General features: G+C 56.1%; 173 protein-coding genes and 3 pseudogenes (1 of these 176 cut by a window edge). 100 read left to right on the top strand and 76 right to left on the bottom strand.

All coding sequences use genetic code 11. The features are described from left to right. A protein-coding gene (locus CU103_RS20895) for an MbtH family NRPS accessory protein (protein WP_106665966.1) crosses the window boundary here: on the bottom strand, positions 1-168 show its 5' portion. It extends 36 nt beyond the left edge of the window; only the first 168 of its 204 coding nucleotides appear in the window; its start codon is at positions 166-168; its stop codon lies off the left edge, out of view. A gap of 668 nt (positions 169-836) precedes the next feature. Between CU103_RS20895 and CU103_RS20900 the strand changes: the two genes are divergently transcribed. Further along, the gene (locus tag CU103_RS20900; protein ID WP_106665967.1) at positions 837-1,067 is read left to right on the top strand and encodes a YjiS-like domain-containing protein; all 231 of its coding nucleotides are present in this window, start codon (positions 837-839) and stop codon (positions 1,065-1,067) included. Between the two features lie 389 nt (positions 1,068-1,456). Here CU103_RS20900 and CU103_RS20910 read toward each other — a convergent pair whose 3' ends face one another. From CU103_RS20910 to CU103_RS20935, 6 genes are all read right to left on the bottom strand, one after another. Continuing rightward, complete coding sequence (locus tag CU103_RS20910) at positions 1,457-2,077, bottom strand: class I SAM-dependent methyltransferase (protein WP_245448924.1); 621 nt, start codon at positions 2,075-2,077, stop codon at positions 1,457-1,459. A 13-nt stretch (positions 2,078-2,090) separates the two neighbouring features. After that, positions 2,091-2,483, bottom strand: a complete 393-nt coding sequence (locus CU103_RS20915) for a GtrA family protein (protein ID WP_280954619.1) — start codon at positions 2,481-2,483, stop codon at positions 2,091-2,093. Between the two features lie 83 nt (positions 2,484-2,566). Then, positions 2,567-3,274 (bottom strand): class I SAM-dependent methyltransferase, encoded by a 708-nt coding sequence (locus tag CU103_RS20920; protein WP_106665970.1) that lies wholly within the window; start codon positions 3,272-3,274, stop codon positions 2,567-2,569. Between the two features lie 178 nt (positions 3,275-3,452). Beyond that, positions 3,453-4,463, bottom strand: coding sequence for a glycosyltransferase (locus CU103_RS20925; RefSeq protein ID WP_106665971.1), 1,011 nt, complete (start codon positions 4,461-4,463; stop codon positions 3,453-3,455). Between the two features lie 211 nt (positions 4,464-4,674). Beyond that, on the bottom strand, positions 4,675-7,011 hold the full coding sequence (locus tag CU103_RS20930; RefSeq protein ID WP_146147832.1) for a hypothetical protein: 2,337 nt from the start codon (positions 7,009-7,011) through the stop codon (positions 4,675-4,677). A 752-nt stretch (positions 7,012-7,763) separates the two neighbouring features. Continuing rightward, entirely contained in the window at positions 7,764-8,528 is a 765-nt protein-coding gene (locus CU103_RS20935; RefSeq protein ID WP_106665973.1) for a sulfotransferase domain-containing protein, read from the bottom strand. Positions 8,529-9,087: 559 nt separating this feature from the next. Here CU103_RS20935 and CU103_RS20940 point away from each other — a divergent pair. The 7 genes from CU103_RS20940 to fhuB all read left to right on the top strand — a co-directional run bounded on the left by CU103_RS20940 (position 9,088) and on the right by fhuB (position 18,687). Continuing rightward, positions 9,088-10,110 carry a GNAT family N-acetyltransferase gene (locus tag CU103_RS20940; protein ID WP_106665974.1) on the top strand — a complete coding sequence of 341 codons (1,023 nt, stop codon included), beginning with the start codon at positions 9,088-9,090 and terminating at the stop codon, positions 10,108-10,110. Next, positions 10,107-11,519, top strand: a complete 1,413-nt coding sequence (locus CU103_RS20945) for an MATE family efflux transporter (protein WP_106665975.1) — start codon at positions 10,107-10,109, stop codon at positions 11,517-11,519. The genes CU103_RS20940 and CU103_RS20945 overlap by 4 nt, the downstream gene beginning before the upstream one ends. Further along, positions 11,516-12,700: a PLP-dependent transferase gene (locus CU103_RS20950; RefSeq protein WP_106665976.1), complete on the top strand. Its 1,185-nt coding sequence runs from the start codon at positions 11,516-11,518 to the stop codon at positions 12,698-12,700. The genes CU103_RS20945 and CU103_RS20950 overlap by 4 nt, the downstream gene beginning before the upstream one ends. Positions 12,701-12,884: 184 nt before the next feature. Continuing rightward, the gene (locus tag CU103_RS20955; protein ID WP_170117090.1) at positions 12,885-15,044 is read left to right on the top strand and encodes a TonB-dependent siderophore receptor; all 2,160 of its coding nucleotides are present in this window, start codon (positions 12,885-12,887) and stop codon (positions 15,042-15,044) included. Between the two features lie 10 nt (positions 15,045-15,054). Continuing rightward, positions 15,055-15,834 carry an ATP-binding cassette domain-containing protein gene (locus CU103_RS20960; protein WP_106665978.1) on the top strand — a complete coding sequence of 260 codons (780 nt, stop codon included), beginning with the start codon at positions 15,055-15,057 and terminating at the stop codon, positions 15,832-15,834. 10 nt (positions 15,835-15,844) lie between these two features. After that, entirely contained in the window at positions 15,845-16,696 is an 852-nt protein-coding gene (locus CU103_RS20965; protein ID WP_170117091.1) for an ABC transporter substrate-binding protein, read from the top strand. Beyond that, on the top strand, positions 16,693-18,687 hold the full coding sequence (gene fhuB / locus CU103_RS20970; RefSeq protein ID WP_106665980.1) for a Fe(3+)-hydroxamate ABC transporter permease FhuB: 1,995 nt from the start codon (positions 16,693-16,695) through the stop codon (positions 18,685-18,687). Before CU103_RS20965 ends, fhuB begins: the two co-directional genes overlap by 4 nt. Here fhuB and CU103_RS20975 read toward each other — a convergent pair. The 7 genes from CU103_RS20975 to CU103_RS21005 all read right to left on the bottom strand — a co-directional run bounded on the left by CU103_RS20975 (position 18,674) and on the right by CU103_RS21005 (position 25,636). After that, the gene (locus CU103_RS20975; protein ID WP_106665981.1) at positions 18,674-19,192 is read right to left on the bottom strand and encodes a sigma-70 family RNA polymerase sigma factor; all 519 of its coding nucleotides are present in this window, start codon (positions 19,190-19,192) and stop codon (positions 18,674-18,676) included. The genes fhuB and CU103_RS20975 overlap by 14 nt on opposite strands. An 885-nt stretch (positions 19,193-20,077) precedes the next feature. After that, positions 20,078-20,719, bottom strand: a complete 642-nt coding sequence (locus CU103_RS20985) for an Isoquinoline 1-oxidoreductase subunit (protein WP_106665983.1) — start codon at positions 20,717-20,719, stop codon at positions 20,078-20,080. Positions 20,720-20,721: 2 nt separating this feature from the next. Next, complete coding sequence (locus tag CU103_RS20990; RefSeq protein ID WP_106665984.1) at positions 20,722-22,878, bottom strand: xanthine dehydrogenase family protein molybdopterin-binding subunit; 2,157 nt, start codon at positions 22,876-22,878, stop codon at positions 20,722-20,724. A gap of 4 nt (positions 22,879-22,882) precedes the next feature. Then, complete coding sequence (locus tag CU103_RS20995; protein ID WP_106665985.1) at positions 22,883-23,341, bottom strand: (2Fe-2S)-binding protein; 459 nt, start codon at positions 23,339-23,341, stop codon at positions 22,883-22,885. Between the two features lie 357 nt (positions 23,342-23,698). After that, on the bottom strand, positions 23,699-23,860 hold the full coding sequence (locus tag CU103_RS31495) for a VOC family protein (protein WP_170117092.1): 162 nt from the start codon (positions 23,858-23,860) through the stop codon (positions 23,699-23,701). Between the two features lie 596 nt (positions 23,861-24,456). After that, positions 24,457-25,203, bottom strand: a complete 747-nt coding sequence (locus CU103_RS21000) for an SDR family NAD(P)-dependent oxidoreductase (RefSeq protein WP_106665986.1) — start codon at positions 25,201-25,203, stop codon at positions 24,457-24,459. 40 nt (positions 25,204-25,243) lie between these two features. Next, a complete protein-coding gene (locus tag CU103_RS21005) occupies positions 25,244-25,636 on the bottom strand; it encodes a DoxX family protein (protein ID WP_106665987.1) in 393 nt (130 codons plus the stop codon). A gap of 154 nt (positions 25,637-25,790) precedes the next feature. Between CU103_RS21005 and CU103_RS21010 the strand changes: the two genes are divergently transcribed. Beyond that, a complete protein-coding gene (locus CU103_RS21010) occupies positions 25,791-26,171 on the top strand; it encodes a winged helix-turn-helix transcriptional regulator (protein ID WP_106665988.1) in 381 nt (126 codons plus the stop codon). Between the two features lie 3 nt (positions 26,172-26,174). Here the strand turns inward: CU103_RS21010 and CU103_RS21015 are convergent, their stop codons facing one another. Further along, a complete protein-coding gene (locus CU103_RS21015) occupies positions 26,175-27,416 on the bottom strand; it encodes an MFS transporter (protein WP_106665989.1) in 1,242 nt (413 codons plus the stop codon). 97 nt (positions 27,417-27,513) lie between these two features. On the opposite strand from CU103_RS21015, the gene CU103_RS21020 reads away from it, so the two are divergent. Together CU103_RS21020 and CU103_RS21030 are read left to right on the top strand one after the other, a co-directional pair. After that, positions 27,514-27,966, top strand: coding sequence for a winged helix-turn-helix transcriptional regulator (locus CU103_RS21020; RefSeq protein WP_106665990.1), 453 nt, complete (start codon positions 27,514-27,516; stop codon positions 27,964-27,966). A 410-nt stretch (positions 27,967-28,376) separates the two neighbouring features. Continuing rightward, on the top strand, positions 28,377-29,006 hold the full coding sequence (locus CU103_RS21030) for a hydrolase (protein ID WP_106665992.1): 630 nt from the start codon (positions 28,377-28,379) through the stop codon (positions 29,004-29,006). A gap of 251 nt (positions 29,007-29,257) precedes the next feature. On the opposite strand, the gene CU103_RS21035 is transcribed toward CU103_RS21030, so the two are convergent. From CU103_RS21035 to CU103_RS21085, 11 genes are all read right to left on the bottom strand, one after another. Continuing rightward, complete coding sequence (locus CU103_RS21035; protein WP_106665993.1) at positions 29,258-29,500, bottom strand: DUF2188 domain-containing protein; 243 nt, start codon at positions 29,498-29,500, stop codon at positions 29,258-29,260. A 120-nt stretch (positions 29,501-29,620) separates the two neighbouring features. Next, positions 29,621-31,792, bottom strand: a complete 2,172-nt coding sequence (locus CU103_RS21040) for a xanthine dehydrogenase family protein molybdopterin-binding subunit (protein ID WP_245448925.1) — start codon at positions 31,790-31,792, stop codon at positions 29,621-29,623. Positions 31,793-31,838: 46 nt separating this feature from the next. Then, positions 31,839-32,321 carry a (2Fe-2S)-binding protein gene (locus tag CU103_RS21045; protein WP_106665995.1) on the bottom strand — a complete coding sequence of 161 codons (483 nt, stop codon included), beginning with the start codon at positions 32,319-32,321 and terminating at the stop codon, positions 31,839-31,841. 104 nt (positions 32,322-32,425) lie between these two features. Beyond that, positions 32,426-33,115, bottom strand: a complete 690-nt coding sequence (locus CU103_RS21050) for a YoaK family protein (RefSeq protein ID WP_106665996.1) — start codon at positions 33,113-33,115, stop codon at positions 32,426-32,428. A gap of 69 nt (positions 33,116-33,184) precedes the next feature. Next, complete coding sequence (locus CU103_RS21055; RefSeq protein WP_170117093.1) at positions 33,185-34,534, bottom strand: alginate export family protein; 1,350 nt, start codon at positions 34,532-34,534, stop codon at positions 33,185-33,187. An 83-nt stretch (positions 34,535-34,617) separates the two neighbouring features. Next, positions 34,618-36,264 (bottom strand): MFS transporter, encoded by a 1,647-nt coding sequence (locus CU103_RS21060; protein ID WP_106665998.1) that lies wholly within the window; start codon positions 36,262-36,264, stop codon positions 34,618-34,620. Beyond that, entirely contained in the window at positions 36,261-36,710 is a 450-nt protein-coding gene (locus tag CU103_RS21065) for a DoxX family protein (RefSeq protein WP_106665999.1), read from the bottom strand. Before CU103_RS21065 ends, CU103_RS21060 begins: the two co-directional genes overlap by 4 nt. Positions 36,711-36,797: 87 nt before the next feature. Then, the gene (locus tag CU103_RS21070) at positions 36,798-38,786 is read right to left on the bottom strand and encodes an amidohydrolase (protein ID WP_106666000.1); all 1,989 of its coding nucleotides are present in this window, start codon (positions 38,784-38,786) and stop codon (positions 36,798-36,800) included. Beyond that, complete coding sequence (locus tag CU103_RS21075) at positions 38,786-39,067, bottom strand: XapX domain-containing protein (protein WP_106666001.1); 282 nt, start codon at positions 39,065-39,067, stop codon at positions 38,786-38,788. Before CU103_RS21075 ends, CU103_RS21070 begins: the two co-directional genes overlap by 1 nt. Before the next feature lie 78 nt (positions 39,068-39,145). Then, positions 39,146-39,799, bottom strand: a complete 654-nt coding sequence (locus CU103_RS21080) for a hydrolase (RefSeq protein ID WP_106666002.1) — start codon at positions 39,797-39,799, stop codon at positions 39,146-39,148. Positions 39,800-40,060: 261 nt separating this feature from the next. Next, positions 40,061-42,028 carry a sensor histidine kinase gene (locus CU103_RS21085; RefSeq protein ID WP_106666003.1) on the bottom strand — a complete coding sequence of 656 codons (1,968 nt, stop codon included), beginning with the start codon at positions 42,026-42,028 and terminating at the stop codon, positions 40,061-40,063. A 428-nt stretch (positions 42,029-42,456) separates the two neighbouring features. Between CU103_RS21085 and CU103_RS21090 the strand changes: the two genes are divergently transcribed. The 9 genes from CU103_RS21090 to CU103_RS31780 all read left to right on the top strand — a co-directional run bounded on the left by CU103_RS21090 (position 42,457) and on the right by CU103_RS31780 (position 50,001). Continuing rightward, positions 42,457-43,365 (top strand): helix-turn-helix domain-containing protein, encoded by a 909-nt coding sequence (locus CU103_RS21090; protein WP_245448926.1) that lies wholly within the window; start codon positions 42,457-42,459, stop codon positions 43,363-43,365. Positions 43,366-43,588: 223 nt separating this feature from the next. After that, positions 43,589-44,380: a helix-turn-helix domain-containing protein gene (locus CU103_RS21095; protein ID WP_106666134.1), complete on the top strand. Its 792-nt coding sequence runs from the start codon at positions 43,589-43,591 to the stop codon at positions 44,378-44,380. A gap of 240 nt (positions 44,381-44,620) precedes the next feature. Beyond that, positions 44,621-45,445: an alpha/beta fold hydrolase gene (locus CU103_RS21100; RefSeq protein ID WP_106666005.1), complete on the top strand. Its 825-nt coding sequence runs from the start codon at positions 44,621-44,623 to the stop codon at positions 45,443-45,445. A 326-nt stretch (positions 45,446-45,771) separates the two neighbouring features. Continuing rightward, positions 45,772-46,845, top strand: coding sequence for an MBL fold metallo-hydrolase (locus CU103_RS21110; RefSeq protein WP_106666007.1), 1,074 nt, complete (start codon positions 45,772-45,774; stop codon positions 46,843-46,845). Positions 46,846-46,879: 34 nt separating this feature from the next. After that, positions 46,880-47,746: an alpha/beta fold hydrolase gene (locus CU103_RS21115; protein ID WP_106666008.1), complete on the top strand. Its 867-nt coding sequence runs from the start codon at positions 46,880-46,882 to the stop codon at positions 47,744-47,746. 108 nt (positions 47,747-47,854) lie between these two features. Then, the gene (locus tag CU103_RS21120) at positions 47,855-48,631 is read left to right on the top strand and encodes an alpha/beta hydrolase (protein ID WP_106666009.1); all 777 of its coding nucleotides are present in this window, start codon (positions 47,855-47,857) and stop codon (positions 48,629-48,631) included. Positions 48,632-48,661: 30 nt separating this feature from the next. After that, complete coding sequence (locus CU103_RS21125) at positions 48,662-48,847, top strand: hypothetical protein (RefSeq protein WP_106666010.1); 186 nt, start codon at positions 48,662-48,664, stop codon at positions 48,845-48,847. A gap of 60 nt (positions 48,848-48,907) precedes the next feature. Next, entirely contained in the window at positions 48,908-49,426 is a 519-nt protein-coding gene (locus CU103_RS21130; RefSeq protein WP_106666011.1) for a Dps family protein, read from the top strand. 428 nt (positions 49,427-49,854) lie between these two features. Next, on the top strand, positions 49,855-50,001 hold the full coding sequence (locus tag CU103_RS31780) for a hypothetical protein (protein WP_210203814.1): 147 nt from the start codon (positions 49,855-49,857) through the stop codon (positions 49,999-50,001). Positions 50,002-50,174: 173 nt separating this feature from the next. Here CU103_RS31780 and CU103_RS21140 read toward each other — a convergent pair whose 3' ends face one another. Next, positions 50,175-51,017, bottom strand: coding sequence for an SDR family NAD(P)-dependent oxidoreductase (locus CU103_RS21140; RefSeq protein WP_210203815.1), 843 nt, complete (start codon positions 51,015-51,017; stop codon positions 50,175-50,177). A gap of 109 nt (positions 51,018-51,126) precedes the next feature. Here CU103_RS21140 and CU103_RS21145 point away from each other — a divergent pair, with 109 nt between their 5' ends. Next, positions 51,127-51,612 carry a MarR family winged helix-turn-helix transcriptional regulator gene (locus tag CU103_RS21145; RefSeq protein WP_106666013.1) on the top strand — a complete coding sequence of 162 codons (486 nt, stop codon included), beginning with the start codon at positions 51,127-51,129 and terminating at the stop codon, positions 51,610-51,612. Between the two features lie 148 nt (positions 51,613-51,760). On the opposite strand, the gene CU103_RS21150 is transcribed toward CU103_RS21145, so the two are convergent. The 3 genes from CU103_RS21150 to CU103_RS21160 all read right to left on the bottom strand — a co-directional run bounded on the left by CU103_RS21150 (position 51,761) and on the right by CU103_RS21160 (position 53,165). Continuing rightward, positions 51,761-52,066: a UBP-type zinc finger domain-containing protein gene (locus tag CU103_RS21150; RefSeq protein WP_106666014.1), complete on the bottom strand. Its 306-nt coding sequence runs from the start codon at positions 52,064-52,066 to the stop codon at positions 51,761-51,763. Positions 52,067-52,088: 22 nt separating this feature from the next. After that, on the bottom strand, positions 52,089-52,442 hold the full coding sequence (locus tag CU103_RS21155; protein ID WP_106666015.1) for a response regulator transcription factor: 354 nt from the start codon (positions 52,440-52,442) through the stop codon (positions 52,089-52,091). A 93-nt stretch (positions 52,443-52,535) separates the two neighbouring features. Next, positions 52,536-53,165 (bottom strand): response regulator transcription factor, encoded by a 630-nt coding sequence (locus CU103_RS21160; protein ID WP_106666016.1) that lies wholly within the window; start codon positions 53,163-53,165, stop codon positions 52,536-52,538. 254 nt (positions 53,166-53,419) lie between these two features. On the opposite strand from CU103_RS21160, the gene CU103_RS21165 reads away from it, so the two are divergent. The 5 genes from CU103_RS21165 (at position 53,420) to CU103_RS21185 (ending at position 56,991) form a co-directional block, all read left to right on the top strand. Continuing rightward, complete coding sequence (locus tag CU103_RS21165; RefSeq protein WP_106666017.1) at positions 53,420-54,061, top strand: helix-turn-helix domain-containing protein; 642 nt, start codon at positions 53,420-53,422, stop codon at positions 54,059-54,061. A gap of 75 nt (positions 54,062-54,136) precedes the next feature. Further along, a complete protein-coding gene (locus CU103_RS21170; RefSeq protein WP_106666018.1) occupies positions 54,137-55,069 on the top strand; it encodes a VOC family protein in 933 nt (310 codons plus the stop codon). Between the two features lie 15 nt (positions 55,070-55,084). Beyond that, positions 55,085-55,693, top strand: a complete 609-nt coding sequence (locus tag CU103_RS21175) for an alpha/beta hydrolase (RefSeq protein ID WP_106666019.1) — start codon at positions 55,085-55,087, stop codon at positions 55,691-55,693. A 113-nt stretch (positions 55,694-55,806) separates the two neighbouring features. After that, complete coding sequence (locus CU103_RS21180; RefSeq protein WP_106666020.1) at positions 55,807-56,673, top strand: MBL fold metallo-hydrolase; 867 nt, start codon at positions 55,807-55,809, stop codon at positions 56,671-56,673. A gap of 63 nt (positions 56,674-56,736) precedes the next feature. Further along, positions 56,737-56,991: a hypothetical protein gene (locus CU103_RS21185; protein ID WP_245448927.1), complete on the top strand. Its 255-nt coding sequence runs from the start codon at positions 56,737-56,739 to the stop codon at positions 56,989-56,991. Positions 56,992-57,213: 222 nt separating this feature from the next. On the opposite strand, the gene CU103_RS21190 is transcribed toward CU103_RS21185, so the two are convergent. Further along, entirely contained in the window at positions 57,214-58,113 is a 900-nt protein-coding gene (locus CU103_RS21190; RefSeq protein ID WP_106666021.1) for a LysR family transcriptional regulator, read from the bottom strand. 104 nt (positions 58,114-58,217) lie between these two features. Here CU103_RS21190 and CU103_RS21195 point away from each other — a divergent pair, with 104 nt between their 5' ends. Both CU103_RS21195 and CU103_RS21200 read left to right on the top strand, forming a co-directional pair. Beyond that, positions 58,218-59,423: an MFS transporter gene (locus CU103_RS21195; protein ID WP_106666022.1), complete on the top strand. Its 1,206-nt coding sequence runs from the start codon at positions 58,218-58,220 to the stop codon at positions 59,421-59,423. Positions 59,424-59,436: 13 nt separating this feature from the next. Continuing rightward, the gene (locus CU103_RS21200; protein WP_106666023.1) at positions 59,437-60,552 is read left to right on the top strand and encodes an FAD binding domain-containing protein; all 1,116 of its coding nucleotides are present in this window, start codon (positions 59,437-59,439) and stop codon (positions 60,550-60,552) included. Positions 60,553-60,840: 288 nt separating this feature from the next. On the opposite strand, the gene CU103_RS21205 is transcribed toward CU103_RS21200, so the two are convergent. After that, a complete protein-coding gene (locus CU103_RS21205; protein WP_106666024.1) occupies positions 60,841-61,053 on the bottom strand; it encodes a hypothetical protein in 213 nt (70 codons plus the stop codon). Between the two features lie 326 nt (positions 61,054-61,379). Between CU103_RS21205 and CU103_RS21210 the strand changes: the two are divergent. The 8 genes and pseudogenes from CU103_RS21210 to CU103_RS21245 all read left to right on the top strand — a co-directional run bounded on the left by CU103_RS21210 (position 61,380) and on the right by CU103_RS21245 (position 69,234). Continuing rightward, positions 61,380-62,188 (top strand): annotated as a pseudogene (locus tag CU103_RS21210) (pyridoxal phosphate-dependent decarboxylase family protein). A gap of 44 nt (positions 62,189-62,232) precedes the next feature. Next, entirely contained in the window at positions 62,233-62,952 is a 720-nt protein-coding gene (locus CU103_RS21215; protein ID WP_106666135.1) for a GntR family transcriptional regulator, read from the top strand. Between the two features lie 104 nt (positions 62,953-63,056). Then, on the top strand, positions 63,057-63,593 hold the full coding sequence (locus CU103_RS21220) for a flavin reductase family protein (protein WP_106666025.1): 537 nt from the start codon (positions 63,057-63,059) through the stop codon (positions 63,591-63,593). A 14-nt stretch (positions 63,594-63,607) separates the two neighbouring features. Beyond that, the gene (locus CU103_RS21225; RefSeq protein ID WP_106666026.1) at positions 63,608-65,092 is read left to right on the top strand and encodes a 4-hydroxyphenylacetate 3-hydroxylase family protein; all 1,485 of its coding nucleotides are present in this window, start codon (positions 63,608-63,610) and stop codon (positions 65,090-65,092) included. 8 nt (positions 65,093-65,100) lie between these two features. Next, a complete protein-coding gene (locus CU103_RS21230) occupies positions 65,101-65,493 on the top strand; it encodes a cupin domain-containing protein (protein ID WP_106666027.1) in 393 nt (130 codons plus the stop codon). A 417-nt stretch (positions 65,494-65,910) separates the two neighbouring features. Further along, complete coding sequence (locus tag CU103_RS21235) at positions 65,911-67,752, top strand: TPR end-of-group domain-containing protein (RefSeq protein ID WP_106666028.1); 1,842 nt, start codon at positions 65,911-65,913, stop codon at positions 67,750-67,752. Positions 67,753-68,378: 626 nt separating this feature from the next. Beyond that, positions 68,379-68,678 (top strand): ketopantoate reductase family protein, encoded by a 300-nt coding sequence (locus tag CU103_RS32670; protein ID WP_342588906.1) that lies wholly within the window; start codon positions 68,379-68,381, stop codon positions 68,676-68,678. Positions 68,679-68,754: 76 nt separating this feature from the next. Continuing rightward, the gene (locus tag CU103_RS21245) at positions 68,755-69,234 is read left to right on the top strand and encodes a class I SAM-dependent methyltransferase (RefSeq protein WP_106666029.1); all 480 of its coding nucleotides are present in this window, start codon (positions 68,755-68,757) and stop codon (positions 69,232-69,234) included. Here CU103_RS21245 and CU103_RS21250 read toward each other — a convergent pair. Beyond that, positions 69,217-70,092 carry an FkbM family methyltransferase gene (locus CU103_RS21250; protein ID WP_106666030.1) on the bottom strand — a complete coding sequence of 292 codons (876 nt, stop codon included), beginning with the start codon at positions 70,090-70,092 and terminating at the stop codon, positions 69,217-69,219. The two genes, CU103_RS21245 and CU103_RS21250, sit on opposite strands and share 18 nt — an antisense overlap. After that, positions 70,089-71,807 (bottom strand): adenylate/guanylate cyclase domain-containing protein, encoded by a 1,719-nt coding sequence (locus tag CU103_RS21255; protein WP_106666031.1) that lies wholly within the window; start codon positions 71,805-71,807, stop codon positions 70,089-70,091. Before CU103_RS21255 ends, CU103_RS21250 begins: the two co-directional genes overlap by 4 nt. A gap of 242 nt (positions 71,808-72,049) precedes the next feature. On the opposite strand from CU103_RS21255, the gene CU103_RS21260 reads away from it, so the two are divergent. Beyond that, positions 72,050-73,144, top strand: coding sequence for a glycosyltransferase family 4 protein (locus tag CU103_RS21260; RefSeq protein WP_106666032.1), 1,095 nt, complete (start codon positions 72,050-72,052; stop codon positions 73,142-73,144). Continuing rightward, a complete protein-coding gene (locus CU103_RS21265; protein WP_106666033.1) occupies positions 73,141-73,908 on the top strand; it encodes a polysaccharide deacetylase family protein in 768 nt (255 codons plus the stop codon). The genes CU103_RS21260 and CU103_RS21265 overlap by 4 nt, the downstream gene beginning before the upstream one ends. Here the strand turns inward: CU103_RS21265 and CU103_RS21270 are convergent. Further along, the gene (locus tag CU103_RS21270; protein ID WP_106666034.1) at positions 73,905-74,735 is read right to left on the bottom strand and encodes an MBL fold metallo-hydrolase; all 831 of its coding nucleotides are present in this window, start codon (positions 74,733-74,735) and stop codon (positions 73,905-73,907) included. The two genes, CU103_RS21265 and CU103_RS21270, sit on opposite strands and share 4 nt — an antisense overlap. A 216-nt stretch (positions 74,736-74,951) precedes the next feature. Here CU103_RS21270 and CU103_RS21275 point away from each other — a divergent pair, with 216 nt between their 5' ends. Beyond that, positions 74,952-76,727 carry a metallophosphoesterase family protein gene (locus CU103_RS21275; protein WP_106666035.1) on the top strand — a complete coding sequence of 592 codons (1,776 nt, stop codon included), beginning with the start codon at positions 74,952-74,954 and terminating at the stop codon, positions 76,725-76,727. On the opposite strand, the gene mntR is transcribed toward CU103_RS21275, so the two are convergent. After that, positions 76,728-77,189: a manganese-binding transcriptional regulator MntR gene (gene mntR, locus CU103_RS21280; RefSeq protein WP_106666036.1), complete on the bottom strand. Its 462-nt coding sequence runs from the start codon at positions 77,187-77,189 to the stop codon at positions 76,728-76,730. A 203-nt stretch (positions 77,190-77,392) separates the two neighbouring features. Here mntR and CU103_RS21285 point away from each other — a divergent pair, with 203 nt between their 5' ends. Both CU103_RS21285 and CU103_RS21290 read left to right on the top strand, forming a co-directional pair. Further along, positions 77,393-78,514: a multicopper oxidase domain-containing protein gene (locus CU103_RS21285; protein ID WP_106666037.1), complete on the top strand. Its 1,122-nt coding sequence runs from the start codon at positions 77,393-77,395 to the stop codon at positions 78,512-78,514. After that, positions 78,514-79,713 carry a ZIP family metal transporter gene (locus tag CU103_RS21290; protein WP_425350632.1) on the top strand — a complete coding sequence of 400 codons (1,200 nt, stop codon included), beginning with the start codon at positions 78,514-78,516 and terminating at the stop codon, positions 79,711-79,713. The genes CU103_RS21285 and CU103_RS21290 overlap by 1 nt, the downstream gene beginning before the upstream one ends. A 49-nt stretch (positions 79,714-79,762) precedes the next feature. Here CU103_RS21290 and CU103_RS21295 read toward each other — a convergent pair whose 3' ends face one another. From CU103_RS21295 to CU103_RS21335, 9 genes are all read right to left on the bottom strand, one after another. Continuing rightward, positions 79,763-80,227: a cyclic nucleotide-binding domain-containing protein gene (locus CU103_RS21295; protein WP_100003791.1), complete on the bottom strand. Its 465-nt coding sequence runs from the start codon at positions 80,225-80,227 to the stop codon at positions 79,763-79,765. A 56-nt stretch (positions 80,228-80,283) separates the two neighbouring features. Continuing rightward, on the bottom strand, positions 80,284-82,998 hold the full coding sequence (locus tag CU103_RS21300) for an ABC transporter ATP-binding protein (RefSeq protein ID WP_106666039.1): 2,715 nt from the start codon (positions 82,996-82,998) through the stop codon (positions 80,284-80,286). Between the two features lie 134 nt (positions 82,999-83,132). Beyond that, positions 83,133-84,263 (bottom strand): glycosyltransferase family protein, encoded by a 1,131-nt coding sequence (locus CU103_RS21305; RefSeq protein ID WP_106666040.1) that lies wholly within the window; start codon positions 84,261-84,263, stop codon positions 83,133-83,135. Next, positions 84,260-85,513, bottom strand: a complete 1,254-nt coding sequence (locus CU103_RS21310; protein ID WP_106666041.1) for a glycosyltransferase — start codon at positions 85,511-85,513, stop codon at positions 84,260-84,262. Before CU103_RS21310 ends, CU103_RS21305 begins: the two co-directional genes overlap by 4 nt. 14 nt (positions 85,514-85,527) lie before the next feature. After that, complete coding sequence (locus tag CU103_RS21315; protein ID WP_106666042.1) at positions 85,528-86,739, bottom strand: glycosyltransferase family protein; 1,212 nt, start codon at positions 86,737-86,739, stop codon at positions 85,528-85,530. Between the two features lie 77 nt (positions 86,740-86,816). Then, positions 86,817-87,992, bottom strand: coding sequence for an ABC transporter permease (locus CU103_RS21320; RefSeq protein WP_106666043.1), 1,176 nt, complete (start codon positions 87,990-87,992; stop codon positions 86,817-86,819). Further along, a complete protein-coding gene (locus CU103_RS21325; protein WP_106666044.1) occupies positions 87,989-88,987 on the bottom strand; it encodes an ABC transporter permease in 999 nt (332 codons plus the stop codon). The genes CU103_RS21320 and CU103_RS21325 overlap by 4 nt, the downstream gene beginning before the upstream one ends. A gap of 1 nt (position 88,988) precedes the next feature. Further along, positions 88,989-90,911 carry an ABC transporter substrate-binding protein gene (locus tag CU103_RS21330; protein ID WP_106666045.1) on the bottom strand — a complete coding sequence of 641 codons (1,923 nt, stop codon included), beginning with the start codon at positions 90,909-90,911 and terminating at the stop codon, positions 88,989-88,991. Beyond that, positions 90,908-92,794, bottom strand: coding sequence for an ABC transporter ATP-binding protein (locus CU103_RS21335; protein ID WP_106666046.1), 1,887 nt, complete (start codon positions 92,792-92,794; stop codon positions 90,908-90,910). The genes CU103_RS21330 and CU103_RS21335 overlap by 4 nt, the downstream gene beginning before the upstream one ends. Before the next feature lie 614 nt (positions 92,795-93,408). On the opposite strand from CU103_RS21335, the gene CU103_RS21340 reads away from it, so the two are divergent. Together CU103_RS21340 and CU103_RS21345 are read left to right on the top strand one after the other, a co-directional pair. Then, the gene (locus CU103_RS21340) at positions 93,409-93,663 is read left to right on the top strand and encodes a type II toxin-antitoxin system ParD family antitoxin (protein ID WP_106666047.1); all 255 of its coding nucleotides are present in this window, start codon (positions 93,409-93,411) and stop codon (positions 93,661-93,663) included. Further along, a pseudogene (locus CU103_RS21345) lies at positions 93,663-93,957 on the top strand (type II toxin-antitoxin system RelE/ParE family toxin). The gene CU103_RS21340 and the pseudogene CU103_RS21345 overlap by 1 nt, the downstream one beginning before the upstream one ends. Positions 93,958-94,367: 410 nt before the next feature. Here CU103_RS21345 and CU103_RS21350 read toward each other — a convergent pair. Then, positions 94,368-95,432 carry a porin gene (locus CU103_RS21350; protein ID WP_106666048.1) on the bottom strand — a complete coding sequence of 355 codons (1,065 nt, stop codon included), beginning with the start codon at positions 95,430-95,432 and terminating at the stop codon, positions 94,368-94,370. A gap of 275 nt (positions 95,433-95,707) precedes the next feature. Here CU103_RS21350 and CU103_RS31500 point away from each other — a divergent pair, with 275 nt between their 5' ends. Next, on the top strand, positions 95,708-95,884 hold the full coding sequence (locus tag CU103_RS31500; RefSeq protein WP_162707247.1) for a hypothetical protein: 177 nt from the start codon (positions 95,708-95,710) through the stop codon (positions 95,882-95,884). A 342-nt stretch (positions 95,885-96,226) separates the two neighbouring features. On the opposite strand, the gene CU103_RS21360 is transcribed toward CU103_RS31500, so the two are convergent. Both CU103_RS21360 and CU103_RS21365 read right to left on the bottom strand, forming a co-directional pair. Next, positions 96,227-97,186 carry a polysaccharide lyase family 20 protein gene (locus CU103_RS21360; protein WP_106666049.1) on the bottom strand — a complete coding sequence of 320 codons (960 nt, stop codon included), beginning with the start codon at positions 97,184-97,186 and terminating at the stop codon, positions 96,227-96,229. After that, positions 97,183-98,520, bottom strand: a complete 1,338-nt coding sequence (locus CU103_RS21365; RefSeq protein WP_106666050.1) for an adenylate/guanylate cyclase domain-containing protein — start codon at positions 98,518-98,520, stop codon at positions 97,183-97,185. The genes CU103_RS21360 and CU103_RS21365 overlap by 4 nt, the downstream gene beginning before the upstream one ends. 381 nt (positions 98,521-98,901) lie before the next feature. On the opposite strand from CU103_RS21365, the gene CU103_RS21370 reads away from it, so the two are divergent. Beyond that, a complete protein-coding gene (locus tag CU103_RS21370) occupies positions 98,902-100,239 on the top strand; it encodes a nucleotide sugar dehydrogenase (RefSeq protein ID WP_106666051.1) in 1,338 nt (445 codons plus the stop codon). Between the two features lie 12 nt (positions 100,240-100,251). On the opposite strand, the gene CU103_RS21375 is transcribed toward CU103_RS21370, so the two are convergent. After that, positions 100,252-101,406 (bottom strand): DUF3095 domain-containing protein, encoded by a 1,155-nt coding sequence (locus tag CU103_RS21375; protein WP_106666052.1) that lies wholly within the window; start codon positions 101,404-101,406, stop codon positions 100,252-100,254. Positions 101,407-101,740: 334 nt separating this feature from the next. On the opposite strand from CU103_RS21375, the gene CU103_RS21380 reads away from it, so the two are divergent. Continuing rightward, positions 101,741-102,535, top strand: a complete 795-nt coding sequence (locus CU103_RS21380; protein WP_106666053.1) for a helix-turn-helix transcriptional regulator — start codon at positions 101,741-101,743, stop codon at positions 102,533-102,535. Positions 102,536-102,555: 20 nt separating this feature from the next. Here CU103_RS21380 and CU103_RS21385 read toward each other — a convergent pair whose 3' ends face one another. From CU103_RS21385 to CU103_RS31135, 11 genes are all read right to left on the bottom strand, one after another. Beyond that, positions 102,556-102,993, bottom strand: a complete 438-nt coding sequence (locus CU103_RS21385) for a hypothetical protein (protein ID WP_106666054.1) — start codon at positions 102,991-102,993, stop codon at positions 102,556-102,558. Between the two features lie 27 nt (positions 102,994-103,020). Next, entirely contained in the window at positions 103,021-104,085 is a 1,065-nt protein-coding gene (locus CU103_RS21390; RefSeq protein ID WP_106666055.1) for an EscU/YscU/HrcU family type III secretion system export apparatus switch protein, read from the bottom strand. A 14-nt stretch (positions 104,086-104,099) separates the two neighbouring features. Beyond that, entirely contained in the window at positions 104,100-105,128 is a 1,029-nt protein-coding gene (locus CU103_RS21395; RefSeq protein ID WP_106666056.1) for a flagellar motor switch protein FliG, read from the bottom strand. Between the two features lie 37 nt (positions 105,129-105,165). Continuing rightward, positions 105,166-105,519, bottom strand: coding sequence for a flagellar motor switch protein FliN (gene fliN / locus CU103_RS21400; RefSeq protein ID WP_106666057.1), 354 nt, complete (start codon positions 105,517-105,519; stop codon positions 105,166-105,168). Positions 105,520-105,547: 28 nt separating this feature from the next. Continuing rightward, a complete protein-coding gene (locus CU103_RS21405) occupies positions 105,548-106,018 on the bottom strand; it encodes a BAB2_0123 family type IV secretion system effector (RefSeq protein WP_106666058.1) in 471 nt (156 codons plus the stop codon). Continuing rightward, positions 105,999-106,937: a FliM/FliN family flagellar motor switch protein gene (locus CU103_RS21410; protein WP_106666059.1), complete on the bottom strand. Its 939-nt coding sequence runs from the start codon at positions 106,935-106,937 to the stop codon at positions 105,999-106,001. Before CU103_RS21410 ends, CU103_RS21405 begins: the two co-directional genes overlap by 20 nt. An 8-nt stretch (positions 106,938-106,945) precedes the next feature. After that, entirely contained in the window at positions 106,946-107,818 is an 873-nt protein-coding gene (gene motA / locus CU103_RS21415; protein WP_106666060.1) for a flagellar motor stator protein MotA, read from the bottom strand. Between the two features lie 502 nt (positions 107,819-108,320). Further along, the gene (locus CU103_RS21420) at positions 108,321-108,740 is read right to left on the bottom strand and encodes a hypothetical protein (RefSeq protein ID WP_245448929.1); all 420 of its coding nucleotides are present in this window, start codon (positions 108,738-108,740) and stop codon (positions 108,321-108,323) included. Beyond that, positions 108,737-109,402, bottom strand: a complete 666-nt coding sequence (locus CU103_RS31785; RefSeq protein ID WP_210203816.1) for a nucleotidyltransferase domain-containing protein — start codon at positions 109,400-109,402, stop codon at positions 108,737-108,739. The genes CU103_RS21420 and CU103_RS31785 overlap by 4 nt, the downstream gene beginning before the upstream one ends. A gap of 593 nt (positions 109,403-109,995) precedes the next feature. Beyond that, the gene (locus CU103_RS21430) at positions 109,996-110,367 is read right to left on the bottom strand and encodes a nuclear transport factor 2 family protein (protein ID WP_106666061.1); all 372 of its coding nucleotides are present in this window, start codon (positions 110,365-110,367) and stop codon (positions 109,996-109,998) included. An 85-nt stretch (positions 110,368-110,452) separates the two neighbouring features. Next, entirely contained in the window at positions 110,453-110,668 is a 216-nt protein-coding gene (locus CU103_RS31135; protein ID WP_146147834.1) for a hypothetical protein, read from the bottom strand. A gap of 119 nt (positions 110,669-110,787) precedes the next feature. On the opposite strand from CU103_RS31135, the gene CU103_RS21435 reads away from it, so the two are divergent. The 36 genes from CU103_RS21435 to CU103_RS21610 all read left to right on the top strand — a co-directional run bounded on the left by CU103_RS21435 (position 110,788) and on the right by CU103_RS21610 (position 140,329). Then, a complete protein-coding gene (locus tag CU103_RS21435) occupies positions 110,788-111,348 on the top strand; it encodes a DUF982 domain-containing protein (protein WP_106666062.1) in 561 nt (186 codons plus the stop codon). Positions 111,349-111,622: 274 nt separating this feature from the next. Next, the gene (locus CU103_RS21440; protein WP_106666138.1) at positions 111,623-112,405 is read left to right on the top strand and encodes a DUF1217 domain-containing protein; all 783 of its coding nucleotides are present in this window, start codon (positions 111,623-111,625) and stop codon (positions 112,403-112,405) included. Further along, positions 112,402-113,127, top strand: a complete 726-nt coding sequence (gene flgF, locus CU103_RS21445) for a flagellar basal-body rod protein FlgF (protein ID WP_106666063.1) — start codon at positions 112,402-112,404, stop codon at positions 113,125-113,127. The genes CU103_RS21440 and flgF overlap by 4 nt, the downstream gene beginning before the upstream one ends. A gap of 35 nt (positions 113,128-113,162) precedes the next feature. Then, positions 113,163-114,539, top strand: coding sequence for a flagellar protein export ATPase FliI (gene fliI / locus CU103_RS21450; RefSeq protein WP_245448930.1), 1,377 nt, complete (start codon positions 113,163-113,165; stop codon positions 114,537-114,539). Further along, positions 114,536-115,105 carry a hypothetical protein gene (locus CU103_RS21455; protein ID WP_146147835.1) on the top strand — a complete coding sequence of 190 codons (570 nt, stop codon included), beginning with the start codon at positions 114,536-114,538 and terminating at the stop codon, positions 115,103-115,105. The genes fliI and CU103_RS21455 overlap by 4 nt, the downstream gene beginning before the upstream one ends. A 108-nt stretch (positions 115,106-115,213) precedes the next feature. After that, on the top strand, positions 115,214-115,594 hold the full coding sequence (gene flgB, locus CU103_RS21460) for a flagellar basal body rod protein FlgB (RefSeq protein ID WP_106666065.1): 381 nt from the start codon (positions 115,214-115,216) through the stop codon (positions 115,592-115,594). A 2-nt stretch (positions 115,595-115,596) separates the two neighbouring features. Next, complete coding sequence (gene flgC, locus CU103_RS21465; protein ID WP_106666066.1) at positions 115,597-116,016, top strand: flagellar basal body rod protein FlgC; 420 nt, start codon at positions 115,597-115,599, stop codon at positions 116,014-116,016. After that, the gene (fliE, locus tag CU103_RS21470) at positions 116,016-116,348 is read left to right on the top strand and encodes a flagellar hook-basal body complex protein FliE (protein ID WP_106666067.1); all 333 of its coding nucleotides are present in this window, start codon (positions 116,016-116,018) and stop codon (positions 116,346-116,348) included. The genes flgC and fliE overlap by 1 nt, the downstream gene beginning before the upstream one ends. Before the next feature lie 9 nt (positions 116,349-116,357). Continuing rightward, the gene (gene flgG / locus CU103_RS21475) at positions 116,358-117,149 is read left to right on the top strand and encodes a flagellar basal-body rod protein FlgG (RefSeq protein WP_106666068.1); all 792 of its coding nucleotides are present in this window, start codon (positions 116,358-116,360) and stop codon (positions 117,147-117,149) included. An 8-nt stretch (positions 117,150-117,157) separates the two neighbouring features. Continuing rightward, positions 117,158-117,637: a flagellar basal body P-ring formation chaperone FlgA gene (gene flgA / locus CU103_RS21480; protein ID WP_106666069.1), complete on the top strand. Its 480-nt coding sequence runs from the start codon at positions 117,158-117,160 to the stop codon at positions 117,635-117,637. Then, on the top strand, positions 117,637-118,863 hold the full coding sequence (locus tag CU103_RS21485) for a flagellar basal body P-ring protein FlgI (RefSeq protein ID WP_106666070.1): 1,227 nt from the start codon (positions 117,637-117,639) through the stop codon (positions 118,861-118,863). Before flgA ends, CU103_RS21485 begins: the two co-directional genes overlap by 1 nt. Continuing rightward, positions 118,860-119,381: a MotE family protein gene (locus CU103_RS21490; RefSeq protein ID WP_342588907.1), complete on the top strand. Its 522-nt coding sequence runs from the start codon at positions 118,860-118,862 to the stop codon at positions 119,379-119,381. The genes CU103_RS21485 and CU103_RS21490 overlap by 4 nt, the downstream gene beginning before the upstream one ends. After that, on the top strand, positions 119,378-120,091 hold the full coding sequence (flgH, locus tag CU103_RS21495; protein ID WP_106666071.1) for a flagellar basal body L-ring protein FlgH: 714 nt from the start codon (positions 119,378-119,380) through the stop codon (positions 120,089-120,091). Before CU103_RS21490 ends, flgH begins: the two co-directional genes overlap by 4 nt. Before the next feature lie 14 nt (positions 120,092-120,105). Continuing rightward, positions 120,106-120,594, top strand: a complete 489-nt coding sequence (locus tag CU103_RS21500) for a flagellar basal body-associated FliL family protein (protein WP_106666072.1) — start codon at positions 120,106-120,108, stop codon at positions 120,592-120,594. Next, positions 120,591-121,325: a flagellar type III secretion system pore protein FliP gene (fliP, locus tag CU103_RS21505; RefSeq protein ID WP_106666073.1), complete on the top strand. Its 735-nt coding sequence runs from the start codon at positions 120,591-120,593 to the stop codon at positions 121,323-121,325. Before CU103_RS21500 ends, fliP begins: the two co-directional genes overlap by 4 nt. A 260-nt stretch (positions 121,326-121,585) precedes the next feature. Beyond that, positions 121,586-122,368 carry a flagellin N-terminal helical domain-containing protein gene (locus CU103_RS21510; protein WP_106666074.1) on the top strand — a complete coding sequence of 261 codons (783 nt, stop codon included), beginning with the start codon at positions 121,586-121,588 and terminating at the stop codon, positions 122,366-122,368. A 129-nt stretch (positions 122,369-122,497) separates the two neighbouring features. Further along, positions 122,498-124,144 (top strand): flagellar basal-body MS-ring/collar protein FliF, encoded by a 1,647-nt coding sequence (fliF, locus tag CU103_RS21515; RefSeq protein WP_245448931.1) that lies wholly within the window; start codon positions 122,498-122,500, stop codon positions 124,142-124,144. Next, complete coding sequence (locus tag CU103_RS21520; RefSeq protein WP_106666076.1) at positions 124,144-124,797, top strand: hypothetical protein; 654 nt, start codon at positions 124,144-124,146, stop codon at positions 124,795-124,797. The genes fliF and CU103_RS21520 overlap by 1 nt, the downstream gene beginning before the upstream one ends. Next, positions 124,794-126,041 carry a MotB family protein gene (locus CU103_RS21525; RefSeq protein ID WP_106666077.1) on the top strand — a complete coding sequence of 416 codons (1,248 nt, stop codon included), beginning with the start codon at positions 124,794-124,796 and terminating at the stop codon, positions 126,039-126,041. The genes CU103_RS21520 and CU103_RS21525 overlap by 4 nt, the downstream gene beginning before the upstream one ends. Then, a complete protein-coding gene (locus tag CU103_RS21530) occupies positions 126,038-127,246 on the top strand; it encodes a chemotaxis protein MotC (RefSeq protein ID WP_106666078.1) in 1,209 nt (402 codons plus the stop codon). Before CU103_RS21525 ends, CU103_RS21530 begins: the two co-directional genes overlap by 4 nt. Then, a complete protein-coding gene (locus tag CU103_RS21535; protein ID WP_106666079.1) occupies positions 127,243-128,457 on the top strand; it encodes a flagellar hook-length control protein FliK in 1,215 nt (404 codons plus the stop codon). Before CU103_RS21530 ends, CU103_RS21535 begins: the two co-directional genes overlap by 4 nt. Further along, on the top strand, positions 128,390-128,989 hold the full coding sequence (locus tag CU103_RS21540) for a transglycosylase SLT domain-containing protein (protein ID WP_425350631.1): 600 nt from the start codon (positions 128,390-128,392) through the stop codon (positions 128,987-128,989). The genes CU103_RS21535 and CU103_RS21540 overlap by 68 nt, the downstream gene beginning before the upstream one ends. 229 nt (positions 128,990-129,218) lie before the next feature. Beyond that, the gene (gene ftcR / locus CU103_RS21545; RefSeq protein ID WP_106666080.1) at positions 129,219-129,890 is read left to right on the top strand and encodes a flagellar transcriptional regulator FtcR; all 672 of its coding nucleotides are present in this window, start codon (positions 129,219-129,221) and stop codon (positions 129,888-129,890) included. A gap of 123 nt (positions 129,891-130,013) precedes the next feature. Beyond that, positions 130,014-131,294 (top strand): flagellar hook protein FlgE, encoded by a 1,281-nt coding sequence (locus CU103_RS21550; protein ID WP_106666081.1) that lies wholly within the window; start codon positions 130,014-130,016, stop codon positions 131,292-131,294. Between the two features lie 31 nt (positions 131,295-131,325). Further along, a complete protein-coding gene (gene flgK, locus CU103_RS21555; RefSeq protein WP_106666082.1) occupies positions 131,326-132,798 on the top strand; it encodes a flagellar hook-associated protein FlgK in 1,473 nt (490 codons plus the stop codon). Positions 132,799-132,800: 2 nt separating this feature from the next. Further along, positions 132,801-133,850, top strand: coding sequence for a flagellar hook-associated family protein (locus CU103_RS21560; RefSeq protein ID WP_106666083.1), 1,050 nt, complete (start codon positions 132,801-132,803; stop codon positions 133,848-133,850). 47 nt (positions 133,851-133,897) lie between these two features. Then, complete coding sequence (flaF, locus tag CU103_RS21565) at positions 133,898-134,242, top strand: flagellar biosynthesis regulator FlaF (protein WP_106666084.1); 345 nt, start codon at positions 133,898-133,900, stop codon at positions 134,240-134,242. Positions 134,243-134,244: 2 nt separating this feature from the next. Further along, a complete protein-coding gene (flbT, locus tag CU103_RS21570; protein ID WP_106666085.1) occupies positions 134,245-134,688 on the top strand; it encodes a flagellar biosynthesis repressor FlbT in 444 nt (147 codons plus the stop codon). Continuing rightward, entirely contained in the window at positions 134,685-135,083 is a 399-nt protein-coding gene (flgD, locus tag CU103_RS21575) for a flagellar hook assembly protein FlgD (protein ID WP_106666086.1), read from the top strand. The genes flbT and flgD overlap by 4 nt, the downstream gene beginning before the upstream one ends. Positions 135,084-135,085: 2 nt before the next feature. Then, entirely contained in the window at positions 135,086-135,352 is a 267-nt protein-coding gene (locus tag CU103_RS21580; protein ID WP_106666087.1) for a flagellar biosynthetic protein FliQ, read from the top strand. Positions 135,353-135,484: 132 nt separating this feature from the next. Next, complete coding sequence (gene flhA / locus CU103_RS21585; RefSeq protein WP_106666088.1) at positions 135,485-137,575, top strand: flagellar biosynthesis protein FlhA; 2,091 nt, start codon at positions 135,485-135,487, stop codon at positions 137,573-137,575. 10 nt (positions 137,576-137,585) lie between these two features. Then, entirely contained in the window at positions 137,586-138,335 is a 750-nt protein-coding gene (gene fliR / locus CU103_RS21590; protein WP_106666089.1) for a flagellar biosynthetic protein FliR, read from the top strand. A 58-nt stretch (positions 138,336-138,393) separates the two neighbouring features. Continuing rightward, complete coding sequence (locus CU103_RS21595; RefSeq protein WP_146147836.1) at positions 138,394-138,741, top strand: hypothetical protein; 348 nt, start codon at positions 138,394-138,396, stop codon at positions 138,739-138,741. Positions 138,742-138,816: 75 nt separating this feature from the next. Continuing rightward, positions 138,817-139,395 carry a rod-binding protein gene (locus CU103_RS21600; RefSeq protein WP_106666141.1) on the top strand — a complete coding sequence of 193 codons (579 nt, stop codon included), beginning with the start codon at positions 138,817-138,819 and terminating at the stop codon, positions 139,393-139,395. 62 nt (positions 139,396-139,457) lie between these two features. Continuing rightward, positions 139,458-139,859, top strand: a complete 402-nt coding sequence (locus tag CU103_RS21605; RefSeq protein ID WP_342588909.1) for a flagellar protein FlgN — start codon at positions 139,458-139,460, stop codon at positions 139,857-139,859. After that, positions 139,856-140,329, top strand: a complete 474-nt coding sequence (locus tag CU103_RS21610) for a hypothetical protein (RefSeq protein ID WP_106666092.1) — start codon at positions 139,856-139,858, stop codon at positions 140,327-140,329. Before CU103_RS21605 ends, CU103_RS21610 begins: the two co-directional genes overlap by 4 nt. Before the next feature lie 568 nt (positions 140,330-140,897). Here CU103_RS21610 and CU103_RS21615 read toward each other — a convergent pair. Next, on the bottom strand, positions 140,898-141,053 hold the full coding sequence (locus CU103_RS21615) for an entericidin domain-containing protein (protein ID WP_106666093.1): 156 nt from the start codon (positions 141,051-141,053) through the stop codon (positions 140,898-140,900). Positions 141,054-141,896: 843 nt separating this feature from the next. Here CU103_RS21615 and CU103_RS21625 point away from each other — a divergent pair. The 4 genes from CU103_RS21625 (at position 141,897) to CU103_RS21640 (ending at position 144,013) form a co-directional block, all read left to right on the top strand. Then, a complete protein-coding gene (locus CU103_RS21625) occupies positions 141,897-142,322 on the top strand; it encodes a hypothetical protein (RefSeq protein WP_146147837.1) in 426 nt (141 codons plus the stop codon). A 128-nt stretch (positions 142,323-142,450) separates the two neighbouring features. Next, complete coding sequence (locus tag CU103_RS21630; protein WP_245448932.1) at positions 142,451-142,672, top strand: DUF982 domain-containing protein; 222 nt, start codon at positions 142,451-142,453, stop codon at positions 142,670-142,672. A gap of 556 nt (positions 142,673-143,228) precedes the next feature. Further along, positions 143,229-143,375, top strand: a complete 147-nt coding sequence (locus CU103_RS31505) for a hypothetical protein (RefSeq protein WP_170117094.1) — start codon at positions 143,229-143,231, stop codon at positions 143,373-143,375. An 80-nt stretch (positions 143,376-143,455) separates the two neighbouring features. Beyond that, the gene (locus CU103_RS21640; protein ID WP_106666098.1) at positions 143,456-144,013 is read left to right on the top strand and encodes an ATP-binding protein; all 558 of its coding nucleotides are present in this window, start codon (positions 143,456-143,458) and stop codon (positions 144,011-144,013) included. A 44-nt stretch (positions 144,014-144,057) separates the two neighbouring features. On the opposite strand, the gene rnk is transcribed toward CU103_RS21640, so the two are convergent. Beyond that, positions 144,058-144,498, bottom strand: coding sequence for a nucleoside diphosphate kinase regulator (rnk, locus tag CU103_RS21645; RefSeq protein WP_106666142.1), 441 nt, complete (start codon positions 144,496-144,498; stop codon positions 144,058-144,060). A gap of 1,232 nt (positions 144,499-145,730) precedes the next feature. Here rnk and CU103_RS21650 point away from each other — a divergent pair. Then, the gene (locus CU103_RS21650; RefSeq protein WP_106666099.1) at positions 145,731-146,729 is read left to right on the top strand and encodes a YihY/virulence factor BrkB family protein; all 999 of its coding nucleotides are present in this window, start codon (positions 145,731-145,733) and stop codon (positions 146,727-146,729) included. A 45-nt stretch (positions 146,730-146,774) separates the two neighbouring features. Here CU103_RS21650 and CU103_RS31510 read toward each other — a convergent pair whose 3' ends face one another. Next, complete coding sequence (locus tag CU103_RS31510) at positions 146,775-146,957, bottom strand: hypothetical protein (RefSeq protein ID WP_162707243.1); 183 nt, start codon at positions 146,955-146,957, stop codon at positions 146,775-146,777. 21 nt (positions 146,958-146,978) lie between these two features. Between CU103_RS31510 and CU103_RS21660 the strand changes: the two genes are divergently transcribed. Beyond that, positions 146,979-147,584: an HWE histidine kinase domain-containing protein gene (locus CU103_RS21660; RefSeq protein ID WP_106666101.1), complete on the top strand. Its 606-nt coding sequence runs from the start codon at positions 146,979-146,981 to the stop codon at positions 147,582-147,584. 210 nt (positions 147,585-147,794) lie between these two features. On the opposite strand, the gene CU103_RS21665 is transcribed toward CU103_RS21660, so the two are convergent. The 6 genes from CU103_RS21665 to CU103_RS21690 all read right to left on the bottom strand — a co-directional run bounded on the left by CU103_RS21665 (position 147,795) and on the right by CU103_RS21690 (position 155,249). Next, entirely contained in the window at positions 147,795-148,889 is a 1,095-nt protein-coding gene (locus tag CU103_RS21665) for an extracellular catalytic domain type 1 short-chain-length polyhydroxyalkanoate depolymerase (protein WP_106666102.1), read from the bottom strand. Positions 148,890-149,268: 379 nt separating this feature from the next. Continuing rightward, positions 149,269-149,586: a PepSY domain-containing protein gene (locus tag CU103_RS21670; RefSeq protein WP_106666103.1), complete on the bottom strand. Its 318-nt coding sequence runs from the start codon at positions 149,584-149,586 to the stop codon at positions 149,269-149,271. Positions 149,587-149,676: 90 nt separating this feature from the next. Then, on the bottom strand, positions 149,677-150,273 hold the full coding sequence (locus CU103_RS21675; protein WP_106666104.1) for a general stress protein: 597 nt from the start codon (positions 150,271-150,273) through the stop codon (positions 149,677-149,679). 28 nt (positions 150,274-150,301) lie between these two features. Continuing rightward, positions 150,302-150,622 carry a hypothetical protein gene (locus tag CU103_RS21680; RefSeq protein ID WP_106666105.1) on the bottom strand — a complete coding sequence of 107 codons (321 nt, stop codon included), beginning with the start codon at positions 150,620-150,622 and terminating at the stop codon, positions 150,302-150,304. A gap of 444 nt (positions 150,623-151,066) precedes the next feature. Next, on the bottom strand, positions 151,067-151,657 hold the full coding sequence (locus CU103_RS21685; protein WP_106666106.1) for an SOS response-associated peptidase family protein: 591 nt from the start codon (positions 151,655-151,657) through the stop codon (positions 151,067-151,069). Positions 151,658-151,904: 247 nt separating this feature from the next. After that, entirely contained in the window at positions 151,905-155,249 is a 3,345-nt protein-coding gene (locus CU103_RS21690; RefSeq protein WP_106666107.1) for an adenylate/guanylate cyclase domain-containing protein, read from the bottom strand. A 242-nt stretch (positions 155,250-155,491) separates the two neighbouring features. On the opposite strand from CU103_RS21690, the gene CU103_RS21695 reads away from it, so the two are divergent. The 7 genes from CU103_RS21695 (at position 155,492) to CU103_RS21725 (ending at position 159,931) form a co-directional block, all read left to right on the top strand. Then, on the top strand, positions 155,492-155,701 hold the full coding sequence (locus CU103_RS21695; protein WP_106666108.1) for a dodecin: 210 nt from the start codon (positions 155,492-155,494) through the stop codon (positions 155,699-155,701). A gap of 474 nt (positions 155,702-156,175) precedes the next feature. After that, entirely contained in the window at positions 156,176-156,928 is a 753-nt protein-coding gene (gene minC / locus CU103_RS21700; RefSeq protein ID WP_106666109.1) for a septum site-determining protein MinC, read from the top strand. Positions 156,929-156,960: 32 nt separating this feature from the next. Continuing rightward, entirely contained in the window at positions 156,961-157,776 is an 816-nt protein-coding gene (minD, locus tag CU103_RS21705) for a septum site-determining protein MinD (protein WP_106666110.1), read from the top strand. Next, the gene (gene minE / locus CU103_RS21710) at positions 157,773-158,036 is read left to right on the top strand and encodes a cell division topological specificity factor MinE (RefSeq protein ID WP_106666111.1); all 264 of its coding nucleotides are present in this window, start codon (positions 157,773-157,775) and stop codon (positions 158,034-158,036) included. The genes minD and minE overlap by 4 nt, the downstream gene beginning before the upstream one ends. Positions 158,037-158,098: 62 nt before the next feature. Beyond that, on the top strand, positions 158,099-158,296 hold the full coding sequence (locus CU103_RS21715) for a hypothetical protein (RefSeq protein WP_106666112.1): 198 nt from the start codon (positions 158,099-158,101) through the stop codon (positions 158,294-158,296). A gap of 347 nt (positions 158,297-158,643) precedes the next feature. Then, positions 158,644-159,021 carry a VOC family protein gene (locus CU103_RS21720; protein ID WP_106666113.1) on the top strand — a complete coding sequence of 126 codons (378 nt, stop codon included), beginning with the start codon at positions 158,644-158,646 and terminating at the stop codon, positions 159,019-159,021. 505 nt (positions 159,022-159,526) lie between these two features. Further along, entirely contained in the window at positions 159,527-159,931 is a 405-nt protein-coding gene (locus tag CU103_RS21725; RefSeq protein ID WP_425350633.1) for a YbhB/YbcL family Raf kinase inhibitor-like protein, read from the top strand. Positions 159,932-160,466: 535 nt separating this feature from the next. Here the strand turns inward: CU103_RS21725 and CU103_RS21730 are convergent. The 3 genes from CU103_RS21730 to CU103_RS21740 form a co-directional block, all read right to left on the bottom strand. Beyond that, positions 160,467-161,051, bottom strand: a complete 585-nt coding sequence (locus CU103_RS21730; RefSeq protein ID WP_245448934.1) for a group I truncated hemoglobin — start codon at positions 161,049-161,051, stop codon at positions 160,467-160,469. 486 nt (positions 161,052-161,537) lie between these two features. After that, on the bottom strand, positions 161,538-162,014 hold the full coding sequence (locus CU103_RS21735; protein ID WP_106666144.1) for an Hsp20 family protein: 477 nt from the start codon (positions 162,012-162,014) through the stop codon (positions 161,538-161,540). A gap of 494 nt (positions 162,015-162,508) precedes the next feature. Next, positions 162,509-162,712: a hypothetical protein gene (locus tag CU103_RS21740; protein ID WP_342588908.1), complete on the bottom strand. Its 204-nt coding sequence runs from the start codon at positions 162,710-162,712 to the stop codon at positions 162,509-162,511. Positions 162,713-162,843: 131 nt separating this feature from the next. Here CU103_RS21740 and CU103_RS21745 point away from each other — a divergent pair, with 131 nt between their 5' ends. Then, positions 162,844-163,077, top strand: a complete 234-nt coding sequence (locus tag CU103_RS21745; protein ID WP_106666116.1) for a hypothetical protein — start codon at positions 162,844-162,846, stop codon at positions 163,075-163,077. A 136-nt stretch (positions 163,078-163,213) separates the two neighbouring features. Here the strand turns inward: CU103_RS21745 and CU103_RS21750 are convergent, their stop codons facing one another. Further along, positions 163,214-163,432 carry a hypothetical protein gene (locus CU103_RS21750; RefSeq protein WP_106666117.1) on the bottom strand — a complete coding sequence of 73 codons (219 nt, stop codon included), beginning with the start codon at positions 163,430-163,432 and terminating at the stop codon, positions 163,214-163,216. On the opposite strand from CU103_RS21750, the gene CU103_RS31515 reads away from it, so the two are divergent. The 4 genes from CU103_RS31515 to CU103_RS31145 all read left to right on the top strand — a co-directional run bounded on the left by CU103_RS31515 (position 163,419) and on the right by CU103_RS31145 (position 165,754). Continuing rightward, positions 163,419-163,937, top strand: a complete 519-nt coding sequence (locus CU103_RS31515) for a DUF4376 domain-containing protein (RefSeq protein WP_170117095.1) — start codon at positions 163,419-163,421, stop codon at positions 163,935-163,937. The two genes, CU103_RS21750 and CU103_RS31515, sit on opposite strands and share 14 nt — an antisense overlap. An 808-nt stretch (positions 163,938-164,745) precedes the next feature. After that, positions 164,746-164,889, top strand: a complete 144-nt coding sequence (locus tag CU103_RS31520) for a hypothetical protein (RefSeq protein ID WP_170117096.1) — start codon at positions 164,746-164,748, stop codon at positions 164,887-164,889. Between the two features lie 201 nt (positions 164,890-165,090). Next, positions 165,091-165,411: a hypothetical protein gene (locus CU103_RS21760; RefSeq protein WP_106666119.1), complete on the top strand. Its 321-nt coding sequence runs from the start codon at positions 165,091-165,093 to the stop codon at positions 165,409-165,411. Between the two features lie 115 nt (positions 165,412-165,526). Continuing rightward, positions 165,527-165,754, top strand: coding sequence for a hypothetical protein (locus tag CU103_RS31145; RefSeq protein WP_146147838.1), 228 nt, complete (start codon positions 165,527-165,529; stop codon positions 165,752-165,754). Between the two features lie 450 nt (positions 165,755-166,204). On the opposite strand, the gene CU103_RS21765 is transcribed toward CU103_RS31145, so the two are convergent. The 3 genes and pseudogenes from CU103_RS21765 to CU103_RS32675 all read right to left on the bottom strand — a co-directional run. Next, positions 166,205-166,909 carry a DUF1194 domain-containing protein gene (locus CU103_RS21765; protein WP_106666120.1) on the bottom strand — a complete coding sequence of 235 codons (705 nt, stop codon included), beginning with the start codon at positions 166,907-166,909 and terminating at the stop codon, positions 166,205-166,207. A gap of 593 nt (positions 166,910-167,502) precedes the next feature. Beyond that, positions 167,503-167,760 (bottom strand): DUF982 domain-containing protein, encoded by a 258-nt coding sequence (locus CU103_RS32845; RefSeq protein WP_112760675.1) that lies wholly within the window; start codon positions 167,758-167,760, stop codon positions 167,503-167,505. A gap of 860 nt (positions 167,761-168,620) precedes the next feature. Beyond that, positions 168,621-168,717, bottom strand: a pseudogene (locus CU103_RS32675) (IS3 family transposase); the annotation flags it as partial.

Below are 168,717 nucleotides of genomic sequence, written 5' to 3' on the forward strand. Positions count from 1 at the left end.
GTCAATCCAGATCATCTTGATTTTCTGCAGGCACGCATCGCGCGTGCCGCTGTTCGGCTCTTTGCTCCAGCCAACGGGCAGGGCCTTGTCATCGGGCCAGACGGAATAACGATCTTCCCCGTCCTTAACAACGCTCCAGCTTTCTGGCGATATCTCTGCTGCGCACATGATGCAGGCTCCAACTTGGACAAACATGACCAAGAGACGGATGGGCAGGGACGCAATTTAAGCGAAATAGGAGAATATTTTTTCAAACATTGGCCAGTGACGTTCAGCACTATGGGCCGCAGATGACAAGCGTGCTGGTTTCCGATTACAGATCTAAACGGGTCCGTATCTGCAAATGGTCGCTCTCTCTAATCTGCCGTATGGGGCTCGCGAAAGAGGTCGAGCATGGGGCGATATAGGCGGTCGAACAGTCTAGGCGAGGGGTTTTGCCAAGCGAGGCGTAAGCGTCATCCAAATTGGTGTTGCTCTTCTGCAACGAAATTCTGGGACACATTTACAATGCGAATTGCATACTTGCTTATAAGCTTGCGGTGTGTAACTTGACGCTACTCGCAATCAAAGTAAGAGGAGGCGTGCAATGCAATCTATTCTCGTGTTTACGCGCCTCTCTGGTGGAACGGCTGTGTTGGCTTCGATGCGATGCACATCTCGCCCAAGCCGACGTCAACGCCAGGGCGTCTAAGCCGCGAGTTTGTGCCGTTGGCATTTTCCATTTACCTGACGTGACTGGCTGACGAAGCGACTATTTCGCATTTCCGCGTCCGCACTTGCGCGTCTATTTGACCTTCCAGAGGGCCGGCTGCGTCGTTGCACCGGGATAGATAATCATGCGCGAAGTACAAGCTTTAGTAGTTGATACCCTAGCGGCCACGGTTGATGAACTGTGCCAAAAATTCGGCGTCCGGAAGACCGCATGTGCGTTGATTCTGGCCATGTGGAGGCGCCATCAAATGAAAAACCAACTCTCCCACCTGTCAAATCGCATGCGCCGTGATATCGGCCTCGCGGATAGCAGAGAAGCGCCCATATTTCGCATTTGGAATATCCGGGCTTTGTAAGCGGCCGTGGGCTGGGAAAGAAATGCGTGAGAGGGGCGACAGTGGCGTCTCTCTCTTCGTTCTTGGGATTGCCCATTCAATATTAGTGGGCAAAACGAACGGCTGTACCTCGCGACAATATTCAGCGATGGTTTTACTCTATTCTGGATTCTTCGACCCCAGAAATTTTCGACCCATCACAATCCCCTGCGGGCCGGCGCAGACTGTCGAAGGCATCAAATCATCGATATCGGCGGCGTTTCTCACCCGCGTCATCAACCCCATCTGTGAAATCTGATCGTTGCCGACAGGGTAGCATAAGTCGACGCGCCTCTTCATCCTTTTGGCGCGCTGGCAGTTTCTAGCCTCCTTAACGTTTGGACAAGAAGATCGAATTCGCGCGTGCGGCTTCAGTTGGGTAGCTGCTGAGCCTTGAAAGCGAGCCCCACAACGAATGTGTACGGCAGGCGCGAATAACCTTCGCGGATGTGTAGATCGACGGTGTTGAACACCTTGCCCAGCACGTTCCGATAGCCAGCTTCGTCACGTACGAACTGGCCCCGGTCGTTGTCCAGCATCCACTTCCGGAACGTCGATTGTCCCTCGCGGTAACAGCCGTCGAGTGAGAACAGCAGCCCGCCTGGCCGCAGCACGGTGTGCACATTCGCAAGCGTATGGGCGAGTTCCGCGTCGGAGATGTGGTGCAGCACGCCGTTCATCATCACGATGTCTATCGGGGCGAATTGCTGTGCCGCGGCCGCGTCGAAAAACTGGCAGAAGAAGCGCCCGCGCTGGCCGAACTGAGAGCTGGCATGGTCAATATAGGACTGGTCAATGTCGAAGCCGACATAGTCCACGCCCTGCGGGAGATATTTGACGATGTAGCCGGGGCCACACCCGATATCGAGGATTCGCATCCCGGGCCGGATATCCAGGAACTCCGATATGGCCTTGACCCGAGCGCCGAAGAAGCCTCCCGCTTCCTGAAAGGACTGGTAGAGGAAAGGGGACTCTAGAAGTTTCTTCAGCATTTATGGTGGCCTTTCAGATTTTGCGCTTGAGTGCATCCTGCTGCGCGCCGTGCCTGGAGATGGGCTTATGGAAAACCCACCAGTTCATAACACCGAAATTCACGCACGGAACCAACAAGACGGCGGCCACGATGCCGAAAATGTAATGCAGGCCGAGAAGATCAACCGCGGCACCCATTACGAACGTGGTCACGAGGATGTTGCACGTGTGCAGCAGAATGAACCGCAACAAGTCGCCGAGAAGCGCATTCTTCGATCTGAAGGAAAAACGCCTGTTACCGATGAAGTTCAGCGGCATGGACGCCACATAACCAGCGACAGACGCGAGCTTCGGACCGAAGCCGAGGGAACTCGCGAACAACATGGTCACGCCCGCGAAAACAGCACCGCTCATAGCGCCCACCATTCCAAAGCGTATGGCTTTCAGGATAAGCGAGTCGGAAGCCGCGAACGCCTTAAACCGATTCCAGAGTAGCAAGGCTGTCGAGGTCACGCCGTTGCCGCAACATAATATTGCCCGCCGAACGGCACGCCCGCGAACAGGCGGTCGATGCGCCGCAGGAAAGCATTTGCCGGCGGAATCGAGAGGATAAACCGGGAGGAAACGCTATTGAATCCGGCATTGCGGAATAGGCCCTCCGTCTCTTCGCTCCTGAGCAGCACTGCGTCCTCGTCGAAGGGGCAGGAGCTGACTGCCCGCATGGTTAGCGGATTGCGCGGGTTGTGCTCGAAGACTAAAGCGAGGCCGCCGGGTTTTAGGATTCGACGCATTTCCCTTGCGAAATTTTCCCATTGGGATGGTGGCACGTGGTGCATGACGCAGATAGTGAAAGCTACGTCGAAGGAAGCGTTCTCATAGGGAAGCGTTCTTCCATCATAGACCTTATAATTGACGGAGCTGTTGCGTTGACGGGCCATTTCGACGCAAGCATTCGATACGTCGACCCCGGCCAGCGCGTTAAACATCGGGGTGAGCAGCGCGTGGTAGTTGCCCACACCGCAGCCGATATCCAGCGCTGACAGCGCGGCTCCGTCGCTGAAATGGGCATTTACGATGTCGGAAATATAGCTAGCCTTAACCTTTGTGAAAAAGTCCGCAGACAGGCCAGTGAACGAAACGGCCGCGTCGACTGCCTCCGAATACGTGTCTTTGTAAGAGTCAAACGTCTTGGCAGTCTGCGCCTGTTGCGGATCCATGCGCCTCAAACCTCCATAACCGCGGTCCACCGCTGGTCATATCAATACTTCTGTCACCGGCCACGAACTAGAGCTTGCGCACCACAGACGTTTGATAGGTGAAGTGGCTGGCACCTCTAACATGGGATAAAGCGGCCGTCCAATGACTTTGATGGCAGTTGGGAGCGTTGCGTTTGGATCATTCGGGTTGTGATGCGAAGTAATCGGCTATGGCTGCATCGATCGAGCGGTCGACGGTGAAGAAGATCGGCTTGCCATGAGCGGCTTGGACGAGGGTGGAAAGATATTCCAGAGCCAAGGCGACCATGAAGGTAACGAGACCTCCGAAGAAGAGGATCGCCAGCATGAGCGACGTCCAACCGGTGACGATCGTCGCCGGAAACAGCACCTTTTGGAGGAACAGAGCAACGGCAGCAAGCATGCTTACCGCCACGATGGCCATGCCGAGAAGGCCAAACAGCCGCATGATTTTGACCTGGCTCGTCATGAGCAATCGGCGCGCATGGGTGAGAAGCCGGCGGAAGTTGTAGCCACTGCGTCCACTATTGATGAATCGCTGATCCTTGAGTTCGAGCCGTCGAAACTCCACGCGCTTGGTGAACCACAGCAGGGCAACGTCAAAGTAGGTGTCATAACCGCAAACGTTCGACGCAGCACGGGCAAGCGAGCCTCTCAGGAGACGATAGCTGTTGAAGTCGGCTATGTTCGCATTGCCAGTCAGTAACACCATCAGCTTCTTGAATCCACGGGAGCCCCAGTCTCGCGAACGCGCTTCATGCACTGTGCTTACCGGCTTGCCATACACAATGTCCGCGCCCGTGCGAACGACGTGTTTCAAAAGCGTTTCGATCTCCCCGGGTGAGTGCTGAAGATCTTCGTCCATGGTGACGACCCAGTCGCCAGAGCTATGGAGTACGCCGGCGATCGTCGCCGCGTGCTGGCCGAAATTCCGCATGAGGTGGAGCGCCGTCACCCATCCATGCGTGGCGGCCAGACGATCGATCATCGCCGCGGAGCCGTCGATGGCGGAATCGTCGACGAGAATGACCTCGGATAGTTCCATCGGCGCCTGCCGCTCACGCCAGTCCTGCCTTACCCGCTCCAGTTGCCCAACGAGCTCGGTTAGAAATTCCTCGCCGGAATAAACCGGGACGACGACAGAAATGGAGACGGGAGAATCCAATGCCATACAGGTCCTTCCCGCATTCTTCGTGTGTCCTGACGCTCATTGGTCAGGTGCCATCCAGTAGGGGGCGGGCTGTCCACTATCTGCGTCACTCTGGAACCGGCATCGATCAGGATTGAAATATCCTGAAATGAAGGTGCCCCTTGGACTGCTTAACTATAGATAAGTGCATGTGTCAACGTAGAGGAAGTTCGCACGCACAATCGGCAGACCGTCAAACCCAGCTGCCATTCAGTTTAGGAGTGGGGGGGCTTGGATTGGAACGCAGACGCGGCCACACCAGCACCCCCACAATGGTCAGCATCACTACCACCCACCCGAGTTCGCTAATTCTGACGCGCCATTCATAGGTGTTAGGGCGATAGCGCAGCATCGCACGACCCGAGACATTCGCGGGAACAAAGGCGACTACCTGCTGCTCTCGCAGGTTGTAAAGTGGCAACCTGCGCCCGCCCACCCACAATTGCCACGACGAATAGGGCGGCATGCTGATAACGAGAATCCGCTCTGGCCCTGGAGGAATTGAAAAGTCGAGGGCGTTAGCTTCCCGGTCAATCCGGGAGGGAGGGACGGCTAGGTCCGCCGGGCAATCGTCCCGTCCGTCCTGAAAGCCAATGACGGCCTGGACAAGAGCCCCCTCAAGCAGGGGTAGCTGACCCGGCGGGGTCTTGAGGTTACTTGCGTCCGGTGCCTTTAGCTCATCCGGCTTCGGGCAAATGGTCGCCACCAGCGGTCGCTGACGGTTCAGCAGAAAGACCCCGATAGCGCCGGTCCGGAAAACCTCCTTGCCCAATGTGTCGGGCAGAGGAACCATGGACAGAAGATACTTACCGCCGTAAGGGCCGAAATTGCTCTTGCCCACGAGGCCGATCTCGTGCCTGAACTTCCAGTATATACGGGGCGATGTGTAGTGGCTGAATGTGGTAAAGCCCATATAGGTGGCGGCGGTGCCCGCCTTTAAATAGTTCAGGTCGCGGCCTTTTGATTTGACGTCGGTGGGGTCGCCGCTCTCGATCGATGTGTGCATTGCGATCCTGCCTGGATCGGGGTCCGATTTGCGTATGTGGTCAAGCGCCGCCTCGATGGATCGCCAAAGCTCGGTCCTGACAACGGCCGGCGTGCCGTCAAAGCGTGGCATCGATCCGACAACAAAGGCAAACTGTAATACCAGAAGGAAGGCGGCGCCCAAGCGGCGCATCATGCCCGATCTAATCCACGTCAAGACGGCGAACAGGATTGCCGATAGGGCAGTAATGACCCCAAGGAACCAGATCGGATAGACGCTTCTTAGCGTCGCAGTGGACATCACGGCAATAACGCTTGCGACTAAAATTGCCAGGCAGCCAATGCGCAACACCATAGATCGCTGCTGTTGTTTGGGGATGTCGTACAGCAGACTGGCCAAGCCGTGCGCCGTCAACACCGAGATCCCCACCGCGAGCGGCGTCGCCACCAGGCTGAGATGCCGAGTGTGGCTCAGACCCGGTATCAACGCCCAAAGCAGCACGACCTTACTCGGCGAGAGAAAGACCAGGACGATAGACAGGATAACAAGGATAGCGAAGACGCGGACGACAGGCTTTGACCAGCCCCGGACAGCGCCTAGAAATGCGAGAAGAGCGGCCGCGGGACCGAGCAGATAGTAGCCTGCAGCGAAATGCAAGTTGATCGGCACGAGAAGTTGTGGCAGGTCGCGCCAGCTTTGTTGCTCTGTCAGGATCTCCGTAATGTTCGTGGTGCCGGCTTGCCCCACCACTGCTCCGCTGCGGGTCCAGCGTATGATCTCGCTGATATGGCTGAACAGGTTGATCGTCGAGGCGAGACAGAGAATGGCCGTGATGCCCGCTGCCGCGATCAGTGCGGCTGCCAGCCGGTGACCGATTGCGCCCTCTTTACTTGCTGCAAGCCGCACCAGTGTATCGACTGTCAGCACAAGTCCGATCAGGACGAGTGCCGAGAGCAGGTTCGTGCCTGGGCCTGCGGTCAGCATGGCGCTCGTTCCCGCTGCTAGCAGCAGGGCGCCGAGTGCAAACTGCCGATGATAGTACAGGCGGACGATACCCTCGGTGGCCAGGGGAAGCCAAGCCGCAGCCGCGATAAAAGTCGGGAAGTTAGAAATCGTATAGGTATTCGGGAGGGTGGCGGCGATGGCTGCGCCGCCAATTGAGGCGACAAGGCCTGCTCCGGTCGCTCTAATGAGGCTTGTCATTGTGATCGAGAAGATCGCGACATGAACGATCACGATGATGTCAGTAGCCTGTGCGGCGGCCGTGGCCGAGCAGAAGTCGAGCCAGCCGAAAAGATAGAACGGATAGTAAGGAGCTACGTGCGGATTGTAGTTAAGTGCTTCGAAGGTCGACCAGTTCATCAACGGCGACACGCCCGCCATCACACTGCGTGAGATATCGCAGAACAGCGGCCCGGTCAGATAGATCGTGTCACCGAACGGTGAGATGGACCAATGCGCTGAAAGGTACGGTGCATAGAGCGCGATGGCACCGCCAAGGGCGACGGCAACCAGAAGGATTTGAGTAAGTTCAGGCCGTTTCATCTTGCACCGGTAAGGTGGCATGAACGATAGGCGGCGCGCGACGCTTTGCTGAGCCGTGAACGATGAACTCCTACGGGACTATTGGGAATTCCGTGTAAATATGTGCAGTTGAACATGAAATTCGATGCCCTGGTTGATTGGAAACGGTCCGCGAAGAGAATGTCGAACCGGGATTTTGCCATAGTCCATTTTTGGCAATATCTTCTTTCTTTCTAAGTTATGAGTTTGCTGCTTGGTTAGTGTTCGCGCAAAATATTTGATTAAGGGTATGTGCCGGATGCGTCGGAGTTACGAATTCGAGACGTTCGCCAGGTGCCGGACGGTATTTAGAAAGTAACTTCAGCATTATCAAACATCACTTGGCGTCTAATAAGCTGGTTATCACTGGATATCCTGATGATGAAATTATCCAGCGAAATCGATAGGTGTTTCCTGAGAAACATTCGAAAACATCGTTGTCGGTTTGTGCAGCTATTTCTCACTTGCCAATAGACGATTGCACGCTTGAGGATCTATTCCCAATAAACCACCGAAGGCAGCGACAAGCTCCACAAAAAGTCAACGCCGAACTGGTTCTCCCGCAACAGCAAAACGGCAATGGCCAAAAATGGCATGATGCATTCCGTTAAAGCTAAAACAAGTGCATCGGGCCTGGAAACCGAAGGAACTATATCCGGTGGCTCACCAGCAATTATTACCCTGATCTCGATAAGCAAGCCGCGAAGGTGATTCCGAACACGCGATTTTGCCCGTTAAACGGACGTTTTGATGGCCTTGATCCTCCGCATAAGTGAATTTGTAAACTTCTTGCGTGTATTTAGCCGCTCCCCAATACCGATATCAGAAAAGTCTACATTATGATAAAACCCTGCCATTTTTTGTATCTGTTCGACGCAATCTGACGGCAGGCTTCTGCCACGGCCAGGAGTGACAGCGTTCTTTCTGTCAGACGTGCCAATAACAGAAGATATGACGTTCCGAATGGCTTCATCAGTTACTTCCAGATTTAAATAGCGACAGATTCTCAAAAGCTCGATCTCAGGCTGGAAAACCCACTCCTCGTACTTGACGACAAGTTTGTTGGGGACCCCATACCAAGACATGTAAAAATTGAAATACCACGGGATGATCATCCTCGTGACGAAGTGTGCGGATTCTTCAAAGGACCATTCCTGGATCCCCTCAGGTGCAAACGCCATCGGGTGGAGCAGGCTCTCCTTACGATGATGATCAATAAAACTTGGGATGACATCGAAAATGTTTCTCACCAAAATGATTGGTAGGAGTCGATGTTTTTCGATCATCGTCTTGGTGGCGTTTGAATAGCGTACGTGCAACTGCAATACATAATTGAGATCCTCGATCCTGCTTAAACAGCAGTCATCCAACTCCTGTTCACGACGTCCCCAGTCGGGGACGCCGACGCCAGTAGTAAAGGTTGGTAGGGCACCAATAGCGTTGGAGAGAAACGTACTGCCAGATTTCGGCATGCACGCCAGCAAGACATGTTTTTGCATGGAATGCCCCCTATGTTGCGTCTGCGACAGCGATACACAACTAACGATTGCTGCACAATTGCTTACAACACACAATGACACATTCGAATCGATCTTTTCGGTGCAGGCTGCCTATGTTGCGCTTAACGGCTTCGCAATAGTGGCGGTCCTTGACGCAGTTCAAACTGGGGTCGACGTGCTTCCCACGCGTCGATACATTTCTGAATCGCACGCGAAGGGCAGTTCGCGCCGCCCGAGATCCCCAACTGGTGCCTGCCGATGATGTTCGCTTTATGTAAGCGCCGGGTCAGCGGCGGTGTTCCTTTGATCCTAAACTACGAACCGTGCGTATGCCGGCATTGCGATCTGCAGGGTCTACCCGGCGGCGCAGGGAAGAACCGCAAAGAGGGTCTTCTTCGAAAAGCGCATGGATTGGCGCCCTGCCATCGCCAGTTGGCGCTGAAGATTTGAGGGCATTTATCCATAAAGTCACACATTGGACTAAATCGGCGCTGGCTCATTGCGTCCTTGTAGCAAAGCCCACGCGAAACGTTGCCGCGGGGATGCTGCGGAGTGTGCCATGACCCTTATATCCAGGCTTGCGAAGGAAACAGGTGTTGAACCGTTTCCGGTCTCATCTCAATTCTTAAAAGCAGGTGCGCTGCCAACCCCGGATATATTGCAGGTTTCAACGGCCAGCGGCGCTTACACCATATCGGTGCAGCCAAGCCCGGGCGGGATGAACCTGGTTTTGCCGCGTGTAGCAGAGACTGATGCACTCGCCGTTCTGTGTTCCGCCGTCGAATTCATGTCAGCGCAGTCTCGCGAGCCGGGCGTAATCAAGATCGGCAATCTACCGGCATCCGACTTTCTGCTTGGCACTTTTGAAGGCGATTATCTGACGATCGATCCGCGCGCTTATTGGCAATGGCCAAACCCCTGGATTGCGAAGCCGGCCTATCCGCATCCGCAGGTGCACGTTATGAGCAATGGCCAATATCATCCAAAACGGCCGCAAACGCCGGCCGGTGTCGTCTATGAGCGCTATATTCCCTGGCTCGGCCAGGTGCTGTCATTTCGGGTTGCCGATCCTCGGGCCGATCTTGAGCATTTCCATCGCTGGATGAATGACGAGCAGGTCAATGTCATCTGGGAAGATGGCGGCGATCGCGACAAGCATCGGTCAATTCTTGAGGAACGCCTGCATGATCCGCACATGCTGGCGCTGATTGGCAGCTTCAATGGCGTCCCCTTCGGTTATTTCGAGGTCTACTGGGCCAAGGAAAACCGGCTCGGGCCATATTACGATGCACAGGACTATGATCGCGGCTGGCATGTCGCCATCGGCGAACCGGCCTATCGCGGCAAAAAGTGGATCACCGCCTGGCTGCCATCGCTGATGCATTTCATCTTTCTTGACGATCCGCGGACGCAGCGCATCGTTGGCGAACCGCGCGCCAGTCACGAACAGCAGATCCGCAATCTCGACCGCTCGGGATTTGCCAAGGTCAAGCACTTCGATTTTCCGCACAAACGCGCCATGCTGGTGATGCTGACACGCGAGCGGTTCTTCGGTGATCGTCTTTGGGTTCCCGCATCATGAGGGGCAAGCCGAAACGCCCCTTTTTTGCACCTGATGACCTCAACGACCCGGCGCTGACCCGCCTGATCTTCCGCCTTGGCATGCCTGCGGTGGCGGGCCTGTCGATCAATGCCGTGCACCATACGATCAACATGGTTTTCGTTGGCATGATAGGCAGTCATGAGATTGCGGCGATTACCGTGGTTCTGCCGATCCTGATGATGATTGGTGCAATCGGCGAGGGGTTGGGGGTTGGCGTTGCCACGGCCGTCGGCCGCGCGCTTGGAGCCGCTGATCCGCAGCGCGCCAATGTCACCGCCTCGACATTTGTCGTGCTGGCGATACCGCTCGGGCTTGTGCTCACGGTGGGCATCTTGGCGTTCAAACGTGAACTGCTTTTCCTTTTTGGCGCCAGCGAAGCCATTCTGCCGCTGGCGGAGCACTATCTTTCGATCGTTGCCTTTTCGGTGACGCTGACCATGCTGCAGATCCTTTCTGATTTCATAGCGATTTCAGAAGGCAATACCCGCTTTAGCATGTGGACGCTGATGGGCTGTTTTGCCCTCAACATCATCCTCGATCCGATCCTGATTTTCGGGTTTGGTTTCGGGCTCGCCGGTGCGGCAATGGCCACAATCCTTTCCCAGGTAGCAGCGCTTGGTGCCTATGCGCTCTATTTCCGCAAGCAGGTCGGGACGCTGCATCTTGCCGCGCGCTTTGCCGCGTGGCGCGCCGATGTCCTCAAACCGGCCCTGTTCATCGGCCTGCCGACGACGCTCACCAGCATGTTGAGCAGCATCAGTTTCGCCGTGCTGTTCTCCTTTGCCGGTTTTTATCGCGGCGATAGCGGCATTGCCGGGGTTGGCATCGCCATGCGTGTTCTCACGCTCGGTATGCTGCCAATCATCGGCCTTTCGCTTGGCGGTCAGGCAGTCTTAAGTTTCGCCTGGGGCGCGAGAAATCCAGCGCGATTGCTTGGTGCGTCGAGCACGCTTTTAAAACTCACCTCGGGCTTTGCCGTTCTTTACGGTTCTGCGGCCGTGCTCTTGCGCTATCCCATTGCCACGATCTTCACCGATGACGCGGAGATTGCCAAGATTGCTGCACTGACCATTATCGTCACGCACATTCCGTTCATTTTCTTTGGCGCCCGGCAAATCCTCGTTGTTCTCCTGCAGGCACAGGGCAGGGCGCGCCTGGCCGGTGCGATCAGTGTGGCCCAGAACGGGTATTTCCTGCTGCCGTTGCTGTTCATCCTGCCGCATTGGTTTGGCTTCGACGGCGTTCTTGCCAGCCTGTTTTTGGCACCAGCCCTGACAGCACTCATGTCCTTGGCCATTCTCGCTTTGACCTTGCGCCAGCTGCGCGGCCATTCGCCATCCATCCCGATTACCAGTTTCAACAAGAACGTGTCTGAGAGGGCATCATGAACAAAGCCATGCCACCCCAAGAGTTTGATCGCGAAATGCCGGACGATCTGTTTTCTCCGATCGATACGGCAGCCTTCAATGCGGTCTCGCCGCCCATCTTCCAAACGTCGCTGTTCACCTATGACAGCTATGAGGCGATGGAAGATGTGTTTTCGGGACGCTCGCGCAATTACATCTATTCGCGCGGCGACAATCCGACGGTGCGTGAATTCGAACTTTTGACCGCGCGCCTTGAAGGCGCCGAAGATGGCCGCGGCTTTTCCAGTGGCACGGCGGCAATTACCGCAACGATCCTCAGCCTCGTAGAAGCCGGTGACCGCGTCGTCGCCGTCCAGCATCTCTACAATGATATCTACCGCCTGTTCGTCAAACTGCTTGCCCGCTTCGGCGTCACGGTGGATTTTGTCGACCCGTCCAACCATGATGAGGTACGCGCTGCACTGCCGGACGCAAAACTGCTCTATCTTGAAAACCCCACATCAATGGTTTTCGAATTGCAGGACATTGAGGCCCTGACCACAATGGCCAAGGAATATGGCGTGACCACCGTTATCGACAATTCCTGGGCAACGCCGCTGTTCCAAAAGCCAATCCAGCACGGCGTCGACATCGTCATCCATGCGGCTTCAAAATATCTCGGCGGGCACAGCGACACGGTTGCCGGCGTGGTCGTCGGTCCGCGCGACCTGATCGCCAAGATCAACAGCTCGACCTACCCCTATATTGGCGCGAAATTGTCGCCCTTTGAAGCCTGGCTGCTTTTGCGCGGCATGCGGACCTTGAAGGTGCGATTGAAGGCGCACATGCATAACGGACTCATCCTTGCCAAGCACCTGCAGCAGCATCGCGATATTGCGCTTGTTCGCCATCCCGCATTTTCCGATCACCCGGGCAAGAAGACACTGACGGGCTTTTCCGGTCTGTTTGCCTTTGATCTGAGCCCGGATCTCGATGTGGCGCGTTTTGTCAATGCGCTGCGTCATATCAGGCTTGGCGTCAGCTGGGGAGGACCTGAAACGCTCGTTGTTCCGGCCAAAGCCGCCTTGCAGATCCCTGATCGCATGACGTCGTTTGTCCGCTTCGGTGTGAACCCGCAAACGATCCGCTTTGCCGTCGGTTTGGAGGAACCGGAAATGATCTGGAACGACATCCAGCAGGCACTGCTGAGCGCCCGCCTGTAGCATTGAGGCCACAGCCGCAGCGTGATTTGGCAAGGCGCGTGAAAAAAGGCGGCATATAAGCGATCGCGCCTTGACTCTTATAATATGACAAATGTAGTCATCTTTAAACATGAGTACGATGCTCATATAAATTCTCAAGCAGAGTCAAAGTTTTACAAGGGGTGTGGTCATGCGGGGATGCACGATGGTTATGGCAAATGACGCCAGTTTTGCGGTTTACAGGCGTCGTGCACGATTGCTCATCACCACCTCCATTGCCGGTCTAATGCTGGCAAATGTGGCATCGGCCCAGGAAGCGCCCAGCATCCAGTTGAACACCATTGTCATTGACGGTGATACCAGCCCGATTGGCCCCGACAAGGGCTATATTGCCAGGAACACGACCATGGGCACAAAGACCGACACGCCGCTGCGCGAAATACCGCAGTCGATTTCCGTCATCACCCGCGAGCAGATGGATGACCGGTTTTCCGAGCGCGTCGAGGATACGATTGCCTATACATCCGGGGTGACGGCTTCGCCCTGGGGCGTTGACGAGCGCTTTGACCAATTCTTGATCCGAGGCTTCGATGTTGGCCCTTACGCGCTCTTCCGCGATGGGCTGCCGCAAAAGGCCATCGACTTTTCAGGTTTCAAAGTCGAGCCATACGCCCTGGAGCGGGTTGAAGTCCTCAAGGGCCCGGCATCGGTGCTTTACGGCGCAAACGAAGTGGGCGGTCTCGTCAATCTGGTGACAAAGCGGCCAACCAGGGACCCGCTTTACAGCGCCTATGCGAGCTATGGATCCTTCAATACGTATGAAGTGGGTATCGATGCAGGCGGTCCGCTCGACAAGGAAGGCGTTTGGACCTACCGCCTGACGGGGCTTTTCCGTGACGGAGAGCTGGAAAAGGACTTCTCCAAGAACAATCGGGTCTTCATTGCGCCCGCCATTACATGGTCGCCGAGTGCCGATACCTCGCTGACAATTCTCGCCAACTACCAGTGGGACGAGTTGACGCCAAACACATTCCTGCCAATTGCCAGCCCGCTCAATCCCACCCTGCCGAAATTCTCGCGCAGCTTCACCACATCCGATCCGAATTTCGACCGTTTTGACGCAAATCATGGCTCGATCGGCTACCAGTTCGAGCACAGCTTCAACGAGGCTTGGACGGTCCGGCAGAACCTTCGATACTCGCAGCAGGACACGGATTACCGGCATCTCTACTATTCGAGCATGATCGACGATCACACAATGAACCGCACGGCGTTCACTGTTGACGAGACGGCAACGATCTTCAGTGTCGATAGTGGCGTGCAGTATGATTATGAAGGCACGCGGATAAAGAACACGTTGCTTATGGGGCTGGACTATACCCGCCAGACCGTTGACGGACAAAATGGCTTTGATACCGGGCCAACGCTGGATATCAATGACCCCGTCTATGGACTGGACGTTGCAGCGCCGGCGATCTATCTCGACCGCAGACAGACAATCGATCAGCTTGGCCTCTACGCTCAAACCCAGACGAAATTCGACGATCACTGGTTGCTGACCCTCGGCGGGCGCCAGTCATGGGTTGAAGACAAGAATCAGGACCGGCTGAGCGATACGACCTCGGAACAATCAGACAGCGCCTTTAGCGGCAAGGCCGGCCTTGGTTATCTGTTTGACAATGGCTTGACGCCCTATATCAGCTATTCGGAATCCTTCAGCCCAACCATCGGCCAAGGCTCCACGGGCGAGACATTTTCCCCGTCAGAAGGCCAGCAGTATGAAGCCGGCGTGAAGTACGAACCGGACTTTTTCCCGGGAACAGTAACCGGGTCCGTTTTCGAAATCACCAAGTCCAATGTGCTGACCCCTGATCCCGATGATCCGAATTTCCAGGTCCAGACCGGTGAAGTTCGCCACCGCGGCTTCGAACTTGAGACAGTGATGGATCTCTTCCACGGTATTAGCCTGACCGGCAGTTACACCTATCTTGATGCTGAAATTACATCGAGCAATACCGAGGGAGAACTGGGCAATCGCCCGGCACTGGTGCCCGAGCATCAAGCGGCACTTTGGGCGAAATACACCTTCGAAACCGGTGTGCTCGAGGGTCTGAATGTTGGATCCGGCGTGCGCTATGTCGGCAGTTCCTTTGGCGACAACGCCAACCAGATCAAGGTGGACAGCTATACGCTTGTCGATGCCGCGATCAGCTATGAGAAGAATGGCTGGAAGGGATCGCTCAAGGCGAGCAATGTCTTCGACAAGGAGTATTACGCAACCTGTGCGGGCGACAACGATGGCAGTCCCATGTGCATCTATGGCGAGGGACGCGCTGTCAAGGCAACGCTCTCGGCCAAATTCTAGGCGGCAGGTGATGAGGGGAACGTCCTTTTCCTTGAATGGAATCAGCTTCAAAGTCGATGGCAAGACCTTGCTCCATCCGCTGACCCTGGACGTTCCGCGTGGCCAGGTCGTCGGCATTCTCGGCCACAATGGTTCCGGCAAGTCGACATTGCTGAAGATACTGGCGCGCTTTCAATCGCCAACCAGCGGAAGTGCGAAATGCCTGGAACAGGAGCTGGCATCATTCCGCTCGAAGGACTATGCGCGCAAGGTCGCCTATCTGCCGCAGCAAACACCGGACACGGATGGTATGACGGTGAAGGAAGTCGTTGCCTTGGGGCGCTACCCCTGGCACGGTGCGCTTGGGCGGTTTTCAGCTGCGGACAAGGCGAAGGTAGAAAACGCGCTGGAGCTGACGTCGCTGACGGCAATGGCCGATCGCATCGTCGATACATTGTCGGGGGGCGAGCGGCAGCGCGCGTTTCTCGCCATGCTGATTGCGCAGGACACCGAGTGTCTCTTGCTGGATGAGCCGATCTCAGCGCTTGATATCAATCATCAGATCGAAGTCATGCGGCTGATCCGCATGCTGGCACACGAGCACAGCCGGTCGGTTCTCATCGTATTGCACGATATCAACATGGCTGCGCGCTATTGCGACCGGCTGATTGCCTTATCCGGCGGCAGGCTTGTGGCCAACGGCGAGACCGACGCGCTCATTACGGCAGACAGGCTTGACGCCATCTATGGCGTGCGCATGGGGATCTTCAGGCATCCGCAAACACACACGCCCATCAGCTACGTCCTTTGAAATGACCAAAATGCGCAGACGCAACTTTCTGTTTGGCTCGGCGGCATTTGCTGCCACCCTGAGGCCAGTGCCGGGCAGGGCGGCTGCACCAAGGGTGGTTGCGCTGGATTATGGTCTGGCACAGACGTTGATTGAGCTTGGTGTCCCGCCAGTTGGTCTGATTGATACGCAAGGGTGGGCCGAATGGCCCATTGAACCGCCACTGCCGGCAAGTGTCGTTAACATTGGCTCCTCCTTTGAAGTCAATATGGAGCTGCTGCAGCTGCTAAAGCCGGACCTGATCATCTCCACACCCTATCTCGAATGGGTCAGGCCGCAGCTGGAACAAATCGCACCGGTCAAATCGTTCCCAATTCATGCGCTCGGTTCATCGCCCTATCCGCACATCATTGCCGCAACGCGCGAACTTGGGCGCATGCTTGGACGCCAGGGCGAAGCCGAAGCATTGATCGATCGCACCGACAATGAATTGCAAGTGGCAAAGGCATCAACGCGACATTTGGGCAAGCTTGCAGTCATCACATTCATTGATGCCCGCAATATCCGCGTTTACGGCCCGGGCGGTATTTTTCAGGATGTCTTTGATCGTCTCGAGCTGGAGAATGCGTGGCCACACCCCACCAATGAATGGGGCTTTGGTGATACCAGCATGGCCGGTCTCGTTGATATCGGCGACAGCCGGCTGTTCTACATGGATCCTGTTCCGCCAGATCTCCTGGCAACCCTGGCTGATAGCCCACTGTGGCAAAGCATGCCGTTCGTCAAGAACGGACATGCGCAGCGCATGGCGAGTGTTTTGATGTTCGGCACGCTCCCTGCCGCCTCTCGCTTTGCCCGACTGCTCACTGAAGCTGCCGCATGAAGTCGCTGCATCCCCATCCTTTGTTTTGGGCCGGTCTGTTGTCGTGTGTTGCCCTTGCTATCACCGCGCTCAATCTTGGGCCCATGATCAGCATCATTGGATGGCGTGCAGCTTTTTCAGCGCCATCGCCCAGCGACAGTTTGGCAGTCCTTGTCCATTATAGTCTGCTTCCGCGCCTGGCCATGGCGTGCGTTTGTGGCTTTGCGCTCGGGCTATCCGGCATGCTGTTCCAGCATGTGCTGCGCAATCCGCTGGCTTCACCGTCAACCTTGGGCGTAGAGGCAGGCGCACAGCTTGCTCTCGCATTGGCCATGTTGTGGTTCCCGGCGCTTCTTGGTTGGAGCCGCGATGCCACGACGGCTCTCGGAGGCTTTGCCGCCATGGCGCTTGTCTTTGCGGCAGCCTGGCGGCTCAAATTCCAGCCGGTCGCCATCATTCTTAGCGGATTGGTCGTTGGCCTTTATTGCACTGCGATCGTTACCTTGCTGACCCTGATGAACGATCATTATCTATCGGGTCTGTTCATCTGGGGTGGCGGTTCGCTGAACCAGAATGATTGGCGCCAGGTTCAAGGATTGTTTCCAAAAGTCGTTGCCTGCAGCCTTGTTGCATTTATGCTGGCGCGGCAGTTGAGCGTCCTTACGTTGGGCGATACTGCGCAAAGCCTTGGAATCAAATTGCAATTCACCCGCGCTGGCGTGCTGTTTGTTGCGGTGGCACTGACTGCATTCACCGTCAGTGCCGTTGGAGTCATTGGCTTTCTCGGGCTTGCAGCGCCGGCCATTGCGCGTGCAACTGGTGCAAGGCGTATCAAGTCCCGCATGATTGTTTCACCGCTCATTGGCTCGCTATTGCTGGTCATCATCGATCAGGTTTTGCAAATTTATGCTGCAAAAACCTCTGTGCATCTTCCAACCGGTGCCATCACCGCGCTGATCGGTGTGCCTGTCCTCTTGATTGTTATCTTGCGGCGCGGACGTTCGATGCTGGCCGCGGCCGACGGCAAAGCGGCACTCCCAGCAAGCAGGCTCCCCCTGCGCGTGATAGCAAGCATCGCGCTCTTGTTATTGGTGGTTGCATCGATTGCGGTATTTGTCGGCCGGGATGTCGATGGGGCGTGGATAAGTCAAGGCGGTGCAACGCTCGAATCTCTCCTGCCATGGCGCGGGCCCCGGCTCGTTGCTGCAATGTCCGCAGGGTTGATGCTGGCACTGGCCGGCAGCTTGCTGCAGCGGCTTACCGGCAATTCGATGGCAAGCCCGGAAGTTCTTGGCGTCAGCGCCGGTACGGCATTCGGGCAGCTTTGCATATTGTTTATTATTGCCGAGCCAACCTATGGCCACAGGATGTTCGGTGGTTTTTCGGGCGCTGCGATCGTGCTCACCGTGCTTTTTGCCATGAGCCGCAAGGTGCGTTCCGGCAACCAGTTTCTCATTATTGGCGTGTCGCTGGGCGCATTGCTGAGCGCATTGATCTCAGTCATTCTTGCCTCTGGAGACCCGCGTGCTGTTTCGCTGATCAGCTGGATGGCAGGTTCGACGTATGGGATAAGCCGTCAAATCGCATGGATATCATTGGCGTTTGCGGTAAGTGGTTTGGCTGCGGTAACGCTTTTTCTGCGGCCATTGCAGCAATTTGCACTGGGGGATATCTCGGCGCATTCCCACGGTGTCGACGTTGCGAAATTCCGCGTTATGATTCTTGGCTTTGCGGCCTTGTTGACAGCCATCGCCACATTGGTCGTGGGTCCGCTAAGCTTCGTTGGACTGATGGCACCGCATATGGCGCAGCGCCTTGGACTGACACGTGGTCTGGCGCATCTGTTGGGGTCGGCGCTGCTCGGGGCGCTGCTGATGGCGATCGCGGATTTCATCGGACGCACAATCTATTTCCCGTGGCAATTGCCCACGGGCCTTGTCGCGACACTGCTTGGAGGTCCGGTGTTCGCGCTCCTGCTGATCCGCACCGGGCGTCGATCTATGCAGCATTGAGGATGTGCTGGCAAGCGCGGTGCGCGTCCTTGATCATGAAGTTAACGAGGGTTCTGGATACGCCGAGTTCTTCGGCAATATCTTTTTGCGGAACGCCATCTATACGGTGACGCACGAAGGCGTCGTGGGTGCGTTGCGGCAGATTTTTCAATGAGTTCAGCACCTCGCGCAATGTTTCTGTACTGACGAGGCAATCGAGCGCGCTGACACATGGGGCAGGGATGGACTCTATCCCGTCGATCGGCCTCATGCTGAGCCTTTCGTGGGTCTTTTTGCGGGCCGCGTCGACGGCGAGATTATAGACCATCCGGCACGCGTACCCAACCGGGCAATGAATGCAATCAGGTCGCATGCTACAGGCCTTGACGACAGCATCATGGAAGATATCTTCAGATTGTGCGTGAGAATGCAGTATTCCGTCAGCGATTTTTAGAAGTTTTGGCTTGTATTGAATAAGCGCATCGACAAGAACATTGCTATTATACGAGTCTTGTTCTTTTTCCATTTTTGCAAATCTTTGCCAAGTGATTACAGTGAGGAGATAATAGCTTCAGAGCGCGCAGTTTTATTCAAAATGCGTGTGTAAAGCCGACCGTCAATGTTACGGCGTCAGCTATAATTTAACATGATAAAAAGAGTCAAGTTATTAAATCAAAATAGTTAGTCAAAGCCGCCGTCAGCAGTCTTCCTCACCACAACCCGGTTAAGGGTCGCGACTCTGAGAGCGCCTAAGGCGATGCTCGCAATGTTGTTCGGGTTCGCCGAGAAGGTAGGCGTTCGATCAATACCCATGTGACCATCAGTTTTGACAACAGGGTGCCTGACGATGAGGCCGTGAAAATCATCGCACAGACCCTGCGCAATTGGCGCCAATGGCTGCGACGTAGGGGATTAAGCGGCGCCAGAACGACACATATTTGGGCACGCGAGCGAGCAGGGGACAGACCTACGCACGTACATATTTTACCACATGTCCCGGTAGAAGTTCGTCGGGACGCCGATAGCAGAAAGTTCGCGTCTTTCATCCCCGCGATTGCCGGGATTGATCCCAAGGCGCTACCGCTACGTCCGCAGCCTTATAGTGAAACGCCTGTCCTCTTACAGTTCAATGACCGGGCTGCCAACAATTTGGGGCAAGTACATCATCAAAGGCATTGCCGCCAGGTATGCCGAAGAGTTCGTCGTGAAGCCCAAGCGACAGGGCAGGATCATTGGTAAGCGAGTAGGGATTGTCGAGAACGTCATGCATGAAGAGCAGAGGCGCTGGGCTTTCGAAACGCGCAACTTCGGGAACAAATTCGCCTTGCCTAAGTGGACGGAACGCGCGTCTTCACCGAAGCAGCCGGCGAGACCGATCTCTGCCGTTGGGTAAGGGGGGTGCATTTTGGCATTAATCCGGACATTCGGCACCGGTCTTCACCCAAGCGGCGACCAGCGCGGCGAAAGTCTCCTGCGAGCCGGGAGGGGCGCTACGCCCTTCGCCCGGGTGCCAAGCCCATCCGACCAGGTGGTCTTCGCCCATGTGAGTTATGAGATCGGCGTGCGAACGGTTGCCGTTGCGGCTCGTGTCCTTGACCTGCTGGCATATCTCGCTAACCTTCAGCCCTTGCCAGGCCATACTTGCCGGAGCCAATGACCAGTGTGCGTTACCCGGGATAGATTTCATGCGGCTTCCGACGATCGGACGATTTTCGGGGCCATGACAGGTGCTGCATGCAAGACCCAACGGACCCAATGAGCTATTGCTTGCGATCACCAACGGCACGTGCGGATGCTTGTCTTCACCCTGCGTCGGACTGCGTGTCGCGGGATGGCAATTGATGCACCGCGGATGCGTCAAGACGCGGCTGGCCTCTTCGAAAATGGCCTTCGAGCGTGCCCTAGTGTCAACTATCGTATCGAAGTCCGAGACGGCCTTGAGGGCCCCGGCACCCGATGTCTCGGCGTAGCCCCGCAGCGGTCCAACGAGAACAAATGTTCCGGCTGTAGCGAGAACGGATACGATCGCAATGGCTGCAAAACGCATGGCCATGATCACACCCTCCGGAATTCGTGCTGGTCGATCGGCAGCGACCGGAGCCGCTTGCCGGTTGCCGCGAAGATCGCATTGAACAGTGACGGGGCGACACCCGGCGTGCCGACCTCGCCTATGCCGCCTGGCGCTTCCGAACTCGGAACGATGTATACCTCGATCTTTGGCGTTTCGTGGATTCGCAAGACGGGAGAGTCGTCGAAGTTGCTCTCGACGACGGCACCGTTCTGGACAGTTAAGCGCCCGTAGAGTGCCGCGCTGAGACCATAGACGATGCCGCTCAATATCTGCGCGTCCACCGTGTCCGGATTGACAACCTGGCCACAGTCGACTGCAAAGACGATGCGATCGATCTTGAGTTTTCCGTCGTCCCCGACGCTTACCTCAGAGATCATCGCAGCGAAGCTGCCAAAATCCTCCGACAGGGCGATCCCCCTTCCCTTGCCCCGAGGCAAGGTATTCGTCCAGCCGGCTTTCTCTGCGGCCAGATCAAGTGCACCGATGAGACGCGGCTTATGCTGAAGCAGCCGCCTGCGGTACTCGAGCGGATCGATCTTTGCGGCATGAGCCAGTTCGTCGATGCCGCCTTCGATCGGGGGGATGTTGCGCGTGGCACCGACGCCGCGCCAATTACCAGTCAACATTCCGTCCGGAGCCTCGTGGCGCACGAACTCGGTATATTTGTTCGGGATCGCGTATGACGACTCTGCACCGCCCATGATGTCAAGGTCAATGCCATCGCGGGTAAAGGCCGGCAGCCAGCGCGCCATGACGGCGGGACCAATCACGCGATGCCGCCATGACATGGGCAGTCCGTCTGGACCGAGCGTTGCCGTGATCTTGCTGTAATTAAGATATCGATAGCAGTCGTGGCGGATGTCCTCCTCGCGGCTCCAGGTGACCTTTACTGGACCATCCACCTGTGTTGCGATCTTCGCCGCCAGAATTACGCCGTCGACATCGAGCCTTCGGCCGAAACCGCCACCCAGAAGGTGATTATGAACAACAACCTTATCCACAGGAAGGCCCGTGACGTCGGCCACGGCCTGCCGCGCCCGGCCCGCCACTTGGGTGCCGACCCACACGTCGCAACTGTCCTTGCGAACGTGAAGGGTGCAGTTCATAGGCTCCATCGCCGAATGCGCAAGGATCGGGAGGCGGTAGACGAATTCGTGAACCGGCCCGTTTTCAGCTTCGGCCTTCGTGACATCGCCTTCATTAATGTGAGGCAAGGCTTTGCCGCTGGTCGTCGCATCCTCCGCGCGCTTCTCGAGTTCGGCCAATGAAAGATCGCCGCTCGGACCAGCGTCCCACTCGATGGCAATCGCGGCAAGCCCCTTGCGCGCAGCGCCGGTATTGTCAGCCACCACCGCAACCGCGTCCTCGATGCGGACGACCTGTTTGACACCCTTGACCGCCATTGCTGGCTTGTCATCAACGGATCGCAGCTTGCCACCGAAATGGGGACAAATCGCGATAGCCGCGTAGGACACGCCTTCCGGACGGGCGTCGATACCGAATTTTGCGGTTCCGTTGACCTTCTCAGGGCTGTCAAGACGCCGGATGGGCTTGCCGATAAGCTTAAAGCTCGATGCAGCCTTGAGCGGCACTTCCTGCGGAACCGCCTGGGATGCTGCAGCCTGGATCAGGCTGCCATAGGCAGCGCGGCGACCGCTTGCGGCATGAATGACTTGCCCAGCCTCAGCCGTGCATGTTTCAGGCGAGACGCCCCAACCACGCGCCGCAGCGTTCACCAGCATCACACGGGCGCTGGCACCTGCCTTGCGCATCTGCTCGTAAACACCGCGAATGGCAAGGGAACCGCCTGTGATCTGGTCGCCCAGCAAGGGATTTGCGTAACGGGTAGGATCAGCAGGCGCATGCTCCAGCACCACCTGTTCGAGGGTGACTTCGAGTTCTTCGGCGAGCAGCATCGCCACTGAAGTGTAGATACCCTGCCCCATCTCCACGGAAGGCATGATGAGCGCAATTTTGCCATCGGCGGGAATGCGAATGAAGGGGTTTGGTTCAAGGTCGCCCGTAGCAGCCGATGAAAGCGATGGCTGCAATCCAATGATCAGGCCCGCTCCTGTGAGCGATGCGCCGATCAGAAAGTGGCGGCGCGAGACGGAAACGTTGACTTTGTCATGAATCGACATCGCATCACCCCGCCTTTGCCGCTAGCTTGATGGCCGCCCGGATGCGTGGGTAGGTCCCGCATCGGCAGATATTTCCGGCCATGACAGCATCGATATCGTCATCTGTCGGCGACGGATTGGCAGCAAGGAGCGCAGTGGCGGACATGATTTGTCCGGACTGACAATAGCCACACTGCACGACATCGATTTCCAGCCAGGCCCTTTGTACCCGCGCCCCTTCGGCAGTATCACCAATCGCTTCGATCGTGGTGACAGGCTTGCCCACCGCGTCACCGACCGGCATTACGCACGACCGCACGGGTATGCCATCGACATGCACGGTGCAGGCACCGCACATTGCAATGCCACAGCCGAATTTCGTACCGGTAAGACCTATGGTGTCACGAAGGACCCAAAGTAGTGGAATGTCATCATCAACATCGACGGCATAATTAGTGCCGTTAACCAAAAGATTTTGAGACATGTGATCCCCGGCTGAACGCCGTCCCCAACGAACAACAGCAACAACCAAAAGTAGCGAAAACCGCGTGGCGGCGCAATCTTAAACCACTTAGCGCCACATGCCCGGACAGGAACGATACCGAATGCATGGGGCATGAGGAAGCCGTCTTACCATCCGATCCGTCCATAATGGACCGTGAGCTGCCATCGGTAAGGTCTCCGGCGCGTCAAAACTGCCATCGGGCATCGCCTGAATTTGAAACGGGTTGCAAATTTTAGGCAGATTCTAACGAGCCGTGGCCGCAGATCGGCCGCTTCAATCGCCGGTACACAAACAAGAACTCCATGAAATCTTTGTTTTTATTATATAAAATTCAATCTAGTTAGTCCCCGTGTCGATCCACAATTCGTCAGCATAAAAGTGATCACCACCATCGACAACCTCGATACCAAATGTTGCCAACACTGCTTGGTAGAACCTCTTGCTTTCAGCGAGATTGGCAGAATGAAGGTGGTCGATCAGCCGTCGCTTGAGTTCCATAATGATATCCTCTCTCCATGTTTGCGTATTGCGATCAGGTCAATTCCCATAGGGCTGGTGGTCGATCAGAACGAACTCTATAACTTCCTCGGCGATGGTGAGATGGCGCTGAAATATCAGCTACGGGCAAAACAGCTGGATCCCTTCCTTCCCGCCGATTGCCGTGAACTGGAGGCTGTCGCTATTATATCCTCGGACAATACGCAGACACGGTTGCGGTCGCGGCACAGTTGTCGAGGGCGACGCGCATTGCGGCCGCTTACCGCGTCGCAGCATACCGGTACCCAGGCGAGACCCTGATCGCGCCAGGCGCTCCGGTCCGATCCCTCGCTAGGATCGACTGCGTGCCGGTGGGAAACAGCAACAAGCTTCTTCACATCTTCCTGCTTCATGGCTGAGATGATCATTTCCAATACCAGCGTAATTTGGCGGATCGTTCGCGTGCGATAACGATGTCGGCCCAGCGCAGACAGCACTGCATCAGATCCGCGAACGCTTCCCGGTTTTCCGGTTGCTCCAAAGAGAGTTACGTTCAAATTGCATCTGTCATGCAAATGCCTCTCGCGAGGATTTTGTGTAGAGGCAGGCTCTTTATGTTACCGCGCGGCGTCTATAATTGAGCCGCCGTCGGGGGTGAGGCTGGAGCCGGTGACGAACTGCGAATCCTTGCTGGCGAGGAACAGGACGACCGGAGCGATGTCATCTTCTGGAGAGCCAAAACGACCGAGTGCACTGGCTGGCGCGGGTACATTCTTGGCCGCCGCTCCCCAAGTGTCCGCTATCGGCAGAATATTGTTCACCGTGATTTTATCAGCGCCCCATTCATGCGCCGCCGTGCGGGTAAGCGCGCGCACGGCCTCTTTGGCCATGTTGTATGGACCGTACCCCACCAGTCCTATGATACCAGCCATGGAGCCGAAGTTGATGACCCGGCCTTCTCCACTTTTTTTGAGGTGGGGATAGCAGGCTTGCATGAATCGCAGATACGCGATGGGTCCTGTGTCGAAGTTGCGTTGCAATTGCTCGACCGGAAGTTCGATGACCGGAGACAGGACAGCGGAACCATCGAATGCGTTGTTCACGAGAATGTCGATCCGGCCGTAGGCGGTCACGACTTTGTCGACCGCAGCCTTGATCTGATCTGTGTCGCCGACGTCGCAGACAATACCGAGCGCCGTGCCGCCATCTTCGACGATATCTGCAACAACGCGTTCGACGCCCTCGGTCGTTCGCGAAAGAACTGCAACCTTGGCACCTTCAGCGGCTAACAGCTTTGCGGTGGCGCGACCTATGCCACGGCTTGCGCCAGTGACGACCGCCACTTTTCCGTTGAGTCGATTCATGTTTGTCTCCACTTGATAAGGGTAGGGGATTGCTGCGGTGTCAGCGCACCGCTGCTTGAACGTAAGGGGATGGCACATCTCGGGTATCGTTTTGCGTAACGAACGAGGTGATCATGAGAACAAGGCCAATGACTGCAGGCAGAGCTGCCAATGGCTTGCGAACACCGATATGCGCCAAGCCAGATAGAAGCAGGTGAAAAAAGATGCCGGCATAGGCGAGGTCGCTAAGCGGCACGCTGACGCGCGAAAGGATCGCGACGGGGCCGAAGATCTTAATGACGATCAAAAACCACACGAGGTAAGGAGCCTTATACCCAAGCTCCGCCAGAACCCCGCGAACCCAGTCTGCTTTCGTGACATACATAAAGGCCGATGTCAGATAGAGAAGGGACAAAAGCGCCGTGCTGATCCAGTATGCATAGTATCCAGTCATAGTCTCATCCTTGTCGCTAGCTGCCCAGCAACATGTTGTTTATCGAGTCTATCAGTTTGTATTTGGAGCACTTTTTACTGCGCCCCTGGTGGGTGAATTGAAAATGTCGTTTAAGATCGAATATTGCAAGTAGGATGAATTACTGGTGGCTAGTATGGAAATGAAGACTATGGTCGATGAAGAAATCAATATGCATGAGGAAATGCGACGCGCCTTCGCACTGCTTTCGGGCAAGTGGAAGCTCGAAATCATGTGGCTGCTTAATCAGCGGGTCTACAGATTTGGGGAACTGAGGAAGGCCATACCCGGCATCACCCAACACATGCTGACGGTACAACTGCGCGAGCTCGAAGCAGACGGTCTTTTGTCCCGAACCATCTTTGCGGAGGTTCCTCCACGTGTCGAATATGAGATTACGCAAAAGGCGCGCGGGCTCGGCCCGACGATGGAAGCGCTGACTGCGTGGTGGAGGGAGTATGGAAAGAGCGTTCCGATTAAACCCAGCGCGCGAGGCAGGAAGTCTAAAATTGCCTAACAGCTAGGACGAAATACCGACGCGCGTAAACAGCCAGAAGAGCAAAGCAGCCAAGCTGAACGTTGCGCCGAGGATTGAAACGCCAGTCCAGCCGAAATTTGCATAGAGTGTGGTTGAGAAGATGGCTCCGAGCGCGCTGCCTGCCGAATAGAATACCATGTAACCGCCAACCAGGCGGCTACGTGCTTCAGGGTGACCAGCAAAGATCAGGCTCTGGTTGGTGACGTGGACCGCCTGAACTGCAAAATCGAGCAGGATCACGCCAGTAGTGAAGGCGAATAACGATTGCGGCAAAAAGCCGATGGGAAGCCATGACAGGGTGAGCAAAGCAAGGGATAGACCCGTTGTCCAGTGCGCTAACCCGCAATCTGCAAGACGCCCGGCGCTGCTCGCCGCTAACGCGCCAGCCAGTCCGGCTAATCCGAACAGGCCGATTTCGGTGTGCGACAGCCCAAAGGGCGCGGCCCTCAGTGGCAAGACCATCGCGGTCCACAGTGTGCTGAAACTTGCAAATATGAGAAAAGCGAGGACCGCCCGCTCACGCAAGTGCCGTTCCCGAATGAACAGAACGAGGACGGATTTCAGGATCGTGCCGTAGCTCTCCGTGCCGACCATCGGAACATGTCGTGGCAGGACGCGTGAAATCAACGCCCCCAAAACGATCATCAGCAATGCGGATGTAACATAGACGGCTCGCCAGCCTCCCAGATCGGCCAGCATCCCTGACACGAAGCGGGCGGAAAGAATTCCAATGACCACGCCGCTTGTCACAAGGCCTACGGCGCGGCCCCGTTCTTGGGGAGGTGCGAGAGTCGCGGTGAAGGCCACAAGTACCTGCACTACAACTGCGAGAAGGCCCACGGCTAACATGCCAGCGAAGAGGATAGCCGCACTTGGTGCAATGGCGACCACAGCCAGCGCGGCTGCCGACAGAAGAATTTGAGCGATAATGAGCTTGCGGCGGTCAACAAGATCGCCCAAGGGAACGATGAACAAAAGCCCTGTAGCGTAACCGATCTGCGTCAAAGTAATGACGAATCCAATGGCGGGTAAGCTGATGGAAAAATCCGCCGCCATAGTGTCGAGCAGCGGTTGCGCGTAGTAGATGTTGGCAACGCTGATGCCGCATGTCACGGCAAAGATCAAAACCAACCATTTGGGCAAGCAGGGAGCTAGCTGGAGTTGGGATTGCGCGTCGTCTGCTTGGTTCTGGAAGCGTTCATTGACTGTCGTGGTCGTGCCCATGTTCGTGGTCCTCGTTTCTAGTCTTATAACAAGACCACTTGCGGTGCGGCGAATCTAGTTCTATTTTAGAACCAGAATCATGTTGGAAATGAGCGCTATGAAACGGAAGAGTTTTCGAGAGGCTGAATGCCCTGTGGCGCGGAGCCTGGATGCGATAGGCGACTGGTGGTCGCTTCTGATCGTCCGCGATGCGTTCGACGGGATCAAACGCTTCAGTGAGTTCCAGCAAAATCTCGGCATCGCCAAAGGTATGCTAACGACTCGCCTACGCGATCTTGTAGAGGCTGGCGTTCTTAACCTAGCGCCCGCCTCCGATGGAAGCGCCTATCGTGAATACGTCCTGACGGACAAAGGGCGCAATCTGTTCCTTGTTATCGTCGCTCTACGGCAATGGGGGGAAGATCATCTTTATCGCGAGGATGAAAAGCATTCCGTTCTGGTGGATGCCGATGAAAGAAATCCGGTTTCGCGGCTCACAGTATATTCAGCTGACGGTCGCCAACTCGCATGGGACGAAACTCGCATCGTCGCAGCCAATGGAGCGCAATAGGATGCAGTCCGATGGGCTGCAATCTCAGAACAGCTATCAAAACTGCCAATACAACCTGTCCCCAATCCCATTAGATACCAGACTGGATACGACTGGCAAGACCATCATCGTCGTCGTACAAATCATCATATGCCGAGAAATCTTCATCTGGGACTGGAAAATTCTTGGCTGGTGGGCGAAACAAGCCCGATAAGGCCCGTCACAGCGATGGCACCGATCTCCTGTCACTCACTACGCGGCACGTCGTCCGATGGATAAACATCGGACGCCCTTTCAGCCGGACGAGCGAATTAAAATCGGGCGACATTGCGCAAACACAGGCCTTTTATTCAAGAGAACTGCGGAAGTCGATCGTACAGGTAGATTGATGTTCGTCGTAACCATCCGATTCAAAATTGCTGGAGTTTGCCATGGCCGCTAAAGCCCACCTCATTGATCCATCGGAGTGTTGTCTGCTGCTCATCGACCAGCAGGCGGGGCTTGCGTTTGGTGTTGGCTCCGTTGACCGCCAAATGCTGCTGAACAACGTTGTGGCGTTGGTCAAAACGGCAAAAACATTTGATATCCCGATCATTGTTTCAACCTCGGCAACCAAAGTCTACAGCGGTCCGTTGATGCCCGCGATCAGCCAGCATATACCGGACGTGAAAGTGATTGACCGACGCAATATGAATGTTTGGGAAGACGAAGCTGCGGGAAATGCTGTGATCGATACAGGGCGGCGGCACTTGATAGTTTCCGGACTTCTAACGGAAGCTTGCGTGTCATTTCCCGTATTGTCTGCACTTGGGGATGGATATGATGTTTCAGTGGTGGGTGATGCCTGCGGCGGTTTGACGGTTGCCAGCCACGAACTTGCGCTGCGCCGCATGGCATCGGCTGGGGCAACCATGACATCCTGGATACAGGTCCTGCTCGAATTGCAGAGGGATTGGACAAGACACGAAACCTATGAAGGGGCTCGCTCGATTGTCGAGACCCATGGCGGTGGTTATGGCATAGGCCTGTCCTATGCCCGCGATATGATCCATCCCGTATAATCGCAGCTACGGTTGATATCCCGCACGGCAAGTCTTGCTGGCGGACACGTTGACTGGGGCTTCAAGACCGACAGGTTCCAGTGCATCTAACTGATTTCCGGGAGTCCCACGAAAGTTGTCGGAGGACCCCGAGATCAAGTAAAGTCATCGATCATGGGTCTCAATCGGGATTGACCATCGCACTGTTGCCCACCTGCCATCGCTGGCTGGTCATCTGATATTCGGACTTCACACACTCGTTCTGGAGAGATTTAACCGTCGTCCTCCACGCCAACCTCGGGGCGGTCTCCTCCACTTACGCTTTCCCGTCGCCAGATCCCGTCTTCGGTCTCGTAGCTGATCTGGGCATCCTGACCGCCAACTTGTTGTCGGCGAGCTGCTTGCTTGGCCGCTCCCAATGCCTTGTCGTGGGTCGGAAACGTTTCAGACCAGACGTCATCGAGGCGATAAGCCCAACCACCGTCGTGGGCGTGAACATGGTAAGTTAGCTGCATAACGTCTCCAATATTTTAGATTCTAAACACATTCGCCCCGATGTCAGGGTCTAATTTGCGCTCTGGTTTTAGCAAATGCGCGGTAATGGTGATTTAAGCGACCGGACTTCCGAGGTACATCTAAGCTCCTTGCGCTAGTAAGCTGGAATCGATTGGCAATTTACGCAATCTCTTGCCTGTTGCCGCAAATATCGCGTTTACAACCGCTGGCGCTATCCCGGAAGTGCCGGGCTCTCCCATGCCACCGGGAGATTCGTTGCTCTGGATTATGTTCACGTCAATCAACGGTGCTTCATTGATGCGAAGCATTCGGTAGGTGTCGAAATTTGACTGTTCTACCTTTCCGTTTTTGATGGTTATCTCGCCGTATAGTGCTGCCGTTAGTCCGAATATAACACCGCCTTGAACCTGGGCATTCACGGTATCAGGATTGATGATGGTTCCTGCATCCAGCGCACAAGTCACGCGCTTCACCTTTACGGCACCATTGGTGCTTACGCTCACCTCGGCGACTTGTGCCATGTACATCCCGAAGCCGTTAAAGATGGAAATTCCTCTGCCGCTTCCGGAGGGCAGGGGAGTTCCCCATCCCGATTTCTCCGCAACAAGGTCAAGCACAGCCAACGCTCGGGTGTCTTTCTTGAGAAGGTTTCTCCTATAGGAAACGGGATCTTGGCCGGCCGTTGTCGCCAGCTCATCGATGAAGCACTCCACAATAAAAGCATTGTGCGTGAATCCCACGCCGCGCCACCATCCGGTGGTTAGTCCGGCAGGAGGTTCGTGCCGGACATAATCGACAAGTACGTTGGCAAAATCATAAGGGCCGGAGCCGCCTTCAACCGCGTCATTGTCGATGCCGTTCTTGAATTTGAAAGGTTCCCATCGAGCTATGATGGATGAACCCGTCACCTTGTGATGGAATGCAAGCGGAACACCTGACTGATCGAGACCTGCAGACAAGCGGTCATAATAATATGGCCTGAAAATATCGTGCTGAATGTCTTCTTCTCGCGTCCATATGAATTTCACCGGACCCGCAACCTGTTTCGCAAATTGCACTGCTTGATGGATGCTGTCGACGTCCAGGCGACGACCGAAACCACCTCCGACGAGATGATTGTGAACAGTAACTTTTTCAAGCGGCAGCCCAGACGCCTCTGCTGCAGCCGCCTGCGCTCGCGAAACCACCTGTGTACCCACCCAGACTTCGCAGGAATCCTCCTGAACATGTACTGTACAGTTGATAGGCTCCATAGGCGCGTGTGACAGGAACGGCATTTGGTAGACGGCGTCCACGCGGGTAGCTGCTGAGTCCAACGCCGCGGCCACATCGCCGCGCTGCACAGCGACGGCTCCGGGTGTCTCCGACGCAACTGCGAGCTGTGCAACGATGTCCGCAATACCGGTCGCTTCATTGGGGCCTGCTTCCCAAATGATGGAAAGAGCGGCAAGGCCTTTCTTTGCGGCCGCCATGTGGTCAGCCACGACCGCTACGGCATTATCGAGCTGTACGATCTGACGAACGCCCCGTACAGCGAGGGCGTTCTTGGGATCGACGCTTGCCAATCTGCCGCCCAGAACCGGGCAGGCCGAAACAGTAGCTACTTTTAGGCCGGAGAGCTTGACGTCGATCCCGTAGACGGCCGACCCATTGAGCTTTTCGGGCGTGTCGAGGCGCTTTGCAGCCTTTCCAATAAGTTTGAATTCGGAGGGCATCTTCAATTTTACGTCGGCTGGCGGCGGAATTGATGCAGCGATCTGTATCAATTCGCCGTATCCGACTTTTCGCATTGTAGGTGAATGAACTACCGTCCCATTTTCCGCGTGGCAGCTGGCCGCATCCACGTTCCATCCCTTGGCGGCAGCTGCAATCAGCATTTCGCGCACCGTGGCACCAACCTTGCGCAAGGGATCGTAGAATGCTCTCACCGAAGTTGAGCCGCCGGTCACCTGTTCACCAATCAGGGCATTGCCGAACAGCGTGTCACCAGGAGGCGCATGTTTGACAGTGATCGTGCTTAGTTCAATCTCGAGTTCCTCTGCAATGAGCATCGGCATCGACGTATACGTTCCTTGCCCCATCTCCACCTGCGATATCGTCAGGCTCACATGTCCGTCGCGATCAATCTGGACAACGGCGTTGGGGATGAACGGCGGTATGTCAACTTCAGTGGAGGCGGCATCCTGCGTATGCCGCTGAGCGTACCGAGCAATTTGAGGCAGTCCAAAGACAACAGTAAATGCTCCCCCCACGCCCAATCCGGCTTGAATAAAGGAGCGCCGGGTAGGCATGGCTGCATCACTACTTTTTCCAGGGCGTTGACCGTCGTGTTTCATGTTATTTGCCTTCTGCGGCATTCGCCCTAATGGTCTGGGCGGCCATCTTGATTGCTGCCCGTATGCGGGGATAAGTCCCGCAACGGCATATGTTGCCGGACATCGCGTCATCAATGTCGGTATCGCTAGGGTTACTGTTGTCGGTCAGGAGCGCTGTCGCAGACATGATCTGTCCGGATTGGCAGTAACCGCACTGTGGTACTTCCAACTCATGCCAAGCGGCCTGGACCTTACGACCGACGCTGCTGTCGCTCATCGTTTCGATCGTGCTGATTGCAGATGTACCTATGCTGTCTACCGTCGTAACGCATGAACGGGTCGCAACGCCGTCAACATGAACGGTACAAGCCCCGCAAAGCGCCATACCACATCCAAATTTCGTGCCTGTGAGCCCAAGAATGTCGCGCAGAATCCACAACAGAGGAGTGTCATCGTCCACATCCACGTCGTGGTCGACACCGTTTACTTGAAGTTTGAAAGCCATAAATCGATCTCTTCAAAATTGAATCCTGCAGCAAAGTAGCGGGTGACCGCCGACAGGGCTTGTCGGAAATTGCAGCCTTTGAACAAAGCGACTGTACTGATTGATCAGAGAGATGAGTTGACCTGTTCGCCCGACGCTTCCCGAAGAAGGAGGGCGACGAGAGCAAGCAAGGGGGGCACAATGAAACAATCGATTTGGACAATCAGATAGAGTGCAGCGGCCAACCCGCAACCGCAGGCGAAGGCGAAGACGCTCAACACCATTTTCTTGACCCTTTCCCTGACGCCCTCAATTTTGTCGGCTTCTGTCCCATGCAGCAAATCCGCGAAATCGATCATAATCTGAGTGGTCGTGCCAGTCATCAGCGTTGTCGGTGGCGCAGTAGCCAGGTGAATACGGTGAACAGCGTTCTGGATCGCCATGGCCGACACCAATACCATCCCAGTCACCAAAGCTGTCCAACTGTCGCCGTCCGGGAATGGGCCATAAGAAATTGCCAGGACAGCGGCGACAGACAAAAGCAACAACTTGATCGACAGCATGGTGCGGAGAACGGGCAACTTGTATCTGGTGAGGCAGTAGCCAAGCAGTCTGGTTAAAACGACGATGCAGCAAAACACCGGCAATGCCATCAATTTTGCAAGAGCTCCGGATGTTCCGTAAACCAAGGATGCGCCAAGGGTTACAAAGTTTCCGGTGACGTGGGCGGTGAACAGTCCCTGAAGTGCCAGAAATCCTGCTGTGTCCACATAACCGCCATTGAAACTGAGAAGTGCCGGGAGTTTGGGTTTCATTATATCCGCCTTTTCTGCATGCTGATCAGCAAATCGCGATGGTGATTGAAGCAGCTGATGCAGGTTGAATTAAAAGAGCCATTGCGCCGAAGCCGAGACAAAATCACCGGACCGCCCGCCCGCGTCCTTGATCCGCTGGCCCGGAGAAAAATGCACATATGTTCCGTTCAAGTTGAGATGATCGGATACCTGCCAGCCGACCGTCGCAGTGATCTGCTGGCCAATAAAACGCCCGGTTCCGCCCGATGTACCCTTGGCCGGATTCAGCGGCGGGACATAAAAACTGTCAGCTTCGGCCTCTTTCCAGAGCGGGTTCCAACCGATGTTCAGTTCGAGTTTGGGCGACAGCTGCAATGTGACGTTCGGCTGGATATCGATGAGGTTGGCGGGGGCCGCCAAGTTCGCCTCGGAGAAGTACGGGAGCTTGGGGAACAAGGGGTTAAACGTGCCCAACCTTTGGTCATGCAAGTCGTGATCGCCGCTTATGACATCAGCGTTAAGCCCCAGGCGGGGAGAAAAAAGGACATCTTCAAACGTGTAACCGATGTCTGAGGACACCGTCCACGCGCTGATGTTGTCTGTTCCGAAGGTTCCGAACTGATAAGCGGCCTCAATATTCCAGTCAAATGCATCATGTTTGCCAAAGAACCGTGTGCCAATAGTCTGACGTTGTTCGTCGGCGGTCCCTTGTGCGAACCGCGCATTTTTCCTTTCCAGTCCGAAATAATAAAGATCCGCCTTCAGGTCGGCGATCCCGGGCACGTTCGCGGTTGCGTAAAGTCCCCAAAAGGCCTGGTTTGGGTCATTGCTGTCATTGAATATTCCGGTCTGCGGGGCGACCGGCCTAGTCACGAACGCATCGATGCGCTCACTGTCTGGTCCGCTCCATGACACCCGCACGCCGTCGAAAGAACGACGGATATTCGGGCTCTCCCTGACAGACACCAGCCTCGAGGATCCGAAACTCATTTCCTGCCGTCCCGCCCGGACGGAGAATTTTCCTTGCGACAACGGTAGGGTAACCTCACCAAAGCCCTGCAGAATATCAAGCTCGTCTTTTTGCGTTGGCGACGGCTCCGCGGCTTCGCCGGCAATGAGGCCACTTGCCAGTTCGGTAAACGTACGAAGGTAAGGGCCGTAATGAACATCGGCAAACAGATACGCCCGCTGCAGCAGGTAGTCATTCCGTGCAGGCGCACCTAAGCCAAAAACGGGATTGCGCGAATATTCATAGCGTTCCCGAAGCTCACCGCCGATGGTCACGTACCACGATCCGTCGCCGTTCAAGGGAATCCATTTCAGCGCGTCGAGCGGATCGGCACGTTTCGAAGGATCACGGAGGGCGGTCCAGTCTTCGTCGGAACGGGAGCTTTTATAGGCGGGTCGTTCCTCGGACCTTGCCGCCGGGATCAGAGTCACGGAGGCGCATATGCCCCAAAGAAGCGCCACAGAGGAGGCCCTTAGCGAATACTGCCTCGTCCGGACTGATGCACTCGAGTCGGTCATGTCGTCACGGTCTTCCGCTTGGACTTGCGGTTCACCCGGCGTGCATCCAGTGTCAGGAAATGCCGCACGATGGGCCTGTCCGGACCGATATGGAATTTTATTGTTTCCTGCTGAAGATCAGCATCAGCTTTTGAGACCCTCTTATGTTGCCGGAGATGCTCGGCCCAAGATTCCACCATGAACCACTCCACGATCTTTTCGGGATCAGCAGAGTCTTCGGTCACTCCCCAACTATACGCGCCATCCCGCCTCCGCTCTTCGGAAAGCTCAGCCAAGGCCTGCAGGAATGCGGTCCGGTCATTTTTACGCACGGCATATTCGATGAGGATAAGGACGGGTCCGCGATCATGTTCAATGGGATCGGCAATAAGCGGTTCAGGCCAATGGTTGGACGCCACAAGGTCGGCTTCACCTACCGGCAATTTAATCCGATGGAGAACAAGCGCGACAACGGCCAATCCCAACGCGCCGATAACAAGCGTGTTGGGGACGCCTACCGCCTCCGCTACCGCACCCCAGCCCAAACTCCCGAGCGCCATCGCTCCGTTGAATACGGTCAAATAAACGGCCAGTGCTCTGCCGCGGACCCAATTGGGAAGAATGGCCTGAGCCGCACCATTTAATGTCGTCAGCGCGATTATCCAGGCCGCGCCGAGGACCAGCAAGACCATGATGGCCAGCCCGCGCGGTGGCGCAATCGACAACACGCCCATGACGATCGCTGTCGCTAGTGCGGACGCTAAAAGCAGACCGTCGGCATCGAGTCGTGAGCGGAGCCGCGGCAGCAAGAGCGCCCCTGCGATTGCGCCGGCTCCTACAGCGCCAAGCAGGATTCCGTAAAAGCCCGCATCGCCTGCGAGCAGGTTTCGTGCCACCAACGGTAGCAAGGCCCACACGGCACTGGAGAATGCGAAGAAAATTGCGGCGCGCAGAAGCACAATATGCAGTTCGCGGCTTGCCCGAGCGTACCTCAATCCTGCCCGAAACGCGCCGAAGAAATGTTCCGAAAGTGCATCGTCTGCGTCGGGGGCCCTGCGCCACCAGATCAGCGCAGCTATGACGAAGGCATAACTGATCACGTCGGCGCTATAGGTGACGGCTGCTCCAAGCGCGGCAAGGATGAGTCCGCCCGCGGCCGGCCCGATGGATCGCGCGATGTTGATGCCGAGCGAATTCAGTGCGACTGCACTCTTCAGGTCCTGACGGGGAACAAGTTCAGGCACGATAGCTTGCCACGTCGGGCCCATGAGTGCGGCCCCAATGCCTCCGACGAAAGTCAGGGCAACGAGGGAACTCACGGTCAGCAAGCCGCTGTAGGACAATATCATCAGCGACGCGCTTACCGAAGCGAGCAGAAGCTGTATGACGATAAGGAACTTGCGGCGATCGAGAATGTCGGACATCACTCCCGCAGGAATTGCCAGCAAGAAAATCGGCAGTGTCCCTGCTGCCTGAACCATTGCAACTGCTGCTGGGGCGTTTGACAGATCTGTCACCAACCAGGAGCTTGCCACATCACGCATGAAGCTTCCGGTGTTTCCGAGGACAGTCGCTGCCCAGAGGACTGCGAAAACGGGCTGACGAAAAGGCGCAAAGCCGCTCGTCTCGGATGTCTTATGATCCGATCCTGATACATTGGTCATGTTGGTTTTCCGTTACTCTCACCGCCTTGGGAGCGAAGGTCATGCCAGGCAATCAGAATGAAACCTCCGACCAGGCCGAGATGCTCGAAGAACGAATTCGTCATCATGAACCGTTCCGGAGGCAAGGCTTCCCAGAAACGGTTTGCGACAAATGTTGCCAGCAGCGTAAATCCTGCGAGGCTGAGCGCTCCTAACCAGCGGTAAATCCCGCTCAGTATCATGATCGACGCAATCAACTCGAGCGCAATGGTCAAGACTGCAAAAGGGACTGCGGGCGCAAGCCCGAAGTGATTCATTTCCGCAATGGCGCTACTGAAATCAAAGAGCTTTGTGAGGCCGCCCTGTATATAAGCAGCGCAGAGGCCAAGCAAAGCAAGCCATCTCAATGGCGGCGTGGCGCACCGCGCAGCTACGCGGGTCACCATCGGTAAGCGTCTCTCAGACATTCTTGTCTCCCATCTTCGCGACCGGGTATTGCAGCGCGCGGTGCGCCACCAGCGACAGGCGAACCACTAGGACAGTCAGATCCGACATCAGACTGCCCAACACGCACAGCCGAGCGCACCCCAAAATCCCTTGAGGTCCGAGATCGGAAGTTGTTTTGACCAGGCGTTGGCGTGATCGTGTCCATGTACGTTGCAGGTATTGCTGCAGCCGCACATCGATGCCGCCTTGATGCGTAACGAGTTCTTGCCTGCGCCTTGGGGTTCGCCCCAAGCCGCGTAACCTCCAAAAGTCCGCACCGGAGACCAGTCGGGCATGGCAGGCGGCACGGGATTTTCATCCAGAACTTCAAAATCACCGCTGCCGTAGACAACCTTGCCACCAACAATAGTCAGCTCAGACGTGATGTGGCTGATCTCATCTTCCCTGCAGGAGAAAAAGTCGCGGTCAGGAACGATGAGGTCGGCCAGTTGACCTTTTTCTATCCGTCCCTTCTTGCCTTCCTCGTTCGAAAACCAAGTCACGTTCTCCGTCCACATCCGGAGTGCCGTTTCGCGGTCCAAGCAGTTTCGCTCGGGATAGATGCGCATACCGCCGACCGTGCGTCCGGTTATCAGCCATGAGAGCGAAACCCATGGATTATAGGAGGCGACGCGGGTGGCATCGGTACCTGCCGACACCTTGACACCTCTTTCAAGAATCTTCGCTACGGGCGGTGTCGCCTCGGCCGCACCCTTTCCATAGCGCTCGACAAAGTATTCGCCCTGATAGGCCATGCGGTGCTGAACAGCTATGCCGCCGCCAAGCGCCGCGATCCGGTCTATCGACTGATCTGAAATTGTTTCGGCGTGGTCGAAAAACCAGTTGAGTCCTTCCAGGGGGATTTCCTTGTTCACTTTCTCGAACACATCGAGGGAACGGGAGATCGTTTCGTCGTAGGTCGCATGCATCCGCCAGGGCCAGTGGTTCTGGGCCAGAATCCGAACGACGCCCTCAAGATCATCTTCCATCTCCGTCGGCATGTCCGGCCGGGGCTGGCGAAAATCCTCAAAATCGGCGGCGGAGAAAACCAGCATTTCGCCGGCTCCGTTGTGACGGAAATAGTCGTCACCTTGCTTGTATTGCGATGTGCGTGTCCAGTTGAGGAAGTCTTCCTTCTCTTCGTCGGGTTTTTGAGTGAAGAGATTGTACGCAAGGCGGATGGTCAGTTGCCCTTCGTCAGAAAGCTTCTGGATCACCGCGTAGTCTTCAGGATAATTCTGAAATCCGCCGCCCGCGTCGATTGCTCCCGTAACGCCAAGGCGGTTCAGCTCGCGCATGAAATGACGCGTCGAATTCACCTGGTAATCGAACGGCAGCTTTGGACCCTTGGCGAGCGTCGCATAGAGGATAGCGGCATTCGGCTTGGCCAAGAGCAGGCCGGTGGGATTCCCCTTGGCGTCCCGCGTGATCTCGCCGCCATGGGGTGCCGGAGTGTCACGATCGTAGCCTACGGCCCGCAACGCCGCTCCATTAAGGAGCGCGCGGTCATAGAGGTGCAGCAGAAAAACGGGAGTGTCGGGAGCTGCCGCGTTAATCTCATCAATGGTGGGCAGACGTTTCTCCGCGAACTGGTGTTCGGTGAAACCGCCTACAACGCGCACCCATTGCGGGGGAGGCGTGATTGCGACCTGACGCTTCAGCATGTCCATAGCGTCGGCCAGCGACCGCACCCCGTCCCATCTAAGCTCCATATTGAAGTTCAATCCTCCCCGGATAATGTGGAGATGATTGTCAATCAGCCCGGGCAATGCCCGACGTCCCTTGAGATCGATAACCGTGGTTTCCGAGTTTCGAAGCGCCAAAATCTCGTCGTCCTGCCCTACCGCCAAAAACTTCCCGTCCTTGATCGCTACTGCGGTGGGGTTTGGGTTGCCGCGGTCCAAAGTCGTAATCTTGCCATGATAGAGGATGAGTTCGGCAGCCATGTTGGTTTCTCCGGGATTGGTGTTTTTGTCGCTTGCGAACACAGGCGAGATAAGCTTCGACAACGCGATGCCTGAGGCAGCAGCCTCCAAGAAATTGCGGCGTGTCGGCATCAGCCTTGGCTCCGCTTAGTGACGACGTCAGCACGCTTCGAGACTGTTGCGGCTTTGGGTAAATCACCGAACATGTGGGGCTTGATCTGGTTGAGCCAGGAAACCGCAGCTGGCTCTTTGCTCCAGAGGTGCTTTACAAGCGGCGGAATTTGTTCCCCCACCAGGATGCCAAGCAAGCCGATCAGGGCAATAACCGGCGGGGCGGGAGACCGGACATTGAGTAGCGCATAGATCACGCCAACCAAGAGACCCGCTGCGAGTGATATCAGATACATTCTCATGAACCCATTGGCTCCTTGACTAACATTACATCAGAAGGGGAGGCGCGCCGGGGCAGTGCCGGCGCACCTGTACAGACATCAGCCCTCGTGGGCACCAAACATGGTCTTTGCGTAAATGATGCCAAGCCCGTATGCCCCGCCAAACTTCTTGGCGATTCCGGTGGTCATGTCGTACGTTTCCGTGCGTGCCCAATCCCGCTGCAGTTCAAGCATGTATTGAAGGGAGGTCATGGGCCGAGCCCCGGCCTGAATCATCCGGTCTGACGCGCGTTCGTGCGCCTCGGTGGACACGTCTCCGCAAGCGTCGCTGATGAAATAGACCTCGAAACCCTGATCAAGTGCCGAAAGCGCCGGACCCACAATGCACACCGACGTCCAAAGTCCCGCGAGAACAACTCTGTTCTTGCCGATACGGTTGACTTCTTCGATAACGGCGGCATCTTCCCACGTGTTCATCGAGGTTCGATCGAAAAGTTTTTTGCCTTCGAATGCATCGGTAATCTCTGTGAACATGGGGCCAGAGAAGCTCTTTTCTGCCACAGTGGTCAGGATGGTGGAAACTCCGAAACCGGCAGCTGCGTTGGATACAAGCGCGGCATTGTTCCGCAGATTTACTGCGTCGATTGATTTTGTGGCAAAAGACATCTGCGACTGGAAATCGATCAGAATCAGCGTGTGGTCTTTCGGGGATACCAGTTGGGATCCTGGCGTTGGGGTGGCTTTGGTCGACATAACAGCTCCTCTCGACTGAAAAACATTTTCAGTTTCGGTGGCGAGTATGGTCGAGGCAGCTGATGCGCGTCTTGTCTGATTGATTGCCGTTTTGAAGATTTGCACGGTCGCCTGAGAGCGGCGGAGAAATGCCTGTAGATGATAAGCGTGTGCTCAGGCTTTTCGTCGAGAGGTCGACCAATGTTCCCAACACCTGCAGTGCGAGGCACGATCTGGTTGGGGAGACACTGCCGCCGTGACACTAGGGGCCGAGTTACTCAGCTATGCCGTCATCTCAAATGTATCTGCCGCGTGCGGAGAGAGGGTATTGGGCAGACATATCTCAACGAGTGCGCCCTCCGCGTCGTCCCGGTTGACGATCGAAATAGAACCGCTGTGAGCCGTTACAATGGAGCGGCATATAGCCAGCCCCAGCCCCATTCCGGTGTCTTTTGTCGTTGAAAATGCCCGAAATGTTCTTTCCGCCATTTCGGGCGCGAGGCCCGGGCCGGAATCAGCAATGCGAATCCAGACGGCGTTGTCACCAGCTTCAGTCACGATCGACAAGCTCCTGCGGTCCCTTGGTACCGACTCCATGGCCTGGATGGCGTTCGTGACGATGTTGCTGACCACTTGTTGCAGTAGAATGCGATCGCCCTCGATCACCATGCTCACCGCGCGCAGGTTCAGAGACAGGTCGATGTCCTGAGCCTCAAGTTCCGCCCGCTTCAAGTGGACGGTGTCTGCGATGACTTCGTCAAGCAACAGTTCTCCCAAGTCCGTCTTGCTCTTGCTTAGGAGCATGCGGACGCGTTTGACGACACCATCGGCGTGTTGTGCGGCGATCACGACATCCGCCAGGGCCGTATGAGCTTCACCTATATCGGGTGGACTTTTGGCCAGCCAGCGTTGGGCCGCTTGCGCCGACGTCGTGATCGCCGATAGCGGTTGGTTGACCTCGTGAGCGATGGATGCGGAGATCTCGCCAATCATGGCGGCGCGGGATGCCTGTTCAAGCTCCCGTCTGGTTTGCTCGAGCGTATTCTGAATGGCAAGGCGCTCTGTAATATCTACTATGCTGCCTTGAATGCGGTCGAGGCCAGCGCCATTTGGCGGAAAACTGAGCACGACGATGACATTTATCAGCTTGCCGTGCCGTCCCCTGACCGTCGCTTCCGATTGAAATGTTGAATGACCCTCGTCGATCGCGATCAGGCATTGCGCGAAGCTTTCATCGGTATCGGGAAGAAACTCGTCAAGATGAGTGAAAAATTCTTCCTTGCTCGGGACGCCCATCAGCTTCAGCGCCGTCTGGTTTACGTCTGTTATTCGGACCAGCCGACGGGCCTTTTGTACAAACTCCGGATGCTGGGCCAGGTATTGACGGATGTCCTGGACGCCTGTCCTGTGCAGAGCGTCGAGCTCGTGTTTTACATCCCTGAAGTCATGTTCCCAGATCGCCACCGCAAGTGTTTCAAAAATTGTTCGAAATCGATGCTCGCTGACTTTCAGCGCTCGGTCCGCAACCTTTTGCTCGGAAATGTCCGTATTGGTTTCAAGAATGGTAGAGGCCGTGCCATGCCGATCTTTTTGCAGACGCCAGCGGCCCAAAACGTCGATTTCCCGCCCGTCTTTAATCCGAACCCTAAGTTCTCCTTGCCAGTGCCCGCTTGCAATAAGTGCTGCCTCGGCATCATCGCGTGAGCCGGGGAAACGCGTCTGCAACAGCTCGTGAGCGTCGCGGCCAAATACCTCGCTGCTGGACCAACCGTAAAGCTGCTGGGCTCCACGGTTCCAAAAGACGATTTTTCCTGAACGGTCTCGCAGGAAGATCGCGTCGTTCGTTAAATCCAATAGACGGGCCTGCGCCTCCAAGATGACGCGGTCAGCGTGGCGTCGTAAGACCAGGACGGTGGTCACGATGTTAGTCGAAAGGCTGAACAGGAGCCGCAACACCGCCTGCGGGTCCCCTTGATATCCGTGCACATAGGCAAAACTGGCAACGGTAAGCGCAGCGCAGACCAAGGACCAAAACAGTGTCCACAATCGGTTCCCGAAGTCGCCGGCCAGAACAAGGACGAGGACGTAGAGAACGGCAATCGCACTGCCAAGGGAAGTGAAAGTGTCGATCAGAAAGATAATGCAGACGAGGCAAGCTGCTCCGATCAGTCGTATCCGACGCTGCAATCCACCGTTGCCAAGGTGAACATTCTCAGCATGCCATCGCTCGATAAGCCGCCGGTTCACCATCGCGCCACACCGATGGTCAGTTTCCCAAGGGCAAGGAAGGACGCGCTTCCAACATGGGGTGGGGTCCGCTTACGTTGTGCCACTATTTCCGTTGCCTCATTGCCGAGGTGCCACTGTAATCGGGTGTCGTGTCAATCATCTTGAATGATGAGCTCTTATTTTGGACGTTATCGCTCGCTGCTCGTCAAGCCGTTGACCCGTCGGGCCACGATCGGAACATATTCGTCAAATTGCAAGCTTCTCATACAAGAAGTTGCCCCAAGAAAGGCGCAAAATCCCACAGACTGTAATGCCACGAGTGTCGATTGAACGTTTGTTCCCGTCAGTTGCTCTTGACTGGGGGCTAATCTAAGCTAGGGCAAATTGAGGAGGCTCAGCTTTGATTGCGACTATCGTGGCGCATTTGAAGCGCCGGCTGGGAGGGTGCATTGGATTCCATTGCTTCTAAGGAAGGAAGTGTCGGCCCGTATTTTGGATTGCCGCATGCCCCTTGCTTGAGTTTGAAACCGATGAAAGCGGCGTCCTTTTCAGTCACTCGACTTCGGCGGGCCGTCGCGGACGGCACCAGTTTCATTGTGGAGCTGCCTCCGCAGGACGCCTACTTCATGATGGTTTATCTGAGAAATGTGCGCCATTGCGACATTATCGCGGATGGGTCGCGCACGGATGTGACCGACTATCGGAAGGGATCCGTGTGTTTGGTGGATCTCACCGATGGCGCATCAATCTGTCTGCACAGTGATCTGGACGCGCTCGCGTTCCGGTTGCCTCAGTCGCTTTTTGACGAGCTTATCGAGAGATCAACCGAAGCCCAGTTTCGAAAACTTCGTTGCAAGCGTGGCGAGATCGATTCTGTAATGCGTAACCTCGGTGTCGCCTTGCTTCCGCTATTCGAGGCATCGCCCTCCAAACCCCCAGCCGCGCTGCAACACATAGCCATCGCAACCTGCGCGCACCTTCTTCATAACTATAGCGATGTGCCGCTGGGCAATTCGTATAAGAATGGCTCCCTGTCACCCTGGCAGGAAAAGACGGCGAAGGAGTTTATGATCGATCATTTCCGCAGTGACATCTCAGTGACGGCCATCGCGGCCTCGGCTGGTTTGTCGAGCGGACATTTTTCGCAAGGGTTCAAGAACGCAACCGGCCAAACCCCACATCAATGGCTGATTAGATTACGAGTTGAACGCGCTAAGGATTTGCTCGCAAACCGCTCGATGAACCTGTCGATTATTGCAGAGGAATGCGGCTTCACCGACCAAAGTCATTTTACCAAGGTATTTTCGCGAGAAACCGGCATGACGCCGGCGGTGTGGCGAAATCGGGGGCTTCAATAGTCGCCCACGCCTGATCAGGCGATAATTAAAATCGCACTTTTTTGACAATTGCCGGTGTTTTTTACCAAGCGGATGTATAGTATCCACTCGCGCTCCCTGGCGGGCCCACATTCACAATTGGAAAGACTCGCTTTTGGACGAAGAGCTGCGAAATGTTTTCTCCGAGGGACTAAGGAAGCCCAAGAGGTCGTCAATCACGGCTTCGAATATTGTCGTGACGAGGATGAGCTACGACAAGTTCGATCTGCCCCCGAGCCCGGTGATTCCTTGTGGCGATGCCTTTAGCGTGATCACCCAGCTCACGGATTTTCAATCCCACAGACTTTGGAGGGGGGGCACGCTTGTCTATGATGGGGGGCATCCCAGAGGGACTCTTGCGATCACCGATCTTCGCGATCAGTGGCAATGCCATCATCTGTCGCCTTTCGACAACGTCCGCTTTCACATTCCATTTTCAAATGTCCGGGCCTTCACCGAAGAAGTCGGCAGGCCGGAGTTTGCTGGCTTTGTTTGTCCGCCTGGCACGAAGGATGATGTCGTCCTGGGCTTAGCGCAGGCACTCCTTCCCGCACTTGCCAATCCGGAGCGTGCAAGTCAGCTGTTCCTTGAACAGATCAATCTTGCAATGCTCACACATCTCACACAGACCTATGGCGGGATTCATTTTCCCTCGAGAAGGAAGGGTGTGCTTGCTGCATGGCAGGAGAGGCGGGCGACAGACTTTCTGGCTGCGCACCTCAATGCGCAATTTTCAATTGCTGATTTGGCGACGGAGTGCGGTTTGTCGCGCAGCTACTTTATCAAGGCATTTAAAGAAACCTTTGGACGCACACCATACCGTTGGCTGATCGAGTATCGTGTGGCGCGCGCCAAGCAGATGCTTCTACTTGACACAACAATCGCAGAAATCGCCATCTCTTGCGGCTTTGCCGACCAGAGTCACCTGACGCGCGTATTCTCCGAGATCGTCGGTGAAGCTCCTGGAACGTGGCGGCGGAAAAATCGTCCGCAATAAACGGCGGCCGCAAACCGTTCCGATTTCACCGGGCGACAGTTTGGCTGTCTATCTCGCGTTGCAGAGCGCTTGGTTTGTCCAAACACGGGATAAACCGACAAGATTGGATCCCGACAGAGCACTATTAAGGCGTCCGGAACCCCACGCCCCGGGAAGTAGCCGGAGCGGCGCTTTCCGCCGCGATGGTGGTGCCAGCTTTCGCGCGAACCAATCCGAACCCAGACAAAAGGAATATCGGCCATGCATAATTTCATCGAAACGAAAGACAAGACCAAGATTTTTTACAAGGATTGGGGAACCGGCCAGCCTATCCTTTTCTCGCACGGTTGGCCGTTGTCCGGAGATGCGTGGGAAGCGCAGATGTTGTTCTTCGGTCAGCAGGGATACCGCGTCATCGCTCATGACCGGCGCGGTCACGGTCGATCGGACCAACCATGGGATGGCAACAACATGGACCAGTACGCGGACGACTTGGCTGAGCTGATTGAGAAGCTCGACCTCAGCAACCTGGTTCTTGTCGGCCATTCCACAGGTGGGGGCGAAATTGCTCATTACATCGGTCGTCATGGAAACGCTCGGGTCGCGAAGGTCGTCCTGGTGGGCGCAGTTCCGCCACTGATGTTGAAGACGGCTTCGAACCCGGAGGGCACTCCCATCGAAGTTTTCGATAACATCCGAAAGGGCACCGCGACGGACCGCTCGCAGACTTTCAAGGACCTCACGATGCCGTTCTACGGTTTCAACCGGGACGGCGCGAAGACAAACGAGGGCCTGCGCGAATCCTTCTGGTTGGAAGGCATGATCGGCAGCATCAAGGGTCACTACGACTGCATCCGTGAATTCTCCGAGATCGACTACACTGATGACCTGAAGAAGATCGAAAAGCCGACGCTCGTGATTCACGGGGACGACGATCAGATTGTGCCGATCGCGGCATCCGCGGAAAAAACGGTCAAAATCGTAAAGAATGCAACATTAAAGGTCTATCCGGGAGCCGCACACGGACTCGCCCAGACCGAAGCAGAGAAGTTCAACAAAGACGTGCTCGCTTTCATCAAATCGTAATCAGAGCGACACCAGGTAAACGCGCCTCGGTATCATCTTTGGTTGCTCGGCGGGCGATCCTCCCCATTGCCCGCCGCTGGTTTCTTCAACGGCTTGCTGATCCTCATCTGCCAAGTCGCCTCCTGCGACATTGCTAGTCGTGCTCGAAGTCCTCCTCATTCCCCGGTTCTTGTGGTGAGCGTCGGCCTTGTCCGATCGTGTTTGTATGGCCAACAGTTTCCGGGCTGACGGCGAAAAGCGTTGATTTCAACAAATCGCAAAAGCCCTGTGCAAGAATGGTCTGGCCTCCGCGTTAAGGTGCCGGTCACCACGCAAGGAGATCAATAATGAAATTCAACCCTACGCGACCGCGCTTGGCCCGTTCCAAGCTTTTCGTCCGACTGGCCTCTGCAGCGATCAAGCTGGCAGTCCCGGCGGTGCTTGTCGCTTATTTCTTCGCTCCCGCTGAGGCTGAAGCGCCCGTTGTTGGGACTCAGGCACCCGGCTTTTATCGTATGCCGCTCGGGAAATTTGAGATCACGGCGCTTTCCGACGGGACGCACCCGTTTCCCGTGCACAAGGTGTTGACCAAAGCCGCGCCCACAGCCAGCGGAGTTGCCGGAAAAGTCGCTCCTCTCAATGAGGTGTCGCCCGGTGAGGCGGACGCCTTGCTGGCGCAAAACGAGCTAACAGCCCCCATCGAAGGCTCAATCAACGCCTTTCTCGTCAACACTGGCACTAAACTTGTTTTGATCGATAGTGGGGCGGGGTCGCTTTACGGTGAGTGTTGCGGGCATCTTGTCGAGAACCTTCGCGCGGCCGGCTACAAGCCCGAGCAAGTCGATGAAATCTTCCTGACCCATCTCCATGCGGACCATGTCGGGGGCATTGCTCCAAAGGGGAAAATGGCCTTTCCCAATGCGACCGTCCGCGTGAGCAAGGCGGATGCGGACTACTGGTTGTCGGAAGCCGACGAGGCGGCTGCTCCGGCCCTGCTGAGGCCGATGTTTGATGGCGACAAGGTGTCACTTAAACCCTACATCGATGCTGGACGGTTCAAGCCGTTTGAAAGTGATCAGGAACTTACGCCGGGTATACGTCCAATTGCCGCTGCGGGTCATACCCTTGGGCACAGCTTCTATCAGGTTGAGAGCGACGGGCAGAAGCTTCTACTTTGGGGCGATGTGGTGCATGTCGCGCCCGTTCAATTCCCCGATCCGAGCGTGACCGTCGCATACGACAGCGATGCGAACGAGGCTGTGGCCGAGCGGGACGCAATCTACTCGGATGCAGCTCGAAAGGGCTATTGGATCGGAGCAGCCCATATCTCCTTCCCGGGCTTGGGTCATGTCGGCGTCAAGGGGAGCGAGTTCTATTGGATCCCCGCCAATTATTCGGCCGCGTCCGTTGCGGGCAAGTGAAATCAACATTCACGCGAAACGCAGGAGTGCGACAATGACCGACATTCGGCACCACACCGTCATCGCAAACGGAATTCGCCAACATTACCTCGAGGCTGGAACGGGGCCAACCGTAGTTCTTTTACACGGGTTTCCTGAAACCAGCTTCGCTTGGCGATTCCAGATACCGGTTCTGGCAGAAAAGTACCATGTGATTGCACCAGACTTGCGGGGTTATGGCGAGACGGACAAGCCGGCGGCGGGGTACGACAAGCGGAACATGGCTCTCGACGTACTGGAACTGCTGAAGTCCAGGAATATCGGGAAAATTGCATTGGTCGGCCATGACCGCGGTGCCCGCGTGGCTACGCGCTTCGCAAAGGACCATCCGCATGTCGTCGATCGGTTGGTCGTGATGGATAATGTCCCGACGCGCCTTGTAGCGCGGAACATGAACGCGCAGACCGCAAGGGCATACTGGTTCTTCTTCTTTCACCTGGTGCCCGAACTCCCCGAAACATTGATCGCAGGAAAGGAGGACCTTTGGCTCCGTCACTTCTTTTCCGACTGGTGTTACAACCCGCATACAATCAGCGGAGCGGACTTTGATACCTACGTCCAATCATACCGAAGCCCGGGCGCGGTCCGCGGAGCAATGTCCGATTATCGAGCGAACCGCGAAGATGTCGCCCAGGATCAGATAGATGCCGACGTGAAAATCAAGTGCCCGGTCTTGTCGCTTTGGGGGGCTGACTTCGAGGCGGTCGGCAAGATGTTTGACATGCCGGAGGTATGGCGGGAAATGGCGCACAACGTGAGAGCCGAAGCCATCGAGCAGTGCGGGCACCTTCCACACGAGGAGCAGCCAGAAAGAGTGAATGGCCTTCTGCTTGAGTTCCTCGAGGGATGGGCCGGCCATTAAGCGTGCCCAGTTGGGAATCAAGTGAATTATTCAAATTGTGTCTGAATGTGCAAGAATAACTCAAGTATAAAAGTATTATAGCCATATTATAACACAGAGGGTCCTAAAATGTTCAAGAAATACTCTATCGCACTTGCCATCTTGTTTGGCCCCACGATGATGTACGCGGAATCTTCTTATGCTGCCGAAAAGAAAACCGACGTCACCGTTGTCCTTGTTCATGGCGCATGGGCAGATGCGTCCAGCTGGAACAAAGTCATTCCTCTCCTGCAAAGGAAGGGATTGAATGTCATGACGGTTCAAAATCCACTGACCTCACTTAGCGACGATGTCGCGGCCACAAAGCGGATTATTGACGACGCCAAAGGCAAGGTTGTCCTGGTCGGTCACAGTTGGGCCGGAACAGTGATCACAGAGGCCGGCAATGATCCCAAGGTATCGGCGCTCGTTTACGTCGCCGCTTTCGCCCCCGACGTCGGTGAAACTGGCGACTCGCTGATCAAGTCCTATCCCACGCCTCCGGCGCTTTCGACCGTTTCAGCCGACAAAGCAGGTTTCGTTGTGCAGACGGAAGAGGGGGTTCTCAAGAACTTCGCTCCCGATATCCCTGTCGCTGAGGCGAAAACGCTGGCGGTCACCCAAGGCCCCCTTGCTGCCAAGACATTTGGCGAAAAGGTTTCCCAGGCCGCATGGAAGACGAAACCCTCGTGGTACATCGTCTCCGCGAATGACAGGGTCATCAGCCCGGAGCTTGAAGCAGCTGCAGCCAAGCGCATGAATGCAAAGACCACGGTGCTGCAGTCGAGCCATGTTTCGCTTCTTTCGCATCCAAAACAAGTTGCCGCAGTCATCGAACAAGCAGCCGCTTCGCTTGCTACGAACTGAGGGTAGCCTGTTAAGCCAGGAGGCGAAGCGGTGATCAAGTGCAGATACCATTCCGATGATGTCGTGCGCGACGGCATCGCCTCTCTGGCCGAGCCTTTGGATCTCTCGAACGCCTGGATGCCTCAAACCGAACAAAGTCCGAATTTCGGGCTTGACGGGGCGCGCATCGAGACCGTCCCCGTCACTGATCCAATCGCCTCTGGTCATATGCGGTAACCGTCGAACCAATCCTGCGCGGGCGATATGCTCTGCGTTCAAACCGATCATGGAAGCAACATGGAACAGACTCTCAAATCACGCCGGACAGCTCCGCTGAAAACGCCGACAGGCTTATCCGAGGACGCAGTCAAGGATATATCCGCCGCGGCCACGACGCTTCTGGCCGACATTTTCGCTCTCTATCTGAAGACAAAAAACTTTCATTGGCACATGTCCGGTTCGCACTTTCGTGACTATCACCGAATGCTTGATGATCAGGGCGAGCAACTGTTTGGCATCACAGATCCCCTCGCCGAAAGGGTGCGGAAGCTGGGCGGCGTAACGCTGAAGTCGATCGGCGACATCGCTCGTCACCAGCGTATCAGGGACAATGATGCGGATTTTGTGCACGCACATGGAATGCTCGCCGAGCTCAGGGAAGACAACGGCGAACTGGTCGCGAGCATGCGATCGCTGCATGCTCTTTGCGACGAACATGGCGACGTTGCGACCGCGAGCCTGCTCGAGAACTGGATCGATGAAGCGGAGCAGCGGATCTGGTTTCTGTTCGAGACGCTCCGGGGAACAAACGCTTAATTGGCGTGTAGAGCCATTTGGCGCTCGAACAAAGCAGCCCATTCCTGATGCCCAAAGGATGAGCCAGCGGCAAGTGGCCTATGCGATCCATAAGATCAACGTGTTCCAATTTTGGCGATCACGCGCGGCCGCCGGCCTGCGCGTGGTCGTCCTGCCTTCGGGAGAGGGTGGTTGATCTCGGTCTTCTGAAGCGCATGGGCGAAATCCCATACGAATGTACAAATTCGATTTCCTACGACAATTCGCCCGTCACGTTACTGGCTACTGTCACCTTGGCGCTTCGCCTGTGGAGCTCCCGCCATTTCGCATGAAGGAATCGGTCATGGACGAACACTTTCCGTCACGCCTTGGCTGGCACTACGAGCACTGCACTCGCGCTGACGTTTTCCGGTGTCTTGCCATGGGCCGCAAATGTTTCGGAGCCGCCCGTGCCGGTCCTACCCGGCAGCTGGCAGTTCTTCACGCCGGATGAAGCGATGACGGTCGAGGCGACCGTTGACTGTTCATTCCCGCCGACGACCTCAGCATTGGCGGCAAGGAGGCGGGATGCGCTGTTTACATCGACCGGCAGCTAGCCGGTTCCTACGGCAACTCAAGCCGCCTTTATACCAAGGGACCGTTCATCAAGGGATTGCCGACCCAAGGTTATCAGGGCGAAGCCACACCTCTACCGCCGCGGCATCAAACGGCGCGAGAGGAACCTGAACACCGACCTGCCATTGTATGACGACAGACCTCCCAATCCTATTTATTTAAATGCTTCGACTGCGCTTGCGGTAGCGTTCCACAATCTCCGCTGCGCTCCGACATCGCCACCTGATGCTGCCGGAACAAGGGGCGCAGCGTCCTTGACTGAGAAATATCCTCCGGAAACACTGGCAAATCTTGGCTGCGTGGCGAGCGCGACAATGATCCCTGCACCACGGTTGGGATCGCCGATGCGCAGGAAATTGAGGAGACGCTCAAGCGGCGCGGCAAAAGAGAGTTCGCGTCCAAGTCCCGTGACATTAAAACCAGGATCGAGACAGTTAGCCGTCACCCCGGAAGATGCAAGCCGGCGCGACAACTCGATTGAAAACATGATGTCCATCAATTTAGTTCGCCCATAAATCACCGAAGACCCCAAGCGGGTGAAGGGGCTGGTGTCGTACAGGTCAATATCAGGATTGAGACCGCGGGAGCGGCGAGACGCCTCGGAGGCAACCGTCACGATCCTGGATGGGACCGACGCCACAAGACGCTGACTCAACAATGCTGTCAGGAGCCAAGGAGCCAGATAGTTCACGGAAACCATTTCGGAAAAGCCGTCTGCCGTTACACGCTGCTCAAACGCGTGGATCCCGGCATTGTTGATCAGGACATCAATGCGCTCGTACTTTTCGGCAATAGCACTGGCCGCTTCAGCAACTGTGGCCAGTCGGGTGAAGTCGGTATAGAAAAAATCGATTGGGGCGTCAGCCACGACCTGAAGAATCTCGCGGCGGGTTGCCTCAGCTTTGATTTCACTGCGTGCGATAAGCACAAGACGGTAACCCAGAGCTGCAAGAGAGGCAGCAGCTATTCGGCCGATGCCGTTGGTGCCTCCGGTCATCACGATTGTCTTGGGAGAGAACATGATTGTTTAAAGCCTATATGATGGACTATTATCAATCAAAAAATATCGATGTAATTGATATTTGTCCATCATATAGGCGACGAAAATGACAAACAATGGCAAGGGCACTCTGACCGGGAAGCCACCAGAAAAAGCGAAACGCCGTGAAATTATTGTCCGCGAACTAGGTGCGGAACTAGGTGCCCTGATTGCGGCGTCGCGCGCCGTAACGTCCGAAGCCGCGGAAAGTCTCGGCCCGGGGGTATCGGCGTCCGCATTCCAGATGCTGCAGTGGCTGCATTCGTTCGGGCCGACGAAAGCGAGTGGGATCGCCGAAGCGTTGTCCATGGACAGAAGCGTCATCAGCCGACTGGCAAAAGAACTCCGCAAACTTGGCTTGGTCGAGGCCGGGCCAGATAGCGAGGATGCGCGGAGCATCGTGTACAGAATTGCCGAGCCAGCTCGCGGCAAGGTCGCCGAAGCCATTGCACGAAAGGGCAGTCATTTTGAGATGCGTATAAGCGGATGGCCAGACGCAGACCTGATGCACCTGACCAGGCTGCTTAGAAGGTTGAACGGGCGAATCTTGTAGGTTGCCCGCGGCCGGCGGCCAAGAGCGCCAATGGGCCTTCGCCGGTCTGCAGCAGTCATGCGCGCTTCCAACGCGACTAGGCGGTCGTTGATGCGGTTCGCGTTCGGAACAGTGTCAGGCAAATCTGCTGCGAAATCTGCTTGTCGCTCTAGTAAAATCTCGGGATCGGGCCGACTTGTTCTGTCTGATCGGGCAATTCAACGAAGATTTCGTCGACGTAACACCACCCCCAGCCTTCAGGCGGGTCGTAGCCCTCAATAATCGGGTGTTTCGTCGCATGAAAGTGCGCGGTGGCATGTCTACCGGGGGACTGATCGCAACAACCTACATGGCCGCATTCACGGCACAAGCGCAGATGGACCCAGGCCTGTCCCTCTGCCAGACATTCCTCACACCCAAGTGTCCCGGGCCGAACTGTCCGCACTGATGTCACGTGGCTGCAAGAATGTACCATTAGCGATTCCTTTCCGATCAAATCAGCTTGAGAGCGCCTGCTCAATGCAGGACGCCAAAACTTCAGCTTCAAAGGGTTTCTGTAAGACGCAAACGTCTTGCCCAACGCGCTGCCGTACGACTTCTTCGGCAAAAGCAGTTATGAAAATGAACGGAATCTTGCTCTCGCAAGACTGAAGGCGCATAAAGAGATCAATTCCGCTCATTCCCTGCATGTGGACATCTGAGACAATGCACGATGTTCTCATTGCAAACTCTGAATCGAGAAACTCCTCCGCCGAGACAAAAGTCTGAACCGAGAAACCCAGCGACCTCAACAGGCTGCTCGTCGCACGTCGAACCGTCGCTTCATCGTCAATGATAGATACGAATTCCACCCTGGGTAGACCAATCTCCGGCAAGCCGGCGTGTTTGAAGTTTGTTGTATTATGCCTTCTGACGGAGCGATTTGAAATTATACGGTAGTTTACTCAGCGTAGATTTTCGGAAGAGCTGATATCCAAGGACTCTGCCATTTTGACCAGGTCCGCGAATGTTTTCGCCATCATTTTCCTGGTGATCTTGCCCCGATGAATCTTGACCGTAATCTCGCTCAGCCCGAGTTCACCTGCGATCTGCTTGTTCATAAGCCCGGAGGTGGCCATGATCATGATTTGCTTTTCACGGGTTGAAAGGCGTTGATAACGCTCCTTCAATTCATGCAATGACCGACCCGATGTTCGAGCGCGACGGTTTTTCTCCGCCGCGGCCGCAACGGCATCCAGGATGTCCTGGTCTCGAAATGGCTTGGCAAGAAAGTCAGCAGCGCCAGCTTTCATGGCGCGGACGGTCATTGGGATGTCGCCATGGCCGGTTATAAATATCACCGGAAGTTTCACATCCATATCCGCCAATTTTTGTTGGAAGTCCAATCCACTGAGGAATGGCAAGCGAACATCCAGAATGAGGCAATTTGCCTCCTGCAAGGCGGGATCGTCATAGAGTTCCTGGGCAGTGGCGAAGGCCTTCACGCGATATCCGACTGAGCGGAGCAGGGTGCTCAAAGCTTTACGGACGAGTTCTTCGTCATCCACGACGAAAACCAACGGACTCTCTGACATATGCACGCTTTTCAATGGATAGCTTCAGCTGTCGGCTTGTAGTTTGATCACGCGTTCGGCGCGCAATTGCAATCTAAGTTTGTCAATCAATCAGGATAATCAGCTGCGGCCCTGTGAGCAAGTATACCCGGGTATGTTTTCGCAAAACCCAAGTGTGCGAAAAGCCAATTACAGTACGATTTTCCAAATGCGACGGCGTCTTCAAAATCAACCTTGCAATCACGAATCCCGTGGGTTCCATAAGGAGATCGAAGATGTCAGTCACTGCGCTAGCAATTCGCGGAAATAGTCAGCCCCGCCTCGATATAATCAAATTGAACCACGCAGCCTCAAGCGAAGTTTCCGAACTACTGCTCAGCGCTATGACTTGTATTGAAAACGATGAGGCAATCGCTCTCGATTTCGTAAAAAAAGCCTCCAGGCTTCTTCGTCCTCACTATGTCATCTCTGATGCCGGGGTAACGCGAGATCCTACGATCGCTATCGGCGGGCTCGCTCCCTGGCAGATCAATCGCCTAAAAACATACATTGCTGAGCGAATATCCTCGCAGATTTCTCTTCATGAGCTTGCGCGTCTCGTGAAGCTCAGCACCAGCTATTTTTCATCCGCTTTCAAGGCCAGTATCGGATTGTCGCCCCATAACTATATTGTCGCCCAGCGTGTAGAGTTTGCCAAACACCTGATGCTGAACACCGACGCGCCTCTATGTGAAATCGCGTTGGACTGCGGGCTGGCAGATCAGGCGCATCTCTCCCGAGTATTTCGACGTTTGACCGGCGCGACCCCGAGCGCCTGGAGGCGTTTCGTAAAACAACCGGCAGCCATCATCCCAACCAATAATGTTGAACATCGTGACGTTACTGTTCACTCTATCGATACAATGCGTGTTCAGTAACGAGCCTTTTGCGAAGCGAACAATCGGCCCATCTACCTCCCATGGAAAACCTTGGCAACAATATAGGAGCTTTCGATGCTTAATCAGATCCAGGGCCTGCACCACGTAACGTCAATGGCAGCCGATGCTCGCACGAACAACCGCTTCTTTACCGATGCGTTGGGGCTGCGACGCGTCAAGAAAACGGTGAACTTCGATTCACCTGACGTCTACCATCTCTACTACGGCGACGAGACCGGATCGCCCGGATCGATAATGACATATTTTCCTTTTCCGCATATAGGCCCGGGCCGCCATGGCACCGGGGAAGTCGGGACAACGGTTTTCTCGGTCCCTGAAGGTGCACTTGGGTTCTGGAGTGACCGCCTAGCCAATCTCAAAGTTGACGGATTGAAGCCGAGCGAGACATTCGGCGAGAAGCGTCTTGAATTTGCCGGACCCGATGGTGACGGATTCGCACTGGTTGAGGTTAAGGACGATGCTCGGCCAGCATGGACGCACGGTGGTGTAAGCCAGGACCATGCCATTCGCGGTTTTCACTCGGTCACGATGCGTCTTCGCGATGAAGGTTCGACATGCGAGCTTCTGAAGTTCATGGGCTATGAGATCCAGGACGAAAAAGACGGCGTCAAGCGCTTTACAAAGCCGAACGGCAACGGAGCCCATCTAATCGATGTCGAAACAATGCCGAATATCTCAAGCGCGCTCCAAGGTGCGGGTTCCGTCCACCATGTCGCCTTTGCGGTCGACGATCGCGCAAAACAACTTGAGGTACGAAAGGCGTTACTGGACACAGGATATCAGGTCACGCCCGTGATCGACCGTGACTATTTCTGGGCGATCTATTTCCGCACGCCGGGCGGGATTCTCTTTGAAATCGCAACAAATGAGCCAGGCTTCAATCGAGATGAAGATACGGCGCATTTGGGAGAAGCGCTGAAGCTACCGCGTCAGCACGAACATCTTAGAGCCGCCATCGAGGAACATCTCGAGCCGCTCGAAGCATAGGCACGGAGCAATTTCATGACCGAGAGTGAGTATGTGCGTCGGATACGTTCCGGCGCATCGGGAAAGCCCGTGTTTTTTGTTTTTCACGGAACAGGCGGAAACGAAAACCAGTTCTTTGAATTCGGCAGTCAACTGCTTCCGGACGCCACCGTTGTCGCACCCCGTGGCGATGTCTCCGAAAACGGTGCCCCGCGTTTTTTCAAAAGAACTGCCGAGGGGATATACGACATGGAGGACCTCCAGCGCGCGACTTCCAAGATGGTCGCGTTCGTAAATGACATCGCGCAGGCACATCAGGCATCTGCCATTATTGGGTTGGGGTTTTCTAACGGCGCAAACATTCTCGCCAATGTGCTCATTCAAGAAGGGGTGTTTGATGCGGCGGTGCTTATGCATCCGCTCATTCCATTCCGGCCGGCTCCAAACGCCGCACTTGCCGGGCGACGAATACTCATTACCGCTGGTAAACGGGATCCGATAAGCCCTGTCGCATTGACGCTTGCTCTGGAGACCTATTTTTCCAAACAGAATGCTTCTGTCTCAACCGAGTGGCATTCAGGGGGGCATGAAATTCAATCAAATGAGGTCGATGCCATCAGGGCATTCCTTCTTCCGTACTTGTAGGTGAATTCCTTTAGCGGCCACCGGGCAGACCCTCTGTCAGAAGAGGGCAGGGGTTCTGTGTTGAGAAGATGAATTTCGGTGGCTCCTCTGTCATCGACCAAACGAGTTGAGAAATGACAAAATCTGAAGATTTCTACAGTTTCCGTCACGGCCAGTTCGGAATTACCGTGCTAACAGATGGTTACATCAAGCTGGGCGGAGAAATCTTCGCACCGGAAGCTAATCCCGAAGAGCGCGAGGCGATCTTGCTTAGCCTGGGCGGCGGCAACGGCAGCGCACATGCTCAATCAAACATACCCCTGATCGATACCGGCACCGAATTCATTCTGGTTGATGTCGGGGCGGGCGATCGCTTTCAGCCTTCCGAAGGAAAGTTGGAAGAGAACCTGTCTGATGTCGGAGTTGAACCCCAAGAAATCACGATGGTTGTGATATCGCACGCGCATCCGGATCATCTGTGGGGCATGGTCAAGCACGACGGATCGCTGCGCTTTCCAAATGCAAGGTATTTCATCAGCAGGGAAGAATGGGACTTCTGGATGGGTGATCGAGGTGAGAACTTGCCGGAGTCGTTGCAGCCATTTGTCGCTGGAGCAAGGCGGGACCTGCAGGCCATTTCAGATCGCGTAACACTGGTTGACGACGGGGACGAAATTGTGCCCGGCTTACGGGTTCTTGCTACGCCGGGGCACACTGCGGGACATATTTCTCTTGAACTTGAAGGGGACAATCCGCTGATCATAACTGTGGACGCTTCCGCAAGTGAAGTTGTGTCCATGCAGCATCCCGAGTGGAGCTTTGGTTTCGATATGGATCCAAAAACAGCCGTCAAAACCAGGCGTATTCTTCTCGATCAGGCGGTGTCCAAGGACGCCAAACTACTTGGGTTTCATTGGACCTACCCGGGAGTTGGCCGTATTGAGAGAAACGGAAATGCCTATCGCTTCCTTGCTGTTGCAACTCCGCGTGTCGAAACATGAGCGGCCCGCAAGTGGTGACATCTCTCGCATCAAACTGCAACAAAAGCATAGGAGCTCTTCAACATGACCGATACAAAGTTGATGACCGATCACAAAGAAATAAGGGAGTGGGCCGCTGGTCTCTCGGGCGTGCCCGTGATAATCGATCCGGCGGAATTGATCGGAAGTAACGTTTCGGTACTTCTATCCAATTTGGTCGGAAGGCCTACGAGGATGACGATGATCAAGGAGCGGATCGCCCCTCGGATTTTGGAAGGCCGCGTATTGTTGAGTGGGAAGAATGGTTTGCCATTTTCGATGCCGAAGGGTTGGCCTTGATCGTGGCCGAGGACCTGCCTGGTCAGCATGACGAATTCCATGAAATCGTGCGCAGATAAGCGCGTCGTTGTCTAGCCGATCAGCCTACCATGGTTCGTCGCCATGGCAGGCCGAGTAAATCGCGGCAATCTAGTGAACCACTTGGCAATTGGCACGTCACCAGACAGGTCGCAATGGTCTGTGCTTAGAAGGTGACGCCGGAAAAGGTGAGAGCCGCGATCGTCACACTGTAGGTTCGTCGAGCCTGGTGCTGGTCAGCGCCGTTCGGAGCGAAGCTATGAAAACGCGTACCTTCGGGAGCACAAGCTTCGTTGTCGGATAAACAGCCCAAATTGCTGTCGTCTCCGGTTCAACATCTGGAATTTCAATGCGAACCAGACGTCCAGCTTTGAGATCGTCATTGACGTTCCAATCGGAGAGCAGAGCAATCCCGCCGCCTGCCAGACAGGTAGCGTGGCATCCCTCGATGCTGCTCGACGAAAACCGGGAGTTGAGCCGCACATGGGTCTCGACGCCCGCGGTCAAGAACGTCCAATGCGTAACGCCACTCATCGGAAGGCATTCATGTTGCATCAGATCTTCAATTCTAATCGGCACGCCCTGCCGTCCGAGGTAGCTCGGAGCCGCGACGAGCGTCCTTGGATTGGTGGCCAACTTCTGGGCGACCAAACTGCTGTCTTTGAGCCGCGCGATCCGGATTGCCAGATCAATGCCTGCCGAGACCAGGTCGGGAAGGCCGTCATTCAGTTCGAGGGAGATGCGAAGATCCTGATTTTCCGCCAGAAGCGTGGGGATGAGAGGAGCCACAAGCTTGAGCCCGAAGGCGACCGGCACGGATACGCGCAACAAACCCGCGGCCCCCTTACCCTCAGTCCGCAGACGGGCCATGGCTTCCTCCTCATTCTCGACGAGAGCCAAGGCAAAAGGAAGAAAAGTCTGCCCCTCCGCCGTCAGCGAGAGTGACCGCGTGGTGCGATGCATGAGCCTGACCCCGAGCGCTGTCTCAAGAGATGCCAACCTCCTCGTAGCGACCATGGGTGCGAGACCAAGTCGGCGCGCCGCCTCGGAAAGGCTGCCCGCACTCGCTGCGGTTGTGAACACCAAGACGTCGTCCGTATTCATTATATCCAGATCCGATATGGTGGTTGATCAATTTAGGCCACTACACCTCTTATCGATAAAATTCTAGTTAGTTGCATACCTCTTGAGCCAGAAAGGCAAGAATTATGGATACCGTAAACGTACACTCTGCAGTCCGTTCGGGCGTGGGAAAGCTTGGCCTTCTCGCAATGGCCGCCGCCAGCGGAATTGCCGTTGCCAACATTTACTACAATCAACCTATGCTTGGGATCATCGAGTCGGAATTTCAGCATCAGCCCATAACCGGCTTGATACCTACGGCTACGCAACTGGGATATGCGCTTGGCTTGTTCCTGCTGCTTCCTCTGGGCGACCTGGTGCATCGACGCCGCCTTATTGTCGGGCAATTCATCATCCTTGCGGCTGCGCTGGCGTTTGCTGCGATTGCGCCATCTGCGTGGATGCTGATTGCCGCGTCGCTGATTGTTGGCGCGAGTTCGACCGTCGCCCAACAGATCGTTCCGTTCGCGGCATCGCTCGCCTCTCCGGAAAAGCGCGGAGCCACGATTGGCACCGTTATGGCTGGCGTCCTTTCAGGCATTCTCTTCAGCCGTACCCTGTCAGGGTTTGTCGGCGAGCATGCTGGTTGGCGAGAAATGTTCTGGATTGGCGTGCCGCTTGCCCTGATCGCAGCCGCTATGATGTTCGTTACACTGCCGGACCATAGATCAACCTCGCGCATGCAATATCACACCGCAATCAGGTCGCTTGCGCATTTGTGGAAAAGTCAGCCGGCACTCCGGGTAGCAACGTTCGTTCAGGCTGCGCTGTTTGCCTCTTTTACTACTTTTTGGACAATCCTCGCCCTTTACCTTCAGAGTCCGCACTTTGACCTTGGAGCCGACGTGGCAGGGCTCTTCGGTATCGTCGGTGCGGTCGGTGTCTTCGCAGCACCGCTTGCTGGGCGTATCGCCGACAAACGGGGCCCTCACTTCGTCGTCTGGCTGGGTGCGTTGATGACACTCATTGCTTGGATCGTTTTCGGAGTTTGGAGTTCCATGGCTGCCTTGATCATTGGCGTGATCATCCTTGATTTCGGCATTCAAAGCGCACTCGTGTCCAACCAGCACATCATTTACGCGCTCGATCCCGAAGCACGCAGCAGACTGAATACGATCTTCATGACAGGCATGTTCCTGGGCGGTGCAACTGGTTCGGCCGTAGCAACAGTAGCTTGGGGCTATGGCGCATGGTCGGCGGTTAGCTTGCTCGGAGCCTTGCTCGCGGTTGTAGCGCTTGGCGTAAGGGTACTGGACCAACGTTCGCGTTCCACCGCATTGAAAAATCACTAAAGGAACTTGGATCATGAAACCGTTACGCGTCAGAATAATTGGGGGCTCCCTAGCCGGACTCTTCGCTGGAATTTTGCTCCAAAGTGACGGACATGATGTCAAAATCTTTGAGCGTTCCGCCAGTGGATTGGCCGGGCGGGGCGCTGGTCTCGTAGGCCAACAGGACTTGTTTCGGATACTGCGTCAGATTGGGTGCGAACATGTTGCCCGCGTCGGCATTGTGGCGCAGGAGCGGATCTACTTAGACCGGGACGGCAACGTGGCCGAGACGATGCAAACAGCCCAAATGCAGATTTCGTGGGACTACCTCTATCAAACGGTCGCTTCCCGCATCGAGGGCGATCGATATGTTCTCGGGCGGCAGGCGGTAGACATTAGGGATGCCGCCGCGGGAGCTGAAATTGTCTTTGCCGACGGAACCTCCGAAACTGCGGATCTTGTGATCGGCGCAGACGGGATTGGTTCCGTCGTGCGGAAGAGTTTAAATCCGGAGCAATACGAAAACGAGTTTGCCGGCTACGTGGCGTGGCGCGGGCTCATGCCCGAGCAACTTTTGCCTAGAGAAGCATCCCTACTACTTGAACGTTTTGCGTTCTTCGTGACACGCGGGTCCCATACGCTGGGGTATCTCGTACCGGGTTCAAACGGAGAGATGACAAGGGGCTCGCGCCGCTACAATTGGGTCTGGTATCGGAAGATTGAGCGCGACGAGCTGGCGAAGTTCTTTACCGACAGCGACGGTAAGCCCCACAGTTTTTCCTTGCCTCGCGGTGGTCTGTCCATGGCGCGTCGCGAAAGGTTGCGAGTTGAGGCTGCCGCGACACTTCCGCCACAATTTGCGCTGGCGGTCGCAGCCGAAGAAAGTCCGTCGATACAAGGCATTTTTGACTACGAAGCTCCCAAAATGGTCGGGGGATCACTTGCATTGATTGGCGACGCAGCATTTGTTGTGAGGCCCCACACTGCAATGGGCGTTTCGAAGGCAGCGGGAGATGTCATGGCTCTCCGCGACGCGCTTGCGACCGAACACGATATTTCGACAGCCCTGCGGCGTTTCGAGCACGAGCGAAACTCTATCGGTCGTAAAATAGCCACGTACGGTCGTCGGCTCGGAGAGTCGGCTCTCTAGCCATGCCGGATCATGCCCCATGGTCCACGCGTTCTTGCTCCGGCACACTCCAAGCATAGGAGCTGATGATGGACATCGTGCCGGTAAGCTCCCCCAAAAATCGGGACTGTTTAGCAAAAACCACCAGAGCTAGAACCCTGCGACGTAGCGATTTCTGGCCACCACAGGCGCAGCTTTTCGACGATGGCGGTGCCTACACGCCCAAGCTCAGCTCGAACCTTTTTAGTCCTATGACGACATGCTGAGCACTCAGGGCACGGCATGTAAGGTGGGTCCGGAACACTTAGTTCAACTTAACAGCTGCAAAAGAATTGACGGCGAACTGGCGAAAACACCGACGACGAAACCGACAATTCCCAACGCAATGGCACCGATGAGGCCATGGTTCTCCCATCCGAACATGGCTCCCAACACTGTTGCGATGGCAATCACGGAAACTGTCCACACAACCTTTGTTGTCCTGACTAACCCACTGGGTATTTTTCGTTCTTTATTGGTCATGGCGGGTCCAGAACCTAATTACTTTCAACCATATAGAGGCGCTCTGGTAGTATTTTGCTACCCAATACTTCAAAAAATGCACCGCCCAGGTTGCGGTTGGGCGGTCAGGCGGATCGAAATCCGCCGCATAGCAGCCCTAGTTTCGGCCGACATGCCACCACACCAACACGTCAAATATTCTGGACATCGCCGTCTCAACTCTGAATTCGTTGCCAGGCCTCGCATCGGACAAAGTATGCTATCGTGAAGCGCGTACCGAGATCGGCAGGCCCATGCACAACTTGAACATCTCCGACGAGGAGCTTTCGTGCCTGACCCAATAGGCCATGGCGCTGGCACTGAACTATTGGGCATCCGTTGACAAGCTCCCGGCTTATCCCGTTACAAGCGGTGAACTGACCGCCCGCCTGTTCGCGCGGCCCTGGTCAGAAAAAGGACTGGGAAGAGCGGTCTTGGATGATTTCAAGACGATCGCGGAACATGTACGTCCCTCGGGCGGCCGCTTCTTCGGCTATGTGGTCGGCTCTGCCGAGCCCGTCGGTGCGCTTGGAGATCTGCTTGCTGCGGTGCTCAACCAGAACGTCACGTCCTGGCGATCCGCCCCTGCAGCGACAACTATCGAGCAGGCGGTCGTGGGTTGGCTGGCGGATGCAGTCGGTTGTCCGACTTCAAGGGCAGCCTCTGCGGTGGCGGGTCGGCGGCAAATCTGATGGCGCTCGCCATGGCGCGCGAAGCCAAACTCCCGGCCAATGAGGCGGGCGCGCGACCGTGCGTGGTTTACGCTTCGGAGCAAGTGCACATGTCGATCCCCAAGGCGGCAGCGCTGCTGGGTATCGGCCGCGACAATCTTCGCTTGATATCTGTCGATGAGGATTTGCGGATGCGTACCGACGCGCTCGAGGCGGCCATCGCCACCGACCGCGAAGCGGGAAAAACGCCGATCGCGATCGTGGCAACGGTCGGCACCGTCAATATCGGCGCAATCGATCCGCTTCAGCAAGTAGCCGAGATAGCAAGGCGGGAAGCTCTCTGGCTCCACGTCGACGGTGCTCACGGAGCGCTTGCGGCGCTTGCAGTCCCTGAGAAGGTCCGCGGACTCGACCAGGCAGACTCCGTGTCGCTCGACGCGCGATAAAAAGTTATTTCCTGTGATATAAACATCATGTATACATGTTGTTTATGACAAGACTTCAAACAATTGGAAAGCTGTCTGCGATTGAGCCATCTGCAGAGGCAGCACAGGATGTTGTTTACAGATGGTTGAAGCAGCATGTCCTGACGTTGCCGCGGCAAGAAGCAACATTTGTCACGGAGGCGGAGGTTTGCCGTGCGACAGGATCGTCACGCACCCCCGTGCGGGAGGCGTTGTTGAGGTTAGAATCGGACGGGTTTCTGCGGATTGTACCCAAGAAGGGCGCATACGTGGCAGCGATAACTGAAGCCGATGTCGAGTTTGTGATGCAGGCCAGAGAGTTGGTGGAAGACTGGTGCGTGCGACGTGCCGCCCTGTTAGGCGAGCCGCTGGCAGCGGAATTGGACCAGTACGTGGTCCAACAAGCTGAGTTGCAGCAAAACCCGGTGACGTTCATCGAACGCGATCGAGAGTTTCACCGGACGATTGTACGCTCTGCCGGCAATCCAATACTGGCGGATTTTTATGAAACCCTGCGGGATCGACAGTTGCGAATGGGGGTGCAGGCAATCGCTGCTTCTGAGGAGCGCACCACTGTTGTGTTGGCCGAGCATGCAGCCATCGTCGAAGCAATAAGGTCGGGTGATCCCGAACGCGCTGCTGGTTCCATAGCCGTGCACTTGACCAATACCTTGCTCGCCATGCGATTGCCGGCAACGCCAGGCTGGGTGCGCAGCGCAACAGACTCGCGCGGAAGTCGGTTTTGATGACAATGCGAGTGCGAGGGTTTGAGTGGTGGCCTGAAGTCTGGAAGTAGGCGCAGCCAAAGCGGGTTTCCTTCCTGACCATTGTGACGGAGAGGAGGGAGGAGATGGATCTCAAGTCGGAAATTTCTTTCGATCGGCAAGCTTTTCGGCAGGCTTTAGGCCAGTTTCCCACGGGCGTCTGCGTCGTGACATGCACAGCGGAGTTTGAACAGCTTGGCATGACCATGAGTTCATTCAACTGCTTATCTCTCGATCCACCCCTCATTCTCTTCAGCATCGATCGCAAGGCTGTGAGTCTCCCCTTGTGGGAAAAGGCCGCGGGCTACGCAGTCAATGTATTGGCCGAGAACCAGAAAGATATTTCCAATCGGTTCGCAAAGTCTCGTTCGAACAAGTGGGAAGGAATGAGATTTGCGCATGGACAATGCGGTGCACCTTTGTTGCCCGGGGTTGCTGCGGTCTTCGAGTGCATTCCCTGGGCAAAATATGACGGCGGCGACCATACACTTTTCATCGCGGAAGTGCGGCGTTTCGCGTCGTCAGTCGACCGGATGCCGCTTGTGTTCAGCAAGGGGCGCTATGCAGCGCTCCAGACAACCGAATTCGTTGCGTCACTTTGGCCGCTGGACATTCATTACTAACGAGGGAGTGGGAGATGATCAAGACAGGAGCAATGCATATCGCAATGCTGAAGGACGGAAGGCAGGTTTACATCAACGGTCAGTTGGCCGGAGATATCACGGTCCATGCCGCCTTTCGGCAGACGGTTCAGTCGGTGGGAAAACTATACGATTTTCAGTCCAGTGTCGACAATCTGGAACTGATGACGTTCGAAGTGCCGGAGGCAGGTGGCGAACGTGCCAACCGGATTTGGCAGCTGCCGCATAGCTATCAGGAACTCTTGGAACGCCGCAGGGCACTTGAGGCTTGGGCCGAACTCCATGGCGGCTTTCTGGGCCGTGCGCCGGATCATGTCGCCTCATGCATCTCAGGCATGTATATGGGGATCGAGCTATTCAGGGCATATGACGCCGGCCGCTCCGCGGCCCTTGCCGACTACTACCGATATGCGCGCGACAACGAGCTTTATCTCACCTATGTCATCATCAATCCTCAAGCGGATCGATCCAAGGCCGCGAGCGAGCAGCAGGACATCTTCCTCACCGCGGGCGTCGTCGATCAGGACAGCGAAGGACTGACCATACGCGGTGCCAAGATGCTGGCAACGGGCGGGGTGATGGCAAATGAAGTGCTTGTGACCTGTATTCAGCCTCTTCGCGAGGGAGATGAGCGCTATGCCGTTTCCTTCGCTGTCCCCATGAATACCAAAGGGCTGAAGATCCTGTCGCGCAAGTCCTACGAAGAAAATGCAACGAGTGTTTTCGACAATCCGCTCGCCAGCCGCTTCGATGAAAACGACGCGGTCCTTTACTTCGATGATGTGAAAGTGCCGTGGGACCGCGTGTTCGTTAATCAGGATATCGCCATGACCCTGAAACAGTTTCACGCCACACCAGCCCACGTTTATCAGAACTATCAGGCCCAGATACGACTGATGGTGAAAATGCGATTCCTTGTCGGCATCGCCAAGCGTATCGCGGAAACAAACGGTGTCATCAGCTTCCCCCAAGTGAAGGAAACACTTGGTACTCTGGCCGCGCATAACACTTTGGTGGACGCGCTCGTTCATTCGATGGAAGTGAAGGGCCGAATGCACGGTGCATATTTCATTCCAGACGCGCACACCTTGTACTCCGCACAGGTCTTGACCCAGCAACTTTATGCGCAGGTTATGGTGACCCTGCGCGAGCTGGCGGGCGGCGGATTGATCATGCTGCCGTCGTCGGTTTTGGACTTCGCGAATGGTGAACTGCGTGACCTGATTGGGAAAACCCAGCAATCGCCCGTCGCATCCGCCGAGGGCCGCGTGAAGTTTTTCAAGCTTGCGTGGGATGCAGTTGGTTCGGAATTCGCGTCGCGCCACACGCAATACGAAATGTTTTATGGGGGAGCTGCTTTCGTGACCAAGGGCCACAGCTTCCGAACGTTTGATTGGGATCGCTGCACGCAGCTTGTCGATCAAATGCTCGATAGCTATGCGCTCGAGGACGAAACCAAAGAAAACCCTGTAGCCGCCTGAGGTGTCCCATGCCAAGCGAGAAAGAGCATAAGGAATTTCACTCCGTGGCTATGGATGGCGAAGGCTGGCATTCGCCTCCTGGCTATCCGCCAGATATCGAGCAAAAGATTCTTGCGGGCGGTTTCGACGCAGATCACATGATGGGAAGTCGCACGCGACTGCTTCGCTTCAAGCCGGGTGCACATACAACAGTAGCGTTTGTGCATGATTATTGGGAAGAGGTATATCTGATCTCGGGGGATCTCATAGTTGATGGCGGAGATGGCCAGCATCCGGCGACCTTCCTTTCTCACACCTATGCTTGCCGTCCGCCCGGCATCTATCACGGTCCCTTCAGGTCAGAGACAGGATGCCTGTTACTGGAGTTTCACTACTACGCCAGCCCAGTTGCACCGTGGTGAATTCCAAATGCGCTTGGAGCCCTCTTTACAGTAGGCCGGTTTGTCCGTCGGACGGAGACAGGTAGCTCTAGCGTTGTCAGAACATGCTACCGAACGTCCGCTTGTGGGCCAACTGCAGCCATCCAGCATCATCCACGTTCGTCAGAAACAGACGACCTTCCACGGCTGACACCTCTCGCTATCTTCTGATGGACGGACCAACGTCCCCTACGCGCCATAGGCGATTATTGTCTCAGCGCGGACGCCGACGATGAAGTCGGTTGTTAAAAAGACTGAGGACTTAGGCGGCGTGGCTGGGCCGCCTTCCGAGTTGTCAGACCCAGCCTGACCTCTAATGTCGTGAAACTGCTCAAATCAAGAGTATTTTGTTACCAAGCTGGTGCTATTATCCTTTGAGCACTGACTGGGGAATCGTTCATGGAACGCAAGCTTGCCGCCATTCTCGCTGCCGATGTCGCGGGCTATTCCGCGCTTATGGAAGTCGATGAGGCTGGCACGTTCGAACGATTGAGGGCCCGCCACAAAGACCTTTTCGAGCCCGAGGTCGACAGATATCACGGGCGCATTTTCAAGGTAATGGGTGACGGGCTGCTAGCGGAGTTCGGCAGTGTAGTCGATGCTGTCGAATGTGCCGCCGCGCTTCAGCGTGGCATGATGGAGCGCAACGACAATTTCCCTGAAAGCAATCGCATCGAAATTCGCATCGGCATTAACCTGGGTGAAGTGATCATTGAAGGTGAGGATCGTTATGGGGAGGGTGTGAATATTGCTGCCCGACTGCAAAGCCTTGCCGACCCCGGCGGCATTTGCGTTTCGGCTAAGGTATCGAGGGAGGTCGAGAAGAAACTCACCTATGCCTTCGAGCCGATGGGCGAGCAGTGGGTGAAGAACATCACCGAACCAATTGCTTGTTATCGCGTGAACTTGAATGCAACCTCACCAGGTGTTTCCAAAGTGCTGATGCAAAACGGATCTGCAGCGCCTAAAAGGATATCGATCGCGGTTCTGCCGTTCAGCAACATGAGCGGTGACCCTGAACAGGAGTATTTTTCCGACGGGATCACCGAGGACATCATTACAGATCTATCCAAAATCTCCCACCTGCACGTAATCGCCCGTAACACGACATTCACGTACAAGGGCAGGCCAGCGAAGATACAGCAGGTCGCTCAGGACCTCGGTGTCAGGTTCGTGCTGGAGGGCAGTGTTCGCAAAGCGGGATCACGCGTTCGTGTCACTGGACAGCTGGTCGGCAGTCACCTCTGGGCCGAGCGCTATGACCGTGAACTTACCGACATCTTTGCGATTCAAGACGAAATCACCCACGCCATCGTCGATCAGCTGAAAATCAAGCTGCTCCCCGACGAGAAAGAGGCGATCAACGCGACCCCTACTGAGGATGTCGAAGCCTATACCTATTATCTTCGAGGTCGGCAGTTCCTACACATGTGTTCGAAATCCTACATGCTGCTGGCGCGGCGCATGTTCGCCAGGGCAGCGGAGATCGATCGGAGCTATGCGCGCGCCTACGCAGGCATCGCCAACTGCGATTCGGTGCTTTATTCCTGGCAATATGCCGATGTATCGATCGACGCCATCCTCGCGACGAGTGCGAAGGCACTCGAACTTGATCCGGACCTGGCCGATGCCCACGCATCGCGCGGCCTTGCGCTCCAATATGGCGGACTGCGTGCGGAGGCCGCCGCCGAATTCGACCGGGCACTTGCTCTTGACCCTAACCTGCACGAGGCAAACTATTTCTATGCCCGCTTTTTTTTCGAACAGAGCGATTTCGAACGCGCAGCCGAGCTATTCGAGCGCGCTATGCGTGTGCGGTCGGACGATTACCGTTCTGCCGTGCTGTTGGCGTGTGTCTATCGTTCGCTCGGCCGGCATGCGGATATGACGAGAGTGGCTCGGTTGGGGCTGGAACGGGCCGAACTTGAACTCAATCTGCATCCAGAGAATTCAAGTCCCGCCCAACTGGGTGCGCTCGCACTAGCGCAGCTCGGCGAGCGAGACCGCGCTAAGGAATGGGCGGCACGGACTCTGGCAATCGATCCGGATGACCTCAACGCATTGTACAATATTGCATGTACATATTTGATCATGGACGAGACCGAGGCGGCACTTGATCTGCTGGAGAAGATTATTCCAAGAACCAAACAAATCATGTGGTGGCAGAGTGACCCTGACCTCGATCCGATCCGCGATCATCCACGCTACAAAAGACTGGTAGAGAGAACTATACCCGGTTGATTTTATTGTTGTCATCCCTAGTGAGCTCCAGCCTGATCGTCCGGGTTACCCTCTCCGTTCAGACGCTCGATCTAGTACTATCGAAGACTACAAGCGTTCGCGCGACCGAGCTTGCCCACAGCGAAGCCGACCGCAAACCCCGCGGTGTGCGAAAGCATACTGTGTGTCGTCATTTCGATGTTCCTCATGTGTTAGCCCGCAGACGTGACAATCGATGGTAGCCCGGACGGCGCGACGAGCCGAGTGAGTTGAAGCCGGGTAGCGTTAGTTCTGGCCAGGGCGTTTGGACGCCGTGACATGTGCCACATCTGGAGAGAGCTGTTTTTGTGCAGGGCTATCCTGGATAGCCCATCTAGGAATCTCCCGCAGCAATATTAGGTCGAAACTAATACGGACATTATATTTCCGAACGTTCGCTGAAAGCCTATTCGTTGAAGAATTTTAGCAATGTCCTATCGCAAAACTGTTTGTTGGATTGTTCATATGACTAGACTGAGCGCGATCACCGGGAGTCCGCAACACGCTTCAACTCAGGCACTGTAGGGGGCCCATTCTATCGTGCTCTAAGGCGGCAGAACTGTATATTGCTATTATGGCTACGAGATTGTCGTTGGAAGGGGACGATCATGCGGATCGCGATTATGGGTTCTGGCGCTATCGGCGGCTATTTTGGTGCGCGACTCGCCCAGACTGGCCAAGATGTCACTTTTATGGCGCGTGGTGCCCACCTCGAAGCAATTCGAAGCCATGGATTGCAGCACGTCAAAATCTTGCGGCACTTGCTCCATATGCCGGAAAGTGGCCTCAACTTTTGTCAAAATCACAATTTTTTGTCCGGGTCAGGTGGTTTCTATGCAAGAATGGAGCGAATCTTTGTCAAACTCTTCTCTGATGGCTTCTGGACTGTTTTCGTTTTCTTAAGGTGACACTCCAGCGGTCGACCACCGATGGGCAGCATGTTAAGCCCACCTCGCATATCGAAATAATGGAAACCGAAATCTCATGAGCCGGCTCGACAGCTTCATCTTCCGCATGACCGCGCAGCGCGAAATTCTCAATCACCTTACCGGTAAGTTGGATGGGCTCGATGGGCCGATACTCGAACTTGGTCTTGGCAACGGCCGCACCTTTGATCATTTGCGCGAATGTTTTCCGGATCGAAGGATCATCGTCTTTGACCGGGCAGTTGGCGCGCACAAGACCTCAACGCCCGAGCCGGAAAACATGGTGGTTGGCGAGATCAGGGAGACCGCGCAGCAATATATCGGGGTCAATGCTGCTCTTGCGCATGTCGATATCGGCACGGGCTATGACGAGAAGGATGCGATCACGCTGACCTGGTTACCGCAACTCATGGCTGGGCTTGTTGCACCGGACGGTTTTGCGGTGAGCGGCCTTGAACTGCAGCATGCGCACCTTGAGCCTTTGCCGATGCCGCCGGGGGTCGAGAAAGGCCGCTACTTCCTATACCGCCGCGTTTGAGGCCTCAAATAACAGCAGGTCAAACTGTTGCTCGGCAACGGGAATGTCCTTGACCTTCGCTGGAGCGATGGCATCCTCGCGAACGATCAGGCAGTCCTCGTAGAAACCGGCGAGGTAGTCCACGAAGGCGGTGCTTTGCTGCGGGCCGTAAAAAACCGGCGAAAACTCCATGTAGAGCGGAACTCTGCGAGCCAGCAACGCTTCCATCGAGCGGCAGGCAAACGGCTCATAGCCCTCGATGTCCATCCAGATCAGCCCGACCTCATGAAGGGGGGTCGCGGCCTCCGCAAGGATCGTGCTGACAGGTTTGACCGGAACGACAATCTTGCGGTCACCCGCGCTTTGCGCAAATGCGCTGCTCTTGCCGTAATTGTCCTGGTGCTGGAAGAAATCGATCGTCCCTTCGCTCTCGCCGGCGGCTGAATTGACGAGCGTCACCAGATCGGCGAGCTTGTTTTGGGTGATATTGATGCGCAGAAGTTCAAAATTTCGCGGATCCGCCTCAACGCTGACAATGCGGGCAAAGGCCTTGCTCAAAGCGAAATAAATGGTCTGGGTACCGATATTGCCCCCAAGCTCAAGCAACGTGCTGCCTTGCCGCAACAGCTGCCTTTCCTGAAGGATGGCAAGCAGCCGGTTGACGCTGTCGCGTTCGAAGTTGCCCTTACGGAAGATTTTTTTGCCGATATAGTCGTTGGGAGCGAAGGTCATGACGTGATCGCCGCAATCGACAGTCATCGTCAGAACGCGCGGGCCGATGGCGTTGATCATCAGCTCACGCCCGTAGCGTGTGTCGAAAAACCGTCCGGCGAGGCGGTTGCGCAGTTTTCGGCGTTGGCGCTTCCAGCTTGTACTCATGCGAACCGGCTGCTTGTTTCCTGGGAAACAATAAAGACGCGCAGCGGTTCAGCCCTGCCGCGGATAGCAATTTCCCGGCTTTCCAGGTTGTCGGTATCCGAGCCGGCCAAAAGGATTGTCGGCTCCGAGACAACAACGGTTGCATCAAGTTCCTTGGCGACGCTTTCCAGTCGGCTGGCAACGTTGACCGTGTCACCAATGGCCGTCAAGTTTTTGACCGATCCATAGCCCATGGCGCCGACGATCGCAGGGCCGCTGTGAATGCCGATGGCAACGCGAATTGGCATGGGCAGGTCGCCTGCCAGCTCCTCATTGAGACGTTTGATTTCCTGCGCGATGGTGGCCGCTGCTTTGAGCGCATTGCGGCAGGCATCTTCGGGCGACCCCCTCAGTCCGAACAGAGCCATGGCACCGTCGCCGATGAATTTGTCCACGCGCCCGCCCGACTTCTCCACGGCCTGACCGACTAGAGCGAAATAGCGGTTGAGAAGGAAGACGACATCATAGGGAAGCTGCGCTTGGGTCAGCATGGTGAAGCTGCGAATATCACAAAAGAGGATGGCGATCTCCTGTTCGCGGCCAGGATTGGTCTGCTGGCTGCCGACCGGCACGATACCTTCGACGGAGGGTACCAGCAGCGGCACAACACTGATATCGGTGACCGGATGAAGCTGACAGGCGAGGCGCACGCCAGGATCGGCACCAATGCGGTTCAGCGTTGTCTGTTCGATCGATTCGGGAGCCGGCAGTGTTGTCACGCCTTCGACGACCTGGACGCGGCAGGTCGAACAACGTCCCTTGCCGCCACAGACCGCATAATGGGCAATACCACCCATGCGGCTTGCCTCCAGCACGCTGAATCCGCGTGGAACGTTAACGGTTTCCCCGCCTGGATAGCGAATTTGGATCTGGTCGGCCCGTTCGCGCCAACTGCGGCGTGTGCGCAGGGCAAAGACAAGGATCAAAGCGCCGGCAAATCCACCATAGAGCGAGTATTTTGCCATTTGCACGCGCCGCATTTGCGTTTCGAGCGTTGCCGATGCCTGGCCGTATCCGCTTGCGCCACGAGCCCTTGCATAGCCACTGCCGTAGCTCGACTGAACCGGTTCGCTTTCGAGTATCCGCCCGGTGTCGGCAAAGCCAAGCAGCGCAAGGACGGGAAGGAGAATCGCGAATGTGAGGAGAAACGGAGCAGCCCGATAGTACCAGTCGCGATAGCGTAGCCAAAAATGCACCCCGATACATCCATGGGTCCAGATGACGAGCAGCGCGATCGACTGGCGCAGACCGCTGGTCGGCGATTCGATCCACAAGGTGCGAATCACCGCCTCGTAACTGTCCTGCAGGCCCATCAGTTCGAAACGCACGCGCGTTGCAATCACGTGGTCGATAATGAGGAGCGGGATCAACAATCCAAGAATGACCTGCATCGCCTCGCGCATGGGCATGACGAGGGTCCGGTGCAGATAAAGTGAACGCATGACAAGCGTGACATGGACGAGAACTGCGCCATAAAGAATGAGCGTGCCAACGGGATTGCGCCAGATGGCTGTAAACCATAACCGTCCCTCTTCGGCGGCGGTCAAGGAAATCAGGTTGAGTGCGTGATTGCTCAGATGCAATGTCACAAAGACCAGCATGATCAGCCCTGAAACCAGCCGCGCCCTGCGCAGGGATCGTTCGGAGAAGCGAGGCGCTTGTGCAATGACTGTCATGAATACCGAACTGATTTCTGTCGAACTAACTTAAGCGACGAATAATGATTTGGCGAGATAGTCACACTTGCGCAATTGCTCCTGAATAATGGCAAGACAAGGCCCGGCGCGGATGACAATTATGTGTAGTGCACACGCGCCGGCACAGCGTTTTATCAGGCATATCCTGCTTGCAATTGCCGGCAAATGGGTGTGCAAGATTCCAGCAAGCTGCACACGTACTGATTGAATCATAAAGCAATATGCATATCGCCTTTTACGCTCCCCTCAAATCGCCCAATCATCCGGTTCCATCCGGCGACCGGCAGATGGCAAGGCTCTTGATGGCTGCCATGCAACAGGCCGGGCACACTGTCGAGATTGCGTCGCAGCTGCGCAGCTTTACGAGCACGCCGGAAGCCGGTGCGCGCCAACAGGTGGCGTTGCAGGCGGAAAATGAGGCCAAGCGCCTGGCAACAAAGTGGCGGCAAGGCGCAAAGCCTGATCTTTGGTTCTGCTATCATCCCTATTACAAGGCGCCGGACCTGATCGGGCCGAAGCTCGCGTCGTTGTTCAATCTTCCCTATGTGACGGCGGAGGCTTCCTACTCCAGGCGGCGGGATGAAACCGGCTGGGCAGAGCTGCAATTGCTGGTCAGCGATGCGGTGCGCCAGGCAGTCGTGAATATATGCTTTACAAAACGCGATGAGGCGGGGCTTGCCGCCGCTGTTCCAGCCGTGCATCTGGCGCGGCTTGCGCCTTTCATCGACGTTTTGCCCTTTGCCAGGGAACCATCAGTCCAAGGGGCGCATCGTCTGGTCACGGTGGCCATGATGCGACCGGGCGACAAGCTGGAGAGCTACAGCATGCTTGCCGCAGCGCTGGCTCTCATCGAGGACCTGCCCTGGACATTGACGGTGATCGGGGATGGCCCGGCGCGCGACGCGGTGAGGGCGTTGTTTGCAAAATTTAGTGCCGGGCGCATTGGATGGCTCGGCGAAAAACCGGCAACAGAAGTCGTCCATCTTCTCTATGAAGGCGGAACCTATGTCTGGCCCGGCACGGGCGAAGCCTACGGGATCGCTTATATGGAAGCACAGGCGGCAGGATTGCCGGTGGTGGCGCAAAAGACCGCCGGAGTGCCGGAAGTGGTCAAGGATGGCGTCACCGGCACGTTGACGCCAGCGGGCGATACCCTGGCTTTTGCGCATGCCATCGCGCATATGCTGGGTGACGGCGGCCGGCGCAATAAAATGGGCTGGGCGGCGCGCCGCTTCATCTTGCAGGACCGGTCACTGGATGTTGCATCAAGGCGGCTGGATGAATTGCTGCGCGACTTTACGGGGGCTGGCCTATGACAAACGATCAAGTATGGCAGCCCTTGCGCGCAGAACTTGCGCGCTGGATCAACGCCAACCGCAGCGTGCGTTTCTGGCTGCGGGATGATGATGCCGTCAAGCCAACGCCTGCGCTCGAGCGTTTGTTGACGCTTGGCCAGGAACAAAAAGTGCCGCTGACGCTTGCTGTGGTTCCACTGTATGCCGGGGACGCGCTTGCCGGGCGATTGGCGGGCGAAGAAGGCATAAGCGTTGCCGTGCACGGCTGGTCGCATGAAAACCATGCATCAAGTTCAGACAAGAAACAGGAGCTTGGAGCGCACCGGCCGCAAAGTGTCGTTCTTGGCGAGCTTCGCGATGGCTATAGCCAGCTGAAGGCACGGTTCAAGGGGCAGTTTGTGCCGGTGCTGGTCCCGCCCTGGAACCGCATCGATTCGCTGCTCTTGCCCGAGTTGCCGGGGCTCGGCTTTGAGGCTTTGTCGGTATTTGGCGCCGCCGAGGCGAAACATTCAGCTTTCCTGCCGGTCATCAACACGCATGTCGACCTGATCGACTGGCACGGGACGCGTGGCTGCCGGGATCATGGCGAGCTGGTCAGGGCAATCGTTGAGGAACTGCAGCAGCGCTTTGATGGCAGCAACGGGCCGGTCGGGCTCCTCACCCATCATCTCGTCCATGATGCATCGGCCTGGGACTTTCTTAAAACCCTGTTTGCCGTGGTGGCCGAAGCGCCGGGCGGACGCTGGGTATCCATCCGCGAATTGCTCGGCCGCCAAACCCTCTAAAGATCGATGACCTGAAAATCGCGGGCAGCAAAGGCGCCGGCAAACCGCTGCCTGGCCAAGTGTTCGAACGCGTCAAGCTCGTCATCGGTACGCGATGGCGCGTGGTGAAACAGCGCCAGCTTGCCGATTTTTGCTGCCTGCGCCAGAAGGACGCCATGCTGCCAGGTCGAATGGCCATATCCGAAGCGCCGTGGCATCTCGTCTTCGGTATAGGTGCAGTCATAGATAACGAGGTCGGCGTCCTTGATGAGTTTCATGACCACAGGGTCGAGCTTTCCGGCTTCATGCTCGGTATCATAAATCAGCGCCAGCACGCGCCCCGCCCATTCGATGCGATAGCCGATGCAACCGCCTGGATGATTGAGGCTATCGGTGCGGATGGTAAGGCCTTCAAATGGCTCCAGCACGTCACCGGAGCGGAAATCGCGAAAGCCAAGACAGGCCTTGCAGATTTCCGGCTCAACGGGAAACCATGGCGGTCGCATGAACTGCTTGACCATTTCGCGCGTGGTCATGATCCCGGCCAGATGCCCGGACCACAGCCGCACATTCATCATCGGATTGTAGAGCGGCGCAAAATACGGCAGACCGATGATATGGTCATAATGGCAATGCGTGAAGAGGATCTCGACCTGATCAACGCCTTCCCTGGTCAGGGCTTCGCCTGCCTGGCGTACACCTGTGCCGGTGTCAAAGATCAGCCTGTTTTTGCCACACTGGACTTCAATACATGCGGTGTTGCCGCCATAGCGTTTGAACTCGGGGCCCGATACAGAGACGCTGCCACGCGTTCCCCAGAATTTCACCCGAAACACTTCGTCGTTCATGCTGATCTTTACACCCAATTCCCCGCTTTTTCCGGGTACCGTAACCAAACTGCATTCGTTATGCGAGACTTGGATTTCGATTTATTTGTCAATAACGCAATAAAAACCTGCGTGTGACCATATGTAGGCGATGGTCATCTGATTTTTAAGCTTTATGACAATTGTCACTACAAAATGTATAAGTTCGTGAACTTAGCCAGCCGGAACGCCTGATTCATGACTTCTTCGAAGTTCCCACCGATCGCGGTCATTGCCGACGCACATTTCCATGATCTTTATGGCGATTATGACTTTGCCGGCATAAAGACCGGGGCCGGGCGGATGACCGCGCGCCGGCTGACCGATACGGTGCGTTCCACCCGGGTGTTCAACGAGAGCTATGATGCGCTCAAAGCGGCGCTGGAGGCGGTCGTGGCGCGCGGTATTCGCTTCGTCATCCTGCTTGGCGACTATTCCGACGACGGCCAGGTGGCGACCCTTGGCGCCTTGCGACTATTGCTTGACGGCTATGCGCGCGATCATGGGCTTGTCTTTATCGCAACCGTTGGCAATCACGATATTTTTGGCCCGGACGGTCGCCATCACGCCAAGCGCCTGCTCAACCCCGACGGCACCTATACGATCGTTGCCAGCGACGGCGGCTTCGTCGATGACGATGCGGATGGAATGGTGGTGAGCGACAAGATGTATTGCCCGGGTTATCCCGCCGCATTGCAGGCACTGCCGGATATCGGCTTCTTTCGCCGGCCGGCGGACTTGCATTGGGAAACGCCATTTGGGGCGGACGATGATCCTGAAAAGCGGCTCTATTGGGTTTGTTCCAACGACGGGAAAAACCAATACAAGTTGATGGATGCGTCTTATCTCGTTGAACCGGTGGAGGGTCTTTGGCTGCTGATGATTGATGCCAATGTGTTTGAGCCGCGCAGTGGGGAATTTGCGACAGGCGATGCGGGGGCGTTCATCGACAGCACCAATGCCGGCTGGAATGCCATGCTGAAACACAAGCGTTTCGTGCTCGATTGGGCAAAAGATGTTGCCGCAAGAGCAAAACGCCACGGCAAGCAGTTGCTGGCGTTTTCACATTATCCGATGCTGGATATGCTCGATGCAACAACGCACGATGAACTTGGGCTTATCGGCAGGACCAGCTCAAGCGAGCGCATGCCTTTGCCCGGTGTGGCGGGCGCGGCCATGGATGCAGGGCTTTGCATCCATTTCAGCGGGCATCTCCACATCAATGATACCGCACGGGTAGTGAAGGACGGGGGCTTCCTCGTCAATATTGGGGTACCATCGCTGGTTGCCTTTCCCCCGGCACTTAAGATCGTGACGCTGGATGGTGCCACCCTTGATATCGAAACATTAAGCCTGGATCACCTGCCGATTAATCCTGCCATCCAGGAACAGTATCGCATCGAGATCAATCTAACGGGCAAGAAGGTTGGCAGGATGCTTGATGCCGACGATTACGGTCAATTCCTGTCGGCGCATGTCGATCAACTGGTCGTATACCGCTATTTGCGGCGCGAGTGGCCGAAGGATCTGGCGCGGATCATCCCGCAGCTCAATCTCGGCGACCTGCTTGTGCTGAGCCAATGCGCGCAGCCCTTTCCTGTTGAGGATGCAGTTACGCTGATCCATGCGCAGCGCGCCCGCAACGGTGCAATTGTGAGGTTGCAGGCGCTATCTGAAGCGGGCGGTGTAACCATCGAACAGCTGGATGCAATCCCGGTTCTCGCTTTGCTTGGCGATTGGTATCGCTTGCGCATGGGCAGTGAAATGGCGCTCGATCGTATTTCACCAGAGCAGCTTCGTGCCTATCGTTTTTTGATCCTGGTCTATGCCAGCGCTGCGGCAATCAAAGCCGGCGGCGCCCAGGAACGTTTCGGGCGGATGCTGCGCATGATGGACCGCTACCTTTCAGGCCTGCCTTCGCGCAATTTCAAGGTGGATCTTTTACGCGGAGAGATCGTCGCCAGCCCCGATTGATCAAGGGTTGGTCTTTGCCACAAAAAGCCTGAAGGCTTCCAAGGTTTCAGGGCTCACATGATGTTCGATACCTTCGGCATCAATCCTTGCCGTTTCGACAGAGATGCCGATAGCGCAGAGGAACGATTCAACGATGTGGTGGCGCTCGCGGCTTTGTTCTGCCAGCTGCTTGCCCGTATCGGTGAGGAAGATGCCGCGATAGCGCCGCTGTTGAATATAGCCGTCGGATGCCAGCCGCTTGAGCATCTTTGCCACCGTCGGCTGCGCCACGCCAAGGCGCAGAGCGATATCGACCTGCCTGGCCTCGCCCCCGTCTTCGATCAGATCGGCAATCAGTTCGACATAGTCTTCAACCAGTTCAGTGCGGCGATTGTGACGGGTGCGGCGAAAACTCTCCATATGGGTGCTGGGATCAACAAGCAGACTGTCGCCATCGCCGCGCGCGCTATCGTCGGGAATCATCTGATCTTCACTTCCGTAAACTTTTTTGACGCCGGTTTGCCTAAGTTAGCCCTGGCTATTCTTTCACCATATCCGCCAAATTTCTACACCTGGAAAAAAATTTGGCTTTTCAAGCGGGCAGACGACGGTCTCAAAATATAGCACTTGCTATAATTTGAGTACGATGCTTTAATTCATCCAGGTTGCTAATCGGAGCGGGACGTATGCTGAAATGGGCACAGACAAATCTGAGCAGACGACGTCTGTTGGGCGGAAGTATCGCAACAATCGGCGCATCAGCGATTTGTTCCAGCACTGGGAGCGCGCAGGAAGCCCATGGCAATCATGGGGGTCCGGCACCGAACGCTGACGCTGCGGCTTCGGCCCACAGGTCGGCGCACGGCGCGATGATGACGGTCGGGACCGTCGATAGTGCGCGCAACGGTTTCGATCCAACGGCAATGCTGACTGATTGGTATACCGGTGTCGTGAGCGAGCTTCCCGACGGGCGCAAACAGCGCAGCTTCGAAATCACCGTCGAAGAAAAGGAAATTGAGATCGCGCCAGGTGTGATGTTCCCGGCCTGGACCTATAACGGCCGGGTCCCTGGGCCTGCGCTGCGGGCAACGGAGGGAGACCGTCTCAAGATCACTTTGAAGAATAATGGCTCGCACCCGCATTCGCTGCATTTCCATGGGATCCATTCGGCGCGGATGGACGGTGTGCCAGGGGCCGGTGTCATCGATCCGGGCGAAGAGTTCGTTTATGAATTCGATGCAAAGCCGTTTGGCTGCCATCTTTACCATTGCCATGCATTGCCGCTGACCCGGCATCTCCACAAAGGCATGTACGGCCTGTTTGTCATTGATCCTGATCCGGCCCGTCACCCGGAGCATGCCGACGTTGCACAATCACGCCTTCTTGGTTCGCCTGAAAACGCAAACTGGCAGGAACTGGCCATGGTCATGAATGCGTTCGACACGAATTTCGACGGCGAAAATGAGTTCTACGCATGCAACACGATCGCACATTGTTATGCCAAGGAACCGATCAGGATCGCGCGTGAGCGGCCGGTTCGGATTTACCTGGTCAATATTACCGAGTTTGATCCAATCAATTCGTTCCATTTGCATGCCAATTTCTTCGACTATTACGATCAGGGAACGACATTGACGCCGACACTGAAGACGGTCGATCTGATCATGCAGTGTCAGGCCCAGCGCGGCATTCTTGAATTTACATTCAAGGAACACGAGCCGGGGCTCTACATGTTCCATGCGCATCAATCGGAATTTACCGAACTTGGCTGGATGGGCATGTTCGATGTCAGGGAGACGGTGTCATGATGCACAAACCCGTCAACGTTACCCAGCCGCGCGCGCCGGCCTCGCTGCGATTGTCGCATTGGCTTTGGCTGCTTGTCCCCATCGCTGTCCTGGCAATGGCAATCGTGTGGCTGTTCCAGGCAAACCCGCTGCAAAGTTTCAACAACGGCGCCCCGCCGGTTGAGAACCTGACCATCGAACGAACGATCCTTGACCACAACGGATTGCAGCTCCTGGTGCGTGCCGGAGGCTCCGATCCGATGATGATTGCTCAGGTCCAGGTCGACGATGCCTATTGGGAATTCCAGCAAAACCCGCAAGGCCGCATTGCAAGGGGCGAAACAGCCTGGATCAGCTTGCCCTTCCCGTGGGTGCTTGGAGAAACGCACAAGGTCAATTTTGTCACAAATACCGGAGCGACATTCGAGCACGAGATCGCCGTAGCCGTGCCAACGCCGGTCGCCACCTCTTCAAGCCTGTGGTCGCAAGCAGTTCTGGGTGCTTTCGTTGGGATTCTTCCTGTCGCCATCGGCCTCATGTGCTATCCGGCACTGCGCGGTGCGGGCCCGGGAACGATGACGTTCCTTCTGGCGATGACGGTTGGTCTGCTGGCATTCCTTTTGATCGACACCCTGGTTGAGGCGCTGGAATTTGCAGCAAAGTCAGCGGCAATTTTCCAGGGCAGCGCCATGGTCGTGCTGGTGACCATGGCCAGCTTCCTCGTGTTAATGGGTATCGGGCGAAGACACGGAACACCAACGGGCCTGGCTTTGGCGACCTATATTGCGCTTGGTATCGGTCTGCACAATTTCGGCGAGGGACTGGCTATCGGCGCGGCATTTACTGCCGGTGCTGCCGGATTGGGAACATTCCTCGTCCTCGGCTTCACCTTGCACAATATCACCGAAGGTATTGGAATTGCCGCGCCGATATTGAGAAAAACGCCAACGCTCGCCGCTTTTGCAGGTTTGACACTCCTGGCCGGAGGGCCCGCCGTTATCGGAATATGGCTTGGCAGCCTTGCCTATGCCCCCCAGTGGACGGCAATTGCTCTGGCAATCGGGGCAGGCGCGATCGCCCAGGTCATCATCGAGGTCAGCGCTCTCATCGTGCGCTCGCGCAGCGCCGGCATTTCCGCCTTGCTTGCCCCTTCAACATTTGGCGGTCTGGCAGCGGGCGCCAGCTTCATGTACATCACTGCCATGCTCGTCAAAATCTGAAAACCGGCATGGGGTTAGCGCCATATGCCGCCGAAGCGTCGACAGGCAGCTACTTTGCTGCCTGTTTCTGTTTGCTGCGCGCCTCGCTAAGCTCCGTGGTCGTATGGCTGAGGCGGTCGGCAAGCACCCGCATGATTTCGATCGTCATTTCCGGGTAATCGCTCAAAAGTTTGAGGAAATGGTCCTTGCTGATGCGCAGCGCTTCCAGGGCCGAATTTGCTCTGACGGTCGCGGTCCGTGATACATCGCATAAAATGGCAATTTCACCGACGATGGAATCGTGCTCGATCTCGGCGACCTTGATTTCGCCGCTTGGTGTGTCCGACAAAATATCGGCAGCACCGGTAAGGATGACATAGGCCGCATCGGCCGGATCGCCCTGGCGGAACAATGTCTGGCCTGCCTTGTAGCTGACGCGATCGGATGTAAAGGCCAGAAGCTTCAGCTTGGCTGGCGCAACCCCAGAAAACAGCGGCACGCGCCGCAACATCTCGACTTCATCTTTCAGCAACATAGACGTCCACTATCCCCTTTTGCGCCATCCAGGTTCCCCGCCTTTGTGACAGCTTGTTATGACACCAGTTCTTTAAATATACCGTTTTTCTTCAAAAGAGTCGCGTGCGTTCCATCTTCGACCAAAGTCCCCTTGTCGAAGACAATCACCCGGTCGAACAGATTGGCTAGGGCCGTATTGGAAAGCACCCAGATGATTGCCGGGGCATGGCCCTCTTCATGCAAATTCTCCATGATATTGTGGGTGATCTGATCCTGCACGCGCTGGTCGAGGGCCGGCATAGGGCGGTTGAAGATCACATAATCGGCCCGCTTGAGCAATGCGCGTGCGACGTTGAGTTTTTGCCGCTGCACATTGGTCAGCCGTTTGCCGCCCGAGCCAACGTCGAAATCCATGCCGATGGAGAGCACACTTTCAAACAGGTCGAGGCGGTCGAAGATATCGCGCAGGATCGTGTTGACGCGTTCCGAACTGTCGGCCTGCGTGAAGCCGATCCGGCCGAAAAGAACATTGTCCATCAAGCTTGCAGAAGCGATGAACTGCTCTGGATCATAGCGTTCAATGACAGCTTTAAGGTCATCGGGCAGGTCGTTGTGGAACCTTTCACGGGCATCGACGATCTTTGCCATGAGTTTATCATTGAGAAGACCAAAGCGGTGTCTGGGTTCAATGTAGGAAAAGCTCAGGCGAATGATGCTTGTGCGTTCATCCGACGAGGCGGCCTCGATGCCGTGGCCCTTAAGCTTTTGCAGCAGCTGCTGATAGAGCGGGATATCATCTGCGGTCATGAAGGTCAGCTGCTGGAAAAACGGATGGTCCGGCGGCAGGTCCTGGAACAGTTCCACCGCATTCTCGGCGATCTCAAGGCCCATCGTGTAAAGATCGATCAACAGATCGTTTTCGCGCAGGACCGCGCGAAAGTAGGGATGGGCGGCCAGTTTGCGATTGGTCATCATCGGCCGCTTCATCGATCCGAACAGAAGGTTTTCGCCAACGGTGGCCTGCGCATTGTAGGCGTTGAGCTTGAATGGCACGACGAGGTCGTCAAGGTCCTCTTTCTTCAGGCGCTTGCGCAAAGCCTGCCGCAACTCGACGATCCGGTCGGTCAGATCGGCATGGGCGGCGGTATTGACCGTAGAGCGCAGCGCCATATCGAGAATGTCCTGCGAGATCAGGACGGCATCGAGCACGGGACGCACGACCTTGAAAAGATCGTCGGGTCCGGTCACACCAGCGGAGGCGTAGTCCACCCAGTCACTGTTAAGATCCAGCTCCGGATTGCCGGCGCGGCGTGCCTCATTGATGTTCCACTTGTACTGTGCGGCGCTCTTTCCTTCATACTCGACCTTGGTCAGCGGGGCGTGCTTGAGGCCGTAAAGGAGATTGTCCCTCAGCGTTCCATGGAAGAAGTAAGTATCGGAGGCGGCATAGCCAATACGCCTCCCGGTGACCGATTCCGGCAGTTCAAGGATGTCCTTGCCATCAATGGTGATGCGGCCCTGCTCGGGCCAGATGAGCCGGGCAAAGGCCTCGGCAAGATATTCCGCACCGCTGCCACCACTGCCAACGATAGCAACGGTCTCGCTGGGGTTTATCTCCAAAGAAACATGCCGCAGCAGCGGCGCTCCACTGTCGTCGGAAAGTGTGAGGTTGACCGCCTGCAAGGAATGTTCAAGACGGCTGACCGCTTCGGGCATCAGAGCCTGAATTCGCGGATCGACGAGACGCTCGACATTGAACTGTTCGACGACCTGCGCATATTTCACCTGCACATCCTGGCGTGCCTGGTCCCAGTCAATCAATTCCTTCAGCGGGCCAGGCAGATCCTTGTAGGCGTTGATGACGGCCACAAGCTGACCGATATCCAGACGGCCCTGCAATGCGAGAAAACCGCCAATCGAATAGAACAGGAAGGGCGTAACCTGCGCCAGGAAATTGTTGATGAATTTGACCAGAAATTTCCACTGGTAAAGATCGTAGCGGATGGAGAAAATCAGGCCCAACCTCGCGGCGATGTCGGCGCGTTCGAAATTCGACGTGTCATTGCCGTGAATGGTGCCGATGCCGTCGACGATTTCGCCAACGCGGCCCGACAATTCGCGTGCCGTCAGCTGGCGCTGGCGGCCAAGTTCAAGCAATCGCTTGCGCATGCGCGGGATCACAACGCCCTGGATGGCGACAATGGCCGCAGCAATCATGCCAAGCCAGAAATTTTGCATGATGATGAAGACAAGCGCAGTCAACGCCTGGCCGCCAAGGAGTGCTGGCTGGACAAAGGCATCGCCGGTAAAGCCGCCCATCGGCTCGACCTCATCTTTGATCATCGTGGCGATTTCGGCTGACTTTACCCGCTTGAACTGGCCGGGCGGGAAACGCAAAACCCGGTCGATCAGTTCAAAGCGAATGCGCCGCAACATGCGCTCACCAAGGCGGCCCTTGTATGTGTTGATATAAAGCTTGAACAGACCGTTGATGATGACCAGTAACAGGAACACCAGGCTGAGCGCCATCAGCATCTGAAAGCGGGTGAGCTCGAGCCCGTTGAAGAACACCACATTGCCGATATAGGGAATATCGTACTGGATGCGCATGAAGGTCTGCGTGGCGCCGGGCGCGTCGAACCCCATACCCTGAATGGGACCGTTTACGATCTGTTTCGGCAGATCGAAGGACAGGAAGTATGGAATCATCGACACCGCCACGACACACAGAATCCAAATCTGCTGAAGTCGTGTGTTCGACCAGATATAACGTCCTAGACTTTTTTCCATGGATAACCGCGCGCTGTGAAACAGCCTAGAATTTCAATCATTAAAACGTTTGAAGACCCCATGGACGAACTCCATGATTCATTGGCCCAAGCCTACAGCATCCAAGCCATGAACGCTATATGATGTGGGCGTGGTCAGAGAAGCGCGCGCAGGACCGCCGCTGTGCGCTGTGCACCGTTCAAATCCAGCTTGTGCACATGCGGTTTGACCCGGGACAAGGCTGCCGCAACCGCTTCACGCAGAATGTCCGCGTCAAGGCCGTTTTCCGGCAAAGCGATTGCCAGGCCAAGCGCCTCCAGGCGCGTGGCGCGCACGCTTTGTTCAGTCTCGCCGCCGGCGGTGAACGGGATAAGAATCGAGCGGCATTGTGCCTGCAGAATATCGCAGACCGTATTGTAACCTGCCTGTGAAATCGACAGCTTCGCGCCCTTGAGCAAAGACGGAAAATCGTTTCGAAAGCGCACGAGAGTGACATTGTCCGGCGCTTGCCGAAAAAGAGCGGTAAAATCGCTCTCCGGTAGATTTGGACCGGTTATCAGACACCACGATCCGCTAAACGCGGAGCGTTTGGCTGTCTCCAGAGCCGAGCGGACAAGATCCAACCCGACGGCGCCGCCCCCGGCCGAAACGACGATGTCATACGGGTCGGCAGGCGGGGCGGGGGCCGCTCCCGCAACAAGGCCGGTATAGATGATCTTGGCGGCAATTTCGCCCGCCAGCGGAAACGTATCGGGCAGCGTGATGAAGGACGGATCCCCATGGACGAGAACATGGTTGAAATGTGCCTTGATGAGACGCACGGTCTCTTCATCGCGGCCCGCCTTTGTGCGCTCCTGCAGGATGTCGCGGACCGACGTCAGAAGCATTGGCCGTGGTGACGCGGCTGAAATGGCGTCAAGCAAAGGCAAGAGTTCGAACCGCATTTGCCGGCGTCCAAAGGGAAAAGCTTCCAGGATGACGATGTCCGGGCGGGCCGCATGGAATGCCTGAAGCAGAAGATCGCGGCGGCGGTGCAAAAACGCTTCATCGACCGGGCTGCCGAACTGGTCGGCAAGGCCTGAAAAACTTGCGTTGCCGGCAAGAACCGCAGGCAGCGCAACGGAGCGGACGCCGGGACCTGGAAAACCGGCAACCTGCGATCCACCGGTGACAACCGTCACGTCGAAATTGTCCTCGGCAAGAGCCGTGGCAATGCGGCTGGCACGCGCGAGATGGCCAATCCCCAAAAGGTGCTGGACATAGAAGAAAATCCGCGGTGCGGTCATGCTTTTTGCCACTCGCTTTCGAACAGGCGCGTGAGCTGGCGGATGCTGGAATTATGGTCGAAATGCGCCCGCACGCGTGCCTCGGCAGCTTGTCCAAGCCGGTGGCGCAGATCAGGCTGGCGAATGGCGTGTTCAAGTGCGACAGCGAGAAGCCGCGGGTCTTCGGGCGGAACGACAAAGCCGTTTTCGCCGCCGGTCAACAGTTCCGGAATTCCAGAAATATTGGTCGAGACGCAGACAAGGTTTTGGCTCGAGGCTTCAACCAGCACATTGGGAAGCCCATCACGATCGCCATCGGCGGCAACACGGCAGGCAAGGGCAAACAGATCCGCACTGCGGTAATGCTCGAGCACCTCTTGTTGGGCAAGGGCGCCCTTCCAGGTAATTTTGTCGGCAATGGCGAGCTTGTCCGCCAATGGCTTGAGCTTTGCCAACTCGTCGCCGCCGCCAATATGGGTGAAGCGCCAGTTGAGATTGGCCGGCAAAAGCGCAAGAGCGTGAAGAAGGATGTCATAGCCCTTCTTGGGAACCGCACGGCCAACGCTTAAAATCTGCACCGGATCCGACCTGCTGGAGCCGTCGCGCCTGGAGCGAAGAGTATCAAATTGCCCAAAGCGAGCCAGGTCAAGACCATGATAGCTCAGATGAACCCGATCCTTGCGATTGGTGAGCTGGCGCATGTGCTCGAACCCCGACCGCGTACAGGTGACGCTCCAGCGGGCCGACTCGAGCTTGTCCGTCAGCTCCCAATCCGGCGACGTCCAGATGTCCTTGGCATGGGCCGAGCAGGTCCATGGCACGCCGGTCATGATGCTGGTATAGGCGGTGACTGAAGCGGGGGTGTGGATGAAATGCGCATGCAGCCATTCAGCGCAATCCGGCCATTCGTGCGCCAGCACCAGCGCCTGGCCAAGGCGGCGAAAGCGATTGCGCGAAACATCACGGCGCAGATCCGCCCAAAATCGCTTGATGAGGGGCTTGAAGTTCGGCTTTTTCCAGCAAGCAACAAGGGCGCGCAACACCCGCAGTGGTTCGTCGTGCAGATATTCCGGCAAATAGACGACGCGGGCCTTGATCTCGTCGTGAATGGGATGACGCTTCTTGTCGGTCGGCTTGCGCATGGAGATGAGCGTCAGGTCAAAACCGGCGCGCTCCAGCCCCAGCAACTCCTGGGCAATGAACGTTTCGGACAGACGCGGATAACCCTTCAGAACGATGAGGGTTTTGCGGCGTTTGAGTGGAGCGTGCATGCTTGAGCCAGATACTATTCCGCCACGGCAGGAAGCGGCTGCTCGCGTTCGTCAAGCCAATCGCCGACGATTTCGGAAATATGGACCAGGCCCTCCAGCCGCATGCCTTCACCCTTGCCGGTTTGGGATGGTGGTGCGCGCTCCGGCAGGCGTTTGAGCACTTGCGCCAGGCGCAAAGGATCCTCTGCCTCTTCGGGCAGCAGCATCTCGATCAGACCAAGTTCTGAAGCGCGTTGCGCGCGGATCAATTGTTCCTCGCGCGGTGCAATACGCGGCACGATGAGCGCTGGCTTGTCGAAGGACAAAATCTCGCAATAGGTGTTGTAACCACCCATGGCGACAACGGCCTTGGCGCCGGCGATGAGTTCTTCCATGCGGTTATCGAATTCGATGACCTGGATATAGGGAATTTTACTGCCCTTCCGCACCAGCTTGGCCCGTTGCTTGGCCGGCATATAGGGGCCAAGCACGATGAACGCCTTGTGTTGAAGCGTCGGATCCTGCTGGTAAGCATGGATGACATTGTGGACGAGATCTGCCCCGTCGCCGCCGCCACCGGTTGTCACCAGAATGTAATCACCCTCTGGAACATGGCTGGAAGCATGGTCCTGTGACAGGCTGCGCTGCAGGAAACCGACAAACTTCATCTTGTCGCGTACGCTCGCCGGCACGTCCAGATCGACGAAGGGATCGTAGAAATCCGGCGGTCCATAAACCCACACATTGTCATAGAGCTGATCGATCTTGTGCATCACATTGTTATTCTTCCACTCGGCTTCGAGCAGATGCGGTGCATCCATGACTTCGCGCAAACCAAGCACAAGTGTCGTGCCGCGCGATTTCAGGTAGGCAAGCGTTTCCTCGACCTCGCCCTTGAGGCCCATCGGTTCCTTGTCGACGATAAAGATGTCGGGCTGAAATGTCTCGGCGGTGTGGCGGATAATCGATTGGCGCATCTTTAGGGTTTCATGCAGGTCGATATGGCGGGCAAGCGAAGTATACTCGCCATTTCGCAGCTTGATCACGCTTGGCACCTTCACGAAATCAACACGCGCACGATAGTCGAATGCTCCGGCGATGGTGGCGCCGGAGATAATCAGAATATTGAGCCCGCGATAGTCCTCCACGAGCGAATGAGCGATTGTCCTGCACCGCCGCAAATGGCCAAGGCCAAAGGTGTCGTGGCTGTACATCAAGATCCGTGCATCTTCAAAACGCCGCATCATGGTCAAAACCCTCTGTTTTGCGGGTTGACCCGCGCAGTGCACTTGAAACAGCCGTGAGTATGTTAATTTAACGGACTCTATCTGTATGGATCGGCGGCATCGCGCAACCCATCTCCCAAGAAATTGAACGCCAGGATAACAAGAATTACCGGAATCATCGGGAACAGCAGCCAGGGATAAAAGGCAATGACACTGACGCTGCGCGCTTCGGTGAGCAAAATACCCCAACTGGTAATGGGCGGCCTCAGCCCAAGACCAAGGAAGCTCAAAGCCGTTTCGCCCAGTATCATGCCGGGAATGGAAATGGTCGCGGTGGCGATCAGGTGCGACATAAATCCAGGGACGAGGTGGCGTCCGATGATGCGTCCGCTTTTTGCTCCCATCAGCTGCGCCGCCAAAACATAGTCTTCCTCACGCAATGCCAGAAGCTTGGAGCGCACGGAACGGGCAAGCCCGGTCCAGTCGAGCATCCCCAAAATGATGGTGATGCCAAAATAGATCAGGATCGGGCTCCAGGTTACCGGCATAACCGCCGCCAGCGCCATCCATAGCGGCAAACTAGGCAAGGATTGCAACACCTCGATGACGCGTTGCACCAGAAGGTCGAACAGACCGCCGTGATAGCCGGCAAGCCCGCCAATGATGATGCCAAGAACGAAACTGATGGTGATGCCGATCAGCCCGATTGTCAGCGAAATGCGGGCGCCATAAATGATGCGGGACAAGACATCGCGTCCCAGCCGGTCAGTGCCCAGCAGGAACATCTGGCCGTCCTTTGCCGGGCACACGAGATGGATATTGCTTTCCACAAGCCCCCAGAAGCGATAGCTGTCCCCCCGGCATAAAAAGCGGAGCGGTTGCACATCGTTTTTATTGTCCGTGTAGTTGCGCTTTAAAGAGTCGATGTCGAGCTGCATGGTCCGGCCATAGACAAATGGCCCGACAAGCCTGCCTTCATGGAAAAAATGCACCCGCTGCGGCGGCGAATGGATGAAATCCACATTGCGCGTGTGCAGATTGTAGGGCGCCAGAAACTCGGCAATGATGATCATGCCGTAGAGCAGCAGCAGAAAAATGCCGGATGCCAGGGCCACCTTGTGTCGTTTGAATTTCCACCACATCAGCCGCGTTTGCGATGCAAGATGGATTTTCGCCTGCTCGTCGGTCATGACCTCGACCGACATCGGGTCGAACGGCGCCGTCGAGACATAGTGCTGCAAGGGCGCGCCGGGGGAAGGAAGCGGCGCCGTCACTTGGTGCTCCTGCCAGCAAGACGTATGCGCGGGTCAAGAAAGGCAAGCGCGATATCCGATATCAGCACGCCGATGACCGTTAGGAATGCAAGGAACATCAAGAAGGAGCCTGCAAGATACATATCCTGGCTTTGCAACGCTTTGATCAGCATCGGTCCGGTGGTTTCCAGCGAAAGGACGATCGCGGTGATTTCGGCGCCCGATATGATCGACGGCAAAATGGAGCCGATATCGGAGACGAAGAAATTCAACGCCATGCGCAGCGGATATTTGACCAGCGTGCGGAACGGATGCAGCCCCTTGGCGCGCGCAGTCATGACATATTGCTTCTGCAGCTCATCCAAGAGATTGGCGCGCAGCCGCCGGATCATGCCCGCTGTCCCGGCTGTGCCAACGATGATGACCGGAATCCACAGATGGGAAAGGATTGATCGCGCCTTTTCCCAGCTCATGGGCTCATTGAGAAATTTCTGGTCCATCAAATGGCCGATGGATGTGCCGAACCAGATATTGGCGAAATACATCAAGATCAACGCCAGCATGAAATTTGGAATGGCGATCCCAAGCAGACCCAAGAAGGTAAGGCCGTAATCGCTCCAGCTATACTGGTGGGTCGCCGAATACATGCCGATGGGAAATGCGATCAGCCATGTGAACAAAATGGTGACAAAGGAGACAAGGATCGTCAGCCACATCCGGTCCCCGACCACTTCACTGACCGGTAGCTGATACTCGAAGGAATAGCCAAAATCGCCGTGCAGCATGCCGCCAAGCCAATGAAAATAGCGCAGAACAGGTGGCTGATCGAACCCGTATTGATGGCGCAGTTCTTCCAGATCCTGCATGTTCACGGTTTCGCCCTGAGCCTGCATTTCAGCGATCTGGCTGTCCAGAAAATTTCCGGGCGGCAGTTCGATGATGACGAAGACAAGAGCGGAGATGATCAGCAGTGTGGGGATCATGGCGGCGATGCGCCACAGAATGTATTTCAGCATTCTAGGCCTGCTCCTCGCTCAACCAGAACGTGTCAGGCATGTAAATCCCAAAATAGGAGGTTGGATCGAAACCATAGAGACCGTTTTTGGGAACGTTCTGCAAGCGGTCCGACCGAAGGATTGGCTGCAAGGTCCCATTGACGAGGCCGATAGAATAAACCTGGCTCGTGAAGATTGCCAGCATTTTATGCCAGATAGCGGTGCGCTCGGCCATGTGGGCAGTTTCCCGCCAGCTGTTTTGCAACTTGATCAGCTCTGCCGCCTCAGGCAGATCCGGTGCCTGGCCATGTTGGCCGAGCGAGAGATAGTGCATGCCCCACAGCGGCCATTGCAGCTGATCGTCCGATGTCGGGGCCAGTTGCTGCGGGTTCATGTCGGCGGTTGCAACGCCATTTTCGATCCCGTACCAGATGGACATCATGATGTGGCCGGCCTGGGCGCGGCTGCGGAAAATATCGCGTTGCGAGGTGCGGATGAACAGCGCAATACCGATCTTGCGCCAATGGTCGGTGACCAGCTCAAGAACATCCGTATCAACGGTGCTTTCGCCCGGTGTTTCAATGGTGATTTCCGCCGGGCGGCCATCGGGAAGCAGCCGCAGACCGTCATCATTGCGATTGTTAAGACCGGCCTCGTCGAGCAGGGCGTTTGCCTTATGCGGGTCATGATCAATCCATGCCTTGGCATATTCCGGCTTGAACAGGGGGCTTTCGGGCAAAACGGTGTCGGCGCTGGGTTTTCCCAGGCCGTAAAACACCGCCATATTGATTTCGTGCCTGTCGATGGCAAGCGAAAGCGCGCGCCTTACGCGCACATCACGCAACAGCGCGCGCCAGACATCATCCCCGCAATTGAGATTGGGCAGGATTGCCACGCGCGAGCCGCGTGTCATTTTCCATAAATCGACCTTGACCGGATACCGGTCCTCGGCATCTTTTAGAAAAGTATAGTCGGCAAAATCAATACCTGTCGCCTGCAGATCACTTTCGCCGGCACCGGTCTTGGCCGGGATGATGGATGAGGAACTGACATTGAGCACAAACCGGTCGATATAGGGCAATTGCCGGCCGTTTTCATCGACGCGATGAAAGAACGGGTTGCGCTCAAAGACAAATTGTTCTGCCGGGGGCGCTGTCGTATTTCGCCATGGGTAGAGCGTTGGAAGTTCAGGGTTTTCCGGCCGATATTCGCGCGACATCTTGATGTGGAGGTCGGCCCACTTCTTCACCCGGTTTTCCTTCATCAGCGCGGAAAGCCTGAATTCGTCCTGATAGTTCTTATGAAATTTCTTCAAATAGGCGGAAGGTCCGACGACGATCAGTGGTTGCGGTCCGGCAAGGCCCGGCAGGAAATTCGGATTTGGCCTTTCCCAGCTGTAGCGGACCGTCAATGCATCGAGAACCTCGAAGCGTGGCAGCTTGCCATCGACGCGCAGATCAAGTGAGCCGCCGCCTGGCGTCAGATCCTTGTTGAGCAGAACGTCATCCCACCAGTAACGGAAATCATCTGCGGTCAAAGGCGAACCGTCCGACCATTTATGGCCGTCGCGGATCGTGAAGGTAAAGACCGTATCGTTCTCAGACTGGAAGGCTTCAAGGATGTCCGGTTGCATGACAAGATGCTCGTCATAACCCACGAGCCTCGCGTAGCCGTAGATCGTCATCAGGCGGACATCTTTCCCGCTGCCAATGATCGTGCGGACCGTGCCGCCATATCGGCCTGGCGTCCGCCCCATCGTTTTCAGACCGACAATACGCGGGCGCTTCGGCAGGCGTTCGTTAAGCGGGGGAAGACTGCGCGCCTTGAGCCGGTCATCCAGATATTCCGGCTCAAGTTCGCGATCGGCGGCGCGCGTCAGACCCGGTAGTGCACAGCCAAGGGCACTAAGGCCAACAGTACCAAGAACAGTACGGCGCGTTATCACGAGCGTAACTCCCGAGGATCGACATTACGCCTTGCAAGGACCAGATGTCCATCGCCAAGGTCTGCTGGTGCAAGCGGCCGGTCACTGCCATCGGTGGAGAATTGCGGACCCCAAGCTCTTTGATCGGATGCGCCGCTGGCCTGCAGGGTCTCGAAATCAAGGGGCCGGTCAAGATCGGGGAAAGGCACGGCTGCAAGAAGTGCCTTTGTATAGGGATGGACTGGGTTGCGCAGGATAATCTCTCTTGGTGCGATTTCCACGATACGCCCACCGCACATGACGGCAATACGGTCGGCCATATAGTCGACGACCGCAAGGTTGTGGGAAATAAACAGATAGGTCAGTCCGAGCTGCTTTTGCAAATCCTTGAGAAGATTGAGGATTTGCGCCTGCACCGACACATCCAGTGCCGAGACCGGTTCATCGCAGATCAACAGTTGTGGCCCCAATGCCAAAGCGCGAGCGATGCCGATCCGTTGACGCTGGCCACCAGAAAAGCTGTGCGGATAGCGGTTGAGGTAGCGCTGATCGAGCCCGATCGCCGACATCAGCGCGCGCACCTTCTCAAGACGGTAGTCGCTGTCGCCACGCCCATGAATTTCCAACGGCTCGCTGAGGATATTCTGCACGGTCATGCGCGGGGACAAAGAGGAGACTGGATCCTGGAAAACCATCTGGATTTTGGTGCGAAGCTCCATGAGCGCATCGCCCTGTGCGGCCAGGACGTCGATCTTGCCGCTGCCATCATCGAAGCTAACTGCGCCGGTGTCGGGTGTAACCGCCCGCATCAATATTTTGCTGACCGTCGTTTTCCCCGAACCGCTTTCACCGACCAGGCCCAGGCATTCACCCCGATAAATGTCGAAGCTGACCCCATCGACTGCCCGAACGAGCGTCTTGTCCTTGCCGCCGAACAGGCCGGACTTGCGTGTGGTGAATGTTTTGGTCAGACCGCGAACGGATACAAGTACCTCCGGAGCATTCTCGACCCGTTTCTTCTTGGCCCAAAGCGTCTCTGAATTGACCGGCACTTCACGAAGGGCCTTCAGTCTTTCGCCGGGCTTCATGTCAAAGTGTGGAACGGCCGCCATGAGGCCCTTCAGATAGGCGTGTTGCGGCCTGCGGAAGATCGCATCGACGGGCCCCGCCTCCATGATCTCGCCGTGATAGATCACAACCACCTCGTCTGCCACATTGGCGACGACACCAAGATCATGCGTGATCAGCAGCATAGCCATATTGAGTTTGTGCTGAAGGTCGCGCAGCAGCTCGAGAATTTGTGCCTGGATGGTCACGTCGAGGGCAGTTGTCGGTTCATCGGCAATCAAAAGGGCCGGCCGGCAGATGAGCGCCATGGCGATCATGGCGCGTTGGCGCATGCCGCCAGACAACTCGAATGGATACATGTCGTAGGTGCGGCTTGGCTTGGCAAAACCCACAAGGCCGAGCATGTCTTCGGTTTGCGCGCGCCGTTCGTCTTTCGTTGCGCTGGTATGGATCGCCAGCACTTCGCTGATCTGGTTACCGACGGTATGCAGTGGCGACAGTGACGTCATCGGTTCTTGAAAGATCTTGGCCATTCGGCTGCCGCGCAGGGCCCTGATCTCCTCGCCATCGCGCGACAGTTGCAAAATATCCGTGGTCTTGCCGTCCAGAGGGTCGGTGAAGAGAATTTTTCCGGTGACTTTTCCCGTGTTGGGCAAAATCCCCATGACGGATTGACTGATGACCGACTTGCCCGAACCGGATTCACCGACAAGTGCGGTCACTTTTCCTGGCAGAACGCGCAGATTAACGCCCTTGACGACATCCATACGTCCACCGAGCATTGAAAATGAAATGCCCAGATTTTCGATACGCAACAGATCAGATCCTGACTTCATGCCAGCCAATTGTTTCCCCATAGCGTATCGTTGTCGCCCATTGAAATTGAGACTATCGCACCGCATACGGGGAGTCTAGCGGGGTGCGCTTGCGCCTTTGGTATGATCTGCTCTGGGCCTGGAAAAACGCCAGAGGCGAACCATGCTACTAATGTCTTACGTGAGGCGTTTCTTGATGAGCAAGCCGGAGAAACTGACGAGTGTTGATCAACCAAGGTGGCGTTTGTTCTGCCGGCTGCTATTACAAGCGGCGGCATTGGGACACCAGCGTCAAAAAGTGTTCTGCTGAGAAGAGGGATCGTCGAAGATTGCCTGCGCTCGATGGCACGTTGTCGGCCAGTTGAATTCCGGCGCTCAAAACAATTCGATTGCCGCAGGAACATTCCGATGCCGAATGTTCCGGATCAGCGTGATGTTCGCGATCGGATACTTTCGTGGACGATCGAGACCGTTCAGGGCCTACCACCTGGCTCACCGTTTTAAACAATGGAGACGCGCGGCGGGGCGTAATGGGTGTCAGATTGAACGCTGCCCGCCTGAAACTTTGTGTCCAAGAGGATCAGGTTTGACAAACTTTGCCAAACTCAGTTAATCTGGACGCAATGGAGGCTTGAATGGCTACTATGAACGTGTCTCTACCGGACCCGATGAAAGATTGGGTCGAAGCCCAGGCAAGGACCGGGCGATACTCCAATGCGAGTGACTATGTGCGCGATCTGATTCGAAGGGACCAAACGCGTAGTGATAGGATTGCTGCCATGCATGGCTTCGTCGATGACGGTCTCAAAAGTGGTGTTGGCAGCCGGTCGAAGGACGAGCTCTTCGCTGCGGCTGCCGCGCGTACGGAAACGGCGCGCGGCAGCAGATAATGCGTTTTAGCCTTTCGGTCGAAGCGGAAGAGGACATCATTGCGTTCACCGAGCAAGGTATCCGCATGTTCGGATCCGTACAGGCCAGGCGGTACCATGACGACTTGTTCGCGGTACTTGAACTGATCGCCGCCAATCCCCGGATGGCTCGTGAGCGAGAAGAGATTTCGCGCCCGGTTAGGATTCCATCCGTTCAAAGCCGATCTGATTGTCTACCGTATCGAAGAGAATGGAACCATTTTCGTGATCCGAATACGCCATGGACATGAAGATTGGGCCAGCGAACCTGCTTAGGGTCCGCCGATTGAAGCGCAGTTTCTTTTAGAGTTATCACCGCTAGGAATGTAACGCGTCTCAAATGGCCTGACATAAGCTGCTGTTATACCGCTGGATCATCTCCGCAGGTTGTTTCAGGATCGATGGTTCAATTCCCATCATGGCGAATTGACAGCGTTTTCCCGAAGCCGATGAGGAAAATTGTAGACCTTAGAGCAACAATCGGTGTCGCTGAAAATTTGCTGTTATCGGCATTTTCAAACGAACGTCTATCAGCAACTTCAGCTTGGTTGCTTGACTTTCGAATGCCAGTAATCGAGCCTCATTGGCACCACGTCATCCGGATGAATCTCTACGGATCTTCTTGGTCTGGGAACTCGGCAGATAAAGTTCCAGATTGTATGTGCGTGCAATTGTATATTGAATCTCTAGAAGTTGCGCTGCAGTCGCAGTCTGCCCTCTATGGGATCGCCACGGTCATCGTCATAGCTGGTATAGGTGATCTCCGGAGTAATATCGAAACCGGGAATGGCCTTGTATCTCACATTTAATGAGGCGGAGATATTGCCGTATTCCTCATAAGCGACCTGGCCATTCAATGTGGCCTTGTCCGACACCTTTGCCGACAGACCGGCCCAAAGTGCATAGTCGCCCTCCCAATTGGCATAGTAGCTGTTCACGCCAATGGCGCTGTCCCAATCGGATTGATAGCCACCCATCAGAAATCCGGAAATTTTTTCGGTGAATTCCACGTCAACGCGAACCTTGCCGGCCCAGGTCTCGTCCAACGCGTCATACCCGGCCACCGCGGAAATCGAACCCCACCCCTGTTCCAGCTTCAGGCCGCCAACAATGTCGGGTAGGTAGTCGTCGATGACGTAGTTCTTCTCGAGCTCTTCATCGGAATAGCCGAAGTCGCCGACGCTGCCCTGCTCCAGACCGATCATTGCGGAAAAGCCATTGCCACCCTTGAATGTGTAGTTGACCTGGTTGGTGGGGGCGTCAGAATACGGACCATACCCAATGACATCGTCATTGATCAAATCGCCGGCATAGTTTGTCCACGAGGAGAACTGGGAATCCGTGGCACCTATGCGAAAACCGCCAAGTTCAATGTATGCATGGGGGAGGTACGAGACCGTGTCACCATTGGTATACTGGATTTGCGTTTCGATGTAGGAACGGAGCGTCCCCAACTCGGTGTCAGAGCGTGCATCAAAGCGAAGCGTTGCGCGTGAGCGTTTGGACCAGGTATCGCGTTCCGCACCCGTATAGGAATTGTCGCCCGCTCTGATATCGTAGCGGACATACCCCATGATCTTCAGGCATGTTTCCGTTCCGGGGATATAGAAGAAACCTGCGCCATAGGCGTCACAGACGCGAACATATTCGACTGGTTCTGGTTCGGCGACAACAGTGGCATCAGCTGCGGCTGCGGCAGAGGCCGAAATGATGGCCGCACACGAGCCAAAGAGTACACTTCTGAAACTCATTTTCCCATCCCTCCAATCGTCCACGCGTGCGCCATCTAGACACGACAACCTTGCGTGAGCAAGCTACACACGAGAATTGCATTCATGGAAGCCCCGTGACGAGCGCGATCGGATCAACCCTCAGTCTCTGATAGAATTATTTGTACGCAAATGTATTCGGAGCGACGAATGCTACGCCAAGATGCAAATTCGATGGGTTGGGACACATGGGGGAGACATGAGGAATATCGTTTCGCTTGTGCCATCTCCAATGGGAAATCGGAAGGAGTCTCGTTATGCAGTTTGCCATCAAATGCCTGATCGGCATCGCACTGCTGGTATCGCCCTGTGCCTATGACAGTGACCCGCGCGAACCGGGGGCGATCACCGCAATAGTCGCCAAAGTGTCGAACACGCCCCTCAAGGTGGCGGTTTCGGAGTCCTTTGCTCCGGCAAACTTCTTGCAACGGTGACCGTATGAAAACCTCAAACTTAGGAGCAAGAAAGTGTCGAGATATCGAAAGACTGCCGAGGCAGTTTCTAGCCTGTCACCCGAACAATACCGTGTGACGCAGCAAAGCAATACCCGAAGGCGCCCAGGATCCCGATTCGGAGAATTGTACCGTGCGCTGTGGGCAGTGACCGCCAGTTATGACAGGAAAGCATCGCGTCGTTATCACGCAAATAATAATCAGCATGACCGAAGTCAATGAATTATACCACTGGGAAAAACCATTAAATTATGGAGAGATTGACAGTAATTCTGGGGGATTTACTTAATGGTGATGCCCCTTGCGCAAGCTTGAAAGCCGCGCCTAGGGCATGGGGCAGATATCTGCATCCAGAACATCGGCGCAGCGGGGAGAGCGGCGGAAATTGTCGTAATAGAGGGTCCAGTCGGTCTTGTCCGCGGCGCGATAAGGACCGAACTTGAAGTATTGATTGGCACCAAGACCCTTGTCAGCGTGCCCGACATGGCCCTTGACCGTCACGATCCATTTTTTGTTGGCAAAAATCTCGACGTGGCCGGAGCCATCAGGACCGGGCTTGGTATAGATGGCAAAGTCGATCCAGCCGGAATCCGGCGTTGGTAGTTTGTTGCCGTGATCGGTCACGACGATCGCATCGGTGCAGCTGTTGAACTGGCTGCCATCTTGCGGCGTCCAGCTTGTGTCTGTCGCAACAAGCGCGCGCATTTGGTTGGTGTCCGGCCGGAACCATACCGGCGTCTGCTTATCGCCGCACGCCTTAACGGTGCTTGATCCTTGCGCCTTTGAAGGCGCTACATAATTGGTCTCGATGGTGGCAAACAATTTGCCCTGGTTGAGACGAAGCGCGAGGAAAGGACTGAAGTCGCCGACCGCCTCGGGTCCTATTTCACGTTTCCACTGTGCGATCAGATAACGATGGTCGCCGCGTGGGAGGGGATCGGCAAATTTGACCGAAAAACCATACCAGACGCCCTGGTTATAGGGCACGCGCCGTTCGGTTTTCTCCCAGATCTCGGCCCGTTCGCTGCAATTCTCATTTGTATTTGGACAAAGTGGCTTGATACTGAGCTTCAAAGCGCCTGTGCCGCTCTGCTTCACTTCAGATTGAAACTCCACCGTTCCAGCGCTCTGCTCGAAATTTTCGCGATAATAAAGTCCGCCGCCCGGCGAAAAGTCATTGCCATCGAAATTATCGATAAGCACGTCGCCCGCCGGCTCCGCTGCCGCACTGGCTAAATTGAAAGTGGCGGCCAGAAGAGCCATGGCGAGGATCTTTCCTATCATTGCATGAATTTCTCGAGCAAGGGGCGTTGCGTTTTGGCATCGCGGTGCAGAAGCATGACCTGCTCGGCTTCCGACAAGCCGTCATAGGCGACATCGTCATAGGCGTCATCCAGCTGAACTGTCTCGCCGGTCGACTTGGGCAAGAGAACCGTGACCTTCTGGCCAACGCCGCGCAATTTTTCCTCTCCCAAAGTGGTCCAATCCCCGCCGCAATAGGTGGCGAATGCCTGGCTGGCGATCACTTCGCGTGAATATTTCTTGGTAAGGCCCTGCAGGCGCTGAACCTCGTTTACTGCTGAACCGAAGGCAGAAAAGGTCAGGCGGTCCTTCAGACCGACATTGCCGAACATCACATTGCCGACATGCAGGCCGATGCCGTAGCGGACATCACTTAAACCATCCTTGCGCCGCTCTTTATTGAGTTCGGCGACGCGCGCTTGCGCCTTGAACACAGCCGACAGGGCGGCTTCGCACGCCATCTTCGAGGGATCCTTGTGACGCCCGCAAGGGTACACTGCCAGAAAGCCGTCGCCCATGAAGCTGAGGATTTCTCCGCCGCCGCGGTTGAATGGCGCAGCGATCGCATCGAAGAAATGGTTGAGCGTATCGATGTAGGCCTGGCGGCCTTCCTTTTCGGCCAGCACCGTCGACTGGCGCATATCGCCCATCACCAGTGCCGCCCGGATGGTCTCGCCGTCGCCGCGGCGGATCTGGCCATTGAGGACGCGTTTGCCGGCATTGCCGCCAAGATAGGTCGTAAGCATATTGTCGGCGAGCTTGCCAAGAACCGCCATCTTTGCAGCCACAGCCAAATGATGCTGCAGACGCAAAAGCGCGCCGATCATGGCATCGCTGAACCCTCCGCCACTGTCGGTGGCCCAGGAACCCATCATCCCCTGCGTTGACTGGCCGCCAAAAGGCTGCAGGAAAGCAAGATAGTCAGTAACGCCTTCCTGGCGCAATTCGTCGAGAACCGGAAATTCCATCGGTCCGTCAACATCAAGGCGCCGGCGCACATGTTCAAGATTATTGGTGAGCAGGTAAAAATACGGGCTCAGCAAGAAGCGTTCGGGTTTTCCGCCTGGATCGTGCCGATAGCCCTCGACAGTCATGCCGCTCGACCGCTTCCAGGTGAATCCGAGGGCGTCATAGAGCGGATGGAGCATGGAAAACGAAAGATTGACGCGGGCAATTGGCAGGCCGGCCGCTGCAATACGTTCGCAAAAGCCGCGTACGATTGTTTCGAGATTTTCACCCGCAAGCGAAGATTGTGTCAGCCAGTCAGCTACCTTGTCGAGAAGTATGACGGATACGTCAGATTGGGTCGTGCTCATCCTTGATCCTTGCAAATGTGAGCCACGTCCGTTCCCCGGTTCTTCACTACTGCCGGCCCAGCGTGTTCAGAACACACTCAAGACATGCCGGGCCAAGATGAAAATGAGTGAATCGGGCGACGGTGTCAACGCTGGCACAGGTAAGCCGGCGCCGCAATCTCACCGGTCCGATACGACTTGAGCGGGTAGCTCGACGGGCGGTCCTTTATCAGTCGTTGTTTTCCAAGTCATTCACATGGGGATGTCATCAAACCTAAACAATAGGGACTAGTCACTTGATCGTGAGGAGACCTGTCTGCGACCGCTCGCTTGACAGGCAATTTGATAGAAGCCATCTAAACGTCACTTGATTGCATTTGCGCTCGCACAAAAGAGATCGTCTTGACCTCCTCTCCACTTGAAAACCTTTCAGGCAAAATCGCAACACGCAAGGCCCGTGCCGGTGTCATCGGCCTTGGCTATGTGGGACTTCCCTTGGCAATCACGCTCGCGCGCAGCGGCTTTGCCGTTACGGGCTTCGACATCGATCCAGACAAGATCGTCGCGCTCGATGCCGGGCGCTCCTACATAGAAGCGGTAACCGATGCGGCGCTGGCAAGCGAGGCAAAGACCGGCAGATTCCACTCGACGAGTGATTTTGCCCAACTTGCAACATGCGATGTTATTGTCATTTGCGTGCCGACACCTTTGACCAAACACCGCGATCCGGATCTTTCGTTCGTGGAGGCGACAAGCCGCTCGATTGCCGCAACCTTGCGTCCCGGGCAATTGATCGTCCTGGAATCGACGACATATCCCGGCACGACCGACGATGTCGTTAAGACAATCCTCGAAGAAACGGGTCTCAAGTCCGGTATTGATTTTTATCTCGGCTTTTCGCCGGAACGGGAGGATCCGGGCAATCGCGATTTCCACACGGCCACGATCCCGAAAATTGTCGCCGGTGATGGTGAAGCGGCGCGCAACTTGATGCAGGCATTTTATGGCGCGGCGGTGAAAACGGTTGTACCGGTTTCCTCCAACGCGACGGCCGAGGCAGTCAAGCTAACGGAGAACATTTTCCGCTCTGTCAACATCGCGCTGGTTAACGAACTGAAGGTTGTCTACGCGGCCATGGGCATCGACATCTGGGAGGTCATCGAGGCTGCAAAAACCAAGCCGTTTGGCTATATGCCGTTTTATCCTGGTCCAGGTCTGGGCGGCCATTGTATCCCCATTGATCCATTCTATCTGACGTGGAAATCGCGTGAATATGAGCTGCCGACGCGGTTTATTGAACTGGCCGGCGAGATCAATTCTGCCATGCCGCGCTATGTCGTCAGCAGCCTGGCCGAAGCCCTTGACGTGCGGGCAGGCAAGGCGCTCAGCCGCTCACGCGTGCTGGTTATTGGCCTGGCCTATAAGAAGAACGTGCCGGATATCCGCGAAAGCCCCTCACTGCGGCTGATTGAGATTATCGAGGAACGTGGGGGACGTGCCGACTACCACGACCCCTTCGTCGCCGAAATCCCGACCACACGCGAACACATGACGCTCAAGGGCCGCAAATCCGAAGATCTGACCGAGGCAAATGTGAGATCTTACGACGCTGTGCTGATTTCGACCGATCATGATGGAATCGACTATGCGGCATTGGCCAAATGGGCGCCCCTCATTATCGACACCCGCAACATCTTCGCGAAGCTTGGACTGGTGGGCAAGCATATTGTGAAGTCGTAGCTGCCGCCAGATTTATGACAGCTTCGACTTCAGATTGCTCGCGGCCATCGCATAACCGCCTGCGGCGCCATCGATGAAATGGATGTGGTCATGTGCAAGTGGTGTCGGCACGAAGCAGGTGATGAGAGCGGAATCCTGGCGGTGCAATCCATAGCGGCTGATACCGGCAGCTGAAGCGTCTTCCAGAAGCATCTCGATCCGGCGAAGGCGTTCGGCATCGATGTCGATCGTCATTTTGAGGCCATCGTCGAATTTGCGGAAATCGGAATTTTGTGCCACCTCAACCTTATACCGCTTCGGATCGAACCCTCCGGCGGTTAGTCCCAGCCTGTCGAGCGCAAAGAGCAAGATGATCTGACCGATAATTGCAAGCTTGCGATGAAATCGCTTGCCAACAGGGGCGGTGGCGCGAGCTTCCGTTTCAACGCCCTTGGTGTTGAAGATAATGGGAGGGCCTTCGGCCGGAAGCGGGTGGGCGCCGCGGTTCTGTTCAGCGGCAACGGCAATGATGTCGGTAACCAGCTTCTGAAACTTTGCGCTCGCGCCGGGCGTGCCAGGCACGGCAATGATTGACACGATTTCGCCGTTACGCGCCTGGATTGGGTTCCAGCGGCATGACAGGCCGGCAAGATCGGGCCGCGTTCCGGATGGCGCTGCCTCGATCGTGTATTCGCCTGCCTTCATGCGCGCTTCCGCCCAACTCGCTCCGCCTCCAGCAAACATGGCGTAGGAGAGGTCGGGGCTGACGCTGAACCGGGCGACGCGCACATCAAGCCCCTGTGCCCTTACATCGCGCATCGGCACAAGCGCTGCACGCAGGCTCAACTGCAGTTCATCCGCAACCCAGGCCTGGACTGCGGCAAGCGCTTCGCGCGCGCGATCCGCAGCCGAAGCTGGAAGCGCTACCAATGCACCGTCGCCGCCGAAAACGAAGGGATAGCTGCGCTTGCCAAGTGCATTGAGGATGGCGGAGATGACGCTCGCACCGGCCATGTTGACCGCCTTGTAGCGGCCCGCCTTGATCGCCTTGGTCGAGCCGACAATGTCAGCCGTTGCCAGCACCCAATCATCGGGCAGGGGTTTGTAGTTGCCGGTGTCGGCGACCCCCTCGAAATGCACGAAAACCGGAAGCGTATCGAAGAAATCATCGTTCATTGCTTTGACCATGCGGAAATACAACCAAGGATAGTAGAAAATATCGCGGTACGGTTAACAGTCGATTGGGTGATAAAGACGTGGACTAACGCACCAATCTGGGATCACCCGCGGCCTGATGCGCCCCAACAAGTTGCGGGCAAGACTTATGGGATTGTCAATCTTAAATTGCCATACCGTTGCAATTAAGTGAAATACGGTGTTCACGGCTTGTATGCTGCACCAAGCTGGTGCAACCATACACACGTTGTTGATTCTTTAGCATTTAAAGCAATCTCGATTTTTAAAGATACTAATGACGATGTCGGCATATTACGCCTGCTAAGAGGAATGGTTCGAGTCCCCGATGTATTTTGATCTGGCCCATTTCCCGGATTTCCAGCAAGGTTTGTTCAGCGGTAATGGCACTGGCGACACCCTTCAAATGCTTGTGCAAATCAGACAGCAACTGAGCTGCAAGCATATCACGCATATTGGCCACTCGGCTCCGGCCGGCCCTCATCAAGGTTCAGCGCCGGAAATATCGGTGCTGACGACCTTGCCCATGAACTGGGTGCTTCGTTATTCGGCTAAGAACTACTACAAGGTTGATCCTCTCGTGCAGGGGATCACGGTTTCCCCGCGTCCGGCCGATGCTCCCGGCACAATCCGCAATCTGTCTGCGGAAAGCGGGCTGGAGGCCCAGTCAAAACAATTTCTGCGCGACTGTGAGTTGCGCGGTCTGGGCAATCTTTTTCTTACTGTCGATGCTTGCAATTCCTACGGCTTTCGAGGGATCACCGAGTTCACATTCGACGTCGAAACCTCCGAGCAGACCGCTTTCATCGATCGCACGCGCAAGCGACTGGCTGCCGTGGCGACCCGGCTTCACAACACACTGCACGGCAACCGCAATCCGGTGTTGGCCGCCGTCGTTGAAAACCTTCTGACCAAGCGCGAGATTGATTGCCTCTATTGGGCGGCCAATGGCAAGACCGATGGCGAAATTGGCGAAATTCTAAACATCGCCCGCTGGACCGTGGTCACTTATCTGCAAAACGCCAAGAACAAGCTTGGCTGCTCCAACCGCACGTCGACCGTTGCCACGGCACTGGCGCTGGGCGTTATCCAGATGCCGGTCATAACCAACAGGTTCAAGTAGTCGACGAGAAGATCGGTCGCTCAGCCATTCGCTGGTGTCGTAAATTGTGGAAGGCGCGCGTCTTCAAATGCGGCTGCAAGCAGGGCCGTGTTGTCGGCGGGGCTGCGTCCGGTGTCGGCAAAACGCAGATGGTGCAGATCGATTTCTGTGGAGTCTGCCGCCAGCGTCAGGCGAAAATAGGCGTTCACGCCCATATTGCTGAATTCCAGATCAAGCATCACCTTGGGTGAAGAGTTCCAGTCGAGCGTGTATTCGCCGCCAAGACCAAAGGTGAGCATATCTGGATAGAAAGTCAGTTCCGTGGCCGAGTTGACGATGTCTGCAATATTACCGAAAAGCTCGCAGCGGATGAAAGCAATATAATCCGCCACATCGACAAGGCGGAGATCTTTAATGACCTCCACCAGGTGTTCGGAGATGATCTCGACGCGGGCGACGGAATATTGGGTTCTTTTCATACATTCATCCGATTGCAGCCACCGCAACTATCGGCGGCGCGCATTAACAAATTGAATAAGTTCGGCCACAGCCTTGTAGAATTCCGGGGCAATTACGTTATTGACTTGAACCTGCTTATAAAGTGAGCGTGCCAGTTGAGTATTCTCGAACACCGGTATGTCATGAGCCTCCGCGATCTCCCTGATCTTGAGGGCAATAATATCCTGTCCTTTGGCCACGACCACCGGTGCTGAATCCTTGGCCGCAACATAGCGCAGAGCAACCGAGAAGTGTGTCGGATTTGCGACGATCAGCGTGGCTGTGGGAACCGAGGCAATCATGCGTTGCCGTGCCCGGTCACGGCCAAGTGAGCGAAGCCGGGATTTGAGCAGCGGATCGCCTTCTGCTTGCTTGTGTTCGTCCTTGATTTCCTGCCGGGTCATTCTCAATTCGCTGCGCCAGTGGATGCGGGTCCAGGCCAGATCGAAAGCGGCAAGCACGGTAACGGCAATCGCAATGGAAGAAAGCAAACGCACCAGGTGACTGCGGATAAGTTCCGGCAGGGCGTTTGGCTCGGTGATAATCGCGTCGACGAAAAAATGAGTGTCCTCGAAAAAGATCATAAAGACGATAGCGCTGGCTGCAGCGAATTTGAATGTCGACTTTAGGAACTCGACACGCCCTGCAGCGCCGAAAATGCGTGACCAGCCTTTAGCGATCGAGATGCGCGAAAACTGCGGCTCGATCCGGTTGGCGACGATACGCGGCGCGTTCTGCAACACCGAGGCGAGGATGCCCGCCCCCGGGATGATGATCAATACTGGCAACAGGGCGATCCCGACCGCAGCGCCGATAATAGAGAACAACTGACGTGCATCGTCAGCACTGGTGAGGCGCCAGTCGTCGGATTTATCGAGCAGCTCTGACAGCAAGGCCGTCAGTTTCAATCCGCCTGGTACGGCGACGAAGACCATGATGATCAAAAACGCAATGATAGAGGCGAGGATGGGTGCTTCGCGAGAGAAGGGGAGGTTGCCCTTCTCGATCGCGTCGCTGATTTTTTTCTCAGTCGCTTCTTCCGTTTTGCTCTCTTTGTCAGCGCCCTCTGACATTGATTAACTGCGTTTCACGATGCGGGTACTTCCGCGTCGAGCTTGAGATCGCCGCGATCTGCAAGTCCAATCGCCGTGCGGGCAATGACGCGCCGCGCCTCTGTGACCGCATTGGCATTGATATTGGTCTGGCTGGAGAGCTCTGTTTCGACCATACGGCGACCACGGGTCGATAGGGATTGCAGGATGAGCTCTTGCAACTGCGGTTCGCAGCCGTGAAGCGCCGTTGTGACAACATCGGTCTGGATTTCGTCGAAGAGCACCAGCCGGGCACGCTGTGATATGCGCGCAATGTCCTCGAAGGTGAAGAGCTTGGCCTTGATCTTGGCCAGGTCATCAACGCCAAGGTCCGTAAGGCCGGCGAGCAATTCGTCGATCTCGGATTTTTCGAGCTGATTGATGATATTGGCAATCGTACCGTGATGGCTCTTTTGCGCGCTTGTGTTGTCCTTTCCGGTCACTTCGCGCTGCAGGAGCGTTTCCAGCATCGCGGATATGGATGGTGCAACCTTGCGGATATGCAGCGTGCGCTGAATGATGGCGCTGCGCTCTGGAGCGCTGAAGCGGATGAGCAATTTTGCCGCAATATCCGACGGCAGCCGGGAAATCACATAGGCGGTGACCTGCGGATGCTGGGCGACCAGATAGGTGTGGAGCACGTCGGCTGGAATACGCGGAAGCTGATCCCACACAGATTCCTGTGTCAGCAATTCCGGTCGCCGGTTCTCGATGACAGCGCTGGCATCTTCCGCCGAGAGCGTTTCGCGCAGCAGCCCCTCAAAGCGCATGCCGGCCTCCGAAACCGGCGCGCCATCGGCAAAGGCATTTTCGAACTGTTTCACCAGTTCTTCGAAATCCCCCGGCGTGATGGGTTCGAGCTTGCGGGCATGGCCGGCGAGCGAGCGCAAATCATCGGCGGTGAAATGCTTCAAAAGCCTGGATGCGGATGGACGTCCGATCGCAACCAGCAGTGCAGCCACTTTTTCGGGGCCCGACAAATCCTGAATGGCGCTTGCACTTTGGGGTGTTTCTTGATCGCTCATGCGGACCGGCTTCTAAGGTTACAAATGATATGCGCGGCTAGACGCCGCTGCCAATAACTTCGGTCAGGCTGACACCGAAGCGCGAACTGTCGTCTTCGAGAACAATCACCTCACCCCTGGCGATGACGCGGCCGTTGACGACGATGTCCACCGGGTCGCCGATCTGCTTGTCGAGCGTAACGACTGCACCGCGCCCGAGTTTCATCAAATTGGCGACGGGCATCGAGGTTGAGCCCAGCACCACCTGAACGTCAACCGGGATGCCCATGATGAGGTCGATGTTGGGCTTGGAGCCCGCTGGCTTGCGGCCCGGCTGCGGGTCGTCGCGCTTGAGGTCTTCGATTGCCTCGTTTAGCTCGTCTTCGATCGAGTTCTTGTCGGTTGTGGTCATATCTTAAGGGTCCTGAACGAAAAGAGGTTTAAAGGACTGCGCTTGCCACATCGGCACTGCGCACGATGCGGTTGACGAAAACGGGGAGCGCCCTTGCCGGGGCGCCGGGCTGCTGTGCTGGCACAACGGGTGCGGCCCTGGCGACAAAGGGAGGGAGGGCAGCCGACGGCTGGACTGGCAGCGGTGAGGGGCGAACGCCGTCCTTAAGGTCGCTTTTGGCACGTTCGACGAGGTCGATGGCGCGGGTGATCTCTGAGCGGACCCGATCGGAATCGCGCAATCTAGCTTCAAGCCGAACGCTTTCGTCGCGGCAGGTTTCCCGCTCTGCCTGCAGGATCGCCAGCGCCTGCTGGAGATTGGCGGCTGAACTTGCAACCTGATGCGCCATCACCCGGCTCATTGCTGTCAGGCGATTGGCTTTTCGCAGCGCCGCAAAGAAGATGACCAGCGACAGCGCACTCAGGGTGATCGAAATGAGATTAACCAGCGGCAAGCTCATCAAGGAGATCCTCTTCTTCATTGACGGGATCGGTGATCCGCACGGTGAATGCACTGCCAGCCTTGCCAAGGCGGCATTTGTAAAGCGCCTGATTGCCACTGCGCAGTCGCACTTGGTCGATTGCATCTTTAGGTAAATGCAAGACCTGTCCTGGTTTGAGGAAGGCAATCTGTTCGAGGGTCATGGACCCCTGCTGCAAATAGGCCTCGACCTCGATTCGAGCACGGCTGACTTCCAGACGCAGCTTCTTCGCCCATGTCGGGTCGGAATGATGTGCAGGCTGACGCAGCATGCGCGCCATAGCATCCTGCATTGGCTTGAAGCTGGAGCGTGGCAGCAGGATCAGGATCTGACCCGACCGGCCGGCCGCCTTAAGTGCAATCGCACAGCAAATCATGCGCGTTTCGCTGACTGTCCCGGGGGCCAGATGAGCAGCCTCGACGAGATCACCAATTTGAAACAGTGACTCTGCCCCACCGGAGAACATGTGATCGAGCGACGCCGTGACATCGCCAAAAACCTGGCGGGCAATGCCAAGATCCACGGTCGTCAGCGGCCTTGCCGCGCTCCCGGTCTCAAGACTTGCGCCCGAACCGAAAAGCGCTTCAATGCCGCAATCGACGAAGCTGCGGTCGGCGGCAAGCAGCAGCCGCGATCCCCACTTTGCCACGGGCACCATACCCACAAGCCCAGAGCGCGATAAAGTGTCGGCGATATCGTCCTTTTCCAGCGACTCGATGCGGACAAATTCGGCGCCGACGGCGACCTCCGTCTGTGCGGCCATCCTTGTAGCGAACGAAGCGGCAAGTTCGCGGAAGACCGTTTCGAAAGATTTAAGGTCGTCGACTGACATGCCGGCGGCGCGCAGAATGCTCTCTGCCAACACATCGGGTCGTTTCTGTTCAGCCTCGACGTCCATGATTAATCCTAGGCGGCCTGTTGTACTGGCGCAGGGGTCAACGTTTCCTGCTCGACCACATCAATCGACGGGCGGTCATAGGCGGAAATAGTCTTGCGGCCATATTCGAGTGCGATCTGGGGAAGAGCGCCGTTCATATAGGCCAGCAATGTCTGCTTGACCACCGTATACAGACGGTTCTGCTTCTCGCGTGTCGTCTTGATCTTGGTCGCAATTGGACCCACGACGCCGTATGACAGGAAAATACCGGCAAACGTACCCACGAGGGCTGCGCCGATAAGGTGCCCGAGGATCTCCGGGGATTCATTGAGCGCTCCCATGGCCTTGATGACGCCAAGGACCGCTGCGACGATACCAAGTGCCGGCAGGCCCTCCGAAACGCTTACCATAGCGTAGTAGGGTTTCAGCTTGTCGCGGGAGATCGTGTGGATTTCTTCATCCATCAGCGCTTCGATCTCGTGCGAACGAGCATTGCCGATAATGATGAGCCGGCAATAGTCGCAAATGAAGTGCGTCAAATCGTGGTTCTTGAGTACACTCGGAAATGTCTGGAAGATCGGCGATTCCGTCGGATTGTCGATATGAACCTCAACCTCGTTGCGCGATTTTGCGCGCAGTTCGCGCATCAATGCATAAAGAACGCCGAGCACATCGAGATAGTCACGCTGCTTGGGGATCTTGTTTGTAAAGGCTTCCATGCAGGCGCGGCCCGTATCCTTGACCGCCGAAAACGGATTGGCCACGAGAAAGGTGCCCAGCGCCGAACCGCCGATGATGACGAATTCCCATGGCTGCATGAGAACGGCGACATGCCCACCCATGGCGATAAACCCGCCAAGCAGACATCCCATCGTCACAACCAGTCCAATAAGGATTCCCAAGACTCTCTCCTGCGCGTTTACCCAGCATTGCAGGGCTAGCAGCGTCGGCTTGTGTGAACCTTGCAGGAGTTGCGGCCCGATCGAACCAGGCGCATTTATGAACTACGTTCACATTTACCACTGGCTCGCCACCTTCTAGGCCGCTGTTGGCTCGTGGGTTCAGGCGCTGGCCCGGTAACCGAATCGCCGGTCGAAGACCAGTCAATCACGAACAGCCAACGCGTCGTTAATGTTCGACATTTGGGGACTTGAGCACTCGCGGCTCACGCCCAATACCAATCACCTTGGCAGTGCCAGGGCTCACCAATTGGGTCATCATATGCAAAACGCCTGAATATCTGTTTGTTTTTGCGTATGACTGCGCAGGTAACTCCAGCTGCGATGGCGCGTTGCGGGAATAGCTACAACGAGATTTCCGGAATTAAGTAACAAAAGCCACCAAACGACCGCTAAACCGTGGAACCCAAACGTATTTAGCTTTCGCCTCTGTTGCTTAACAACGCTAAGCACGAACCAGTTCGGATTCGGCCCATGTGGCGTACTCTTCTAGTTGGCTCAGCAGTGACTGGGCCTCAGCGAGCAGCATGAAACGTCCACCATATTGGGCCAGGTCTTTATTCCCGAGTATTCGAGACAATCGAGTTTCTTGTGCCTTCGGCAGGCGATTACCCATAACCTGACGCAAGGTCTTCACCACAGCCGAATGGTCCTGCTGATTTATCTTGTTTCCGAATGCTGCTGTCAAAGCATCCGTGTAAGCGATTGCGGCGTTGACAATCGTCGCGGCGATCGGGTTTCCCAAGGTACCGGATTGCGCTATCGTCACTTGGTTCTGCGCGGATTCCAAAAATGCCCTAGCGATAGTCAGGCGATTGAAGCCATGGCTGACATCGACTGCTTTCGTGGAGCCACTTCTTGTCATGTTGGAACTTTCTTGTCGAGGGTTGCCTGGAAGATGGACGTGGGACGTAGACCATTCAATACCAACGCGTCGTTGACAATTGCTTGCCACATCGGATCGTTATTTTGCATTAGTCTTCTAATATCGGCTAATGAAAGGGTATTGACGGACGGTGAGAACAATAGAGCTTCACCCTTGGCCAATAGAAAATCGACGCTCCAGCTTTGCACGGAAGCGACTTCTTCTTCGTGAGCGATAAGGAGAACGTCTAAATCGCTTTGTGCACGATCTTCTCCTCTGGCGACACTGCCATAAATCCACGCCGCTATCACTTTGTTGCCAAGTGAGGCCGCGCACTCTTTCACAGCCTCGATGACACCTTTGAAGCGTGACTCTTCTGCGTCGAAGAGAGACAGAATGGAAATGTTGAACGGGGATATTCGGTTCATGCTGAAAAGCCGACTGCGTCCGCTGCCCGCTTCGTCAAGGATGCCGAACTCGACAAGAGTGGAAATTGCACTGAGCACAGACGGCAGCGTAAGCTTTGTTCTTTTGACGAGAGTGGATGCATCTAGTTGACCGCGGTGGCGTGACAGTTCACGCAGTACCCTGACGTTAGCTTCGGTTCCGAAAACTGACGAGAGAGGAAAGCGAATAGCGCTCTGGGGTTTTGGACGGGCCACGACAGGCTCCTTTAAAGATATCTGCTTTTATATATGGATATCTTTAGAAAACAATATATATTTTTAGAATGAAAATCATCTTCCATTTACTAAAGGTTATCCATGCCGTGCCGCATCTCATCGAGGAATAAGTGTTTGTCGATCGGCTTGGCGAACTGTGTCGGCATAACCCCCCTGTTCAGGATGGCTCGAACACAGCGTTGCATGCTTAGGTGTGACCCAATGGCGTCGCTGGCAGCTGCAGTATGTCGGTACCAAAGGAGCCCGGTGCGCAATCACATCCACTTCGTGCAAATACCGCTTGCAAGCCGTATCTTCATACGTCCGCTCCCAGATCCGCTCGAGCTACATCACGAGATTTCTTTAGCCGGCTGCTCCGCTTTCGTCGCGCGGTCTTGCTAGGCACTTGTGCTCGCTACAATACCAATATATCGCTTCTCAAAACCGGATGCTCCCCAGGCCTTGCAGCCGGGATGCATGCAGTAGCGCTCGAATAGGCGGGCTCGCGCCATCTCCATATGTTCGGGAGTTTCAGTCATCTTGCTACCAGCAAAGTTTGTGAACAAGTCCATAAGGTTTGGCGAGACGCGCTTCTACTCCACGATTTTCCAGTACGAGTCTTTGCGGAGGACCTTGCCGTTGCGAAACGTGTAGAAATCACAACCTTGGACCTCCTTTTTCGTTCCGTCGAGGGTGGTGCCTGTGAGCATCCATTTTGAGATGCCGGTTTCGGCAGCCGCATCTACAAAATGCTGCTCGTTGCCGTAGTGAACATCTGGCAAGCCTTCAAAGCGTGTTGCCAGCGCCTCTCGTACGTTCCGTTTGCCCTCGAAACGAGAACCCCAAGGCTCGTTGCCCCGCGGCATCTCCAAGACACAATCATCAGAAAAGAATGTCATGATGCGATCCAGATCATGCGCATTGAAGGCCTCGCATAACTCGATCAGTGTCAGTCGAATATCCATCGCGGCGTCTCCGTTCATCCGGCATGGCCGGCTACAGAACCACAGTGGCCCGTAGGTTCCATTCGCACATGTTCATTATGGGGAGCTACGCCTCTCGGATGACCTGCTCATCCTCCATCCCGGGTGTGCCTTTTGGACCACCTTGCGCAACAAAGGACGTCTCAAGCTGGTACCACATCCCGAGCGGGGTATTGCATGAACTGCAATGGATGACGGTAGAATTGGTCACTCCGGTTGGAATGTAGAGATATGTTACCCCGCACATCGGGCAATCTGATTTGAAATTGAGTCGTTGCGGCATGGCGCCCCTCCACGTATTGCGAACCCAATGGGACTTCCAAAGCATCTGCCCTGGTTATTCCGGCGGGCACTATACGCTCATCTTTTGGAACCGCAAATCAACAACCTGCGTTTCTGGATATGCGCAAATATCCGTTTAGAGCGGTCACCGTTGCAACCAAAGAGGCCGGCCGCTATCGGACCATAACATCGGTGGAAGAGGCCGGTGATTTCCTTGCCCATGATTGGCCGACACAGAAGGGCGCGAGGCACTTGAAGGCCCGCATCGCCTGTCTGGATGCGATGGAGAGGGCAGTTGGGATCAACACTGCACGCGAAGCTTTCATCGAGGCAGCCAAAGAATCGGAAATCTATATCGGGGAGGGGGAATTGGCGTCAATTGCCAGTTCGCACAGCATTGCGATCCCGCGTTTATCGCGTCTGCGCGACTTGCCATTTCCCTATGTGACAATCATGACCGAACATGTCGGCAAGGAGAGGAATATTTCGTCAGTACAAGAGGCAAGCGAGTTCCTGCTTCACGATTGGCCGATAAAGAACAGCCGAAAACTCACAGCGGCCCGTCAGGCCTGTCTTGATGCGCTGCACGGCAAAATCACCCGCACTAAGGCTCGCCAGGCGTTTATCGAAGCTGCGCGGGAGGCCGAGATCTACATTGGTCAGAAGCCATTGACGGTCTAGCTAGCCCGTTTGTGCTCGCTGCAATACCAATCCCGGCCGCATCGCGCTTCTCAAATCAACGACCCCACGCCTTGTAGCTCGGATGCATGCCGCAATGCTCAAACGGCCTCTGGGCGTGCAGGGTCTTCGTTCATCGTCTGCCGCTATGCTGGATACCGCAACGTGATCTCGTATCCGCTGCGGATTGCCATTCAGGGCTAGCGACGTCACGCCGACAGCTTCAGGCAAGCTTGATTTGAGACAAATGCGCCAAACGCTTCGGGAAAGGCGCATCATGATCAATACTATGACGAGCTATCGCTTGATCGCTGCGGACTTGCCGCGCTCGCTTGCCCGCGTCTCCAAAGAGCCCTTGGTGCAGCGCGAGACAGACTATTACCTGAAGAACATCAAGAATGTGAAATCAGTTGATGATTTCATGAAGGATACCAAGCTCTACAACTATGTCCTAAAAGCATTCGGCCTCGATAGCATGGCCTTTGCCAAGGCCTTCATTCGCAAGGTGCTGACAGAAGGTGTCGACGACAAGGAGAGTTTTGCCAACAAGCTGACCGATACGCGCTACAAGGACTTGGCCACGGCATTCAACTTCGCCAAATACGCTGACAAAGCCACCAGCCAGCCCGGAGCACTACAGCCGATCGCCGATAAATACGTGCGTCAGACCCTCGAGATCGAGACAGGTCAGCAAAACGAAGGCGTTCGCCTCGCCCTGTATTTTGCCCGCAAGGCACCCGCAATAACCAATGCCTATGAAATTCTCGGCGACAAGGCACTCCTGCAGGTGTTTCAGACCACGTTTTCCATTCCGGCCGCGATGTCCAATATGGATATCGACCGCCAGGCGAAGATGGTCGAAGACAAGCTTGACCTTGCGGATCTGAAAGACCCCAAGAAGCTCGACAAGCTCATCACACGCTTCACCGCCATGTACGAAATGAACAATCCCTCGACCGCCAGCAGCATTCCCTCGATGTTGTTCGGGGGAACGTCTTCGATCGGTATCGCGGACAGTATTTTGACGACCTTGCAATCCTTCAAGCTGGGTGGACGCTGATGGAAAACTCAATCTATGTGGGACTTTCCTCGCAAATCTCGCTGGAGCGCCGTCTCGATGCGCTGGCGCAGAATGTGGCCAACATGTCCACGCCGGGCTTTCGCGCCACAGGCATGAAGTTTGACGCCATGGTGTCAAAGGCCGCCGAGAATTCGAGCTTCGTTTCGGCGGGTGAAAGCTTCATCAAGACCGAGGCCGGACCCATCACCCAGACCGGCAATCCGCTTGACGTGGCGGCAAAGGGAGATGTCTGGTTTTCGCTGCAGTCACCTGCGGGCCAGGTCTATACGCGTGACGGTCGCATGCAGATGTCGACGACCGGCGAACTGCTCTCGGTCAAGGGTTACCCCATGCTCGACGCGGGTGGGCAGCCGCTGACGATCGATCCCAATGGCGGACCGCCGAAGATTTCATCGGATGGCGCAGTTTATCAAAATGGCCGGCAACTTGGAGCAATCGGGCTCTTCACCATCGATCCCAATGCCAAGCTGACCTATTTCGACAATTCGGCGGTCATTCCCAGCGTTGCCGCCCAGCCGGCGCTGGATAATCCCAATGCCGGTGTCATTCAGGGCGCAATCGAAGGATCGAATGTCGATGCGATCAGTGAAATGACACGGCTGATGAGTGTGACCCGCGCATTTGAGCGCGTCGATGCGCTGCTTCGCGGCAATGAGAACACCTTCAGGGACGGCGTCAAGACGCTCGGATCGACCTCGTGATTTGGCAATTTATTCACGCGGCACGCGAGTAGATCATGCTGGCCGTTGAAAACGCCTTGCAGACCATGAGCGAGCGGAGGGGCAGTCTCGACGCTCTTGCCCGCCTCGTATCGCACGCATCACAGCAGCGTGCCGCAGTCGCGCTGGGCGGCTATGTCAATGAGGTATCGCGTTCCGCCATCGGTGTTCGCGGTATTTCGGACAAAGCACAGCTTGGCGATCTGGTCATGATCCGCTGCGACGACGCGTTGCATCCTGCAGAAGTGGTCCGTCTCGAGCAGGCGCGGGTTCTGGTCAAGCCGTTCGATGACCGGGTCATGCCGCCGCTTGGTACTTCTGTTTTTCCCGAAGGACCGTTTCGCATTGCGCCGACGCCACACTGGAAGGGCAGGGTCATCAATGCTCTTGGTTCGCCACTTGATGCCAGGGGGCTTTTGCCGGCAGGAACAGAACACGTTGCGGTCGATCGCTGCGCGCCATCTGCAATGAACCGAAGCCGGGTCGAAAAGGGTCTGCGCAGCGGCGTCAATGTTGTGGACGTGTTCGTGCCGATGTGTTTCGGCCAGCGCATGGGCATTTTTGCCGGCTCGGGTGTCGGCAAATCCACGCTTCTTGCCATGATGACCAAGGCCGGTGATTTCGACACCGTGGTGCTGGCGCTGACGGGCGAGCGGGGCCGGGAAGTGCGTGACATGCTCGAAGACACGATGGCGGGCAAGCTGGAGAAGACCATCGCCGTCATTGCGACGGGCGATGAAAGCCCGATGATGCGGCGCCTGGCGCCGAACACGGCGACAGCCATTGCCGAATACTTCCGTGATCGCGGCGAGAACGTCTTGCTGATCGTCGATTCGATTACACGGTTTGCCCATGCTGCACGTGAAATCGCCATCGCTGCAGGTGAACCGCCGGTTTCGCGCGGATATCCGCCGAGCGTCTTCAGCCAGCTGCCGCGCCTTCTCGAACGGGCGGGTCCCGGACTTATCGGCGAGGGTACGATCACCGGCATTTACGCCGTGCTGGTCGATGGCGACGATCATAATGATCCGGTGTCCGACGCAATCCGCGGCACGCTCGACGGGCATATTGTGCTTGATCGCGGCATCGCTGCGCAGGGCCGGTTTCCAGCCGTTGATATTCTTGGCTCGATTTCCCGCCTCGCCCAGCATAACTGGACAGCCGAGCAAGCAAAGCTCGCAACGAGCCTGCGCGGACTGATTTCCCGTTTTGAAGAAACCCGGGATTTGCGGATGATCGGCGCGTATCAGGCCGGAAGCGATCCTCTCATTGACCAGGCGGTCAATCTTGTCCCTCTCATCTACGATGCCATGCAGCAAACGCCGGCGTCGCCGCTGTCGCTTGATCCTTATAGCGATCTTGCCAGTGCATTGCGGCCAAAGGACCCATCATGACCGAACGACACGCAAGCGGCAAACCAATGGCTGAGACTTCGCCGGTGCCTGCCGGCCCGCCGCGCGACAAGCGCTTTGATGGCTACCTGAAGGGAGCCGGCCTAATTCTTGCGATCAACTGCGCGGTTCTGCCTTTCGCCATGTATTACGACATTCTCGATGCGCGCCCAAATCCACCCACTTCAGGCATTGAGGTTCGCGATCCTCTCAACCGAACGAACCAGAAAGTGGTGCGGGAGACGCACAACAAGCAAGCGGCTGCCCAATCGAAAGCCGGCGAGAATCTCGATCTTACGACGACGGCGACAACATCGGAGCTGACAAGTGATCGCCTTGCGGGCATCGAAGAGGCGAGCAAGCAGCCGTTCCCCGGCAAGGCGGTCTTTTTGGTGCGCGAGGTGGTGGGCGGACTGGTGATGATCGAAGACGAAAGCGGTTACTGGTTCGTCGAAAAGGGTTCGCCTCTACCGGATGGAAGTACCCTTGTCGCAATCGAGCGCGGCAATGATCCGGGCAGCTGGTCGATCAAGACATCCGACGGTAATGTCATCAACCGCACCAACTAGGGATGCGTGCCGGTGGCGGAAGTGCGCCAGTGATCACGCCGTAAGTCTCACGCAAGTTTGACGCGTTAGGTTAATGCCAGATTAACCGGTTAGACGTGCGAGGAAGACATGCAGGCAATCCATCTGTTCGATCTGGCGTCGCGTCAGGCCGAGTGGCTTTCGGTGAGACAGGCAGCTGTTTCCGGTAACGTGGCCAATGCGAATACGCCGGCTTTCAAGGCGCGCGACGTGGAACCCTTCAAGGATGTCCTGGAACAGGCGCAGTTGACCATGGCTGCGACCAACCCCAAACATCTTGAAATCGATGCGTCCGCAATTGCGGCGACTGCCTTGCACAAGGACGCGGTGACCGAGCAAAATCATTCGAAAAATACAGTCAGTCTCGAAGCCGAAATGGTCAAATCCGGCGAGATTAATCGCCAGTTCGCGCTCAACACCAGCATCGTAAAGGCGTTTCACCGCATGATGTTGTCAGCGGTAAAGGGCTAAGCATGTCCGATCCACTCCAAGCTGCTCTCAAAGTTGCCGCATCTGGACTTTCCGCCCAATCGACGCGTTTGCGCATTGTTTCGGAAAATCTCGCCAATGCGCAATCGACCGGCAAGACGGCCGGCAGTGAACCTTACCGGCGCAAGACCGTTTCCTTTGCAACCGAACTCGACCGCACTACTGGCGTCGAAACAGTGCGCATCGCCGAAGTGGGCAAGGACACCTCTGCCTTTACCGAAGAATATGACCCGAGCCATCCGGCAGCCGATTCCAAGGGCTATGTGAAATATCCCAATGTCAACATGGTCGTCGAAATGGCGGACATGCGTGAAGCAAACCGTTCCTATGAAGCCAATCTCCAGGTGGTCAAGCAAGCGCGCGAGCTTATTGCCATGACCGTCGACCTCTTGAGGAATTCCTGATGCTCGATCAACTTCTCAGTGTTTCTACCCGCAACGCCCTTTCGAAGTTGTCGGAGACAGTCAACCAGGGGGCAATTGCAGCAGGTGCGCCGGCGCCGGCGGCTGCGGTGGGCCAGCCTTCCTTTGACAACGTCCTGTCGCAGCTCGCCGGGTCGGTCAGCGGAAAGCTCGAAAATGCCGAGGCGATTTCGATGCAAAGCATGACCGGCGACGTGCCGACCCGTGATGTGGTCAATGCGGTCATGGATGCGGAGCAGTCGTTGCAGACGGCGATCGCCATTCGCGACAAGATCGTCCAGGCCTACCTCGAAATCAGCCGCATGCCCATTTAAGGACAAGTCATGAAAGCGCTCACCATCGCTGCCACGGGTATGAATGCCCAGCAGCTCAATCTGGAAGTGATTGCCAACAACATCGCCAATATCAACACGACCGGTTACAAGCGTGCCAAGGCCGAGTTTTCGGACCTGTTGTATCAGGCTGAGCGCAGCGCGGGCGTTCCGAACGCGGCCAACCAGAGCGTCATTCCAGAAGGGGCAATGGTCGGGCTTGGCGTGCAGACCGCTGCGGTGCGCAACCTGCACATTCAGGGCGCGCTCAATCAGACCGGCAATCCATTCGATGTCGCCATGGTCGGTCGCGGCTGGTTCCAGATCCAGAACGCGGCTGGAGAAACGCTTTATAGCCGTGCCGGCGCATTCAACACCAATGACACGGGTCAGTTGGTGACACTGGACGGTAATCTCGTCGAGCCCAATATCATCGTTCCGACCGAGGCGATCGAAGTGAAGATCACCGAGACGGGTCAGGTGTTCGCAAAGCTGGCGGACCAGACCGATCTGATGAACCTTGGCCAGTTGCAGATTGCAAACTTTGCCAACGAGGCGGGCCTGGAACCACTCGGCGACAATCTCTTTCGCCAGACCGACGCCTCTGGTGATCCTGTGACCGGTGTGCCGGGCGATCCTGGTTTCGGCACTTTGAAGCAGGGTTACCTTGAAAGTTCCAACGTTGATCCGGTTAAGGAAATCACCGACCTGATCACGGCGCAGCGCGCCTATGAAATGAACTCCAAAGTCATTCAGGCCGCCGATGAAATGGCATCGGTCGTTTCGAAGAATTTGGGTGGTTGAGGATTGCTATGACGGCACGCGGTAGGATTGAAAGACTGGTTCGCACGGTAAAGCTCGCCCTGTGTGCAATGCCTTTTGCATGTGCTGCCCATGCCGACCGCATCGCCTTCATCGTGCCGTCCCGGATCATTTATCCCGGGCAGACCATCGGCAACGCCGGACTTCAGGAAAAGATGTTCACAATCAAGGCGAGCGCGGCGGCAAGTTACGCCATGTCGGCCGAGCAGCTTGTCGGCAAGGTCGCGCGCAAGACCTTGCTGCCCGGTCAGCCCATTCTTGTGACAGCGGTCAATGAGCCGAACTTGGTCCAACGCGGTGTGCCTGTGGCGCTGGTCTATGATACCGGGGCGCTGGTCATCACCGCCAAGGGGATAGCGATGGAACCTGGACACTCCGGCGATTTCATCAAGGTAAGGAATATCGACAGCGGTATCATCGTTTCGGGCACACTGCTGGCCGATGGCACGATCCAGGTCGGGATGCAATAATGCGTCTGGCCATTGCCCTTTTCCTGATGGTTTTTGCTGGTTCGGCAGTTACCCATGCAGCTGAATCGTCAAAAAATGCCAAGGATTTTCAAACGCCTGGTGAAGCACAGGCTGCATGGCGCAAGGCCCAGCGGGATGCCGATGACGGCAAGTGGGGCGGCGCCGCGTCGCCCCTGGGGCAAGGCGGTGCGATCGCTCGGCTGAAAGACATCGCCAATATCCAGGGCGTGCGCGAAAACCAGCTGGTTGGATATGGTCTTGTCATCGGTCTTAACGGGACAGGCGACAGCCTGCGCAGCGCACCCTTCACCGAACAGTCCCTGCGCGCCATGCTGGACAATCTCGGCATCAGTCCGCCGCCGGGCGCTTCGCGCGTGAAGAATGTTGCGGCTGTGATCGTCACCGCCAATTTGCCGCCCTTTGCCGGGCGCGGTTCGCGCATCGACATTACCGTTTCATCGCTGGGCGATGCGACGTCGCTTGCGGGCGGAACACTGGTGATGACCCCGCTGGCTGCAGCAGATGGGCAGACCTATGCGGTGGCGCAGGGCAACATGGTCGTTTCGGGTTTTACCGCATCTGGCGAGGCTTCAACGCTCACACAAGGCGTGCCAACAAGCGGGCGCATTCCAAATGGCGCGCTGGTCGAAAAGGAAGTTACCGGCAATTTCGGTCATGATGAACTCGTTGTTGAACTGCGCGAACCGGACTTTACCACGGCGGTGCGCATCACCGACACCATCAATGCCTTTGCCAAACGGCGCTACAACCAGCCTGTCGCCAAGGAGCGTGATTCCAAGTCGATCCGTCTGCGCAAGCCAAAGAATATTTCTGCAACACGCTTTCTTGCAGAAATCGAGGGGCTCCCGGTGGTGACGGATGAAGTCGCCCGGGTCGTTGTTGATGAGCGCACCGGAACGGTGGTCATCGGTGACAAGGTGCGCATTTCACGTGTCGCCATCAGCCACGGCAGTCTGTCGGTCCGCGTGACGGAAACACCGACAGTTGTCCAGCCCGAGCCATTCACGGACGGTGAAACGGCCATCGAGCCCAACACGAATATTGAAGCGACACAAACATCAAATATCGGCATCCTCGGTGGAACGGATCTTGAGAACCTAGTCAAGGGACTGAACCAGATTGGCGTGAAACCGCAAGGTATCATCGCCATATTGCAAAGCATCAAGACGGCGGGAGCATTGCACGCCGAACTGGTGGTCCAATGAGCTTGGCAACGGATACCAGGAAGGCCATTGGCCTGGGTTGTGCGGTCCTTGCCTTCAGCGCAGCACTGCTGTTTCCAGCTGCTTACGGGCTTTCTCAGGAGGCCGCGCCGAAGGATGAAGTCGACCGCTATTGCACCAACATCACCGACACGGCAGCAGACGCACGCTACGCCATGCAAACGCGTGAACTGGCCCAGCTTCGCGCTGATATCGACAGCCGTATTGAGCAGCTCGATGCAAAGCGCAAGGAATATGAAATCTGGCTGAAACGGCGTGATGAATTTATTGACAAGGCCGAAGATTCGCTCGTCGGCATCATTTCGAAAATGCGTCCCGACGCGGCTGCGGCACAAATGGCTCTGCTTGGCGATGAGGCTGCAGCTGCACTGCTGCTGAAGCTCAATCCGCGCGTGTCCAGCGTCATCCTGAACGAGATGCCCGCCGAGAAATCATCAAGGCTTGCCCGGGTTATTGTCGGATCACGTGTCGTTCCATCAGCAGAAAGAACCGCCCAATGAAAAAAGCGGCACCCGCGTTCATCCTTGCCAGTGTTCTTGTCCTTTCGGGATGCGCAGACAATTTTCGCGATTTGAACCGCGCTCCGGCCATGTCGCCGGTCGGTGCAGGAGTGGGGCAATCCTTTCGTGTTTCCGATCCCGCCTATTATCCCACGCAGCCCCGGCCACAGAAATATTCGCTGTGGCAGGACCGGCAGGCCAGCTTTTTCCGCGACCCGCGTGCCGCCAATCCAGGCGATGTGCTGACCGTTGTCATCAGGATCGATGAAGAAGCAAAATTTGACAACAAGTCGGACCGGTCGCGGGTTTCCTCGCAAGTTTATGGCGCCGACGCTGATATTAGCGGCAGCGGGTTTCCCGGCGGCACGATTACCGGAAACCTGGACCTGAACTCGGACAGCAGCTCCAAGGGTGCAGGCAAGATCGAGCGATCCGAGAAGGTTGATCTGCGCGTAGCAGCGATCGTCACCAGCCTGCTTCCCAACGGCAACATGGTCATCCAGGGATCACAGGAAATCCGTGTCAACAACGAATTGCGCATATTGAACGTTGCCGGTGTCGTGCGACCGCGCGATATCGCCGGCAACAATACGATCTCCTACGAAAAGATTGCAGAGGCGCGCATTTCCTATGGCGGCCGCGGGCGGCAAAGCGAAGTACAACAGCCACCTTGGGGACAGCAAGTCCTCGACACTGTCGCACCGTTCTAGGAGAGGCGAGGAAAATGAGCAGCCTTGCTGAAGACTCCCCTTTGCCATCCAAAGGCCCCTCGATCCTCGCCCTGATAGCGGTTGTCGCGGTGTTGACCTTGATTGCAGCTGCAGGCGGCTGGTTCCTTGGCACACAGCTTGGATTGGCAGTCCCGGGAGCTGATGCGATGACGCCAGACAGCAACAAGAGGCCGCCTGGAGTGGAGATTCCCACCGGCAGTGTCGTGCCGCTCAAGCCGATCCTTACCAATGTGAAAATTCCGCAGGACGTTTGGATCAGGCTTGAAGCAGGGGTTGTCGCGCGTCCTGGGGAAAAGATATCCGATGAACTTGCGGCAACGGTTGCCGGTGATTTCATGGCGTTCCTGCGCACGGTCAATCTGATGCAGTTGCGTGGTCCGGCCGGGCTCGAATACCTACGAATGGATCTGCAGGAAAGGGCGCGTATGCGCTCTGAAGGCAAGATCGAGCAAGTGTACATCTGGGCGCTGGTGATGGAATGAAACGACGTTTTCTGACCCCTTTGCTGCTGTTGATTTTCAGCGGCACGGCAATGGCCCAGACATCGATACTCGAGGGCCTGATTCCGCCCGGGAGCGCCTCGACCAGCGGCCAGATCATCCAGATGCTGGCCGTACTGACGGTCCTGTCGATTGCGCCGGGACTGTTGATTATGGTCACCAGTTTTACCCGTTTCGCCATTGCTTTTTCGATGTTGCGCGCCGGTCTTGGCCTGCAGACCACTCCCGCCAATCTGGTGATGATCAGTCTTGCGCTGTTCATGACATTCTATGTCATGGCTCCCGTTTTCGACCGGGCCTGGCAAAATGGCGTGCAGCCGCTGGTCAACAATCAGATTACGCAGGAAGTGGCGATGAACGAAATCACGACGCCATTTCGCGAATTCATGCTGCGGCAGGTGCGTGACAAGGATTTGCGGCTGTTCGAGGATCTGGCGGATGAATCGTTCCGCACCAAGGCCAATGAAGTGGTCGATTTGCGCATCCTTATCCCGGCATTCATGATTTCGGAACTGCGCCGTGGCTTCGAGATCGGCTTTCTGATCGTTCTGCCGTTTCTGGTGATCGATCTGATCGTGGCAACGTTGACCATGTCGATGGGCATGATGATGCTGCCGCCAACGGTCCTCTCACTCCCGTTCAAGATCCTGTTTTTTGTGCTGATCGATGGCTGGAATATCCTGGTTGGAAGCCTGATCCGCTCGTATACCTAGGATCGACTAGGATTGGGTGCGATATTTTTATAGAACGCCCTTCGGGCCGCTGCGTGAAACCGGCCCGCCTTATTGTCCAGCCAGGGAATTTTGCATCGTATAAAAAGCAAGACCCCTTGTTATTAAAACGGTAATACATTAGTCGTACTCATCACACCATGACGGGTTGTCGTTGCGACAACAGGCATCATGCCGCTCCGTCATGCCGGTGAGAACCCGGTATGTCCCCATCAAAAATATCTCATTAGGGGCTTCATCCCATGGCTAGCATTCTTACAAACGCGTCAGCAATGACAGCGCTGCAGACACTCAACTCCACCAACAAGAACCTCGCTACCACGCAGGACCGCATTGCGACCGGACAGCGCGTTGCTCAGGCCTCTGACAATGCCGCTTACTGGTCAATCGCGACCGGCATGCGCACCCAGAATTCGGCCCTGTCTGCAGTCAAGGACGGCCTTGGTCTTGGTGCTTCCATCGTTGACACTGCTTATACTGCATTGAATGACGCGATCAAAATCGCCCAGGACATTCAGGCTAAGTATGTCGCCCGTGAAACACCAGGCACCGACACGGCCGTTATCGATGCAGACATCGCACAGTCGAAGGCGCAGATCGACGAAATGGCAAAGGGTGCGACCTTCCAGGGTGTCAACCTGCTTGCAACCGGTGCGACAGCTCAGAACGTCGTTACAGGTTATACAGCTGGTACCGGCGTCACCACGATGGCCGTTTCGGCCTATGTGCTTGAAGGGACTTTGACTGCCGCAACAACCTCTGTGGCTGTCGGAACCGCCATTGATGCCATGAAAGCCGCCGCTGCTTCTCTCGGCTCGGCAAAGACACGCATCAACACGCAGCAGTCCTTCACCGGGAACCTGATGGACGCGATCGATCGCGGCGTTGGCCAGCTCGTTGATGCCGACATGAACGCAGAATCGGCTCGTCTGTCGGCTCTCCAGGTTCAGCAGCAGCTCGGTATCCAGGCTCTGTCGATTGCCAATTCGAGCAATCAGAGCATCCTGTCGCTGTTCCGCGGCTAATACGTTCGTTCTTTTGGAATGCAAATTCGGGCCACGCTTCGCGCGTGGCCCCTTTTCGTTCTTGCGGCGCTCTAACTTCGCGCAAGCTTCGCCGTTTATGGTTCCGCCACGCGATTGTGGTGGGTGTTGATGGAAAAGAATATTAGGCAGACGTTTGAGCAGCTGTTCGCAGGCATGAAGAAGCTTGGCGCGCGGCGCCTCATCGCTCTTGGAATTGTCGGGATTACGCTGTTCAGCGCTATTCTCGTATCGAGTATCTATCTCAACCGCCCGCAATACGAGACCCTTTACGTTGGGCTCAGCCGCGACGATGTCAACCGTATGGGCATGGCCCTTGGTGAAGCGGGCATCCTCTTCGATGTGAAGTCGGACGGCACATCCATCCTTGTTCCCTTTGGCAAGGCCGATCAGGCACGCATGTATCTGGCGGAGAAAGGTCTGCCCACCAGCAACAATGCCGGTTACGAACTTTTCGATAATATGGGCTCACTGGGCCTGACTTCCTTCATGCAGGAAATTACCCGGGTTCGCGCGCTTGAGGGCGAGATTTCCCGAACCATCCAGGCCCTGCGCGGCATAAAGGCGGCGCGCGTTCACATCGTTCTGCCCGAAAAGGGCAGTTTTCGCCGTGGCGATCAGGCGCCATCGGCTTCGGTCGTCATTCGTACCGAAGGTGATTTTGCAACCGAATCCGCTCAGTCGATCCGTCAGCTGGTCGCGGCCGCGGTGCCGCAGCTCACCGCTGCCGAGGTAACAATCCTCGACACCAACGGTCGTCTGCTGGCATCGAAGGACGACGGCACCAATGCAGGGGCAGTCATGTCGGCGACACTCGAGCAGAATGTCTCAGCGTCGGTGGATGAAAATATTCGCAAGGCACTCGCGCCTTATCTCGGCGTTGGCCATTTCCAGACCAGTGTTCAGGTCGCGCTTGATACCGACCGGCGCCAGACCAACGAAACCGTGTTCGATCCAGAATCGCGCGTCGAGCGCTCGGTACGGGTGGTGCGGGAAAGCGGTGATTCGAAGAACTCGACCAGTGACAATGCAACGGGTGTCGAACAGAACATTCCGCAGGAAGAAATTGCCAGCAAGAATGGGGACAGTTCGACAGAAAAGACCGACAAGCGCGAGGAACTGACCAACTATGAACTCAATTCAAAGACGGTCTCCACAGTAAGCGACAGTTACCAGATCAAACGGCTTTCGATCGCGGTCGTCATCGATCAGGCGCGGCTGATGGCAACGGCCGGCGTCACACCTGTTCCAGACAAATTCGTCGAGCAACAGATTGCCAAGATTACCGAACTCGTGGCCACCGCGGCCGGGCTCGACCAGAAACGAGGCGACGTCATCAATGTGACGGCGGTCAACTTCATGGAAGCAACGAACGAACAGCTGGAGCCGGCCTCCACCCCGGTATCAGAGATGATCTTGCGCCAGGCCGGCAGTTTCGTAAATGCCGCCGCACTCATTGCCGCTGTTGCGCTCGTCATCTGGTTCGGTGTTCGTCCGTTGATGCGAGAAATGGGCAAGTCTGAGGATGTCCCGCAATTGGCATTGGGATCGGACGTTACGATCCCCAATCTTGCCAACGCGACAAATCTGCCGGCTGTGGCACCTGTGCGCACCGAACACAGTCAACCCTATGATGATCTCAGTGAGCTTAGGCGGCGCATGCGCGTGCCGGCGCAAAACCGGCTCGAGCAGATGATTGATATGGACGAGGAGCGTGTGGCGGCGATCCTGAAGCAATGGGTTCACGAGGCAGCGTGATGGCCGCTCGATCGATCGCCAGCGTGCTGACCGACTTCACGCCAAGACATGTGCCGGCTGACCGCGTCACGGTTTTTACCGGGACGGGCAAAGAACGACCGCCGGAAGAGATGGCAGAGCCGCGCGAAGACATTGTCGACATCATCGACTACGAACTGAAGGTCAAAGAAGCCTTCGCAGCGGGGCTTCAATCGGGTCAATCGGAGGCGGCAGTTCTGTTCGAGGCCGAAAAGATACGGCTCGAGCGCGAGTTTCAGGAGCAACTGGCCGCAGCCGATGCGCATTTCCTCGAACAGACCGGTGAGCGCATAGCCACGCAGATCAGCCAGGGCCTTGCCGCGATTGCAGCGGATCTGTCGGGATTGTTTGCGGCCGTGCTTACCCCATTGGTCGAAGAAAACCTGCGCGAGCGGACGATTGCGGGTTTTGTCGGCGAAGTGGAGCGGCTGACCACAGGGCTTGAAGGTCTGGCTGTCCATGTCACCGGACCCCGCCATCTTCTGGATGCGTTGCGCAGGCGACCGGAGATCGACCCGATGCGCTTTACCTTTGCCGAAGCCCAGCAGCCGGAATTGTCGTTGAAGCTGGATGATGCGGTCATCGAGACGCGGCTTGGCCGCCTGATTGACGCGTTGAAGGATCCGAACCGATGAACATTGACCCCGAAACGCATCGTGAAATCGTCATTGTTCGCCGTGGTCGTGGTGACGGTGAGGAAGGCCATCACGGCGGCGTGTGGAAAATCGCGTATGCCGACTTCATGACTGCCATGATGGCGTTCTTTCTGGTCATGTGGCTCATCAATGCTGCCAATGAAGAAACGAAGGCGGCGGTTGCCAGCTACTTCAATCCAGTCAAGCTCATGGACCGCCAAGCACGACCAAAAGGCATCGAGGAGACGGAAAACGAGGAAGGCAAGGTTCGCTTCGAGCGCCCGGACTCCAACGATCCCGAAACCAAAAGCGCCCGCAATGAGAAACAGGTCGAGCCGGTGCCGGACAAGGAAGAGCGGCAAATCTTCAAAGATCCCTACGCGGTTCTTGCTGAAATTGCGACAGATTCCGGGGTTCTGCAAAACCTCTCGCCGAAAGGCGAGGGCGGTTCCAATCAGGCTGGACCCTCGACCGGCGCTGAGGGCGGCGATGCCTATCGCGATCCATTCAACCCCAATTATTGGTCTACCCATGTGGAGGATGAGATATTTCCGCTGACGGACAGTCCCCCTGTTCCCCCGCCCTCGCACGACAATAAATTCGAGGAAGCGGAAAAGAAGGTGGATACCCAGACGCAAGAGGCCGCCCTGGAGAAGCGCATCAAGGGCGGCGAACCAATGGCTGCAACCAAGACCTCTGCTCCCAAAGAGATTAAGCCTTTGGATCCGGGCAAAGAGGTGTCCGCACAAAAGGACGAGGAAAAACCTGACGCAGCGCAAGTGGCGTCAGCGCGTGAGCTTGCTGCGGAGATAGCAAAAAAGACGAGCGCCGCGAGTGATGAAAAAGCGCCCGATATTACCGTTGTACCCACGCATGACGGCGTCATGATCCAGCTTACCGACAAGGTTGACTATGGCATGTTTGCCATCGGCTCAGCAAAACCCGACAAGCGGGTTGTTCAGGTTCTTGATGAAATCGCCAAGCTCATCGCCACCCGCAAGGGTGACGTTATTATCAGCGGGCATACCGATGCACGGCCCTTCAAAAGTGAGACCTATGACAATTGGCGACTGTCGTCCGCACGGGCCCACATGGCTTACTACATGCTCACGCGAGGCGGGTTGGACGCCAAGCGCATTTTGCGCGTGGAAGGATATGCTGACCGGGATCCGAAGATTGCAGCCGATCCCTACGCCGCGCAAAACAGGCGCATCGACATCTTCCTGAAAACGGCCACCAGATGATGGTCCGGCGCACCATGCAATGGCTGTTTTTCGGCTTCGTCAGCCTGCCATTGGCCACGGCGAGCGCACAGGTCAATTCGCCGGCACCCGAACCCTACCTCTTGGTAAGGTCGATGCGCATGTTGCAGGATCAGGTGGCTTCGGGAAGGCCCGAGGCACTGCCGATGCTCAACCGTGTTCTTGGCCATATTGCCGAGCAACTGCGGTCGGCCAAGCCGGAAGTCTGGCAAAAGCCCGCCAATGCCTATGCCATCTTCGTGTACCTTCTCAACGGCGGCAATCCGGAGGTCGTGCGCACGATTTTGACGTCGGCGAAACTCGAGCAGATTGCCCCCAAACTCATAGCAGGATCACTCGCCTATGCCGATGGCGATTCCCTTCGCGTCATCGAGAATTTCCAGGAATTGCCGGCCGATGTTCCAAGCGAGCTTGCCGCTTCGATTTATCTGGTGACCGCAACCCAGCTTTCGGCAATCGATGCAGGAACAGCGCTCAAGCGGCTGGACTATATCCGTCTCAATGCGCCCGGCACCCTGCTTGAGGAGGCGGCGCTGCGGCGGGGGCTGATTATCGCCGCCCGGCTCGGTGACAAGGACAAGGTCCGCCTGCTGGCTCGCAACTATTTACAGCGCTTCACCTTCTCGCCCTATTCGGAAGACTTCTTTCGCCAGCTGGTCGATGCTTTGATGGAGCTGAAAGACAAAATCGGCAATGACGAAATCGAGGAGATTGCTTCACTTGCATGGCCGGGCGCGCGCTTGCCGTTTTATCTGCGACTGGCACGCGGTGCCATCGTGAGCGGCAATCTCTCCCGTGCCCGCTATATTTCCGAGCGTGCCGATGTGCTGGCCGTTGCCCTTAAGACCGACGACACGCAGGCAAAGCTTTATTTGGCGATAAGCAATGTCGGCTCGGACAAGACTGGTGAGGCCAAATACGTGCTCTCGAAATTGCCAAGGGAACGGCTCCACGATCGCGATGTCAAGCTTTTGGACGCAGCGACGGCCATGGCAGGCAAAATCCTCGCACAGCCGGTTCCGCAGATGGAGACGCCGCAACAGGCGGCCGTCAAAATGGCTCCTTCGCCCGCCAGCGCCCCGGCCAGGGCCGAGGCCATTGCGCTTGAACCAGCAGATCCCATTATTGATGAGACACGAAAGAAACTCGACGCCATCGACGCGCTTCTCGGGAAGGCCAGGAAATGACCATTGGAGCTGACATGCCCCTTAAATCGCAGTTCGAAGCGCTTGTCCGTGATACCGGCAAGGGAAGCCGTGCAAACGATGAAAAAATGCCCAAGCAAGAGCGCGCGCTGGATTTCAAGACGATGGTGAAGGTTGCGCTACCAAAGCTGAAGCTTGATAGGGATGGTGCGTCGGACGAAGAAATACCTGCCAAGGTCGACGAAACCGGCGAACCAGACCAGATCAAATCATCCACGGTTTCTGTTCAAGGCGTGTTTGGTCAGACAATTCTGGCTTTAGAGCAATTGCTTGAAAGGCAGCGTGACGATCAAGGCGATCAAGCGGCGGCTCCGATCAAGATACCGGAATCGGAAGACGCTGAATCAATCATATCTGCGGCCAAAACCGTGCCGGCAACGGTCGACAAGGTCAAGGGACAAGAAGCGCCGTTTCCCGATGACAAGACGGCATCGCCGGCACAGGCGGGGACAAAACCGATGGCGGATCTGCCTGATGTGGAACCTGTGCCGCAAGCGGTCAAATCACGGCCCGCACCCGCGCCGGTCTCAGTCGGTGACGCAGTGGCGCAAGTGCCAGAAGCCAGGAATGGCAAGGGAACGACGCTGGAGCAGTGGGCAGCGCCAGTCATGCATACATCGGCTACAACGCCGCCGGTTTCGGCCCAGGCAGAAACAAGACTGGCCACAGTACCTGTGGCCGTCACACCGCAACCGGCAAGCCGCCCGCAGGTCACCGCGGTTCAGATCCTCTCCGATCGCACCACCGGAGCCGCCAGAACGCTGGTGGTTCAATTGCAACCGATCGAACTTGGAACGGTCACGGCGCGGTTACGGCTAACGCCCGAAGGCATGCATATCCAGCTGACAGCGGAGACCAAGGCGATGGCAGAGCATCTTGCCAAGGACCACGACGCCCTCGGCAAGGCCTTGCAGCGGGCGGGTGTAGCTGATGATGCTTCCCTGGTCACCATCTCGGTGGTTGATCGCTCCAGCGCCATCTCGAACACAGCGGCAGGACAGCAGAATTTGGCCGGACAGGAGCAACAGAGCAGCGCGCGTGGCAACGGTCAAAGCCATTCCGGATTTCAGGAAACGTCTGACGACCGCTCAACGCCTCAACAGCCTTTTGGAGACAGTCTAGCGGATGAACGCGAGGAAAAATTGGCGAGAGCGGATATGGAATACAATCTTTCACGCTCTTTGGTTGTCTAGTGTCCTTCTCTCTTGCCACCCCGTTTTCGCCGAGAATGCCTGTGAGCGCGAAATGCAGCGCGCAGCGACAAAATACGACATTCCCATCGGCATTCTCTATGCGGTCGGACTGACTGAGACCGGGCATAAGGACTCGCTGCAACCCTATGCCATGAACATCGACGGCAAGGCTTTCTTCATGGCATCCGCAGCGGCTGCGCTGACAAAATTCAACCAGGCACAGTTGCAGGGTGCAAGGCTCATCGATCTTGGATGCATGCAAATAAACCATCTTTATCACGCCGATGCCTTTGCCTCGGTAACGGCAATGCTCGACCCTGCAGCCAATGTAGACTATGCCGCGCGCTTCCTGAAACAACTGCGTTTTCGCGAGGGAAGCTGGACCTTGGCTGTTGCCCGTTATCATGCGGGACCCAACAACGACCCTGCGCAGAAATATTATGTTTGCCGCGTCATGGACAATATGGTCGCTTCGGGCTTTGGAAACTGGACGGCAAATGCCCGCATGTTTTGCGGTAAGTGGCGGCGTTAATACTCGGTAATAAAACGTGAATTTGTTTCAAGAGGCATGTTTTGTTAAGGTTTCAGCCATAGACGTTTTGCTCGCCGGACGAGCTTCTCGCTAACGCAAAAATCTCCTTCAAAAAGTTATTTCGGACTCCCAATAAATTAGGTGCAATTAATTGGGAATTGTCGCCGAGTCATCAGCCCCGCTAGGTGTGTACTGCTTGGGGCAACTTATTGATTCGGAAGGTGGGATTGTGATCGTAGTCGTCGACGAACGAAGTCTGGTGACGAGTGGGTATTCGGCGTGGTTCGCCCGTGAGGGCATAACAACAACAGGGTTCGCTCCCGATGATTTTGGCGATTGGGTCGCCACTGTCCAGGAGAGCGACATTATGGCAGTTGAGGCGTTTCTCATAGGGGAATGTGCCAATCGCAGCCAGTTTCCACATAAAATTCGTGAACGCTGTTCGGCGCCGGTCATCGCCGTCAACGAGACGCAGTCACTGGAAAATACGCTGGAGCTCTTCCAGGCTGGCGTGGACGATGTCGTTCGCAAGCCAATGCACGTGCGCGAAATCCTGGCACGGATCAATGCGATCCGCCGCCGGTATGGCAATGGCGGCACTGGCACCCAGATCGGTCCCATCCGCGTCTTTTCCGATGGCCGCGATCCGCAGATCAACGGCGTCGATTTTTCGCTGCCCCGCCGTGAGCGCCGCATCCTTGAGTATCTGATCGCCAACCGCGGACGCCGGCTCAACAAAGCGCAGATATTCAGTGCGATCTACGGCATTTTCGACAGCGATGTCGAGGAAAGCGTCGTTGAAAGTCACATCAGCAAGCTGCGCAAAAAATTGCGTGAGCAGCTTGGGCATGACCCGATCGATTCCAAACGCTTTCTCGGCTACTGCATCAATCTCGACTGAATGATTTTTCGCCACTGGCGGATAGTCGAATCCAACGATCCCGTAAGGAATGCAGAGCGTCAGCTTCGCGCAAGTATCGCACGATAACGATCTTGTACGCAGTTGTGGCGCAAGGAGACGGATATGAGCCTTTACGGAATGATGCGAACCGGTATATCGGGCATGAATGGCCAGGCCAACCGCCTGTCGACCGTGTCAGATAACATCGCCAATTCCAGCACGACCGGATACAAGCGGGCCAGCACCGAGTTCTCTTCGCTTGTCCTTCCAAGTTCCGGCGGCGAATACAATTCCGGCGGTGTCGAAACGACAGTGCGCCATCATATCTCCGATGACGGATCGCTGCGTTACACGACCTCATCGACGGATCTGGCCCTGCAGGGCAATGGCTTTTTCATTGTCAACAATGCGAACGGCACGCCCTACCTTACCCGCGCCGGCTCCTTCGTGCCCGATGCCCAGGGCAATCTGGTCAATACTGGTGGCTACTATTTGATGGGCTATCCCATCACGAACGGCAACGTGAACCCCGTGGCCAACGGTTACCAGGGGCTCGAGAAGGTCAACATCGCGCAAAACGACCTGATCGCCGATCCGAGCCGTCTTGGCACATTCACAGCCAATCTGCCGGCAGGCGCTTCTGTCATTGCGGCAGCCGACCGGCCTCCGACAAACACCACAGCGTCGGCTCAGTACACCGCCAAGACCTCTGTTCAGACTTTTGACAATCTCGGCAATGTCGTCGTGCTTGATCTCTATTTTACCAAGACCGCGTATGACGCTGCGACCAATACATATACCTGGGAAGCTGCGGCCTATAATCATGCCAATGCCGCCGCTACCGGCGGCTTTCCCTATACTCCCGCGGCGCCAATAACGACGGAAACCTACACATTCGACGGTATTACTGGCAAACTTACCTCGACCGACAAATCCATTTCGGTGCAAATTCCCAACGGCCAGCTGCTGGAAATCGACTTCTCTGCCACCAAGCAACTGGCCGGCGACTATACGCCGATCGAGGTAAAGATTGACGGTAACTCGCCAAGTCCGATCGACAATGTCGACATCGGCGATGATGGCACCGTCATGGCCATCTACAAGAACGGCGCAAAGCGCGCGATCTACAAGATCGCTTTGGCGGACGTGCCAAGCCCTGACAATCTTCTCGTCCTGTCAGGCAACGTGTTTTCGACAAGCGCGGATTCCGGTGATGTGCAGATCGGCTTTGCCGGCAGCGGCAGTTTCGGCAGCTTGAGTTCAGGTGCACTCGAACAATCGACTGCCGATATCGCGCAGGATCTGACGGACATGATCGAAGCTCAGAGAAACTACACGGCAAATTCCAAGGTCTTCCAGACCGGGGCGGATTTGATGGACGTGCTCGTCAATCTGAAAAGGTAGCTGAATTTCTAATGGCGATTGGACCAAGGGCATGTCACTAACTTCGGCGCTCCTCACTGCTCAGAGTGCTCTTACGACCGTATCGAAACAGACCGCGTTGGTATCGCGCAATATTGCGGGTGCCAACGATCCGAATTTTTCGCGGCGTATTGGCTCGGTGGTCAGTGGGCCCGGTGGTTTGACCTATCTTTCGGTGACCCGTTCGGCCGATGCTGCGCTCATGTCCAAATACATCGAGACCAACAGCCAGCTTGGTGCGTCCGACACGCTTCAGGGCGGCCTTGACCGGCTTTCGGGTATCTATTCTGCCAATGACGCTTCGGGCGCGCCGAGTGCACTGCTTGGGGATTTACGCGATTCATTGCAGCTCTATGCTTCCCAGCCGGGCAATACCACGGTTGGACAAGCGGCGGTGGCAAAAGCCGTCGATCTGGCCGCTGCGCTGAACACAGGTTCTGCAGAGGTCCAGAAACTCCGCCAGGATGCCGATACCGACATCAGTGACTCGGTCAAGAACCTCAACACGCTTCTGGCGAAATTCGAAGCCGTCAATACGCGTGTCGTCAATGGGACGCGGTCCGGTGCCGACGTGGCGGACGCTCTCGACGAGCGTGATGGATTGCTCAAGCAAATTTCTGGCGAAATCGGCATTACCACGCTGACGCGCGGCGATAACGACATGGTGGTCTTTGCGCAGTCCGGCGTGACCCTGTTCGAGGGATCCGCTCGCACCGTGAGTTTTACACCGACAAGTGCCTTTAGCGCGGGCACGTCGGGTAACCAGGTCTATGTCGACGGCGTGCCGCTGACGCATGATACGTTCCAGCAGCCCTATGGCACGGGCCGCCTCAGCGGCCTGTTGCAGTTGCGCGACCAGATCGCCCCAGACTATCAAAATCAGCTCGACGAAATCGCGCGCAGCCTGGTCAGCATGTTTGCTGAAAAGGACCAGATCCCGCCGCTGACACTGCCGACAGTGCCGGGCCTGTTCACCTATGCTGGTGCTCCGGCAATGCCGGCCGATGGAACAATTGCTCCCGGCATAGCTGGAACGATCAAGGTTTCGTCAGCATACATATTGAGCGAAGGGGGAAATCCGGCGCTGCTTCGTGATGGCGGTACGGTGCCGGCCAACCCTGACTATGTGCAAAATCCGGATGGTTCGGCGGGTTACTCCGCGCGCCTGCAGGAGCTGATCGGCGCGATCAGCGCGCCGCGCGGCTATGATCCCGCCGCAGGCGCTGGCAACAACAAGAGCCTGCTCGATTTTTCGGCAGCCTCAATCAGTTTACTCGAAGCCAAGCGCCAGTCAGTGACCCAGACGAACGAATATAATGGCATTCTGGCATCACGGGCGAGCGATGCGATTTCCAACGTGAGCGGTGTGAATATTGATACGGAGATGGCTGCGATGCTTGATCTTGAACACTCCTATCAAGCGTCGGCGAAGATCCTTTCCACGATCGACAACATGTTCAAAGAACTCCTTCAGGCGGCGTCATAGCTATGAAAACCCAATCCGTTTCGTCTTATGTCCTGGCAAACTCGACGCGCAACATCCTGGCAAGGGCGCAGGCCGACCTCGTCAAGGCGCAAACCGAGGCCACGACCGGCTTTGTATACGATAAGGGGCTGTCCCTGGGCAGCCGGACTGGCCAGTCGGTATCATTGCGCAAGGAGCATGATCGTCTGACGGTCCTGACCGATACCAATGCCACTATTAGCGAGCGCATGACGACGTCACAGGACGCGCTCAGCAATCTCATCAAGGGCTCCCAGGACTTCCTCGCCATGGTGACAGCGATGAAAGGCGGGGCCGCGGGCGGGGTCGTTGCGGTCGACAAGGCAAAGGTCTTGATGCAAACCGCCACGGATCTTGTCAATACCAGCTTCAATGGAGAGTATGTGTTCGCCGGGGTCAATACGGACGTGAAACCGCTTGGCGACTACGATGCTGCAGGAAATCCCGCACGTGCTGCGGTTTTGCAATCATTCCAGGACTATTTTGGCTTTCCCACCACCGATCCGCAGGTGGCCAGCATCAGTGCTGCCGACATGAAGAATTATCTTGATACTTCGTTTTCGCTTGAGTTCGATGCGACGTCCTGGTCGGCCAATTGGTCGTCAGCATCCGATACCCTGGTCAAGAGCCGCATTGCCCCAAGTGAACTGGCCGAAACCTCCGCCAGTGCCAATGGTGCCGGTTTCCGCAACATAGCCATGAGCTATACGATGATTGCTGAACTTGGTGATATCGGACTGGGCGAATCCGCGCTGGACGAAGTGGTTAGCAAGGCCATGCAGACCACCACGGGCGCGATTTCGGCCCTCGCCGACACACAGTCCTTCCTAGGCAACGCTCAGGCTCGAACGAAGGATGCGACTGATCGGCTGACTGTACAGATCAAGGTACTCAACAGCTCCGTTCTGGATCTTGAAGCCGTCGATCCCTATGAGGCGGCAACGAGGGTCAATGCCCTGACGACGCAGATTGAGGCGTCGTATGCGCTCACGGTCAAGCTCCAGAGCCTGAGTTTGCTCAACTATCTGAAGTAAATTGCGCCGGGCGCCATGATCGCGTCCGGAGAAAACTGGAAAGATAAATGTACCAGGCCCGATACGACGACATCATGAGCGATGGCGCAGACAGCGCCAAGGAGCAGGAACGCTCTTTGTTCGATCAGTCCATCTTGATGCTTGAACAAGCGCGGGACGAAGGTGGCTATTCCTATAAGGGCATTGAAGCCGTTCAATTCACGTCCCGGTTGTGGATGCTGGTGATCGAGGACCTTGGCAATGCGGCCAATGGATTGCCAGCTGAATTGCGGGCCTCGCTGATTTCGATCGGCATTTTCATCATCAAGGAGCTGGAAGCCATCCGCCAGGAGACGTCCACGGACTACGACAGCATTATCGAAATCACCAAATCCATCCGCGATGGGCTCTGATCATGAAAATCTCGCTGCGCGCCGGTGAAAAAATTTACGTCAACGGTGCTGTTTTGCGCGCTGACCGGAAAGTGTCACTTGAGTTCATGAATGACGTGAGTTTTCTTCTCGAGAGCCACGTCATTCAAGCGGATCAGACCACGACACCCCTTCGGCAACTCTATTTTGCCGCGCAGATCATGCTGATCAATCCCTCAATCAAGGATGAGGCCAATCGCACCTTCAAGCGGATGCTGAACGCGCTCCTGGCAACGTTCGAAAATCAACACATGCTCAAGGAATTGAAGTTGATCGACGAAATGATCTGCAACGGCCGCGTATTCGAGGCTCTTAAAGCCATTCGCCTGCTCTACACCCTGGAGGAACAGATTCTCCGCGGTGCGGACACTTCCTTAACCATTTCTTCTCAAACAGACCAGGCCACCACGCCGGAGGCAATCGTATGACCACCATTCCCGCCGTAGGAACCCAACAGACCAACAAGACTGCCGATACGAAGGCGAGCGGTCCCGGTGTGGACTACCAGACGTTTTTGAAGCTTCTGGTTGCCCAGATGAAGAACCAGGATCCGACACAACCGATGGACGCTACACAGCAGGTCACGCAGCTGGCGCAGTTTTCGAGTGTCGAGCAGGCCGTGCAGACCAACGCGAAGCTTGACCAATTGCTGGCAAGTTCCTCCTTGCAGCAAGCTGACGGCATCATCGGCAGAACAGTTACCAGTGCCGATGGCAAGATAAGCGGTATCGTTGAATCGGTCCGCATCTACAATGACGGGATGATCGCGACCCTGAAGGGCGGCGCCACGCTTCCCATTACGGCTGGCATTGTCGTCAGCTGATCATGAATGAGGCCGATGCGCTCGATATCATCAACCAGGCCATCTGGACGGTGATTGTTGCCTCCGGCCCAGCGGTCGCAGCGGCGATGCTTGCCGGTGTGTGTATTGCCCTGTTTCAGGCATTGACGCAAATCCAGGAAATCACCCTTACGTTTGTTCCGAAAATCCTGGTCATTCTTGCCGTTCTCGCTCTGACTGCCCCCTTTGTCGGTTCGCAGATCAATACGCTGACCTTGCTCGTCTATTCACGCATTGAGAATGGATTCTAGCAGCGATTCATCCGTTGCTGCGCGTGGACATACATCAAGCACCGAAAACATCCACGATCACTGGCAACTGCACTGCTTTGGCCTCGCGCAAGCTTCGCTGCTTAGTGTTGCGGCGACAACAGGAGAATACCCGTGCAGCAGGCCGCAGTAAAACGATTGGGCGACAAGGGCTATCTGACCGGCAGCGATGTCGGACTGGCGCTCGGCATCGTCATCATTCTCACGGTCCTATTTCTGCCCGTTTCGCCAATGGTTCTCGATATCGGGCTTGCCTTCTCGATCGCCCTTTCTGTGCTGATCCTGATGGTGGCGTTGTGGATCCAGCGGCCCCTCGATTTCTCCGCTTTTCCCACGGTGCTTTTGATTGCCACAATGATGCGCCTATCGCTCAACATTGCGACCACGCGTGTCATTCTCACCCATGGTGACGAGGGCTATGCCGCGGCTGGACAGGTCATCCACGGCTTCTCGCAGTTCGTCATGGGTGGCGATTTCGTTATCGGTCTGGTGGTCTTTGCCATCCTGGTCATTGTCAATTTTCTCGTCATCACCAAGGGCGCAACGCGTATCGCGGAAGTCGGCGCACGCTTTACGCTGGATGCCATTCCCGGCAAGCAGATGGCCATTGATGCGGATCTTTCCTCAGGATTGATCGACGAGAAGCAGGCGCAGCACCGGCGCCGGGAACTTGAAGAAGAAAGTGCGTTCTTCGGTTCCATGGATGGTGCATCAAAATTCGTGCGCGGTGATGCGATCGCTGGCCTTATCATTACGGCTGTTAATATTTTTGGCGGCATCATCATTGGTGTCACCCGTCATGGCATGGAAGTTGGTCAGGCGGCTGACGTTTTCACCAAGCTCTCCGTCGGCGACGGCCTCGTCACCCAGATTCCCGCGCTGATCGTATCGCTGGCAGCGGGCCTTTTGGTCTCCAAGGGTGGCACACGCGGTTCTACCGACAAGGCTGTGTTCGGCCAGCTCGGCGCTTATCCGAAAGCCCTCTTCGTTGCAGCACTGCTGCTGTTCGTGCTTGGTATCCTGCCGGGTTTGCCGGCGTTGCCGTTTTTCGTGCTGGCGATCGGTCTGACCGCCATCGGCATTTCAGTGCCGCGCAAACTGGCACGGGTCGCGGCGGCAGCACAGGCTGAAGCCGCGTTAAAGCAGAAGGCGGCAGAAGAAGAAGATCGCAACTCCGTTCGGGCATCGCTTGAGACCGCACAAATTGAACTGTGCATGGGCAAACAGCTTTCGGCCCGGTTACTCGCTTCCCAGCTGGAGTTGGCGCACCGGGTCAACAAGATGCGCAAGAAGTTTGCGGTCGAATATGGGTTCGTCGTGCCGGAAATCAAAGTCACGGACGATTTCCTACTGCCGCCAAAGACTTACCGCATCAAGATCCACGGAACGGTCGTTGCCTCGCACGAAGTCAGGGTCGGCGAAATCCTGGTCATCCCCGGCGACCGTCCGCCACCGCATGTTCCGGGCGAAGAGGTGAGGGAACCCGCCTTCGGCATGAAGGCCTATTCCGTACCGGAAACCTTCGCCGCAGAGCTCAAGCGCGATAACTACATGACCGTCGACAATCTTTCGGTGATCCTCACGCACTTGAGCGAGATTGTCCGCAACAACCTGGCTCAGCTGCTTTCCTACAAGGATATGCGCGGATTGCTGGATCGGCTCGGACCCGAATACCGCAAATTGCTCGATGACATCTGCCCGGCGCATCTATCCTATTCGGGCCTGCAGGCAGTGCTCAAGCTTCTGCTTTCAGAACGGGTATCGATCCGCAACCTCAACCTCATTCTCGAAGCGATTGCCGAGGTTGCCCCGCATGTTCGCCGCTCTGAGATGATCGTGGAACATGTGCGCATGCGCATGGCGCAACAGATTTGCGGCGATCTTGCCGACAATGGCGTGCTGTCGGTCTTGCGGCTTGGCAATCGCTGGGATCTTGTTTTCCATCAAAGTCTCAAGCGCGACGCCAAGGGCGAAATCACTGAATTTGATATAGATCCGCGTCTTCTGGAGCAGTTTGGTACTGAGGCGAGTGTCGCGATCCGCAAATATCTTGATGCCGGTGAGCGTTTCGTTCTCGTCGCATCACCTGAGGCACGGCCCTATATCAGAATGATCATCGAGCGCTTGTTTACCACCTTGTCAGTGCTATCGCATGTCGAGATAGCACGCGGGGTTGAAGTGCGCTCACTCGGGACGATTTCGTGAGGCCTGGCTCATGCCGCCGTTAAGCGACACCATCGTTGCGGCCTTTCTGGTTTTTGCGCGCGTTGGCGCCTGTCTTCTCGTTATGCCCGGCATTTCCAGTCCGCGTATTCCCATGCAGATTCGGCTGTTCCTGGCGCTGGCCTGCTCTTTGATGGTGGTGCCACTGGTGCTGCCGCAGGTCGCACCTGCCGTCAAATCGGCGCCCTTGTTGCTGATGCGCATTGTCGTTGTGGAAATCATCATCGGGGGCATGATCGGCGTCCTCGCGCGTCTCTATTTCTGGGCATTGCAATTCATGGCCAATGCGATCGCAATGGCAACCGGCTATTCCGGCGCGCCCGCAGGTTCCATTGAAGCGGAAGAACCGCAGGCGGCAATCGCCAGCTTCATTACGCTGTCAGCACTGTGCCTTTTTTTCATTTCCGATCTGCATCTGGAAGTGTTTCGCGCCCTGCTTTCCTCTTATTCGGTCATCCCCGTCGACGGTATCTTTCAGCCAGGAACGGCTATGGTGAACGTGACCGATACCCTGTCGAAGGCATTTCTAAGCACGATCCGCATCGCAGCCCCGTTTATTGTCTTCGCTGTCGTCGTCAACATTGCCGTGGGTTTGATCAACAAGCTGACACCATCCATTCCAGTCTATTTCATTTCGATGCCCTTCGTTCTCGCCGGAGGGCTGATGCTGCTCTATTTCGCGATGCCTGATCTGTTGCGGTTTTTCAGCAATGAGGCTGGCTCCTATCTGAGGAATTTCTGACGTGACGATCAATGTGAGATCCAGAACGTCTTATCTTGCAATGATCAGGCTGCAGAAGTTGGCCAAGGCCAGCGCGGAGATGGAACTATCCCGCCTGGGCGCGCAGGCCGGCGCGATCGAGGAAGAAAATACCGCATTATTCAGGATGCATAGTGACCGCTTTGATGGAAGTGCCGCGATCGTTCCTGCCAACATCATCATGCGGCGGCTGGAGACGAACAAGATGCGCCAGGCGCAACTCGGTGAACGCATGATTGCGCAAAGACAAGAATTGGTAAGGGTGTCGAGAACCCTTCAAATACTGGATCGTCGGCTTCACGCACTCGGACAAGTGATGGAGCGTTTCGAGGCGGCTGCCGAGATGGATGAATATATTGGCCATTTGTTGGCGAAGGGTTCTATTTGAACATGCGAGGCTCAAGCCTCCCGTAAGTTTGGGTGGGTAAAGTGCACATCGTGAAACAGGATGGAACAGCAGTCGATGGCCATTAGCCCGCCTTCCGATTTGGTACTGGATGTCGCAATGGCGGCTGATCCGCAAACCATGCGGGCGTCGGTTGAGAAACTGCGCACCATGGTATCTGACCGGGTGGCGGCGCAGGTGCAATTGTCTCGCGACAGTTTTGCATCAATGCAGCAAACGGGTATTGCCCCCGATGGCGCAACACCCAAGGCACCCGATGCGCCCAATCCAGCATACAAGAAGTTCGAAGCTTTCATGCTGCAGTCGTTTGTCGAGTCCATGTTCACAAGTGACAACCAGGCAGTCTTTGGTCAGGGCATTGCCGGTGACTACTGGAAATCGATGATGGCGGAAGCCGTCGCGAACAAAATGACCGATGCCGGCGGTATCGGCATCGCGCGCATGCTGGAACAGCAAAGTGCCAAAAAGGCCAATAATGAACCGGCTTCGGCCACGGATGTGAAACCGGAATTAGCCAATGACGAACGCCATTTCAGGAAACAGGATTCAAATGTCATTTTGTACCAGATCGAACGGCAACTCATTCACAAGCAACTGAAATCGACGCAAAACGTTGAAGAAACCCGACAGGGCTGAGGCCGAAAAGATTGGAGGGAATGGATATGGAAACAGTGAACGATAATGAGAACCGCAGCGATATGATTGAAACAACATTATTTGCCCCGAGGAATGAACCGGCCCTCGACCCCGTCCTTTTTGCTATCCGCCGCTTGGAAGAAGTCGTCGAGCACGAAACACGCTTGCTGCTGGATGGCGTGACAGTCGACCTTGCAAACATCAATGCCAACAAGAGCCGGGGTCTGCGCGATTTCAACAAGGCAATGGGCAAGGCGGCGAAAACGGTCGATATATCAGCACTCAAATCGCTTCAGCCGTTTCTTGATAATTTGCGCCAGAAACTTGACCGCAATTGTGACGCGCTCAAACTTCACTTGCGTGCCGTCACGGAACTGACGGGTCTCATCCGCGACGCGCTTGAAACACAGGAAGCCGATGGCACCTATACGGTGCATCAGTTGAGAGACGGGCAGGGAGCATGATCCGTACTGCAATAATCGGCCTGTGGATCTGCGGCGTAGCACTCGGCTCATTGTATTTCGCCGTTTGGCAGAATTCGGCGACAGCTGCGGTTGCACCTCAAATCGGTGACGCAGCGCTGGATGACGGCAAGACCGACGTCTTTAGTGTTCCCGTTATCATTGATAACACAGTCCACGGCTACGTCGTGACGCAGCTTGCCTATACGCTCGACAAGTCGGTTAAAGCCTCCGTCAACGTGCCGGTATCCTATTTCATCAATGACGAGATTTTCAACCAATTCTACGGACATTATTCGGATGTCATAGACGTGCAAAAGGTCAAGTTCGACGATGTCAGGAAGTCGATTATCGACCGGGTCAATCAGCGGTTTGCGCAGCCGCTGATAAAGGACCTTCTTGTCGAGCAGTTCAATTATATTACCACCAGTGAAATCCGTAACCAGAATACGAAGGGTCTCGAACGCCCGTAATTATGGAACGCATGGACTGGCGGAACCGGTCCAACGGATGACTGATGTAAAGTGCCGGTTTTGAAGCTGGCGCTTTTTTCTTGTCGGCAACGGCCACCAATCCTGCCTGGTCCTCGTCGTTTGGACCTATGTCTGTTGCAGTTCGGATTAGCCTGAACCTTGGAGCGGCAGCTCGAACGACGGAAGCAGCGCTTTGTCGTCAAGTTGCGCTTTTCACCTCTCGAAGGCCCGCGTGGAACCATTGAACCCCCCGCTTCGTTGTTTTGTACTACCAGGATTGGATTTGGTTGCAAAAAAGGAGGCCTGTCATGGATCTCACGACCCTGCTCATCATAGTTCTTATCATTCTATTGCTCGGCGGCGGCGGTTGGTACGGCCGAGGCAGGTGGTACTGACTTCGGCATTCGCTCGCAGATCAGCTTGTTGGCCCGATATCGCTCAACGGCGACTGTTTGGGTTCACGGTTTGCGCGCGGCGTGAGCGAGCGAGGACCTTTTCCTCGCTCGTTCTAGCAGCAATTGTTAGGAATTAGCGTTGGTTATCTCACTCAACCTCAGACAAAGTGACGTTAGTTCGTGGATCTCGCGACGCGGTGACCCGCTGATTGCGTTGCATTCACGGTATTGGCTGTATCGGCACCCATACCGCGAATAGTATTCGCGCAACCAGAAATCGCCAGAATTGCCAAAATAGCTGCGATAGGAAAAACAAGTGAAATTTTCATAGCTCTCTCCGGGGTTAATCAACGTGGGGACAACGCGACGCAGAACCATTCGTTCCAATTGGAACAACCCATGTCAGGGACGGAGATCATGGAGACCAAAATGTTTGCCGGCACATTCACCTTCCTCGCGACGATAGAGTGCAGGTTTTGGGGTCACTGAAATGCCTCTCGACTGTCTTTAAGGCATATGAGGCAAGAGACGAAATCGACCATGTCACAGTTAAATGACAGGTCCGCTTGACTTGGGCTAGCTTTCACTATGGAACGGCACGGGTCGCCCGGGCTATTCCAGAAAAACGCCGACCGATCCGGCGCGGCCCAGTACCTGCAGAGTCCACACGCGATGCGGGCCGGGTCATTTTCTTTCTCTTTGCCGGTGGCGGCGCATGCCCGAACTTTAAAGTGTGAAGACAAGTGAATTCCGGGCCAGATCGCCAAATCGCGCCACCGATTGGAAGTTGCAAGTGAAAATGCGGCGCGCGCATAAACAGCAAGGGAGCTGGTTGATAGCGGCTTCACTGACGACGTTGTTGGAAGCTCCTGCCGCGATTTCCAGGTTGCTGCGAGGCGCGCCGTCAAGCCGGAGTTTGAAAATCCTGCAGGCTGTTAAACCAGGACACTGCTTGGTTCCTCATTTTCAAGCTCCTGGGGGAAGCAAATGCGACACTTATTTGTTGCGTTAAAGACATCAAATCCCAGGGAACCAAGAATGTCCTCTGGAAGACATTCTGTTTGACGCCACGGGTGAAAGAGAGCATTTTTAAGCTGTCGCCAGCTATATTTTGGCCGCTGGCGTTTGAGAGATGGAACGCTCCCGCCAAACATGAGTGGGAGGAGCACTCAGTGTTGGTTTCCAGATTTGATCGTATGTATTCCCCTGCAGACTGGCGTATTTTGGAGCTCGCTCATCGCAAGGCCTGCGCCATGCTAGATCGCGATCCGGAATATCATCCCCATGCCGAACGCGTCGCCTACGCCGTCATGATCTTCTTTGAGCGTGGCGAACGAGACTTTGGCAGGCTCTCCCGTATGGCAGTAAAACACGAACTGACCTTGCTGAAAACGAAGAGGTTAACCAGACACCAAAGTTGCCTGTCGCAACCGATCGCCTCCGATGCAAGAGACCACAATGTCGATCGTCCGCGCCAGACCAGCAGGCGCTTGGCTCCTTCTCCGGCGCGCATACTGCGACGGAAGGGGTCGACCTTCATCTTGGTAATGGATCCAAGGTCAGGCAGCGTTGGTTCTGGACCCGTACAGCAAGATTGAGGTTTTGCGCCTGCATGGGGAGCACCGCGGTTTATTGCATTTCCGCCGCTCCAATTGCATCTGGAACCTGCCACCTCGATCAGCGTTTCTGAGCCATGCGCAAACTGCCATTCCCGTACGTGACCATCATGACGCACCAAGTCGGGAAGATGCACAACATTACATCAGTGGAAGAGGCCGCAGAAAATCTGGCAATGAATTGGCCGATCAAGAACGGCCCGATGCTGTCGGCGGCCAGACAGGCGTGTCTGGACGCCCTGGAAGGCAGGATCACTTGCACTGAGGCTAGAACTGCCTTTATCGCAGCGGCCCGCGAAGCCAATATCTATATCGGCCGGCAGGAGGTCTAACCCTATACTCGAAGGTGCGCCAGGTGCTCTTTTCAGAACCGGTCTAGGTCCTCCCGGCGGATCGAGAGGCTATACACCGCATTGTCGCGGGTCCTACAGCAAAATTCACGCCGGTTTCCTCGATATTGCGGAAAGTCTGTGCGCCTTGATGCATTTCTTTTCCAATGCAGCTGTGCAGGCGGCAATCGAGCGTGGCTTGTCCGAGGTAGCTTGCGAGCCGGTGCAGCGCAAGATAATGCACAAGAGCGCCACGAGCCTTGCCGCATGGCGCGCGCTGCCGCATCGGGCGTGTGCGCAATCGTCTCCCGGACGGGCTTTGACAATTGTCAATAATCAAGGAAGGGTAGCGAGCCACGATCGATGAGAATTTATCACCCAAACAACCTAGTATGGCCTGATGAGTTACATTTGACATTATCCCGCGCTATGGCGAGGCAATTGAGTCAACAATCCCACGGGGAGAAGCACCATTAATCTACACCTGCCCGACGTTACCCTTACGAGTTATACGAATGGCGAAATCGTCACGGGGCCTAATCGATTGGACTTTGAGGCCATGACGGAACTGATCAAGCCCGTTGTCGGTTCCGATACTGAATTCGACAAGTTTGTCGAAGAACTCATGGACGAAGGCCGATCGACGATCAAACCCAAGGACCGCCCGAATAGCGAGATTATCGTTGCCATGTTCCAATCGTCGTAGTGGACCCACAACAGCCGATTTTGCGTTGCTTGCGGTATCAGACAAGAAGTGTGCAGTTCGGCGCCGGCAGGAAGATTGGAATGGAGGTTGCGCTGGAATCTTCAATCTACGTCACCGGGGCATCGTGTTCCGGAGTGACAACGCTCGGTCGCGGCCTGGCGTCAGCGCTAGGATTGCGTCATATAGACTGCGATGACTTCTATTGGTTCCCAACCAATCCCCCGTTCACGACCAAGCGTCCGCCTGCCGATCGTGTCCGCCTGATCCGCGAGGCGTTGGGAGAGGAGGGCTGGGTATTATCCGGATCATTTGACGGTTGGGGGGATGCCCTCATTGAACGCGTCGATCTGATCGTATTTATCTACACGCCGACGCCCGTTCGGATGGAACGTCTTCTGACTCGCGAACGGGAACGCTATGGCAACCGGATATTGCCGTCGGGCGACATGTACGAAATCCATAGCAATTTCGCGGCCTGGGCCGCTCAATACGACAAACCGGGCTTTCCCGGACGAAGTCTGGCCCGCCATGAGGAATGGCTGGAGAAGCAAACTGCCCCCGTCTTGCGTCTTGATGGCACCCAAGATCCCCCGGCTTTGGTCTCGCGGGTACTCGCTAATCTACGCGGAATCGGTTGAGCTACAGAGGCGAGGGACGAGGGATTCGTGTGCATAGGCCTGCTTCAGCTTGTTGCGCCGGAACCGGAAGTCTGCGTTCCGGCGGGATGTTTCCCAACTGCTAAAACCGTCAGCTTGTGCTGCCGATCATCCCGTGCAGTCCAGTCTATCGTCTGTCCCGCGGCCAGGCCGAGGAGGGCAGTTCCGATTGGGGTGAGGACGGAAATCTTTCCTTCAGAAATGTCGGCGTCCCCCGGGAACACAAGCGCCACGGTACGCGCATCTCCGGTGTCAGTCTCATACTCGACCGTCGATCCCATTCGCACGACGTTTGCCGGCACCAAGATGTTGGCGACGACACGTGCACGTTCGAGCTCGAGCAAAAGACCATCGGAAATCTCGGGAAAGCGATCAGCCGCGGCGAGCGCGACATTGTTCAATCGCTCGTGATCTGTCTTGCCGATCACGATTGACGGCTTTCGTGGGGTTTTGACGTGTTTGTTCATTTTCTTGCTTTCACCCAGGCCACAACGCAGACGTGCATTACCGCCCAAGCGTCTTCCAGGGATCGTTATCGGAGAAATATGGTGTGCTCAATGCACTGTTACGACTGTTCTACCCCGCGACCCGGGGCGCATTTTGCGGCCGGGTCGGGGGGCAATCTCCCGCGATGGAACAAACCCTGAAAATTGTTCTTGCGTGATGGTTGAACACCATAAACATTTGCAGGCGATATCCACTTCGGTCGACAGCTACGTAAATTTGTACTTCACTCCAATACTTGATGGCTGCCACCAGAAAGTCAAGGTATCGGATTAACTCAGCCGCCCTAGCGTTCAGGTGTTCGTGGCTTTGCACTGCCGGACAGAAGGTCGCATGAGCTTGTTTTATTTATTGAAAATGCCATATTGGGGTTATGATTGTTCCGCTTGAAATCATTGAAAGCTGTTCCCCCCGAGCGCATGATTACGCCCGGGGCGTGAAGGGTGCAGACTGATTGATCACCAGATTACACAATCCCGGGTTTCGAATTCAAAATAAAAACCACTCGAAACGGCCTTTGAATACTTCAAAGGTTAAGGGAAATTGTGATGTACATACCAAAACCACCAAAAATTTGCAGAAATTGCAGAAATACTATTCCGGGAGCTGCACGCCGCTGTGTCTGGTGCGCCGCTGGCACAGCAAGCCGCAAGCAGCGAGCGTTTGATCAGTCGGATAGGTTTCAGACGTCCTCAAACTACCCCCCGTTTCGAGGAAAGGACCGTGAATATCTCGGGTGGCAGCAAACGGGTGACGTGACAGCTCCATTCGTCCAGCTAGCTGCAATATCTCCAATCTGCACGTGCAGATTGGTAGTTCGGAAATCCGTTTAGCGCTTGGACCCCAACAGAAGGTCGGCGAGGCTTGGCAGAGCCACTTCTGTGCCAGGGACTTGTGCGCCTGGCAGGATTTTCGTGGCACGGGCGCTGAAATCAGAATCGTAGCCGAGGTGAATTCTCGCGCCAGACCTGGATCGCCAAGAAGCTCGAGTGGCCGGACAACGAGTTGGTGACGACTTTAGTTGCAATGATCGCTGAGTCGTTGAGAACTTTCGGAACACTGGCATCGAATGAGCGTTTTAGTCCGTTCACATAAGGTGGTTTGTCATGGATTGGAACCGCGCGGAGCGGGTTAAAGCAGAATTGATGGATTGAGGATTAAACGTTCTGCGATGACCCCAGCTTCCAGGAAAACAATGGCCGACAAGACGCAGATGCGGCGCGCACGGCAGCAGGGGCGAGGGCGCCGGGCGCGCGCGCCTGCTGAAATTCCAGCAAAGGGCTGGAAGGACGTCCTTTACAGAATCTATAACGCATTGTGGGAAGACCGGATCATGTTGATTGCGGCAGGCGCAACATTTTACCTGCTGCTTGCCTTGTTTCCCGCGCTGACCGCTTTTGTCTCCTTGTATGGATTTCTGGCCGATCGTTCCACCATCGCCGGCAACACGTCACTACTCATTGGCATTCTTCCGCTGGACTCGGTAAATCTGATCCGGGCCCAACTTGAGGCACTTGCAACGCAAGATACCAAGGTTCTCAGTCTCGGCTTCTTCATCGGACTTTCCGTAGCGCTTTGGAGTGCCAACAACGGCATCAAGGCGATTTTCGAAGCCTTGAATGTTGCCTACAGTGAAAATGAGGGCCGCAGTTTCCTGAAACTCAACCTTGTGTCGTTTATTTTCACGCTCAGCGGCATGTTTTTTGGAATTCTCCTGATCATTGCGCTCGGTGCTATCCCCGGACTTCTGACGCTGGCTGGTCTTAACGGTTGGAATACTGCGCTGGTGAGCTTGGCGCGCTGGCCGTTGATTGCGGCCGTCGGTGCTGGCGCCATTTCTGTCACTTATCGTTTCGGACCAGACCGCGAGCGAGCCAAATGGCGCTGGCTGTCCTGGGGAGCGGTCCTTTCAACCTTGGTATGGATGATTACGTCGGCGGGATTCACATTCTATCTTGCCAATTTTGCCGACTACAATGCCACATATGGGGCTTTGGGCGCGGTCGCCGGCCTGATGGTTTGGATATGGATCTCACTCATGGTCCTCATTCTCGGCGCTGAACTGAACGCGGAACTGGAACATCAAACGGCAATCGATACCACCACGGGAGATCCGCTGCCGATGGGAAAACGCGGAGCCGTGGTTGCTGATACCCTTGGGGAATCTGCCAACGAGACCAGAACTAAGAATTGAGTTGCTGAAGTCGTTCGGCCGCCTCTCCTTCCTTTAAGCTCCGCTTCAGGCAAAACGCCGCCCGAAGCATGTTGCACAGTTGACAGCCACAGCGGCCATTTCGCCAACGTCCCATTCATCGCCAAGACGATCGGGCGCGATGTGCGCAATGGCTGCGCGCATCAGGGCGAGAAGGGACCTTGCTTTTGCGCCCGCGACATTACCGAGCGCAGGCGAGCGGAGGAACAACAGCATCTCCTCATCAGGGAGATGGATCACCGGGTGAAAAACCTATTCACGCTCACTTCCAGCATCGTGACGTTGAGCGCACGCTCGGCGACGACGTCTGAAGAATTGGCAGCAGCTGTTTCGGCGCGCCTGATCGCATTGGCGCAGGCGCACGCCCTTACCATCCCGCGTACGTCCGAAGCTGCCGGACGCAATGAGCAGGCAACGACGCTGCGCACCTTGATTCAGACAATTGTTGCCCCTTACGGGGGCGTCGATCGCAGCCAGTCGCGGGTTGTTGTTACGGGCCCGGATATCGCGATCGCAGGTGGCGCAGTGACGAGTTTCGCGCTGCTGCGTGAGTTTGCAACGAACGCTGCGAAGTATGGAGCCCTGTCTGTCCAGGAGGGGCGCGTCGATATTTCCTGTGTCGATGATGGCGATCATTTTGTCCTGACCTGGAACGAAAGCGGCGGGCCACCAGTCGATCGCCAAACCGATGGCGAGGGTTTCGGAACCCTTCTTGCCAAGGCGACCGTGCGTGGACAACTCGCCGGCGCCATCTCCCGCGACTGGAAGCCCGAGGGATTGTCCATACGGCTCATGGTCGCGCGCGACAACCTGAGCGTCCAGCGATCCGAGGATTAGAATTGGCTGCCCAGTAATGCAACATGTGCAGACAATGTATTGCCATTTGCCGCGTTGAGGCATGGCAGCTTGCTGCGGCAAGCAAAGCGTTATTTGGACGCATGCCAACGGCTGCCCGGCCGCGGACTGCATCAAACACAGGCACGAAGTCCATTGGTCCTGACCCACTTCGGACCCTGCTTCGCACAGCCGCGTTTGACCAGGCAATGATCACTTCATCAAGCCCGCTGCCCGCAACGCATCCTCGATCACGCCACGCACTGGTCGATTGACTTGCCTGGTACTCTCGTCCCTCGCGCCAGGAGGACACGATGTCACGGCCACTTCGACAGGGGGTATTTCACTTTCCCCAATCAAATTCCACGAGTTGGCGATGTGCCACGTCGATGAGATGCCGACGTCAAGCATGAAGACTGAGGGGGTGCCCAAGCCGCTCGCACCCGGCTTGATCGGGGTGCCGTGGCCCATCCCGCTTATGGTGTGAGCCTCAACCCGGGTAATACCCGCGTTATCGCTCCAGGTGCGACACTGGTGACGCTGCGATTGCGATGTGATGCGTGGAGCGTCCTTCAGGTCGTGCTGGTGCCACCACTGACCGATGATCGCTTCCATATTAATGGGATCGACTGTCCTATCTGCAGTTCCATGCCACACCGAAACCGCGGGCCATGGACCTTGGTGATTGGATGCCTGGCGGACCTTTTCAGCAAGAATACGGCCCTCCTGGATGCCGTGGCCGCGCATGCGGTCGAATGCCTCGGGAACGTTCGACGCAGTGCCGAACGGCAAACCCGCGATGATTGCCCCGGCCTTGAACATTTCAGGATAGGTTGCAAGCATCGCTGCAGCCATCGCGCCGCCGGCCGACAGGCCAGTGACGCAAATGTTCGTCCGATCGAGGCAATACCTGTGCGTCAGGGAGACCACCATCTGACTGATTGAATGCACTTCGCCTTGGCCGCGGGTGGTATCGGCGGCGGCAAACCAGTTGAAACAGAGATTGGGATTATTGCTTCGCTGTTGTTCGGGAAAGAGCAAGGCAAATCCATACCTGTCGGCAAGATCGGACCACCCGGAGCCGTGGTCGTAGGCGGCTGCCGTTTGCGTGCACCCATGCAAGACCACCACAAGTGGCGATCCGGGCTTGAAATTTGTCGGAATATAGATCCACGCGAGCAGGCTGCCGGGGTTTTGGCCGAACTCGGCCATTGGCTGCAAACGCGTGTTGGCGTTTCGTGGCAAAGGCGAGGATTTTAGCGTTCGGCTGGCATTAAGGCGTTTGATAGTGTCGGCGATATTTCTCATGGCGACGTCCTTTCCAGTCAACGACCGGGACGGCGCTGATCACCGTTAACGCAGGTGCGAGATAAAGGTTGCTGCACTGCACAAATTGTTAGCATTGCTGGATCAAGCCGGCCCTTGAGGATGGACCAGAAGTTTTTGAGGACACAAGCGTGGTCGCGCAAGCGCGGACGCGATTGGCTGTCCTACTGCGGATGCGACGCCGAGGGTAGCCTTCGAAATGCTGAGCGCAGATAAACTGCGTGCTCTTAAGCACCGGTAACCCTGGCCTTCGCCGCAAATGGTGAGAATAGAAAAGCTATTTCTTTGAAATGGTTCCTGTTAACCTCGCGCCACCATTGGGCGCGAGTGCATTTGTGCAAATTCGGTCCTAGCGTCGCTGCTAATCGACGGAAATAACCTCGCCCGAGCGGCGATCAACGCTAACGCGCATATCATTTCCGCGGCGATCAGATCCCTCAACAAGGTATCGGGACCGCGTACGTCTCACGTCGTCCACGCTCCTTATCCCTTCACGTTTTGCTATTCGCACGGCCTGGCGTTCATCAATCTCCATCGTACGGCGGACCATCCGCTCACGGCTCGGCTGCTGGAGCCGCACGCCTCCGGGGCCAATCTCAATGGACTGTGCATAGCTTTGCGGCGCTGCGGTGAGGGTAAGAAGCACAGCTGTGCCGATAAGCATAAATTTCTTGAACATGATTTTCTCCAATTGTGTAAAAATTCTCATGGATCGACCGTTCGAGCACCACGCTTGGGAAACGCGGCACTCGAACGGTCGGCTTAAAATTTACAACGGACGATGTTCTCGCACGCGATCCCGCTCACGTGCGAGTTCCTCTTCGGTCAGATCGGGGCTGTTTGGATCAAACCCCTGCCAGCCTTCCTCGCGGTACATGGCACGGCGCGCCGTAACATCAACCGGCGCATTGTCGTTGAGAATTGATCGAGCAACATCGCCCTGATCCTCTTCAACCCTGACCGACACCAATGTGCTTCCCCGGCGTACGCCTTCCGCATAGACATGGGCATCATCTTCATCAACGCCGGCGTTCGTCATTGAACCGATAATGCCGCCAGCAGCTCCCCCGGCGACTGCCCCGGCCGCAGCCCCAGCTGCGGTGGCCGCGAGCCAGCCAGCCGCTACCACGGGCCCAACTCCTGGGATGGCCAGCATACCAAGGCCGGCAAGGAGGCCACCCGTACCACCGACAACCGCTCCAACGCTGGCGCCGGTCGCGGCCCCTTCTCCGGCATAGGATTCGTTTGTTTCACCCTCGCGGCCGACGATGCTGATGTTGGACGAGGAAATCCCCGCATCTTCCAATGCGTTGACCGCGGTGCGAGCGTTTGCGTAATTATCGTAAAGTCCTGTGACTGTTTGCATGAAAATCTTCCTAAATTGGTTTCAAACGTTATTTGGCGGCTTCGGTGATATTGCCCTGAAAGTCGAGTTGGACTTTAAGAGGCTTGCCATCTTTCATGGCCGAAGCGGTCCAAATCCCATCCTCACCCTTTGTAAGGTCGGCAACCTCAGAGTACCCTTTTTCTTCAATCCGTTCCTTGGCCTGGCCTTCAGTAAAGCTGTTCGCGCCAGGAACTGGAGCTGCAGGATTTTTCGAATCGGGCGTTGATACGGCAGGCGTTTGCGCATCCGTCGCAGGCTTTGTTGCGTCTTGCGCATAAGCTGCCGAAACAATGGAAAGTGCGCCAAGCATAAGTGCGATACGTCTCATGGTTTCTCCTATTTTCTGATTGGCTGATCCGATCAGCTGAGGAAACAACTCGGCCTTGCGCTCAAAGTTCCGGCCTCTTGGGAAAGTCGATGGGATATATTTTTTCCTTTAGAGGGAACCTTTATGGATCCTCGCGCGGTGACGCTGTGGTGCGCTCCTTCCTCGTCAAAATAGAAATGGTGGCCAAGGGCCGACGCGGTGGTGAAATTGCGAAAGGGCCAAAACAGTTTGCGCAATTGGTTCTTCAGCATACGATGTGGATATGTCCAGCCGGTCATCGTCTATACAGCGCATCGCGGCTTCGAGGCATCAGGACTTCGTCCTTTTGTGAAGACACTATCGCCATCTGGGCAAGGGATTTCAAAAAAGATTTCGGTTGGACGATGTCGCTAGCGAACAAACCTCATCCGTCTCCACTGGCTTTCCGAGGTTTGGTATCTGGCGTCAATCAATCCCCGCCCGGACGGTCTCCACAGTCAGCGACCCTCCCCAAAGAGGCTGCAGCAGTTCTGCCTCGGACTTCGTCAGGTAAATCCATGCGGCCCAGTTCTCAGGGCGAAGCACAACGACTTGGCGATTGTGATACGGTTCTACATCCGGTCCCGGCATCGTCGTCAACATGGCGAAGGATGCCGGATGGTTGCCCTGGCCCTCTCGCCAGATGCCGGCAATTGCCAGGAATGGCGCGTCGATCAGGGCGAAGCGATGCTTGGTTTTCGGATATTTCTTGCCAGTGAATTCAAAGAATGCAGTTGCAGGGATGAGGCAGCGTTTGCTGTCAGCAAAGTGCCGTCCCTCTGATCGGAAATTGAACACGGGTCCGCCGCGTCCTGACGGCTGGAAGCTGAAATTCATCGGAGAAAGTTCGATTTGGTTTCCAGCGGCACGCATCACGGGAGCCATGTCGTTGACCCTGATGTCATCGGCCTGCGGGAGGTCAAGCTCATTTTGATGCGTGGGAATGCCAAGCTTTAGGGCTTGCATCATGTCGCAATATTCGGCCCAGCGGATGTGTTGCTCATAGTCGTTGCACATGATTGATCACCCACTCAGTATCGCTCCCGGGGTAGGCTTGATCAAGGCCAAGTCTGGCCGAATATCCTTGCTGTCTAATGTCAAAAAATACGGCGCTCAACTCGTTGCCGAGGAGCGCCGTATTACCCCGGAGACAGCGAGCGTCATTGCTGGCAGCTCAGTATCTCATTTACGGGTGGATCGGATAAATGGGGGCCGGCAAGAGCAATTGCAAGGGGTGCGTGTTTCGGCACGACGTACGATTCGGTTACTGCAGTTGATCGAGTATCTCGCTGGCATCGACGAGGTCGCGCGTATCAAAGCCCTCGGTGAACCAGGCGTAGACGGGCGCGAGCAGGTCGTAGGCTTTCCGCCGGTCTCCGCGGTGGGCCCACAGGCGGGCAAGCGAGGTCGATGCGCGCAGGTCGAGGGATGCGGCGTGCTGTTCCCGAGCGACCTGAATGGCGCGGAGATAATGTGCTTCGCTTGGCTCGAGGTCGAGTGTTGCGGAGCCGAGCAGGAGATCTCCAGCGATCCGGTGAAGTTCCGACTCCCAGAGGCGCGCCCCGGTCGTCGCCACCTCTTCTATTGCTGGCTTCAAAGCATTCAAGCCGGCCTCGGCTTCGCCGGCAAGTCCGCAGACGCTGGCGAAAAGGCACACGTAAAAGCCCTTTGCCTCCACGTCTTCGTCGGCTGCCAGCGCCTCCTGGATTGTGGTCATGCCCGCCCGAGCTTGTTGTTCGCTCCCGAGCGCCGAGATGTAGGCCATTTGCAGCTTGGCATCGGGTATCCAGCGGGGCATCCCGTCATGCGCGATCTGCGACATCGCCTCGATCTTTTCCCGAGCCGCGGCGGCATCGTGGCGAAAGCAGTGAAGAACGAACGCAAGCGAAAGGGCCTGCATTACGCTCGGGGGGTGGGACAGTTTGCGGGCCAGGGTCACGGCTTCTTCCGCCCGGGCCAGCGCCCGGTCCGGAAAGCCGAGCATCCACAGGCTCACCCCCTCGTGGGCAGTGGCGCATACCGCAGAGTCGTGACCGGTGTATATGAAGGCGTGAGAGAAATGCTCAGGTCGGTAGAGAGCGAAACCCTGTGCGGTGTGCTTGCATACTGACCGCCACTCGCCGAGGCAGTAATGTGTCGTCCATTGCGCGTGATGGGCCTCCAGCAGCAGGGAGTGGTCCCCCGAGCGCCGGGCGATCGTGACGAGCTGGTCGGCGAGGTCACGCGCCGTGCGCATCTGTCCCCGGGCGCGATAGCCGGTCCACAGGCCACGCAGGGCGGGGAACAGTCGGGATGTCTCGCCGCCATGTCTGTTGCACAGCTCCCGTGCCCGTGTGTAGGCCGCCATGACCTCGGCTGACCTATGGCCCTTGGCGGCGAGCTGTGGAATACCAAGGGCAAGCTGGAGGTCGATCTCGCGGTTGTCGCGGGCCGGAGTCTCGGGAAGTGTCGCGAGAAGATCCAGACCCCTGGAGAGGTGAGCGATGGCTTCTGCGTTGGCCGATCGATAATTGGCGCGCAGGCCCGCCTTGTGCCAGTACGATACGGCATCATCGAGCAGACCGCCTTCGGTTGCATGATGGGCAAGCACCTCTGGCTCCGCCTCCGCTCGGTCGGGAAAGCGCTCGCGGAGGACCGTGGCGATGCGGCAGTGGAGCTGCTGGCGTCGGCTCTTCAGCAGCGACTCGTAGGCGGCATCGCGCACCAGCGCATGCTTGAAAGTGTAGATTGCATCCGTGGGCGTGTCCCGGCAAAACGCGAGTTCGGCGCGGACGAGTTCATCCAGAGCGCTCCTGAGCTTCGGCTCATCCATCTGCGCGGTCGCGGCGAGCAACTCATAGCTGAACTCGCGGCCGATGACAGCGCCGATCTGCGCTATCTCCTTAACCGGCATCAACCGATCGAGGCGAGCCAGGAGCGAGTCCTGCAGCGTCGAGGGGATGGCGAGCGGCGGCAGCGAACCGCTTAGCTCGTAGCGCTTGCCAGTCTCGCGCAGCAATCCAGATTCGAGAACCGCCTTTGTCAGCTCTTCGACAAAGAGTGGTACGCCTTCCGTCTTGGCCAGAATCTGTGCTTGCACTTCGACAGGAAGCGGCCGCCCCCTGGAGAGATGGTCAATCAGCACAGTGCTTTCGTTCTGCCCTAGACGATTGAGGGTCAGCAGTGTCACGTGGGGCCGGCTGGTCCAGCGCGGCGCGAACTCAGGCCGAAAGGTAACAACGAGCAGCACCGGCAGCCGTTCGATCCGATCGACGACGCGATCGAACAGTTCGAGGCTGGAGGGATCGAACCAGTGAGCATCCTCGGCCGTCATGAGCACAGGCTGCCTAGCCGCAAGGCCTTCGAGTTGGGCGATCAGCGCCTGAAACGTCTTCGCCTTTTTCTGTTCCGGTCCATCCTCGGGGGCTGGGTATTGACCTGACGTCGGGATCGCCAAATGCTCGGCGATCAAGGGGATCGCCGATTTCGGTTCAGGCACAGCCAAGGCAAGCAGTGCTTCCAACTTGGTCAGTTTCACCTCTGGCGTATCCTCATGCTCGAAACCAGCGGCCCGCCGCAACTGCTCCATCACCGGGAACAGTGCGCTGTTGGTGTGATAGGGCGAGCCGTGATAGCGCAGGGAGACGCATTCCTCGCTGCGAAGTCGCTCGCGCAGGGCGAGGGCGATGCGCGATTTGCCGATGCCCGGCTCACCCGAGATCAGCGCTACCTGACCTTTGCCAGCCTTGGCCCGCCGCCAGCATTCGAGCAGGACGGCCACTTCCTGATCGCGGCCGACGAGCGACATGAGCCGCATCCCGTGCAGCGCCTCGAAGCGGCCCTCGGCTTGGCTCTCGCTGATGACCAGCCACGCTTGCACCGGCGTGGCGAAACCCTTGAGGTCGTGAGTGCCGAGATCCACCAGCTCGAAAAGCTCGCCAAGCAGCAGCCGCGTCGAGGCGGCGATGACCACACAGCCGACCTCGGCCAGGGATTGCAGTCGTGCCGCCAGGTTCGGCGTCTCGCCGACCACCGCCGCCTCCTGCGCCGCGCCCTCGCCGACAAGATCGCCCACCACCACCAATCCCGTTGCGATGCCGATCCGGGCACCCAACGCCTCGTTCGCCGGCGTTACCAGCTTGGCAACCGCCGCCGTAATGGCGAGCCCGGCCCGCACCGCCCGCTCGGCCTCGTCCTCGTGCGCCCGCGGCCAGCCGAAATAGGCGAGTACGCCATCACCCATGAACTTCGCGACATGGCCATCCACACGCGTGATTTCCCCGGCCACCGCGTTCTGGTACTTGCCGATCACTTCGGCCATCTCTTCGGGGTCCAAGTGACTTGACAATGCGGTGGATCCGACGAGATCGACAAACATCACCGTCAACTGGCGACGTTCGGCTTCGACGCGCAGCGTTGAACCGGCCACCGGCTTGGGATCGTGCATATCGGCGTTGCCAAGCCCCGCAATGGCGGCCAACACGAGCTTCCTCGGGCCCATCGGGAGGCCCAAGGCTTCAAGGTCCGCATCCGACAGATGCGGGAGCACTTCGGGAGTGATCTCGTTTTTAGCAAAGATCGTGGCATACTTGGCAAGCCCAAGGCCCGAGAGCCACGCGGCAATGTCCATGACATCCTCCGTGCAGTCCGAGGCAGTTTAGCACCCATGGGCACAGTGAAAAACCCTCGCCGCCGCGTTGGAAGGAGCAATCCAGCGTAGCTGCACGGGGGGCACAGATGTTAAACCGATTTCAGGGCGGCGCATCAAACGAGTGCTGAATGAAACTTCACATTTGCACCTGGTCGGCCCAATATGCGGGGTGGGCCGAAGATGCCGAGACCACGGCGAGAACAGCCCGAGAGGAGGATCTCATGGGTGAGGATCATGTTTACAAGAAGATCGAACTCGTTGGCAGTTCAACCGACTCGGTTGATTCAGCGATCAAGAATGCCATCGCGCGCGCATCCCAGAGCGTGAGACAACTTGACTGGTTCGAGGTCGATCAGATCAGGGGGCATATCCAGGATGGCAAGGTGGCCCGATTCCAGGTCGTCCTGAAAGCAGGTTTTCGCTTGGATTGAAGAGCGGGGTGTCTTGTTGCCTCGATCGCACTGTCGGCCTGAGGGCCATATGCCGATCGAAGGCAAGCTAAACTTCTGTTCATGGCACATCCGGCCGCTTGCGGTTTCAATCTACCGTTTCGCCCAAATTGTTCACGAATCCGGCGTACACCGCGCGCCCGTGCTCGTGTGGTCGCCGCGTGGGCGACTGCTTACCTATCGATAGGGGCGCGAAAGCACGAATTGTCGCACCCGAGGCTTCGAGCAGATTTACCTCGATAAGAGACGGCAAGTCGAAGGCAATCGCAACTCGTCACCCACCTTGCAACCCGTTGCGCGGCCACCAACACTGCGAACAATTGATTGGAAATTGCCCGCTTCCACCTTGGGCAATGGCTGCATCCTAACAAACGCAGTTTCATCCCAAGTTGGTCCAAAATTAACGATCTGTTAACCATCCGCCGCCTATATCGTTGATACGAAAAATTAACTTAGATGACCAAAGTGCTAACAGATTCTCAACCCATACGCCTTAAAGGCCGCTCCTTTCTTGCCCTTGTGCTTGCGCCTGAAGCACCCATTGACCGTTGGTTGGCGCGACTAGACGACCTTGCATCGCGTTCCGCCGGCTTTTTCTTGGGTAAGCCGATCGTTCTCGACGTTGAGAATCTACAAACTGACCGTGCCGAGCTTACGCTCCTGATCGACGAGCTTGCCAAGCGTGGGGTATCGCTCATGGGGATAGAAGGAGCTCGCCCTTCGCTGCTTGCTCCTGGTATGCCCCCAGCCATGAAGGGTGGGAAATCTGCAGCGGATTTCCAGGCTCCCGCACCAAATGCAGCAAAGGAACCGTCCTCCGGAAATAACCAACCTTCCGGAACGTTAGCGAATTCTTCCGGCGGAGCGCAGATCCGTGTGATGCCGTCGATCATCATAAAAGAGCCAGTGCGATCAGGGCAATCGGTGATCTTTCCGGAAGGCGACGTAACGATCATCGGGTCGGTCGCCTCAGGCGCTGAAATAGTCGCCGGTGGATCCATCCACGTCTACGGAACGTTACGGGGCCGGGCTTTCGCGGGGTCGGCCGGGAACGCATCGGCCCGCATTTTTTGCCGCAAGCTTGAGGCGGAACTGTTGGCCATCGATGGCCTTTACAAGACAGCGGAAGATATGGAACCGCGACTTCGAGGGAAAGCCGTACAGCTATGGCTCGAAGGAGACACCATATTGGCAGAAACATTTGGATAGGTTCGTGCTTCGGGGAAGATAGGAAACTGAATATGGGAAAAGTGATAGTCGTTACCTCTGGCAAAGGGGGAGTTGGTAAAACAACGTCAACCGCGGCACTTGGCGCTGCGCTCGCCCTGCGCAATGAGAAGACAGTTGTCATCGATTTCGATGTGGGCTTGCGAAATCTCGATCTCGTCATGGGCGCAGAACGTCGTGTCGTCTTTGATCTGGTTAACGTCATCCAGGGTGACGCTAAATTGCCGCAGGCTCTAATTCGCGACAAACGGCTCGATACGCTTTTCTTGTTGCCCGCATCTCAAACCCGCGACAAAGACAATCTCACAGCTGAGGGTGTCGAAAAGGTCATCGAAGATTTGAAGAAATCGTTTGATTGGATCATTTGCGACAGCCCGGCAGGAATTGAACGTGGGGCGACACTAGCAATGCGGCATGCCGACGTGGCAGTCGTCGTAACCAATCCGGAAGTCTCATCGGTTCGTGACTCAGATCGCATTATTGGCCTTCTGGACTCCAAGACGGTTAAAGCTGAACAGGGGGAGAGAATTGAAAAACATCTTCTCTTAACACGCTACGATGCTGGTCGGGCCGAACGAGGCGACATGCTGAAGGTCGATGATATTCTCGAAATTCTATCCATTCCGTTGCTCGGCATTATTCCGGAGAGTCAAGATGTCCTGCGCGCGTCCAACATTGGCTATCCTGTGACCTTGGCTGACAAGGACAGTGCCCCAGCCTTGGCATATTTGGATGCCGCGCGACGCCTCGCGGGCGAAAATGTCCCAGTTACGATTCCCAGCGAAAAGCGCAGCTTGATAGGTAAGATATTCCGGCGGAGGGCAGCATGAGCATTTTCCGTTTCTTCAATAAGCAGGCTTCAGCGCCAAAAGCGCGCGAGCGTCTCCAGATTCTCCTTGCCCATGAACGTGCCTCACAAGGGCATTCTGAGTTAGTCCTAAAGTTGCGGGAAGAAATTCTGGCTGTCGTTGCCAAGCACATACAAATCGACAGAGAAAAAGTTCGCGTGAAAATGGGTAGCGATGATCAGGTCTCGACGCTGGAAGTAGACATTGAGCTTCCTTTGGAGGCGGGCGTCCGCGCTGCCTGACGCAAACAAGCCGGGGGGCTTGAAGGGCAAAAACCAAGCCATTGAAACGAAGGGAGAAAAGTATGACCCGGGTTGCACTTCTTGAGCGGCTGAAAGAACTTCAGGGAATGCCAAAGTTTCAAAAGCGCGATATTTGCACTGTTAGTGCATTCCTGCCAATGGACGCATTGGCCAAGCATGTGGCTCTTTGTGAAGAGGCTGTTGGGGTCAAACCCGACGCAACACAAAGGCAGCCAAACAGTTACCCGTCCGCCTGTTGAAGGCAACTGGCGGTCACCCTTTCCGATCGCGTCCGCCGCAAGGGCGGTCAGTTTAAGGTAGGCACCGTGAGTTGCAGCCTGCCGTCTGCCTGTTTCCTAAAGGCTTGGGTTGCCACCTCGGCCCACGGCTGGTCGGAGTTTTTCCTTTGGCCGACCATTTCGCTGTGACGTCCAGCAGGTTGCCGTCGCCTTGCACCTCGATGATGACGGTGACGTTGCCTTCTCGCCAGCGATGATGCGATAGCAAACATCGTCGGGGCGCTGCCGCCGGTCCGGAGTGGCGACGATGGGATTCACAACAATTCCAGAACTAGCTTTGGAATATGAGGTGCCGTAGTCTTTTTGTCATGCAAGTGCGCTCTTTCGATCATATCGTTCTTGGTGTGCGGGATGTTGCAGCAACGTGCGAGTTTTACGAGCGCGTGCTGGGCATGTCGCCGCGTGAAGAGCGACCAGGCAAGTGGTCGCTGCACTTTGGAGCGAACAAGATAAGCCTGCAGGACGTGCGCACCGCGCCGCGCATTGCGCGCGCCACTTTGCCCGGAAGCGGTAACTTCTGCATTCTGACGGAGACGCCAATGGATGGCGTTGTCTCGCACCTTAAGCGCGAAGGCGTGGAGATCGTCGACGGACCGGCTGAGCGCGATGGAGCGGCTGGGAGGATCCTGTCGGTCTACTTCAAAGATCCTGATGGTAATCTTGTTGAGGTGAGCAACCAACTGTAGCCGAGCTTGGTGGCCCCATTGTACACGCGTACCCCTGTCAGGCCGATATTTTATCGTCGGCGCCGAAACGACCCGTCGCCGCCAAACAGCAAGGAGCCATCAGGATCATAGACATCACGCAACGGCGTGCGGTCGATCCAGTTGCTACGCCTTCAAGATCCGTGACAATGCCGGATATCTTGCCGGCTGCGCCTGACGGACAATGGCGTGACCCCGCGACAGGAATGTCGGCGCATGGCATTTCAATGAGCTTTGCTGACGTCGCAACAGCAGGACCACGCAAATCAAAACACCAGCGCTTCGCGCACGATGATCGATGACTGCCGAACGTTTGTTAGAGTCACCGTTCGATATGAACCGATTTGAAACGGAACAATCCCCTATGCTCGGGGTTACAAAACAAAGACGCACGAAAGCAAACTGATTGATGGGGAAGTGCACCAAGCCGCGTCGATACCAAAGGAGATCCCAATGACCCTGACGTTGATGAGCCCTGCGTTTGCAGATGGCGAGCCAATCCCCAGGAAATATACTCGAAACGGTGGAAACCTTTTCACCCTTGAAGTGGACCGGTACCCCGGACGGGACGCGCAGTTTTGCTCTGGTGGTCGAAGATCCAGATGCGCCGAGCGGGCTCTTCCGGCATTGCGGGATGTATAACATCCGCCAACGCAAATTAGTCTGCCAGAAAGCATCGATACCTCTGCGGAGCAAGGGCCGCGCGATTGAGAAAACGAGTTCGGCAATGCACGCTCTGATGGGCCGCAGCCACCCAAGGGGGCATGGGGTTCACCGCTACCACTTCCGGCTGGTCGCGCGCGATGTTCCAAACTTAACGATTCCCGGGGCGGCCGGTGTCAAAAGGATGTGGGATGAACGAACAAACACATTCTCGCAGAGGCAACTTTGACCGGAACTTTCGAGGCACAGAAATCCAGTAGGCACGCTGAGCCGCTGCTTGAATGGCGGCCTTGGAATAGGGTCGCTCATCAGCTTGATCGCAGTGGGACGTGGAGACAAATCGATCGTCTGACGTTGATATCAGCGCTTCGAGTATTTGTGTCTTGGTACACAACTACCCTGTGCGATGGAGGATTCAACCATGTTTGAAGATCGAATCGATGCCGGCAAGCAATGGGCCAAGGCAATGCAGTACAGATGGGCTCCGCAGCTTGATTTTTTATCTGACCGTGTGGGAGCAGGTTCACGGCTTCCCACCCTTGGAAATCTATGCCGTCACTCTCCATAAAGGAGCAGCGCTGCGCCAATAACCAAAAGGAATGCCGTCCGCAAATTTGCTGCAATCCGAGAAACCGCGAGCCTTGCCATCGTCGGTTCGAATCCGACCTGCCGGAAATATTTCGAGCCAACAATATGTGCCTGCGACAAAGCTCCGAATTGCGACGAGTCAATGCCGGATCGTGCTTGCCAGCAACCGAGAGCCTTCAGCGCCGCTTATAGCCGGCGGTGACCTCGTTCTTGTGGGCGGCGAAGGCTGCCAGGACTTCGGCCTTCTCGCGCTTCGGTATCTTGAAGACGTCCAGGGTCCTTCCAAGCTCTGCTGCGACCTCATCGAATTCTGACGGGGAGATCCCGAGATCCCGATGCGCCTCCTCAAGGCCGAGTGGCGTCGTGCCGGGCTTGGTGGCAGAGAACTTGAAGGGTCCCCCCGAAATGTCGCACACCCATAGCGTTCGCATGAATTTAAGCCCGGGCAGCCGTTCCAAGTTCTTAGTGTGCCATTTCCTCAACTGCGGATTCTTGGATTTCCGGCCGACGATGGGGTTTTTCACGACCGCGTCGCTGAAGTGATCAACCACCGCCGCGATGGAAAAGACGCCACCTAGCCGTTCGTACAGGCTTTTCTCAGTCACCGCCTGCTTGGTCTGCGCATCCGCATTGTCCGCAGCTACCATTGCGGCCGCCGAGCCGGCGATCAGCGCCAGCCCTGCGACCACGTTTCTTCTTGTAAGAGAAAACGAAACTCCCTGTACCACGACCGACTCCATCGCCTTTGTTTGCGTATACATGATATCCTCCTTGCCCTGCTGAATGGCAGGCAATGATTTTGACGACCATTAGATGCGTGAGAGGAGAAAGCGTTCCCGAAAATTGTTCTAGAAAAGAAGGGCCACGTTCCCGTACAAGGTCGTCGGTTCGAATCCGAGCAGCCGCAACCGGTTGAGCACATGATGTTGACTGTGAGATCTATTGGCTTGGGTTGAAAGACCCACAACACGCGGTCATCAGGAATGATGGCCGTACACACCAGATTTCTTCTCTTAAAGTTTTTTCCCAGTTTTCCCCGCGGCCACGCAACTAACGAACCCGACTTCTGCAACTCGGCGAAACGACGTAGCGACGGAAAACAAGGCTGCAGAGTGATGAAGATTCATTGTTGTTCTTCGCAATGTTTGGCGAGTGGGCTGCGTGGCTTATGGAAGTGGGCCAGACACTGGCCCACTCCGAATCCTGGCGTAAGCGATCGTCAACCGTATATTAGCGGCCTGTAGTATTTAGGCAGCACGATCATCTTTAACCCGTTTGGCACTTTCGCCAACCGCGGCATTCCCCATACTGCTGATCGCAATCCGGCGTGGTTTCATCTCCTCCGGTATTTCTTTCTTCAGCTCGACGATGAGTAAGCCATTGTCGAAACGAGCATCGGTAACGCTTACATGATCCGCAAGCTCGAACCGATGCAGAAAGGGCCGAAGCGCCAGGCCATGATGGAGATATTGAAAGTCTTCATCGCCCGATTTGTCGCCTTTGACCACTAACATATTCGGTTCGTGCGTGATGGTTAGATCGTCTTGTGTAAAACCCGGCACCGCGATGACTATGCGGTATTTGTCCTCGCCAAGTTTGACAATGTCGTAAGGCGGCCATTTGTCGACCCCCTGAGGCTGGGCTGAGTTTTCGAGTAAGTTGAATATGCGGTCGAACCCTACGCTCGACCGGTAGAACGGGGAAAAATCGACGTTGCTTCTCATGGCTAAGTCCCTCCTGTGAGCAACATAGAAATGAGGCGCGCCAAGAAGCTTGGCGCTCCCTGACTGTTGGTCCACTTCCGCGCGACCAACGGCGAAAATTTGGTAATCCAGCTGCGCGCCGTCAAGAATTTCGGGCAGGTTGAGAACAAAAAAATGACGATCCACCATGGCGAGGAAATCGTTGGAGTCGTTAACCGATCGGCAGACGAGTGAGATAATGCCGGTCTTAAAGAATGCACGGCACGAAAAGTTCGCCCAGGCTCGTTTTGAAGGCAACAGCAGATGAGACATACGCTGCTGCAGGTACAAACTCATAGAGGCAATGCATCACGTTTGCGTGCAAATGAGAACGTAGTAGCGCGTTATGGAGCTGCAATCTCAGGGCGCGGACGTGCCGCTGTCTCAGACGCGAGGCAGCCCGTCTATTAGCGATGCCCGATGAGAAGGGCGCCGGTTCATGCGCACGTGCATTCCTGGCTTATTGGCAGTATGAACTAAGGGACATCGTCGTGTGCAACGATACCGCCTTCGCTTTCGAGCGTTGCGATACGTTTGGTGTCTGACCTATTAAACTTTAAGCGAACTCCAATCCCGCCGCTGTCATTGTCTGGAATGAAAACGGCTCCAGCTTCTTCCAAAGCGGCCTGTAGCGCTTCGATGGCCTCGTGAGTTGCGTTCTCGAGCTTGCGCTCGAACATCTCAATTATTTCTTGGCTTACGCCAGACGAAATTGCCAGGCGCTGTCTGCTGTATTCAACCAGAGCTCGAGCCGCGCGACATTGAGAACTAGTGATCATAGCGGATCTCCATTTGCAGATAGGATCGTTCAATGCCTACGCAGGGTCAATCATTCGATTATCTTCGAGCTCAAGCAAGTGCGCTGCGTCTCATTGACAAATTCGGTCAGGCCGGCGCGATCGTTCGCGACGGTCCAGGCGCCGGTCCTGAATGGGATCCGGGCGAGCCGATACCAACGGCTCATATTTGCAGGATGGCGGTGCTCAAGTTCGACAACAAGGATATTGACGGTACCCTGATCAAAGCCAAGGACAAAAAAGGTTAATTGCTGCCAAAGGGTTATCGTTCCTACAACCACGGATAAACTGATGATTGGCGGGTGCCGCATACCGTCGTCCGTGTCATGCCGCTCAATCCGGCGGGTACCAGCGTCTATCGAAGTCCAGGCAAGAGCGTGAGGTTCAACGAATACGCTTCACATCGACCCAGGCATTCATATCGTTGATCTTCAATTTTCCAACATTGTCTGCTGTCTCCAGCAGCACTTCAGGCATGAACTGGTGAAGGTATTCATCTTCATCGTTCGTCTGTACCCACACTTGACCATTGGTCAGCACAAACGTTGCTCCGCGTCCATAGCCGTCGGTCGAGCCGTTAATAGTCTCCTTGTCGAATTCCATCGGTTCTGCCCTCGCGTGGATGGATAGAGTCTATCCAAGACGAGATTTTCGTCAACCGAACGCAGGGGTTTACGGCGCGGCTACCTTGGCGCTGACGCCAATGACACACTGGTATTCGGATACACCGCTGCATGCGCCGGACATCGCGAAGATGGATCCAATGGTCAGACACCGGATGCGTTTGTCCGGTCGGCTGCTCAACGATGGTGTCGAGGCGAAGGCAAGGGAACTCAAATCTCGTTTGGTCGAGGCGGACAAGGTCATAGATGGCGTGTTAGTCACTGGCCGGCAGGAAGACGCCAGAAATCTGCAAGCGCGTCTCACTGTGGCCCAGATCCGCATTGCCAGTGGGGACACTAGCGCAACTACCGTGTTTCGCGACAAGAACAATGTCGACCATGAGTTGACGCCGCCACAGATCGTGAACCTGTTCCTGCAATCTTCTGCATATGTGACTGAAGTTTACGCCGCGTCGTGGCCTGCTAACGCCCCTATCCCCAAATAGTAGGCAACTTTTACCATTGGGCCGCCCGTGAGGCCCGACGCGGGGTTCATTGGGCGGTGACACGCCGGGCCTCTTGCCGAAGAGATCGGTGCTCTCCGACACGGCCCCGAACCGGGAAAAATTAGAAATGTTCCGATGCCAGGGAAAAATGACGGCGAGAACCTCACCGCCAATTGTCCCCTTATCACGGAAGCAGTGACCCAACGAGCTGGTCTCAGTGATGTGTAATATCTTCGAAAATGGTTCCCGTAAACTGAGGCTTGGCCCGCCTTAGAGCAGCGGGCCAAGCCTCCTGAAGTTTCGCCGAACCTACTCGCCAGTAATCACGGTGAGACTTCACTGATGACGGATACCAGATTCGGACATGGCGTGTCGTTGAATAACGTTCCCCCAATCAAAAAAGTCCGATTTACCAATCTTGGAAATCATCATGAAACCAGTCGCGAATTGGCGGGTTGTTCTACGCCGTGCGTGGAGCCGCCGCCTGATGCTGCTTGCAGTCTGTTGTCCAGCCTTGAAGTCGTGTTGCCGTGCTCAACGGCGTCCTCCCAATGCCTCCCGGCATATTTGCAGCCCTGTCATTCGTGACTGTGGTGGCGGCTTTCATTGCCCAGGATACGCACAGAAGGATCTAGACAATAACTAAAACCAAAAGCCGATACCTTAGCGCCGTTGGTGCTGCACTCCTGGCTTTCGCCGGCCGGCGCCATGTCGCTTATCAGGATGTTGGCGGTCTGTGGACGATCCGCGACGGGATCATCAAGGGCGTCAAGAAAGGCGACAGGGCACAGACGCGCAATGCGATGCGATGCTGCTTGAGGGTATACTGGCGCATGAGCACCGGATGCTTGCCTGTGCTCCCGAGCTTCTGATTGATCCCGACAAGACCTATGTCGCCATCAACGATTGGGCTTTCAAGCTCGATCAGACCCTTCGTGATGACACTTGCTGAGATCGTGGGTGAGGCGAGGGCGCGGTCATATCCTCCCCAACTCCCACTTGAGTGCCGCGAACACATGCGCCGTGTGGTTCCGAAGATTGGCGACAAATTTCGTGGCACGCAGCTGCGCTGGGAGACCAGTGCTGATCAGGTAGACGCCCAGATTGATCGTTGCGCGCAGTTTCACGATGATTGGGCAGAGAAGGCAAGCAAATGAGTGAAGCCAGTCAAGAACGTGCGCTCGGCAGACTTGAAAGCAAGGTCGATCTTATCCTTGCCGACAACGAACGCGCCGCACATTCCCGCAAAGAGCAATATGAGAAGCTTGAGCCGATCACGCGGAAAGCCGATGCGACAGACCGCAAGATCGATGGGATCGACGGCCGGCTGAAAACGGTCGAGAAGCCGGTTGCGGAGTTTGAGAAATGGCGGGAGAGGGCGATCGGCGCGTTAATGCTGGTTTCTCTCGTTTCCGCCTGCATCGGGGCTGTCGCTCTCTGGATATGGCGGAAGCTGGTCGCGCTCCTGTCCTAAATGATCGCCCTCGAACTGAAGGAGCGTTGTTCAATCAAGGTCCAGGGACAGGCTTGCCGTCCACGGTTTTGTGTTACATCCTGAGGGTCATGGCCAAATTCGAGGGTGTCGTAACATGACGATTCACAGAAAGATTGCTGCTGCTTGCGACGAGCTAAGGACTAGTTTTCCTGATTCTCATTTTCTGATCGTAGCCGTTACCAAGGCGGCTTCGGACGGCAGCAATCATTGGAATCTTCACTCTGACCTACCATCCACCGAAATTCCGGTATTGGTAAAAGCATTGTCGAACCAACTGCAAAAGACTGTAGATGTCGACATGCCGGTTAAAGGATCGGCTTAAATCACCCACCGCCTCAGCGCCACTTCAACCGGCTCGTACTTCACCGGTGCCAGGCGCCCTCAAGCGTGACAACACGTAAGAGTTGCAAAATGGCCACTTTCGGGGGATTGTAATCGCGACAGCGGGCTTTCTGTGTGTTTGTGGTCAGGGGGAAGCCCCCTCCTTTAATCCTCCGGACGAGCTCGCCGTCGTCTATCTTGGGAGGACATCTCGCTTTGGTGAGCGGGCAAAGAGCCAATGGCGGATCAAGGATGGGGTGGTCCGCCTTTTGCTTTGTTCCCGGGCGTGGCCTAGTCTTGCTGTGCCATCTTATTATCGCTGTCTATCCAGTGCGGGACCGTGGATGCTCCACATCTAAATCATCCTCAAAATCACTTCTCAATTCAGCAGGTGCGTCATTAAGCGGCATCAATTGACTAGGCCAGCGCGGTGAGTTGTCGACACGGCTCGCTACGACAGTTCCTGGATCAGTTTCTTCCTGATAGCGGCCCAAATGTCGGTAAATTTCGTTATAACCATGACGAAAGCATTGTCTCCGGTGATGACTTTTTTGGCGTAGTACGCGGCCAGGCCATCTTCATCGCCCGATATCACCAGCGCGTTGATCGTTACGTGCATTTGTTCGGCACGCTGACGTGCGTGATAGAGCGAAACCAGGTTCGGCCGGACTGCCCCCAAAGCCTCCCTGCCGTCTCCCGAAATGTCGATGACCGATCTGAGCGGACACAATCCAGGATCGTCAAGTAGGTCCAAAGGATCGGCTGGTTCTTCATTGCCGATATCGGTGTTGCCGGCGACGGCACGCTGGTTGCGCTCGATCTCGCGAGCGAAAGTTTCCGCACCCCGACCTTCGTCAATGAAGAACCAGCCGATCCTTTGGACCGGAAATACGCTGTCACCCCAAATCACGGCTGAAACAGCCACCATGCCCGCGCTTTTCAGGACCGCCAAGACAGATTCATCTCGCAATGCGCTGACGATTGCTCGTGTCTCAAATGCATATTCTGCGTCCGTGATGCTGTCAGAGCCGTCTATGGCAAAGACGATCGCAACGTCGGCACAAGCTTCCGCTTGAGAGGGCGCAGCCGCGATTGTCATCAATACTAGAGCCACGCAAAGCAACGTCTTGCGCATCTTCGCTGCCCCCCGAGTCATGAAAATGACCCTCGAAGATGATACCACGCCAGAAGCGCAAATTTCTCACCCAAGAGGGGAATGATCGATGTTTAGTTTCAGAAGGACGAGGCCTAGCCTCATTACTAGAACCAAATTACGACGGCCGCCAAAAAGCTAAAAAAGGAGGCCTGGCAACAGTGTGAAGCAAAGTTGGATCCCCAGGCCTCTTGCTGAAATTTGGGGTTCAGCCCAACCATTAAATACCCAGATTAGAGTCCTATCAAGCGCGTTGCGGCGCCGGGTGTGGGGCGCGACGCACGCACCAGTGAAAATGCAGAACGCCGAGCCCCGTGCCAGTACCAGCGTTGGCATCTTGGGTTATAGGCTGGCGAGTATCAATCAATCGTGGGTTCACTAGAATTCATTATATGATGCTAGGCTCGGCGGAGCATAATATTTGTCTGCGAGTAGACGCGTGGTAAATCATGGATGCGGCAAGCTTTAAATAAGGTGAGGCCCAGTACACCCTTGAGGGTTAGTGAACCGGGCCTCTTTGCTGGGGGTGTTCCAGCGACGAAATCTTGCTTGAGAGAGCGACGGGCAACAATAGATCGATCACTCGCTAAAAAGGTCTAAGTCATTCGCGAACGAGCTGGCTTCCGCTTGCCCCAACTCGGTCCCAGCTTCCCGGTTGGCGGCGGGCGTGGCGTGGTTTCTATATAGATACCAGCCTCCCTCGCAGCCTCGACAAACGCCACTCGAGCAACAGCCGCCGAACATTCACCAGCAAGGCACTTGAGAAGGATGGCCTTGGCTGTTGTTGTCTTAGGCCCAGTCCCCTCCGGCCAATTCTCCAGAATATACACAGCAGCGTCACAAGCGGATGTGATGCCCTATCGACTTGGCGCCTTGCAGCACTGACACGATTTTGAACGGCTTGTAGTCTTCCATGTTCCTATAGCAGCATCCCGGTGCCTGGTTTCCATCCCATCAAATTTCCTAGTGGCAAATCAAAAAAGGCCAATACAACTTACGGTGGCTATTTTCGGAGTTTCGGGACGCGCTCGATGGCGGGCGACGAAAAGAGACAAAATCATGTACAGCGGAGGCATAACTTACGGCTGAAAAGCGTACCCAATACACGCCCTATGGCCAAGCTGACTTAATCCATCTCATAGGTGTATTTTTGCGCCCGGCTGATTGTGGACGGGCCTGCCTGAGTGTCCTGTCATCTGTCGGCCCACTTGGGAGGGGTAGAGGCAGGGGGTATCGAATCGGGGATAAATATTCGACTCTCTCCTCCCTCCTTTCGTTTTGGCCGCTTTCAGAATGGGCAAGCGTTTTCACGTAGTTACCAACGAAGGGTATTCGGGGGCACGTCAGGACGACATGGAGGCATTTCGCAGCCACTTCAATTCAGCGCGCCGACGATCGATTCAAGAAATTCCTCGAGGAATTTTACAGGCGGAGAAAGCCCAAGCACAGTGCTACCATCATTCTTACGCTCGCCGCCCGCACGCTCTTCAGCCAGGCTAGGTATGATCGCTTCAACAATACTGAAAAAAAGGTAACCAACAGTATGGTGACCACAGCTATTATGACCGGGATCATCGGCAATGATCCCACATGGACGCGGCTTGGAGTGGTATCTATTTATCTTGAGTGGCTTGCCACCTTGGCTGCTCGGCGGGGCGGTTGTTTGCGGAGGATACGGACATGTTGGCCTGCTGCCGGTTTTTCGGACACGAGGTTAAGCTAATCCCACCTTGGTTTCAAAATCGTTCGGGCTGAGATAGCCCAGTGTTGAGTGGCGACGCCTTGGGTTGTAGAAGCGCTCGATGTAATCG

It is taken from the genome of Phyllobacterium sophorae (assembly GCF_003010965.1).
Taxonomy (GTDB): domain Bacteria; phylum Pseudomonadota; class Alphaproteobacteria; order Rhizobiales; family Rhizobiaceae; genus Phyllobacterium; species Phyllobacterium sophorae.

Excerpts from the sequence above, each read along its gene's own strand:
- CU103_RS20900 (WP_106665967.1), top strand. The coding sequence starts at position 837 with ATGCGCGAAGTACAAGCTTTAGTAGTTGATACCCTAGCGGCCACGGTT.
- CU103_RS20910 (WP_245448924.1), bottom strand. The coding sequence starts at position 2,077 with ATGCTGAAGAAACTTCTAGAGTCCCCTTTCCTCTACCAGTCCTTTCAG.
- CU103_RS20915 (WP_280954619.1), bottom strand. The coding sequence starts at position 2,483 with ATGGTGGGCGCTATGAGCGGTGCTGTTTTCGCGGGCGTGACCATGTTG.
- CU103_RS20920 (WP_106665970.1), bottom strand. The coding sequence starts at position 3,274 with ATGGATCCGCAACAGGCGCAGACTGCCAAGACGTTTGACTCTTACAAA.
- CU103_RS20925 (WP_106665971.1), bottom strand. The coding sequence starts at position 4,463 with ATGGCATTGGATTCTCCCGTCTCCATTTCTGTCGTCGTCCCGGTTTAT.
- CU103_RS20930 (WP_146147832.1), bottom strand. The coding sequence starts at position 7,011 with ATGAAACGGCCTGAACTTACTCAAATCCTTCTGGTTGCCGTCGCCCTT.
- CU103_RS20935 (WP_106665973.1), bottom strand. The coding sequence starts at position 8,528 with ATGCAAAAACATGTCTTGCTGGCGTGCATGCCGAAATCTGGCAGTACG.
- CU103_RS20940 (WP_106665974.1), top strand. The coding sequence starts at position 9,088 with ATGACCCTTATATCCAGGCTTGCGAAGGAAACAGGTGTTGAACCGTTT.
- CU103_RS20945 (WP_106665975.1), top strand. The coding sequence starts at position 10,107 with ATGAGGGGCAAGCCGAAACGCCCCTTTTTTGCACCTGATGACCTCAAC.
- CU103_RS20950 (WP_106665976.1), top strand. The coding sequence starts at position 11,516 with ATGAACAAAGCCATGCCACCCCAAGAGTTTGATCGCGAAATGCCGGAC.
- CU103_RS20955 (WP_170117090.1), top strand. The coding sequence starts at position 12,885 with ATGGTTATGGCAAATGACGCCAGTTTTGCGGTTTACAGGCGTCGTGCA.
- CU103_RS20960 (WP_106665978.1), top strand. The coding sequence starts at position 15,055 with ATGAGGGGAACGTCCTTTTCCTTGAATGGAATCAGCTTCAAAGTCGAT.
- CU103_RS20965 (WP_170117091.1), top strand. The coding sequence starts at position 15,845 with ATGCGCAGACGCAACTTTCTGTTTGGCTCGGCGGCATTTGCTGCCACC.
- fhuB (WP_106665980.1), top strand. The coding sequence starts at position 16,693 with ATGAAGTCGCTGCATCCCCATCCTTTGTTTTGGGCCGGTCTGTTGTCG.
- CU103_RS20975 (WP_106665981.1), bottom strand. The coding sequence starts at position 19,192 with ATGGAAAAAGAACAAGACTCGTATAATAGCAATGTTCTTGTCGATGCG.
- CU103_RS20985 (WP_106665983.1), bottom strand. The coding sequence starts at position 20,719 with ATGGCCATGCGTTTTGCAGCCATTGCGATCGTATCCGTTCTCGCTACA.
- CU103_RS20990 (WP_106665984.1), bottom strand. The coding sequence starts at position 22,878 with ATGTCGATTCATGACAAAGTCAACGTTTCCGTCTCGCGCCGCCACTTT.
- CU103_RS20995 (WP_106665985.1), bottom strand. The coding sequence starts at position 23,341 with ATGTCTCAAAATCTTTTGGTTAACGGCACTAATTATGCCGTCGATGTT.
- CU103_RS31495 (WP_170117092.1), bottom strand. The coding sequence starts at position 23,860 with ATGGAACTCAAGCGACGGCTGATCGACCACCTTCATTCTGCCAATCTC.
- CU103_RS21000 (WP_106665986.1), bottom strand. The coding sequence starts at position 25,203 with ATGAATCGACTCAACGGAAAAGTGGCGGTCGTCACTGGCGCAAGCCGT.
- CU103_RS21005 (WP_106665987.1), bottom strand. The coding sequence starts at position 25,636 with ATGACTGGATACTATGCATACTGGATCAGCACGGCGCTTTTGTCCCTT.
- CU103_RS21010 (WP_106665988.1), top strand. The coding sequence starts at position 25,791 with ATGGAAATGAAGACTATGGTCGATGAAGAAATCAATATGCATGAGGAA.
- CU103_RS21015 (WP_106665989.1), bottom strand. The coding sequence starts at position 27,416 with ATGGGCACGACCACGACAGTCAATGAACGCTTCCAGAACCAAGCAGAC.
- CU103_RS21020 (WP_106665990.1), top strand. The coding sequence starts at position 27,514 with ATGAAACGGAAGAGTTTTCGAGAGGCTGAATGCCCTGTGGCGCGGAGC.
- CU103_RS21030 (WP_106665992.1), top strand. The coding sequence starts at position 28,377 with ATGGCCGCTAAAGCCCACCTCATTGATCCATCGGAGTGTTGTCTGCTG.
- CU103_RS21035 (WP_106665993.1), bottom strand. The coding sequence starts at position 29,500 with ATGCAGCTAACTTACCATGTTCACGCCCACGACGGTGGTTGGGCTTAT.
- CU103_RS21040 (WP_245448925.1), bottom strand. The coding sequence starts at position 31,792 with ATGCCTACCCGGCGCTCCTTTATTCAAGCCGGATTGGGCGTGGGGGGA.
- CU103_RS21045 (WP_106665995.1), bottom strand. The coding sequence starts at position 32,321 with ATGGCTTTCAAACTTCAAGTAAACGGTGTCGACCACGACGTGGATGTG.
- CU103_RS21050 (WP_106665996.1), bottom strand. The coding sequence starts at position 33,115 with ATGAAACCCAAACTCCCGGCACTTCTCAGTTTCAATGGCGGTTATGTG.
- CU103_RS21060 (WP_106665998.1), bottom strand. The coding sequence starts at position 36,264 with ATGACCAATGTATCAGGATCGGATCATAAGACATCCGAGACGAGCGGC.
- CU103_RS21065 (WP_106665999.1), bottom strand. The coding sequence starts at position 36,710 with ATGTCTGAGAGACGCTTACCGATGGTGACCCGCGTAGCTGCGCGGTGC.
- CU103_RS21070 (WP_106666000.1), bottom strand. The coding sequence starts at position 38,786 with ATGCCGACACGCCGCAATTTCTTGGAGGCTGCTGCCTCAGGCATCGCG.
- CU103_RS21075 (WP_106666001.1), bottom strand. The coding sequence starts at position 39,067 with ATGAGAATGTATCTGATATCACTCGCAGCGGGTCTCTTGGTTGGCGTG.
- CU103_RS21080 (WP_106666002.1), bottom strand. The coding sequence starts at position 39,799 with ATGTCGACCAAAGCCACCCCAACGCCAGGATCCCAACTGGTATCCCCG.
- CU103_RS21085 (WP_106666003.1), bottom strand. The coding sequence starts at position 42,028 with ATGGTGAACCGGCGGCTTATCGAGCGATGGCATGCTGAGAATGTTCAC.
- CU103_RS21095 (WP_106666134.1), top strand. The coding sequence starts at position 43,589 with ATGAGCTACGACAAGTTCGATCTGCCCCCGAGCCCGGTGATTCCTTGT.
- CU103_RS21100 (WP_106666005.1), top strand. The coding sequence starts at position 44,621 with ATGCATAATTTCATCGAAACGAAAGACAAGACCAAGATTTTTTACAAG.
- CU103_RS21110 (WP_106666007.1), top strand. The coding sequence starts at position 45,772 with ATGAAATTCAACCCTACGCGACCGCGCTTGGCCCGTTCCAAGCTTTTC.
- CU103_RS21115 (WP_106666008.1), top strand. The coding sequence starts at position 46,880 with ATGACCGACATTCGGCACCACACCGTCATCGCAAACGGAATTCGCCAA.
- CU103_RS21120 (WP_106666009.1), top strand. The coding sequence starts at position 47,855 with ATGTTCAAGAAATACTCTATCGCACTTGCCATCTTGTTTGGCCCCACG.
- CU103_RS21130 (WP_106666011.1), top strand. The coding sequence starts at position 48,908 with ATGGAACAGACTCTCAAATCACGCCGGACAGCTCCGCTGAAAACGCCG.
- CU103_RS21140 (WP_210203815.1), bottom strand. The coding sequence starts at position 51,017 with ATGACCGGAGGCACCAACGGCATCGGCCGAATAGCTGCTGCCTCTCTT.
- CU103_RS21145 (WP_106666013.1), top strand. The coding sequence starts at position 51,127 with ATGACAAACAATGGCAAGGGCACTCTGACCGGGAAGCCACCAGAAAAA.
- CU103_RS21150 (WP_106666014.1), bottom strand. The coding sequence starts at position 52,066 with ATGGTACATTCTTGCAGCCACGTGACATCAGTGCGGACAGTTCGGCCC.
- CU103_RS21160 (WP_106666016.1), bottom strand. The coding sequence starts at position 53,165 with ATGTCAGAGAGTCCGTTGGTTTTCGTCGTGGATGACGAAGAACTCGTC.
- CU103_RS21165 (WP_106666017.1), top strand. The coding sequence starts at position 53,420 with ATGTCAGTCACTGCGCTAGCAATTCGCGGAAATAGTCAGCCCCGCCTC.
- CU103_RS21170 (WP_106666018.1), top strand. The coding sequence starts at position 54,137 with ATGCTTAATCAGATCCAGGGCCTGCACCACGTAACGTCAATGGCAGCC.
- CU103_RS21175 (WP_106666019.1), top strand. The coding sequence starts at position 55,085 with ATGACCGAGAGTGAGTATGTGCGTCGGATACGTTCCGGCGCATCGGGA.
- CU103_RS21180 (WP_106666020.1), top strand. The coding sequence starts at position 55,807 with ATGACAAAATCTGAAGATTTCTACAGTTTCCGTCACGGCCAGTTCGGA.
- CU103_RS21185 (WP_245448927.1), top strand. The coding sequence starts at position 56,737 with ATGACCGATACAAAGTTGATGACCGATCACAAAGAAATAAGGGAGTGG.
- CU103_RS21190 (WP_106666021.1), bottom strand. The coding sequence starts at position 58,113 with ATGAATACGGACGACGTCTTGGTGTTCACAACCGCAGCGAGTGCGGGC.
- CU103_RS21195 (WP_106666022.1), top strand. The coding sequence starts at position 58,218 with ATGGATACCGTAAACGTACACTCTGCAGTCCGTTCGGGCGTGGGAAAG.
- CU103_RS21200 (WP_106666023.1), top strand. The coding sequence starts at position 59,437 with ATGAAACCGTTACGCGTCAGAATAATTGGGGGCTCCCTAGCCGGACTC.
- CU103_RS21205 (WP_106666024.1), bottom strand. The coding sequence starts at position 61,053 with ATGACCAATAAAGAACGAAAAATACCCAGTGGGTTAGTCAGGACAACA.
- CU103_RS21215 (WP_106666135.1), top strand. The coding sequence starts at position 62,233 with ATGACAAGACTTCAAACAATTGGAAAGCTGTCTGCGATTGAGCCATCT.
- CU103_RS21220 (WP_106666025.1), top strand. The coding sequence starts at position 63,057 with ATGGATCTCAAGTCGGAAATTTCTTTCGATCGGCAAGCTTTTCGGCAG.
- CU103_RS21225 (WP_106666026.1), top strand. The coding sequence starts at position 63,608 with ATGATCAAGACAGGAGCAATGCATATCGCAATGCTGAAGGACGGAAGG.
- CU103_RS21230 (WP_106666027.1), top strand. The coding sequence starts at position 65,101 with ATGCCAAGCGAGAAAGAGCATAAGGAATTTCACTCCGTGGCTATGGAT.
- CU103_RS21235 (WP_106666028.1), top strand. The coding sequence starts at position 65,911 with ATGGAACGCAAGCTTGCCGCCATTCTCGCTGCCGATGTCGCGGGCTAT.
- CU103_RS32670 (WP_342588906.1), top strand. The coding sequence starts at position 68,379 with ATGCGGATCGCGATTATGGGTTCTGGCGCTATCGGCGGCTATTTTGGT.
- CU103_RS21245 (WP_106666029.1), top strand. The coding sequence starts at position 68,755 with ATGAGCCGGCTCGACAGCTTCATCTTCCGCATGACCGCGCAGCGCGAA.
- CU103_RS21250 (WP_106666030.1), bottom strand. The coding sequence starts at position 70,092 with ATGAGTACAAGCTGGAAGCGCCAACGCCGAAAACTGCGCAACCGCCTC.
- CU103_RS21255 (WP_106666031.1), bottom strand. The coding sequence starts at position 71,807 with ATGACAGTCATTGCACAAGCGCCTCGCTTCTCCGAACGATCCCTGCGC.
- CU103_RS21260 (WP_106666032.1), top strand. The coding sequence starts at position 72,050 with ATGCATATCGCCTTTTACGCTCCCCTCAAATCGCCCAATCATCCGGTT.
- CU103_RS21265 (WP_106666033.1), top strand. The coding sequence starts at position 73,141 with ATGACAAACGATCAAGTATGGCAGCCCTTGCGCGCAGAACTTGCGCGC.
- CU103_RS21270 (WP_106666034.1), bottom strand. The coding sequence starts at position 74,735 with ATGAACGACGAAGTGTTTCGGGTGAAATTCTGGGGAACGCGTGGCAGC.
- CU103_RS21275 (WP_106666035.1), top strand. The coding sequence starts at position 74,952 with ATGACTTCTTCGAAGTTCCCACCGATCGCGGTCATTGCCGACGCACAT.
- mntR (WP_106666036.1), bottom strand. The coding sequence starts at position 77,189 with ATGATTCCCGACGATAGCGCGCGCGGCGATGGCGACAGTCTGCTTGTT.
- CU103_RS21285 (WP_106666037.1), top strand. The coding sequence starts at position 77,393 with ATGCTGAAATGGGCACAGACAAATCTGAGCAGACGACGTCTGTTGGGC.
- CU103_RS21290 (WP_425350632.1), top strand. The coding sequence starts at position 78,514 with ATGCACAAACCCGTCAACGTTACCCAGCCGCGCGCGCCGGCCTCGCTG.
- CU103_RS21295 (WP_100003791.1), bottom strand. The coding sequence starts at position 80,227 with ATGTTGCTGAAAGATGAAGTCGAGATGTTGCGGCGCGTGCCGCTGTTT.
- CU103_RS21300 (WP_106666039.1), bottom strand. The coding sequence starts at position 82,998 with ATGGAAAAAAGTCTAGGACGTTATATCTGGTCGAACACACGACTTCAG.
- CU103_RS21305 (WP_106666040.1), bottom strand. The coding sequence starts at position 84,263 with ATGACCGCACCGCGGATTTTCTTCTATGTCCAGCACCTTTTGGGGATT.
- CU103_RS21310 (WP_106666041.1), bottom strand. The coding sequence starts at position 85,513 with ATGCACGCTCCACTCAAACGCCGCAAAACCCTCATCGTTCTGAAGGGT.
- CU103_RS21315 (WP_106666042.1), bottom strand. The coding sequence starts at position 86,739 with ATGATGCGGCGTTTTGAAGATGCACGGATCTTGATGTACAGCCACGAC.
- CU103_RS21325 (WP_106666044.1), bottom strand. The coding sequence starts at position 88,987 with ATGCTGAAATACATTCTGTGGCGCATCGCCGCCATGATCCCCACACTG.
- CU103_RS21335 (WP_106666046.1), bottom strand. The coding sequence starts at position 92,794 with ATGAAGTCAGGATCTGATCTGTTGCGTATCGAAAATCTGGGCATTTCA.
- CU103_RS21340 (WP_106666047.1), top strand. The coding sequence starts at position 93,409 with ATGGCTACTATGAACGTGTCTCTACCGGACCCGATGAAAGATTGGGTC.
- CU103_RS21350 (WP_106666048.1), bottom strand. The coding sequence starts at position 95,432 with ATGAGTTTCAGAAGTGTACTCTTTGGCTCGTGTGCGGCCATCATTTCG.
- CU103_RS31500 (WP_162707247.1), top strand. The coding sequence starts at position 95,708 with ATGCAGTTTGCCATCAAATGCCTGATCGGCATCGCACTGCTGGTATCG.
- CU103_RS21360 (WP_106666049.1), bottom strand. The coding sequence starts at position 97,186 with ATGATAGGAAAGATCCTCGCCATGGCTCTTCTGGCCGCCACTTTCAAT.
- CU103_RS21365 (WP_106666050.1), bottom strand. The coding sequence starts at position 98,520 with ATGAGCACGACCCAATCTGACGTATCCGTCATACTTCTCGACAAGGTA.
- CU103_RS21375 (WP_106666052.1), bottom strand. The coding sequence starts at position 101,406 with ATGGTCAAAGCAATGAACGATGATTTCTTCGATACGCTTCCGGTTTTC.
- CU103_RS21380 (WP_106666053.1), top strand. The coding sequence starts at position 101,741 with ATGTATTTTGATCTGGCCCATTTCCCGGATTTCCAGCAAGGTTTGTTC.
- CU103_RS21385 (WP_106666054.1), bottom strand. The coding sequence starts at position 102,993 with ATGAAAAGAACCCAATATTCCGTCGCCCGCGTCGAGATCATCTCCGAA.
- CU103_RS21390 (WP_106666055.1), bottom strand. The coding sequence starts at position 104,085 with ATGTCAGAGGGCGCTGACAAAGAGAGCAAAACGGAAGAAGCGACTGAG.
- CU103_RS21395 (WP_106666056.1), bottom strand. The coding sequence starts at position 105,128 with ATGAGCGATCAAGAAACACCCCAAAGTGCAAGCGCCATTCAGGATTTG.
- fliN (WP_106666057.1), bottom strand. The coding sequence starts at position 105,519 with ATGACCACAACCGACAAGAACTCGATCGAAGACGAGCTAAACGAGGCA.
- CU103_RS21405 (WP_106666058.1), bottom strand. The coding sequence starts at position 106,018 with ATGAGCTTGCCGCTGGTTAATCTCATTTCGATCACCCTGAGTGCGCTG.
- CU103_RS21410 (WP_106666059.1), bottom strand. The coding sequence starts at position 106,937 with ATGGACGTCGAGGCTGAACAGAAACGACCCGATGTGTTGGCAGAGAGC.
- CU103_RS21420 (WP_245448929.1), bottom strand. The coding sequence starts at position 108,740 with ATGACAAGAAGTGGCTCCACGAAAGCAGTCGATGTCAGCCATGGCTTC.
- CU103_RS21430 (WP_106666061.1), bottom strand. The coding sequence starts at position 110,367 with ATGGATATTCGACTGACACTGATCGAGTTATGCGAGGCCTTCAATGCG.
- CU103_RS31135 (WP_146147834.1), bottom strand. The coding sequence starts at position 110,668 with ATGCCGCAACGACTCAATTTCAAATCAGATTGCCCGATGTGCGGGGTA.
- CU103_RS21435 (WP_106666062.1), top strand. The coding sequence starts at position 110,788 with ATGCGCAAATATCCGTTTAGAGCGGTCACCGTTGCAACCAAAGAGGCC.
- CU103_RS21440 (WP_106666138.1), top strand. The coding sequence starts at position 111,623 with ATGATCAATACTATGACGAGCTATCGCTTGATCGCTGCGGACTTGCCG.
- fliI (WP_245448930.1), top strand. The coding sequence starts at position 113,163 with ATGCTGGCCGTTGAAAACGCCTTGCAGACCATGAGCGAGCGGAGGGGC.
- CU103_RS21455 (WP_146147835.1), top strand. The coding sequence starts at position 114,536 with ATGACCGAACGACACGCAAGCGGCAAACCAATGGCTGAGACTTCGCCG.
- flgB (WP_106666065.1), top strand. The coding sequence starts at position 115,214 with ATGCAGGCAATCCATCTGTTCGATCTGGCGTCGCGTCAGGCCGAGTGG.
- flgC (WP_106666066.1), top strand. The coding sequence starts at position 115,597 with ATGTCCGATCCACTCCAAGCTGCTCTCAAAGTTGCCGCATCTGGACTT.
- fliE (WP_106666067.1), top strand. The coding sequence starts at position 116,016 with ATGCTCGATCAACTTCTCAGTGTTTCTACCCGCAACGCCCTTTCGAAG.
- flgG (WP_106666068.1), top strand. The coding sequence starts at position 116,358 with ATGAAAGCGCTCACCATCGCTGCCACGGGTATGAATGCCCAGCAGCTC.
- flgA (WP_106666069.1), top strand. The coding sequence starts at position 117,158 with ATGACGGCACGCGGTAGGATTGAAAGACTGGTTCGCACGGTAAAGCTC.
- CU103_RS21485 (WP_106666070.1), top strand. The coding sequence starts at position 117,637 with ATGCGTCTGGCCATTGCCCTTTTCCTGATGGTTTTTGCTGGTTCGGCA.
- CU103_RS21490 (WP_342588907.1), top strand. The coding sequence starts at position 118,860 with ATGAGCTTGGCAACGGATACCAGGAAGGCCATTGGCCTGGGTTGTGCG.
- flgH (WP_106666071.1), top strand. The coding sequence starts at position 119,378 with ATGAAAAAAGCGGCACCCGCGTTCATCCTTGCCAGTGTTCTTGTCCTT.
- CU103_RS21500 (WP_106666072.1), top strand. The coding sequence starts at position 120,106 with ATGAGCAGCCTTGCTGAAGACTCCCCTTTGCCATCCAAAGGCCCCTCG.
- fliP (WP_106666073.1), top strand. The coding sequence starts at position 120,591 with ATGAAACGACGTTTTCTGACCCCTTTGCTGCTGTTGATTTTCAGCGGC.
- CU103_RS21510 (WP_106666074.1), top strand. The coding sequence starts at position 121,586 with ATGGCTAGCATTCTTACAAACGCGTCAGCAATGACAGCGCTGCAGACA.
- fliF (WP_245448931.1), top strand. The coding sequence starts at position 122,498 with ATGGAAAAGAATATTAGGCAGACGTTTGAGCAGCTGTTCGCAGGCATG.
- CU103_RS21520 (WP_106666076.1), top strand. The coding sequence starts at position 124,144 with ATGGCCGCTCGATCGATCGCCAGCGTGCTGACCGACTTCACGCCAAGA.
- CU103_RS21525 (WP_106666077.1), top strand. The coding sequence starts at position 124,794 with ATGAACATTGACCCCGAAACGCATCGTGAAATCGTCATTGTTCGCCGT.
- CU103_RS21530 (WP_106666078.1), top strand. The coding sequence starts at position 126,038 with ATGATGGTCCGGCGCACCATGCAATGGCTGTTTTTCGGCTTCGTCAGC.
- CU103_RS21535 (WP_106666079.1), top strand. The coding sequence starts at position 127,243 with ATGACCATTGGAGCTGACATGCCCCTTAAATCGCAGTTCGAAGCGCTT.
- CU103_RS21540 (WP_425350631.1), top strand. The coding sequence starts at position 128,390 with ATGAACGCGAGGAAAAATTGGCGAGAGCGGATATGGAATACAATCTTT.
- CU103_RS21550 (WP_106666081.1), top strand. The coding sequence starts at position 130,014 with ATGAGCCTTTACGGAATGATGCGAACCGGTATATCGGGCATGAATGGC.
- flgK (WP_106666082.1), top strand. The coding sequence starts at position 131,326 with ATGTCACTAACTTCGGCGCTCCTCACTGCTCAGAGTGCTCTTACGACC.
- CU103_RS21560 (WP_106666083.1), top strand. The coding sequence starts at position 132,801 with ATGAAAACCCAATCCGTTTCGTCTTATGTCCTGGCAAACTCGACGCGC.
- flaF (WP_106666084.1), top strand. The coding sequence starts at position 133,898 with ATGTACCAGGCCCGATACGACGACATCATGAGCGATGGCGCAGACAGC.
- flbT (WP_106666085.1), top strand. The coding sequence starts at position 134,245 with ATGAAAATCTCGCTGCGCGCCGGTGAAAAAATTTACGTCAACGGTGCT.
- flgD (WP_106666086.1), top strand. The coding sequence starts at position 134,685 with ATGACCACCATTCCCGCCGTAGGAACCCAACAGACCAACAAGACTGCC.
- CU103_RS21580 (WP_106666087.1), top strand. The coding sequence starts at position 135,086 with ATGAATGAGGCCGATGCGCTCGATATCATCAACCAGGCCATCTGGACG.
- fliR (WP_106666089.1), top strand. The coding sequence starts at position 137,586 with ATGCCGCCGTTAAGCGACACCATCGTTGCGGCCTTTCTGGTTTTTGCG.
- CU103_RS21600 (WP_106666141.1), top strand. The coding sequence starts at position 138,817 with ATGGCCATTAGCCCGCCTTCCGATTTGGTACTGGATGTCGCAATGGCG.
- CU103_RS21605 (WP_342588909.1), top strand. The coding sequence starts at position 139,458 with ATGATTGAAACAACATTATTTGCCCCGAGGAATGAACCGGCCCTCGAC.
- CU103_RS21610 (WP_106666092.1), top strand. The coding sequence starts at position 139,856 with ATGATCCGTACTGCAATAATCGGCCTGTGGATCTGCGGCGTAGCACTC.
- CU103_RS21615 (WP_106666093.1), bottom strand. The coding sequence starts at position 141,053 with ATGAAAATTTCACTTGTTTTTCCTATCGCAGCTATTTTGGCAATTCTG.
- CU103_RS21630 (WP_245448932.1), top strand. The coding sequence starts at position 142,451 with ATGACGCACCAAGTCGGGAAGATGCACAACATTACATCAGTGGAAGAG.
- CU103_RS31505 (WP_170117094.1), top strand. The coding sequence starts at position 143,229 with ATGACGGAACTGATCAAGCCCGTTGTCGGTTCCGATACTGAATTCGAC.
- CU103_RS21640 (WP_106666098.1), top strand. The coding sequence starts at position 143,456 with ATGGAGGTTGCGCTGGAATCTTCAATCTACGTCACCGGGGCATCGTGT.
- rnk (WP_106666142.1), bottom strand. The coding sequence starts at position 144,498 with ATGAACAAACACGTCAAAACCCCACGAAAGCCGTCAATCGTGATCGGC.
- CU103_RS21650 (WP_106666099.1), top strand. The coding sequence starts at position 145,731 with ATGGCCGACAAGACGCAGATGCGGCGCGCACGGCAGCAGGGGCGAGGG.
- CU103_RS21660 (WP_106666101.1), top strand. The coding sequence starts at position 146,979 with ATGGATCACCGGGTGAAAAACCTATTCACGCTCACTTCCAGCATCGTG.
- CU103_RS21665 (WP_106666102.1), bottom strand. The coding sequence starts at position 148,889 with ATGAGAAATATCGCCGACACTATCAAACGCCTTAATGCCAGCCGAACG.
- CU103_RS21670 (WP_106666103.1), bottom strand. The coding sequence starts at position 149,586 with ATGTTCAAGAAATTTATGCTTATCGGCACAGCTGTGCTTCTTACCCTC.
- CU103_RS21675 (WP_106666104.1), bottom strand. The coding sequence starts at position 150,273 with ATGCAAACAGTCACAGGACTTTACGATAATTACGCAAACGCTCGCACC.
- CU103_RS21680 (WP_106666105.1), bottom strand. The coding sequence starts at position 150,622 with ATGAGACGTATCGCACTTATGCTTGGCGCACTTTCCATTGTTTCGGCA.
- CU103_RS21685 (WP_106666106.1), bottom strand. The coding sequence starts at position 151,657 with ATGTGCAACGACTATGAGCAACACATCCGCTGGGCCGAATATTGCGAC.
- CU103_RS21690 (WP_106666107.1), bottom strand. The coding sequence starts at position 155,249 with ATGGACATTGCCGCGTGGCTCTCGGGCCTTGGGCTTGCCAAGTATGCC.
- CU103_RS21695 (WP_106666108.1), top strand. The coding sequence starts at position 155,492 with ATGGGTGAGGATCATGTTTACAAGAAGATCGAACTCGTTGGCAGTTCA.
- minC (WP_106666109.1), top strand. The coding sequence starts at position 156,176 with ATGACCAAAGTGCTAACAGATTCTCAACCCATACGCCTTAAAGGCCGC.
- minD (WP_106666110.1), top strand. The coding sequence starts at position 156,961 with ATGGGAAAAGTGATAGTCGTTACCTCTGGCAAAGGGGGAGTTGGTAAA.
- minE (WP_106666111.1), top strand. The coding sequence starts at position 157,773 with ATGAGCATTTTCCGTTTCTTCAATAAGCAGGCTTCAGCGCCAAAAGCG.
- CU103_RS21715 (WP_106666112.1), top strand. The coding sequence starts at position 158,099 with ATGACCCGGGTTGCACTTCTTGAGCGGCTGAAAGAACTTCAGGGAATG.
- CU103_RS21720 (WP_106666113.1), top strand. The coding sequence starts at position 158,644 with ATGCAAGTGCGCTCTTTCGATCATATCGTTCTTGGTGTGCGGGATGTT.
- CU103_RS21725 (WP_425350633.1), top strand. The coding sequence starts at position 159,527 with ATGGCGAGCCAATCCCCAGGAAATATACTCGAAACGGTGGAAACCTTT.
- CU103_RS21730 (WP_245448934.1), bottom strand. The coding sequence starts at position 161,051 with ATGTATACGCAAACAAAGGCGATGGAGTCGGTCGTGGTACAGGGAGTT.
- CU103_RS21735 (WP_106666144.1), bottom strand. The coding sequence starts at position 162,014 with ATGAGAAGCAACGTCGATTTTTCCCCGTTCTACCGGTCGAGCGTAGGG.
- CU103_RS21740 (WP_342588908.1), bottom strand. The coding sequence starts at position 162,712 with ATGTTCGAGCGCAAGCTCGAGAACGCAACTCACGAGGCCATCGAAGCG.
- CU103_RS21745 (WP_106666116.1), top strand. The coding sequence starts at position 162,844 with ATGCCTACGCAGGGTCAATCATTCGATTATCTTCGAGCTCAAGCAAGT.
- CU103_RS21750 (WP_106666117.1), bottom strand. The coding sequence starts at position 163,432 with ATGGAATTCGACAAGGAGACTATTAACGGCTCGACCGACGGCTATGGA.
- CU103_RS31520 (WP_170117096.1), top strand. The coding sequence starts at position 164,746 with ATGCTGCTTGAGGGTATACTGGCGCATGAGCACCGGATGCTTGCCTGT.
- CU103_RS21760 (WP_106666119.1), top strand. The coding sequence starts at position 165,091 with ATGAGTGAAGCCAGTCAAGAACGTGCGCTCGGCAGACTTGAAAGCAAG.
- CU103_RS31145 (WP_146147838.1), top strand. The coding sequence starts at position 165,527 with ATGACGATTCACAGAAAGATTGCTGCTGCTTGCGACGAGCTAAGGACT.
- CU103_RS21765 (WP_106666120.1), bottom strand. The coding sequence starts at position 166,909 with ATGACTCGGGGGGCAGCGAAGATGCGCAAGACGTTGCTTTGCGTGGCT.